Below are 230686 nucleotides of genomic sequence, written 5' to 3'. Positions count from 1 at the left end.
AGCACGTCAATGGCAGAATCCGCTACACGGAATTTGAAAAGATGGGTTAAGCCGTTACGAATAACGACACCGGTAAATAAACACCAAACGAAGGTTGGCAGTTGTAACGCTGTCGCTTTTGTGATGCTATCCAAATATTGACCGATCAATAAACAGAAAGACATCATTGCAATGGTTTCAACAATAGAACGAGCATTGACTTTGCGTTGATAGGTTGGGTGTTCAAATGCTTCTTGTACATCATCTACTTCATCATTTTCGGGATTTTCACCTTGCTTTTGGCGATTTAATAGGAAGCGTGCGACAGGGCCGCCAATAATGCCGCCGAACACTAACCCAAAGGTTGCGCAAGCCATCGCAATTTCTGTTGCCGCCGGTAAGTTAAATTCTTTGATAAAGGTTTCCGCCCACGCAGCCCCCGTTCCATGACCACCGGTTAATGTTACCGATCCGGCTAATAAGCCGTATGCCGGGTCAATACCTAGAATTTGTGTACCCGCAATACCGATAACGTTTTGGAAGAAAATTAAGGCTGCAGCAACAAAAAGGAAAATAATTAATGGCTTACCACCTTTAATTAAACGTGCGAAGTTTGCGCTTAAACCGATAGATGAGAAAAAAACTAACATCATGGTTGTTTGCAAACTTTTTTCAAATGTGAATGACGTGCCGTCTATCCGATGCCAAATGAACAAGGCAATCGCAACAATAAAACCGCCGACAACCGGTTCCGGAATATTAAAACTTTTGAGCACGCTAATACGTTTCACTAAAAAGTAGCCTAATAACAAAACAAGACTTGCAAGAGCAAGTGTTTGATAGGTATCAAATACAATATTCACTAAATATTCTCCTATAGGTTGGTTTAAGATTGGTTTAAGTTTTGTTCCGCATCAATCACCACAATATCGACATTACTGTGTAAACCACGAGGTAGTTGTGAACCTTTTCTCCCCCGTTCTGCGCGGAATCTTTGTAGATCCTCCGGTTTTAATGTGACTTTTCGTTTACCGGAATGAAACTCAAGACTTGCTTGATCTGAAATCAGCAATAATTTCACGAGTAATTCGCTACGATCTTTCGCATTGGCTGCTGGAATACTTATGATCTTATTGCCTTTACCTTTTGATAATACCGGTAGATCTTGCACCGGGAAGATCAGCATTCTACCTGCTGAGGTTAAGGCAACCAAAAGTGCGGTTGAATTTGATAGAATTTTCGGTGCCAGAACTTTGGCATTATCCGGTAAAGAAATCAAGGCTTTTCCTGCCTTATTGCGGGCAATTAAATCTTCAAATTTACAAATAAAACCGTACCCTGCATCCGATGACATCAATAATTCTTGTTGTTCTCCTTCCATTAGCACGTGTTCAACAGTTGCCCCTGCCGGTAGGGTTAGTTTACCGGTAAGCGGTTCGCCTTGAGAACGTGCGGAAGGCAAGCTGAGCGGATCAACGGCATAACTGCGCCCCGTGCTATCAATAAAGACGACGGGTTGGTTGCTTTTACCGCAAGCGTGCGCACGGTAGCTGTCACCTGCCTTATAGCTTAATGCTTTAGGATCAATATCATGTCCTTTCGCACAACGTGCCCAGCCCATTTCCGATAAAATCACGGTAACGGGTTCAGCCGGTGTCATTTCACTTTCAGAAATCGCTTTTGCTTCTTCACGCTCAACCAATTGCGACATCCGCGGACTGGCATATTTTTTAGCATCTTCTTGGATTTCTTTTTTGATAAGCGTATTTAAACGGCGTTCGGATCCCAAAATCGTTTCTAAATTTGACCGCTCTTTTTCCAGCTCGTCTTGCTCTGCACGAAGTTGATGTTCTTCTAATTTGGCTAAATGGCGTAGGCGTAAATTTAAAATCGCATCGGCTTGTTCATCGCTTAAATTGAAGCGTACCATTAATTCGCTTTTCGGCTCGTCTTCATAACGAATAATCTCAATCACCTCATCAATATTTAGAAAGGCAATCATTAAGCCTTCTAAAATATGTAATCGAGAAAGCACTTTATCCAAACGATATTGCAATCGGCGTGTTACCGTTGTTCGGCGGAAAATGAGCCATTCATTGAGAATTTGTAATAAACCTTTCACCGCCGGTTTATGATCAAGCCCGATCATATTCATATTTATGCGATAGCTTTTTTCTAAATCCGTTGTGGCGAATAAATGGGCCATTAAAGCATCGGTATCCACACGGTTAGAACGCGGTACGAGTACGATACGAATCGGGTTTTCGTGATCCGCTTCATCACGAATATCTTCCACCATCGGAAGTTTTTTCGCGGTCATTTGATCGGCAATTTGTGCAATGATTTTTGAGGGGGAAGATTGGTGAGGAAGGGCTGAAATTATGATTTCACCCTCTTCTTTTTTCCAAGTTGCACGCATTTTTATTGAGCCGCGACCTTGTTCGTAAATTTTACGAATTTCGGCTTTCGGGGAAATAATTTCCGCTTCCGTAGGGAAATCCGGACCTTGAACGACATTAAGCACATCATCAAGCGTTGCTTTCGGATTATCCAATAACATCACGGCGGCATCGGCAATTTCATTAATATTGTGCGGCGGAATATCGGTTGCCATTCCTACTGCAATGCCTGTTGTGCCATTCAGCAAAATATGGGGTAAACGAGCCGGCAAATACTGCGGTTCTTCTAAGGTACCGTCAAAGTTAGGTTGATAATCCACTGTACCTTGTCCGAGTTCACTCAGCAGAATTTCTGAGATCTTAGACAGGCGCGATTCCGTATAACGCATTGCTGCAAAAGATTTCGGATCATCCGGTGCGCCCCAGTTTCCTTGTCCGTCAACAAGCGGATAGCGATAGGAAAAAGGTTGAGCCATCAATACCATCGCTTCATAACAAGCCGAATCACCGTGCGGGTGAAACTTACCCAATACATCACCAACGGTACGGGCGGATTTTTTATATTTTGCCGTCGCATTCAAACCCAGTTCCGACATGGCGTAAACAATACGTCGTTGTACCGGCTTTAAACCATCGCCGATAAAGGGCAAAGCACGATCCATAATGACGTACATAGAGTAGTTGAGATAGGCGCTTTCCGTGAAAGTGCGTAACGGCATTTGCTCAATGCCTTCATAGTTGATATTGGCTGTCATACTATTTTTAGTGTTAGATTAAATTCTATTTACTTTAAGTGATTAATATCAGAAAAACCGATAAGAACAACATTATTTTCGGGTTGCTCCGGAATTTCCGTCCGGTTGAGCATGGCTTCTTATCATTTTTTCATGCCCGTCAATTTCATATGGAACAGGTTGTGGCTTGGGTGGATTGACTTCTTTAAAAGGCTCGTCTTTTAGTTTACCGGAATAGATTTCAGGATTTTGTTTTCCGGTAACGATTAAATGCCCCATTGTTCCTTTGTTAGCTGCGCGGAAAATTGAGTGATCCATTAGGACGTAGGTTCCCGGTACATCAATCTGTGTTTCAATAATAGTGGTGCCCGCTGCCGGAATTAATGTCGTTTGGACGTTGTGATTAATTAATGTACCGCCTTCTACATAAACATTATGAAAAATCGTACCGATAATGTGAAATGAAGCGGCTAAATTCGGACCGGCATTACCGACAAATAATCTTATTTTTTCTCCGGTTTTGGCTTGTAAGGCGTTATCTCCCATTAGGGAACCTACTTTGCCATTGTATAATACATAATCGGGGCGTTCATCTAATGCCTTTTGCATACTGAAAGGTTGCAAACCCGTCTCACCAAAGCTTCCCCGTGTATAAAATTCACTTTGCATAACATAATATTCGCGATCGACTTTAGGTAAACCTTCTTTAGGTTCGACTAAAATTAAACCGTACATACCCTTTGCCAAATGTACGGCGACAGGTTGGCTGCCGCAATGATAGACATAGAGTCCGGAATGCAAGGCTTTAAATTGGAACGTGCTGGTGCGGGTTGGTGCGGTTTCATTTGCGATTGCGCCGCCCATTGGGGCTGAGGCGGCGTGGAAATCAATACTATGTGACATCATTGAGCCGGCTGAATTTGAAAGTTGAACTTCTACAATATCGCCTTCACGAACACGAATAAAAGGAGCAGGCACGCTACCGTTGAGCGTCCAAAATTTAAATCGTACCCCTTCCATAAGTTCCATAATTTGCTCAAGTGCGGTCAATTTTACGACGACTTTTGCAGGGTAATTACGGTCAATAGGCTTAGGAACCTGAGGGGCTAATGTTAATTCCGCCTCGATTTCAGGCAAATTGCCGTCAATGGCTCTATTTGCCGTTTGCGCATTTGCATTAGGCATCGGGTTTAAGCCTGCGCCTAGTGTGAGTGCGGCGATATTTAATGCGCCGGTTTTGAGAAAATCACGTCGTTGTTCATTCATTTTATACAACCAAATCCACTTGATCGCCTTTGGCTTGTAACCAGGTTTTTCGATCTTCCGAACGTTTCTTCGCCAATAGCATATCCATTAATTCCAATGTTTCCGAATCTTGATCTTCACCCAAATTATAAGTGAGCTGCACAAGGCGGCGGGTATTCGGATCCATTGTCGTTTCACGTAATTGAGACGGATTCATTTCACCCAAACCTTTAAAGCGTTGTACGTTCGGCTTGCCTTTTTTGGTTTTTAAGCGATCTAAAATAGCCTCTTTTTCACTTTCATCTAAGGCGTAGAAGACTTCTTTGTTCAAATCGATGCGATAAAGCGGCGGCATTGCCACATAAACGTGTCCGTCTTGCACCAGTTTAGGGAAATGGCGTAGAAAGAGTGCGCAAAGCAAGGTGGCAATATGTAAGCCGTCTGAATCCGCATCGGCAAGAATACAAACTTTACCGTAACGCAGTTGAGACAAATCATCACTGTCCGGATCGATTCCAAGCGCTACGGCAATGTCGTGAATTTCGGTCGAGCCTAACACTTGTTCCGGCGAGACTTCCCAGGTATTTAGAATTTTCCCGCGTAATGGCAAGATTGCCTGATATTCACGATCACGGGCTTGTTTTGCCGAACCGCCGGCGGAATCACCTTCCACTAAAAAAAGTTCGGTCTTTTCTAAATCTTGTGAAGCGCAATCGGCTAATTTACCCGGTAACGCAGGGCCGCTGACTAATTTTTTACGCACCACTTTTTTGGCGGCACGTAAACGGCGTTGTGCAGAACTTATCGCCATTTCGGCAAGTTTTTCGGCATCTTGCACATTTTGATTGAGCCATAAGCTAAATGAATCTTTTAAAACACCGCTTACAAAGACCGCACTTTGGCGTGATGATAAGCGTTCTTTGGTTTGCCCGGCAAATTGCGCATCCTGCATTTTGAGTGAGAGGATATAAGAACAACGATCCCAAATATCATCTGCGGTCAGTTTTACGCCACGTGGCAATAAATTGCGGAATTCACAAAATTCACGCATCGCATCAAGTAAGCCCTGACGTAATCCGTTGACATGCGTGCCGCCTTGAATGGTGGGAATAAGATTTACATAGCTTTCACCAATGAGTTCACCGCCTTCAGGCAACCATAGCAATGCCCAACTAACGGCTTCGTTTGAGCTTTTAAATTCGCCCACAAAGGGTTTTTGCGGCAAAGTTTCATAGCCATTAACGGCTTCAATGAGATAATCGGATAAACCGTCTTCATACAACCATACATCTTGTGTGTTGTTGACCTTGTCGATAAATTTGATTTCAAGTCCTGAACAAAGAACGGCTTTTGCACGTAATAAATGACGTAAACGGCTTACGGAAAATTTTGCGCTGTCAAAATATTTGGGATTGGGTTTGAAATGTACTGTTGTACCGGTGGTGCGTCTGCCGCATGTACCGATAACGTCCAATTCTTCTACTTTTACACCATTTTCAAAGGCGATTTTATACACCTCGCCATTGCGTTTAACTTGAATATCTACACGCTCAGAGAGGGCATTTACCACGGAAATCCCCACACCGTGCAAGCCACCGGCAAACTCATAATTTTTATTCGAAAATTTACCGCCTGCGTGCAGTTTGGTGAGGATAACTTCTACACCGGAAACGCCTTCAGTCGGGTGAATATCCACCGGCATACCGCGACCGTTATCAATCACTTCAATGGATTGATCAGCGTGTAAAATGACTTCGATTTTTGTTGCAAACCCGGCAAGGGCTTCATCTACACTATTATCAATCACTTCTTGGGCAAGGTGATTAGGGCGGGTCGTATCCGTGTACATACCGGGGCGAACTTGCACCGGCTCAAGATCTTTTAATACGGTGATTTCTTGGGCTGAATAATTGGTTGTCATTTAAAATTCGTGATTCGTTAAATTTGAAAATTGTGCGTGATTCTATCAAAAAGTGCGGTCATTTTCGACCGCACTTTTAATCATACAGGCTCGGTTCGTTTTCATTCGGTCTTGTTTTGAAACGGCGATGCAACCACATATATTGCGTGATGCCTTTCATAATTTCCTTTTCCACAACTTGATTCATTCTTGCCGCAATCGCTGTTTCTTCATCTAAATCGCTAAAATCCACAGGGGCTGAAATGCTCACCGTATAACCGGAGCCGTCTTGATTGCGTAATGGTGCAAAAGGAATCACTTTGCTGTTGGGGGAAGCTTTTAATAAATAATAACTCCCCGAGGTCGTGCAGGCTTCTTTCACGGCAAAAAACGGTACGAACACGGCATTTTTTCGTCCATAGTCGTGATCAGGGGCATACCAAATGGTTTCACCATGACGAATAGCTTTTATCATTCCGCGTAAATCTTTGCGATCAAGCATATCCTTATTTGAACGTAAACGACCTTGCGTTTGTAACCAATCAAAAACGGGATTGTCATTAGGACGATACACCCCCAATCCCGGATGTTGTAGTCCAACGATGCGTGCGCCCAGTTCAAGTGTTAAAAAATGTACGCCGACGAATATAATCCCCTCTTGTCGGTGCTCTTTCAGATAATGTAACCCTTCGATTTTTGACCACTTTTTAATGCGGGCATCAGACCAAAACCAAGCCATACCGGTTTCGATGATCGCCATACCAACGTTGCGTAAGTTTTCTTGCAAAATGGCTTCGCGTTCCGCTTCGGATAACTCGGGAAAACAAAGTTCAAGATTACGACGCGCAATGAGCGCACGGCGTTTACCCACTTTTAAACGGGAAAAAAGCCAACCTAACCCGTTGCCGATACGGCGTAAAATAGGGTAGGGAAGTAGTAATAACGTGCGCCAAATTCCCACACCGAGCCAAAAGCCCCAATACTTTGGTGCAAGAAAAGCACGTTGGAAAGTAGGAAGTTTAGTGTTTTTCATAAAACTCCTTGTTAAGTTGCGCGGTAGTTTAACGCAAAAATGACTTATGGTAAAATCACGCCAAATTTTTTATAAGAGAGATTAAAATGGCTCAATATTCAGCAGAATTTAAGCAAGCGAAGGTGCTTGTTTTAGGTGATGTAATGCTCGACCGCTACTGGTTTGGTGCAACCAATCGTATTTCACCGGAAGCACCGGTGCCGGTAGTTCGGGTACAAGAAAATGAAGAACGTGCAGGTGGTGCGGCGAATGTGGCGATGAATATTGCTTCTTTAAATGTGCCGGTGCAACTGATGGGATTGATCGGGCAAGATGAAACCGGTGAGGCACTTTCTCGTTTACTGGAAAAACAAAATATCGATTGTAATTTTGTCGCTTTGGATTCTCATCCCACTATCACGAAATTGCGCATTTTATCCCGCCATCAACAGCTTTTACGCCTTGATTTTGAAGAAGATTTCCAAAATGTGGATTGTAAAGACGTGCTTTTAAAGTTAGAAAGTGCGGTCAAAAATTACGGCGCTTTAATTCTTTCCGACTACGGCAAAGGGACGTTAAAAGACGTACAACAAATGATCCGAATTGCACGTAAAGCAAATGTACCGGTATTAATTGACCCGAAAGGAACGGATTTTGAACGCTATCGCGGTGCGACCTTATTAACCCCGAACATGTCCGAATTTGAAGCGGTGGTGGGAAAATGTGATTCGGAAGAAGATATTATCGAAAAAGGGTTAAAGTTAATTTCGGATATTGAATTGACCGCACTTTTAGTTACCCGCTCCGAAAAAGGAATGACCTTACTTCGCCCGAATCAAAAACCTTATCATTTACCTACCGTAGCAAAAGAAGTATTTGACGTAACCGGTGCGGGCGATACGGTGATTAGCGTATTGGCAACCGCATTGGCAGACGGCCGATCTTTTGAAGAATCTTGTCATCTTGCCAATGTCGCTGCCGGTATTGTTGTCGGTAAACTCGGAACTTCAACGGTATCCACCGTAGAACTGGAAAATGCCATCCACGCCCGTCCGAATACCGGATTTGGCATTATGAGCGAAACCCTGTTGAAAGAAGCCGTAGCCCAAGCTAAAGCGCGTGGTGAGAAAATTGTGATGACAAACGGCTGTTTCGATATTTTACATCCGGGACACGTGTCTTATTTGGAAAACGCACGTAAATTGGGTGATCGTTTGATTGTCGCGGTAAATAGTGACGATTCCGTCAAGCGTTTGAAAGGTGAAAGTCGCCCGATCAACAATCTTGAAACCCGTATGGCAGTGCTTGCAGGGCTTGCTTCTGTAGATTGGCTTGTACCTTTTACCGAAGATACACCGCAACGCTTAATTGGTGACATTTTGCCTGATTTACTGGTAAAAGGCGGAGATTATAAACCGGAAAATATCGCAGGTAGCCAAGAAGTATGGGCAAACGGTGGCGATGTAAAAGTACTAAATTTTGAAAACGGTTGCTCCACCACGAATGTGATCGAAAAAATTAAATCATTGAAAGAGTAAGTGAGAAAAAGGTTGGAGATTTCCAACCTTTTCTACTTTCTAAACTAGTAAGTAGAATTTTTTTAACTTCCTTCTTCTGTAAAGCGGCTTTCTTGAACTAACGTTATTTCCACTTGGAATTTATCGTGGAATTGCTTGATTTTCGGTGATTCAGGGGATAGAATGCACGCTTCTTGTCATCGCTGAGTTAGAGATCGGCGAATGATGTATCAACAACACTACCTTTTAGGAGTAAAAAATGTCTCTAAGTACTGAAAAAAAAGCAGCAATCGTTGCTGAATTTGGTCGCGATGCGAAAGATACCGGTTCTTCCGAAGTTCAAATCGCATTATTAACAGCACAAATCAACCACTTGCAAGCTCACTTTGCAGAGCATAAAAAAGACCACCATGGTCGTCGTGGTTTATTACGTATGGTTTCTCGTCGTCGTAAACTTTTAGACTACTTAAAACGTACTGATCTTGCTCTATATCAAAGCACTATCGCTCGTTTAGGTTTACGTCGCTAATTTATACGATAGTAACGAAGTTATTACATTAAACCCTCGAATTTCGAGGGTTTTTATGTTTCTTGTATTCGTTGAAAATCTCCGATTTTGACCGCACTTTTGCTATTCGGGTTTTGCCTCTGTTATCGGCGCTTTGTCTAATATATCCCATAGACTGCCTTTTGGTGCTTCGGTAGCGGTGGAGATGGGTTGAACCGTGGTTGTTACGGACGAAGTAGTGCCGGTTGATGATGAACAGAAATTTTGTCCTTTATTCGCCCATACTGGGATTGTACGATTGCTGCTGCAATCCCAGCCACCGTATGTGTTGATACCAATCCATTTTATATCGGTCGGTTTTTGTAATTTTAATTTTTCAATGTAAACCCGGTTGAGGTAATCTTTGTAAATCTGTAGTGCGCCGGAGGCACCGGTGAGTTTGGTTTCTCCGTTATCGTCCCGCCCTAGCCAAATGGTGCTCACATTTTTTCCGTCAATCCCGACAAACCAAGTATCGCGTGCATCATTTGTCGTACCGGTTTTCCCTGCAAGATGTAGATTTGCATAGTCATTTTGTAGGCTGCGGGCTGTTCCTCGTTCAACGGTTTGTTGCATCGCAAATAGCGTTTGGAAGGCGGCTTCTTGCGGTACGACTTGCTTTGCTTCTTTACTATGTTGATAAATCAGGTTGCCTTGGCGATCGGTAATGCTATCTACCGTGGTCAATTCAATTCTTCCGCCTTGATTGGCGATAGTTTGATAGAGCTTTGTGACATCATAAGGGGAAATAGTGTAGGAACCAAGCAACATTGCCGGTACTTTGGGAATTTCTATATTATCCCAGCCCATTGCTTTTTGTGTATTAATTACATTGCTCAAACCTACTTTCATACCGATATTGACAGTCGGAATATTCAAGGAGCGGGCAAGCGCATCCATCAGCATCACAGAACCGCTGTATTTACGATCGTAGTTTCTTGGTTGCCATGGAGGGCTGCCTTTTATGTTGATAGTAGTCGGTTGGTTATTGATTGGTGTGTTTAAACGGAATTGTTCGGGGTGAGTAAGTGCGGTCAAATAAACGGAAGGTTTGACCAATGACCCGATTTGACGTTTTGCCATTAACGCACGGTTGAAACCGGCATATTGGGTTTGTAAACCGCCGACAATAGAACGAATTTCACCGGTGCGGTAATCCGCCACAATCATCGCACCTTCTAAGTAAGGATTTTTCGTTTGTACTTGCAGTTTGGAAACCGTGTTCACCACGGCGTTTTCAGATTGTGTCTGCTGTTTTAGATCCATTGTGGTGAAAATGCGCGCACCGAGTAAACCGGACATTTTGTGTTCGCCAAGCTGACGGCGTAAATCCGTTTGTAAGGTTTGAATAAATGCCGGATATTTGCGTGAAATTTGCCCTTTGGTTTGCACACCGAGAGGGCGTTTGCTGAGCAATTCATAAAGCTCATCTCCGATCATTTTGTGATCAAGCATCAATTTTAACACTACATTACGGCGTTCCAAGGCATTTTGCGGATTGCGCCACGGATTATAAAGAGAGGGTCCTTTCACCATTCCAACAAGTAAAGCGATTTGATCGAGACTAATTTCTCGAATGGAACGACCGAAATAGAATTGGCTGGCAAGTTCAAAACCGTGAATTTGCGTATCGCCGTTTTGACCGAGATAAATTTCGTTGAGATAGGTTTCAAGAATACGGTATTTATCATAACGCCAATCCAGCACAAGTGACATTAAGGCTTCATTGGCTTTACGGGTAATGGTTCGCTCGCTGGATAAAAAGAGGTTTTTTACTAATTGCTGGGTTAATGTACTTCCTCCCTGCACGGTTTGTCCTGCTCGAATATTGGCGATTAAAGCGCGCATAATGCCGAGCGGATTGATTCCGTTGTGTTCATAAAAACGGCGGTCTTCCGTTAAAATAAGGGCATCGATCAGTAGGCGGGGGTAATTTTGCAAAGGAATAGCAAGACGATCTTCATTATCTGATTCTAACATTGCGATCAGTTTCGGAGCTAAACGAAATTCATCGACTGCTTTTACATTAACCAAATCTTCAATTCGGCTTAGTTTATTATCCGTGAAACGTAAGCGTAAGACTCGCTGAGGTTCCGGTTTATCAGGGAAAGGGAAAGCTCGGCGTAATACAACAATGGTATCTTCTTCTAATTTGAAATCACCCGGTGCTGCGACCATGGTGGTTTGACGATATTCGTTATCAAGCAAGATTTGGACGACTTCATCAAAAGCCGGATTATCGGAAATTTTGACACTTTCTATGCGGCTATAAACTTCTGCCGGTAAACGCCAAATTTGCCCGTCCATTTTTGAACGAATTTGCCAATCTAAATAGCCACCGTAAAATATCGTCAACACGCTTGCCGTAAAGCCGGCTTTGAGCAAAAACATTTTGCAGGCGTGGCGTTTATTCGGCTTAGTTTTTTGATTTTTTTCTTGTTCGTTATTTTCGGTGGTCATAGTCGGTTAGGCAATAAGATCAACGTAGGCTTCAAGAAAATGAATAAAATCCTGCGTGCCGCAAAAAGCGATGCTTTCCTCGTCATAGTAATGGAAATCCTCTTCCAAAATTTCATCGGATTCTATAGCAAGATTATTGGCGCGCACCATTATTTCATCGGCGTTGAGATACAAGGTATATTCGGCTCCGATTAGGGTTTCTTCTTGATTTTCAGCGAGTTTTCGGGCGATAGAAAGTGCGGTCAAAATCGCTGCCGGATTTGACCGCACTTCCGTATTAAACCAGTTTGCAAGGGCAATGTGTTCCATCGAACATTTAACAGAAACATTCCCCGAGTAAGCGGTAAATTGAAAATCCATATTTTTAAACGCTGAATGACGAACCGCAACCGCAGGTACTGGTTGCATTCGGGTTGTTTACTACAAAACGTGAGCCTTCAAGTCCCTCGGTATAATCCACTGTGCCACCGATAAGATATTGTAAACTCATCGGGTCAATCACAAGTTGTACGCCGGATTTTTCAATAGTCAGATCGCCTTCATTTACTTTTTCATCAAAGGTGAAACCGTATTGGAAACCGCTACAACCACCACCGGTGATATATACGCGTAATTTCAGATCGTTATTTTCTTCTTCACTAATCAAACTTTTGACTTTGTTGGCGGCTGCATCGGTAAAGGTGAGCGGCACGGCAATATTATCTGTCATATTTTATTTTTCCACTTTCCTAAAAATTAGTGAGGTATTATCCAATAACCGACTTACTCATTCAAGATTTTTCATGGAAATCCTGCTATACTCTGCAGCATATTGTTTGTAAACACAGAGAAGATCATTATGTCTATCCCATTAAGAACCGAAGAAGAAATAGTAAAATTACGTGAAGCCTGCAAACTGGCTTCCGATGTGCTGGTGATGATTGAACCCTATGTAAAACCGGGGGTAACGACAGAGGAACTTGATCGGATTTGCCACGAATATATGGTAAACGAACAAAAAGTTATTCCCGCCTGTTTAAATTATCACGGTTTTCCGAAAGCAACCTGCATTTCTATTAATGAAGTGGTTTGTCACGGTATTCCAAGTAGAGATAAAGTCCTCAAAAACGGGGATATTGTGAATATTGATGTGACGGTTATCAAAGACGGCTACTTTGGCGATAATTCTAAAATGTACATCGTGGGTGGTGAGACCAACATCCGTAGTCAAAAATTAGTCGAGGCGGCACAAGAAGCATTGTATGTGGGGTTGCGCACGGTGAAACCGGGCATCCGTTTAAATGAAATCGGTAAAGCGATACAAAAATACACTGAAGGACAGGGTTTTAGCGTAGTTCGGGAATATTGCGGGCATGGTGTAGGTACGGAATTTCATTGTGAACCCCAAGTTTTGCATTATTATGCCGATGACGGTGGTGTTATTTTAAAACCGGGAATGGTATTTACCATTGAGCCGATGATTAACGCAGGTAAAAAGGAAGTTCGACTAATGGGGGACGGTTGGACGGTAAAAACCAAAGATCGTAGCCATTCCGCACAATATGAGCACCAGATCGTCGTAACCGAGACAGGCTGTGAAGTGATGACGATTCGTGATGAAGAAATCGCAGAAGGACGAATTTCACGGATTATGGTGAATAGTTAATTGAACTTACCGATAAAGCTCACATTTGTGGGCTTTTTCTTTATAGTGAATTAAAAAATTAATGCCTAGTACATTGCTAGCTCGTCGTGCTGTTTTTGTTTTGTCTTCGACTTGCCGCTTTGTGCCCATTTTCATTTAATTCACTATATAATGTGTTCCACGATTTTCTATATTATTGAAACAATATGCTTTTCCCTTTTGAAATCATTTCACCCTTAACCCCAAGTGCGGTCAAAATTCAACGTGAAAATCTCAAGCAATTTGAATTGGCGCATTTTGCGGATTTTTCCATTTTTGCACTCATCGAAAATCGCAGTGATTTTTATGATGCGTTGTTAAATCAACTATGGCAAGACATGGGGTTGAGTGAAGTCTCTCAACTCGCATTAATCGCCGTAGGCGGTTATGGACGCAAGGAAATGTTTCCATTATCCGACTTGGATTTTCTTATTTTGTCGGAACAGTCGCTTACGGTGGATATGGAAGAAAAAATTGAGCAATTTGTACGATTTTTGTGGGATAGCGGTTTTGAAGTCGGGCATAGCGTGCGTACGCTTACACAGTGTGAAAGGGAAGGTAAACAAGATATTACGATTGCAACGAATTTATTGGAAGCCCGATTTCTTGCGGGAAATCAACCGCACTTTGAGGTGCTTCAGGAACGGGTGAAACGTGCTGATTTTTGGTCGAAGGAAGCGTTTTTTAATGCGAAAGTGCAAGAGCAAACCGAACGTTATCATCGCTATCACAACACCGCTTACAATCTGGAACCGGATATTAAATACAGTCCCGGCGGTTTGCGTGATTTGCATCTATTGTATTGGATTGCATTGCGCCATACCGGTGCGTTGACATTAGAGGCGATTTTGCAGAGCGGGTTTATTTATCCGCAGGAATATCAACGCTTACAAGAAAGCCAAGCCTTTTTATTTAAAGTGCGGTTTGCTTTGCATTTAATTTTGAAGCGTTATGACAATCGTTTGTTGTTTGATCGCCAAATAAAAGTGAGCGAATTATTAGGTTTCACGGAAGAGGGTAATCAGGGGGTGGAAAAAATGATGAAGCGTTTTTTCCAAGCGTTACATCGTATTTCGCTGATTAGTAATTTATTAATCCAAGATTATCGCGAACGTTTTCTTTCAACCCATTATGATGTCTTTATTCATCAATTGGATGATGATTTTGAATTAGTGAATGGTAGCTTATGCTTGCGCAATTCGGATTTATTCTTGCAAAGCCCCGAACGTATTTTAGATTTATTCTTTTATCTCACACAATTTGAACGGGCGATAATTCATCCCACGACTTTACGAAAACTACAACTCGGTCTTGAACAGTTTCCGCAGAAATTATGCGAAATAGCGGCGGCTCGTGAGAAGTTTTTACGATTATTTAATCAACCGAATGCAATTCAACGGGCTTTTGTTCCTATGCACCAATATGGCGTATTAACGGCTTATTTAAGCCAATGGCAGGCAATCGAAGGCTTAATGCAATTTGATTTATTCCATATTTACACGGTAGATGAGCATACCTTGCGGGTGATGTTGAAACTGGAACGTTTTTTGCATAAGGAAAGTAAAATCGAACACCCGATTTGCCATCAAATATTCAGTCAATTTTCTGACCGCACTTTACTTTACCTGGCTGCATTATTTCACGATATTGCAAAAGGGCGAGGGGGAGATCATGCAGAACTGGGTGCGGTGGATGTGGTGGAATTTGCCGAATTACACGGCTTTGATCGGCGTGAAATTGACACCTTGAAGTGGTTGGTTCAATCCCATTTATTGATGTCGATCACCGCACAGCGTAGAGATATTCACGATCCTGAAGTTGTAATGAAATTCGCAGAAGCGGTACAAAATCAGGTTCGTTTGGACTATTTAACTTGCCTTACCGTTGCGGATATTTGTGCGACGAATGCCACACTCTGGAATAGTTGGAAACGGTCGCTTTTTTCTTCTTTGTATGATTTCACCAAGCAACAGTTTAGCCAAGGTATGTTGGAATTGTTGGATTATTCGGAAAAATCGGAAGAAAATCGCCGCTTAGCTTGGCAAATTTTAACGTCGGATTCGGCCATCTATTCGGAGACGGCCATTCAAACTTTATGGGCGCGTTGTCCGGATGAATATTTTTTACGTAACACACCGAAACAAATTGCAGGGCATACCGCATTACTGATTGATTTTTCAGGCGAATTGTTAGTTAAAATTACCAATCGTTTTGCTTTGGGCGGGACGGAAGTCTTTATTTACTGTCAAGATCAACCACATCTCTTTAATAAAGTGGTTACCACCATTGGCGCAAAAAAATTCAGTATTCACGATGCACAAATTATTACGACACAAGATAGTTATGTGTTCGATAGCTTTATCATTACGGAACTAAATGGTGATTTGGTGAAATTTGATCGTCGTCGTGAGTTAGAAAGCGCATTAATGCTGACGTTACAAAGTGAAATGCGTCCAACTTTATCCCTTCCGGTAAATCGTCAATTGCAACATTTTTCGGTAAAAACCGATGTGCGCTTCTTGCGTGAAAGTAAAACGGAACAGACTGAAATGGAATTGATTGCTTTAGATAAACCCGGGTTATTAGCCGAAATAAGCCGAATTTTTAGCGATCTTAATTTGAATTTATTAAATGCCAAAATTACTACCGTAGGCGAAAAAGCAGAGGATTTCTTTATTCTAAAAAATCAAGAAGATAAAGCCTTAACTTTGCAAGAAAAAGAAAACTTGCGTGAAGTGATTTACCGGAAAATTCGATAAAAGAAAAAAGTGCGGTCAATTTTCGGTATTGTGTATTGGTCGCACAAAGGAAATTTTATATCCGATATTTATCGGAGGTAGGGTGCGTTAAGTTTTGCGTAACGCACCGTTTCATCATTAAGCTATTGTTAATCTGTGCGTTACGGCTTCGCCTAACGACAGCCTACAATGATTTGTGCTAGTGTTGCATAATGCTGTCAATTTTAATTGCACTTTATCGCGATATAACACCGCACTTTTTATTCGATCGCTTTCTTCTTCAAATAAGCGTAAAGTTCGTCTTTAATTCGTAATTTCTCTTTTTTTAAAATCTCAATTTCAGTGTGAGTTGCAAGCTGAATGTTTTGCTCTTTATTCTGAATATCATGATCTAATTCATTATGCTTTTCAAATAAGCGATCAAAATAGGCATCGTTACTTTTTAGTTTGGTGATTAATTCTCTAAATTCTGGAAACATAAACAGGCTCCTGTGGTTACTAAAACTGTCTTTACTTTACTCTTTTTACAAAAAATTAATAGAAGTGAAACACAAAAATTTGAACCGGATCACAAAATAAAATTGAGGTTTCGGTATGGTTAAAAGTGCGGTCAAAAAATTTTTTGATTTTTATAAAATCCTTGTTTCTATGGGCTTTTAACTGGTTTATTTTATTAAAGCACGTTAGAATAGAGACATTTTTCATTTTAACGAAGACGAAGGAAATCCAATGATCGATCCAAATTTACTCCGCAATAATTTGGCGGAAACGGCTGAAAAATTAAAAATTAAACGTAATTTCATCCTTGATACGGAAAAATTAGTAGCGTTGGAAGAACAACGCAAAGCACTTCAAGTAAAAACCGAAACCTTGCAAGCGGAACGTAATACACGCTCAAAAGCGATTGGGGCGGCGAAAGCTCGTGGTGAAGATATCGCCCCGTTATTGGCTGAAGTGGATAATATGGGCGAGCAGTTAAATGAAGCGAAAGTACAACTTGATGCGGTACTTGCGGAAATCAATCAAATTGCGTTAACCATTCCGAATCTTCCGTCGGATGAAGTGCCGCTCGGTAAGGATGATAGCGAAAATCTTGAAATTTTACGTTGGGGTACGCCACGCACCTTTGATTTTGAAATTAAAGATCATGTAACTTTGGGGGAGAAAACGGACGGACTGGATTTTGCCGCCGGTGCGAAATTAGCCGGTGCGCGTTTTGCCGTGATGAAAGGACAAATTGCGAAAATGCACCGTGCGTTAGCTCAATTTATGTTGGATCTTCATACCGAGCAACATGGTTATTTAGAAACTTACGTGCCTTATCTCGTGAATCACGCAACCCTTTACGGCACAGGACAATTGCCGAAATTCGGTGAAGATTTATTCCATACCAATGCATTGGAAGGCGAGCAACCTTATGCATTAATTCCAACAGCGGAAGTGCCGGTAACAAATTTAGTGCGTGATGTGATTATTGATGAAGCGGAATTGCCGATCAAAATGACGGCACATACCCCATGTTTTCGTTCTGAAGCCGGTTCTTATGGGCGGGATACCCGCGGTTTAATTCGTATGCATCAATTTGATAAAGTGGAAATGGTACAAATTGTGGATCCGGATAAATCAATGGAAGCCTTAGAAGAATTAACCTCTCATGCGGAAAAAGTATTGCAATTATTGAATCTGCCATACCGAAAAGTGTTGCTTTGTACCGGTGATATGGGATTTGGTTCTTGCAAAACCTATGATTTAGAGGTGTGGATACCTGCGCAAAATACATACCGTGAAATTTCTTCCTGTTCAAATATGTGGGATTTCCAAGCCCGTCGTATGCAAGCGCGTTGTAAAGCGAAAGGCGATAAGAAAACCCGTTTGGTGCATACTTTGAACGGTTCCGGATTAGCTGTTGGTCGCACGTTGGTGGCTGTACTTGAAAACTACCAAAATGCTGACGGTTCAATTACCGTACCGGAAGTATTAAGACCCTATATGGGCGGATTAGAAGTGATCGGAAAGTAGCACGGAAGTTAAGATAAAAGAGCGGTTGAAATCAACCGCACTTTTAGTTTCTTACACAAATTTCCTCAAACTTTTCAAAGAATGTCGGAAAGGTTTTCGTAGTGCATTTTGGATCGAGAATATTAACCGGTGTGTTGGAAAGTGCTATCAATGCAAAACACATTGCCATACGATGATCATTATAGGTTGCGATATCCGCTAGTTGAAATTTTTCCAATGGAAGCGGTTGAATACGAATAAAATCTTCGCCCTCTTCGACTTCTGCCCCGACTTTACGCAATTCGGTTGCCATTGCCGATAAGCGGTCGGTTTCTTTTACCCGCCAATTGTAAATATTGCGAATAACGGTTTCACCTTCGGCAAAAAGTGCTGTTGTCGCAATGGTCATTGCCGCATCGGGGATATGGTTCATATCCATATCTATTCCCTGAAGTTTATCGTGTTCCGCTTGAATGAAATCTTCTCCCCAAGTGATACGTGCGCCCATTTTTTCGAGTACGTCTGCAAATAAGCGATCTCCTTGAATGGAGTTTTTACCGATTCCGGTAACGATCACTTTGCCTTTAATTGCACCGGCTGCTAAGAAGTAAGAGGCTGAAGAAGCATCACCTTCAACCAAATATTTGCCCGGTGAAATATAAGATTGATTACCTTTAATACGAAATATTTGGTATGCCTGATTTTCTACTGTCACACCAAAATCTTTCATCATTGCGAGCGTAATATCAATATAAGGTTTAGAAACCAAATCACCCACAATTTCTATTTCCATATCATTTTCAGCAAGCGGTGCAGCCATTAAAAGTGCGGTCAAAAATTGGGAGGAAATTGAACCGTCAATTTGTATTTTTCCGCCTTTAAGCCCTGTATTGCGAATAGCAAGAGGCGGGTAGCCCTCGTTTTCCAAATAACGCACATCCGCACCGGCTTGACGGAGCGCATCAACTAAATGAAGAATCGGACGCTCTTTCATTCGTGGTTCACCGGTAAGAATCACTTCTCCGGTCATTTTACCTTTTAGACAAAGTGCCGCCGTTAATGGGCGCATTGCTGTGCCTGCATTCCCTAGAAAAAGTGAAAGCCCATCTTGAAGATTAAATGCACCACCTAAACCTTCGATTTCACAAATTGTTTTATCGTCGGATAGTTGATAATTGACACCCAGTGCTTTCAGCGCATTTAACATATGACGAATGTCATCGCTATCAAGCAAGTTTGTCACTTTAGTTGTCCCTTTAGCGAGAGCGGAAAGAAGGAGGGCACGATTCGATAAACTTTTCGAACCGGGTAAATTAACCGTCCCCTCAACCGCACTAACAGGGGTCAGTGTGATTTTTTCCATTACAACACCACCGTTTTATTTTTATAGACGAAAATTCTGTCATATAAGGCGAGATCTAACGCTCGGCTTAATACGGTTTTCTCGACATCTCGGCCTGCGCGCATCATTGCATCGGCACTATAAGTATGATCTACGTTAATGACATTTTGCATAATAATCGGGCCTTGATCTAATTCATTGTTAATGAAATGTGCCGTTGCACCGATAATTTTTACACCGCGCTCGTAGGCTTGTTGATAAGGTTTTGCACCGATAAATGCAGGCAGGAAAGAATGATGAATATTTATCACTCTGTTAGGATAACGTTCTACAAATTGAGGATTTAATACACGCATATATTTCGCAAGAACAATATAATCGGGTGCGTATTCGTCAATTTTTTCCGCAAGCAGTTGATCATGTTCCACTCGGGTTAATCCCTCATGGCTGACACAATGGAATGGAATATCAAAACGTTCGACCAATTCACGTAAATTGTTATGATTGCCAATGACGGCAGCAATTTCCACATTTAATGCGCCGTAATAATTTTTCATCAAAATATCACCAAGGCAGTGAGCTTCTTTCGTGACTAAAATGACAATTCGTTTGCGCTGTGTACCGATTAATCGACAATTTGTGCCGCTAGGTAAACTATATTTTAAATCTTCAAGTAGGGTTGTTTCATTAAAAATTCCTTCAAGCTCGGTACGCATAAAGAAATGTTTTGTTTCAAAATCTACAAATTCATTATTGTGTAGAATATTAAGTTGATGTTTGTAACAAATGTTTGTAATTTTTGCAATTAAGCCTTTATCATCCGGACAATCGGTAAGAAGAATCTTTTTTTCAATCATAGTATTAAAGTTGTGCTTTTTATAATAGATAAAAAAAGAGAACCCATATTTATACTATGGGTTCCGGAAAATGAGATAAGTTAAATTTCGAAGTCAGACAAAGACTTACCTGCGTCTAAGGCTCTTTGGATAACGCTTGGCGTACGACCTTGACCCGTCCAAGTTTTTTGTTCACCGTTAACATCGGTATATCTATATTTAGCAGGAAGCGGTTTACGTTTTTTACGCATTACGGAAGGCGCCACAACATCAATAATCGCTTTTAATTCTTCGGGCGTGATTCCTTCTTTTTTCATTAATTCTTTATATTTTTCAATACGTGCTCTACGCTCAATTTCAGCTTGTCGAATTTCTTCCATTTGAGCGCGTTTTTCGGCAACCGCTTCTTCAAATTTTTTTAATGAACTTTCCGCTTGTTCTAAAGTTAAATCATTTACAACGGAACGAATACTGCGAAGATTGGTAAATACTTTAATTAGATTAGTCATAATAAACTCCATGTGGTGTTACGATATAAATCCAGCGCCGGCTATAGTAACGAAATAAATCAAAAACGTAAACCTTAAATTTAAATAAATACTCAAATAAACAAAGTCTTGAATATGTATCGTAAAGCTTATTTGAACGTTAAATTAAGGTTGAAGTGAAAAAGAAACAGAATTTACTAGATTTTTTCTATATTTTCCTGTAACTTCAAATTCCCTATAAAAAGTAGAGGTGCGACCACTATAAGTATTTTTTCCGAGCGGATAGCGATGACGAAAAATGAAAGGAGTGGTTGCCGAAATCAGTTAAAAGTCGTTTTGACTGGTTGGTAGCGTATCTGAAAGGAACGTTACTGTCATAGTGATTAACTATGGAGCGCTACGGTTAGGCTGGCCATTTCAGGTTCATTTTCTGCCGTTCCTCCATTATTTTAGGTATAACTTAATGGAACTTATCGATTATTCTTCTTCAATTTGGTCTATCGTACCTGCGTTGTTAGCGATTATTTTAGCGATTGCGACACGTCGTGTTCTTCTTTCTTTAAGTGCCGGTATTTTAATCGGTGCATTAATGCTTAACGGCGCATCAATTTTATCTACATTAACTTATTTAAAAGACAATATTTCCGCATTGTTTTATAGCGATGGTGAAATTAATTCAAATATGAATATCGTCTTATTTTTAATTTTGCTTGGTATTTTGACCGCACTTTTGACCGTTTCCGGTAGCAATCGTGCTTTTGCCGAATGGGCTCAGAAACGAATTAAAGGGCGGCGTGGTGCGAAATTACTTGCCGCCTCATTGGTATTTATTACTTTTATTGATGATTACTTTCATAGTCTTGCGGTAGGGGCGATTGCCAGACCGGTTACGGATCGTTTCAAAGTCTCACGTGCGAAATTAGCCTATATTTTGGATTCTACCGCTGCACCAATGTGTGTCATGATGCCGGTTTCAAGTTGGGGAGCTTATATTATTACCCTTGTGGCAGGTTTATTGACCACTTATTCCATCACGGAATATACGCCGATGGGGGCTTTTGTGGCAATGAGCTTAATGAACTTCTATGCGATCTTCGCCTTATTGATGGTATTTTTTGTCGCTTATTTTTCTTTTGACATCGGTTCAATGGCGCGCCATGAAAGAGCGGCGATGGAAGGTGAGGTGAGAACCCAAACGGAAGAGCTAGGCGTTCAAGGTAAAGTTCGCAATTTAGTATTACCGATTTTGGTGCTGATTATTGCAACGGTTTCAATGATGATGTTCACCGGTGGTCAAGCGCTTGCCGAAGCAAAAACACCATTCTCCGTATTAGGTGCATTTGAAAATACGAATGTAGGCATTTCCCTTGTTGTGGGGGGAGCAAGCTCGGTCATTGTTTCAACGATTTTAATTGTGTTGGGCCGCCAAGTGAGCGTGTCGGAATATGGGCGCGCATGGGTGCTGGGAATTAAATCTATGCTCGGTGCGATTGCAATTTTATTTTTTGCTTGGACAATTAATAAAATCGTAGGGGATATGCAAACCGGTAAATATTTATCCTCTTTGGTTTCCGGCAATATTCCGGTTCAATTTCTACCGGTTATCTTATTTATCTTAGGTTCGGCCATGGCATTCTCAACGGGAACGAGTTGGGGAACTTTCGGCATTATGTTACCGATTGCAGCGGCAATGGCAACCAATGCCGCTCCGGAATTAATGCTACCTTGCCTTTCTGCCGTAATGGCAGGTGCAGTATGCGGAGATCATTGTTCCCCGGTTTCCGATACAACGATTCTTTCTTCCACCGGGGCGAAATGCAACCATATGGATCATGTTACAACACAGTTGCCTTATGCGTTAACGGTTGCCGCAGCAACCTGTGTGGGTTATATCGTGGTAGGTTTTACCGAATCGGGTATAGCAGGATTTATTGCCACCGCGATTTCTCTCATGTTGCTCGTTTTTATGGTAAAAAAACGCTAAAAGGCGATATATTAAGCGCATAAAATTGAACATTGTTTGCAGAATGCGATGTATATTCAACAGATAAAAAGTGCGGTCAAAATCATTTTGACCGCACTTTTGCGATCGTTGCATAGTAAAACTCTCGATTTAATGCTTATATGGGGGCTTTTCAGTGAAACCCGATGTAAATTCAACAATATTCAGTTAAAATATTGCCAAGTTTTAAACTCACAAACTAAAGTATGACCTCATTTACCCTTGAACCTCAAGATAACACCCGTCTTCAATCCCTTTGCGGTGCATTTGATGATCATCTGAAACTGATTGAAAAAGAATTTAACCTCAACATTTCCCGTAATAATTTTACTTTTACCATAGAATCTAATGAGGAAACGCCTAAACCCTATGATGAAAAATTAATTCAAAGTGCGGTCAAATTAGTTCAAGATTTGTATGTGGAAACCGCACCGATTAAAGGAAAGGTAAAAGAATTGGATTTAGAAGATGTGCATCTTGCCCTACAAGAAAGCCGAATGCTATCTCAAACGGAATCTACCCGTGCGGAAAGCAAAGTCTATGCAGCCACAATTAAAACCAAACGCGGAATGATTAAGCCGCGTGGTGAAAATCAAATTCAATATTTACATAATATTTTAACGCACGATATTAGTTTCGGTATTGGCCCGGCGGGAACGGGGAAAACTTTCTTAGCGGTGGCGGCAGCAGTGGAAGCATTGGAACGCCAAGAAATTCGCCGAATATTATTAACCCGTCCGGCAGTGGAAGCCGGTGAAAAATTGGGTTTCTTGCCGGGGGATTTAGGGCAGAAAATCGAGCCTTATTTGCGACCGCTTTATGATGCCTTGTTTGAAATGCTAGGCTTTGAACGGGTACAAAAATTAATGGAACGCAATGTTATCGAAATCGCCCCGCTTGCGTATATGCGGGGGCGTACATTAAACGATAGTTTTATTATTTTAGATGAAAGTCAAAATACCACTGTAGAACAAATGAAAATGTTTCTTACGCGTATTGGTTTCAATTCTAAGGCGGTGATTACCGGCGATATTACCCAAATTGATTTACCACGTAGTACAAAATCCGGTTTACGTCACGCTATTGAAGTATTAGAAAACGTGCCGGAATTGAGTTTTAACTATTTTGACAGCAAAGATATTGTGCGCCATCCCGTGGTGGCGAAAGTAGTTCAGGCTTATGAGGCTTGGGAAGTGAAAGATGAAATTCGCCGTCAAGCATTTGCGGAACAACGAAAGGCTGAACGTGAAAAAGAGCGGTCGGTTTTAGCGGAGAATTTAGGAGAATAAGATGGGCAATATGCTAATTGATTTACAGATCGCAACGGAAAACACGGCAGGTTTGCCAACCGAAACGCAAATTACACAATGGGCAACAGCAGCAGTTCAACCGGAAAGTGATAATGTAGAAATGACCGTGCGTATTGTGGACGAAGCGGAAAGCCACGAATTGAATCTAACCTACCGTGGCAAAGATCGCCCTACAAATGTGCTTTCTTTTCCTTTTGAATGCCCTGATGAAGTGGAATTGCCCTTATTAGGCGATTTAGTGATTTGTCGTCAGGTTGTCGAACGTGAAGCGGCAGAACAAGAGAAGTCGCTTACCGCCCATTGGGCGCATATGGTGGTGCATGGGAGCTTACATTTATTGGGCTATGATCACATTGAAGATGATGAAGCGGAAGAAATGGAAAGCCTTGAAACACAAATTATGCAGGGATTGGGTTTTGCCGATCCTTATTTATCGGAAAAATAATCGTAAAAAATAGTATGGAGTCTTTATGTATAAAGCCGTATTTAGTGATTTTGATGGTACTTTATTAACTTCAGATCACAAAATCTCCCCAAGAACGTTAGCCGCGATTCAGCGTATCACTCAAAACGGTATTCCTTTTGTGCCGATTTCTGCCCGCTCACCACTAGGTATTTTGCCTTATGCGAAACAAATTGATAATTACAATGTCATTGTCGCATTTAGCGGAGCACTCATTTTGGAGCGCAATTTGAATGCACTTTATTCGGTGAAAATTTCTGCGGAAGATATTCAAAAAATTAATCGGGTTTTGGCAGACTATCCGGCGCTAGGGGTGAATTATTATACGGATAATGATTGCGTTGCACGTGATGTGAATAACAAATGGGTGGTTTTTGAACGTGGCGTTACGGGCATTCAAATTGATCCCTATGATGAAAGTGCGGTTTATTCTCCTCACAAAATTCAAATTATCGGTGAGCCGAATGAGATTATCGAAATTGAAAACCGATTAAAAGCGGATTTTCCTCATTTGAGTATTTGCCGTTCTCATCCGAGTTTTCTGGAAGTAATGCACGAATCGGCAACAAAAGGTAATGCAGTGCGTTTTTTAGAAAATTATTTCAATGTAAAAACTGAAGAAGCGATTGCTTTTGGCGATAACTTTAATGACTTGGATATGCTACAAAATGTCGGCTTAGGCGTTGCAATGGGCAATGCCCCGGAAGAAATCAAACAGGCTGCCAACCGAGTTACGGCAACAAATAATGAAGATGGCTTAGCGTTAATTTTGGAAGAAATTTTTCCGGAATAAAAATAGGTGAAAGAAATAACAGTATGTAGAAATAATATGATTTGAGTGGTAACAAAGCGCTACACATTCAAGAATAGCATTTTATGCAACTGTTATGATAAAAAGGAAAAAGAGTGCCGCACTTTGGTATTAAAAGTGCGGTCAATAAATAGTAAATAATTTATTTCAAAATAAACATCGGCGTGTTACTTACAGGATCACGATGAATTTCCACTTCTAAATCAAATACGTTTTTAAGTAGTGCTTTGGTCATTACTTCTTCAGGTGCGCCTTGTGCGATTAAATTGCCTTCCTTAAAAATGATCAAATAATCGCAATAGCGGCTGGCTTGATTGAGATCGTGCAGAACGGTGATTATGGTTTTGCCGTCTTGCTGCATTTGACGCATCATTGCCATTAAATCGGCTTGACGGTTAAGGTCGAGATAAGTGGTGGGTTCGTCTAATAATACAATATCGGTGTCTTGTGCTAAGGTCATCGCTAAAAATACGCGTTGTTGTTGACCTCCTGAAAGATCCGCTACCAGTTTATCGGAGAGTTCAATTGTGTGTGTTTGGAGCATCGCCCGGTTCACTAATTCCTCATCTTTAGCGCTTAATTTTCCCCATAAATTCACATAGGGGGAGCGTCCGTAACTTACTAATTCCCGTACGCTGATACCTTCAGGCACAAGGTGTTGTTGTGGTAAGAAGGCAAGATGTTTGGCATACTCTTTAGGTGTTTTTTGCCAAATATCTTTGCCTTGATAAGTGATGGTGCCTTGTTTGGGTTTTAGTAGGCGTGCTATTGCTTTGAGTGTGGTGGATTTCCCGCAGCCGTTCGGACCAAGTAAGCCAATCACTTTATTTGGGGGAAAACAGAGTGACAAATGATGGACAATCGGTGTGTCTTGATAGGAGAGTTGTAAGTTTTTAATTTCAATTGTCATTATTTGGTTCTCATTAATAAATAGAAGAAATACGGCGCACCGATAATTGCGGTAAGTATGCCGGCCGGTAATTCGGTAGGCGGTGTGATGATGCGGGCAATAATATCGGAAATTTGCAATAAAATAGCACCGATAAAAAAAGAGGCGGGGAGTAAATTACGATGTCTCCCTCCTACTAAACGGCGGGCCAAATGAGGGGCAACTAACCCCAAAAAGGCAATCGGACCGCAAATTGCAACGGCTGTAGTGGAAAGAGCAACGGCAAGAATCAGCACGATGATTTGTACCCTGTTAACCCCAACGCCTAAGGTGCTAGCTTTGCTTTCACCCAATCCAAGAGTATCTAAATCTCGGCTGAAGAAAAATGGAAGAGGTAGTAGCAACAATAACCATGGAAGTACTACTTGGGCATAAGCCCAGCTTCTTCCCCAAAGGCTGCCTGTTAGCCATAACATTGCGGTGTTAATTTCTACGGGATTCGTTAGCATCACATAATGGCTAATCGCTGCCCATAAGGAAGAGAGAGACACGCCAATAATCGCCATTTTAATCGGGCGGAAGTGAAATCCACAGATGATCCAAAGTAATATGAAAGAAAGCGTACCACCGATAAAGGCAAATAGGGGAATCCAATAAAATGTCAGTTGTGGTAAAAATATCAGTGCGGTAATGGCAACTAAACCGGCCGCATTGTTAATGCCCAAAATATCAGGTGAGGCGAGGGGATTACGCACCACACTTTGAACTAACACGCCTGAAATCGCTAATGCGCCACCGATAACGACTGCTAATAAGGTACGGGGAAGACGGTATTCTATTAAAGTGAAGTAATTCTTATCGTTGCTATCAAGAGCGGCGAATAATTCATTGAAAGAAAGCCTGTATGCCCCAAGACGCAAACTCATCACCAAAAGGAAGATGAGAAGAGCGAACATTGAGAGATAAAATAGGCGAATTTTTAACGCAGATAAAGAGGGCATTATCGCTTTCCTTTTGCAAATAAGACAAATATTGGCGCACCGATTAATGCAAGTACTGCGCCGGCAGGGACTTCGCTTGGAAAATTGACAGCTCTTGCAATCAAGTCTGCCATCAACATTAAAATCGCCCCGAGTAACATTGCCATTGGTAAGGCTTTGCGTAGATCATAGCCAATCCAATAACGTGCCAGATGTGGTACGAGCAGACCTATAAAGGCAATAGGACCGGCTACACTTACTGCCGCTCCAACAATCAGCAGTCCCATTACATTTGCATACCAACGCAAGCGGAATAAGTTTACCCCTAAAGATTGGGCAGATTCATCGCTTAAACTCAACAGATTAAGCTGACCTGCAAAAAGGAGGCAGAAAAGTGCGGTCAAAATAAGGAAAGGATAGAGCTGCTGCCATTGCGCCCAGCGGGCGTGCGAAATCCCCCCGGCAAGCCAACTCATAATGCCGAATGCGTGATCTTCCGCTACAATGAGTACAAGTTTTGTTAGGGCGGCACAAAGTAGGGAGACTGCAACCCCGGCTAAAATTACACGGCTACGTTCGCCTTGATTATCTTGCCAAGCATTGCTGATTATCATCACTAACAACCAACTTGCTCCTCCTCCTAATGCGGCAATAAAAGCAATGCTATATCCATTTACCAGCGTGGGGCTTAACGTTGTGACCGATACCATAGCTAATGCAGCGCCTGAATTGACACTCAATAACGAAGGCGAAGCCAAGGGATTACGGGTAATTGTTTGTAGTAATGCACCTGCCACAGAAAGAGTGGCTCCTAATGCCAGGGCAACCAAAGTTCGCGGTAGCCGTAAATCAATTACCGTAATTTGCGCCAGTTCGTCGGTTGAATCGGGTAAAAAGACTTGTAATGCAGCAATCGGTTGAATTTCAATGGGATAATATAAAAACAGGCTTCCCCATAATAAGAAAGCCAGTAAACCGAGAGGGAGTATCCAACGAAAAATTGTTTGCCACATTATTTTTGATTTACAAATTGCTCAATCTGTGTCGCCATAACTTTGCTGGCTTCTAAACCTCTACCACGTGCCCAAATAAAAGGGTCAACAGCAAAAACGTGATGAGATTTCACCGCAGGAATCGCTTTCCAAAGGGGGTCGGTTTCCCATTTACGAGCGATACTTTCATCACGATAATGTGCGATAAATAACCATTGTGGTTTTTCCATTACTAACTGTTCAAGATTAATTTCTATTAAACTTTGAGGATTATTTTTAACCGTGGCGGGAGAAAAACCGAGGTGTTCTAAGAAACTTGGTACATAAGCGGTATTGTTTTGAAAGGTGAATTTATTTTCACGAGATGTGCCGAAAACAGCGCTTTCTCCTTTTACGTGGATATTTTGTTTTATTTTGGCGATGAAAGCATTATGTTCATTGATTTTAGCTTTCATTTCGTTACTTTTACCTACAATATCACCGATCTTCTGTGCCGTTTTGAGATTGTCTTGATAGCTTTCATGGCGGGAATCAAACATTACCGTAGGGGCAATTTTTTTCAACTCTTCATACACTGCCGTATGACGAGAAGGGTCGGCAATAATTAAATCGGGTTTTAGGGAAGCGATGACTTCAAGGCTTGGTTGTGAACGGGTACCCACGGATTGCCATGGTTGAATTTTTTCCCGTACCTCTTTCAAAATACGTGATGTGTCATTATCATCAGCCACACCGACAGGGCTTATACCCACTTGTGCAAGTGCATCTACAAAAGAATACTCTAATGCAATAATACGGGTCGGTGTTTTATCAAGAATGAATTCACCTTTTTCATCGGTAACCGTTACTGCCTGAGCAAGTGAGGAAGCGAATAAAAAAAGAGAAACAAAAAGTAGTTTAGCGGTGTTTTTCATATATTCTCCTGTTTAAAAAAAACACCTGTATTATACACACCTTTTTTAATGAGAATAGTTCTTTTTTGTAAAAATAAAAATACCGTATTTTTTTATTTAAAATACGGTATTTTGAAGGGATTTTTAGTTTTTAAACTCAGCGTCTAAGCAAGGACGAATTTTGTTCAGCATTTCTTTTAATACACGTGCCGGTGCGGCGATGATATTACCGCTGCGTAAATAGCCTGAACCTGCTTCAAAGTCGCATACTAAGCCACCGGCTTCACGCACGATTAAATCACCTGCAGCGCAATCCCAAGCTTTCAAGCCCATTTCAAAATAACCGTCGACACGGCTTGAAGCCACATAACATAAATCTAATGCCGCCGAACCGGTGCGACGAAAATCAGCCGCATCTTCAATGAGGAGATTCATCATTGCAAATTGCGTTGACATAAATTTAGGTTGTTTGAATGGAAAACCGGTAGCAAGAATCGCACCCTGGAGCTCACGTTTGCTATCTACGCGTAAACGCACTTCATTTAATTTTGCGCCTTCGCCACGAACGGCGGTAAAGAGTTCGTTACGGATTGGATCATAAACCACACCCACTTCGGTACGATTTTTGACTCGGATTGCGATTGACACGGCAAAATGCGGAAGACCGTTCATAAAGTTGCGGGTGCCATCCAGCGGATCAATAATCCATTGAACATCGCTGTCTTTTCCTTCAATAGCACCGGTTTCTTCGGTGATGATAGTATGATCGGGATAGGATTTTTTAATGATTTGAATGATTTCCGCTTCTGCAGATTTATCCACATTAGTTACATAATCATTGATACCTTTTTGTGCGCTTTCGATGTCATCGCGGCGTTCATAATTCTTAGCAATCACGTTGCCCGCTCTTCGTGCCGCACGAATGGCGATATTTAACATTGGATTCATATTTCCACCAGATTTTAAAGAACAGAAAATTCCGCATCATTATAGCGATATTTGCCAAAATGACCAGTCGAAAATCGTAAAAACACGATTTTTAAGCTCCTTTTACTAAAGTTTGTGATCCGTATCGTAAAAATAATTTGCCTTTGTTGTCAGTTACAAAAAATATTTTAAAGTGCGGTTGAAATTGAGGGCGTTTTATGCGGAAAGGGGCAACATTAATCGAATTATTAATTAGTTTGGCAATTATCAGCATTGCCTTGAGCATTACTGCGCCTCTTTGGCAAAGGGATGATAACAAAATGATTTTAGCGAAAGAGCAACATCGCCTCTATTTATTCCTACGGCAAATTCAAGCAAGGGCTGAAAGTTCTTCTGAAATTTGGTTTATTTTGGCAAATCGTAATCCTGCAACACAGCAATGGTGTATGACCGCCCAAGTGAAAAATGACAAACTTTGTGACTGTTTGCAGCCGACAAATTGCCCAAAAGAAGTTTACGCACATTTTTATTATCCTTACTTTACGGAGAAAACGATGATTGTGAGCCCCAAGATTTATCCTATAGAGGTAGCCCGTTTTAACGGTGTTCGTAACACCATTGATTCCAACTGTTTCTTATTACAAGCAGGTGAAGAAAGAACCCTGTTTTCCTTTTTTAATGTTGGCAGTTTGAAATTGAAACCGAATCAATCCGCCAGTGCTTGTACCGGATAAAATGATGTTAAAAGGGCAAACTTTACTTAGTCTAATGATTTCATTGGCAATTTCCACCGCACTTTTATTCGTGATTTCACAGTTTTATGCGGATACGCAAATTCAAAATCGAAAAGTCTTTTTACGTTTAAAACTACAGGCGGAAATTCAACGCACGCTCCAACTTATCGGTAAAGATCTGCGCCGTGTCGGCTTTCGGGCTCTCAACGATAAATTAATTGAAAGTAATCTGGATTTGTTTGAATTAGATGAAAAGGGAAGCGCTTTGGTGATTTCTCAGGCGGATAATGCAGCTCAAAATAGCTGCGTTTTGTTTTTTTATGATCTGAATGCAAACGGTTGTATTGGTGAAAAATACACTAAAAATACTTGTATCAATGGCGATCAAAATGTCGCAAAAAGTATCGAAAAAGAACTTTTCGGTTATAAATTGAATGGCAAAATGATCGAAACCAAACAAACTTACAAAAGTGCGATTAAGACGAATTGCAAATCCGATGAATGCCAAAAAGCACTTCAACAAAGTGCTTGCAATGCCGGTGGAGGTTGGACTGATTTATTGGATGAAAAGGAATATGAAATAACCCGCTTGCAATTTAATCCTTTAGCCGAAGGAAAGGGGATTGAAATCCGGCTTGGCGGTAGTTTAAGAAATTATCCTGAGATTTATTATGAAACCGCTATGGTGGTGGCGCTATGGAATCAATAAAAGCAAGGAAAGGTATTGTAACCGCCACGATTTTGATCTTTATTTCAGGGCTATTAGTGGTGATTTTATTATTTGATGAGAGTACCTTACATTTTTTTCTTGCCCGGCAAATGCAGCGAAAACATTACGTTGAACGTACATTAACATTGCAAAAAATGACCTCAATCGAAAAACAAAATGTCTGTAAAAACTTGCCTTTGGATAATTCGGAGAAGGCTAGACAGATTTCTATTACGTTGGATGGTGCGAACGATGCGATTCAATATTCGCTTTGGTGTCGGCGTGTCGCAATATTTAAGAAAACGCCCACGAAAGGGGTTAATCAAGGCTTGTTCGATCATTTTATCCGTATGGAAAATCTTAGTGAATTTCGACCGCACTTTTTACAACCTGCAAATCCGTTGGTGACAAACAAAATGCCGCAAATTTATTGGTTTGATCAACATCAAACAACTTGGGAAATCAATGGCAAGGTACAAGGGATTGTAATTGCTGAAGGTGATTTAACACTTCGAGGAAACGGGCGAATCAGCGGAACGGTAATCACCGCCGGAACTTTAACTTTGGAAGGCGTTACGGTGGCTTATGGCAAAAAAGTGATCGAGCCTTTGGTGCGGCAATATAGCAAGTGGCAATTGGCGGAGAAAAGTTGGAGTGATTTTAAAATATCAAGTGAATAGGGGAATATCGTTGATTTCCTTAATGTTTACGCTTGCATTGTTTAGCGCCTTGTTTTTGGCATTTAATCAATGGACGGCGAACCAGCGCAAAAGTGCGGTCAAAATCTATTATGATTTTCAAGCGTTACAAATTGCCGAAAATCAGGCGCAACGGCAATTTTTAGGATTACCTTGTGAGCAATACGTACAGCAAAACGGTATAATATTTCAAGTACAATGCCAAAGCGATCAAGTCGTGATTCAGTATCCGAAGGGTGAATTTTCGCTGAAAACCGAGTAAAATAGTGCACATTATTCTGCTCTTTCCATCATAGGTTGCCGCGGTGTTTATCGTTTATTATTCCAATCAGCTTGAAAAACAAAAAGAGATTCTTGCCGAAGTCTTTAAAACGCTTCCTCCTGAAGATCCTTTTCAACAAGATATTATTTTGGTGCAAAGTCCCGGAATGGCACAGTGGCTACAAATGGCTTTGGCAAAGAAGAACGGGATTTCCGCTAATTTGACTTTCCCGATGCCGGCAACCTTTATTTGGCAACTTTATGCGGATAACTTACCGGCGGTTTCTTTGCAAAATCCTTTTGATAAAGAGGCAATGATGTGGCGTTTAATGGACTTAATTCCTGATTTTTTAATGCGGGAAAGTTTTGCGCCTTTGCGTCATTATTTGGCTTCTTCGCACCATTCCGAACAATATAAACGCTATCAATTAAGTAGTAAAATCGCCGATTTATTCGACCAATATTTAGTTTATCGCCCTGAATGGATTTTTGCTTGGGAAAGGGGGGAAGACGAAAATATTACAGCGCAAATTGAAATGCAACAATCTCATTTAAATGAAACATTGTTGCAACAAATTCAAGATAATGTGGCGTGGCAAGGGACATTATGGCGTGCATTAGTGGCGAATATAAAAGCGGATATGGGCGATCAAGCTATGCACCGTGCCGCCTTACACGAGCAATTTTTAGCCTTATTAAATGATAAAAATCGAGCTAAAAAATTACCCGAACGCATATTTATTTTCGGTATTTCTGCACTACCAAAGGCATATTTATCCATTCTGCAAGCGATATCATCGGAAGTGGATATCCATTTGTTTTTCAATAATCCAAGCCAAGAATATTGGGGTGATATTCGTGATTTACGTATGGATTATTTACGCTCCCGTATGCGCCGTGATTATCAAAAACAAAATGAAATCCAACCGCTCTTTTCGGAAGGGCAAATATCACAATTAGAACAAGGCGACCTTGAGACGACTTATCACGATGAGAATCTCCAAATCGGTAATCCGTTGCTTGCCGCTTGGGGAAAAATGGGACGTGATTTTCTTTACACTTTAGTACGAGACGAAGAGCGAATCGAAACTTACTCTGTGAACGCTTATGAGGATATTTCAAATTCGACCCTACTCGGTCAGCTGCAATCACATATTTTACATTTAGAAAACCGGTCTTTAAAAATTGAAAAAAATGACCGCACTTTAACGGTTCATTCCTGCCATAGTGCGATGCGGGAAGTGGAAGTATTGCAGGATTACTTACTGGACTTATTCAACCAAGATCCGACATTAACCCCGAAAGATATCGTCGTTATGGTGGCGGATATTAATCAATACACCCCTTATATTCAGGCGGTTTTCGGGCAAAAAAATGGTAATGCACCTTTGATTCCGTTTTCCATTTCCGATAACAAATTATCGGAAAGTGATGTGCTGGTTTCCTGCTATTTAACCTTATTGCGCTTGAAAGAAAGCACGTTTAGTGCGGAAGAGATTTTGACTTTATTAGATGTTCCGGCAATACGTGAGCGTTTTGATATTTCACTTTCCGATTTGCCTTTAGCGCGCGAGTGGGTGGCGGATGCCGGCATTCGTTTCGGTTTGCAAAAACTGCAAAATGGCGTGAATTTTAATTCTTGGCAAGCGGGTTTGGAACGTATGCTGCTCGGGTATGCGATGCGGGAAGAACACGGTATCTGGCAAGAAAGTCTCGGATTGGACAGTAGTTACGGCTTAAAAGGTTTGCTTGCCGGTAAATTATCACATTTTTTCTCTGCGCTTTCGGCTTGGTATGAAAAACTTCAACATACGCATTCTATGGAAAAATGGCGTGAAATACTGACCGCACTTTTAGCAGATTTTTTTGTGCAAAATGAAGAAACAAAAGATACATTGTTTTATATTCAAGAAAAGATCAATGAAATAGCGGAGCACTTAACCGAGCTTCATTTTGATACACCGTTACAAGCTGATGTGATTGCCGATGTGATGACGATTAAATTAGAAGAAACGCCGAACAGCCTGAAATTTTTAGCCGGGAAAGTGAATTTTTGCACATTATTACCAATGCGTTCGGTACCCTTTAAAGCGGTGTGTTTGTTGGGGATGAACGAGGCGGATTATCCGCGCGCACAAACACCGAACAGTTTTGATTTAATGCAATATCATCATCAAAAGGGCGATCGTGTACGCCGTGATGACGACCGTTATTTATTCCTCGAAGCCTTACTTGCGGCGAGAGATTATTGTTACATCAGCTATATCGGGCGTTCAATTACTGATAATCAACCGAAAGCGCCTTCCGTATTGGTAACGCAGTTGCTGGATTATATTAATCACGGTCAAAGGGACGAGCAAAAAATACCTGTTCACCAACACAGTATGACGGCATTTAGCCCAAACAATTTTAAAAACACCGAAAATTTTGACCGCTCTTTTGCCGCCAAATGGTTGCCGATGGCGAAAATAGACGCCGGTGCGCAGCAGAAAGAATTTATCGTGAAGATGAATAATAGAGAAAACATGACGGAAATCGAGTTGGATCGTTTTGTGCGTTTTGTGGAAAATCCGGTGAAATTTTTCTTTGAAAAACAATTAGGCGTATATTTTCGTGATGAAGATGATCGTATTGCCGACAGCGAAAATTTTGTTTTAAGCGGATTGGATAAATACGCACTGAATAACGCGCTTGTTTATACGGATGAGTATAAATTTGATGAATATTTTGCGCAAGCTGCGGTAAAAGGCGTGTTGCCACGGGCTCAATTTGGCAAGGTTGCAGCAGAAACTGTGCGGGATACCGTGCTGGAATTTAAAGAGAAAATTGAAGATCTTGGCAAACCGCATAATGCTTCCATTGATTTTAATTTGGATGTTTTGTGGGGCGATAAAACTCAACAGGTTCGTTTGTTCGGCTACATAGAAAATATATTTGATGATGAACGGGTGATTGAATGGCGTTTTGCCGATTACAAAGAACGCTATCGTATTCGCCCTTGGCTTTATTATTTGATTCAATGTGTTACGCAAAATAATGCGATGCCGCCGATTTTAATCACGAAAGATAAGAGGATTGAGTTTTCACAGATAGCGCCTGAAACCGCCTTGGCTCAGCTACAAATTTATGTGCAGGCTTATTTGCAAAGCCAGTCTGAAATTCAACTTATTCCAACCGTGGATAAAATCACCGATTTCATTGTAAAAGAGGAAAGTGCGGTCGATTTTGAAACGATTTTAGAAAAACTCAAAAAATTAGCGGAAGATCATAAATTCGGCAACCCTAGGAAAAAAGCCGATCCCTACTGGTCTCGTGTGTTGGCACAAACCACAAAATTTGAGAAGGAAGAAAATTTAACCGCACTAATCGAGCAAACGAAAAATTGGTTCGGATTAATGTTTGCCGAACCGGAAAAGAAAACGGTTAAGAAAGGCGGAAAGTAAATCGTCAAAAGGGACTTTTTTTGTTAAGATGTTGCCCCCTCTTTGATAAGGATGTCCTATGCATTGTCCATTTTGTTCTACGGAAGAAACCAAAGTAATTGACAGCCGCTTGGTTTCGGATGGTTATCAGGTTCGCCGCCGCCGTGAGTGCGGTAATTGCCATGAGCGTTTTACGACCTTTGAAACCGCAGAGTTAGTGATACCGAAAATTATTAAAACCGATGGCTCGCGTGAGCCTTTCAATGAAGATAAGCTTCGTAGCGGCATTTTGCATGCGTTGGAAAAACGCCCGGTGAGTTCTGATGATGTGGAAAAAGCCATTAATCATATCATTATTCAGCTACGTGCCACCGGGGAGCGTGAAGTGCCAAGCCAATTAGTGGGCAAGCTCGCAATGAATGCGCTAAAAGAATTGGATAAGGTTGCTTATATTCGTTTTGCCTCAGTTTATTTGAGCTTCGACAATATCAACCAATTTACTAAAGAAATTGAAAGCCTGAAGGATTAATGATGCCTGAATTTTCTGCACAAGATCGTCAGTTTATGCAACGTGCGTTAGATTTAGCGGCGAAAGGTGTATATACCACCTCGCCGAATCCTAGCGTGGGCTGTGTATTGGTGAAAGAGGGAAAAATTGTAGGCGAGGGCTTTCACTTCAAAGCAGGGCAACCCCACGCAGAACGTGTCGCTTTGGCACAAGCTGGGGATAATGCAAAAGGGGCGACGGCTTACGTTACTTTAGAACCTTGCTCACATTATGGACGTACACCGCCTTGTGCATTGGGGTTAATTGAAGCCGGGGTGGTGAGAGTGGTTGCCGCAATGCAAGATCCGAATCCACAAGTTGCCGGCAAGGGATTGAAAATGCTTGTTGATGCGGGCATTAAAAGTGCGGTTAATTTATTGAATGATTCTGCTGAAAATCTCAATAAAGGTTTTTTAAAGAGAATGCGTCAAGGCGTGCCTTTCGTTCAATTGAAATTAGCAATGACCCTTGACGGCAGAACGGCGATGGCGAGTGGGGAAAGCAAATGGATTACGAATGCGGCTTCTCGTTCCGATGTACAAAAAATGCGGGCAAAATCATCCGCACTTTTATCAACTTCATCAACTGTATTGGCAGATAACCCGAGTTTAAATGTGCGTTGGGAAGATTTTCCCGATGAGCTTAAAAAAGATTATGCCAAAGAAACCGTGCGCCAACCCATTCGGGTGATTCTGGATTCTAAACATCGCATTCAACCTACTCATAAATTATTTGAAACGAACGCCCCCGTTTGGTTGGTTTCAAGCGAAGCGCGGGAGCTTTCGAGTTTTCCCGATTTTTGCGAACAAATACTTGTGCCTAAAGAAAATGTATTATCCGAATTGATGATTGAATTGGGTAAACGTCAAATTAATACCCTTTGGGTAGAAGCGGGGGCAAATTTAGCCGGTAGTTTGATTGAGCAAAAATTAGCGGATGAACTCATTATTTATGTTGCACCGAAATTATTGGGTGAGCAGGCTCGTGGGCTATGCCAACTCCCTCATTTAACAAAGTTGGCGGATGCGCCTTTATGGCAATTAGACGAATTTCAACAGATCGGTGATGATATAAAATTAACTTATAAGCCGAAAGGATCTTAAATGTTTAAAAAACTTTTTCATGCCGCCCTTTGGGGATTAGCTGCTGCGGGAGTCATTCTTTTCGCAGTACCTCGGCTAAATACAAATAGCATTACGACTTCAGACGATATTATGTCGTTTAAAAATGCGGTGCGGATTGCTTCTCCGGCAGTAGTCAATGTCTATAACCGTTCTTTTTCATCTGCGAGTATTAATGATGAGGATCAGCTGCGAGTAAATAATTTGGGTTCCGGCGTAATTATGAGCCAAGACGGCTATATTCTCACCAATAAACACGTTATTCAAAATGCCGATCAAATTGTAGTGGCATTACAAAATGGTAATATTTATGAAGCAAATCTGGTGGGATCAGATAATTTGACGGATCTTGCCGTTTTGAAGATTCAGGCGAATAATCTTTCTACGATTCCGCAAAATCCAAAACGCCAAGTACACGTGGGGGATATTGTGCTTGCTATCGGTAATCCTTACAACTTAGGGCAAAGTGTCTCTCAAGGGATTATCAGTGCGGTAGGGCGCAGTGCCGTGGGGGATTCGCTGGGCAGACAGAATTTCATTCAAACGGATGCCTCAATTAATCGCGGTAATTCAGGTGGTGCGTTAATTAATTCAGCCGGAGAATTAGTGGGAATCAGCACGCTCAGTATCGGTAAAACATCAAACGAAATTGCCGAAGGGTTAAATTTTGCGATTCCAATGGACATTGCAAATGACGTATTGCATAAAATTATTCGTGATGGTCGTGTCATTCGCGGCTATTTTGGCGTACAAAGTGATATTAATTCCGGTAGAGAAGGGATTGTTATTACAGGAGTAAGTCCTAATAGCCCGGCAGAAAAGGCAGGCATTCAAGTGGGTGATGTAATTTTGAAATTAAATAATCGGGAAGGTATTTCTGCTCCTGAAATTATGCAAATCATTGCAAATACCAAACCGAATACGCAGGTTATGGTTACCATTGCCCGTCTGGGGCGGGTATTTGATCTACCGGTGATGGTTGAGGAATTGCCGTCTAATTAGAGGTTGTATGGAAATTAAAACCAGCCACTTTTTTGCTTGTTTGGATCGTTTGCGTTTGATTCAACGCTGGTCGTTAATGCGTAATATTGAAAAGGAAAATCTTGCCGAACATAGTTTACAAGTGGCATTCGTGGCACAAGCTTTGGCGATCATCAAAAATAAATTTTTTGCCGGTAAAACAAATCCCGAACATATTGCCGTGATTGCGATGTATCACGATACTTCCGAAATATTTACCGGTGATTTACCTACTCCGATAAAATATTTCAACCCTGAAATCACACAGGCTTATAAACATATTGAAAGTGCTGCGGAATTGCACCTTATCAGCCTTTTGCCTGCCGAATTACAAGGGGAGTTTACGCCTTATCTTGACAGTGAAATTTTCTCGGAAGAAGAAAAACATATCGTAAAACAGGCGGATTTAATTTGCGCTTACATTAAAGCCAAATTTGAATTGGAACATGGTAACCAAGAATTTAAAACTGCAAAAAAACGTTTAGAAACACTGATGAAACAATGGCATAGCCAAGAAATGGACTACTTTCTCCAAGTATTCCTACCTAGTTTCGGGCGCTCTTTAGATGAGATTGCGTTATAGGTATAAAATGAGAGATGGAAAGTGCGGTTAAAATTTGATGTAATTTTGCATTATTATGTCGCAATTGCACAAATATTGTTAAATAAGGATTCCGTAGGATGGGCAAATTTTTGCCCACCGATCCAAAGGGGAATTTCAATGGTGGGCAACTTGTTGCCCACCCTGCTTTTTACATTGTGCAACTGATACAATACAGTAATTTTGATCGCACTTGGTTTTTTATACTAGAAAATCACAGAACTAATGATACTTCTTGTTTCTTCTTTCACTTCCGTGAGTTTTACTTTTATCAGATCACCGATTTTATAAGCACGCTCACCTTTAATATAAAGAGCGAGTTCGTCCGAATTTACCAACATTTCTTCTTTGTTATTGTGAATAGTTGAGGCGGGAACGAACATTGATGCGCCATTTTCTAACAACTGCACACGTAAACCGCCACGCATTACATCTTGTACTTCCGCCTCAAATTCCGCATTTTCAGCAACTTTATCGGCAAGATAGCGGCAATATAGCCAATCTGCAACATCACGTTCAACTAAACGATTTTGGCGGCGTGCTTCTTGTAAACGAGTCAGCACCTCATCTTGCGGTTTCTCGCAGGGCTGTTGGGTGAGAACGGCTTTGATTAAACGGTGATTCACCATATCCGAGTATTTACGAATCGGTGATGTCCAAGTCGCATAGCCCTCTAATCCTAAGCCAAAGTGCGGTGCTAATTCGGCTTTAAATTCGGCAAAGGTTAAATAACGGCGTAAACGAAGCTCCAAATAATCGCCCTCAATCGGTTCAATATCGTGGCGCATTTGGCAATAGCCGTTTAAAGTTACCAGATTTTCCACAGAATAACGTTTTGCCAGTTCTGCTTGGTTTTCTTCATTGCTTAAATTTGCCATTAAGAAATGATGGGCATTTTCTAAGAATTTTTTATCAAATCCACTGTGTGTGTTGAAGATCCCCGTTTGTGCATTTTCATTCAGAAATTGCGCAGCACAAATGTTCGCAATAATCATCGATTCTTCCACAATTTGATTCGCAATACGGCGATGTTCGGCTTTGATTTCTTGTACTTTACCGTTTTCAGCAAGCACAAAAGAGTAGTCCGGTTTTTCTTTAAATAATAAAGAATGGGTTTTGCGCCAGTTTATCCGTGAAAGGGTGAATTGGTGCAAACGGTGAATTTGTTCGGCAATTTCGTTGGTTTCCGGCTGCCATGCGTTCGGGGTTTGTTCCAAATAATCGGAAACATTGTTATAAGCCAATTTCGCTTTCGATTGTACGTGGGCGGAAACAAAGTGCGGTTTTGCCGTGATGTTACCTTGTAAGTCCGTTTCGATATAGCAAACCAATGCCGGGCGAATTTCATTTGCCATTAAGGAACAAAGTTCGTCAGACAATTCACGGGGTAACATTGGAATGTTGAAACCCGGTAAGTAGTTGGTGAAGCAACGCTGTTTGGCATCTTTTTCAATTTGAGAATCTAGTGCGATATAGGCTGTCGGATCGGCAATCGCCACAACCAGTTTCCAGCCGCTTTGTTCGCCATTTTGTTCAATCGGTTCAATGTAAAGCGCATCATCCATATCTTGCGTACTTTCACTGTCTATGGTGACGAAATGAAGTGCGGTCAGATCTTTGCGAGCTTGTTGATCCAACATTTCATAATGCTCCGCCCCTTGTACCGGATAACGTGATTGCTCATGGCGAGCGAGGGTTACCCACCAAGGTGCAAATTCATCATCGGCTCGGCAGATAAATTGATTAATGGTTGCATAGAAAAAACGATCATCTCTCAACGGATGGGTTTTTAAATTGGCGACCACCCAGTCGCCTTCTTGCAGTTCTTCTTTTACGGCTTTCGCTTGTTGTGCACCAACCGGTTGATTTATGTTTGGGTGATCCACGAGTACCTGTAATTTTTTGTCTTTATTGAACCGCACTTTAGCGATAAAACGCGTGAGCATCGGTTCGATTAGCGATTCCGGCTCGGCTTGTTCTTTATCGCCTTGTTTTTCAATGGTGGCTGAAATTTTATCGCCGTGCATCACTTTTTTCATCGCAGGTGGGGCAATGAAATAGGTTTTTTTATCACATTCTAAAAAACCGTAGGCTTTATCCGTGCCTTTTACGATGCCTTCCACACGTTCTTTGCTATCGTGAATTTGTTGTTTGAGTTGTGCAAGTAGAGGATTATCTTGAAACATAGTGATTATTTACGGTTGGTGTGTATATTATACGCTCTTACAAAATGGAAAAGGCAGGTTATTTAAACCTGCCGATAAATCATAATAAAATATTATTCTTCGCCTAATTCGCCCATTGCCGTGATGCTGAAACCTGCATCTACGTGAACGATTTCACCGGTGATACCGGAGGCTAAATCAGAACATAAAAATGCAGCGGAATTGCCCACATCTTCAATGGTGACGGTACGGCGTAATGCGGCGGTTTTCTCAAATGCGGAAAGCATTTTTTTGAAATTTTTAATGCCTGATGCCGCTAACGTACGGATTGGGCCGGCAGAAATCGCATTTACACGAATACCTTCTTTACCTAAATCCGCAGCCATTACACGAGTTGCCGCTTCTAATGAAGCTTTCGCTAAACACATTACGTTGTAGTTAGGGATTGCACGTTCCGCCCCTAAGTAAGAGAGGGTCAATAATGCCGCATTCGGATTTAAGTATGGGCGGGCAGCTTGTGCCATCGCAACGAAGCTGTACGCACTAATATCATGTGCAATGCGATAGCCTTCACGGGTTGCCGCATTCACATAATCACCATCTAATTGATCGCCCGGTGCAAATGCGATGGCGTGAACGAAACCGTCAAATTTATCCCAGTGTTTGTTTAGTTCCGCAAAGCAGTTTTGAATGCTTTCATCTGTTGCAACATCTAAGGGTAATACGATGTCAGAACCGAATTCTTTGGCAAATTCTTCTACTCGAGGTTGTAATTTATCGTTTAAATAAGTGAAGGCAAGCTCTGCGCCTTGTTCTTTCATTGATTTTGCAATGCCGTAAGCAATAGAACGATTGCTTGCAAGCCCTGTTACTAAAATTCGTTTACCTGTTAAGAAGCCCATAATTTTTCCTGTTTGTTGAATAAAAAATTTTGCGAATTATATCCGTTTTAGCTAATTTGGGCAATGAATCGGCTTTTGGTTGAACCAGTCGTTTTATTTTTTATGCCGGATTGTCAATATCTTTAAATTCCACCTCAAAACCGTATTCTTTTGCAAGCCATTCTCCCAAGGCTCTAATTCCGTAGCGTTCCGTGGCGTGATGGCCTGCCGCAAAGAAGTGAATACCTTGTTCTCGTGCGGAATGAACGGTTTGTTCGGATACTTCACCGGTAATAAAAGCATCGCAACCATGCATTGCGGCTAAATCAATATAGCCTTGTCCACCACCGGTACAAATACCGATTTTGCGAATCAAGTGCGGTCCGTTTTCGGTGCAAATTAATGGTTTTCGATTTAGCACATTTTCAATTCGTGCCGTAAAATCTGCGGCTGAAATCGGCTCGCGTAGCGTTCCCCAAACAGGAATACTGCTCGGGCTATTTTCTAGTGGTTGTAAATTTTCAATTTCTAACAACATTGCCAGTTGCGCATTGTTACCGAGTTCGGGGTGAATATCTAAAGGTAAATGGTAGCCGTATAAATTAATGTCATTAACCAACAAGGTTTTTATGCGTTTGCCTTTCATTCCACGAATGCAAGGATTTTCGCTTTTCCAAAAATAGCCGTGATGAACCAAAATCGCATCGGCGTTTTGCAAAGCGGCGTAATCAATTAAAGCTTGGCTGGCCGTAACCCCCGTGATGATTTTTTTTACATTGGCTTTGCCTTCTACTTGCAAACCGTTCGGTGCGTAATCATTGATTTTGTCCGAATTGAGTTTTTGATTGAGAAGTTGTTCTAGTTCAAGGTTGTTCATAATGAAAAAGAGTGAGAAAAAGGTGAGATATAGTACGAAAAAAATCGGTTTGCGCAAAGAAATTTAAGGGGAATGCGCATTTTATTCAATACCGATTAATTTATGCGTCTGTAAACTCAGCTGCCACTTCGGTTTATTGATGCGTTGGTTGAGTTGACCGAGCTGAGTAATGGTTTCCAGTAAATTCATTTTTCCGTCAATTTCGCAAGGTGATAGATAGTAATGTTTCGCTTGAACTTTTTGTTCGATCAATTCGCAAAAGGAAAACACGTTTTCATCAGCGACAATTCGTACTTCGTCAGCGGATTCGATACAACGCTGTTCATATTTATGCGTATAAAGTCGTTTGGGACTGGTGGCGATATAGTCAATTTGTGAAGGAACGGGTTTTAAGCCGTTGGTTTCGATGGCAAGAAAATAACCCTCTGTTTTAAATTGATCAAGTAGAAATTCAATTTGGGGCACGATAGTCGGTTCTCCGCCTGTGATGATAATATTCTTTGCCGAAAATGACCGCACTTTTTCCAAAATTTGTGAAGCCGACCAGCGTTCAAATTCATTATAAGGCGTATCACACCAAGGGCAGGTAAGATTGCATTTGCCGAAGCGTACGAAAATGCTCGGCATACCGGTGTTAAAGCCTTCCCCTTGTAGGCTTTCAAAGATTTCTACGATATTAAAGTGCGGTTCTAAATTGCGTTGATTTTGTGCCACCGTTTATTCTCCGTATTCACAAAATGACGTAGGCGTTTCCCATAATCGAATAGCGGAGACAGGAAGTTTTTCATCATATTTCAAACGATTAAAAATAAAACGCGCTATTTCTTCTGCGGTGGTGCGGAAAGGCACGCCAAAGGTTTTGGAATCGAGTTCTTGCAAAAGCGTTGCAATTTTGCTTTCTCGTTCACTTGTTTCATCATAAATAAAAGCGTGATCCATTGGTTCTAAAATGGTTTTCTTTACCACCGCTTTTAAATCGGAAAAATCAATCACCATCGCTTTTTTGGCACCGGATTCATATAAATCACCGGAAATCTCGACTTGCAATTTATAGGTGTGGCCGTGTAAATTTTGGCATTTCCCATCGTGGCCGTCTAATAAATGTGCCATATCGAAGCTGAATTCTTTCGAAATCTTAAACATCTTTATCACCTTTTTGAGCCAGATATTCCGCCAAACCTTTATTACGTAGTACACAGCTTGGACATTTACCGCATCCGCCCTCTACGCCTTCATAGCAGGTATGGGTATGGTGGCGAATGTAATCCAATGCACCCAGTTCATCGGCAAGCTGCCAAGTTTGCGCTTTGGTGAGATACATTAATGGCGTTTTGATGTTGAATTGATAATCCATTGCCAAATTGAGCGTAACGTTCATGGATTTAATGAACACGTCTCGGCAATCGGGATAACCGCTGAAATCGATTTCGCATACGCCGGTAATGATATCTTGAATGTCTTGCCCTTTGGCATAAATCGCCGCATAAAGTAAAAATAAGGCATTGCGTCCATCAACGAACGTATTCGGCAATTCGTTATTTTTTTGTTCTATTTTCGTGTTCTCATTCATCAGAGCGTTACTTGTGATGGCTTTGATAACGGAAGTGTCAATTAGAGTTTGTTTTATGCCGAGATCCTGAGCGATCCAACGTGCTTTTTCCAGCTCAATGGCATGACGCTGACCATATTGGAATGTGATAACTTCGACATTTTGCTTACCGTAATCGGCAATGGCGTGAAATAGGCAAGTGGTGGAATCTTGTCCGCCGGAAAAGATCACCAGTGCTTTGCGATCCTGATTCGGATTTGAAATATTCATATTTTATATACCTAGTTTTTTTATGTAGGAGGTTTGCGAACTACAAATCAAGGGGCGCATTGTAGGTGGAACGGGCAATTTTGGCAAGTTTTAGCAAATTTTTATTGAGATAAATTAAAAAAATTTAAAATAGGGGCTTGATTAATGTGTTCTTTTCAGCGTAAACTCAGACTCATCTAAAAAACAGGAATTTCATTATGACAATTATTTGCACTTATCATTTTCACCATTACACCTGATTATCTTTCGGGCGTTTTGACATGGTCGGAAGATAATATCCATCTTCCGAGTGCAAAAAATATCATAAACAAAAATAACCCCTCGGAAGGCAACTTTCGAGGGGTTTGTTTTTATCTAAACTTAATAACTATAGGAAAATAATATGACAAATACAAGGAATACTCAGGAACGTCTTCGAATTGCGATGCAAAAGAAAGGGCGTTTAAGCAAAGATTGCAACGAGCTACTCAAACAATGCGGAGTAAAAATTAACTGGAATGAACAACGGCTTATCGCCTATTCCGAAAACTTACCGATCGAAATTCTGCGAGTGCGAGATGATGATATTCCGGGCTTGGTTTTTGAAGGTGTGGTTGATCTCGGTGTTATTGGTGAAAACGTATTGGAAGAGGAAGAACTTGGTCGTATCGCTAGAGGTGAGAAGGTCGAATATAAAAAATTACGTATACTGGATTTCGGTGGTTGTCGTTTATCGTTAGCGATTGATCGTGATCGTACTTATAGCGATGTGCAAGACTTTGTGAATTCACGTATTGCAACCAGTTATCCGAATTTACTCAAACGCTATATGAATGAAAAGGGTGTATCGTTCAAAAGCACCTTACTCAATGGTTCTGTAGAAGTTGCTCCTTCTGCCGGTTTAGCCGATGTGATTTGTGATTTAGTTTCATCGGGCGCAACGCTGGAAGCGAACGGTTTAAAAGAAGTGGAAGTGATTTATCGATCCAAAGCCTGTCTTATTCAACGTGCCGAGCCGCTTTCAGCAGAAAAACAAGCGTTAGTCGATCGCTTACTGACCCGTATTCAAGGCGTACAACAAGCGGCAGAAAGCAAATATATTATGCTGCACGCGCCGAAAGATAAACTTAAAGAAATTACCGCACTTTTACCGGGCGTGGAAAACCCAACAATTCTACCACTTGCTAACGATTCCGCTCGTGTCGCCATGCACGTGGTCAGTCAAGAAAATCTGTTCTGGGAAACCATGGAACAGCTCAAAGAAATGGGCGCAAGCTCGGTACTTGTGCTACCGATTGAGAAAATGTTGGCTTAATTACCACGTACTAACATACGTGGTTACGCATGGTGATGTCGCTCTGCGACATTGTACAGAATAAGGTTGCGGAGCAACCACACTATAAATAACCCCATACGTGAGTGTGGGGATTGGAGAACAATATGCAAACCCTCATCTGGAAAAAACTAACCGAACAACAACGCAAAGCGGCTCTCACTCGCCCTGCGATTAACGCTTCGACCAATATTCAACAAGCAGTCAATGAAATTCGTGAAAATGTGCTTACCAACGGTGACAAGGCATTGTTTGAACTGTGTGAAAAATTCGACAAAGTGAAACTCGATAGCCTTGTGGTGTCTGTCGAGCAAATCCAAGCGGCAAGCGCACGTTTATCTGACGAGCTAAAACAAGCGATCCAAAATGCCAAAGCGAATATTGAAAAATTTCACACTGCGCAAATTCCGCAAGAGGTCGATTTAGAAACCCAAGCGGGCGTGCGTTGCCAAGTCCTTACTCGTCCAATCAACCGTGTCGGCTTATACATTCCGGGCGGTTCTGCACCGCTGTTTTCGACCGTCTTAATGCTCGCCATTCCCGCCAAAATTGCGGGGTGCAAGAAAGTGATGCTTTGCTCGCCACCGCCGATTGCCGATGCGATTTTGTATGCGGCAAATTTATGTGGCGTGGATACTATTTACCAAGTGGGCGGGGCGCAGGCGATAGTTGCAATGGCGTACGGCACGGAAACGGTGGTGAAGGTGGATAAAATTTTCGGACCGGGCAACTCGTTCGTAACCGAAGCGAAACGCCAAGTGTCGCAAGCGGTGAACGGAGCGGCGATTGATATGCAGGCGGGACCTTCGGAAGTGTTGGTGCTAGCCGATGAATATGCCGACCCTGATTTTGTGGCGAGCGATTTACTCTCTCAAGCGGAACACGGGGCGGACAGCCAAGTCATTTTAGTCACCCCAAGCGAAACGCTGGCAAAACAGACCGCACTTTCCATTGAACGCCGGCTCTCTCAGTTACCTCGGGCCGAAACCGCACGCAAAGCACTGGCTCACAGCCGAATTTTTATCGCCGAAGATCTTAAACAAGCGGTCGAAATTAGCAACGAATATGCCCCTGAGCATTTGGTGGTGCAAACCCAAAACGCCCGAGCGTTACTCCCTGAACTCGACAATGCCGGCTCGATTTTCTTAGGGGCATACAGCCCCGAATCAATGGGCGATTATGCCAGTGGTACCAACCACGTGTTGCCAACCTACGGCTACACTCGCACCACCTCAAGCCTTGGCTTAGCCGATTTCAGTAAGCGAATGACCGTGCAAGAACTCACCCCCGAAGGCTTTAAAGCCCTCGCACCCACCGTGGAACAGATGGCAGCCGCCGAACAGCTAGAGGCTCATAAACAGGCGGTAAGTATTCGGTTAGCGAAGATTGGGGATAAAAGCGCGGTCGGATTTGAGAACGCTTTAGATGAATAGTACAAAAGCTGCTCGCAAATGATGTAAATTGAACGAATAACCTTTTTAAGGAGATCAAAAAATGGCGGTTCCAATCAATAAAACCGAGCTAGAACAAGCAATTCGCAAAAATTATCAGCAGTTACAAAAAGAGCTGGCGGGAATTTCGGCTGATGTCGCCCATCTCAAAACAATGGAAGGGCATAATCAAAATACACTAATGTCAGTGTGCGATTTATTGGCATATTTGTTAGGTTGGGGCGAGTTGGTGCTGAAATGGGAGCGGTTAAAAACAAGTCGGCAGCCAGTCGATTTCCCTGAAACGGGCTATAAATGGAATGAACTTGGCAAGTTAGCTCAAAAATTTTATGCCGATTATGCGGATTTGAGTTTTGAGCAACTGAAATCTCGACTTGATGACAATCATCAGCAAATTTTGGTGTTAATTGACAGCAAAACCAATGCAGAATTATACGAACAGCTTTGGTATACAAAATGGACGCAAGGGAGAATGATCCAATTTAACACGGCATCGCCCTATGCCAACGCTAAAACTCGTTTACGCAAATGGAAAAAATCAAACTAAAGCAGGAAAATTATGACAATCACAACACTCTCCAGAAAAAATGTTCAAGCCCTCACGCCTTACCAATCCGCTCGCCGATTGGGGGGGAATGGCGATGTGTGGCTGAATGCCAATGAATACCCCACTTCGCCCGATTTCACGCTCAATGAGCGAATTTTTAACCGCTATCCCGATCCACAACCGCAAGCAGTAATTGAGGGCTATGCTCGCTATGCCAAGGTTGCCCCCGAAAATGTGTTGGTTAGTCGTGGCGGCGATGAAAGTATTGAGCTGATTATCCGTGCTTTTTGTGAAGCGGACGATGCGGTGTTGTATTGCCCGCCAACTTATGGAATGTATGCTGTGAGCAGTGAAACCTGTGGTGTTGCGACCAAAACCGTGCCATTAACAGGCGACTTTCAACTGGATTTGCCCGCAATTAAAGCAAATTTAGACAAGGTAAAAGTGGTGTTTGTGTGCAGCCCAAACAACCCGACAGGCAACTTACTCAAGCGGTCGGATTTACTCGAACTTTTGCAAATGACCGCCAACCGTGCCATTGTGGTGGTGGATGAAGCCTATATCGACTTCTGCCCTGAAGCGACAATGGTCAGCGAGCTTGTCAACTTCCCGCACTTGGCTATTATCCGCACACTCTCGAAAGCTTTTGCGTTGGCAGGCTTGCGTTGCGGTTTTACCCTTGCCAACCCAGAGCTAATCGGCATTTTGCAAAAAATCATTGCTCCTTATCCATTGCCTGTGCCGGTTGCCGACATTGCTGCCCAAGCTTTACAGCCACAAGGCTTAGCTCAAATGCAAGCACAGGTACAAACGGTGCTAGACAACCGCGCGTGGTTTATCGCCGAGCTGCAAAAATTACCGTGCGTAGAGCAAATTTTCGACACCGTCGCCAATTACGTTCTGGTCAAATTCCAAGACGGACAAAAGGTGTTCAAAGCCTTGTGGGAGCAGGGGATTATCCTGCGTGACCAGCACAAAGCATTCGGGATACAAAACTGTATTCGCATTTCGATTGGTACAAAATCGGAAATGGAGAGAGTAGTGGAGGGGATTCGATTAGCCTGAGCTGTACCCACGCACTAGCGTACGTGGTTACGTATAGTATCGCTACTCCGTAGCGATCTGGTATGATGCGGAGTATCATCACTATGCATAACCTAGCACGTGAGTGCTAGGAAAGGGAGAAAATATGAGCTACACCAGAAATCTCTACCACATTATTTTCCGTACCAAATATGGCATGCCGAGTATTGTGGAAGAAAATGAAGAATATCTTTATCGTTACATTTGGGGCTTTGTGCGAGAACATAATTCGGTGCTTTATCGAGTAAATGGAATGCCTGATCATCTTCACCTTCTGGTGGAGCTTCACCCTACGCTTAGCGTTGCCGAATTTGTACAGAAGTTAAAAACCACAACCCATAAATGGATTGATAAAAATAAACATTTATTTCCTGAATTTTATGCGTGGTCACGGGGATATTGCTCTTTGACCTATTGCGAACGAGATAAAGAAAAAATCATCAATTACATCAAAAACCAAAAAGCACATCATAAAACGCAGAATTTTATTGATGAAGCCAAATTCCTACTTACCGAAGCAGGAATTGAAATTAACGAAGCATTTTTTGAAAAAGACTTATAGCGATGTAGCATATTGTCATCTCATAGGAGCAAACATGACACAACCAACCCTTTTCATCGACCGAGACGGCACGTTAATTGACGAGCCGAAAACCGATTTTCAAATTGATAGCCTAGAAAAGCTCAAACTGGAACGCAACGTGATTCCCGCCTTGTTGAAACTGAAAGATCACTACCGTTTTGTCATGGTCAGCAACCAAGACGGCTTAGGCACGGATTCTTTTCCGCAGGAAGCCTTCGACAAGCCACACAATGCGATGTTAGAGATTTTCCGCTCGCAAGGTATTGAATTTGATGCGATTTTGATTTGCCCGCACAAGCCCGAAGATAACTGTGATTGCCGCAAGCCGAAGATCAAATTGCTGAAAAAATATATCGACAAAAAATTGTTCGATTCTGACCGCAGTTTTGTGATCGGCGACCGTGCCACCGATGTGCAACTGGCGGAAAATCTCGGCATTCAGGCGTTGCAATATCACCCTGAAAAGTTGGACTGGGAGCTGATTGTGGAAAAATTATTGCCAAAAACGACCGCTTACAACCGCCCGCCACGCTATGCGGAAGTGGTTCGCACCACCAAAGAAACCGACATCAAGGTGCAAGTTTGGCTAGACGAAACGGGCGTGAACCAAATCAGCACGGGCGTGGGCTTTTTCGACCATATGCTCGACCAAATCGCCACCCACGGCGGTTTCCGAATGAACGTGCAATGTAAAGGCGACCTGTGGATTGATGAACACCACACCGTTGAAGACACCGCCCTCGCTCTTGGCACGGCATTAAAACAAGCATTGGGCGACAAACGCGGCATTCAACGCTTCGGCTTCGTGCTACCAATGGACGAATGTAAAGCGGAATGTACAATGGATTTATCGGGTCGCCCTTACTTCAAATTCAAGGCAAAATTCAACCGTGAAAAAGTGGGCGATTTCAGCACCGAAATGACCGAGCATTTCTTCCAATCCCTTGCCTACACCCTAATGGCAACCCTGCACCTGAAAACCAAAGGCGACAACGACCACCACAAAATCGAAAGCATATTCAAAGTGTTCGGCAGAACCCTAAGACAGTGCATTAAAGTGGAAGGCAACGAATTACCGAGTTCGAAGGGGATGTTGTAGCCCTATACTGGCGTATAGGGTTACGCATAGTGCGGTTGCTCCGCAACCAAGCTGGATTGTCGCAGAGTGACAACATTATGCGTAACCTAGCACGCAAGTGCTAGGAAAAAAGTGCGGTCGAAATTTGTAAAGTTTTTGGGGAATTTGAGTGCTTATTATGATGGAGGAATATTATGGCAGGATTGGCTAGTTTATTATCGATATTAAATACATTTAGAAAAGAAATTCCAGATAGTATTGGTTATGAAATATATCCTAGAACATATTTCACTTTGCCAAAAGAATTAAGGGAATATATATCTAATGAAAATCAAGAAATTTATAACTTACATAGAGTTTTTATTCGTATAGATAATTATTCTTTAAAATCTAGAAGAAATATTAGAGTTATTTATTCTGGCGGATGGCAATTTTCCCCTGATATTCAATATAGAAGAAGGGAAAATACCAAGGTAAAATATAAAATTCTTGATGATGAGAAAGAAATTATCATTGAAGAAATTTTACCTAATGAGTCAGTTTATATCATTCTGTATGGTACTAACTATGATTTCAATATAGAGCAGATCTTATTTGATGATTCAGAAGTAACAAAAACAATGCAATTACTTACAGAAGCTAAAAGAGATCCTGAATTAGCAAGAATGAAGTTATGTAATATATTTATGAGCATTTTTGCAATTATAAGCATTTTATTAGTTATAGGTTTGTGTGGATGGAATTATATTTATATTAATAAGGTAAATCGTCAACAGGCTTTGATAGATAATGCAGTTAATGAAATTTATAAAAATGTTTCAGGAGGTTGTTATATTGGAGTCTATGAAACCAAAGAACCTAAATTTAATGAAATTTATGCTAAAAATAAATGGAATAAGGCAGAAACGTTGTATTTAAACCATGTACAGAATTTGACTGAACTCCAACAGAAAGATGAAGTTGTTTTGTGTATAGAGAAAGATTTTAAATGACCAACCTAGTAATCATCGACACAGGCTGTGCAAACCTGTCATCTGTAAAATTTGCATTCGACCGTTTGGGTATTCAGGCGGAAATTAGCCGTGATTTAGACAAAATTAAATCGGCGGACAAACTGTTACTTCCCGGTGTGGGGACGGCTGCCGCTGCGATGAAAATTTTGCAAGATCGCAATTTGATTGACACAATCCGCAACGCCACTCAACCAATGCTCGGCATTTGTTTGGGAATGCAGTTAATGACCGAATTTTCTGCCGAAGGCAATGTGGAAACGCTCAATCTAATGAGCGGCAAAACCGAGCTAATCCCAAATACAGGCTTGCCGTTGCCGCATATGGGCTGGAACCGTGTGCGTTATGCGGAGGATCAGCCGCTTTTCGCAGGCATTGAGCAGGATAGCCATTTTTATTTTGTGCATAGCTATGCGGTGTTGCCGAATGAAAACACGATCGCCACCGCCGATTACGGCATTCCGTTCTCTGCTGCATTGCAAAAAGAGAATTTCTACGGCGTACAGTTCCACCCCGAGCGCTCAGGCAAAGTGGGTTCGCAATTATTACGGAATTTTATGGAAAATGTGTGAGGCAGATCGCAAAACGTTAATTGCCTGGTTTTATAAACAGTGAAACATTTGCTAATATACTGTTGATTTATCCATAATTTAAAGGGAAGGTAAAATGAACGATATTAAATTATTTGAAAATCAACAGGTTCGATCCGTTTGGGACAATGAGCAGGAAGAATGGCTATTTAGTGTGATTGATGTGGTAGCCGTTTTGACTGACAGTGATAAGCCTCGGGATTACTGGTATCGTGTGAAAAAACGGATGTCAGATGAAGAAAAATCTGAGTTGTCGACAATTTGTCGACAACTGAAGTTAAAATCTTCTGATGGAAAGTTTTATAAAACCGATGTAGCTGATATGCAAGGCATTTTCCGTATTATTCAATCTATCCCTAGCCCTAAAGCGGAGCCTTTTAAAATGTGGCTGGCAGAGGTGGGGAAAGAACGTTTAGATGAAATTGTTGATCCGGAACTCACAATTGATCGAGCTTTACAAACTTATCTGCAAAAAGGCTATTCCCGAGAGTGGATCAATCAACGCTTGCAAGCCATTCAAGTTCGCAAAGAACTCACGGATACTTGGCAAGACCACGGTGTTCAAGTTGGGCGAGAATATGCGATTTTAACCGATGAAATTACTCAGGCTTGGTCGGGAATGAAAACCCGAGAATACAAGGATTTCAAAGGGCTAAAAAAGGAAAATTTGCGAGATAATATGTCTACCACAGAGCTGGTGCTGAATATGCTTGCCGAAGCCGCTACCAAAGATATTACCCAAATCAGCCACCCTCAAGGGTTGGAGGAAAATCGCCAAGTTGCCAAACGAGGCGGAAATGTGGCAAAAATTGCTCGCCAAAGTTTAGAACAAGAAACAGGGCAACCTGTGATTACACGTAAAAATGCGATTGATTTTGCCCGCTTGTTAGGGGCGGTAAGTCAAAAAATGGAAGATAAAAATGACAATTGAAATCCGTAAACCCGAACGGGAAGAAAGTCCACAAATGTGGCGGTTAATGCGAGAATTAGCCATATTTGAAAAATATATTGATAGCTTTGCTATTACACCCGAAATTGTGGCAGAAAAAGGATTTGATAAAAATCCGCCAGATTTTCATAGCCTTGTTGCTGTATCCGAAGGAGAATTGATCGGTATTGCCGTCTATTATTTCCTACCTTTCACCGCTCAAAATCGCCCTGCGATTTATCTCAAAGAACTCTATATAGATAGCCGTTTTCGAGGGCAAAAAGTGGGGGAAAAACTGATGCTCGCTTTACGAGAGGAAGCCAAAAAGCACGATTGCTTACAGATAAAATGGACAGTTGCCCCGTGGAATGAAGACGGAAAACGCTTTTACGCACGACTTGGGGCAATACAAAATAATGAGTGGTTAAATTATGCATGGAGCGTCAATGAACATACGTCAAATTAACCTTGTGGATTTGCCCGTTTTGCAACGACTTGGAAAGCAAACCTTTCAAGAAACCTTTGCTAGCCAAAATAGAGAAGCCGATATGCAAGCCTATTTAGTGGAAAAATTCTCCACCGAGCAACTTATCCAAGAGTTGAATAACCCCCATATGACATTTTATTTTGCAGAAATTGCAGGGCAAGCGGTAGGCTATCTCAAGTTGAATTTCGCTCAAGCTCAAACCGAATTACAAGATCAAAGTGCGGTCGAAATTGAGCGAATTTATGTACTCGCCAATCATCATAGACAAGGGGTTGAACAAGCCCTTTTTCAACACGCATTGCTTATTGCGAACCAACATAATGCGAACTATATTTGGCTCGGTGTTTGGGAACATAACCACAAAGCCTTACGCTTTTACGAAAAAAATGGCTTTGTCGCATTTGATCGACATATTTTCCGCTTAGGTAGTGATGAACAGGTGGATATTATGATGAAAAAGGTGTTGAAATAACAAGCGGTCAAATTTTTTAATTTTTTGCAAACACAGGAAATAATAATGAAAAAATCAATGATTATCCCCGCCCTTGACTTAATGGATAGTCAGGTGGTTCGGTTGCACCAAGGGGATTATGGTAAGCAAACCAATTATTCTTCAAATCCGACCGCTCTTTTTGCCGATTATGTGGCACAGGGGGCGGAGCAGTTGCATTTGGTGGATTTAACAGGAGCGAAAGACCCTGCCAAACGCCAAACTAAGCTGATTGGTGAGATTATTCGTGCGACAAATTGCCCTATTCAGGTTGGTGGCGGCATTCGCAGTGAGCAAGATGTGGCAGATCTGCTAGCAGTGGGGGCAAATCGTGTCGTGATTGGCTCAACGGCAGTGAAAGATCAGACAATGGTCAAAGGCTGGTTTGAGAAGTACGGTGCGGAAAAATTCGTACTGGCGTTGGATGTGAACATTCACGCAAGCGGTCAAAAAATCATTGCCATTAGCGGTTGGCAGGAAACGAGCGGCGTGTCGCTCGAAGAACTGATCGAGGACTACCAAGCGGTCGATTTGCAACACGTTCTCTGTACCGACATCTCTCGGGACGGTACGCTGGCAGGCTCAAACGTGGATCTCTACCGTGAAATTTGTGCCAAATATCCCGAGATTGCGTTTCAATCATCGGGCGGAATTGGCTCATTAGAGGATGTAAAAGCCTTGAAAGGGACTGGCGTGGCAGGCGTAATTATTGGTCGTGCTTTATTGGAAGGAAAATTTGATGTAAAAGGAGCAATCGAATGTTGGCAAAACGCATAATCCCGTGTTTGGACGTAAAAGATGGGCAGGTGGTGAAAGGCGTGCAGTTCCGCAATCACGAAATTATCGGGGATATTGTACCGCTTGCACAGCGTTATGCAGAGGAAGGAGCGGACGAATTGGTGTTTTACGACATCACTGCTTCATCGGACGGGCGGACAGTAGATAAAAGCTGGGTCGCCCGCATCGCGGAAGTTATTGATATTCCGTTTTGTGTCGCCGGTGGTATAAAAACTATTGAAGATGCGGAGCAAATTTTTACCTTCGGGGCGGACAAAATTTCAATCAATTCCCCAGCCCTCGCCGACCCAAGTTTAATTATCCGCCTTGCGGATCGCTTTGGCGTACAAGCCATTGTTGTGGGGATCGATAGTTGGTTTGAAAAAGAAAGGGGCAAATATTGGGTCAATCAGTACACAGGTGATGAAAGCCGTACCCGCCAAACCAACTGGCAGTTGCTTGACTGGGTAAAAGAAGTGCAAGCCCGTGGGGCGGGAGAAATTGTGCTGAATATGATGAACCAAGACGGCGTTCGCAAAGGCTATGATTTAACCCAACTCAAACTGGTGCGTGAAGAGTGCAACGTGCCGCTTATCGCATCAGGCGGTGCGGGCGAAATGGTGCATTTTAAAGAGGCTTTTAAAACGGGTGTAGATGGAGCATTAGCAGCGAGTGTGTTCCATAAGCGAATTATTGAAATCGGCGAACTTAAAGCCTATTTGCGTCAGGCTAGGGTTGAGGTCAGAATTTAGTTTAAGAAGTAAGTTATATGACAGATAAAACTGAAATAATAGAAGTAAAATGCTCTAATTCAAAATGTAAAAAAGTAACTACCTTTAGCATTCATTCTGATAAGGCGAGCTGTCAAAATTGTGGTAGTGTTTTAAGATTAAAAACAACAAAGTTGGCATCAAGAACAGTGCTTGCAACGGCAATTATTGGCTCAAGTATTATTGGATTAAGCGTTGACAAACTACCCGAATGGACTAAAACATCAAATGATATTGTAGAAATTTATGAATCAATGAATGTGTGTATGAAGTATGCTATTTATTACGAAAAACAAAGAAATTTATGTGCTTGTGCTTTATCAGATGCAATGAATGCCTACACATTATTAGACTCGGGAAAAGAACAATTTGCTGAAAGTTTAAAAAAATGTGAATAAACAGGGTTTAGCGAACTAAACCCTGTATCATATTATTTAGGTGATGGATTATTTCCACGGCCACCACCAGACGGAAGACGTGTTCTGCTAGGCCAATTTGGGTTCGGTTTACCAGTTCTATTTACTGCCATTTTGTTTTCCTTGTTGGTTAGGGTTAAGTTGCTTACCACGATTACCTTGATTTTTATCATAGGTTTTGTTCGTGCCTTTAGTGCCTTTATTTGAGTTAGAAATATCGGCTTCATGGTTTTTGGCCATAAAAATCTCCTGTTTATGTTGTTAGGTTGATTTGTATAGAAAATTAAATCGAACACTTAATGCTTGTTTTAGCTTAACTTCCTATAACTGATTGATATGATATTGAGTACTTAGGGACAAATGGGGACATTCCGATGAAAAAAACAGCAGATGAAAAAGAAAAAGTAAAAAAGTTGCAGGAAGAAATTAAAGAACTTATTAAACATATGGATATTACTCAAAAAGAAGCAGTGGATATTATTAACGAAGAATACGGAGAAAAAGAGGAATTGAAGCTAGACAATTTTAAAAAAGATTTACAGCGTTCAACAAATTCTTATAGATTAGAGCCTTATTTTTTTGCTTTAAAAAATTCGGCAAAATACAATAAAATGATGAAAATCGGAATAGGAGATATCGCTTTATTAGGTAAAGAACAATATCAAAAATTAGAAAAATTAAGTGAACAAATAAAAGAATACATAAACAGTACAAACTCTCGATAAGTAATAAATTATAGGAACATCTATGCTAAACACTCAAAACATCAACTGGCAAAAAGTCGATCATCTATTGCCTGTTATCGTGCAGAATATTTACACAAGCGAAGTGCTAATGCTCGGCTATATGACCCCAGAAGCCTTAGCCAAAACCCTTGAAGAAAAACGAGTTACCTTTTATTCTCGCACCAAACAACGGCTGTGGACGAAGGGCGAAACCTCAGGGCACTTTCTCAATGTAGTGGATATGAGTTTGGATTGCGATAACGATACGTTATTGATTTTAGTCAATCCAATCGGTCCGACTTGCCACACGGGAGAAGGAAGTTGTTTCCACCAATTTGAAAGCCAGTCAGAAGGCGATTGGACGTGGTTTGCCAAATTAGAACAAGTGCTTGCCGAACGTAAATATGCTGATCCGGAAAGTTCTTATACCGCCAAACTGTATGCCAAAGGTGTGAAGAAAATTGCGCAGAAAGTCGGGGAAGAAGGCGTTGAAACCGCACTGGCGGCAGTGTCGCAAGATAAGGAAGAAGTTGTGAGTGAGGCGGCGGATTTAGCCTACCACTTAACCGTATTATTACATACGATGAATCTGGAATGGGGTGATGTGATTGCGAAATTGAAACAGCGTCATCAAGGCGTAGGATTGCATCCTGAAGGCTCAAATAAATAATGAAATTGAGATAATCTAAGTTGTGCTATAATCCGTCCAAGTTTTATCGTTATAGAGGTCAATATTATGAAAAAATTATTTCTTGTGATTGCAGGTGCACTGATTATTTCAGGCTGTGCGAATAAAGATGTCTATTTCAATGGCTCGGAAGGTTCTCACTCCGGTATGAAATTTGATAAAGATACTCGTCATTGGGGTGTAAATAAATAATCTTATTGCTTAAAGTGCGGTCAATTTTGACCGCACTTTTTTCTAAGTAGAGTTTGAAGTATTTATAAGATAGGGTGTCATCTCATATCAGTTACCAATAGTTGGAATATTCATGAGGTATCAAATGGAAAGCCAAGTTATTCAATCTTTTTACGCTCATTCAGGATTACTTGAAGATCACTCTGATTGGCAAACATTATTTTGTCACGCTAATAATGTTGGAGCATTGGCCGCTGAGTTTGCCACACCTTTCTCCTCACAAGAAATCGCCTATTACACAGGCCTGTTGCACGATTTAGGTAAATATAGTGAGCGTTATCAAAAACGTTTACACGGTGGCGCTAAAGTCAATCATTCCACTGCCGGTGCCAAAATTGCGGTAGAACGCTGGGGCGAGATATTAGGTAAGATGATGGCGTTTTGCATTGCAGGGCATCACGCAGGTCTGGCAAATGGCGCAGGAGAAGGGGAAAATCGAGCCACATTAACACAACGTTTGCAAGAGAATTTCGGCACCGCTCCCAATGAACTCCCACCACTAGCCCCCATTTGGCAACAAGAACTGAATTTACCTGAAAAATTACGTCCGCCTTCCTTAAAGCCCTCTAAAAAAGAACCCTTCTTTTCTTACGCATTTTTTATTCGTATGCTCTATTCGTGTCTCGTGGATGCCGATTTTCTTGATACCGAAGCGTTTTATGCAAACTTAGAGAAAAAGCCGATCGAACGGGGAAATTACCCAACTTTAACCGCACTTTATCAGCAGTTTAATGCCTTTATTGCAAAGATAAAAAAGCAGGATAGCGAACTGAATTGCTTACGAAGTGATATTTTAGATTACGCTGTTTCGCGGGCAACGCAAGAAACGGGATTATTTTCACTGACGGTACCAACAGGCGGTGGAAAAACCCTGACTTCAATGGCGTTTGCTTTGGAGCACGCCAAACAACATCAATTACGCCGCATTATCTATGTCATTCCGTTTACCAGCATTATCGAACAAAATGCAGCCGTCTTTCGCGAAGCCTTTGGTGAATTAGGGACAGAGGCGGTTTTAGAACATCACAGCACTTTCGATCACGATAATTTGCCGGATAAATCCAGCTGGGATAAGTTGAAATTAGCCTCCGAAAACTGGGATGCCCCGATTGTGGTGACGACAGCGGTGCAATTTTTTGAAAGTTTATTTGCAGATCGTTCTTCACGCTGCCGGAAATTGCATAATATCGCAGATAGCGTGATTATTTTGGATGAAGCCCAAATGCTACCGCTGAATTTATTACGCCCGATTATGGCGGCGATTGATGAATTGGCGCGAAATTACCAATGTTCCGTTGTGCTTTGTACCGCCACACAACCGGCGATTCACCAAGCGAATGGCTTTTACAAAGGCTTCGAAAACGTGCGAGAAATTGCGCCGAATCCGACCGCACTTTTTGAGAAACTAAAACGTACAACCGTGCAACATATTGGGGTTCAAACAGATACTGATCTGCAAACCAAGCTCACGGATAATCCGCAGATATTAATCATCGTGAATAATCGCCGTCACGCCCGAGCCTTATATGATTCAGTTAAAGAGCTGGACGGCGTTTATCATCTCACCACCTTAATGTGTGCTAAACACCGCTCACAAACATTAGATGAGATTCGTCTGCGCCTGAAAAATAACCAGCCTTGCCGTGTGATAGCGACTTCCTTAATTGAAGCCGGCGTTGATGTGGATTTTCCACTGGTAATGCGGGCAGAAGCCGGGTTAGATTCTGTCGCCCAAGCCGCAGGGCGTTGTAATCGAGAAGGTAAAAAGTTAGCGGAAGAAAGCCCTGTTTGGGTTTTTCAGCCCGAAGAACAATGGAAAGCACCGACGGAATTAGGGCTGCTTTCTGCCTGTATGCGTTCCACGGTTCGCAAACACGCTGAAGACTTACTGACCCCACAGGCGATTAATCACTATTTCCAAGCGGTTTATGAAGCTAAAGGCTCGGAACTGGATAAAGCAGGGATTTTAGAGGCGTGCCATAATGCAGGACAAAGCCTCAATTTCCCCTTCCAAAAAATTGCAGACGATTTCCGAATGATCACAAGTCATTTAATCCCCGTTATTATCCCCTTCAACCAAGAAGCCGAAACACTGATAGACAGCTTACGTTATGCTGACAAAGTGGGCGGCATATTAAGAAAACTGCAACCCTACACCGTACAAGTCCCGGAAAAATCATTAGCAGAACTCTATAAAGCAGGCAGAGTTGAAACCATCAATGAAAACAATTTTGGTAAACAGTTTTATAGCTTAATTGGAATGGATTTGTATGATGATGTGGCGGGGTTGGGATGGGATAATGTGGAGTTTTTGAGGATAGAAAATTTTATAATCTAACTACTTTATAAGTTGATCTTTAAATACAGTAATTTTAATATAACTAATAAGAATTAGGAGTTAAACAATGGTAATAGAGTCATTAGATTTAAGTGCGGCAAAGGTAAGAAAAGTAATCGTTCATAAAGTTGGAAATAAATTTAGAGATGAGGGGGTTCTGTTATCAGAAGCAGAATCAAAAAGAAGTAGTGATTTGGATGACCTTTTACTCAAGCATTTTCTTATTCCTGTTGTTAATAGTGGAGAAGAATACACGTTAACCCATGAATCTGATATTAATCTTAATCCTATTAAGCATTATTCATCATTAGTTTTTAATGATAAAGATGAATTTATCAATTCCTCAATTGCAATAGCAAAACATTTATATATGAGTTCTTCACATCCTAATATTGGTGGTGGAGAGTTTATTGAGGTTTTGTATGATGGTATAAAAAATGGTGATATGACTATCCAAGCTATTGGATTATTTAGAATTGAAAATAAAAATAACTACTTAGATGTAAATAGCCATGACGGAGTTATTTCTATTATTGAAAAAGAAGGGATATCAATAGATTCCATACAAAAGGGAGCTATTATTCTTTCTATTGAAGACTCTGTATTTATTATCGATAGTTTAGGGAAAAAAACTAAATATTGGCTTGACACTTTTATTAAAGTAGCTCCTAAAAATACATCAAAAAAATACACAAGGATATTAGGTGAGATTACTAAAGCTATAGCTAAAAAAATAGAAGTTCCAAGTAAGGTATTAGATTTTTCAGAATCTCTTTCTGAAGAAAGTGTTTTTTCAGTTGAAAATTTAAAAAAAATTTCAAGTAACTTTGTGGATGAGTCGGAAATCGACTCTATTATTGATGGAGTTGGTGTCAAGTATGGGGTGCTTATTGACAAGAATTTCTCACTTGAAAAAGAACGATTATCTAAATATATCAAAGAAACTGGAAAAAGAGTTCAAATAGCAAAGGGGGTAAATATTGTGATATCTGAACCTAACACAAAAATAACGTCAGTCGAAATTATATCGTTCGAGGCGGGTTTTAAAGCAATAATTAATATTCAAGAAGGAAAATAAAATGGCTGGTGAAAAATCTAAAAAATCTGGCGAAATTGGTGAAAAAATTGCAATTTCATTATTAGATAAAATTGGATGGAAACATCAAATACAAAATCTATCTATAACATGTAACAATGAAAAGCATAAAAATCATAGCGGAAAGAAGAAAAGTAGTCATGGTGAGGACTCAATATACATATATGACACCCCTTTTCATGATGAAAAAACAGTCGTTGCACATATTTCTATCAAAAATGCAACTAATGGATATCCAACCAGAGAATCTGAAATTAACTCTACCTTTAAAAAACATATTGAACAACTGAGTCAGATTATTGAATGTGCAGAATATGATCAAGAGGTTAATTCATTAATTCAAGCATTTGGTGCTAAGAAAAATTTACAACATATAGGCGTCTTAGTTTGGTTGCATAATGATGAAAAAACTATAAATAAAGATATTTTGAAGGTAATATCTAAGTCAAGACTAGGATTAGAAGGAAATACTCCTTATTATGTTATTGATGCGGGACGAGCAAGTTTTTTATTTCAGGTTATAAATGATTTAGGTTCTAAATCAAAAAATGGAAATTATCAATTTTATTATCCTAGAATTGGGACATCTATTACTGTAAATACAGATAGGAGTAATAGTTATTTGCCAATTGGATTAATTGTTTCTGATATTATTCCAGCGGTAGTGACAATTGGGGAGTGCAAGAAATTTTATTTATATGTTAGAGAAGAATTTGATGAATTGACATATAAAAATATGATGGCATATGCACTAAATTTTTCTGCTGGCTTAGTTAATGAAATATATATTGGTTTTCCTAATTATAATCCAGTTAAAGATAATGTTGTTACTGAGAAAACTCGAATCTTTTTTAAAGATAGAAAAGAAATGATCACTCCATTTTCCTATAATAAAACATTTTTAGAGTTAATCAAATAAGGAGGTTTATATGAAGAAAAGCAATGATCTAAAAGGATTAATTCCTTCTGGGAATGAACTCCGTATTCTTCTCAATAGTAATTATATTACTGAAGGTGAAATAAATACAACTCTAAAAAGTAAAGGTGTTTTTTGTGGAAATGGAGAAAAAACTATTTCTGTTCCTTTGCTTTCGGCAATGCTTTTAACATCAAGTGAATATGAAAGTATTGTAGATAACTCTATTTCTAGGACTTTAAAGCCTAAATTTAAATCTTCCAGACTTGAGTTAAATTCTAATAACTCAAACTGGAAAGAACCAATAAAAGAATTGTTTTCTTCTGATTTTAATCCATTGAAAGATATTCCTAATATTGAATTAATATCTAAAATTCAGCCTGTCTTCTGTAATAATTATACAGTAAAAATTCCATATAAAATAAAAAGAAATGATTTCAGTAAGGATTTTTTAAATAGAGAACTTGATTTTCATGGGGAAGTTGTTATTACAAGGCAAGGAGACGGACTTAATATTGAAATGGTATCTACCCATACATCTAATGAAACAGAATTGATTAATCGCAGAATGAGCGCAGCCATTTCAAAAAAATTAAAAGACTCGGGGGTTGCAAAAAGCGATGTCGAAAATAGAATTACTTTTAGTTCTTTTGAGGATATTGAGAGAGTTAGGTTCTTTAAGAGACTTACTGGCGGATTAGGAAAAGAGCTTACATTAAGTAATGTAAATGAAATAGTTATCAGTAGAGAAGCATCAAACAGACCTTTGCCTAATGATCCTCAAGTATCATGGATGAATGATACTGTTAAGTATATGTCTATTGATGGAGATAGATTACATGCCATTTTTTTAATATCAGACGAGAAATATTACGAATACTATTTTATTTATAAAATGCATTTAAATTATAGATATGCTATAGGAACTAATACTGGGGAATGCAAGGTTGTTTTTTTCTTTAGTTCATTATCAAGAAAGCAATTTTCATTTGATATAGATTCCGAGCTGACTTTTGAGATTGGCTCTATAAAAAATGAAATTAAAATAAAACATACAAATAAAAAAGAACTTGAAAGAAAAATATCTGAAAAATTAAGAAAAATGGTTCAATTTAAATTTGATGAAATATTAAAAGAACGAAATATTTCATCAAAAATAAAATAAGAATTATTATTGGTCGTATATTAATTATATATGTGGGTTGAAATTAAAGTAGTTAGATTAACTTGCTGATTCACCTCCTTCCGCGGAGGTGTGTATTACATAATCAAAGAGAGCATTCTATGCCAAACAAAATCAAGCTCCATATCTGGGGTGATTACGCCTGTTTTACCCGTCCTGAAATGAAGGTGGAGCGGGTGTCTTATGATGTGATTACGCCTTCGGCTGCAAGGGGGATTTTATCGGCGGTGCATTGGAAGCCGGCAATTCGTTGGGTAATTGATAAGATTTATGTGTTAAAGCCGATTCAGTTTGAATCTGTTCGCCGTAATGAGCTAGGGAGTAAAATTTCCGTCGGTAAAATCAGTGGGGCGATAAAGCGTAAAAGTGTGGCGGATTTATATACGGTCATTGAAGAGGATCGTCAGCAGCGTGCTGCAACAGTGTTAAAAAATGTCGGTTATGTAATAGAAGCGCACGTAGTATTAACCAAAAGAGCGGGTGAAGGGGAAACGATTACTAAGCATATTGAGATGTTTAAACGGCGTGCAATAAAAGGTCAATGTTTTCACCAACCTTGTATGGGCGTGCGTGAATTTGCGGCAAATTTCGCTTTAATTGATGATAATGAACCGTTGCCGGAATGTTGTTTGGCAGAAAACGAGCGTGATCGAGATTTAGGTTGGATGTTGCACGATATTGATTTTGATCACGAAAATCGACCGCACTTTTTCAGAGCCGAAATGAAAAATGGGGTGATTGACGTGCCGCCATTTTATGCAGAGGAGGTGAAATCGTGATTTTATCCGCATTAACACGCTATTATCATCGCCTTGCAGGGCAAACGGATCGTTTGACCGGTAGCGCTAAAGTACCCTCTTATGGATTTAGCGAAGAAAAAATCGGCTGGGTGTTGGAGTTGGATTCGGATGGAAATTTGTTAAACGTGATTCCGAATTTAACCGCGGATAAGAAGCCGCAACCCAAATTAATGAGTGTGCCTCGTCCGGAAAAACGAACATCCGGCATTAAGCCCAATTTTTTATGGGATAAAACGGCTTATGTGCTGGGCGTGGAGAGCAATAAAGACAAAACCACCGCGAAAGCACAACCTATCGCCTTCTCTGAAAAAAACTTTGAAGCCTTTAAACAGTACCATTTGGAATTGCTTGCCGATACTCACGATGAGGGCTTAATTGCCGTGAGTCGTTTTCTTCAACAATGGCAGCCTGAACATTTTGCGGAATCTATCTGTCCGATTGAAATGTTGGATGCGAATGTTGTTTTCAAATTAGCCGATAGCGGTGGTTATATTCATCAGCGAGAAGCCGCTCAACATCTTTGGGCTGGTTTGTTAGTCACCGAAGAGACTGAACAGGGTTTATGCTTAATCAGTGGCGAAATTGCCCCTATTGCCCGACTTCACCCTGCAATTAAGGGCGTCTATGGCGGGCAAAGCTCGGGCGGTTCAATTATTTCTTTTAATAAAGAATCTTTCACTTCATTTGGCAAGGAACAAGGTAGTAATGCACCTGTTTCTGAACAGGCCGCCTTTGCTTATACCACCGCTTTAAATTATTTGCTACGTAATAATAGCCATCGTTTAACCATTGGTGATAGCAGCACCGTCTTTTGGGCGGAAGCGGATAATACTGCTCAAGCCGAAGCTGCCGAAGAATTTTTTGCTACTTTAATGGCGCCCCCTGATGACGAGCAGGAAAACCAAAAGATCTTTAATGTTTTACAAGAAATAAGCAAAGGACGACCGCTTGCAGAAGTTGAACCGCAGTTGTCTGAAAATACTCGTTTTTATATTTTAGGGCTCGCTCCAAATGCTGCCCGAATTTCTGTGCGTTTTTGGTTGGATACCACGTTTGGCCAACTGGCGAAAAATTTAAGCGAACATTGGCTGGATTTAGCACTTGAACCTTGCCCGTGGAAAACACCGCCTTCAATTTGGAGGCTGTTATTGCAAACGGCATCGCTTGGAAAAAGTGAGAATATATCGCCGGTACTCGCCGGAGAAATGACGCGAGCTGTTATCACCGGTCATTTGTATCCAATGAGTTTACTCTCTCAACTGATTACCCGCATTCGTGCCGATGGCGATATTAACGGCTTGCGGGTAGCGTTAATGAAAGCCGTATTACAACGAAAATTTAGAAAAGGTCTAATTAAACAAGGAGTTCCTATGAGTTTGAATAAAGAAAGCGATAACCGGGCTTATTTGCTAGGCAGGTTATTTGCGGTGTTAGAACGAATCCAAACCCAGGCGTTAGGCGAATTAAATGCCGGTATCGCAGACCGTTATTATGGTTCGGCTTCTGCTGTGCCGTATTCTGTTTTCCCTCGTTTGGTTAGAGGTGCTAAACATCATTTGGCGCGGCTGCGCAAAGATAAACCTGGAATGGCTATTGCTCTCAGTAAAGATTTAAGAGAAATAGTAGATCGTTTATCAGAAAAGTATCCTAAACATCTAAATGTTGTTGAACAAGGAAGTTTTGGTATTGGCTATTTCCAGCAAGAACAAAGTTACTTTATAAAAAAAGAAACCACTGAGTCAACTGAAAATTAAGGAAATATTATGTCTATTCAAAATCGCTATGAATTTGTCTTTTTCTTTGACGTAACCAACGGCAACCCGAATGGTGACCCTGATGCAGGCAATATGCCGCGTCTTGATCCGGAAACCAGTAAAGGTTTAGTCACCGATGTTTGCTTAAAGCGCAAAATCCGTAATTTTATTGAAGTCAGCAGTGAAAACGAAGCAGGCTTTGAGATTTATGTTAAAGAGAAAAGTGTGCTTAATCTGCAAAACAAACGTGCTTATGAGGCATTAGGTATTGAGCCGGAAGCGAAAAAATTGCCGAAAGATGAAGCGAAAGCCCGTGAAGTTACCGCCTGGATGTGCAAAAACTTTTTTGATATTCGTGCCTTCGGTGCAGTAATGACCACCGAAGTGAATAGCGGACAGGTGAGAGGCCCGGTACAACTGGCATTTGCACAATCTATCGACCCGATTATTCCGCTTGAGGTTTCCATCACGCGAATGGCGGTGACTAACGAAAAAGATTTAGAAAAAGAACGCACAATGGGCCGTAAATATATCGTGCCTTACGCCCTTTACCGTGTTCACGGCTTTATCTCTGCCAAACTTGCTGAAAAAACCGGTTTTTCTGATGAAGACGTGCAAAAACTTTGGCAAGCCTTACAGCTGATGTTTGAACACGACCGTTCTGCCGCACGCGGTGAAATGGCTGCGCGTAAACTGATCGTATTTAAACACGACAGCGAGCTTGGCAATCAACCGGCATATAAACTTTTTGATGCCGTAAAAGTTGAACGCATTAACGGCGAAAAAGACACACCGGCGAAAGGTTATAATGACTATCGTATCAGTGTACAGACGGAAGGCTTAAATGGTGTAACCATTGAAGAATTGCTGTAATGAGCGATTTGCAAAATTCCACAGAAATCTTACCGCTTGCCAAGCCGTCATTGACCAATGACAAGCGGTTAATTTCGCTTTCTGCTTTGCAACATTACGCTTTTTGCCCGCGCCAATGTGCGTTGCTCCATAACGAACAGGCGTGGGCGGAGAATTTTCTGACCGCACAAGGTAGAGCATTACACGAACGGGTGGATTCCGGCGAGCCGGAAGTTCGCAAAGGCATTCGTTTTGAGCGAACGGTTCACGTCTCAGCGGAAAAACTGGGTATTAGCGGTATTTTGGATTTGGTCGAACGAAACCTTAAAACCGATGAATTAAAGCCGGTGGAATACAAACGCGGCAAACCGAAACCCGACCCAATGGACGAAATCCAACTCTGCGCCCAAGCCTTATGTTTAGAAGAAATGACAGGGCAGACGATCAACGAAGGCGCATTATGGTATATGCAAACCCGCCACCGCCTGCCAATCAAGTTTTCCCCTGAATTACGCGCCAAAACGCTTGCGATTATTGATCAAGTGCGGTCACTTTTAAACAGCGGAAAAACCCCCGCTTCCAACCTACCATAAAGGTTGCAAAGCCTGCTCGTTAATTGACTTATGCCAACCGCAGTTGTTAGAGAAGGATAGATCGAAAAGGTATGTGGAGAGGTTGTTTGTGTAAAAATTGAATTACTTAATATATTACTTGGAGTATTAAAAATATGAAGATGATGAGCTACGTTATTCCCTATGACTATGGTTTTGCCCCTAATCCATACGGAGGATATTTAACACTTGCAACGTGTAAACCTAATATAAGAAAGAGTGCATGTATCGGAGATATTATAGCTGCTACGGGGTCTTGCTCTGGATCTTATAAAGATAGATTAATTTATGTTGGTGAAATTTCTGAAATAATAAATATAGATAAATATTTTAAAGATCCTAGATTTGAAATAAAAAAACCAAATAATAAAAATCTATTAAGTATAAGTGGAGATAATATTTATTATAAAGAACGTGATATATGGAGACGGATACCTAGTAAATTTCATGATGATAGTCATATTGCTCATGATTTGAAATCTGATAATGTTTTGATATGTAAAAATTTTTGGTATTTTGGTAATAAAGCCCCAGAAATTCCAAAAGAATTTAAGGAAATTATCAAAAAAGGACCTAACCATAAAAATATAAAGGCAGTAAGCACCATATCAGAATTTATGAATTGGCTTATTTCAGCTTATGAGCAAGGAATAATAGGAAGTCCTAGTAGTCTAGATAATTCAAATTCCTCTAAGAGTAAACAACATTGCTATGATGTTTCAAATAGCTGCTAAAACTTAGGAATTTCTTCATGCGCAAACTCCAAAACACACTCTACATCACCACTCAAGGTAGCTACTTGCATAAAGAACGTGAAACCTTAGTGGTGGAGCAGGAACGAAAAAAGGTGGCACAGTTACCAATCTATTCTATCGGACATATTTTTTGTTTTGGTAATGTGTTGGTCTCGCCGTTTCTGATGGGATTTTGTGGGGAAAATAACGTCAATTTGGCGTTTTTTACGGAAAACGGGCGCTATCTCGGGCGCTTGCAAGGGCGGCAAAGTGGCAATGTGTTGCTGCGCCGGGCGCAATATAAGGTGTCGGAGCAAAATCCTGTGCCGATTGCTCGCCATATTATCGCGGCGAAAATCCAAGCCTCTAAGCGAGTGCTGCAACGACAGATTCGCAATCACGGTGAAAATGCGGATCTTCAATCTGCCATTACAGCGTTAAATTACAGTTTGCGACAGTTGGAAATCGCGCACAATTTGGATTTGATTCGCGGGATTGAAGGCGATGCGGCTTCTCGCTATTTTGGGGTATTTTCGCATTTGATTAAAGCAAATAGCGGGTTTCATTTTGACGGGCGCAATCGCCGTCTGCCACGAGATGGTGTCAATGCGTTGTTGTCGTTGCTGTACAGCATTGTAGGTAAGGATATCAGCGGGGCATTGCAAGGTGTGGGCTTAGATCCGCAAATCGGTTTTCTGCACGCTGATCGTCCTGGGCGAGACAGTCTGGCGCAAGATATTCTGGAAGAATTTCGTGCTTGGTGGGCAGATAGAATGGTATTGTCGCTGATTAATCGAGGGCAAATTAAACCGGATGATTTTGTGACGGAAGCCGGCGGAGCAGTGATGCTTAAGCCTGAGGCGAGAAAGTTATTGTTTCAGACATTGCAGGTGAAAAAGCAAGAAAAAATTACGCATCCCTTTTTAGGGGAAGAAGTGGAAATCGGCTTGTTGCCTTATATTCAGGCGATGTTATTGGCTCGCCATCTGTGCGGTGATTTGGCTGAATATCTACCCTTTTTAATGCGTTAGTCTTTGCAAAATGTTGTTGAAATTTGACCGCACTTTTCGACTTCACTTATTGGGAAATAGTTAGATATGCTGATGTTAATTACCTATGATATTTCATTCAACGACCCGGAAGGGCAAAAACGCCTACGTCAAATTGCCAAGCATTGTTTAGATTATGGTGTGCGAGCTCAATATTCGGTGTTTGAGTGTGATGTTACACCTGATCAATGGGTTAAACTAAAAAATAAATTACTGGCAACTTATAACCCGGATTGTGACAGCTTACGCTTTTACCATTTGGGAAGTAAATGGCGTAATAAAGTGGAACATCACGGCGTAAAACCTGCCGTCGATATTTTCAAAGATACATTGATTCTATAGATCGCTAACCTGTAGTTCTCATTAAAATGGAGTAGGATTAGCGAATCGAAAAAATTCTTTAACAATCAAATAATTAGAAAAAATAGCATAACGATTCTGGTGAATACGCTATACTTTTTTTGACTTCCTATAAACCGTTAGCGAATAACGGGTAATAAAGTTTGGTATTTCAATATTTTATTTTATAGGGGGCAGCTGCTTCGCGCAGCTGTGAGTTGAAACTTAGAGGTGAAAACAGAGTAGAAACTAAAATTATGCAGCTGCTTCGCGCAGCTGTGAGTTGAAACCAATTCGCAAGTGTAGATGAAGATAAATTGAGTTGCAGCTGCTTCGCGCAGCTGTGAGTTGAAACGCTCCCCTGTATTTGAGGTGAAGGCTTTGTCATCGGCAGCGGCTTCGCGTAGCTGTGAGTTGAAATATTACTATCTGTCTATTTCTTAATCAACGAAGTATAACTTACCGGATAATTAGTATCTATTAGCCAATAAGAAAATCTACCCTTAATCAGTTAATAATATTTAAGCTTTGAGGGTGGATTTTCTTTAGTATTTATTATCGTTGAATTAAATAACGTAATTTTGTTCCGTCTTGTTCAACGCTTAATAAGGTATAACCGTGGTTTTTGGTGTCCACCGGGATATTATTGATAGATTGTGCGCAATCACTCAATAATTCCAATATTTCGCCTTTTTGAAGTTGCGGCATGGTTTCTAGCATCACGATTGCCGGGTAAGGGCAGGGTTCACCAAGGGTGTCTAAGGTGTAATCCGGTGTAATATCTTTCGGATCTTTATCTAATTTTTGTATAACAGTAAATGCCATATTAAGTCCTCTTTATTTATGAAGAATAAATTATGCGCCACAGCCATTTTGTGCGGCGATTTTCGCTTTTGCTTTGGCAAGGAAACGGCGTTCCCACCATACAACGGCAATTAAGCAAAGAATAAGTAAGCCGTAGTTGACTAATAAGCCGCCAACAGGTCCAAAGGATTTCAAGAGATTAAGTTTTTCATAGTCAAGTGCTAACGCAGGGGCTATATCGTCCCATACGTAGGCGAGATAGGTTGATCCGACAACATTGCCTAAACCAACCCACATAAAATGGACTTGACCTTCCATTGAACGATACATCCAACCGGTTTCGCATCCACCGGCAAGTACGATACCAAAACCGAATAATAGCCCGCCGATAATGGCATTCGGTCCCGCCCACATAATTTTAGGGGATACGCCGAGTTGGATATAACTGAATACGCCAATTGTACCGACCAAAATCCCGAAAATAATCGCTTTTGCCATATAGGCACGACCGGTTACCCATAAATCACGGAAAGCCGAAGTAAAGCAGATTTGCGCACGTTCAATCAATAAGCCGAATGCTAGACCGCAAAGCATCGCAAAACCGAGCTTAATTGATTCTGTCATCACATAGAGAGAAGTGATGAGATAGGCAAAAAAGATGATCATTCCAATCCAAAAACGGCGTTGTGCTTGTTTAGGATCGGTTTCTTTTAATTTTGCCGCGCCTTTTTTCAGTTCCAGTTTTACCCGAAATATAGGAAGTAATGTCACTTTTACGCCGACATAAGTACCCACTGCGGTGGCAATAGTAAAGAACCAAGCGTGAACGGAAAATTGCGGAATACCGGTAAAGAGTGAGGCAAGATTACATCCCATCGCTAAACGTGCGCCGAAACCTGCCAATGCACCGCCGATTAAGGCTTGTACGATACGGCGTTTATGCGGTTGATTACGCCATTTTACGTTGTTTGCCCATAATGCGGCAGAAATACAGCCGGCAAACATTCCGAGAATCATTACGCCATCAATTCGGGTGAAAATCGTCCCTTGCATACCAATGATTTGGTAATAGTTCCATTCGGATACGTCAACACCAAGTGCTTGTAGGGCATGTCCGCCCCAACGGGTAAATTCGCCGGTTACCGCCCAGTAAGTGCCGGTAACGCCGAAATAATAAGCGGAAAGCAGACCGGCAGCAATAACCGCAGCCACGGGATTCCAATATTTAATAAGATAATTTTGTTTGAATTGTTGCAAAATCTCTTTCATATTTTTCCTTAGATTAGCATAGAGAATTAAATTAAAACCTATGCAAAACCGCCAACCGAACAGAGTACAAAGAGTACGGCGTGCAGTTGATATTTTTAAATTTAATTCGCTATAAATGAAAAGATTTGCAAGAAGGGTATAAAATGAAGTCAAAAAATGGGTTGAGCGTTCATTATCCTATACACAAAACTTGCGACATAAGACAAATGGTTTGTCAGGGCGGTGATGATAACATTATTTAAAATTAATAGGCAATTTAATTTCTCTTATTTTCATCGTCATTCCATCAATCAGGAGTAATCGTCCGCATAAATTCTCGCCGATATTTAACCGCACTTTAATAGCTTCCAACGCTTGAATCGAACCTATCATTCCCACTATTGGGGCAAGCACTCCGGCTTCAACGCAACTCAGTGTATTTTGTCCGAAAAGTTGGCTGAGATGACGATAGGTTGGTGTATTTGGGGCATAAGTAAACACCGAAATCTGCCCTTCCATACGAATGGCTGCACCGGAAACGAGCGGAATTTTTGCTTTCTCGCATTGGCGATCCAGTTGATCGCGAATATCTACGTTATCGGTGCAATCCAAAATCACATCAAAGTGCGGTATGATTTCCGCGAGTTTTTCTTCGTTCAATTTGGCGTTGATCGTGTTGATTTCAATATGCGGATTGATTTGCTCCAGTGCTATTTTGGCGGAATTCACTTTGGGCATATTAAGCCGTGTATCGCAATGTAAGATTTGGCGCTGTAAATTCGAAAGCGAAACTATGTCGAAATCTAACAGCGTTAGATGTCCCACGCCTGCGGCGGCGAGGTATTGAGCGGCGGCACAGCCCAAGCCACCTAAGCCCACGATCAGCATTTTGCTTTCTTTGAGTTTTTCTTGTCCGTCAAAATCAACGGCTTTTAGAATGATTTGGCGATTGTAGCGCAATTCTTCTTCGTAACTGAGTTCAGCCATTTTTATCCCAATAAATGATTAAAAGGTTCTATCGTAACGGTTTCGCCTGCTGCCACGTTGCCGCGATCTTGTTCTAACACAATAAAACAGTTACTTTTCAGAAATGCACTGAATAAATGAGATCCTTGGAATCCAATAGGTTTAACTTCAATTTGCCCTTGTGCATTGAGCCAATAAAAACCGCGCTGAAAATCTAAACGACCCGGTGCTTTTTTTAAATTCGTGGCGGCGATGGCGGAAAAGTGCGGTGGTTTTTTCCATTGTTTTTGTCCTTGCAACTTTGTGATAAGCGGCTGAACGAGCTGGTAAAAGGTGACTAAGGCAGAAACAGGATTACCCGGTAAACCGCAGAACCACGCATTTTTAAGTTTGCCAAATGCAAAAGGTTTGCCCGGTTTGATTGCTAATTTCCAAAAATTCACTTGACCGACTTTTTCTAGCACTGTTTTAGTGAAATCCGCTTCCCCGACAGAAACGCCACCGCTGGTAATGACAAGATCCGCTTGTTTTTGCGCAGAGATAAAGGCTTTTTCAAACTCGGATTCATTATCGGGTAATAAGCCGAAATCAATCACATCACAATGCAATTTTTCCAGTAATAATTTGACGGTAAAACGGTTCGTATCATAGATTTGTCCGGTTTGCAGCGGTTTGCCTACTTCAATAAGTTCATCACCGGTGGAAAGTACGGCAACTTTTAAACGGGGGTAGCATTTCACCTCGGCGATACCAAGGGAAGCCAATAATGGCAACGAAACCGCATTTAATTTCTCGCCTTGTTCAAGTACCACTTCACCTTTTTTTACATCTTCCCCAACGCGACGAATATTCTGACCGGATTTCGGCAATTCGCTGAAGGTTACCGAGCCGTCATCATTGAGCGTAACCTGTTCTTGCATCACCACGGCATCAGCCCCTTCCGGAATCATTGCTCCCGTCATAATTCTGATTACGCTTTTCGCTTTCCATTCACCTTTGAATGGATTTCCGGCGAAGGATTTTCCTGCAACCGAAAGAGTGAGTGATTGCTGTAGATCCGTTAGCCGTACAGCGTAACCGTCCATCGCAGAGTTATCAAAAGAGGGAACATTAATCGGCGAAATAACATTTTCTGCACAAATACGATTGGCGGCATTTTGCAAGTTGAGGGTTTCCGTTTTCGTTGGAAAAGGCAGTTGTTCGAGCATCTGCGCACGTGCTTGATCCAAAGTGAGCATAAAAAAACTCCTTATTTGATAAAAATTGTCGATTATTGTAGTCCGAAAGGCTAAAAAACTAAAGATTTCATTTCGTTAAGTAATTTTTCTCATTTTACGATCCGATTATCCTTTGCTAGAATACCGCATCATTTTTTAGGAAAGACTGTTATGAACGAAATTTCACCTGATGCGCTTAGTGTGCGTACTGCCTTGATCGAAAAAGGCATTGAAACCCCAATGATTGATCTTACACAAGATAAAGACGGACGTCGTGTCGGAATTGCCAAACATATGCGTGAGGTGATGGCATTGATCGGGTTGGATCTGCGTGATGACAGTTTAGAAGAAACCCCGAATCGCTTAGCGAAAATGTTTATTGATGAAATTTTTAGCGGAATGGATTACGCCAATTTCCCGAAAATGACGAAAATCAAAAATCAAATGAAAGTAAGCGAGATGGTGCAAGTAAACGATATTACGCTCACCAGCACTTGTGAACATCATTTTGTGACCATCGATGGCAAAGTTTGCGTAGCATATTATCCGAAAGATTGGGTGATCGGGTTGTCGAAAATAAACCGCATTGTTTCTTTTTTCGCACAACGTCCACAAGTGCAAGAACGCTTAACGGAGCAACTTCTTACCGCATTTCAAACCATTTTAGAAACCGATGATGTGGCGGTGTATGTGAAAGCCACACATTTTTGCGTGAAAGCTCGAGGGATTAAGGATACGCACAGCTATACCGTTACTTCCGCTTATGGGGGTGTTTTCTTAGAAGATCGTGATACACGTAAAGAGTTTTTGGCTACGGTTCAAAAATAAAAAACACAACGAAAATCGACCGCACTTTGATGAAGTGCGGTCGATTTTTATGAAGTTTAGAGCCAAAGGAAATAAGCTAAGCCACCGATAATGGCGATGCAGAATAAATTTAGAATAAATCCCACTTTTGCCATATCAATTTGTTTCACATTACCGGTTGCAAATACAATGGCATTTGGCGGGGTGGCAATCGGCAGCATAAAGGCACAACTTGCACCGCAGGCGATAATACCTGCGAGCGCAATAGGCGGTAAATTCATTGATTGTGCAACGGAGATGACAATCGGCATAATTAAGGCTGCACTGGCGGTGTTTGAAGTAAATTCAGTGAGGAAAATAATAAAAGCCGTTAGCACAAAGCAAAGCACCCAAAGCGGTTTGGTTTGAACGAAAGAGACGATACTATCCGCCATAATTTTACTTGCACCCGAATCTTTCATCACAATGCTGAGTGTTAAACCGCCGCCGAATAATACTAATACCCCCCATTCCACACGATCTTGAATCTCTTTCCAACTTGCGACACCGGAAATGCAGATGACGATCACGACACAAAGTGCGATGACGGTATCAAAATTTTCAATTTTTTTCGGTAGTTCAAGAAATGCCGTCAGCCAAGGATTAATTAAAGAGCTGAAAAGCAACATTATCGCCATTGCGATAAAAATCATTAAAGTGATGATATTTTTTCGGTTAAAACTCACTTTTTCGATAGTCGGATTAAATTCAATATTAAAGTCGGGACGTAATACCACCCATAATGCCAAAATCATAGAGGGGAGTAATAACAGCATAACAGGGAAGCCATAGCCTAACCATTCGGTGAAAGTGACAGAAATTTGTGAGGCAAGAATGGCATTTGGTGCGCTCCCCACCAGAGTACCTATACCGCCGATACTTGCGCTGAACGCCATACCAAGTAAGACGAAAGCGTAGAGCCGATGATTTTTCGCGGCGTTGATACCTTTTAACATTCCAATGGTGAGCGGTAACATCATTGCGGCAACGGCGGTGTTGTTGATCCACATCGAAAGGAAGGTGGTGACACCGAATAAATAAGCCACGGATAATTTCAAATTCCCTTTGGCAAGGCGAATGATGTAGTTGGCAATGATTTTATCAAGATTTTGAATTTGTAATACCGCAGCGACCACAAACCCACCGAAGAACATATAAATAATCGGTGTAGAGAAGGGAGCAAGGGCTTTTTGTGTATTAATTAGTCCTAAACCAATTGCGAGTACCGGTACCATGAGTGAGGTAACCGTAATATTAAACGCCTCTGTCAGCCATAAAACACCGATGAAAATCAAAAGTGCCAACCCTCGATTTTCTTGAGCTGAAAAAGGCAACACTTTAATTAGCACAAGCATTAAAATGAAGTCTAAAGCAAGGATGATGAAGCTTTTATATTTAAAAAGAAATGTTGTTTGATGTTGCATAAAGATACTCCCTATAAGAAAGAGTATTTGTAAGTATCATTTATTGAACTTTTTAGCAACAACTTTTTAACAAGATTATGATGGGCTGTAAGGCTTTAAGTTGTTTTGAAGAGAAAAGTGCGGTCGTTTTTCTTAATGTTTTAATACAAAGGTGCGTTGAGTTTGCGCAACGTACCGGTTCATCATCAAACCTTGTTAATTGGTGCGTTACGGCTTTGCCTAACCGCACCCTACAGTGATTGTGCAACTGATACATAATATCGAAAAAACGACCGCACTTTTTATCTTCATTCGCAGGAATAAAGCGGCGATTTCTTAAAGATCAAAGTCGCCAAAATCATTGGTATCGACTTTGGAATCAATTTGACCGACAAGGTAAGAACTGACTTCCACTTCTTGCGGAGCAACCTGTACATTATCGGAAACAAGCCAGGCATTGATCCAAGGAATCGGGTTTGAACGTGCTTGGAACGGCAGTGGTAAACCGACCGCCTGCATACGAATATTGGTGATATATTCTACGTATTGCACCAAAATATCTTTATTTAGTCCGATCATTGAGCCGTCTTTAAAAAGATAATCCGCCCATTCTTTTTCCTGTTCTGCCGCAGCAACGAATAAATCATAGGCTTCTTGTTTGCATTCTTCGGCAATTTCCGCCATTTCAGGATCGTCTTGACCGGCTGCCATAATATTTAAAATGTGTTGAGTACCGGTTAAATGTAGGGCTTCATCACGTGCGATAAATTTGATAATTTTCGCATTACCTTCCATTAATTGACGTTCCGCAAAAGCGAAAGAGCAAGCAAAAGATACATAGAAACGAATGGCTTCTAAAGCGTTTACGCTCATTAAGCAAAGGTAAAGTTGTTTTTTCAAATTACGTAAGGTAACGACACATTCTTTGCCATCTACGGTGTAAGTGCCTTCGCCGTATAAGCCGTAAAGTTGGCTATCACGGATTAAGTCATCGTAGTAGGAAGAAATATCTTTTGCGCGTTTAATAATTTCTTCGTTTGTAACGATGTCGTCAAATACGATAGAAGGATCATTCACGATATTACGGATAATGTGTGTGTAAGAACGGCTGTGAATGGTTTCAGAGAACGTCCAAGTTTCGATCCAAGTTTCCAATTCAGGAATGGAAACCAGCGGCAACAACGCCACGTTCGGGCTTCTTCCTTGAATGGAATCTAACAAGGTTTGATATTTTAAGTTGCTGATGAAAATATGTTTTTCGTGTTCTGGCAATGCGGCGTAGTCGATACGATCTTGCGACACATCCACTTCTTCCGGACGCCAGAAGAAGGAAAGTTGTTTTTCAATGAGTTTTTCAAAGGTCTCATATTTTTGTTGATCGTAACGCGCAACATTAACGTTTTGACCAAAGAACATCGGTTCTTTTAATTGGTCGTTTTTGGTTTGTGAGAAAGTGGTGTATGCCATATCTCTTCTCCTTAAATGTAGTGGCGTATCCTATTATACGCTGATTACTTGTATTGATATTTTAAGGGGGTATGTAATACGCCCTTACAATGTTAAAGATTGAAAGTAAATTCTTAAATCTTACAAGCCCCACCGGCGCAGCCGTCATCAAGATCTTCTTGAGCATCTTCGGCGCCGTCTCGGGTGTTTTGGTAGTAAAGGGTTTTTAAGCCGTATTTGTAAGCGGTTAATAAATCTTTCAGCAACACTTTCATCGGTACTTTGCCGTCTTCAAAACGCTTCGGATCATAGTTGGTGTTGGCGGAAATGGCTTGATCTACGAATTTCTGCATAATGCCCACTAAATGTAAGTAGCCATCGTTGTTTGGAATATCCCAAAGTAATTCGTAGCTATCACTCAGGCTTTCATAATCCGGTACAACCTGTTTTAGAATACCGTCTTTAGAGGCTTTCACACTCACATGACCGCGTGGTGGTTCGATGCCGTTTGTGGCGTTAGAAATCTGTGATGAGGTTTCTGACGGCATTAATGCGGTAAGGGTTGAGTTACGTAAACCGAATTCTTGAATCTCTTTGCGTAAGGTTTCCCAATCATAATGCAAAGGTTCTTGGGTGAGGCCATCAATATCTTTTTTATAGGTATCAATCGGCAAGATACCTTGTGCATAAGTGGTTTGATTGAAATATTCGCACGCACCTTGTTCCTTCGCCAAGTTCATTGACGCTTTCAATAGGTAATACTGAATGGCTTCAAAAGTGCGGTGGGTTAAATCGTTTGCGCTACCATCTGAATAACGTACGCCATTTTTGGCTAAATAGTAGGCATAGTTAATCACGCCGATACCTAACGAACGGCGGGCGAGTGAGCTGCGTTTGGCCGCAAGAATAGGGTAGTCTTGATAGTCTAAAAGCGCATCTAATGAACGTACGGCAAGATCTGCTAATTCTTCTAGCTCATCAAGGTCTTCAATTTTGCCTAAGTTAAATGCTGAAAGCGTGCAAAGAGCGATTTCACCATTTTCATCGTGAATATGGGTTAATGGTTTGGTCGGCAAGGCGATTTCTAAACATAAGTTAGATTGACGAATCGGTGAGACCGCCGGATCGAACGGAGAGTGGGTATTACAGTGATCCACGTTCTGAATGTAAATACGACCTGTTGAAGCACGTTCTTGCATTAACAATGAGAAAAGTTCTACCGCTTTTACGCTGCGTTTACGAATATTCGGATCTTGTTCGTATTTAACGTAAAGTTCTTCAAATTTATTTTGATCCGCAAAGAATGCTTCATAAAGCCCCGGTACGTCTGATGGACTAAATAGGGTAATATCACCGCCTTTAATTAAGCGTTGATACATCAATTTATTTAATTGCACACCGTAATCCATATGGCGAACACGGTTGTCTTCCACACCACGATTATTTTTCAATACGAGTAGGCTTTCGGATTCTAAATGCCATAACGGATAATAAACCGTTGCAGCACCACCGCGTACACCGCCTTGCGAACAAGATTTTACTGCCGTTTGGAAGTATTTATAGAACGGAATACAGCCGGTATGGAAAGCTTCACCGCCACGGATTTCACTGCCTAAGGCACGGATTGCACCGGCATTGATACCGATTCCCGCCCGCTGTGAAACGTATTTCACAATCGCAGAAGCGGTTGCGTTAATAGAATCTAAGCTATCGCCACATTCGATTAATACGCAAGAGCTGAATTGACGGGTAGGCGTACGAACGCCCGCCATGATTGGTGTCGGAAGCGAAATTTTAAAAGTGGAAGTGGCGTCATAAAAACGTTTTACGTAATCTAAACGAGTTTCTGTCGGATATTTTGAGAATAAGCTTGCCGCGACTAATAAATAGAGAAATTGTGCCGATTCATAGATTTCGCCTGTTACACGGTTTTGGACGAGGTATTTCCCTTCGAGTTGTTTCACGGCGGCGTAAGAGAACGTCATATCACGCCAGTGATCGATGAAACCGTCCATTTCATCCCATTCCTCCCGAGTGTAATCGTCTAAAAGTGCGTGATCGTATTTCCCCATACGCACGAGCTTTTTCACGTGATCATATAAACGAGGCGGATCAAAATGACCATAGGCTTTTTTACGTAAATGGAAAATCGCCAAACGAGCGGCAAGATACTGATAATCCGGTGAATCTTTACTGATCAAATCCGCGGCGGCTTTAATGATCGTTTCGTGAATATCGGAAGTTCGAATACCTTCATAAAATTGAATGTGAGAACGTAATTCTACCTGTGAAACGGAAACGTTATCCAATCCTTCTGCCGCCCAAGTAATTACGCGATGAATTTTATCGAGGTTGATTTGTTCTTGCGTGCCGTCACGCTTGGTTACCATTAAGCTTTTATTCATAGTCCGTAGCCTTGTTGTTAGGATAAAGTTTAAACACAAGATATTGTGTTTGGAAAAGAATGGCACACAAGATAATGTGTTTTATTAGTCGAATCAAGTGATAAATTTTTTCCTTGAATTATTGACAAAAGGTAAGTTATTTAAAAACAAATACTTTTTAGAAAATTGTAAATTTATGAATTTTTGCTTGAAAAAATACAAAAAGTGCGGTCGAAAATACAGGAGATTTTCAACCGCACCTTGATAGGTAAAATCGTTAGTTTTAGAAAAATTAATTCAAATATTTGAATACTTTTACCACTTTTTGTACGCCGCTAATTCTGCTCGCGATATCTGCCGCCGCATCAGCTTGTGATTGGGTCACGTTGCCTAACAGAAATACTTCGCCGTTTTCAGTGATAACTTTCACATCGGTGGTTTTTACACGATCATCAATAAGCATTTTTGATTTCACTTGTGTAGTGATCCAACTGTCTTTAGTGATTTGACCGATGGTGATTTTGGCGCCTGTGCGTAATTCATTGTAAACATCAGTAACGCCTTCCACACCTTTTGCCAACTCGGTTGCGGTTTGTTTTGCGCTTTCATTTGGTACTTGACCGATTAATAATACGCGTCCGCTGTAAGAAACGGCATTTACTCGCCCTTCAGAATCAATTTGTTCATCTTTATCAACCGCATTTTCTACTTTTATCTCAAGGGTTTCATCGTCCAGTTGAGTACCCATTGTGCGAGGGTCCGTTGCCACTTTAGTGCCTGCCGCCGCTCCGCCAAGTACTGCGGCAACACAGCCTTGTAACATAACCGTGGTGCCTAATATAAATGCCAGTTTTTTGAATGAGGTTAATTGCATAGTCATCTCCTTTATGTCAACGAATTAGTCACTTAGTCAAAGAATTTGCAAAATAGTTTGGCGATGAATAGGCATTCTGTCAAGCCCTTGGAAATAAAGCCTGATCAATGAGTTCGCAAATCGCATTAATGACAAACAAATGATTTTCTAAAATACGACTTTCTTTATTGGTTGGAATGGAAATTTCGAGATCATTTTCAGCCAATAATCCCTGAATCGCATCATTATTTGAGCCGGTTAAGACAATAACGCCGATTTCTTTACTTACCGCATTGGCAATCGTGTTTAGTACGGCTTTTTCTGAGCCGAGCGGTGCAAAGGCAAGGAGTAAATCGCCCGGTTTTGCAATGGCATTAAATTGATGCAGATAGAGATTTTCCGCTAAATGATCAAAAACTAATGAAGAACCGACCGCACTTTCGAGACTTAATAGCACGGAAGGGAAACTCGGGCGTTCAATATCATAGCGATTAAGTAAATTGGATACTAAGAATTGTGCGTTTGCATAAGAACGTTTAATGCCGCAAGCAATCACTTTATTGCCGCCGAGTAAGCATTGAATGACTTTTTGGCTGGCATTGGCGATATTTTCTGTGAGTAAACTGGATGCGGAAATTTGAATTTGAATGCTTTCGCTGTAAATATCTTTAACGTTTTGTAACATAGTTGAAAGTAAAATTAATCAAGAAAATTAGGAATCCATTGAATATCTTGTGCATTTTTGCCGAAAGCTATGAGATCAAAACGACAATCGGCATCTTCTAAACTCAGATCACGCTCGGCAAGCCAAAGATTGGCGGCATCAAGCCATTTTTGCTGCTTTCGCCAATCTACGCTATCCACCGCAGAGCCGAAACTTGAATGAGAACGTTGGCGAACTTCCACAAATACAATGGTCTGCTTGTCTTGCATAATAAGATCAAGTTCACCGCATTTGAAATTTTGATTTGCCGCAATAAAACGCAAGCCTTTTGATTCCAAAAAAAGGCGGGCTTGCTGCTCAAAGCCCGCACCTTGTTGACGTTTTAAAGAAAACATATTAATTGCTGATAGGGACGATGTTGCCGTCTTGATATTGGAACCAGGTCATATCGCGTTCCACATTACAGTTCGGCCCTGCGCTTAACACGCCGGTTAAACCGCTTAATTGATAGCCCGGAACTTGGCGTAATTCATTAAAGTGATTGATTAATAACCACGCATCCGCCCCCATTGCATATAAACGCATTAATTGATATTCACCACCGGTTGACCCCGCTACTTTTTGATATTGTTCGGAGGTGGATTCTTTAAAGAAGGGAATATCACTAAATTGTACGCCGTTCATCTGTGCGATATATTCGGCTGAATTGCTCGCCGCATTAGAACGTGAGCTGGCATAGATTTTCACATTTAGCGTACTGTTAGCAAGATAACCTTTTATTTCGGCTAACTCATCAGGATTGGCGACCACATAAAGTGCGGTTGAATTTGCCCCGTTTTCTTGGAAGAAGTAAGGCACATCCGCCGGCAAATTATAATAACGGATGTTCGCGTCTCTTGAAGCTAATTGCTGCCAACGAACATTAAACGCATTACCGACTCGCTGACCTAATTCGCTTTGCGGCATTGCCACGACAGGATTACGTATGCCGTCATCCCACATTTTGTTTGCTGCGGATTCCGCTTCATCTTCCGGTGATAAGCCGTAGTAACACATTTGACTAATTGCGCGTGCATTTGGCGTAGCATTTAGCGCTAATACATCAATGCCTTGTACGGAAGCAGGATTGGCGATGATCGCATCCACATTTTGCTTAAGTAGCGGCCCCACTAGGGCTTTGATCCCCGATTGTTTCGCTTGTGTAATAATCTCATCAATAGAATGCGTGGAAGAGTCAAAAATCTGCACCGGAATCGCGGAGTTGCCTTTGGCATCATTAAAACCGGAGAGAATCGTACTACCTAAAATTTGACCGTCACCGCTAACCGGTAATACCAAACCGATTTGAGCTAAATTGGTTTGTTGGAAATTTAATAAACTTTGCAATTCTTTTGGAAAAAGTGTTGCCGCTGCGTGATTCGGATAGGCGGCTTTCCAATTTTGTAATGCTTGGCTTAGTTGTACAGGCTGGCGAATATTATCATTATATGCTTTGATTAACGTGAGCCAACCGCCTAATGCCGCATCACCTTCATCCGAAGTATTATTGATGACACCTGTATTTGCCGAACGTAATAATGCCCAACTTTTATCTACGTTTTCTTGACGACGTTGCACATCGGTAAGGTTTTTATCCATTTTGATACGGGCTTTTACCGCTTCAATCACATCTTTGCGATTTTCAGCTACGGTTGCTTGCGTTTCGTAATAGCGTGCTTTTTGTGATGGGCTGAGCTTATTTAAATCAATTAAGCGTAATTGACTTTCGGCAATTTCATTTGCCCCTTTGGCGGCAGACAGTCGGGCTTCAATTAAAGAGCGGTCAAGTTTTTGTGCATCGTTTAATTCCCCGAGCTCCGATAAAATCGCTTCGGATTGTGCCATTTTATTTTCTGCGATGAATGCCCGTGCGGCGAGTAATTTATAGGTTTCTCTATCTTCTGTATTTTGGGTTTGTTCTAATTTGTTCATATAAAATTCAGAACTGGCATTGGCATCACGTTGTAGGGTTTCCGTGAAACTGCTACCGAATAAATTTGAACAACCGGCTAACGCCACAGATAATAAAATCGGCATTAAACGTTTTTTAAAACGACTGCCTTGTAATAGAATAGACATATTCGCTTTTGCTCCGTTATGAATGAGTCAATAATGAGGGCGATCTTACTTATCTCGAATCTTAAAAGCAAACAAAAATGAATGATCTAATCGGAATTTTATACATCGTAGCGACCCCCATCGGCAATTTGCAAGATATTACCCAACGGGCTTTGGATACCTTTTCGCAAGTGGATTTAATCGCTGCGGAAGACACGCGGCACAGTGGCTTGTTGCTAAGTCACTATGGGATCAAAAAGCCGTTTTTTGCTTTACATGACCATAATGAACAAGAAAAAGCCCATATTTTGGTAGAAAAACTTAAACAGGGTACAAACATCGCCTTGATTTCTGATGCGGGTACCCCTTTAATCAGTGATCCCGGTTTTCATTTGGTTCGTCAATGTCGTGAGGCAGGTGTTCGTGTCGTGCCTTTACCGGGCGCTTGTGCTGCTATTACCGCACTTTGCGCTTCGGGAATCGCTTCGGATCGCTTTTGTTTTGAAGGATTTCTACCGGCGAAAACAAAGGCGCGTAAAGATAAATTGGAAAACGTAGCGGAAGAAGACCGCACTTTGATTTTTTATGAATCAACCCATCGCATTTTGGAGACCCTTACGGATATGCAAGAAGTGCTGGGTGAAGATCGATACGTGGTGTTGGCACGTGAAATCACGAAAACCTGGGAAACGATAAGCGGCGACACGATTAAAAATTTACGAAAATGGCTCGTTGAAGATCCAAATCGCACGAAAGGTGAAATGGTGTTGGTTGTGGAAGGAAAAACAAAATCTCATCAAGAGGAGGCATTTTCACCGCAGGCCGTTAAAGCGCTCAGTTTAATTGCCCAAGAATTACCGCTCAAAAAAGCGGCGGCAATTGTTGCGGAATTGTACGGCTATAAAAAAAATGCGTTATATCAGTTCGGATTGGATAATTTTAAATAATATCTTTTATTTTGTTCGGCTCGCATGAAAGCAGGATTATTTAAGTTTTATACACTTGCGATAAAATATCGAAAAATTTGACCGCTCTTTTCCTCCGTTTTTATGATTAATCTATAAGCGGAAAGGGTTGGAGAACGACATACATAGAATTTTATACATTTCGGAGAACAAATGTTAAATCAAGTTTCAAATACTTTACTTACCCCAAGTAATTTATCTACTAAAGAATTACTCAATATTTTTGATTTAATGTCGCACCGCAATATTGATTATGCGGATTTATATTTTCAACTTAGCCAGGACGAAAATTGGGTATTGGAAGACGGCATTATTAAAGAGGGAGGATTTCATATTGATCGTGGGGTAGGCGTACGTGCGGTGTCCGGTGAGAAAACCGGTTTTGCCTATTCGGATCAAATTAATCTTATTTCGCTGCAACAATGTGCCAATGCGGCAAAGGGAATTGCTCAGCCTCAACAAGGCAATATCATTGTGCCGAAAGCATTGAATAAGATAAATCCGATTCGCCGCTATGCGGCAATTAACCCTTTGGAAAGCCTCTCTAAAGAGAAAAAAATAGAATTGTTGCATCTGGTTGATCGCACTGCTCGTGCAGAGGATAAACGGGTTACACGGGTTTCTGCGGGGTTAAGTTCGGTTTACGAAGAAGTGCTGGTTATGGCTACGGACGGAACTTTAGCCGCGGATATTCGTCCGCTTGTGCGTTTATCCATTTCAGTATTGGTGGAAGAAGACGGCAAGCGTGAGCGTGGTAGTTGTGGTTCCGGCGGTCGTTTTGGTTTGGATTGGTTTTTTGAGGTTATTGACGGTGATATTCGAGCGGTGAATTTCGCCAAAGAAGCTGTTCGACAAGCATTAGTTAATTTAAATGCCGTTGCCGCACCGGCGGGATTAATGCCCGTTGTACTGGGGGCCGGTTGGCCGGGAGTATTATTGCATGAGGCCGTTGGACACGGGCTAGAAGGGGATTTTAATCGTAAAGAGAGTTCGCTTTTTACCGGTAAAATCGGGGAATTGGTTACTTCACCACTTTGTACTATTGTTGATGACGGCACTATTGCTCATCGCCGAGGTTCTCTCACCATTGATGATGAGGGCGTGCCCAGCCAATACAATGTATTAATTAAGGAGGGTATTTTGCAGGGGTATATGCAAGATAAGATGAACGCCCGCCTTATGGGAGTGAAACCGACAGGTAACGGCAGACGTGAATCTTATGCCCATTTACCAATGCCACGTATGACAAATACATATATGCTGGCAGGGCAGAGCCGCTTTGATGATTTGATTGCCTCGGTGGATCGTGGTATTTATGCCCCGCACTTCGGTGGCGGACAAGTGGATATTACTTCCGGTAAATTTGTGTTCTCAACTTCAGAGGCTTATCTTATTGAAAAAGGGAAAATCACCAAACCGGTAAAAGGCGCAACATTGATTGGTAGTGGAATTGAAGTGATGCAGAAGATTTCGATGGTTGCGGATAAAAGCGAATTGGATTTAGGCATCGGCGTTTGCGGTAAAGACGGACAAAGCGTACCGGTTGGCGTGGGACAACCCGCACTGAAAATTGATGAAATTACGGTGGGCGGGACAAATTAATCTTTCAATAAGCCTTTGCTTATAACGACAATATGGTGAAATAAATTGATAAAGAAAGAGCGGTCAAAAATTTGAGAGATTTTGACCGCTCTTATTGTTTATGATATTAAATTAGCTATTGTAGGGTATGATTAGAAAAGTAGGGTGGGCAACTTGTTGCCCACCATTGAAATTCCTTTTTGAATCGGTGGGCAAAAATTTGCCCACCCTACGTATTTAATAGGATTATTTAGCCGCTTTTAACTCTTGGTAGTATTGTTCGTAGTATTGAATCGCATCACCTACGTCATCTTGCCAGTAGCTGTTTTTTAACACTTCGGCAGTCGGGTAGATTGAAGGATCTTCGGTAATTTCTTTCGGCAATACTTTTTTGGCTTCAACGTTTGCTGTCGGGTAGCCAATCGCTAAGGTTAATTTCTCAGCTGCTTTTGCACCTAACATATAGTTGATAAGTTTGTGCGCACCATCAGGATTTTTAGAAGTCGCAGGAATTGCGAGCGTATCAACCCAAAGCACAGGACCTTCTTTCGGGAATACCATATTCAGCGGTGCTTGTTCTTTTTTCGCAATACGCACGGAACCGTTCCACAATTGACCTAATTCAACTTCACCTGAAATGAAAGAGTTTGCAGGATTGTCAGAATTAAAAGAAAGTACGTTTGGACGTAATTTCAATAATTCTTCATAGGCTTGTTTGATGATCGCAGGATCTTGCGTGTTTGGATCTTGACCGATTTTTAATAATGCGATGTTGAATACTTCACGGGCATCATCTAATAATTGCACTTTATTCGCAAATTCAGGTTTCCATAAATCACCCCAAGAGGTAAATTCCGAACCTTTATAAGTATCGGTATTGAATGCAATACCCGGTGCACCTAATAGTTGCGGTAATGAATATTTGTTACCTTTATCATAAGGTTTATCAAGCCAATCAGGATCTAATTCTTTAATTACAGGTAATTTGTTGTGATCAAGTTCTTTTAACATACCTTCACGTGCCATTTTAGACACAAAGTAGTTAGACGGTGCTATCACATCATAACCGCCGGCTTCGCCTTGGGTTTTGAGTTTTGCATACATAGTTTCATTCGATTCAAGGCTTGAAACGATGACTTTGATACCGGTTTCTTTTGTGAATTCATCTAAAAGACCGTCCGGCACATATTCTGTCCAAGTATAGAGATACACAGTATCATTAGCAGTAGCCGGTGCACTGGTTGTTGCTGACTTGCTTTCTTTGTCGTTACAAGCTGTTAAGGTTGCAGCTACTAAACCGGCAGTAATTAAACCTGCGAATTTTTTCATTTTTGTTTGTTCTCCGTAAAGAGTATCGTAAAAAAACCACCTGCCGAATGGCAGGCATAAAAAAACGCCTTGATTGTGCGTCAAGGCGTATTTTATTTGATATTCAAAGGTTTGTGAAACCTTTTATTCTCTCTTAGTGATTATTTTTACGTGTGATTAACTGGCTTAGAATCACCAATGCTAACGAAAGTATGATCATAATCGTTGCAAGGGCATTCACTTCAGGTGTTACACCGGTTTTCACTAAGGAGAAGATACGCAATGGTAAAATCTCGTAACTCACACCGCTTACAAAAGAGGAAACCACAACATCATCTAATGAAATGGTAAAGCTTAGCAACCAACCTGAAATGACTGCCGGTAAAGCAAGCGGAAGGATAATTTTACGCAAAATGGTTAATTCGCTTGCACCTAAATCTTTCGCCGCTTCTAACATTTTTGCATCAAAACCGTTTAAGCGTGAGAAGATGGTTACCGTCACATAAGGCAAACAGAAAGTAACATGTGCCAATAATAGCGACCAGAAACCTAGCGAAATTCCTACCACCATAAATAATGCAAGTAAGGAAACCGCCATAACGATATCCGGCGACATCATCACGATAAATAGCATTCCGCTTACGGCTTGTTTACCACGGAAACGATAACGATAAAGCGCAATAGCCGTTAATCCGCCCACGATAGTAGCTAATGTTGCCGCAAAAAATGCGATAGTTACGGAGTGGATTGCCGCTTGAATTAAGGTGTCATTGTTAAATAAACGTTCATACCAGTTCCAACTAAATCCTTTCCAGTTTAATCCGTAGCGGTCGGCATTAAAGGAATTTGTCACTAAGATAATAATTGGGATATACAAATAAGCGTATACCACAAACATAAATACATTACGCAGTAAACGGCTCATTATTCTAACTCCACTTTCTTATTCAATAGTTTATTGGCACGATAGTAAACGAAAATCAACAACGCCATTAAAATGGTTAAGCCGATACTGATTGCAGAACCGAACGGCCAGTTACGGGAAATTAAGAACTCACTCTTAATAACATTACCCACAAGTAATACTTTTGCACCGCCAAGTAAGTCTGCCACATAGAACATTCCCATTGCCGGCAACAATACCAATAGACAGCCTGCAACAATACCCGGCATTGTGAGCGGCAGAATAACTCGGAAGAAACGCTGAACTGCATTTGCACCTAAGTCTTTTGCCGCTTCCAATAAGCGACCGTCCAATTTTTCAATGGCGGAATAAAGGGGCAGAATCATAAATGGTAACAATAAGTAAACCAAACCGATAATTACGGCAACTTCCGTATTTAAAATACGAATAGGTTCGCTCAAAATGCCCATATCCATCAGCATTGTGTTCAAGACCCCTTTTACGCCGAGAAACACTTTCAACCCGTAAATACGAATCAGCGAGTTTGTCCAGAAAGGCAAAACCACAAGGAACAATAAGAGCGGTCGATATTTCGGGTTTATTTTGCTTACCATAAAGGCAAACGGATAGCCGATCAACAAGCAAATAATGGTGGCAATGCCCGACATATACAAAGAATTCCACACTACTTGCGCATAAAGCGGATTAAACAAGTTGGTGTAGTTTTCAATCGTAATCGGGAATGAATAAAAGTTGCTACCGTCTCGGGTTAAAAAACTTACGGCTAAAACCAATAAATTTGGAATCAGCACAAAGAAGATGAGCCAACCGAAGATAATCGCAACAGTAATTTTCTGAAATTTATTATTGATTATCTTCATCGTTGAGTACAACCTCCCAACCTTCGTGCCATGTAATGCCTACACGCTGTCCTACACTGTGATCCATATGCGGATCATCTTCATTAAAGAATTCACTTACTAAAACACGCATACCATTGTGATCAAATTCTACCGTCGATTCCAATGTCATACCTTTATAAGTGCGGTCAATAACGTGGCCGATTATTGCTTTGGACTGCTCGTTTTCATCTAATTCTTCGATTACGATATCTTCAGGACGAAGTAGCACCTGAAGTTTTTGATCTTTTTCCACTGCCATATCGGTGTAAATATCACATATACGACCTTCCACATTGGCAAGAACCACATTTTCGGATTTACGCTCGATTACAGTTGCTTCAAACACATTAATTTCACCGATAAAGCGAGCAACAAATAGGTTTGCGGGTTCTTCATAAATCTCACGTGGAGAGCCGTCTTGTGCAATTTTTCCTTTACGTAATAATACGATTCGATCGGACATCGTGATCGCTTCTTCTTGATCGTGTGTTACGAAAATAAAGGTAATGCCCAATTGGCGTTGCAAAACTTTAAGTTCGTATTGCATTTGCTTACGTAATTTATAGTCCAATGCGGATAAAGATTCATCAAGCAACAAAACTTTAGGTTTATTTACCACTGCGCGGGCAATAGCAATACGTTGTTGTTGACCGCCTGATAATTGAATCGGTTTGCGATCCGCCATTTCTTCCAGTTGCACCATACGTAATGCTTCCAACACGCGAGGCTTAATTTCCGCCTCCGGCACTTTCTGCATACGTAAACCAAAAGCCACGTTTTCAAAAATGGTCATATGTGGAAACAGGGCATAACTTTGGAAGACCGTATTAATATGACGTTTTTCCGCCGGTACATCGGTGATGTCTTCACCATCCAAAATAATATGACCTGAATCTAATTCTTCTAAGCCCGCCAACAAACGCAGCACCGTGGTTTTACCACAGCCGGAAGGGCCAAGAATCGTAACGAATTCACCGTTATTAATGGTTAAATTGAAATCGTTAATAATGGTGTTGGAACCGTAGGATTTTTTGATAGAACGAAGCTCGATAATAGGCTTGTTTTGAACCGAATTTTCCACTAGCTTTGGTTTTCTCCCTAATTTCACCAATGATTTGGTACTGAGTAGAAACAAAAACCTGCAAGAATGCAGGGACGACATAAAACAGGTGCGTATAATATAGCGAATTGTCAATAATGCCAAGGATTTAATGTTCATTGCAAGAAAAAAATTGCCCCTTAAAAAAACGAGGAGAAAACCGACCGCACTTTAGGAAGGTTTCTTTATTTTCAGCTAATTAGTGAATATTTGTTGTATATCAAAAATCTGTTGTTAAATTCAAGTTAAAGTAAAAAGGACAACTTATATGAAGGTGATGGAAATGAATAATTATAAAAACAATTTGCTAAACCGCTTTTTGCATTATCTTTCTTTTGATACGCAGTCAAAGCCTAATGCGAAGCATTCCCCAAGTTCTGTCGGGCAAATGAAGTTGGCGCAACATCTGCAAAAAGAATTGATCGAACTGGGTTTACAAGAAGTAAACGTAGATAAACACGCTATCGTAACGGCTTATTTGCCTTCGAATAGAGTCGAATTGTCCCATACTATCGGCTTTATCGCGCATTTAGATACTTCTCCCGAATGTAGCGGCAAAAATGTGCAAGCGGAAGTGATTGAAAATTATCGGGGCGGAGACATTGCGCTTGGTATCGGCGAAGAATTTATCAGCCCGGTTTATTATCCGTTTATGCACCAATTGATTGGCAAAACCTTAATTGTGACGGACGGCAATACATTACTCGGTGCGGATAATAAAGCCGGAATAGCGGAAATTATGACCGCACTTGAGATAATTCAAAAAGAAAATTTACCCCATTGCAATCTACGAATCGCTTTCACGCCGGATGAAGAAATCGGTTTAGGTATGCAATATTTTCCAATAGAAAATTTTTCTTGTGATTGGGCATACACTATTGATGGCGGAGAAGTCGGCGAGCTGGAATACGAAAATTTTAATGCGGCAACCGCAAAAATTTATTTTACCGGAAGAAGTATGCACACCGGTTATGCAAAGGGAAAAATGATCAACGCGTTGGCATTGGCTTGTGATTTTCATCAAGGTTTTTCAAAAGATGAAGTACCGGAAAAAACGAGTGGGAAAGAGGGATTTTTTCATTTGAATCATTTTTCAGGCGATATTGAAAAAGCGGAACTCCACTATTTGATACGTGATTTTGATCTGCAATCTTTTGAGCAACGTAAATGCTTTGTGGAAAATTGGACAGCAAAATTTAACCAAGAAAAAGGATTGAAACGACCGGTTGAATGTGTGATTCAAGACAGTTACGAAAATATGTATGAAGCTGTTCAGAAAGTGCCGCAAGCCATTACTATTGCAGAAAAAGCGATGGATTTTTGTGGTATTAAAGCTATTCATAAACCTATCCGTGGCGGCACGGACGGCGCATTTTTATCCGAAAGAGGTTTACCTTGCCCGAACATTTTTACCGGAGGCTATAATTTTCACAGCAAACACGAATTAATTTCACTGGAAGGCATGGAAAAAGCGGTTGAAGTAATGATAGAAATCACAAAATTCAAGAAAATGTAAGTTTTGATCTTGATTTTGTAAAGAAATGTAAATATAATCGCTAACGTTTTATCAAGGTTCCTTTTGATAAAGCTAAACTTTAGAGATTTTATTCATAAATTCCTTTTTACTCCCCTGAGCGATCAGGGGCTTTTTTTATGGATTAAATTTATGATCTGAAAATCGACCGCACTTTTCTCTTAAATCTCCCCCCCATTTGCGGTATTATAAACACCAGTTTTTTGTATCTTAACGTTTCTATGGCATCTCAACCAAAAATTAAATCCTCCGACAAACAAACTGCACAAGTCAGCATCCCTCCTCATTCTCTTGAAGCGGAACAAGCCGTATTAGGAGGGATTATGCTAAGTAATCAACATTGGGATGGAATCGCCGAACGTGTGATTGCCGATGATTTCTATACTTTTGCCCATCGTGCGATTTTTCAAGCTATGGAAGATTTAATGCTTAATCAATCTCCCATTGATTTGATTACTCTGGATCAAGCCTTAAAAAAGAAAGGTATTAATGAAGAAGTGGGCGGCTTTGCTTATCTTGCCGAACTTTCTAACAATACACCGAATGCGATTAATATTTTAGCCTATGCGGATATTGTGCGGGAAAAAGCGATTTTACGTGAGCTGATTTCTGTCGGGAATCGGATTGCGGAAAACAGTTATTCACCAAAAGGGCAGGATATAAAACTTATTTTAGATGAAGCCGAGCGTGAAGTATTTGCTATTGCAGAAAAACGCAGCACTTCAAGTGAGGGACCGCAAAATGTCATCACCGTATTACAAAATACGATTGAGCGCATTGATACGTTAAGTAAATCGGACAATCATTCCGGGGTAACCGGCGTAACAACGGGCTTTACCGATCTTGATCGGAAAACCGCAGGGCTGCAGCCTTCGGATTTAATTATTGTTGCCGCCCGTCCTTCTATGGGGAAAACCACATTTGCTATGAATCTTTGTGAAAATGCGGCAATGGCAAGTGATAAACCCGTGTTGGTATTTAGTTTAGAGATGCCGGCAGAGCAAATTATGATGCGTATGATTGCTTCACTGGCACGGGTGGATCAAACCAAAATTCGTACCGGACAAGGCTTAGATGAAATTGAATGGAATAAAATCAGCAGTGTATTCGGTATGTTTAAACAGAAAAATAATCTTTACATTGATGATTCTTCCGGTCTAACCCCAACGGAATTGCGTTCTCGTGCACGCCGTGTTTATCGTGAAAACGGCGGGCTGAGTTTGATTATGGTGGATTACTTGCAGCTTATGCGCGCACCGGCATTTTCCGATAACCGTACCTTAGAAATTGCAGAAATTTCCCGTTCGTTAAAAGCCTTGGCAAAAGAACTGGAAGTACCGGTGATTGCACTTTCACAGCTAAATCGTACCTTGGAACAACGTGCCGATAAACGTCCGGTAAACTCCGATTTACGTGAATCCGGCTCTATTGAGCAAGATGCGGACTTAATTATGTTTATTTACCGTGATGAAGTTTATCACGATAATTCTGAAGATAAAGGTGTTGCCGAAATCATTATCGGTAAACAGCGTAACGGACCGATTGGTCGGGTACGTTTAAAATTTAACGGACAATTTTCACGTTTTGATAATCTTGCCGAGCAGCGTGAATATCATGATGATTATTAAGGATATAAGATGAACGTAAAGCCGGCGACTGCAAAAATTAGTTCGCACGCATTAAAACATAATTTAGATGTAATTAAGCAAAAAGCGCCGAACAGCAAAATTATTGCCGTGGTAAAAGCCAACGCCTACGGACATGGTGTTGTGTTTGTGGCATCAACGTTAGAAAAAAATGTCGATTGTTTTGGCGTTGCCCGTTTGGAAGAAGCCCTTGCTTTGCGTTCAAATGGCATTATTAAACCGATTTTATTGCTTGAAGGTTTTTTTGATGAAAAGGATCTCCCTATTCTGGCGGTAAATAATATCGAAACCGTTGTGCATAATCGAGAACAGCTTGAAGCATTAAAACGAGCAGCTGTACCAAGCCCGATTAAAGTATGGCTTAAAATTGATACCGGTATGCACCGATTAGGGGTGTCCCTTGATGAAGTTGATGAATTTTATCAAGAACTTAAAAAACTTCCGCAAATTCAACCGCACTTAGGGTTTGTTAGTCATTTCAGCCGTGCCGATGAACTTGAGTCCGATTATACTTCCCTTCAAATTAACCGTTTCCTTAATGCAATTCAGGATAAACAGGGCGAACGCAGTATTGCGGCATCCGGTGGAATCTTATTTTGGCAAGAATCTCATTTAGATTGGATTCGGCCGGGGATTATTATGTACGGCATTTCTCCGACGGATATCGTGGCGGCGGAATTTGGCTTAACGCCCGTGATGAATTTGACCTCTTCTTTAATTGCCGTACGCAGTCATAAAAAAGGCGAACCGGTTGGGTATGGCGGTGTTTGGAAGAGCCCGCGAGATACCAAAATCGGCGTGGTGGCGATTGGCTATGGCGATGGCTATCCACGGGACGTGCCGGAAAATACGCCGGTATATTTAAATGGACGAATTGTGCCGATTGTGGGACGTGTATCAATGGATATGCTGACTGTCGATTTAGGTATAAACAGCCAAGATCAAGTCGGTGATGAAGTTATTTTGTGGGGAAAAGAATTGCCCATTGAAACCGTTGCTAAGTTTACCGGTATTTTAAGTTATGAATTGATTACAAAGTTAACACCTCGGGTTATCACGGAATATGTCGATTAAATTTCAAATTAGTTAATAATAGAAGGAAAAACTATGAAAAATATTAATCCAATCAATACTGATGCTTGGAAAGCGTTAAAAAACCATCACGTGGTATTATCAAACCTAACCATTCAAGATTTGTTCCAACAGGAAAAAGATCGTTTTAACGATTATTCTTTAACCTTTAATGATCAAATCTTGGTGGATTTTTCTAAAAATAATATTAATAAAGAAACGCTTTCTCTTCTTCGCCAACTGGCGCAAGAGTGCTCGTTGGATAGCGCAAAAGAAGCGATGTTTAACGGTGAGAAAATTAACCGAACTGAGAATCGCGCTGTATTGCACACCGCGCTCCGTAACCGTTCTAACACTCCGGTAATGGTTGATGGCAAGGACGTTATGCCAGAAGTGAATACTGTCCTCGCAAAAATGAAAGACTTCTGCCGAAATATTATTTCAGGTGAATGGAAAGGTTATACCGGAAAGCCGATCACCGATGTCGTGAATATCGGAATCGGCGGTTCGGATCTTGGACCTTATATGGTAACAGAAGCCTTACGTCCGTATAAAAATCATTTAACTATGCACTTTGTCTCTAATGTCGATGGGACTCATATTGCGGAAACCTTAAAAAAGGTCAATCCGGAAACTACGCTTTTCTTAGTGGCATCGAAAACCTTCACGACACAAGAAACGATGACAAATGCACAAAGTGCGCGCGATTGGTTATTGGCTTCTGCGAAGGACGACAGTGCCGTGGCAAAACACTTTGCTGCACTTTCCACGAATGCGAAAGCGGTTGCGGATTTTGGCATCGATACCAATAATATGTTTGAATTTTGGGATTGGGTAGGCGGTCGTTATTCACTATGGTCTGCTATCGGCTTATCTATCGCGCTTTCTATCGGATTTGATAATTTTGAGCAATTATTAAGCGGTGCACACGAAATGGATAAACATTTTAGAACCGCACCGATTGAACAAAATATCCCTACAACACTGGCATTAGTAGGGTTATGGAACACGAATTTCCTCGGCGCACAAACCGAAGCGATTTTACCTTATGATCAATACTTGCACCGTTTTGCCGCCTATTTCCAACAAGGCAACATGGAATCAAACGGTAAGTACGTAGATCGCAACGGCAATGTAATTAATCAGTATCAAACAGGCCCGATCATTTGGGGCGAGCCGGGAACTAATGGTCAGCATGCGTTTTACCAATTAATTCACCAAGGTACAACCTTAATTCCTTGTGATTTTATTGCACCGGCACAAACGCATAATCCATTAGCGGATCATCATAACAAATTGCTTTCCAACTTCTTCGCTCAAACGGAAGCCTTAGCTTTCGGTAAAACAAAAGATGAAGTGGAAGCGGAATTTGTGAAGGCAGGTAAATCATTAGATGAAGTAAAAGAGATTGTTCCTTTTAAAGTATTTACCGGTAATAAACCGACCAACTCTATTTTGGTTCAAAAAATAACCCCCTTTACTTTGGGCGCATTGATTGCCATGTACGAACACAAAATCTTTGTACAAGGAGTTATTTTCAATATCTTTAGTTTTGATCAATGGGGCGTAGAGTTAGGTAAACAACTGGCTAATCGTATTCTGCCGGAATTATCGGACAATGAAAAAGTCTCAAGCCATGATAGTTCAACCAACGGTTTGATTAATCAGTTTAAAGCGTGGAGATAATTTTAATGTAAAAAATGCGGTCAAATTTGACCGCACTTTTCGTTAAATTTCATTAGTTAGAATATAACCTATTTTTAACAATATCTCCCCTAAGATTTAACAAGAAAATATCTGTTCTAACACGAATTTCTAAAGGGAAAAATTTCCGCGATAAAGAAAGTAACCTGATATTAAATTTACTTGCTAATTTCTCTCATTTACACACGATAAAGTATATTGCTAAATAAAAAAACAGCGTTTTTTTGTTATAATTTTCGAGTTATAAACATCATAAAACAGTTTATCCCGCTATTTGTTTTTTTGGATTTTGAATTTATTGGTTGGAGAGAAAGAATCAGATGTTAATTCCTGCAAAATTAATTTGTAACTATCGTTTACAAAACTGTATACCACGTACCTCATTATTGCAATATCTTGATAAATCAAGTGATTATCCTCTTATATTAGTTCATGCCCCTGCCGGATATGGGAAAACGACGTTGATTTCTCAATGGGCGAATCAGCACCAAAATATAGGATGGTATTCTCTGGATGAAAGTGATAATCAACCCGAGAGATTTGCTACCTATTTTTTTGCGGCATTGCAAAATGCTTTACAGATAGAACTCGAAACCGATGAGTTATTACATATTCCCAAGAATTTACAGACGCTTTTTACTCAACAACTTGCGCAAATTTCGACAACCAGAGAACATTTTTACTTAATTATTGATGATTATCACATCATTGATAATGAAGAGATTCATGAGGCTTTAAGATATTGGATTCGACATCAACCGCCTTGTATGACATTGATTTTGATTTCCCGCTCGGTCCCTCCTCTTGGGATTGCAGGCTTATACGTTCAAGAACAGGTATTGGAAATTACCAGCCATCAACTTTCTTTTAATCATCAAGAAAGCATTGAATTTTTTCAATCATGCTTAACACAAGATATTACGCCTCAGAGAATTATTGAACTTTGTGATGAGGTTGAAGGTTGGCCAACAGCACTTCAACTCATTAGTTTATCGGCTAAGCAGAAAAAAATATCAATAGAGGATGCTGCTAAACGTTTAATTAAACTTAATAATTTTCATATCAATGATTACCTTAATTATGAAGTGCTTGAGCAGATTGATCGTGATACGAGATTATTTATATTGCGTTGCTCAATTTTACGTTCGATGAATGAAACGTTGGTACAACAAGTTACAGGAGAATTAAATAGTCGAAATAGATTGGAGTTGATTGAAAAGCAGGGGCTTTTTTTACAGCAAATGGAAGGAAAAGATAACTGGTGGAAATTTCATCCGCTATTTGCTTCATTTTTAAATCATTACCGTCAATCCGAGCTTGCTGATGAATTAGCTCACCTTCACACTAAAGCGGCAATGGCATGGCTGAAGTTAGGTTATACTACGGAAGCGCTATACCACGCCGTTCAATTAGATGATCGCAGTATTTTGCTGGATATTGTATCGGAACAAGGTTGGAAATTGTTTCACCAAGGTGAACTGAAATTACTTGAGCAACACCTTGATTATTTAGATGATATGAGTTTTATTCAATCTCCTCATTTAATTTTATTAAAAGCCTGGTTAGCTCAAAGCCAACATCGCAATATCGAAGTGAATGTTATTTGGGAACATTTCGAACAAGTGCTTGTAAACCAAAAGATTCAACTTAATCAAGAGATTCAGGTTGAATTTGATGTATTACGCGCCCAGGTTGCGATTAATCAAGGTGATGAAGAAACGGCACTTTCTTTAGCTTCTAAGGCATTAAAATGCTTACCGTTAAATGCTGATTATGCCAAAGTTGTTGCAACGTCAATTATTGGAGAGGCATACCATTGTTATGGTCGGCTTGCTGAAGCATTGGAAATACTCCAAAAAGTCGAAAAAATGGCCTGGAAATATAATATGCCGCATAATGTTTTATGGGCATTATTACAGCAGTCAGAAATTTTTATAGCACAAGGTTTTACTCAGTCGGGCTACGATATTTTGGATAAAGCCACCGCTTTTGTAAAAGAGCATCATCTACAAAAAATTCCTATGTATGAATTTTTACTACGCTTGAAAGGTCAAATTTTATGGGATTGGTATAATTTGGATAAAGCGGAGGCAATGGCAAATGCCGGAATTGAGGTACTAAATAAAGATGAGGAACGCCTGCAATGTTTAGCCGTATTATGCAAAATATCAATTGTACGTGGAGATCTGGATAATGCTTCCCGCCTTTTGAAGCAAATTATCGCTTTACAAAAAAACTATCACTATCATCAAGATTGGAATGCAAACGCTAATCAGGTCAAAATTGTGTTGTGGCAGATGTTAGGAGATATTAAATCTGCTGAAATTTGGCTTTCTCAAACTCATCAACCTATAAACGACAGCAATCACTTTAACCAAGTACAATGGAGAAATATTGCCAGGGCATTAATTTTATTAGAAAAATATTCTGAAGCAGAGAAAATATTGAATCGAATTATTCAAAGTGCTACGAAGTTAAAATTAATAAGTGATTTAAATCGTGCACTTGTTTTACGAAATCGGTTATATTTTATCATGGGTAAAAAAGAACAGGCACAGCAGGATCTAATTCAAGCACTACAACTTACCCGTCAAACAAATTTTATTAGTATTTTTGTAATTGAAGGTGAAAATATGGCACTACAAATTCGCCAATTATTACAAGCTAATATATTAGATGAATTAATTGCACATAAAGCACAATTTATTTTACGTAATATTAATCAATATTATCGGCATAAGTTTGCTCATTTTGATGAGCAATTTGTCAATAATCTTATTTCGAATCCTAAAGTGCCGGAGTTATTAAAAATTAGCCCTTTAACACCACGTGAGTGGCAGGTGCTAGGGCTTATTTATTCTGGATACAGCAATGAGCAGATTTCCGATGAATTACAAGTGGCAAATAGTACTATCAAAAGTCATATTCGTAATTTATATCAAAAAATTGGTGTGGCAAATCGTCAAGAGGCGATTACGTATACAAGAGAATTATTGCAATTAATGGGCTATGATTGATTTTCTTGTGGCAAGATATAATTCATTTGAAAAATGGCCGTATTTGAATGATATAGTACGGTAAATTAAAAAGAAATTTGGTTTAATAAGAGAACAGTTATTTTTTAGATTAACAGAATGAGTATCTAAATATTTTTTACAAAAAAAGCCACCTTATTAAAGGTGGCAAAATAAGCAGCAAAGTAATATTATTTGGTAGAAACTTGTTGTAAGAAAATTTTTCGTGGTGATGTTAAACCTAATTTCTCTGCTTCGTTAACTAAATTTAATGCGCGGTTTACATCATTTTGTTTTAAAGCCTTGGTGACGGCTTGTTTAAAATAAGCCTCCGTTTCTGTATCTACGGCAACAACTGATTTGGTTTTCTGCATCAATTGTGGCGTTGTTTGACCGATTGCTTGGTTAGAACCCTGTTTTTTACCGGCGAAAATATCCGTTGGAATGCCGATAAAGCGAGTGCCATCGGCTGCCGCTACATTAATGCTGATTTCCCCATAAAGACTATGTTTCACTTCAATATCTGAAATTGCCGGTGGTTGTTTGCCGGTGGCTTTGGCGAAACTTTTGGCAGGATGGGGCACTTTTGTCGTTTTTTGCACATCTTTAGCCGTCGTGTAAACTAGTAAATAAATGTAATCCTGATTTGGCGTTGGGGTTAAATTCAACTCGGAGACAAAGCGGTTGGGTTGAAACCCTCTCTCTTCTTCAAATTTAAAATCAGAGGAAGGATAGCGCGCCGCAATATTAAATTGACTATCTAAGACAACGGCATTAGGTACAAATACGTGATCTTTTATAACCGGGCTGACTATACTAATTTCTAATGAACCTTGGTTTGCAGGAATACGATATGCCGCAACCGGGCTTTCTATTCCTGCAAAGGGAATAATAAAGTCTTCTTTTTGCTGTGTATTTAACGTGGTTGTTAATGTTTCGGAATAAGAAACATCTTTCCAGTTTAATTGTGATAACACTGTTGAGTTAATATGATTCGGTGTTGCAGTGCTTGGCAAAACAACTAACATATTAGCCAATAAAAGTGCGGTGGAAAAAAGTGTTTTTTTCATATTAACCTCATAATATTTGAAAGAAGGGGGAGATCCCCCCACGTTATAAGTTAAGTATTACCACCAAGCTTCAAACTGAACGCCGGCGATAAATTCACTGTCTTTTGCTTTGTAACCCGTAGCGGTGCGGACATCTGTATTGAATTTATCATTCCAGTGAGCATAAGTACCGAATACACGAATTGCAGGTCGTGCCCAAATACTTGAGTCGGCTTGCCATTGTTGGGCTAGGGTAACTTTAGTGAGGTCATTTTTTTTGCCACTAGCTTGATCTTTAATGCGATCATATCCTACTTCGACTAATGAACTCATCGTATCCGTCCACTTATACATTGGGCGTACCCCTGCCGAATACCAGGTTTTACCTTTTCTGTTATCTAAGTCGGTTTTTTCATAAATCAATGCGTACATCACATCAATTTTATCGCTAGCAGCAACGACACCTTGGTTAATTAAGCGAATCATATGACCTTTATTATTGACCGAACCTCCCTGAGAATGTCCGGTACTCCAAGAAGTCATTGAATCCGTTGCGTATTGTGCGGTAAATTTATTGAAACCTCCGAAGAATTCCCCTTGAGTATGTTCTAAGGTAACCATATAACCGTTCTTGCTTGCACCTTGTTCACGGGAGGCGTGGTTTTTGGTATGGGAATTGCCGTAGTCGAAACCTAGTTCTAAACGGCCGTTTTCACTTACTTTTAAGTCTGCTAAACGAATATCGAAGACATCGTTATAAACGTTTTGATTTTTCTTCCGACTAGAATCCCATTTTTTGGTTAACGGGTTATATTCCCATCCGTAAGCGCCATCACGCTCCGTGTTACGGGTGACGGCAACGGATAATTTACCAAAGCCTAAATCAATATTTTCAACACCTGCTCCGGGACCGGAAATATCCCAGTAGTAGAAGTCGTTCATATGTACGTCGTGACGTTGATAGAAACGTTTACCCGCCCATAATGTGGCATTAGGTAAATATTCGGAAAAGTTTTTAAATTGAACGTTGATTTCACGTAATGCCGGGCTTGTATCTTCCCAGTCACCTTGCTGATTGACACTATAGGCAACGTTAGAGTCTAAATAGAAAGATTTATTTCCTTCTTTGTAGAGTTCTTGTCCTAGTTTGAATTCTGCGTAGGTTTCGGCTTCATTACCTAAACGGTATTTAGAGCCACCGCCATTAACGGTAAATGCGGTTTGTTCACCTCCACCGGATGTCCAGCCAATACCGGAACGGGCATAACCGTGAAAATCGACCGCGCTTGCGGATGTTGCCATTAACACGCCGGTAACGGCTGTGGCGAGTAGTGTTTTTTTACTATTCATAATAAATCTCTCTTATTGGTTAATTTAGGATAAAAAGCTGTCAAGAAGAACGTTATTGTTTATTCGTATAAAAATCTTATACGCCTATTTCTTTAAATAGGCGTTTACAAGCCGTGCCGTCCTCTTTAAATAAATGGCAACGCTCCGGCACAATACCAATTTCAATTTCATCCCCTTCGTTGACTAAAACGATATCATTTTGACGATAAACAAACACCGGATGATGAATTTCCGGTATTTCTACATGTATTTGAGTTTCATGCCCTAATAATTCGACAACTTGAACAATACCATGTAGTCGAACTTTTGCTTGTGAAGCGGGGATAACATGTTCAGGTCGGATACCCAGAGATAACATTTCTCCTTCATTTACCCCCTTGCCTTCAACAGGTATCCAAAAGCTATGGTGATTAGCATCGGGTAATTCCACTTGAACCCGTTCCGGTTCTATGGCTGTTGCACGCACAGGTAAGAAATTCATTTTTGGTGAACCGATGAAACCCGCGACAAAACGATTTGCCGGATAGTGATAAAGTTCTAACGGCTTACCTACTTGTGCAACGTTAGTGAGCATATTGGGATTGTTTCCTAAGGCTTGTAAGACAACGATTTTGTCTGCTAAAGTCATCGCTTCAACTTGATCGTGAGTGACATAAATCATCGTACGACCCAATTTTTTATGTAATTTGGATATTTCAACCCGCATTTGTACGCGCAATCCGGCATCAAGATTTGAAAGAGGCTCGTCTAATAGGAATACCTCGGGCTGAGAGACGAGTGTTCGACCGATTGCTACTCGTTGACGCTGGCCACCTGATAAGGCTTTTGGCTTTCGGTCTAGTAAATGAGCGAGTTGTAAGACTTCCGCTACTTGGTTCACGCGTTGTTCACGTTCTTGTTTACTGACACCTGCCAGTTTTAAACCGAAAGACATATTATCCGCCACATTTAGGTGAGGATATAAAGCATAAGATTGGAAAACCATTCCGATACCGCGTTTTGCAGGCTCAACATCGTTCATTCGTTTTTCACCGATATACAAATCACCGGAAGTAATATCTTCAAGCCCGGCAATCATTCTTAACAATGTTGATTTACCGCAGCCTGACGGTCCGACAAATACAACAAACTCACCCTCATTTATTTCTAAATTGACATTTCTTGAGATATGGACATCCCCATAGGATTTATTGACATTACGCAGCGATACATTGGCCATAATAAAACCTCATACAACATTAAGCTTTCATAACAAACTGTGCTTTTCTTTTGGGAATGTATCATTGCTTATCTCTGCAAATAAAAAATCATCCTTTTTCTATTTTTTTAAGGATTAGAATAAAAACGTATTGATTTTTTATTTTTTAAAAATTTTTTTTAATAAAAATGGCTTTTGAAATCAATTTTTTGAGGTGGATCACATTTTGTAATTTAATAAATGTGATCTGGTTCACAAAATAGGGCTTAATAAAAATAAAGTGAGATAATTTTGTGGGGGGAGTAGAAGGAAGGATGATAACAAAGGGAAATATTTATTGATAATTGGTTGAGCTAAATGAGGATATCTCTCAAATTTAATACTTTATTTATCAACACTTAAGGAGTGTGCTATGAGTAAAAATTTATTGAAATTCACCTTAACTACAGTCGCAGGATTAGTGTTGTCTTCATCTGTTATGGCGAAGATGACGGAAGGTAAATTAGTCATTTGGATCAATGGTGACAAAGGTTATAACGGGCTTGCCGAAGTTGGCAAGAAATTTGAAGCCGATACGGGAGTATCCGTTTTAGTCGAACATCCGGATAAGTTGGAGGAAAAATTTCCACAAGTTGCCTCTACCGGAGATGGTCCGGATATTATTTTCTGGGCGCATGACCGCTTTGGTGGGTATGCTCAATCGGGTTTATTGGCGGAATTACAACCAAGCCAAGAATTTAAAGATAAATTTGTAGATTTCGCTTGGGATGCGGAAACCTACAATGGCAAAATTATCGGTTATCCTGTCGCCATTGAGGCGTTATCACTTATCTATAATAAAGATTTAACACCTGAAGCGCCTAAATCTTGGGAAGAAATTTTGGAACTCGATAAAAAACTTAAAAAAGAAGGCAAAAATGCCATTATGTGGAATTTGGCTGAACCTTATTTTACTTGGCCGGTTGTGGCATCAAACGGTGGCTATGCTTTTAAATATGTTAGTGGCAGCTATGATGCGAATGATATTGGCGTGAACAATGAAGGCGCACAAAAAGGGTTACAGTTCGTAGTTGATATGGTTAAAAATAAAGTGATTAACGCGGATATGGATTATGCCGTTTCCGAAGCAAGTTTTAATAAAGGTGAAAGTGCGCTAACTATCAATGGTCCTTGGGCGTGGGGCAATATTGAGAAAAGTAAAATTAACTATGGTGTTGCGGTTCTCCCGACTTTAAATGGTAAGGCATCCAAGCCGTTTGTAGGGGTATTAAGTGCGGCTGTAAATGCGGCTAGTCCGAATAAAGATTTGGCTAAAGAATTTTTAGAACATTACTTACTCACTGATGAAGGACTAGCTGCGGTTAATGACGATAAACCGCTTGGTGCCGTCGCATTGAAATCCTATCAAGAGAAATTAGCTAAAGATTCTCGTATTGCTGCAACCATGGCAAACGCACAAAATGGTGAAATTATGCCGAATATTCCGCAAATGTCGGCATTTTGGTATGCGGAACGTAGTGCGATTATTAATGCAGTGTCTGGGCGACAAGAAGTAAAAGCCGCATTGGATGACGCGAGAGCGAGAATTCAAAAATAATAACTTTTCTAGCGGGTGAGTAACCCGCTTATCCCACCGTATAGATAATTGGCTAAAAGTGCGGTCAAAATTTATTTATATTTTAGATTTGGGTTATTTATCTTGCCATATCATATTAATGTAATAATTAATTTCTCAGCATTTCGAGGTGTATTATGCTAAAAGATATTGATTCTGCTCCATCGAAATTCTCCGCTAACCACTTAAAAAAATTATTAATCGGAGCAGTTCTTCTGATCGATTTTTATTTGGTTATGCTGATGTATTCTAGTGGTGAATATTTATTTGCGCTTCTAACTTTAGTAATTTTAACATCGGGCGTATATATTTTCGGCAGCCAAAAAGCTTATTCTTGGCGTTATGTTTTTCCCGGAATGATGGGAATGGTCATTTTCATTTTGTTCCCGCTTGTTGCGACCATCGCCATCTCCTTTACCAATTACAGCGGGACGAATCAGCTTTCTTTTGAGCGAGCATTAAGTGTCTTGACACAACAGCATTATTTTTCCGGCAGCAAATACGATTTTAAATTGTATCCGCAAGAGAATAAACGCTTTAAATTAGCGTTACACAATAAAAATACCGATCAAATCTTTGTTTCTGATGATATTTTATTGACGGACACGCCGGTAAATGTTGTAGAAAAAACAATGCCGAACGGTGAAAGTGCGCCGTTAAAAGTTGTTACGCAAAATCGTGCCGCATTACAAGCAATGACCGTAATTTTGCCTGATGGAAAAGAATTGACGATGAGTTCACTGCGTCAATTTTCAGAGCAAAAGGTACGTTATATTTATGATGAAAATACACAAATTTTAACGAACAATGAGACGATGCAACGTTATCGTGCCAATGATGATAAAGGCTTTTTTCAAGCGATAAATAACAATGGCGAGTGGGAAAGTGAAACACTTGAGCCGGGTTATACCGTAACGAAGGGATTTCATAATTTTGTTAAAATTTTTACTGATGAAGGCATCCAAAAACCATTCGTGCAAATCTTTATTTGGACAATTGTATTTTCGGTTTTAACGGTGGTATTTACCGTTATTATTGGAATGGTTCTTGCCTGTATCGTGCAGTGGGAAGCATTACGAGGTAAAAGTATTTATCGATTGTTGCTTATTTTACCTTACGCCGTTCCCGCTTTTATTTCCATCTTAGTTTTCAAAGGATTATTTAACCAAAGCTTTGGCGAAATTAATATGATTTTAAATAATCTTTTTGGAATCAGACCGGAATGGTTTAATGATCCGTTTTTAGCCAAAGTGATGATTTTAATTGTAAATACTTGGTTAGGTTATCCTTATATGATGATTTTATGTATGGGACTACTTAAAGCGATTCCACAAGAACTCTATGAGGCTTCTGCAATGGACGGTGCATCAACATGGCAAAATTTTACCAAGATTACCTTTCCGTTATTGTTAAAACCATTAACACCGCTGATGATTGCCAGTTTTGCTTTTAACTTTAATAACTTCGTTTTGATCCAGTTATTAACCAATGGTCGTCCGGATATGATTGGGACGACTACGCCGGCAGGTTATACCGATTTATTGGTAAGCTATACTTACCGTATCGCCTTTGAAGGTAGCGGTTCGCAAGATTTTGGTTTGGCAGCTGCGATTGCAACGATTATCTTCTTATTAGTGGGTGGTTTGGCATTATTAAATATTAAAGCAACCAAAATGAAATTAGATTAGGAGAATGATGATGGCTATCGTACAACCAAAATCTATGCGTTATCGACTATGGGCAACCCATGCCGTATTAATTCTATTTATTTCACTCATTATGTTTCCATTACTTATGGTGATTGGTATTTCGTTACGTCCGGGGAATTTGGCACTAGGTGATCTTATCCCTAGTGAGATTTCTTGGGAACACTGGAAACTTGCCTTAGGCTTTGATGTTATTCATCCCGATGGCTCTGTTACACCGCCACCGTTTCCCGTACTACTGTGGTTATGGAATTCAGTAAAAGTTGCTACGATCACTGCAGTGGGCATTGTTGCACTTTCTACCACTTGTGCTTATGCTTTTGCCAGAATGAAATTTAAAGGTAAAAAAACGCTATTACAAGGAATGTTAATTTTCCAAATGTTTCCGGCCGTATTATCTTTAGTGGCACTTTACGCGTTATTTGATCGCTTGGGGCAATACATTCCGTTTCTTGGATTAAACACCCACGCCGGTGTGATATTTGCCTACTTGGGAGGAATTGCGTTGCATGTTTGGACAATCAAGGGGTATTTTGAAACCATTGATAGTTCTTTAGAGGAAGCCGCTTCCTTAGACGGCGCAACACCGTGGCAGGCATTCCGACTCATTTTACTTCCATTGTCCGTACCGATTTTAGCGGTCGTATTCATCCTTTCTTTTATTGCCGCCATTACAGAAGTACCTGTGGCATCATTACTTTTACGTGATGTTAATAGCTATACCCTTGCCGTGGGAATGCAACAATATCTCTATGCTCAAAATTATCTTTGGGGAGATTTTGCAGCGGCTGCCGTATTATCTGCCATTCCGATTACAGCGGTATTTCTCATTGCACAACGCTGGTTAGTGGGAGGGTTAACGGCAGGAGGCGTGAAAGGGTAAAGAATCTCATTATAATCATAATGTTACAAACTCCCCTAAAGGGGAGTTTTTGTTTACTGTGTTAATGAGAGATTTGAATTTTGACTATCGCTCTTTCAAATAGCCGATCCACTCTTTCAATAGCTGCATATTTTTCGCTAATGCGCCGCCTTGGGGGATAAAGTGCATTATATTTAATCCGTAATGTGTCGGTGTGATGCCTTCACCTACACTTGCCGGTAAAACTTCAAATCCTTGCTTTTGAAAAAGCAATGTTGCACGTTGCATATGCCATTCATTCGTCACAAGAACTATTTTGTTGATGTGCTTTTTTGCCAGAATTTCTTTGGTAAAGAATGCATTTTCTTTCGTCGTTAAGGCGCGGGGCTCAATCCATTTTGTCGACACATTAAAAAAATACTGTAATTCTTTTGCGGCAACTTTCGCCTCAATTGCGCCGGTTGGACTGGCACCGGTGATTAGCAATGGCAAAGCGGTTTCTTTTTGTAAATAAGCGGCGTAACGCAAACGTTCTAATTGAATTGCGGTAGAGGCGAGCGGAGCATAGAGTTCTTTACTATCACGCAATCCCCCGCCTAGTAATACAATGGCTTGTGCCTGCTTATAATCCTCAAGCGTTAAATGATCTTCCGTTATTAAGCTGTCTTTTAAGGTTTGAGCGGTGAAGGGAATGCTTAATATATAAAGCAAACCGATACCAAGTGCGGTTGAAATTCGACTTAATTTTTTGAAATTTAATTTTGCGAAGATTAACGCCAACAGCCATAAAATTAAAACATTAAATGGCGGCAGAATTATTGCTGTGACGAGTTTTTTGAGTTCCATCATTTTTTATCGATTTCCACAAAATCAATTTCTTTTGTCCATAAATTGGCGTAACCGGAATTTTTGCCATAGGCGTTGTCGCAAACCCGATTCGGAATTTCAAGTAAGCACGAAAAAATATGACCATGCAGACGTGTTGTCGTTACCGAATCGTTTTGTAAGAAGATTTTGGCAACGCGGTTGACAATGCGTTTGGTATAAGCAAACCAAAATTGATGGAAAAGATCTTTCAACCAGCCCCAATTTTGTTGATTGGCAAATTTATTAATACGCCAGCTAAACGCCAACACAATATCATCTACACGAGACAGAATATCACCCCAGTCTTTCACATTGGCGTTAGGAGACAATGTGGCAAGAATCGTTTTTTCTACATCACTGGCTTCAATATCTTTTCGTAAGAAATAAAGTCGTTCATCCGTGGTATTTTTCTTGGTCGGTAACGTTCCGTAAAGTTCGTGTGCCATATCCGGCGATAAGGAAACCTTTTGCGAAAACTGTTTGAAGGTTTCTTCGGTACGTTCATCGCGTGCGAGTAAGTAGCAATCATTATGTTGGCGGAAAAGTGCGGCTGATTTTTCCAGATTTTTTTGATCTTTAAAATATAGTGTTTGTGGTAGCACGATAATGCGATTATTCGGAAAACGTTGAACCATTTCCTCACGGATTTTTTGGTGCTGAGGATAAAGATCGCCAAAATTACCGCCTCCGTGTAACAAAATAGTCGTATTCGGGGTAATTCTTCGTTTTATTTCGTTAAGATCCACATCAAATTCGCAACGTTTTAAGGTGACATTAATATGATGATCTTTAAAAAATTGTTCTGTTCCGTGATAAATCAATAAATCACCGACATTTAAATGTAATGGATAATCAAGGTAAAACACATCGTTTTTATCTTTGATTAAATCTGCAATCGGCGAAAGTTTTTGCTTTAGAGAAATTAATGTTGAGTTCATTTTTTTACCTTTTTCAAAATATAACTAAATAGGAATGCTTTTTCGCTACGGTTTAAACCAAAGAGCAAAATAACGACAATGAGGACGCTTTCCAATAATACCGCCTCACTCACAAATTCAAAGAAAGAGTAGAGGCGTTGTGTGTCCGACAAATAAATTAGCCCGATTAATAGGGAGAAAACGATACCGATATTAAGCAGATATGTGACAAACTCTTTTCGATTAAATTTAATTTTTTTGTTAATAAAGTAGATTCGATAAATTTGCATAAAAAGTGCGGTCGAAAATCGACCGATAAACGCATATACCGGATTATAGCCAAGTGTGAATAAATAATAAGCGAGCGGTACGGTGCAAAGATCTATTAGGGATAAAATTATGTTGTATTGCTTAATGCTGTTTGAACCGATGGCAAGTGCGGTCATCCAAAATGATCCTGCCATTGCACTGATAAGCGAGCATAACAGGGTGGCTTGTACTAATTGAACCGCATAAATCGGCAAATGATCACCTAGCCAAAATGTCAGCAATGTATGGCTGAAGTAAAGCACGGGGGCAGATAAAATCGCAATTAGATAAAAGGAATATTTTGATGTTCCGAGGATCAATTTTTGATTGCGCTCATAGTCTTTTGTCGCGTAAGACTGTACAAGTTGCGGATTAAATGCCACTTGAAAGTTATTCACAAAGCTATAAACAGCCGTATCCACTTGTGTGGCAATGCCTACCGATGCATTGACAGTGACACCGAAAAAGAGATTTATCACCATATTTAAGCCTTGAGTAGAAGCGACATAAGCGGTTTGCCCGAGTAACATCCAACCGGAAAAACCTGCCATTTCTTTGGTTTTGTTCAGATCTTTTTGAAAACGAAATCTGGTTTCAGCATAAAAGGCACGGCGTGTGAAATTAAAATAAAGCGAGAAAACAAGCAGGCTCACGCAGAGTAAAAGCAAACCGTAGGCGATCAATTTGTCGTATTGTTCAATTTGCATCAAAATGAAAATAGCGGAGAGTTTAAACGCGGTTTCCCCCAAGCCTAACCAAGCATAAAAAGACATACGTTCGTGCGCCACAATCATTGCATTAAACGGCACTTTAATAATTTCAATTAAGGCGATCAAAAGCGCTATTTGATACACCGCATTTGCCGCCTGCATTCGTGTAGCGGGAATATTTAATTTGTGGTTTAAAAACCAAAGCCCTACTGTTTCCGCCAGCACAGTAACGATGAGCATAATAAATAAATGGTTGAGAAGACTTATATTAAATACTTTATTTATGCGTTCAACATCATTCGAGGCCTTTTCCACATTGATAAAGCGTTGTGTCGTCGCTGTCATTGTGCCGTTAAAAAACGAAAATAAAATCACCACCCCCATCACGATGTTGTAAATACCGAAATCCTCAACTCCCAACACACGTAATACAACACGTGAAATATAAAGCATCGCTGCCATATTAAAGAGCATACGGATGTAGAGAAAGAGGGTATTTTTAGCAATGGTTTTGTTTGACATGATCGTTTATTAACTGAAATTTTGAGGGATTATAGTTTTGTTCTCCGTAGTGAACAAGTACGGGCATAAATTTTAATCTCTACTTTCATTTAAAAATCACCTCTGTACAGAGTTTATATAACGCCGAAAAACACGATCATTTTTGACCGCACTTTATTTTTCAGAACCAATGCCAATCTCTCTTAATCTTTAGTATAATCGACGACCTTTTATGCAACTATTTGAGATTTTTCTAATCAAATAGGCGGTATAAATTAATCGAGATAATTATGAATAAATATTTGATTTCCCTTGATAAAGATGTGCAACGCCGTGAGCTTTTTTTCTCACAACCGGATACGGCGGGTTTTCGCATTTTTCCTGCGCTGAATACGATGCAGCTTGAGTGGGGCGAGCTGGACGAACAATTCGATTTATCTAAGTTTGAACGGCAATACGGGCGTAAAGTCACCAAGGGTGAGATTGGTTGTACCCTAAGTCATTTGGAGGTATATCGTTTGATTGTGGCGGATGAAAACGTCGCTGAAGATGATTATGCCCTCATCTGTGAAGATGATGCGCTGTTTGCGCCAAATTTTCAGAAAAATTTGACCGCACTTTTATCGCAAAAAGATGAAATGCCTATTATTTTGATCGGACAATCAAAAATTGCGACTTTTGATGATTCGGAATTAGAAATTAATTATCCGACAACTTTCTCTTTTTTTCGTCATAAAGTGGGCGATGTAACTTATGCTTATCCTTATAAAAGTTATTTTGCCGGCACAGTGGGGTATTTAATTAAAAAATCGGCAGCCCGTATTTTTTTAAAGCAACTTGAACAAGTTAAACCTTTTTGGCTTGCCGATGATTTTTTATTATTTGAAATGCAGTTTGCTTTACAAAACCAAGTGGTGCGTCCTTTAATGGTGATTGAAAACCCGAAGTTAACGAGCAATTTAGAAGCGATTCGCGGTTCTCAAGCGAATAATTTAGTGAAAAAATTGATTAAATATCCGCTGAAAAAATTAATGGCGATTCAGAAAAATTTAGGAAAATAAATGACCGCACTTTTTAACTTTTTCTATATTTACGATCCTTGGCTTTTTCACGTAGTGCGTATGTCGGTTGTGGCAGGTTTAGCGGCTGTTATTCTGTTGGTGTATCGTTATATGAAAAAGCAATGTACACAAGGGATTATTATTCCCTTGGATAGCCTTGCGGTACTTGTCGGGTTGATTGTACTGAGTGTAATTCCGTTATTGATAAACGATTCGCGCGATCTTTCCGTCATTATGATGTATTTAAAGGCGCTGATTTTATTTATCTTTGGTATTGGGCTTTATAACACATTTTATGCCGTGCCTAATGGGCAGCGACTTATGGTGCGGGATCTTCAAATTGGTGTGATTATACAGTTTGTGCTAGGAGCGGCTGCATTATTCGGCGTTTCATTTTTAGTGGATTTTCTGCTTTCTACCAATGCCGTTTTGCCGGCACGGTTTTATGGTTCCGAACAGGAATATCGCCTCTATAACCTAACCGCAACGGCATTTTTTCAATTAAGTTTGTTTTACCTCGTTTTGTTCCATTTTTTACTGGCTTACAACGCAAAACATAATGTTATTCCGAGCGTCTTTGTATTTTTGATATTGTGTATCGGGCTGATTTCAGGCAGGACTTTTTTGTTGCTTTCCGTTGTGAGCATCGCCGTATATTTTAAATGGCGATATGTTCCTTCCTTGATTACTTTTGCAGTATTGGTGCTTGGGCTTGCCTATTTCTTACCGCAAAATCCTTATGTCGCACACGCTTTAGAGCCTGTTATCAATCTGCTTCATGGTGCCGGTTTGGTGAGTTCTTCCACGGATACTTTAATGAAAAATCACTTATTCTTGCCAACTTTGAAGCAATTTATCACAGGCGATGGGATGTATATGACGGGGCAGTCGGAAGTGGGACGTTATTATGGCAATACGGATTCCGGTTTCTTACGCCAAATTTTGTATGGCGGCGTGTTTTATGTTTTAGTGTGTTTTTTCGTCTCATTTTATTTTGTGCGAAAAGTTGCGTTGAATTGGTTTGACGGTAGTTGGAAATTTATTCTTTCCACATTTATTATTCTCACAGCCTGTAATGTAAAAGCCGATACTTTTGCCTTCCCGGGGATTATGTTTATTATGTTGATGTTTTTGTCATTATTCGGCTCGCAGGGTAAACAATGGATTTTCTTAAAACAAAAGGAGGCAAAGTATGTTTAGCATTATCGTGCCGTCTTATAATCGAAAAGAAGAAATTCCGGCATTGCTGGAAAGTTTGGAGAAGCAAAGCGTTCATCATTTTGAAGTAGTGATTGTAGATGATTGTTCAAAAGAACCTGTCGTGCTGAACAAAATCTATCCTTTTGAAGTACGTATTATTCGTAATGAAATCAATCAGGGGGCGGCTGAAAGCCGTAATATCGGCGCACGCATGGCAAAGGCTGAATGGCTGCTATTTTTAGATGATGATGATCGTTTTGTTCATCACAAATGCGAATATTTGGCGAAGATTATTACTACTCACCCTGATATCAACTTTATTTATCATCCGGCAAAATGTGAAATGGTGAATGAAGGCTTTAGTTATGTAACACATCCGATTGAACCGCAAGAGATTAGTATTGAACGTCTTTTACTTGCCAACAAAATCGGTGGAATGCCGATGATTGCGGTGAAGAAAGCGCTTTTCTTAAAAATAGGCGGATTATCGACCGCACTTCGTTCACTGGAAGATTATGATTTTTTATTGAAATTAATAAAAGAACCGGGTTTCAAGCCTTATAAAATAGATGAGCCGCTAACTCATTGCACATTTCATACAAAACGTTCCAGCGTTTCAACGGATACCACTCATACACAAAAAGCCATTGATTATATTCAAGCGAATTATATTGAAACAGCAGAACAGGCACGCAATTTTGCCGTTAATGCACAATATATGCTAGCGTATCCGCACGTGATGAATTTATCGCGACAAGCGGCAAAATATTATTTTGAGATTTTTAAACAAACGAAAAGTATTAAATCCTTGATCATTGCATTGGTGGTATATATTTCCCCCAAATTGGCAATTCATTTGAAGCGTTTTGTATAAATTGGGTAGCGAAAGGGTAGTGATGAAATTTTCAGTTTTAATGTCCTTATATATTAAGGAAAAACCACAATATCTAAGAGAATGTTTTGAAAGTTTGATGATACAAACTCATCAAGCCGATGAAATCGTTTTAGTGTTTGATGGTGGGGTAACAACGGAGTTAGAGACCGTTGTGTCAGAATTTGAATCAAAATTGCCGTTAAAATTAGTGAAATTGTCACAAAATCTGGGATTAGGCAAAGCACTGAATGAGGGATTAAAACATTGTTCACACGATTGGGTTTTTCGTATGGATACGGATGATGTTTGTGTGCCACAGCGTTTTGAAAAACAAATCGCATTTATTGAACGAAATCCGGAAACTATTATTTTCGGCGGGCAAATTGCCGAATTTGGTGAAAATGTGAATGATATTGTGGCTTATCGTAACGTACCGACACAGACACAAGATATTGTAAACTTTACTAAAAAACGTTGCCCGTTTAATCATATGACGGTGGCATATCAAAAAAATGCGGTTATTCATTGTGGCGGTTATGAAGATTTACAAGAAGATTATTATTTGTGGATAAAACTGGTGGCACAAGGTAAACCTGTGGCGAATTTGCCTGATATTTTGGTTTATGCACGCGTAGGGAATGGTATGGTAGGACGTCGCCGTGGTCTGGAGCAAGCCAAGGCTGAGTGGCGTTTGTTTAAATTAAAATATCGTTTGGGGATTCAGGGTTGGCTATCCGGTTTGGTTACCTTTGCTTTACGTTTCGGTTCGCGCTTATTACCGACTTCATTACTGAAGGCGGTTTATCATAAGTTTTTGAGGAAATAAAAATTTTTATCTTTAGCAAAGAAAAAGCTATTTACATTCAGTGATCTAAAGGAAAGCAAATGAAAAAAATTTCGCTAGTATCGACCGCACTTTTATCTTGTTTCGTTGTAGGTTGTTCCGCTGATACGCAAACTTCTTCTACAACAAAAATTCCAATGGTCAGCAGCCACTCTGCTTACAACAAACCCCGCACCCTCGATAATTTTAACGATTATGTTCAATTCTTAAAAGGTAAAGCCGCAGCTGAAGGGGTATCGGGTTCGGTATTGAATGTGCAAAATAATATTCAGTATATCGAAAAAGCGGTAAGGCTGGATCGCACTCAAGCCGGAAGAATTACAAAGCGTGATCCAAGTAAACCACCGGTATTAAATCCAAATGGCACGACAAATTATCTTAATAAAGTGCTAACCAATAATAAAGTGGATGTGGCAGAAGAACGCTATTGGGAGGTACAGGTTCCATTGCAACGTGCCAGCCAACGTTATGGTGTGCAGCAAGAATATTTGCTTGCTTTATGGGGAATGGAAAGCAGTTTTGGACACTACCAAGGTAATTATGATGTTCTTTCCGTTTTAGCGACATTGGCTTTTGACGGCAGACGTGAAACATTGTTCAGTAAAGAATTTGTGAATGCGATGAAAATGTTGGCGCGTAATGATATTCAACGTCATAGAATGTTGGGATCATGGGCGGGTGCTATGGGACAAACCCAATTTATGCCGAGCGCTTTTTTAAACTATGCGGCGGATGGTAATGATGATGGAGTGAAAGATATTTGGACAAATCAATTTGATACCTTTGCTTCTATTGCAAACTATTTACATTCGGTAGGTTGGAACGATAAATTGCCTTGGGGTGTGGAAGTAACACTGAATCAACCGCTTGATTTATCCCTTGCAGGGATTGAGAAAAATAAAGCCCGTTCGCTTAGTTCATGGCAATCGCTCGGTGTAATTCCGATTGGTTTTAGTGCGCAAGAACAAGCAAAATTAAGTGCTCTTTCTCATACGGATCTTTGGCTGGTTCGCCCGGATAAGGAAGTGGGACGAGCGTTTTTGGTTTCAAACAATTTTCGTACTATCTTAGATTGGAACAGATCGAACTATTTTGCAGTCAGTATCGGAATGTTTGCAGATCGAATTAAAGAGAGGCTCGGGCTATAAAAAATACCGCATTGTAGTATTTCACGAATCATCGTAGATGCAGCCGTACACCAATAGAGGGTTTAATGATGAAGCGGTGCGTTACGCGAAGCTTAACGCACCTTACCCCGATAAATATTGGATATAAAATTCTCTTTATGCGACTGATCCATAATACCGAAAAAAAAACAGCGGTCAATTTGACCGCTGTTTTTTTCGTTTAAATTTTAAAATGTCTACTGAATCTCGCCGAACTGTTCGGACTGTCTTCGGCTTGCCTTTGTATCCATTTTAACTTAATTCACTATCATGTGAAGATAATTATTTTGTTGCCGGTGCTTGAGCAGGTTGTTCTGCAACAGGTGCTTGTTGAGCCGGAGCCGGATTGAATTTCGCTTCAATTTGTGCGCTAAGTTGGGCTAACGCTTGCATCTCATTCTGTAATTGAGCTGCTTTTTCACCATAAGCTTTTCTATCATCTTCCGTTTTCACATTTAATTGATCAACTAATAATTGACTTGCAAGCGTTAAAACTTCTTTTGTTTTAGCTTTTGCCGCATTGATTGACTCGGATTTAATGTCAATAGCCTCTAAGCTTGCGATAGTTGCTTGAACGGTTTTGTTATATTCTTCAATTGCCACTTTCACTTTGTTTTCATCTTTAGCTTCAGCGGCAGCATTTAATTCTTGCTGTAATTTTTGAGTGTTTTGAGCTTGCATTGCACCTTCAGCTTGGTTCCACGCGATTAATTTTTCGTAGTCCGCTTTTTCTTGTTCTTCCGCACTCATTGCCGGTTTAGCCGCCTCTGCCGTTTGTGCAGTTTGGGCTGTTTCAGGTTTTGCTGCTTCAGCCGATTTGTCTGCCGGTTTTTCGCAAGCGGTTAAAAATAAAGCGAATAATGCTGTTGCGCTAATTTTAGTAAACTTGTTCATAAATAATCCTTTACGTTAAAATTAAGATAGTTTCTTGGCGGTGAATGCCAATCTCCTTTGAGACCGTTTATTCTGATATTAGTTTAAAAAAATTTCAAGACATTTATTTTAATGTTGGAATAAATTCAGACAAGGCTTTGATTTCTTCCTCGTTTAAGCGTTGCTTTGCCGGATTTCCGGCACCGATAATTTTCCCGTTTTTGCGATCTAAAAGTGCGGTCAAAATCACTTCTGTTTTTAACTGATTGATGATTCTTGATTCGCCCATTGCCGGTTTTTCACCACGTTTTCCGTGGCAGGTCGCACAGGAACGTTTATAAATTTTTTCTGCTTTGCTGAAATCGGCATTTGCTTGTGGCTCCGCTTGCGCAAAAAAGGCAATACCGAATAGAGCGGTGAGAATTAAGTAAAGTCGTTTCATAGTTTTTATCTTAAGGCTTTATCCTTTGAATAATTTATCCAGTTCTTGTTGAGGAATTTTCCCTTCAAATTTTGCTTGAATATTGCCTTTTTCGTCAATAACAAATGAAGTGGGGGTACCGACTAATTGGTAGCGTTCGGCAGTGATTTTCATTTGATCTTTAATCACCGATTGAGTGAGTCGGTGCTTGGCGACTACCGCTTTCGTATCCATATTTTCACCGTCCACATTAATTGCAATAAGCTGTACTTTATTTGGATACAATGTTGCAAGTTTTTCAACTTCTTTAAGTTCAACAATACAGTGACCGCAAGTTTCCGACCAAAAAGTGAGTAAGCGGGTGCCTTGCCAATCCTGTAAATTCACTTGCTTACCCTGTAAATCATAGGCGGCAAGTTCAGGTGCGTGTTTACCTAGGGCGGCGGTTTCCTCCTTGCAAGAAACCGTGCCGAAAACGACCGCACTTAATAATAAGGATTTGAATAATAAATTAATGTTCATTTTGTTGTTCCCGTAAAAATTTACCATGTTGAAGATAAAGGGTGCGATTGGTGAGTTCACCGAGTTCCGGATTGTGGGTAACCATTACGATGGTTCTGCCTTCATGATTTAATTGTTGCAAGAGATCCAGCACTAAAGCTTCATTTTTTTCGTCTAAATTACCGGTAGGTTCATCGGCAAAAATGACCGGCGCTTGGTTCACCAAGGCTCGGGCTATACATACGCGCTGTTGTTCCCCGCCGGACAGTTGGCTTGGTCGATGATCGATACGGTGTCCTAATCCCACTTGTCCCAGCACGGCTTTGGCAGCCGCTTCATCAATTACGCTATGGTAATGTTGGGCCAGCATAACGTTCTCAAGTGCGGTCAAATAAGGAATGAGATGGAATTGTTGGAAGACTAAACCGATTTTTTCCGCTCGAAAACGTTGACGGCCGATTTCATCTAACTGCGCTGCATCTACACCGTCTAAGATCACTTTCCCCTCGGTGGCGGTATCTAACCCGGTGAGAATGTTCATCAAGGTTGTTTTGCCGGAACCGGATGCCCCCATAATGGCAACGAATTCCCCTTGCTTAATTTGAATGTTAATGTCTTCAAGGGCGGTAACTTGCCCGAAGCGTTTGTATAAATGTTGAGTTTCGATCACAAATTGGGTCATAGTTTTCTCTGATTTTTCTTTTATTCACCTTTCAATACATTTGCCATTTGAATATTCAGCGCGCTACGTGTCGGAATAATCACGGCAATAAACGCAACGAATAAGGAAAGTATAATGGTTATCGGGAGTACGGGTAATCGCATATCAATATAGGATTTAAATACGGTTAACCCTAAAATCTGTGCGAGTAAATAACCTAAGCCTAATCCCGCCACGATTGCCGCACAGGCAATAATAAGGATTTCGGTACAGATTTGTTTGATAATATCGGATCTTTTTGCTCCCAATGCTTTTTGCAGGGCAAATTCTTTGGCGCGCTCCCCCACAATAGCAATTAATGTGGTGTTCACACAAAGTGTGGCAAGCACTAAAATAACGAAAGAAATTAATCCCATCAGCCCTTTGATTTTATCTAAAATTTGTCCCTCTGAAGCGGATACCTTACGGATAGGGCGAGCCACAAGATCTTTATGATGCTGCATTATGTTATCCGCAAATTGTTCCACTTGACCGGATTCATTTCTCACGTTGAGCAGGGCATTATTTGCAAGCCCCTCTTTTTCCAGCCAGTTTTGAGCAAATTCCAAATTCACGATTAGCATATTATCCGTGGCATCGCCGGCTTCCACAATGGCTTTAATGGTAAATTGATGTTTTTCTACGGCATTTTTTGATAATTGCAATTTATCGCCAAGTTTTAAGTGAAGCCTTTCCGCAAGGCTTTTGCCAATCATCGCATTACGATCATCAAAACTTACATTAATTGCAGAACCGTTAATTTGCCAATAAGGGACTAAAGCCCGTATTCCTTCGAAACGTACGCCCATAATAACAATTTTTTCCAGTTCACTACGTGCTACACCATAAAGGTAAGGACTAGCGGCAGTAATTAGATTTTGTGGGGCGCGCTGAATAATGTCATCAAGCTGCTCGACTTTTATCATATCGCCGTTTGCCGAACCAATATAGAAATTTGCGCCGAAAGTGCGGAGCTCTTGGCTCATCTTGGTGTTAATGTCGAAATACACGCCAGCCATAGCCGTTACAATCCCCGCACCAACCGTTAATGCGGTGAAAATAATCAGGACGCGTTGCAAACGTAGGCGAAGTGAGTGGAAAATCAACCGCCAAAACATACTTCTATTATCTGCCATAAAGCACCTCAATAGGGTAAAGTTTGGCTATACGATGTGCCGGAAACCAAGTGCCAATCAGCGCAATTAAAACGGAAAGTACCAACACGCAGGGGATAACGATCCAAGCAAAATCAAGTGGTGCACCGAATAATGCGGAGCCGATAAATTTTGCTAATCCCCAGCCGGCAATACAACCGAGTGAACCACCGATAAGTGCGCTGAGAATGGCCTCGCAATAAAAGAGTAAGACAATCTGCCATTGGTATGCACCCAAGGCTTTCATTAAGCCGATTTCTTTTGCCCGCTCAATAATTGAGGAACTCATTAATGAAGCGATACCCATTGCGGCGGCAACCAAGGCCGCGATGGTAACTACGGCAAGCAATAATTGAATTTTGCCGATGACGACACCTTCCGATGCCGCAACCTGCCAAATCGGGCGAACAATCGCACCGGAAATCGCCTCCTCTAATTGGTGAGAAATGGAAGATACGTAGGCGGTGCAATACCAGCGATCATATTCTTCCGCATCTAAAGCATCCGTATTTGCCCGCGCCTTACGTGAGAGTGAATTTTCCGGCACAGTGAGGGCAGAGACTTTTACCGATTGTATTTTGCCTTCTAAACCGAGTAGCATTTGTGCGGCACTTAACGGCATCACGATTTGATTATCTTCCGCCCCACCGGTTGTTAAAATACCCTGAATTTTGACCGCACTTTGGCGGTTAAAATCATTTTCTTGATAACTTAAATTCAATGAATCGTCAATTTTCCAGCCGTAGCGTTCGGAGAGTTGTACGCCGATAAGTACGGGAATTTGCTCACCGAAATTATCTTGGGAATCATCTACCCAATTGCCTTGCACCTGCCAATAAGGACTGATAATACGTTGCCCAGTGTGATAATCGTCTTCATCAGGAATAGCGATGTTGTGATCAAAAAAGGTACCGAGAATAGATATGCGTTCAAAAAGTGCGGTTGATTTTTCCGATGTTTTTTCTGCGTTCACCACCGCACTTAATTGCGGGGCAAAGCCCACGATATTATTGCGCCAAAAAATATCTTTGATATTCGGTAACTCTTTTTCATCAATAAAATCTTGGCTTGAGAGTGTCGTCACGGTGTTAAATTCATTCGGTAGCGCCGCATTGCTTGCAGGTTCAATTAAGATATTGGCACCGTAAGATTTCAATTCTTTTGCCATTTTATCGCCGATATCAATAGATACTGCAAGCAATGCCGATACTAAACCGGCGGCTAAAAACAGGGTGATAATCGCTAATAATTTGCGCTTAATGCCAAAACGCCAAGATTGAAATAACATTCTGGTTAACATTGTTATTCCTCTTTCCCCTTTTTGTTGCCTAAATATTTTTCAGGATCATCGCGGAACAACTCAAGATTTTTTTCATTCTCAAAGAAGTAAGTATGATTTTCGTAACTGTATTTATGCTCCGTTTGAGTATTTTTTAATTTTGCACCGCTAATGGGATCTTGCACTTCAATTTCCATAATGGTAGTAAATAAATTTAACCCGTCCTCTAATGAAGTGCGGCTGATGATGATCTCATTTTCCGTTTGTTGCCAATCTTCAATCGGCACGGGATTACAGCCTCCCGGTTTGCCGATAGACGGAATAAACATATGTACGCCGCAGCCTACGCACACAACCTGATTGCCTTGCATCACGTAGCCTTGATCACCGCATAATAAGCAGGCATCGAATACGGCGGCAAGGCTGAGCTTTCCCGGTTGGCGGTTAATAATAAAAAACCGTACGGCTTTTCCATCATCTGCGATCCATACAAAGCGGTGAAGTTTACCGTCTTTCACTTGTTCAATAGGGATATGCACTTGTTGCGCTTGATCAAGATTTACGGGAGCGGCCTCGGAAAGTTGCGGTGGACGGGAAGCCACCTGTTGCCAATAAAGTTGGCTTGCCGCAATAAAAATAGCGGCAAATAATCCCCAATAAATGATTCGTTTTGAAGTTCGCACTGTAGCCAATTTTTTACGCTTTTCAATCGGATCCGATACGGTTTTGGCTTGTGCTTTGCGTGTAAAATGCGTTTTAAATGTAAATATTGCTAAGGTAACGAACATTATTGTTACGCAGATTACATTTAACCAAGTTGTCAGGTTGCCTGATTTTGCCGCAAAACTTAACCGCTCTTTAGTGAGTTCAACTATCTGTAATTTCATCAAAATAAGCAATAATTCCCCCGATAGTGGAAGCACTAAGGCAAACCAAAGCAGGAAATTAAGGGCGAAAAGTGCGGTGGATTTTCTCTCTGTTTTTTGTTGTTTGAGTAAGAGATAGTTCCAAGCCGAGACGGCAAAGCATAAAATCACACCGAAAATAACCACACTTAGGTTCAAAATAAAATCGGTGTTGATGACATCTGTGTTTGTTAGAACGGTAATGTTGGGATCTTTCGCCCAAATTGCACCGGCAATGAGCATTAAGGTAAATTGCCAAAAGGCGGTAATTATCGTGGAATTTATCCGTTGACTTAGCGCAAAGAGTAAGAAAGAAATTAAAAAGCCAGTGGTGAGAATCAGATTCGGTATTTGCCCGTTAGGTAAATTAAGGCGTAGCAAAATGCCACTGCCCAATCCTAAAAGACTCAACCAAATGAGGCGTTTGGGGGAAATCACATTTTGTTTTATTGCCCAAGATGCACCGAGTAAAAGTGAAACCGGCAATAGGGATTGTAGTAGAAAGACGAAAAAGTAGGTCATAAACAACGAAGATAGATATTACATTTCTTTGCCCAAATTCCGACAAGAAAGGCGGAAGTTATACTCGGCAATTTTACTGGAAAAAGGGAAAGCAATAATTGAATTTCCCTTTTTTCTTTCTCCTCTCCCGTTTGCAATCGAGAGAGGGATATTCGGATATGGTGTGAAAAATTATTTCAATCCGGTAAATTTAAACTCATAACTGACATCAAAAGGTTTCCACCAACGGCCTACACCTGTGTCTTCATCCGTATGGCGGTGCATACCGGCTTTTGACGGCGGATCAATATGATAAGTTACTTTATAGTTACCCACTCCCATCATCTTTATGTTTGCACCATAATGTGGACCATCGCCGGCAACCATTGGCATGAAAGTACCTTCTTGTTTTTCACCGGTATCAGTATTGACTAAAGTGTAGTTAATGGTGAGATAAGGCATCCATTCGCCATCGCCAAATCCATTTTTATTACCTTTTACCGAATGAATATCCGCTTCTAAGTGAATATCGGCTTTTGCTGCCGGTAAGCCCATACCGCGAGGTTCCATATCAATCGGTTTTAAATAAACGGCTGCGATTTCCATACCGTTCATCGTAACAGCTTCGCCGATTGGGTATTCTGTGAATGCTTGAGCGCTTGCAGCGAATAAACCTGCGCTAAGTGCGGTCGCAATGAGTGCTTTTTTCATATTAAAATCTCCTAGATTTAGAGGTTATACGGATTTTTTACTTTGATATTTCATCACCACTAAGGCAAAAAGGGCAGCGATGATTAAAATAACTTGCGGAACTAAGGTTTCGACATAAGGGTAGATGCCGAGCCACGAAATTTCCGGTGCATTATTAATGAGTGTCGGCTCGAATAATTTACCTTCAATCAGTTCTAATACCGATTTACCGGCAAACACGAATGCCATCACATACATAAATATACCTGTAAACATAAAGAAAGGTTTAAGGGGTAATTTCACTACGGTGTAGCGCATAATGAGGTAGCAGATTACCAGTAGAAATGCGCCTACAAGGAAACCGGCGAAAAGATAAATTAAACCGACCGCACTTTTGGCATCACCGGCAAGGGCATAGTAAAATAAGACGGTCTCCGCTCCTTCACGATACACTGCTAAAAAGCTGGTAAGCCATAATCCGACTAAAGATCCTGTGGTCAATGCAGTGGAAAGTTTACCCTCTAAGTAGCGTTTCCAGTTTTGTGCTTCCACTTTTGAAAGGAGCCAGTAGCTCATCATAAAGAGCATAACGACAGCAATCATCATGGTAAAACCTTCTAATAATTCACGATGTTGACCGGAGTTTTCAAAGATAAGCTGGAAGATAAATGCCGTGATGACACTGGCGATAAGCGCTACATAAACGGATTGGCGAATCGTCGGCAATTTGTCTTGATGATTGTTTTTTACCAAGTAGGCGACAATAGCGGCAACAATTAACAGGGCTTCCAAACCTTCACGTAAGATAATCAATAAGCTATATAGGAATAGCGACCAGTCGCTTTGTTCTCCACCCTGTAACATATTGACGGCTTTTTCTAAGTTTTGGGCTAAGCCTTCCGCTTGTGCCTGTAATTTATCACCTTGATTTGCTTTCATTAAACTGACCATTCGCGTGAAATAGCCTTCAATTTCAGATTTGAAATCACTGTCACGGGATCCGATTTTATTTTCCATGCCACTGTTTTCAAACACATCAAAATAGGTATCTTGTACGGAAAGAATCGCTTTTTTCTGTTCGCCTTTTTCATAAAGTGCAATGGCTTGTTGAATACCTTGATTTACTTGGTCGGCAATTTTTTGCCAATCTTGTTCTGTGCTTTCCGTTGATTGTGCCGTATTATTTTGTATGTTCTGTTCTTCGCGTGTGGTTGGTAAGCTAGGTAGTTGATCTTCAATATCTTGTAGAAGATTCGTGCTTTGATAAGCAATTTCCGTCATCTGATTTGCTTGTTCGCTCAAACGAATCAAATTATAGAATTGCTGATTGATGGCGGCTGATTGTTCGGAAGAACGATGGGTACGAATCGCCATTTCCATTTCTGAATTTTTGTAGCCGTCATATTGCGCTTGTTGAAATGACTGTTTGGCCTTAGCAAAATCGCCCGACTCATACGCTTCAATAGCCTGTGCAACTAAATCGTCAATGGTTCTAAAATTTTGTTGCCAATAGGGGAGTATTTGATCGTTCTGATAGACACTATGTTGTCCGTCAGCATTAAGTTGATGTCCGTCAATAAGAGCGGGCAACACTTGTTGTAAGGCTTGTTTTAAACCGTCAATTTTAGCTTGAATCTCATTAAATGGCTTACCTTCGCCGATCATTTTACGAATTTCACCGAAGGTTGCCTCCATTTGATAACTTTTTTGAGCAGAGAAATTAATCCGAATCGGCCCTTCCAAATTCTCAAATACTTCAAAATATGCCATTTGTACTTCCGTACGGGCATCATCAGGATTATTTTGTTGAAGTAGCGCAGTAGTTTTGTCTAGGCGGGCGGTAATATCCGATACCCACTGTTGATAATTATCTTGTGCCAAAATCGGTTGAGAAAAGAAAAGTATAAGCAGTAACGTATAGCGTAGAATACGTAACATTGGAATCCTTAAATGAGATTGGTTCTTATTTATCGGTATTATGCATTGATAGGAAGAAAATCTCAATAGTGAAGTTTCAATTTTGTGATATGGGTCAAGTTTTGAGAGTAGTTGGGGAGAAAAAGAAGAGTAAAGTGCGGTCAAATTTAACCGCACTTTGAGAAAATCATATTATTATGTAGCAGTTGCACAATGTGAAAAGTAGGGTGGGCAAATTGTTGCCCAGCATTGAAATTCCCTCTTTGAATCGGTGGGCAAAAATTTGCCCACCCTACGAAATCGTTATTTAATAATATTTGTGCAACAGCTATATAATACCGGAAAATTAGCTAAACATCGCTGAGATGGATTCTTCGTTACTGATACGACGGATCGCTTCAGCAAGCATAGAAGATAGAGTCAGAATACGCACTTTGCCGATACTTTTTATTTCCGATGAAAGCGGGATTGTGTCGGTTACCACGATTTCATCAATTGCACCGCTTGAAAGATTTTTCGCAGCCGAGCCGGAAAACACCGCGTGAGTCGCATAAGCAAATACGCGTTTGGCTCCGCGTTCTTTTAGGGCTTCCGCCGCTTTACATAATGTTCCGCCGGTGTCGATCATATCATCGACAAGAATACAATCACGACCTGCAACATCACCGATAATGTGCATAACTTGTGCCACATTTGCGTGCGGGCGGCGTTTGTCGATAATCGCCATATCGGTATCGTTTAATAATTTTGCGACCGCACGGGCGCGTACGACACCACCGATATCCGGAGAAACCACGATTGGGTTTTCAAGATCCGTTTTTTTCAAAATATCGTGAATTAATACCGGTGAACCGAATACGTTATCAACCGGTACATCAAAGAAACCTTGGATTTGTTCTGCATGTAAATCGCAAGTTAATACGCGGTCGATACCTACGGTGGAAAGCATATCCGCCACAACTTTAGCGGTGATCGGCACACGGGCGGAACGTACGCGGCGATCTTGACGTGCATAACCGAAATAAGGAATAACGGCGGTGATCCGGCCTGCGGAAGCACGGCGTAATGCATCCACCATTACGATTAATTCCATTAAATTATCGTTAGTCGGTGCACAAGTTGATTGGATGATAAAAACATCCGCACCACGCACGTTTTCATTAATTTGAACTTGAATTTCGCCATCGCTGAAACGACCTACTGTCGCATCACCAAGGGAAATGTATAAACGCTCGGAAATACGTTTAGCAAGTTCAGGTGTTGCATTACCCGCAAAGAGTTTGATGTCTGGCATTTTGTTATGACCTCAGGTTAGGTTGTGGATTAATTAGAAAGATTATATTGTTTCAACCGTTGATGTAACGGTGATACATTGAGTCCTTTCGCAATAAAACCGAATAGTTCGGGTGGTTTTTGCTGAAAGCATATTTGCGCATCGGTTTCATGATCAAATTCGGCGAATACGCAGGCACCGGTTCCGGTCAATCTTGCCGGCGCATATTGTAGCAACCAGCTTAGGGCGTTTTCAACGTCCGGATAGTGATTTATAACGATTTTTTCGCAGTCGTTTTGATAAGGAAAAGCAAGCAGTTCTTCTAAAGAACGCTTTGGTGTGTTACGTGGTAAATTCGGATCATTAAAAATAGCGGCAGTAGAAATTGCGCTTTCCGGCTTTAACACAACGAACCATTTTTCAGCCGGCTCACAATATGTCATTTTTTCTCCCACCCCTTCTGCGAAAGCTGCGTGTCCGTGTACAAAAATCGGTACGTCCGCACCGAGAGTTAACCCTAATTTCGCTAATTCAATTAAGGATAAATCGGCATTCCAAAGATGATTTAGGGCAACCAATGTTGTTGCGGCGTTAGAAGAACCGCCACCCACACCGCCACCTATCGGCAAGATTTTTTCCAAATGAATGTTTGCGCCTTTTGAAATATTCGCTTTTTCTTGTAACAATTTTGCAGCGCGATAAATTAAATTCTCTTCGGTTTTTAGATTTGGGAACTCAGGGGTAATAAGAATTCGGTTATCTTGTTCACGCACAGCAATTTCAAGCCAATCGCCGAAATCAAGGAATTGAAAAAGCGTTTGTAGTTCGTGGTAACCGTTGGGCAATTTGCCGTTAATATAAAGGAATAAATTCAGTTTCGCCGGACTGGGGAAGCGATTGGGCTTTCCCGGTTGTGATGAAAGTGCGGTAGAAAATTGATGTGTTTTCATTAAAAAGCCCATTCATCTACACGAATTTTTAAGGTTTGAGAAGTGCTTTTATTTTTCAATAAGATATTTTCCGGCATTGCATTTTCTGCGTGATAATTTAAATAATCAGCCGTCCAAGTCGTGTTTTCAATCGGAAAATTAAAAGCACCGAGAAAGTGATTTAATCCCACTTTGTAATCGGAACCGGTAGGCTGACCTTTTAACCAATAGGCTAGGTGTTCTAGCGGTACATCCATTCCGATCATTTCTTGCAAAAGTAATTTTGCATTGCGTGCGGATTGTTGATTACCGTTGTTATCCGAAATGGTCATTCCTTGTTGGTGCATTTCGATTAATAGGGTGGATTTACTGATTAAAGAATAGAGTTTCAGCGTATAGGATTTCGGATTTTTATATTGCCATTCGAAACGGCTGGAAAAGCGTTCTTTAGGGCTAATATAGCCTATTTGCCCTTTAGCGCGATATTGCTGAATTTTCTCGATTTTTTGTAAATGTTGCAGCCAAGTGGCATCGGTTTTTTCAAGATATTGTACGTTTGTAGGACGTTCCGCATCGAATGTGCAGGCCGCCAGCATTGCGGTGATAAAAAGTGCGGTCAAAAATTTAAGTGATTTCATATTTTACAAGAAGCCAAAAAAATTGTGGGTATTTTAAGAGGTTAACTCTGCTTAGTAAAGTCTGTTTTTAAGGGATTTGATAGGCTTTTTGAGCCTCTTTAACCGCTTTTATTCGACGGCGATTGAGTTCATCCCGAATCCCTTCTTTTTCAAACCCATCGGCAATTACCTGCTGAACATCAACATCGGCTGCAATATTTAACAGCGTATTGATATAGTCAATTTGCGGATATTCTCGTTCTTCAAAGCCGCTTCTTCCTCGGGTATCGGCAAGACAAACCGAAAGAAAGGCTTGGAAACGTTGCGGTTTACGCCAAACATCAAAACGGTTGAATAACTTTATGATAGTTTCGGGGCGAAGTTCAAAGGCTTTGTGAATGTGTGTGTGATATTCACAACTCAGTTCGGCGAGTTCTTGATAATCGGTAGGTACTTTAAAACGTTTACAGAACGCACGGGTAGGTTTAATACCTGCTTTTTCATGCCCATAGTGGTGGGGAAGTATTTCTTTGGGTGTTAGGGCTTTGCCAAGATCATGACAAACTGCTGAAAAACGAACCGCACTTTGATGATGTTTGGGTTGATCTTGCGTGAGTTTAACAGCTTGTCGCAATACCAACATCGAATGGACAAAGCTATCGATTTCTGGGTGATGTTGCACCGGATTAGGAACACCATAAAGCGCATCAAGCTCAGGAAAAAGCACTTTCAATGCGCCGATTTTACGTAGTGTTTCAAAATAAACTTCAGGGTGCTTTTCAGTTAAGGCTTTTTCGGTTTCCAGCCAAACACGTTCTGCCGTTAAATATGAGAGTTCACCGCTTTGTGTGAGTTGTTTCATTAAGGCTAAAGTTTCCGCTGCAATTTGAAAATCTAAATGATGAAAACGCGCCGCAAAACGCGCAACACGCAAGACACGCAATGGATCTTCGGCAAAGGCGGGGGAGATATGGCGCAAAATGCGATTCTCTAAATCTGTTTTGCCTTGATAGGGATCGTAGATATTGCCCTGTGCATCTTGCGCCATTGCATTGATTGTGAGATCTCGGCGAATCAGATCCTGTTCTAATGTGATTTTCGGTGAAAAATCACAGATAAATCCTTTATAACCAGTGCCGGATTTACGCTCTGTTCGAGCCAGTGCATATTCTTCTTTTGTTTTCGGATTAAGAAAAACAGGAAAATCTTTGCCTACTTGTTGATAACCCTGCGATAACAGGATTTCCGGTGTCGCCCCCACGACAACCCAATCGCGATCTTTTACAGGTAAGCCTAACAGTTGATCTCGAACCGCTCCGCCCACTAAATAGATTTCCATTGTTTTTTCCTTAAAACTTAAAAATAGAACGCCGAACGAATGCTCGGCGTTTATAGTGAATTAAATTTGAAAATGTCTATTACCTTGCATTGCCGCACTGTTTGTACTGTCTTCGGTAATTTAATTCGCTACAATATTTAACCCCAGCTATCACGACGTTTACGTCTTGGTAAAATATGCGGAATGATTAAGCCGAGTAGTAAACCGACACCCAATACCGAGCCCCCGTAAATAAACCATTGAATGGCAATTTCCCGCTTACCGGCATCAAGTAGCGCTTCCAAATCACGGTTTTTGTTTTTGATGATTTCCAGTTCACGTTTAAGCTGAGAATTTTGTTCAAGTAATTCACTGCTTTGTTGCTCGGATTGTTTTGTGCGACGCTGCATTTCTACGGTACGTTGTTGCCAGTCGCTGTCTAAATGATTGAGTTTTAATGTCAATTCCTGAATTTGTGCTTTTAGCTTAGGATTTTCCAATTTACTGCTTGGGTTGCTGGTCAATTCCGAAGTTAAAATCCAAGCCTCACGGTTTTTACCGTCACGGATAAGACTGTATTTTCCTTGTCGTTCCAATACATTCACTTGTTCACCAGATTGGATTGCACCTGCGATCTTAAATTGATCTCCCGCACCGCGGCGAAGATAAGTATTGAGATTTTCCGTTACATATTGTGTTTCCGCATAGGCGGAGCTTACGGCCGAACCGAGTAATACACTAGAAAATAAAAGTTTAGTCAGTGTTGACATAATTCTCCCTTAATTCTGCAAACATACGTCGTATTAACAGACTTTTTTTCACAAAGAAAGTGCGGTTAAATGTTCGTGATTATTCATTATTATGTATCAGTTGCACAAAGAGTATTTTTTTATATCCAATATTTAATAATTTGGGTAGGGTCCGTTGAGCTTTGCGTAACGCACCATTTCATCTGTCGGTGCGTTACGCCTTCGCCTAACGGCACCCTGCAATAGTTTGTGCAACTGCTACATAATACCGTAATTATTTACCCTTATTGAAAATTCGATATTCAATTTAACCGCACTTTTGATTAATGAAAGATCGCGCGTAAAATATAGAAAATAACGATTGAAAAAAATGCACCGGCAGGCAATGTGACCACCCATGAACTAATAATGTTACGAATAACCGTTAAATTTAGGGCGGCGATACCGCGAGCAAAACCGATACCTAAAATCGCACCGACAAGGGTTTGTGTGGTGGAAATCGGTAAGCCCGTACCGGAAGCCACTACAACGGTCATTGCAGTTGCAAATTGTGCGGCAAAACCACGGCTTGGGGTTAAATCGGTGATACCTGATCCTACGGTCGCCATCACTTTTTGTCCCATTGTGATTAAACCGACCGCAATACCTAATGCGCCAAGCGGTAAGATCCACCATGCAAGCGGTGCTTGTGAAACGATTTTACCGCCTTCATTTACGATGGTAACAACCGCTGAAAGAGGACCGATGGCATTTGCCACATCGTTGGAACCGTGAGCGAAAGCCATTGCACAAGCGGTTAAGAGCATTAAGATACTAAAAACTTTTTCAACCGCACCGAAACTTCCTTTGCTGGCAGATTGGGTAAAGGCTTTGCTACGGAAATAGAAATAGCAGAGAATCACACCCAAAACACTTATCAGTAATGAAATGATCATCGTTTCATTGTTGGAAAGTTTCAAGCCCACGTGCTTTAGACCTTTGGTCATGGTTACGATACAAAGCACAAATACTGTTACTCCCATATAATAAGGGCCGAATTTCTGGGCGTTTTTAAGCGGTTGATCCGTATCGAAAATCAATTTTTGTGTGCTGGCAAAAATAGCATAAGCTAAAATACCGGCAACAACAGGGGTAACGAACCAGCTTCCTACAATACTTCCTATATTTGACCAATCCACGGAACCCGGTCCGATTGTCACACAGGCAAAGCCGATAATTGCACCGATAATCGTGTGTGTACCTGAAACCGGCCAGCCCATTTTGGTTGCTATACATAGCCATGCGCCAGAGGCAAAAAGGGCAGAAAGCATACCTAATGCCAAAATATCCGGTGTATCCGCAAATTGCATAGGATCGATTACGCCGCTTTTAATGGTTTCTGTTACTTCACCACCGGCAAGATAAGCACCGGCGGATTCAAAAATAAGCGCAATAATAATGGCTTGTTTTGCAGTGATTGTGCCTGACCCCACAGAGGTTCCCATCGAGTTGGAAACATCATTGGCACCAATACCGAATGCCATAAAAAAGCCAAAGGCTGCCGTAATAAACACCAGCCATGTACCGTATTGATTAATAATTTCCATAGTGTTTTCCCTATGTTTGTCTATCTTTTATGAACGAGCCAGCATTAATTCAATGCGTGAACCTACACGCTGTGCCTGATCGGCAAGTACGCCGACCCATTCAATGATTTTATATAAGAACATGACATCGATCGGATTGTAATGGGTTTCGATGCCATAAAGCATTTTGCGCAATTTTATTTGCATCTGATCCGTGTCATCTTCAATGGTATCGAGTTCTTGAATCATATTATTCACGAGCGTTAACTCACGGCCTTTGAAACCGGTTTCAAGTAATTCGTCCATTTCTTCAATAACGAGATGAGCCTGATGAATGGAATCTAAACTGCGACGAACATAGCTTAAAAATTCTTCTTGCATTTCTTCCGGAATGCCGAGCTGACGGCCAATCATTCTGCCAGCAATATCTTTAGCGAAGTTGGCAAGTTTGTCTTGTTGAGTAACCAATTCCAATAAATCGGTACGATTGATAGGTAAGAATAAACCGCGTGGTAATTTCAAACGGATTTCACGCTTGAGGGTATCTGCTTCACGTTCGAGTTGAGAAATCTCCAAACGAATGTTTTCCGCATTTTCCCAATCTTTTAAAAAGGTTTTTTCAAAAAAGGGAATTAAAAGATCGCAGCATTCGGTTACTTTGTTGGAATGCTTCTGCAACGGTTTTAAGGGTGAGTGGGCAAATAATCCAAGAATATTATTCATTGCCATATCTCATTTACTCCATTGTAAGGGGTTGAAATTCGTGTGCATATTACCTGATTTTTATTTGGAATAGAATTAGTTTTATCTATAAAACTTATCTACTTAATAAGCAAAAAGTTAAGTTTTAGATTGTTTTAATCCTACTCATCGGTAGTGGAGGGGAAATAACTATTCTATGTTTTTTAATTTTGTAGGCTTATCTTTAGTATAGCTTAGTGTTGTGGAATACCCAGGTTATTCTTTTACTTTCGACATCAAGTTCATCGGTAATAAATTCTATAATTTGTCCTGCCTGAAATGTAATAAAGAGATTCCTATTTATCGGTAAAGGATGTAAATTTCCCTCTGTTTTAAAAAAAATTCTATTACAAGATGAAAAATCTAACGGAGGGATACAGTGAAAGTACAATTGAACTTCTTCTTCGGATTGATTTTGAAAAACTAAACGTGAGCAACCTGACGCAGTAATTTGTAAATCATTATTGGATGATTTATCAATATTCATCACTCCATCGGTGAAAGCCTCTTTCAATAAGAGTTCACTTGTCGGTTGGATATTTTCTCGGCAAATATGGGTAATGCTTTCATTGATAATACGGTATTCTGTGTAGGGTTTTATACGTAATTTCTTGCCGAGTTGTTGGTATTGGTCGGGAAATAATTGATGCCAAGAATACTCTCCACCTTTTCGATGTGCTCTCGTTACATGCAGTCCTTCAATCGGTTCATTTTCAATACTAAAGCAAATGCCATATCCATCATTATTTTGTCTAATTCCCCACGCTGGAGGACAGTTATAACGCAAAGGGAGATAGCTAACTTGCCGTGTTTGTGCGGCATAGAGATTTAATACGGTTGAATCAATGCCATAAACCATCAAAAAAGCTTGAGGATTATTGTTAATTAACGAGGTAACATAGTGAGCATAACTACACCAGGCTTGTTGAGTGGCAACAATTGCACCTGCTTGCCAGACATAGCCATTTTGTTTTGCAACTTGATTAATTTGTTCGCTGATTTGTTCTTTGTTTGTTTTACCAAGGCAATCAAATAAAAAGGAACATTTCCAAATATCATAAGTACAGAAAAGATCTGTTGATTTAGTTATTACTTCAAAATAAGAAAAATATTTTTGAGGAAACCAAATATCGCAGTCTAATAATGCAATTTGATCATATCCATATTTTTTAGCAATATTTGCTGCTGAAATTTGCCGATCTATTAAAATAAGAGGGTATTGATTTGTTGCCGGAAAGACTTTACAGCCGTTTTGTTTTAATACTTCAATTTTTGAAGTAGAAAGTCCGTATTCAATAATAGCAATATCACCTTGGTAATTTGTTTGTTGTAGGGTTAATAAAAAAGGAATGAGTTGTTCATACCAAATGCTATTATTATCATCAATTGCTGTTAATACTAATTGTTTAGGTTGTTTTATCTTTGACATCATTTATCCTTTTGTATTTACAAACAGTTAAGAACTGGGAGTTGAATTGTTCTACTGTTTGTAAATATTTTATTTTTAATAAAAATAAGTAAACGTTTATAAATTAAAATGAATATTATTCTTCAAATAAACGCTTTAATTCTCTTTCATAAATATGAAGGTTTATAGGGTTTGTAGGGTGTAAAGAATCTAAGTAGTCATTTGCACGTTTAACATATTCTTCGTGATTTTTATCATGATTTTCAATGACATCTAATAATACTTTGGCGCCTTCAAAGGCATCAAATTGATCGTAATAATACCCCACACCTTTTGGTAATAATTTTGAATTATGAATAAATGGATAGCCACCATAAAGTGCATCATTGTAAGCATAGTTTAAGCCATTCTCCCATTGGTGACTCAATACGACGTCAACATAACGTGAGAGGAAATCCGGCATTTGATAACGTCCTTCTACAGTCAATATTTTATCTTTTACGATCTCTGTTCTACCAATAAAATTAAAGAACGTAGGATGTTCTCTCTTTTCATAAGTATTACATAAATAATAATGTTCGATATTTTCTGGAGAAGTGCGATAGGCTTGTTCCACAATTAGAACTGGCGTAAAGCAATTTTTAAAGATAAAGATATTAGGTTCGAAGGAAGAAATACGTTTTTTCTTTTTATTAAGATCTGGTTTATAGCCGAATTCAATATTATGTTCATCTTTTAAACGTTTAATGACTTTGTCACAGAATAGCGGTTCCCAAATAGCAGGTACTTGATAAGAATTGCATCTATTCATAATAGAACAGTAAGATTCACAAGTATTCATATTTTGCGGAATAATCCAGTTTGCATCAAATTTTGTACCGTTAAATGTTCTACCCGGTTGTTTATCGAAAATGAAATATTCGATATCCATAATGTAATCAGGTCCCATTTTGTAGCAGACTACTTTTCCATTATGTTGATGCATTCTTTCCATATATTGGTGCTCAATAGAAAGTGTTCCCTCAATGAGTACATCTAAATCATCAATTACGTCCTCAATATAAGCAAATTTAAGATCTAGCCCATCAAGCATAAAGCCTTTAGGTGGTGTATTTTTTTTCTCAGGCCCCCAAGAGACAAGTATAACATCTTTTACAATTTTTGAAGCTTTAAATAAATTAAATAAGAAAATAATGTTTTGATTGGCACCGTTAGCCCAAATATCGGCAATTTTACTTTCTAGATTAAAAGTAATACCAATTTTATATTTTTTAGTTTTAGGTTTTTTAGACATTTTTGATCCTTAAATAATAAAAAATTGAATCTCACTTACGCCATAAGACGCAAGTGAGATTTTATATTAAATGCTAGACATTGTTAGATATTACCATTGATATCCAATACCTGCACTTGTAGTGTAATGACCGCGAGAGTCAACAGTTGCACCAAGTTTTAGGATAACTTTGTTGTTATCGGTTGCTCTTGAATAACCTACAGCAACCGCACTTTCACCACGATGATTACCTACACCTAAACCTAATACTCTACCACCCGGTTTAGTTGCTTGAGGGATGCTTGCAATCGCTGCTGCACCGGCAACCCCTGCTCGGTAATTACGATCTACGCGATGAAGCTTTTGGTTTGTACGACCTTCGGAAGAAGAGATCATCTCTTTTACCTGACCGACATTTGTTGCATCTGTGTCACGTACACCTGCTTTCACATTGCTAATAATACGCTCATTACCTGGACTACCTACTGATACGGTATTAGGACGATCAGTGACTGAATTATTACCCAATGCAACTGAATTTTCATGATTTGCTTGAGCATTCTGACCAATTGCAGTCGCCCCAATCGAGGTCGCCTGAGCATTTTGACCTACTGCTGTTGCATTTTCATGATCTGCTTTTGAAGCTTGGCCGAATGCACTTGCATTTTTCGCACTTGCTTTAGAGCCTTCACCAATCGCAGAACTATTTTCACCCGTTGCAGTTGCTTTATGGCCAAAGGCTGAGCTGTTTTTGCCATCAGCAACAGATTCTTTGCCAAATTTAGTCGCATTTTCACCACGAGCAGGTCCTAACCCAAGAGCATTAACTGTACTTTCAACTTTTCTTGCAGAACTATCAGCTGAACTTGCAGAAGTAGAAGCTGAAATTGCAGAGCTATCTGCTGCAGAGGCAGACGTTGAAGCTGCGCTTGCAGAGCTGTCTGCTGCAGAAGCAGAAGTTGAAGCCGCACTTGCAGAGCTGTTTGCTGCAGATGCAGAAGATGCAGCGGCACTTGCAGAGCTGTCTGCTGCAGAGGCAGAAGATGAAGCTGCGCTTGCAGAGCTATCTGCTGCAGATGCAGAAGATGAAGCTGCGCTTGCAGAGCTGTTTGCTGCAGAAGCAGAAGTTGAAGCTGCACTTGCAGAAGTACTTGCAGCCGAAGCAGAAGATGCAGCGGCACTTGCAGAGTTACTTGCTGAAGAAGCAGAAGTTGACGCTGCACTTGCAGAACTATCAGCAGCCGATGCGGAAGATGCCGCATTACTTGCAGCGGTTGACGCTGTTGATGCTGCTGTTGAAGCAATTGATGCTGCAGTTGAAGCTATATTAGCTGAGCTATTTGCTGCAGATGCAGAAGTTGAAGCTGCGCTTGCTGAGCTGTTTGCTGCAGAAGCAGAAGTTGAAGCTGCACTTGCAGAAGTACTTGCAGCCGAAGCAGAAGATGTAGCGGCACTTGCAGAGTTACTTGCTGAAGAGGCAGAAGTTGAAGCCGCACTTGCAGAGCTGTTTGCTGCAGATGCAGAAGTTGAAGCCGCACTTGCAGAACTATCTGCTGCAGAAGCAGACGTTGAAGCAGCGCTTGCAGAAGTACTTGCAGCCGAAGCAGAAGATGCAGCGGCACTTGCAGAGTTACTTGCTGAAGAAGCAGAAGTTGAAGCAGCGCTCGCAGAGCTATCTGCTGCAGAGGCAGAAGATGAAGCTGCGCTTGCAGAGCTATCTGCTGCAGAAGCAGAAGTTGAAGCCGCACTTGCAGAATTATCAGCAGCCGATGCGGAAGATGCCGCATTACTTGCAGCGGTTGACGCTGTTGATGCTGCTGTTGAAGCAATTGATGCTGCAGTTGAAGCTATATTAGCTGAGCTGTTTGCTGCAGATGCAGAGGTTGAAGCAGCGCTCGCAGAGCTATCTGCTGCAGATGCAGAGGTTGAAGCCGCGCTTGCGGAGCTATTTGCTGCAGAAGCAGAAGATGAAGCTGCGCTTGCGGAGCTGTTTGCTGCAGATGCAGAGGTTGAAGCAGCGCTCGCAGAGCTATCAGCTGCAGATGCAGAAGTTGACGCTGCACTTGCAGAACTATCAGCAGCCGATGCGGAAGATGCCGCATTACTTGCAGCGGTTGACGCTGTTGATGCTGCTGTTGAAGCAATTGATGCTGCAGTTGAAGCTATATTAGCTGAGCTATTTGCTGCAGATGCAGAAGTTGAAGCTGCGCTTGCTGAGCTGTTTGCTGCAGAAGCAGAAGTTGAAGCTGCACTTGCAGAAGTACTTGCAGCCGAAGCAGAAGATGTAGCGGCACTTGCAGAGTTACTTGCTGAAGAGGCAGAAGTTGAAGCCGCACTTGCAGAGCTGTTTGCTGCAGATGCAGAAGTTGAAGCCGCACTTGCAGAACTATCTGCTGCAGAAGCAGACGTTGAAGCAGCGCTTGCAGAAGTACTTGCAGCCGAAGCAGAAGATGCAGCGGCACTTGCAGAGTTACTTGCTGAAGAAGCAGAAGTTGAAGCAGCGCTCGCAGAGCTATCTGCTGCAGAGGCAGAAGATGAAGCTGCGCTTGCAGAGCTATCTGCTGCAGAAGCAGAAGTTGAAGCCGCACTTGCAGAGCTGTTTGCTGCAGAGGCAGAAGTTGAAGCTGCGCTTGCAGAGCTGTTTGCTGCAGAGGCAGAAGTTGAAGCTGCGCTTGCAGAGCTGTTTGCTGCAGATGCAGAAGTTGAAGCCGCACTTGCAGAGCTGTCTGCTGCAGAAGCAGAAGTTGAAGCTGCGCTTGCGGAGCTATTTGCTGCAGATGCAGAAGTTGAAGCCGCACTTGCAGAACTATCTGCTGCAGATGCAGAAGTTGAAGCAGCGCTTGCTGAACTATCAGCTGCGGATGCAGAGGTTGAAGCCGCACTTGCAGAGCTGTTTGCTGCAGAGGCAGAAGATGAAGCTGCGCTTGCAGAGCTGTTTGCTGCAGATGCAGAAGTTGAAGCAGCGCTTGCAGAGTTGTTTGCTGCAGAGGCAGAAGATGAAGCTGCGCTTGCAGAGCTGTTTGCTGCAGAGGCAGAAGATGAAGCTGCGCTTGCAGAGCTGTTTGCTGCAGAGGCAGAAGATGAAGCTGCGCTTGCAGAGCTGTTTGCTGCAGATGCAGAGGTTGACGCTGCACTTGCAGAACTATCAGCAGCCGATGCGGAAGATGTCGCATTACTTGCAGCGGTTGACGCTGTTGATGCTGCTGTTGAAGCAATTGATGCTGCAGTTGAAGCTATATTAGCTGAGCTATTTGCTGCAGATGCAGAAGTTGAAGCTGCGCTTGCTGAGCTGTTTGCTGCAGAAGCAGAAGTTGAAGCTGCACTTGCAGAAGTACTTGCAGCCGAAGCAGAAGATGTAGCGGCACTTGCAGAGTTACTTGCTGAAGAGGCAGAAGTTGAAGCCGCACTTGCAGAGCTGTTTGCTGCAGATGCAGAAGTTGAAGCCGCACTTGCAGAACTATCTGCTGCAGAAGCAGACGTTGAAGCAGCGCTTGCAGAAGTACTTGCAGCCGAAGCAGAAGATGCAGCGGCACTTGCAGAGTTACTTGCTGAAGAAGCAGAAGTTGAAGCAGCGCTCGCAGAGCTATCTGCTGCAGAGGCAGAAGATGAAGCTGCGCTTGCAGAGCTATCTGCTGCAGAAGCAGAAGTTGAAGCCGCACTTGCAGAATTATCAGCAGCCGATGCGGAAGATGCCGCATTACTTGCAGCGGTTGACGCTGTTGATGCTGCTGTTGAAGCAATTGATGCTGCAGTTGAAGCTATATTAGCTGAGCTGTTTGCTGCAGATGCAGAGGTTGAAGCAGCGCTCGCAGAGCTATCTGCTGCAGATGCAGAGGTTGAAGCCGCGCTTGCGGAGCTATTTGCTGCAGAAGCAGAAGATGAAGCTGCGCTTGCGGAGCTGTTTGCTGCAGATGCAGAGGTTGAAGCAGCGCTCGCAGAGCTATCAGCTGCAGATGCAGAAGTTGACGCTGCACTTGCAGAACTATCAGCAGCCGATGCGGAAGATGCCGCATTACTTGCAGCGGTTGACGCTGTTGATGCTGCTGTTGAAGCAATTGATGCTGCAGTTGAAGCTATATTAGCTGAGCTATTTGCTGCAGATGCAGAAGTTGAAGCTGCGCTTGCTGAGCTGTTTGCTGCAGAAGCAGAAGTTGAAGCTGCACTTGCAGAAGTACTTGCAGCCGAAGCAGAAGATGTAGCGGCACTTGCAGAGTTACTTGCTGAAGAGGCAGAAGTTGAAGCCGCACTTGCAGAGCTGTTTGCTGCAGATGCAGAAGTTGAAGCCGCACTTGCAGAACTATCTGCTGCAGAAGCAGACGTTGAAGCAGCGCTTGCAGAAGTACTTGCAGCCGAAGCAGAAGATGCAGCGGCACTTGCAGAGTTACTTGCTGAAGAAGCAGAAGTTGAAGCAGCGCTCGCAGAGCTATCTGCTGCAGAGGCAGAAGATGAAGCTGCGCTTGCAGAGCTATCTGCTGCAGAAGCAGAAGTTGAAGCCGCACTTGCAGAATTATCAGCAGCCGATGCGGAAGATGCCGCATTACTTGCAGCGGTTGACGCTGTTGATGCTGCTGTTGAAGCAATTGATGCTGCAGTTGAAGCTATATTAGCTGAGCTGTTTGCTGCAGATGCAGAGGTTGAAGCAGCGCTCGCAGAGCTATCTGCTGCAGATGCAGAGGTTGAAGCCGCGCTTGCGGAGCTATTTGCTGCAGAAGCAGAAGATGAAGCTGCGCTTGCGGAGCTGTTTGCTGCAGATGCAGAGGTTGAAGCAGCGCTCGCAGAGCTTCAGCTGCTGCAGATGCAGAAGTTGACGCTGCACTTGCAGAACTATCAGCAGCCGATGCGGAAGATGCCGCATTACTTGCAGCGGTTGACGCTGTTGATGCTGCTGTTGAAGCAATTGATGCTGCAGTTGAAGCTATATTAGCTGAGCTATTTGCTGCAGATGCAGAAGTTGAAGCTGCGCTTGCTGAGCTGTTTGCTGCAGAAGCAGAAGTTGAAGCTGCACTTGCAGAAGTACTTGCAGCCGAAGCAGAAGATGCAGCGGCACTTGCAGAGCTGTCTGCTGCAGAAGCAGAAGTTGAAGCTGCGCTTGCAGAGCTGTTTGCTGCAGATGCAGAAGTTGAAGCCGCACTTGCAGAGCTGTCTGCTGCAGAAGCAGAAGTTGAAGCTGCGCTTGCAGAGCTGTTTGCTGCAGATGCAGAAGTTGAAGCCGCACTTGCAGAGTTACTTGCTGAAGAAGCAGAAGTTGAAGCTGCGCTTGCAGAGTTACTTGCTGAAGAAGCAGAAGTTGAAGCTGCGCTTGCAGAGCTGTTTGCTGCAGATGCAGAAGTTGAAGCCGCACTTGCAGAGCTGTTTGCTGCAGAGGCAGAAGTTGAAGCTGCGCTTGCAGAGCTGTTTGCTGCAGAGGCAGAAGTTGAAGCTGCGCTTGCAGAGCTGTTTGCTGCAGATGCAGAAGTTGAAGCCGCACTTGCAGAGCTGTCTGCTGCAGAAGCAGAAGTTGAAGCTGCGCTTGCGGAGCTATTTGCTGCAGATGCAGAAGTTGAAGCCGCACTTGCAGAACTATCTGCTGCAGATGCAGAAGTTGAAGCAGCGCTTGCTGAACTATCAGCTGCGGATGCAGAGGTTGAAGCCGCACTTGCAGAGCTGTTTGCTGCAGATGCAGAAGATGAAGCTGCGCTTGCTGAACTATCAGCTGCGGATGCAGAGGTTGAAGCCGCACTTGCAGAGCTGTTTGCTGCAGATGCAGAAGTTGAAGCCGCGCTTGCAGAGCTATCTGCTGCAGAAGCAGAAGATGAAGCCGCGCTTGCAGAGCTATCTGCTGCAGATGCAGAAGTTGAAGCTGCGCTCGCAGAGCTATTTGCTGCAGATGCAGAGGTTGACGCTGCACTTGCAGAACTATCAGCAGCAGATGCAGAAGATGAAGCTGCGCTTGCAGAGCTATCTGCTGCAGAAGCAGAAGTTGAAGCCGCACTTGCGGAGCTATTTGCTGAAGAAGCAGAAGTTGAAGACGCACTTGCAGAGCTATCTGCTGCAGAAGCAGACGTTGAAGCAGCGCTTGCAGAAGTACTTGCAGCCGAAGCAGAAGATGCAGCGGCACTTGCAGAGTTACTTGCTGAAGAGGCAGAAGTTGAAGCAGCGCTCGCAGAGCTGTTTGCTGCAGATGCAGAGGTTGACGCTGCACTTGCAGAGCTATTTGCTGCAGATGCAGAAGTTGAAGCAGCGCTTGCAGAGTTGTTTGCTGCAGAGGCAGAAGATGAAGCTGCGCTTGCAGAGCTGTTTGCTGCAGATGCAGAAGTTGAAGCAGCGCTTGCAGAGTTGTTTGCTGCAGAGGCAGAAGATGAAGCTGCGCTTGCAGAGCTGTTTGCTGCAGAGGCAGAAGATGAAGCTGCGCTTGCAGAGCTGTTTGCTGCAGATGCAGAGGTTGACGCTGCACTTGCAGAACTATCAGCAGCCGATGCGGAAGATGTCGCATTACTTGCAGCGGTTGATGCTGTTGATGCTGCTGTTGAAGCAATTGATGCTGCAGTTGAAGCTATATTAGCTGAGCTATTTGCTGCAGAAGCAGAAGATGAAGCTGCGCTTGCAGAGCTGTTTGCTGCTGACGCAGAAGATGAAGCTGCGCTTGCAGAAGTACTTGCAGCCGAAGCAGAAGATGCAGCGGCACTTGCAGAGTTACTTGCTGAAGAAGCAGAAGTTGACGCTTTAGTTGCAGAGCTATCAGCTGCTGACGCAGAGGTTGATGCTTTGGTTGCAGAGCTATTTGCTGCAGAAGCAGAAGTTGACGCTTTAGTTGCAGAGCTATCAGCTGCGGATGCAGAGGTTGACGCTTTGGTTGCAGAACTATTTGCTGCAGAAGCAGAAGTTGACGCTTTAGTTGCGGAGCTATCAGCTGCGGATGCAGAGGTTGACGCTTTGGTCGCAGAGCTGTTTGCTGCAGAAGCAGAAGTTGACGCTTTAGTTGCAGAGCTATTTGCTGTAGAAGCGGAGGTTGATGCTTTGGTTGCAGAACTGTCTGCTGCTGATGCGGAAGATGTCGCATTGCTTGCAGAAGTTGAGGCAGATAAAGCAGCTGATACAGCCCTAGAGGCTGCGCTTGCCGCTGTTGAAGCCGTTTTACTAATATCTCCGGCTGATGATGCAGCAGATTGCGCTGTACTTATTGCGGTTGAAATGGCACCGGCTGCTTGTGATGCTTGACTCGCAGCTGCTTGGGCCGTTGATGCTATGGTATTTATTTTTTTTACTGTGGCGTTATCAAGACCAATGGTTAACGTTTGTTTTTTTTCAGCGTAAGTTGTACCATTGCCGTAGGCGTAATTCTCATTTAAATTGCTAGAGCTTCCCTCAGCACCTGTCGTTTTACTCAAACCGGTTTTGATCCCATTCACACCTTGTATAACAAGCGTGTATTGTGCTCCATTTCCGGAGTCCCAAGCTCCGGCTTTTGAATTAGGCCAATTATAACCTGTACCGGGTACTGTGATACTACTTGCTGTAACCTGTTGTGCAAAAGCAATTAATGCACTTGCTAAGAGGGTCTTTTTAAATCCGGCGATCATTCCGGCTGCCCGTTTTACAGTGCTTTTGGATGATTTCCCTACATAGTTGTTGGCGAATTCCGACACTACAACGTATGTGTTTCTTTTTCGGTCGAAAACGACCTTAAAAATTTTATTCATTTCTGAATACCTTATCTATTTTACAATTAATTATCACAAATAAAGTTGCTATTCCGGACGGTAAGAATTTCTACCTTGAGAATAGCGGTCGGGTAGTTTAAATTACTAATTGATAATTTCAATACCTGAAATTTTTTTACGGAGAGTTTTTTATAAAAACATGAGGGGGTAAATGATAGTAAATAAGACTATAAATTTTCATCGTGCTTTATATAAGAAAGATTATCTATATTTATTTCTATAAAATGATATGTAGTTATTCTTTTGGTTATTTGTTTTTATGGGTTATTAGTGTTTTATTTGTTTTATGTCATTGAGATTTATTGATTTTTTTATTTTTATTGTTTTTGTTTTTTATGAGTTTAAATAATTTTAAAATATGGGTAAAATGCTTTTAAATTTATTCTTTTTTATGTTATAATTTGAACAATTGAACAATTGAACAATTGAACAATTGAACAATTGAACAATTGTAAAGTTTTGTAAAGTTTTGTAAAGTTTTGTAAAGTTTTGTAAAGTTTTGAACTCCTAGAAATCGTCTTGGTTTTTAGTGTTTGCTAAGGATTCTCCTATTATGAGTGCAGAAATCGAACTCAAACTTATTGTTTCGCCGGAAATACTTAATTTATTGGCGCAACACCTTCAACAATTTAATCCTCTCGAACATCAACGCATTTTTTTAGGTAATACCTATTACGATTATCCTGATAATTTTCTTGCCAAGCAAAAAATGGGCTTACGTATTCGTCAAGAAAATCAGTCAATTACGCTGACGCTGAAAACAGATGGTCAGGTGGTAGCGGGATTGCATAATCGCCCTGAGTATAATTTGTTGTTGTCGAAAAAGGAAACGCCAACGAATGAACTATTGCGTACCCTGTATGCCTTTGAGCAGTTACCAACAACAACGTTACAGCCAATTTTTTCCACGGATTTTGACCGCACTTTTTGGTTAATTCCATTTCGTGATTCTAAAATTGAAGTGGCCTTTGATAAGGGGAAAATCGTAAATGGCGACCATTCGCAGTCAATTTGTGAAATTGAATTTGAACTGAAAGCAGGAAAGATGAGCGATCTTTTCTATTTTGTTGAGGAATTACCGTTTTTAACGGACATTTATTTCAGTAGTGCCAGCAAAGCAAAACGTGGTTATCAGCTTGGTCAAGCTGCGGTTTTAACTGATTGGTTAAATAAATGGCGTGATTTTTTGAAAGCCGAACGAGAAGAAAACGTGGTAAATTTTGAGACAAAATTTAATGCGCTGTTAAAAATGGAACAGGATTTAGTCGAAGAAACCCTTTCGTTGCCAAGTGAAGTATTTAGCCAAGATTTTATGAAAACTGTGGAGCGGGTTGGGGCGTTTTTCAATTTGTATCATTATTATGACGAAAATAAAATGTTGCTGGAAAACGTGGTAGCAGAGAAAAATAGTACCTTGGTAGACGAGAACTTCCTTGATGTTTTATTAGAAAGCAACCAACACTTTTTCAGTGAAATTCAAGGTCTTATTCGTTTTCACAGCGAAACCAAGGATAACGAAAAAACCATTGAAAAATTGACCGCACTTTTTAAAACCCGTTTTTATTTTGAACGAATGCTAAAATTAATGCGTTTGTCGGTCTCAGACGACCAGATAATTCATCATTAAATTCGGTATTATGTAGCAGCATAAATATTATGGTTTCGTAAGGACGACACGCTTGGCGTCCATATTAAAAACATAAGTAATCAATAAGATAAATATAGTGGACGCTAGCGTGGTGTCTCTACAATCATTCAAAAATACGATTTTGTGAAACTGCTATATAATGCTGATTAAATTGATTTTATTTTAGGCGTTAGTAAAACCTTCTTAGTATGGAGAGATAAAATGGCGAAAGCCCCGAAAACGGCTTATGTGTGTAATGATTGCGGTGCGGAATTTTCCCGCTGGCAAGGGCAGTGTTCCGCCTGTAAAGCTTGGAATACAATCAGCGAAGTGCGGTTGATTTCAGCCTCAAAACCAAAAAATGATCGTTTTAGCGGTTATGCAGGTGAAACCCAAGCGAAAATTCAAACGCTTTCTGAAATCAGTTTGCAGGAAACACCTCGCTTTACCAGTGGATTTAAAGAACTGGATCGTGTTCTCGGCGGGGGTATTGTACCGGGGAGTGCGATTTTGATTGGCGGTCATCCCGGCGCAGGAAAAAGCACACTCTTGCTGCAAGTAATGTGCGGATTGGCACAAAAAATGACCGCACTTTACGTCACCGGGGAAGAATCTTTACAGCAAGTGGCAATGCGTGCCAATCGATTAGGGCTACCGAATGATAAACTCAATATGCTTTCGGAAACCTCGGTTGAACAAATTTGCAATCTTGCGGATCAGCTTAAACCGCAAATTATTGTTATTGATTCCATTCAAGTTATGTATTTAGCCGATATTCAATCTTCGCCGGGTAGCGTGGCACAAGTGCGGGAATGTGCCTCTTTCTTAACGCGTTATGCTAAAACACGCCAAGTGGCGATTATTATGGTGGGACACGTAACAAAGGACGGTACACTTGCCGGACCGAAAGTATTAGAACACGCAATCGACTGTTCATTGCTGTTAGAGGGCGAATCGGATTCCCGTTATCGCACTTTACGTAGCCATAAAAACCGTTTTGGTGCGGTAAACGAATTGGGTGTATTCGGTATGACGGAGCAGGGACTGCGTGAAGTGAAAAATCCTTCCGCCATCTTTTTGAGTCGTGGAGATGAACAAACTTCAGGAAGTTCGGTTATGGTACTGTGGGAAGGAACGCGGCCGTTGTTAGTCGAAATTCAAGCCTTGGCAGATCATTCTATGTTGGCTAATCCACGGCGTGTTGCCGTGGGGCTGGAGCAAAATCGTTTGGCGTTGTTGCTTGCCGTGTTGCACCGACACGGCGGATTGCAAATGGCGGATCAAGATGTTTTTGTAAACGTCGTCGGGGGTGTTAAAGTAACTGAAACCGGTGCGGATCTTGCACTACTACTCGCCCTTATATCCAGCTTTCGTAATCGTCCTTTACCGCAAGACCTGGTGATTTTCGGCGAAGTGGGGCTTGCCGGTGAAATTCGCCCGGTACCGAGCGGGCAAGAACGAATTAGTGAAGCGGCAAAGCACGGTTTCAAACGCGCGATAGTACCTTTCGGAAATAAGCCGAAAAGTGCGGTCGAAAATATGCAGGTTTTCACGGTGAAGAAATTATCGGACGCATTAGATGTGCTGGATAATTTTTAGAAATGCATTGTCATACTGAAAACTTAGTGAAAATCCGCTAAAATAACGGGTAAAAACGGGTAACGAAAAATGGAAAAAAAATTAAAAGCATTGGATGCGATTGATATAAAGATTCTCAATGAATTGCAACGCAACGGTAAAATTTCTAATATTGATCTTTCTAAAAAAGTCGGGTTATCGCCTACACCTTGTTTAGAACGTGTGAAACGTTTGGAAAAACAAGGGGTTATTATGGGCTATCGTGCTTTACTGAACCCGGAGTTGCTTGATGCTCCGCTGTTGGTGATTGTGGAGATCACGCTGGTGAGAGGTAAACCGGATGTGTTTGAGGAATTTAACGCGGCTATTCAGGCGCTTGATGAAATTCAAGAATGTCATCTCGTATCGGGGGATTTTGATTATTTACTGAAAACACGTGTGGCGGATATGGCGGCTTATCGAAAATTATTGGGCACAACGTTACTACGCTTACCCGGTGTGAATGACACACGCACTTATGTCGTGATGGAAGAAGTTAAACAAACCAATTATCTTGTTTTAAAAGAAAAATGATTAAAAGAATTACCGAACGTTTTACGCCAAAACAATATTTTGGAGAATTGCTCTTTGGATTGACCGCACTTTTCGGCTTATATTTGATCATCGCTTGGTCAAGCTATACGCCGTTGGACAATTCTTGGTCAACGGCCAGTTTTCAACAGGAAGCCATCAACAAAGCCGGTGCTTTTGGGGCTTGGGTGATTGATGCCTGTTTTGTCTTTTTCGGCTATGTGGGGAATTTAATCCCGTTTTTGCTTTTTCTTGTGCCGCTGTTTTTATTAAAAGCCAAAGCCGTTCGTTCGCTCTCTTTAACAAAAGTCGTGTTACGTGGTTTCGGTTTTATTATGTTGTTTATCGGTTTAACGGTAATGGCAACCTTATTGCTTTCTAACACGAATTATTACTTATCCGGTGGAGTGCTGGGCGGTAGTCTTGTGGTTTCTCTTTACCCTACACTCGGTAAGTTCGGTTGTATTTTTGCAGGTTTTGTTTCAGCCGTTATCGGTTTTATTTTCTGTTCCGGCGCTTCTTTAATCCGTCTTATCGTGCGTTTTTATCATTGGCTGACAATGAAAAATGATGAGAAAGAAAGCGCAGAACAAACTACGGAATCGATTGAAGAATTAGAACAAATTGTGATTCAGAAACCGGCAGAGTTGTTTGATAAAAAGAATGAGCGATCAGAAGAATCAAGTGAAAATAATACCACCGAAAATACTGAAATAAATGCAGAAAACCCATTGATTCAGCCGGAAAAATTAATCAATATCAGCGGATTATCACCAAGTGTGAATATTTCTTCCTCCGATCATGAAAAAACGCCGGCATTTAATGATACTTTTGATGGTTTTAAAACGGACAACTTAGACGAACTACCGAAAGTGAGTATTTCAACTCAAGGTGATTTGCCGCTGCAAGCGGGTTTTACGCCGATTTGGTCAAAAGAGGCTGAACAAGAAGAATCACAAAGTGAGGTTGATTTTTCACCTGTTGCTTCATTAGGTGAACCTGAAATACCGAAGGTATCGCTTGCTCCGACAAGGGTTAATTTTGCCTCGAAACCGACCGCACTTTCATCCGATCATGATATGGAAAATACCGATAAAGGAAGAGACAGCCTAATGGGCCTATTTGCGGCTTCTGTGGAACAGGAAGTGAATGCAAATGAAAATATGTTAAAAGTAACGTTGGCAGAACCTGAAGGTCAAGTTCAAGAAAAACTTCAAAATACGGCATCGGTTTACAAGCCTTATGGTGATTCTTTAATTCACCCGGCACTTCAGATGCCTACCCAAAAACGTGAAAAACCAAACACGCCATTGCCAAGTTTGGATTTGCTGGAACACCGTCCGACACAAGCGCAAAATATTACGCGGGAAGAAGTTGAGGAAACCTCACGCCGTATCGAACAACAGTTACGTAATTTTAATGTCAAAGCCACCGTAAAAGATGTGCTTATAGGGCCTGTGGTAACACGTTATGAGCTTGAATTACAACCGGGAATTAAAGCATCGAAAGTAACGGGAATTGATACGGACTTGGCGCGTGCGCTAATGTTTCGTTCTATTCGGGTTGCCGAAGTTATTCCGGATAAACCTTATATCGGCATCGAAACCCCGAATGCGCATCGTCAAATAGTGCCATTACGTGATGTGTTAGATTGTAAAGAGTTTCGTGAATCTAAAGCCATTTTGCCGATGGCGCTAGGAAAAGATATTAGCGGTAAACCAATTGTGGTGGATCTCGCCAAAATGCCGCATTTACTGGTTGCCGGTTCAACGGGTTCCGGTAAATCCGTAGGGGTTAATACGATGATTTTAAGTTTGCTTTTCCGTGTTCAACCGGAAGAAGTGAAATTCATTATGATAGATCCGAAAGTGGTGGAGCTTTCCGTCTATAACGACATTCCGCATTTGCTTACGCCGGTTGTGACGGATATGAAGAAAGCGGCAAATGCATTGCGTTGGTGCGTAGATGAAATGGAGCGCCGCTATCAATTACTTTCTGCCTTACGTGTACGTAATATTGAAGGCTTTAATGAAAAAATTGATGAATGGGAAGGTATGGGAAAACCGATACCGAATCCTATTTGGAAGCCGGGCGATACGATGGATCAAATGGCTCCGCCATTGAAAAGATTAAATTATATCGTGGTGATCGTTGATGAATTTGCCGATCTGATGATGGTTGCCGGTAAACAAATTGAGGAATTAATTGCACGCCTTGCACAAAAAGCCCGTGCTATCGGTATTCATTTGATTTTGGCGACACAGCGTCCCTCTGTTGATGTTATTACCGGCTTAATTAAAGCAAACGTACCGAGTCGTATTGCTTTTACCGTGGCAAGTAAAATTGACTCACGTACTATTTTGGATCAAGGTGGCGCAGAGGCATTACTCGGTCGTGGCGATATGTTGTATTCCGGACAGGGTTCTTCCGATCTTATTCGTGTGCACGGTGCCTTTATGAGTGATGCTGAAGTGGTACGTATTGCGGATGATTGGCGCGCGCGCGGTAAACCGGATTATATTGATGGTATTTTAGAGAGCACCGATGATGAAGAACAAACGGATAAAGCAATAGGAAGCGGTGGTGAACTCGATCCTCTTTTTGATGAAGTGATGGAATTTATCCTGACGACAGGCATTACCTCCGTTTCCTCAATTCAACGTAAATTCAGTGTGGGTTTTAATCGCGCTGCACGAATTATGGATCAAATGGAAGAGCAGGGCGTAGTAAGTCCATTACAAAATAACAAACGTGAAATTCTTGCACATCGCCCTGATTATTAGTTTTTATTCTAAAAAGGAAAGTAAATGAAAAAAACATACTTAAAATTGACCGCACTTGCGTTGATGGGATTTAGCAATATGGTGTTTGCAGATGCAGCGGGTGAATTACAAACCCGTTTAAGCCAAGTGAACGTACTAAGTGCGGATTTCTCCCAAACCGTTACTTCGGTCGGTGGACAAAATGTGCAGCAGGGCAGTGGTAAAATTCAAATCAAACGTCCGAATTTATTCCGAATGGATACCAAATCACCGCAAGAAACACAGATTATTGCCGATGGCAAAACTCTTTGGTATTACGATCCTTTCGTACAACAAGTGACGGCACAGTGGGTAAAAGATGCGGTTAATAATACGCCTTTTGTATTATTAACCAGCAACGATAAAAGTCATTGGAATCAATATTCGGTAACACGGCAAGCGGATACTTTTATCCTCAAACCAAAATCGGATAAAAGTAATATTAAACAATTTGATATTCGCGTGGATTCAAACGGCGTATTGAAAAACTTTAGTACCACCGAAAAAGACGGGCAAACCAATCTGTATGTCTTGCGTAATATCACCAATCAAGGACTGGAAAATAGCTTATTCAAATTCACAGTGCCGAAAGGTGTAGAGTTGGATGACCAACGTAAAAAATAATGACAAGGGCGTAAGGATTACGCACTTAATTTTTTTACCTTGAATTTCATAGGAAATGAAGTATGGCTAACCTTGATTTTGATTTTTCAGAGAATGATTTTCGACCGCTCGCCGCAAGAATGCGCCCGACAAATCTTGATCAATACTTCGGACAATCTCATCTTATTGGCGAAGGGAAACCGTTACGCAAGGTTATTCAAGCAGGTCATATTCATTCTATGATTTTCTGGGGCCCGCCGGGAACAGGAAAAACAACCTTAGCCGAAATTATCGCAAACCGTATCAATGCCGATGTTGAACGTATTTCAGCGGTAATCGGGGGGGTTAAGGAAATCCGTGAGGCGATAGAACGGGCAAAACAAAATCGCCTTGCAGGACGTAAAACGATTTTATTTGTAGATGAAGTCCATCGTTTCAACAAAAGTCAACAAGATGCCTTTTTGCCGCATATTGAAGACGGCACGATTATTTTTATTGGCGCAACCACAGAAAATCCTTCCTTTGAACTCAATAACGCTCTACTTTCTCGTGCTCGTGTTTATGTGTTGAAATCCCTGACGATTGAAGAAATCGAACAGGTTTTGCAACAAGCGATTCAAGATCCTGAACGAGGTTTAGGTAAAGAGCGGTTGATTTTAGAAGAGAATTTATTAAGGGTATTGGCAGAATATGTGAATGGTGATGCACGCCTTGCTTTGAATTGTCTTGAATTGATGGTGGATATGGCGGAGGGCAATGAAAACGGCAAAAAAATTGACCGCACTTTATTAAAAGAAGTATTGGGAGAACGCCAAGTCCGTTTTGATAAACAAGGTGATCGTTTCTATGATCTCATTTCTGCACTGCATAAATCCGTACGAGGCTCTGCGCCTGATGCCGCATTATATTGGTATGCACGTATTTTAACGGCAGGCGGTGATCCGCTTTATGTGGCAAGACGGCTTTTAGCCATTGCCTCGGAAGATGTGGGGAACGCCGACCCACGAGCAATGCAGGTGGCGCTTGCTGCTTGGGATTGCTTTACCCGAGTGGGATCTTACGAGGGAGAACGTGCGATTGCGCAAGCGATAATTTATCTTGCGGTTGCGCCAAAAAGTAATGCCGTTTATACCGCTTTCAACAACGCGAAACAGCAAGCGAAATCTTTACCGGATTATGATGTTCCTCCACATTTACGTAACGCACCGACTAATCTGATGAAAGAACTGGGCTATGGTATGGAGTATCGCTATGCGCATGATGAGCCGAATGCCTATGCTGCCGGTGAAAATTATTTCCCGGAAGAATTAAAAAATACGCAATATTATTTCCCAACCAATCGAGGAATGGAGATTCAGATTAAAGAAAAGTTGGATCGTTTGCGGGAGCAAGACAAAAGTGCGGTTAAAAAACGCTATGAATAGCGGTAAATTTATCTTGCAAGAAAGGGATAATGGGAGAAAAAATGCGTGGGAATTACCACGCATTTTTGTTAGAACATACTACGTCCGCTTTCTGTTTTTTCCGGTACGCTTTGAATAACATCCCAGTGTTCTACGATTTTACCGTCTTTATCAAAACGGAAAATATCCACTACCGCTTCACCGCGATCCTTATCGTCTAATTGGCTATGCACGTGTAATGCAACCAAATCACCATCAGCCAATACGCGTTTTACTGTCGCTTTTGATTTCGGATGTGCTTTTAAGAAGGGGGTAAAAGCATCAATAAAGGCTTGTTTGCCGTCCGCTACGGTCGGATTATGTTGAAGATACTCTTTACCGATATATTTATCACTCGCTTCTTGTAATTTATGTTGATTGAATACCATTTCATAAAAATCAAGTGCAGCCTCTTTATTTTGTTCAGGTGTCGCTGCGAAAAGATTGGTTGAAAATGCTAAAAGTGCGGTTGCTAAAATCGTTTTTTTCATAAAATTTCCTTTGTAAGCTGTTAGAAAATGTGGCGAATTATAACAAAATAATATTCCGGTACTAGGTGAAAATAAGAAATATACTTTTTCTTATGATGAAATAATAAAAACTTAAAACGGATTGAAGAGATTGGCTTGATCCGTATAATTAGCAGTTTGTTTTCTTTGGGATAAGTATAATGGCAAAAACAAATTCAAAGGTCTTTTTGGTAATTTTACTCGGTGTACTTTCGGCATTTGGGCCTTTCGTAGTGGATCTCTATTTGCCTGCGTTACCGCAATTGGCGACTTTTTTTGAAACAACGGCATCAATGACACAATTGACTCTTACCACCGCAATGATTGGGTTAGCGGTCGGGCAGCTGTTGTTAGGGCCGATTAGCGATAAGTTCGGACGTAAAAAACCGCTTATTCTTTCTTTGATTGTTTATATTATCAGCACGGTTTTGATTATATTCTCACCTAACATTGAAACAATGATTGTGCTTCGTATTATTCAGGGATTGTCTTCGGCAGGAAGTGTTGTGATTTCCCGTGCGGTGGCAACGGATCTTTATCGTGGTCGGGAAATGACGCGCTTTTTCGGTTTATTAATGACAATTAACGGTATGGCTCCCATTATTTCCCCGATCTTGGGAAGTCTTTTACTTGAATATATTAGCTGGAAAGGCGTGTTTGTATTTCTTGCCTTAATCGGTGTGATTGTGCTTATTTTCTGTTTCCGTTTGAAAGAAAGTTTAAAGCAAGAAAATCGCTTGGAAGGTTCTATCCTTTCCACTTTTTCTACTTTTGGCATTATTATCAAAAATCGTCAATTTATGAGTTATGTCGGTATTGAAAGCTTTTTACTTGGTGCAATGTTTGCCTATATTGCCGCTTCACCCTTTATCCTACAAAGTTTTTATGGATTAAGTGCGTTTGCTTTTAGCCTATGCTTTGGGGCAAATGGTAGCGCATTGGTATTGGGGGCGAATATGGGAGGAAAACTTTCAAATCGAACCGCACTTTCTGTCGGTATATTCGGTTTTTTTGCCACGGCGATTTATACCATTGCGGTCTTATTAAGTCAGCCTTATTGGTTTCTCGTGGAGGTTGGATTCTTTTTGATGCTGCTATTAATGGGATTAACTTTCCCGGCTATTTCTTCGCTTGCGATGGAAAGCGAACGCCAATATGCAGGTAGTGCTTCCGCCTTATTAGGCTTCGCCCCTTTCTTTTTAGGTGGTGTGGTTTCGCCCTTAGTGGGCATCGGCGATATTTTTTACTCGACTGCTGCTGTGATTTTTATTTGTGGTTTGTTGGGAACAGGGCTTTATTTGATGATTCGGAAAAATATTGCGGAAGCTGTGGAATAGGGAAAATCTGTTTTGTTTAGGAGTAGGGTGTGTTAGCCGTAGGCGTAACCACCTTTTGTGAATTTATCAATAAATTTCATTCTAGTGCATTACGGCTTCGCCTAACGTCACATTTAGGGTAGGGTGGGCAAATTTTTGCCCACCATTTCAATCGGGGGAATTTTCGGTGGGCAAAAAATTTGCCCACCTTACGCACCATTTCATTATTAAACCTTATTAATCATTACGGATACTTCAAAAACAATTCTAAAATCGACCGCACTTTTCTATACCTTTTCTACACAATACACACTTCCAATTTCAGTTGTTTGTTGTGGAATTGGTGAAGGGTGCTGCGGTGTCCTATGCTGAGAATGATCATATTCGGTAAACGTTCTTTGATAATTTGATAGAGCGAATACTCGTTTGCTTCGTCCAATGCAGAGGTGGTTTCATCAAGGAAAACCACGTCCGGTTTGGTTAGCAAAATACGAATAAAAGCGACCCGTTGTAGTTCACCCGGTGATAAAATGGCTTGCCAGTCATTTTCGGTATCAAGGCTATGAAGATATTTTTCTAAGTTGCAATCATATAGGGTTTGTTCAAGTTCCGGATGGTGGGGATTTATATTCGGATAACAAATTGCCTCACGTAGCCTGCCTTGAGGCATATAAGGACGCTGAGGCAGGAATAGGCTCCCCATACAAGGGTGTTCGGCACAGCCGATGGTTTCAAAGGGATAAATACCTGCAACGGCTTTTAATAATGTGGTTTTTCCCGTTCCGGATGCTCCTTGAATCAGTAAGGCATCACCGCTTTCAAGGACGATATTGATGTTATTTAATAAAATGCGTCCTTGCTCATCTTTCACCCCGAAATCTTTCAATGCAACACGATTGGAGCAAATGTAGGGCTGAGTGATTTCTGAATTATCCAATTCGTCTAATTTTGTCATAAATCCGTAAAGACGATTTAATCGGGCTTGGTAAACGGTAAATTCTTCATAAAATAAACGGAAGAAAGAAAGTGCAGTCATTAATCGATTAAATGCCTGCACGGTTTGGTGCATATCGCCAAGTTTGATTTGCCCTGTGAAAAAACGAGGAGCTTGTAGCATTAAAGGCAAGAGTTTGGCAACTCGGGTTACTCCGTTATTAAAACCATCTAATCCGAGCATTTTTAGAACGATTGCCCAGCGGTTATGAATAATTTGAGAAAACTTACTTTTCAGTAACATCCGTTCTTTCGGTTCGCCGTGATAAAAAGCGATACTCTCCGCATTATCACGCACCCGAATTAAAGAATAACGATAGTCGCCGTTGAGTTTTTCTTTATTAAAGTTCAGTTTAATCAGAGGATGTCCGATCCAAACGGACATTAGCGTGGCGAAAATAATAAAGGCGTAAATAAAGAATACGACACCTTTTTCTATATTTATGCCGAACAAACTCAGCATTCCCGAGAGTGACCAGAGAATAATGGTAAATTCAATAGTGGTGAGAACTGAATTGATCATTCCGCGAACGATTTGTACCGTGCTGCTAATAAACTCACGGGCATCTTGTTCAATACGCTGATCGATATTATCGGGTAAATCCCGTTCGTATTTTAGGCGATAGTATTTTTTATTTTCTAACCAGCGTTTTACCAGTATTGCATTAAGGCTTTCTAACCAGCGAATTTCAAATACTTGACGCAGAAAATAATCGGCTATGGAATGAATGACCTGTACAAGCACCAAGAATGCGTTGAGCTTAGCAAAAAACCAAAATTTATCGGCATTCAGTTCTTGCATTGAACTATACAAGCCGTTGTAAAAGAAAGAGTTAAGTACGCTAAACCGCACTTCAAGCAGAATCATAAGAAATAATAGCAGCAGTATGCCGATGATTTTGAGGTGATTTTGCTTGGTTACAGAAGGAGCGGTAATTCGCCAAAATTTTTTGCCGAAAGCGGTTTGCTTTAATGCCGTTAGGGTAAGAATAAAGCCGATAACCACCCAGAAAAGTGCGGTCAAAATCCAGCTTAAACTGTTATTGAGTTCGGTTTGCCAGTTCATAAATTTCTATAAATGAAAAAAGGCGAAAGCATTTTCGCCCTAATCTAAGTGAATTTAATTCAATATAAATCGAAGTGATTAAAATGAGTATTCCGCTTTTACCCAATAAGTACGAGGCATACCCAATACGGCAAAGCTACGCTCATACATTCCTCGCTGTACTTGCCAGTAGTGTTTGTTGAATGCATTTTCGATGCCTGCACGGAAGGTAATCGTTTGTTTTTCATCCAATTTCATACCATATTTTGCACCGAAATCGACAGTTGTATAGGATGGTAAGTGATAATTTGCCGCCGTATCTTGATAACTTTTTCCATAGTATTGAATCGCACTATTTAACGTTAAACCCTGAATGAAAGGCGTATCCCATTCAATTCCGGCTTTGGCAATCCAGCGTGGGCTGGTAACTTGAACGCCATTTACAATGGTATCGGCATAAGTCGGGAAGTCGAAAACTTTTGCTTGGTTATAGGTAAAGCCAAGTGATGGACGTAGTTTCCCTTCAAGAAGATTTGCATAGGCATTAAATTCAATACCACGATTGCGCTCTTTGCCCTGTTCTTTGCCGGCTCTTGCTGCTAAAGAAGGCTTGTTACCACGGATAATTCCGGGACGGCGAATTTCATAAACGCTTAATGTTGTGGTGAATTGCTCGCCCCAGTTTTTGCGAACACCTACCTCAAGTTGGCGGCTTACACGCGGGCTATTCATTTCACCGGTATCGGGATCGACATTACCCGGCTCAAGATCTTCTAAATAGTTACCGTAGAATACTAAATTCGGGTTGGGAACGTAGACTAATGCAACCATTGGGCTAAAGCGATCGGAGCTCACTTCTTTCCCGGTGGTTTTGTTTAGTTGTTTGATCCATTGAAAACGTCCGCCCAATGTTAAACGAAGGGTATTATCAAAAACACCAACCGTATCGGCAAGGGCTAAACTGTGAGCGCTAAGTTTGTTATCAACCCCTTGCTTATTCGGAGTTAAATCAAAATTATTTGGAGATAATGCACCAAAGGTCGGGTGATAAATCGAGCTGCCGGTTAGCTGTCCGTTTGTTTTTGAACTTTGATCATGATCACGCTGGCGAACAACCGTATCAAAGGCGACATTCCAATTATGTAATAGTGCACCGGTTTCAAATTCACCTTGTAGTTTTAAGTTACCGCTTGTGGTACGAGAGCGAAAATCAATGCCGCGAATCCCGGTAATATTGAAATCGCCATTGGATTTAAGTTTGGTTATTTGACCAAATGAACCGGAATATTTGGATTCCATATGACCGATACCACCCGATAACATCATATTGTAAGGAAGGTCGTATTCAAATGTTCCCATAATGGTTTGATCTTCGGTGGTTTGACCAATCCAACGAGGGGTTAAATTCGTTTTGCCATTAGGTGCAACCGGTACGTTGAAACCGAGATCTTGCATATCTTGTAAACGAGCACGTCCACCGTGCGTGGCGCGTTTGGTGTACATATAATCTACGCCTACACGCAGTTTATCGCCACGATAATCCGCACCAATAGCAAATTCTTTGTTACGCTCATCATAATTTTCACGTGCCGTATCGCCGTCACGATATTTCCCGTTGATTCGAACACCCCATTCTTTGTTTTCACCAAAACGGCGTCCAAAATCAAAGGTTTCTTCTAAACGATTATTGCTATACCAACCGAAACCTAATTTGTTAATCGGTTCATCGGTTGCACGCTTCGTTTCAATATTCATTGAAGCTCCTGCCGAACCTTCAGGATCCATTCCTGTTGTTGCTGTGGAAGCCCCTTTAATTAATTGAGCGGATGAAACTGCGGCAGTCGGAGAATTATAAGTGGAATATAATCCCGCTAACCCATTAACGCTGACTTGGCGCATATCAAGTTGCAGGTTTCTTACATATAAACCGGAAAGCGTGTTGGTTTCACCACCGAAATTCATTACTGAAGCATCGGTTTTGGAAAGTGCATCAACAACATTGCGGGGAGATTTATCTTCAAAAGCTTTTTCATCGTAGTTGACGACAGAGATAGGGGAGGTGAATGCCGTTTGCCGACCGAGTAAACTTAAGTTTACGATTTCTTTTTGTTTTTCGCCTGCCGCCTTAGCTTTTTCTAATTCGGTGACGACATTAACTTGTTCCAATATAACTTCGGAATCCGTGTCGGTTTCTGCCACGGCAGAAATAGAAATACCGGCAAAAAGTGCGGTGTAAATAATGCTATGTTTGAATGCCATAGTTGCTTCCCTTAAAAAGTTAAATGTAGTAAATAGTAAAAAGGTTCGCAGTATACCCGAAAACGATTGCTTTACTCAATAGAAATAATTCGTATTAACCATTCAAAAATAAGAATAAAAACGACCGCACTTTATTTTCAGGGTAAGAAAAAAGCGCGTAAGTGATACGCGCTTTGTAAGAAAATAATGCAATGTGCTATTTGAGTTTTTCTAATCTTGTCATTAGCACTTCATCAGTCAAACTTTGGGTTTTTCTCATTCGGTAAAATAATAATACCGCCGCAAAGGTAAGCGCAACGACAAAGGCAATCCAAAAACCTTTCGCACCAATGCTCGGCATCAAGAGATCAGTTCGAGCCAATGTATAACCTAGTGGAATGCCAATCATCCAGTAAGCAAAAAGCGTAATATAAAGGATTGTTTTGGTATCTTTATAACCGCGTAACACACCGCTTACGACAACCTGAATAGTATCTGAAAACTGATAAATAGAGGCAAGAAGGAGTAAACCTGCTGCCATACTTACCACGATTTTATCTGTCACAAAAATCTCCGCAATTTCATAACGGAAGAAAATCGTAGTAAATGCGGTGATCACCGTGATGGTTAATCCAAGCATTAATGCGGCATATGCCATATTCTTCGCTTTTGGTGGTGAAGCCTCGCCCAGTGCTTGTCCGACCAGAATAGTAGTCGCCATACCGATGGACATCGGAAACATAAAAATAAAGGAACTGGTGTTCAGTGCAATTTGATGACTTGCCACAATGGTTGCGCCAAGTGGCGAAAGAAGGAGGGCTGTTACAGCGAAAAGTGCGACTTCGCAGCAAATTGCGATAGCAATAGGTAAACCGAGTTGAAAGAGTTTTTTCAGTGTTGTGCCATTGGGTTTTTCAATAAGTTTACTGAATACCTTTAATTGACGTTCTTGACGATTAAAATAAGAATAAGCAATCATCATCAGACACATAGACCAGTTGACGATTGCCGTTGCAATACCGCATCCCACCGCACCAAATGCCGGAATACCGAGTTTGCCGTAAATAAAAATATAGTTCAGAGGAATATTTATCATTAAACCGATAAAGGTAATGACCATTGCCGGTTTGGTTTTAGCAATACCATCATTTAAACAGCGAAAATTGATGAGCAGTAAATAAGCGGGTAATCCCCAAAGCATCGCGTGTAAATAATCACGAGCGATTTGTGCCATACGAGGTTCCATTTCCATAAATTGCAAAACAAAATCGCTGTAATAAATAAACAACCCTAGCGGAATGCTACTCAAAAGGGCAATCCAAATTCCTTGACGAATTTGATGTGCAATACGGTGGCGTTGTCCCGAACCGTTTAAATAAGAAACGGTGGGCGGCAAGGCAAGCAATAAACCATGACCGAATAATACTAAGGGGAGCCAAATTGATGCACCGACCGAAATCGCCGCCATATCCGTGGAACTTACGCGCCCCGCCATAATGGTGTCCACAAGTCCCATTGAATTTTGGGCAATTTGTGCAAGCAAAATAGGAAAGGCGATTTTAATTAATTTTTTAATATCGGCATGATATGCGGATAAAAGACGAAAATTCATAAATTTGATATACTGTGTAAAATTTTTTATTGAGGAAATCTAATGTTTACCGGGATTGTTCAGGGCGTAGCCCCTATTCATTCAATTACAGAAAAAGCGTATTTTAGAACACAGGTTGTAAAATTGCCACCTGAAATGCTTAAAGGGTTGGAAATCGGTGCTTCCGTTGCGAATAACGGCGTGTGTTTAACCGTAACGGAAATCAATGATGATTTAGTCAGTTTTGATTTAATGCAGGAAACCTTACGGATAACCAATCTTGGTGCATTAAACGTCGGTGATTTCGTGAATATTGAACGAGCGATGCAAATGGGCGCGGAAATCGGCGGGCATATTCTGTCCGGTCATGTGTATTGTACAGCGACAATTTCCGAGATAATTTCAACGGAAAATAATCGCCAAATTTGGTTTGAATTACCGAATTCCGATGTAATGAGATATATTTTGGTTAAAGGTTTTGTTGCGGTGGACGGTATCAGTTTAACTATCGGCGAAGTGAGAGAAAATCAATTTTGTGTGAATTTGATCCCTGAAACCTTACAGCGAACTCTTATGGGACAGCGTAAGAAAGGCGATATTGTGAATATTGAAATCGATCCGCAAACTCAAGCAATCGTGGATACGGTGGAGCGTTATTTAGCAGCGAAGGGTTAAATTAAGCGTAATAAAAGAGCGGTTAAAAATACCTGTATTATGTAGCAGTTGCATAAATCACCGTAAGGTATGTTAGGCGAAGCCATAACGCACCAACAGAGGGTTTAATGATGAAACGGTGCGTTACGTAAGCTCAACACATCTTACCCTAATTCAATATCGGATATAAAATTCTCTTTGTGAAAATGCTACACAATGCCGAAAAACAATCGTATTTTTAACCGCTCTTTTTTATTTTACCTACTGATTTATTTCGCTTTTCTAGATTTTTTCCATTTCCAAAAGAGGAAAACGGCAAGCATAGCGATAAGAATATAAATAACCATTTGCCCTTTTTGAATTTGCGCATGCAACCAATCTAAATTTTTTGCACCGAATTCACCAAGGTAAATCCAAATCGGCACGGAAATAATAGCGGCACAGAAATCGATAAATACGAAACGTGTATAGCTTACACGGCGTGTAATGCCGGAAACCATGTAAATCGGAGCGCGTAAACCCGGAAGAAAACGTGCTACAAATAATACACGATTACCATATCGGGCGAATTTCTCACGCACCATTTTTAAACGTTGTAAAGTTACAATTTTACGCATAGGCCGGAAACGTAAAATTTTTGTACCGTAAATACGTCCAAGCCAGTACATACAGGAATCACCGGCAATTACACCAATCATACTTACCAGCAACATTAAATGAACATTAATGCTTTCAGGATAAAGCCCGGCGATCACACCACCTGAAACAAGCGTAATGTCTTCAGGAATTGGCACGCCAAAACCACAGATAATTAAGACGAAAAGTACGGCCCAGTAACCGTAATCAGTGAAAAAGTTAATAAGAAATTCCATTCTGTTCCCGATATATTGTTATTCATAAATTGGTTGTCAAAAATCGAGGGCTATTCTAATCGCTTAGTACCAAATTGCCTAGAAAAAATTTGCGTTGGCAGTAGGAATCCTTTATAATCCGCGCCCTCAAAGCAAAACTTTGGGTAAGTTTAGGAAAATTGCTGGGTCGCCTGCAGTTTTTTAATTTTAATTCAATTAAAGAGAACATTAATATGGCATTTAAATTTAACGCTGAAGTTCGTTCTGCGCAAGGTAAGGGTGCGAGCCGCCGCCTGCGTCACAACGGTCAAATTCCTGCTATCGTTTACGGTGGCAACGAAGCACCGGTTTCAATCATTTTAAATCACGATGAGTTAAACAATGCACAGGTTCACGATACTTTCTATTCCGATGTAATCACATTAGTGATTGATGGCAAAGAAGTGGCTGTGAAAGTTCAAGCAATGCAACGTCACCCGTTCAAACCAAAATTGGTTCACATTGACTTCAAACGTGCTTAATTTTTAATCTTGATGAAAAACACCAAAGAAAGCTCTTTGGTGTTTTTTATGGAAGAGAGGTGTGAATGAAAATTGCCTTAGGCGTTGAATATAACGGGCAGCATTATTTTGGTTGGCAGCGACAAGAAAAAGTGAGGAGCGTGCAAGGCGAACTGGAAAGCGCATTATCTTTTGTGGCAAATGAAAAGATCGAGGTTTTTTGCGCCGGGAGAACCGATTCCGGAGTGCATGGTACAGGGCAGGTCGTTCATTTTGAAACGAATGTAATCCGTCCTGAAAAAGCATGGGAGTTCGGCACGAATGCTAATTTGCCTGATGATATTGCGGTGAAATGGGCGAAAGTTGTTGATGATGAATTTCATGCTCGTTTTTCAGCAACGGCTCGGCGTTATCGCTACCTTTTGTATTGTAATAAGTTACGTTCCGCTATCTTGCCGGAAGGTATAACCCATTGTCATTTAGAACTTGATGATAAAAAAATGCATCAAGCAGGACAATTTTTACTCGGGGAACATGATTTTTCCGCTTTCCGAGCGGCACAATGTCAATCTAATACGCCTTGGAGAAATATTCATCACTTAAATGTGGTGCGAAAAGGGGAATATATTATCGTTGATATTCAAGCCAATGCTTTTGTACATCATATGGTACGTAATATAGTGGGGAGTTTGATTGAAGTCGGCGCAGGCAATCAATCCATTGAATGGATGAGATGGTTATTGGAACAAGGGGATCGTAAACTTGCCGCACCAACGGCAAAACCCGATGGATTATATTTGGTGAATGTGATTTACCCTAAAAAATTTGCCATTCCTCAATCTAAATTAGGACCGCTTTTCCTTGAGGACAGGCTTATTTAAAGTAATGTGCTTGTCTGACTAGCAACAAACTTGGAATTATGGTTTAATACGCCGAATTTTCTAGTGGATAAATAGGTAAAAAATGAGCTGGATTGATCGAATTTTTAGCAAAAACCCTTCTTCTTCAACACGCAAAGCGAATGTACCGGAAGGTGTTTGGACGAAATGTACCTCATGCGAACAAGTGCTTTATAGTGAAGAATTAAAACGCAATCTTTATGTGTGTCCGAAGTGCGAACATCATATGCGTATTGATGCGCGTGAACGTTTATTGCGTTTATTAGACGAAGGCTCAAGCCAAGAAATCGCCGCTGATTTAGAGCCGAAAGATATTTTAAAATTTAAAGATTTAAAAAAATATAAAGATCGTATCAGTGCGGCACAAAAAGAAACCGGTGAGAAAGATGCACTGATTACTATGACGGGAACACTTTATAATATGCCGATTGTGGTGGCGGCATCTAATTTTGCTTTTATGGGCGGTTCAATGGGATCGGTCGTTGGAGCGAAATTTGTGAAAGCGGCAGAAAAAGCGATGGAATTAAATTGTCCGTTCGTTTGTTTTTCAGCCAGTGGCGGTGCACGTATGCAAGAGGCGTTATTTTCACTTATGCAAATGGCGAAAACCAGTGCAGTGCTTGCACAGATGCGTGAAAAGGGCGTGCCCTTTATTTCCGTATTAACCGACCCGACATTAGGCGGCGTTTCAGCCAGTTTTGCAATGCTGGGTGATTTAAACATTGCCGAACCAAAAGCATTAATCGGGTTCGCGGGGCCGCGTGTAATTGAACAAACCGTTCGTGAGAAATTACCGGAAGGTTTCCAGCGTAGTGAGTTTTTATTGGAAAAAGGCGCGATTGATATGATTGTAAAACGTGGTGATATGCGCCGTACCTTGGCAAGCGTGCTAAGCAAATTAACCAATCAACCTTCACCTTTTACGGAACCTGAATTAATTGAGAATGAAGCATAATATGAATTTAAAAGCCACTTCGCCACTCGCCGAGTGGCTTTCTTATTTAGAAAACAGCCATTTTAAAGCGATTGATCTTGGTTTAGAACGTATTCGATCCGTTGCAGAAAAACTCGATCTTTTGCATCCTGCTCCTTATGTGATAACCGTGGGGGGAACAAATGGAAAAGGGACGACTTGTCGATTGCTGGAAACGATTTTATTGAATCACGGCTTGCGAGTCGGCGTGTATTCTTCGCCGCATTTATTACGTTATAACGAACGGGTACGGATTCAAGATCAGGATTTACCGGATCAAGCACACACCGCTTCTTTTGCCTTTATTGAGGAAAATAGAACCGCCTCTTTGACTTATTTTGAGTTCAGCACGCTTTCCGCTTTACATTTATTTAAGCAATCGAATCTTGATGTCGTCATTTTAGAAGTTGGGTTAGGTGGACGTTTGGATGCAACTAACATTGTGGATAGCAATCTTGCCGTAATTACCAGCATTGATATTGATCATACCGACTTTCTTGGTAATACGCGTGAAGTCATCGCCTTTGAAAAAGCCGGGATTTTTCGCTCGAATTGTCCTGCTGTGATTGGCGAGCCGAATGTTCCCCATACGATGTTAGAGTTTGCGGAAAATTTACATTGCAATGTATCACGCCGTCATATTGATTGGACATTTCAGCAAAATTCTGAAAATTGGCAATGGCAGAGTGCCAAAGTGCGGTTAGAAAATCTTCCATTTTGTCAAATTCCTTTAATGAATGCGGCAACGGCATTGGCGGTGATTGAACAGTTACCCTTTAACATTACTGAAGAAACCATTCGCCGCTCTTTACAAAAGGTTACATTAGTAGGACGTTTTCAATCCATTGAAACTGATAAACGCCAAAAATTGGCGGCCTTATTGGGAAAAGAATCGGATAACCTACCGAACGTGATAATTGATGTCGGGCATAATCCTCACGCCGCCGCATATTTAGCTGAAAAATTGACCGCACTTAAAGCACAAAATAAAGGCCAACTTATCGCCGTATGCGGTATGTTAAAGGACAAAGACGCGCAGGGGGTATTTACCCACCTTGTTCCGCTTGTTGATCAATGGCATTGTGCGACACTTAGTGGTTATCGTGGACAAACGGGCGATGAGTTACAAGCAAAGCTCACCGAATTTTCTCCGAATGCTAATGTAACCTCAGAAGATTCTGTTATGTCGGGGGTAAAAAATGCCTTAAAAAGTGCGGTCAAAAATGACATCGTTTTAATATTCGGTTCATTTCATACCGTAGCAGAGTTTTGGCAGGTGCTGGAATAATAGTGGGATATTTCAGTTGGTTAACTTGTTTTTAGTATCGTTCTCAAGCTAGCTAATCAATGAGGTTTTTAGTTAGTAATAAAAAAGCCTTGAAGTTAGTATTTTCAAGGCTTTATCGGATTGTGTTGGGCTGGCGGGAGTTGAATTATAGGGTTTAAAGCCTTGTAAATACTGGGTTCTATGAATTTGATTTTACTGCGAGATCACAAACGAGATCACTAAAATCCAAAGTGACCCATTTGTGATAGTTTTTTTGTTCGATGATATAGCAAACCGAAAGATGAAATTATTTTCCGCTTTGCCGGTTGGAATTGAGTTGTAAAGTAAAAGTTTATAACTGATTTTTCTGTGTGCTTACAGGTCAAAAAATTCTGTAAAAGTGCTTTCAGTTTTTTTTATTCATTTTTGGAATGATGAAATAGCCAAAAATGACAAATTCATTAAAATTTTATAAAAAAATAATTTTACTTAACTTCTTAACTTCTTAACTTTTTTCTTTCAAAAGCCTTGCTGTGTAAGGCTTTAAAGCTAGTTAAGAAAAAGTTAATTCTTAACTCGTTCTTAACTCTTTAACTCATTTTCTTAACTTTTAGATTGTTTTTTAGGCGTTTTTAGGTGGTGGAACGGCTAAAATAAAGGGTTTTTATTATAGCTTTTTGGAATATGAAATAGGAAAAGCCCTTAAGAGTGAACATTAAGGGCTGTTTTGTAGTGGCTTAGTGTCTAAGCCTTTCTATCAGGTCATTAGGGGATATATAGCCCATTGTTTGCCCTATTTTGAATTGTCCCAGTAAATTCAATTTTAATAGTGTGTTTAGGTCTTTTCTCGCCGTGTTTTCGGATATGCCGTATTCATTGCTAATTTCTTTGGCGGTAAAAATATAGCCGTTTTCTTTTACTGCCTTTTGTAGTATGCCTATTTGTCTGTTATTGAGCTTTGGTGTTACTTTCGTTGTATAGCTAGAAATAAGCGTTAGAAATTCTTTAAAGCGTGCTTGTTTATCTAATACATAGCTATTTAAATCATTAATCGCTCGCTTGATGATTTCCGCTTGATAGTAAATGAAATAGGTCATATCTAGTTCGTCAGTTTCGCTATATAGATATGCTCTCGCATATTTCACGGGTGCTTCTTTAAGTAGTCGGCTGATAGAAATGTATTCAAATAACCAATAGCCGTTTTTAAGCATAAACCAATAAAACAAGGCTCTTGCGGTTCGCCCGTTGCCGTCACCGAAAGGGTGAATGAAACCTATAAGGAAATGTAGAATAATAGCTTTTACAACGGGGTGGATAAATTGATTTTTCTCAATGTTGTGATCGGTATTGGCAAAATCACAAAAAGCCTGCATTAATTCTACAAGCTTAGTGAAAGCCGGTGGGCGGTGTAATATATTGCCGTCATAGTCTGCGATATAAATCTCGTCATCTTGTCTAAATGCACCGGCTATTGCGTTATTCTCTATGGCGTTATTGGTGGCGATTTGATGAAGTTTTAAAATCATTTCAATAGAAAGCGGTTCATTTTTTAATTTGATTGCTTCCCTCATTAAGTAATAGTTATTCACGATCATTATTTCATCTTTTGTTTTTGGCTTGCGTGCGGTTTCTAACATTTCTTTTGCTGCTTTTCTTGTTGTTACTGCCCCCTCTAGTTGTGCTGAGGTTATCGCTTCCTCCATAATTAAAGATTTAATTAAAAATTGCTGCTGCTCAGGTTTACTTACGCCCGTTAAATTCGATGCGCCCATATTGCCGGCACTATTTTTGTCAATATAGTGTAAGAAAGATTGTAACGATGTGGGAACACAATAAGAAAAATCAATATCACCGATTTTGATCCGGTTCATCAATGATTGGCGGCTCATTTTTGTTGCCAGCCACGCTAATTCGGTGTTTTTAGTGTGAATGCGTTTAAATTTATCCCAATGTAAATAACGCCCTTGATCGTCAAGTGCTTTGAATTGGTTAAATAGATTTGATTTTAAAAGCTCTTGTATTTTCTCCAATAGTTGGAGCATCGGTTTAGGTTTTGATATTTTCATTGATTTTCTGTAACGCAATTTTTAAAAATTGAGTTAGTTAAGCATTTTTTGTAAAAGTTGTCTAGTTTTAATCGGTCAAGTTGGTTCAAATTGGGTTATATTGAGTTATAGATTTTGTGAAAGCGTAAAATAAAAAAGCCGTCCATAATGAACGGCTGTTAAAGATAAGTTGAAATTGACCGCACTTTTAAACCTAGTCCGAAAACTTTCGCCTTGTTTGTTCCCGGTCTTTGTAGATGGCGTTGGTGTGGTTGCGGTTGCCGGCAAGAATAGCGGTTTTGAAATCTATTCGGTTTCCTGCGGTTTTGAATGCTTGAACAAGTTCCCGTTCTAAATGCCGTTTTTTAAGGCGTTGGCGTTCGTCTATGCCTTGGTGTTCGCAATAAAGCCAGTAAGCCCAGTAAAGGCGGTCTAGCATTCTGTCGGCATTTCCGATGGGCATTTTTAACGCACTGCCAAAAATTAAGCCTGCACCGTTTACGGTTTCCATTAATTCAAATTCTTGAATAAAATCTAAAATATGGTCGTTTTCCCGTTTCAGTTCTAGTGCCTCTTTGCTGTGTTGTTGGCGGTGAAGTGCTTGTAGTGCTTTGTCTGCACTAGGGAATGACTGAATAACGAGATGTACAATGCCCGCCAGTTCGCTTTTTAGTTTCTCTACTAGTTGCGGGTCTCGTTTGCTTTCTTCTACCGCTTGCGTAAAAGGAAATATCACTCTACGTCTTTCCATTCCACCACCATCATTTTTATAAATCGGTAGGGTATTGGATGCGATAGCCAATACGGCTTTAACCGGTGAACTAAAGGCTTTTTTATGTTTCGGGTCAAAATTAATACTTTCCCCACTGGATAGCTTTTTGAACACTGAACTGTCGCCAATATATCTTGATTGGTCTGATGAATATAAAAAGGTTTTGTTTAAGATAATATCTCGGGTTTTTTCGTTGTTTAAGGTTTCCAGTGTGATAGCCTCGTGATTATTTTCCCCTGCCAGTAGTTTCCCCACTTCTAAATAAATCGATTTCCCACTGCCTGCCGTGCCGATAAGCTCAAGGGTTAATTGCCAGTCGTTACGATTGAACAAAATCATATACAAACCGGCTAATAGCGATTGCTTGCGGTCATTATTGCCTTGGCTGATAAAGTCTAGCCATTGATTAAAATGCGGTGTCGGTGGTGGATTTAATACATAATCGCAAGGGTTAAAGCCGGTGAGCCAGTCATCGGGATTATGCGGCAATAATTCCAACGTGTTTTTATTCAGCGCGCCATTATTAAACGCCAGTAAATGCGGTTGGCTTTTCCCCATCGGTTGTACTTCAAGCATTAAACAATCGTAAATATTTTTCACGTGTTGCAATGAATATTTGGCTTGGTGGTGGGCGAAAAATCCCCGTATTATGCGATAAAGCTCAAATTCGGGTAAGTATTGCCAGCATTTGCCGTTATAGCCATAAATTCGCCCTTGCTCCGGATGATAGGCAAGTGGGGTGTTATGCTGCTTGTCGTACCATTGAATAAAATAATCTGTGCGTTCATTAATGCTTGCTTTGTTGATTATCTCTGCCGTGAGTTCTACGTTCATTATGCTGTCCGCCACCACGTCTGCTAGCGTTTCGCCTGTTCTAATGCGTTTCAGATACCCGCTTAAATCTTCCTTGATTTGTCCGATACTGTCGCAAAGGGTGAGCCGTTGAACTTGGGTATGCTTGGCTAAATTCGCACAAATAGCGGTGATTTCGCTTTGCGATAATTCCCCAAACTCAAAGAGGGTAATTGCCTCTTGTTCCGCAGGGGCTAGCCTTAGCCCCTTGATTTCTTTTAATTGGCTTTCACCTAAAATGATTGGCGGTTCTGCCTTGCGGTCGTCTGCTGTCATTTGGTAACGGTCTGCAATTAAATGCCATTCCACGCCCTCGCCTTTGTTCCACGCTGCCCACGCTTTTGTGCCGGCAAAGATAAATAGCTCCGTTGGGTCGTTGCCGGAAAGTGCGGTCAGATTTGGGGCATTTTTGAGTTTAGTCATTGTTTGCCCCCTTGCTTTTTAATCACCACGGCTTGGTAGATTTCACTCTTCAAGGCTTTTTCAGCAAGGCGCAAGGCTTCTGATTGCTTTTCTGTTGAACCTAGCACAATCGGCTTTTGTTGGCTGTACCCGATAACTTGATAGAATACTTTACTCATCATTGCCCCCTAGTGAAGATTACCGTTATCGTTCGATTGCTTGCCGGTAGTCTCAATTTTGCGGGAAAACATACCCATTAAACTAGCAAAATAGACAAAAGAGCCTATCACTTTACATTCTGCCTCTTGCTCGTCCTCGCTTAATTCATTGTAGTTCGGGCTAAAGTCCGGTGCAGTATTCATTATTGAACGGTAAAATGTGTCAATCTCTAACCTTAATTGCTGTTTGCTGTCGGAATCCATTGCGGTGTTCATTAATACATCGCTCGCCGTATCAAAAATAACAGTCAATAAAGGGTAAAAATCCATCATCTCTTGTATGGTTAAGGTTTCCGGTATTGGTTTTTGTACATCACTCATCATTGCCCCCTTTGCCGTCATTGATTTTGTTTTGCTCAATTAAGGTAATTTGATTTGTGGCCACATCGTCCACCACCTCGCCCAGTTTTAACACAAGGTAAGAATGCGCCTGATTGAATGATTTCAAAAGTGCGGTTTGTTCTTGGGTTAAATTGTTGGTGATGGATAAGGCTTTCAATAACGCTCGCCCATTGTTTAGCCGCTCGATTAAATCCGCACATTCTGCAGATAATTTCAACTTATGATGAAAACAATCAGGGTAATCTTCCGCACAACGTTTGTTACTCTGTTTTATCAAGTCAAATTGGCGGTTAAATTGAGCCAGTTTCAACGCAAGCGGGTTAAAGTGTAGTTTCCCTTTGCTTTGGGTGTTCGTCTCTCTGTGCGTTGCTGATTGCGTTTTTTGCTTGGCTTGTTTGATTTGGGTGATAGGGTTAATCATTGTTTGCCCCCTTGATTGCTTTTCTCAATTTCCACCATCGCCACATCACGATAGCCAAAATCATCTTTATTGGCTTCAGCGTAGGCTTTGATTTCCTCGGCCCTTTTCGATGTAACGTTTTCAGCACAAAGGAATGAACTGCCGTCTTGATAATGTAAGATAACATTAGGCATTGTTACCTCCTTTCACTTCGCAATGTTCCCGTATGCTCTCAACGGTTTCACCGACAAGCGAAAGAATGCCATTCAATGCGCTTTCTATATCAAATGGCTCTGCCTTTTCAGCACTTCTCGCGGTAAACAATAAAAGAGATTGAATCTCATTAAGACGCTTCAATTCAAATTCGGTGATTAGGTAGGTTGGTTTACGCATTACTATTCCCTCCCTTGGTTGCGGTCATTATGACCTTAACTCTCGTAGGTTTAGGCTCTACGATGGGTTTTGGTGGTGGAATTAAACAAATATGCGTGCGTAACGCTTGGCGTAAAGCCGTGCGAAAAGTGAATAAAAAAGCGTTTGGGGTTGGGTTTAAGAATTTAGTTAGCATTTGTAGCTCCTGTTCTAAAGATTAGGGCTACCGCTAAACTTTCCTACGGTTTGGGCGGTAGCGTGTAACGGGGTAGGAAATATCGCTAGAACAGGTAAGCGATCAGCCGTAAAGACTGCCCATTACACGCTACCATTGAGATAAATCAACAAGCTCAAGTTTGAGCGGGTTCATTTATTTGGTGTGTGCGGGTGCTACAAACAAAAATAACACGTTTAAGGCGTGTTAAATGTTCGCCTGTTCTAACTATTTCGAGTTTCCTACGCTCGGCAATCTCTTTTTCAGATTGCCCTTTTACTCTATGCCGTTCGTGGGAAAGTGTCAAGCGGTAAAATTTAATTTCTCTTTCGTGTTTAGGGTTAAAACTCAGGTTTTTACGGTGGATCTTTGATAAAAACCGCTAATTTGCGGATCGGTTTCGCACCGTTTCAGTATCGTTTCATCACCTTAATCCCCTCCGTGCTTTTCTCATAAGCCTGTTGATTAATTGTTGGCGTATTGCGTTGATTTCTGTCAATACATTATTTTGGGGCTTGGTGGTGGTCGGTATTTCCAGCCTATCCATTGTGATTAAATCCGTTCTTACTGTGGGTTTGCGATAACGTGGCAAGCGTTCCCCCCTTGTCATCATTGCTAATTTCTCTTGCTCTATTAAAGCCTGTGTGCGGTAGTTATTTAACAATTCACTGGCTTTTGCTCTTAGCGTGTGAGGTTTCATTTTGCCTGCCCGTTCTTCGCCTAGCACTTCCCTTAATGCGTGGGTAGCGTTTCCGGTTCTTGCGTAGGCTGTCGCAAAGTTTGCTTGAATTGTTTTTCCGTAGCTCATTGTTGCTGTCCTTTTTCTGTTACTGATTGTGATGTTTTGTTCAAAAAGTGCGGTCAGTTTTCCTGCTGTTTTCGTCCACCACCACAAATCTTTCGCATCCGCTTTAAGCGGTTTTCTGCAGTAATTAATAACGTGGTTCTACTGTCGCAATCAGGCTGTTTGTTTAAGGCTATAATTTGCCTTTCTAGCACGCTAATTAATTCCGCCAAGGGGTAAGGCTCGTTATCGTCATAAAGGCTGATAAACGTGAACACAGGCGTTTTACTGCCTTGTCGGTCATAATGTTTAATCGCCTGTAAAATAATGACTTCGCTTTTCTTTGCGATTTCGCATTTCATTACTAAATCTCCCTTAGCTGTTCTTGCGCTATTTCAATCAGTCGCTCTACATTGCCTAAATGCTGGTGGAAAATCTGCCAGATTTCATCTTGAGTGATGTTCTCTTTTAGTAGTTTTCCGTCTTTCATCTTGCCGGCAATATCAATCAATTTATTCAGATATTCCCGTGCCTGTTGTAGTGTCGGCTTTTCTTGATAGTCGTTTTCCGGTGCGGTTGTTTCTGTCATTGGGTCGCTCCTGTGACTAAAGCAAGGTTTTAATACGTTCTTGCAGGGTGTCTAAATCCATTTGAACAGATAAAATTCTATCCGCCACCAGCTCTAAAAATTCACGCTCGGTTTGTTCCCGTCTCGGTGGTGGATTGGTGATAGTCAGGCGTTTGCCGGTATCTAGCACGCCATTAATCATTTCTTGAATATCCGCAAGCTGAACTGCCATTCCGTTTAGGGTTGGTTTGTAGTCGTGAATTTCGGTTGTTTGAATTTCGTTGTTTGTCATTTGGCATTTAGGCATAAATCACCCCTTTAACGGTAAAATCAACCGCACTTTTTAAACGTTGAACAAGGCGATTTAACTTGCTTTCGGCTTGGTTGAATTGGTGGTTGCCGTAAGTGGCAAGGGTGAGTAAATAACGGTGGTCTGCCGTAAGCTGAAAACGGGCGTTTTCCTCACTGTCGGCTTGGATTAATAGCACATCTTCGCTGTAAGTTGGGCGTGTGCGATTTGAGCAAAGAAATAGATAGATCATTGCTGATAGTCCTTTGTAAAAGTTTTTAAGAACTACCGCTAGACTTCTCACGGTCGGGCGGTAGAACGTAACAGGGTGAGAAACTGCGTACAAAGGAACACAGCCAGTCAAAGACTGCCTATTACGCCCTACCATTGATAAACGCATTGAGCGTTTTTGAGGTGTGCGAAAATTACGAACAAAAAAAGCACGGTTTGAAAGTGGCGTGCTATTGTTCGCCTTTGTAATATTCAGCTTCTCACGGCTGGCTCTAGATTTTGCTAGAGCACGGATACTATGGCAAATTTGACCGCACTTTGTAAAGTGGTTTGAAATGAAAGATTTTATTTCTTTCGTTGCTAATTGATGAATTTTATTCATTTTGAGTTTCCTTTTGGTGTTCGTTTTATTTGCCCGCAAGCTGTTGCCAGTTCGCAATCGCATTGATTAGGCTAGGCAATGCCAACGTCATTCCATAAATAAAAACAAGAAATAGCACCGTCCAAATAAAGCGATTTATTCTTGGTGATTTGTCCATAAGCTCTAACATTTTTCTAATCTCCTCTGCTAAATTAAATGTCATTGCAGTTTCCTTTTGGTGGTGGAATACCGATTTTTTAAGCGGCTAGACTTTGCGATAAATAACGCTGTGCTAATCCGCTTAAATGCGTTTTACGTTGCTGATAGGGCATATCAAGATTGAGCAAACTTGTATTCGTCATCATTAGTTGAGTAAGTAATTCAAGCTGTGAGGCGTTGAAATGGTTTTTGGCATTATCTGTAATACCATTGGCGGCTTTCCAGTGGCGAACATTTATACCTAAAACAAGGCTTTCTAGCATTTCGTTATCGTTGATGAAGTGGTGCGGTTTTGCCGTTTTCCCTTGTCGTTCGATATATTGCTTAATCGCCTCATTCATTGCGTGTTGGTGGTCGATACTGGCTAGACGTGCCTTGCTCGCTTGTAAGGTGTTTTTGTACACTTTCGGTGCAACCTCGGCTAATCGCTTTTCAGCATTAATGAAATGTTGTCGGATAGCCTTGCCGATTTCGTTACGCTCCATTAAGCAAAGGTGCTTTGCCATATCAAGGGTGAGAATGTATTCAATCCCGGTCATATTTCCGCCTTTTTGGTTCGCCCGTTTTGGCGTACCAATGGCGATATTTTGAACAGTAATAAAATCTTGGTTTTCAATAAATCCGCCCTGTTTAATTCGGGCTTTAATCCAATTAGAAAAATCCCGTCCCACTCGTAAGGCTTGGTGCAGTGGTCTAGCGTTAATCCCGTTGGCGGTCTGTCCGTTGATAAAATCAAACGTTTGAATGCTTAATAATTCGTTTAGGTTCATTGTTGCTTATCCTCTTGGGGTAAATATTCGTAAACGGTAATCGGGCTTTTTCGGATAGTGATTTCTTGATATTTGTCAAAATCTAATCCCTGTTGCCGTAAGCCTTTGAGTATTTGCGATTTGTTTTTAAATTCGGCTATCGTTTCTGTTCGTCCGCCATCGGGGGCTGTGCCGGTAACGATGTAAAACGGCTTGATTTTGCGTTTCGGTTTAGTGGTGGATTTAGTCATATTTCGCCAGTAACGCCTCTTGTTCTTCCGCACTCAATCCGTGTAGCTTTCTGCGGTTGCGTGATAGGTTGTAAGCCTTGATAAGGGTTTCGCATTGGGTTTTGTCGGCGATGGAATAACGGTAATATTGCGTGCCGTTTTGGGCGTGTTCTGTGGTGCGTTTTAAACGTCCACCATTGAGAAATCTCCGCTCAAAGGTTGAAATGTAATTCCTGCCACTGGTGAACCGGTATTTGTCCACGTTTTCAAGCTCGGTAAATGAACCGGTAAACAAGCAAAAATAAACGGTTTCGGTATGGTTTAAATCATCGGGGCGGTGTAGAATGCTCATTGATAAGTTCCTTATTAAATAATGGTCTCTAATTGCCCTGTTGAGTTTTTAAAAGTTTTCTCAATGGGGCTTTTTTATTGCTCGGTTTTATCCTTGTAAGCTGTTCAAATAAGCCTGTATATCGCTTGCTTTAAAGCGTGTAGAACGTCCTATTTTGATTTTGGTGAGAATGCCATTGCGAACAAGGCGATCTATTTTTGAGCGTGAGCCTAGCCCTAAATTAGTAAGCTCCGTTACGCTGTAATGTTTTTCAATGGTTTCGGTTTGTATGGCTTGATTGGTTGTTGTCATCATTCCCCCTAATTGCTGTTGATTGGTTAATTTGGTGCAATTTGCGTTATATTGCGTTGGGGGTATGGTAGGAAAGTCAAAGAATTAAAAATAGGGTAAAAGGGTTTTAAAGGGGTGTACCCTTTAGACAATAAAAAAGGGCTATACCCCTTTTGAGTTTAGCCCTATGAAATGCGTTAACGCTAGATTTTATCAGGTTAAAAAGGGTTATACCCCTTTTCTGCCAATCGCTTTAGCTTGGTTAGGTCTTGTTATTCTTTGAATTGCCTCTCGATTATTTCTGCTTATGCTTGGATAATTCTTTTCAATCCATTCTGTTATGTCCTTTGCGTTTGCTATGGTGTCGGGTTGTGATAAATCATAGTTTAGCCAATACCGTTTGATTACCTCGAAAATAACTTTGATTTCATCGGTAGTGTGCCCGTGAATAGAAAAATCCTCATAATTGACCGCACTTTTTATTATTTCAGGTTTTTTCAGGTTTTCAATTTCGGCTTGTAGTTCTTCTATGATTTTATCCTTTTCGGTTAAATGTTGTTGAAATACAAGTCGTTCTGCCGTGCCAACCGGTGATTTATTAATATCTGTATTTTTTATAAATTCCTCTGTTTTGGTTAAAGCCATAGCCACTAGTGTTGCCTGCCCTTCTATTAACTCGTTTAAGGCTTTAGCGTGATCGGTGGTATCAATATTTAAAAGTTCTTCTATTCTTTTGCGTTTAATATAAATCCCTAATTGATTTTCCTTTAGATATTCAGTAACCATCTCAGGGTCATCATAAAATAGAATATCGTCAAAATCTCTTACGGTTTCCAATGCTTCAAAAAATAAATTAGGGTGTAAATTTTTTACTTTTTCATCGATTTTTGATGGTACTTCAAAAACGGATATTCCGTTTTGTTCTATCCAACATTCAAAATCTACATCTCCCCATATTTCATCTTCTGTTTTTCTTACATCATTAGGTGAAAGTTTGACTAATAAATAAGTCGCAATTTCAGGATATAAAGAATTCGGATTGTGCTTTTTTAGAAAATCTAACAACTCAACAACAGAAATATATTCTTGTTCTCGCAGCTGTCTTAAGTTCAACAATTCGCTTTTAATGTCAATCACAAAACGCCCCTATGCGTAGCCCTATTTGGTTGGAAGTGCGGCAAAGAACAAATAGGGTTGTTCTCTTTCGGTGTGGGTAATTAATCCGCACCTAGCCGCACAAATTCGGTTATTTTAAAATTTGGATATATCGCTCAAGCTCTGCCAATTCATAACCGGCAATAAGATCACAAAGTGCGGTCGGTTTTCCTGTTTTATGAAAATCATCAAAGCATTGATAATATTTCGCACGGTCTTTGAATTTAATATCAACCGGCAAATAGCCACGCTTTAACAATTCAAAATTCAGCAGTAATCGCCCGGTTCTTCCGTTGCCATCTATAAACGGGTGAATACTCTCAAAGCTCAAATGCAACCACGCAATCGCAATCAGTGGGTGGGATTTTAATTGATGATAGGTACTGATTAATTCTGCCATTTCTTCCGCTATAAAGTGCGGTGGTGTCGGCTCATTTTCAGCCCCTAAAATCTTAACCGGAATAGCCCGATATTTGCCTTTGTGTTCTGCATTGCTCATTAAGACTAAAGCGTGAATGTCTTTAATGGTTCGCTCGCTCAATGGTTCATTATTTGCCACCAGCTCAAATAGAAAATTAAATGCGTCTCTAAAACCAATAATATCCAAATGCTCTCTAATCGGTTTCTCCGCTATGGTTATGCCGTCATTTAAAATCAATGCGGTTTCTCTTAGCGTGATAGTGTTGCCTTCAATAGCGTTTGAGTTATACGAACTTTCAATAATAAATTCATTTCTCAAGCGGTTGAGTTCGCTTTGGGTTAGCGGTCTAAGTTGGGATAGTTCGGCTTTTAGTCGGTCGATTTCTGCTAATAGCTCGGTCATCTTCGGTTATTGCTAATGATTTAAATTGCTCCATTATAACGCAATATGAACGATAAAAGAAAGATTTCAACTGTTCATTTAAACAGTTAAAAGGTACTCCCTATGGGATACCCCTTTCCACGGGGGTTAGGTCTCGTGGTTTTCGGCAGTTTTTTGGGGTTTAGGGTCATCATCATCTTTTGATTAAAATTCAGTATTCGCAAGGCTTGAAGTGTAGAAAAGATGTTGAACGATGTCGATTTGTGAACAGATATAATTATATTCATCAAATATAATTTCATCTAAAACAAAATAAATCTGTTTGGTGGTGGCTTTTGTTTGGCTATTGGGTTTGGTGATTTTCCCCATACCTCAATTTGAGGAAAAGGGATCACGGTTTCCGTTATCCCTTGATATGCTCCCCATCTTTGGGAATTGTAAATCGTTGGGGTAAACTTAGGGGATCATTCGCATTCTAAGCGGTTTTAATCCTTGCCCTTGTGTTTGTTCGTCTTTGAGCAGTAAAACGCCTTGGCGGTCGCTTTATGGCGGTTCTAGCCTAAAAAAAGGGTAGAAAAACTGTAATAGCGATGAAAGAGAGTTCCCCAGGCGGTATTCAAGACTTTTTCTCTGAACTTTTTACCCGCCCCTCCCCATAGCATAAAAGCCAATCAATAGATTTTCCCTCGCGCGCACGTGCGTACTGGGTACGAAATTCAATTTAGAATATCCACCACCTGCCGAATGAAAACGATAAAAGCTCCGTAGGTTCGGGGTGGTGGTTAAATATTTGTGGTGGTTTTCGGGCTAAGTGATAGGGATAATTTAAAGCCTAGTGCCTCGGTTATGCGTTCTAGTGTGCTTAGTTTCGGTTCTACACTACCGGAAAGGGTTTTATATAGACTTTCACGTCCTAGCCCTGTTTCTTTCGCTAATTGGGTTATTCCTCTTGCTCTTGCCAAGGTGTTTAGGGCTTCTATAAATTCCGCTTTATCACCACTTTCAAGAGATAATTCTAAGTAGGCTTTAATTGTTTCTTCGTCTGTTAAATATTTTGCTTCGTCAAATTGTTCTAATACTTTAGCCATTTTTCTATCTCCATAAAATCCGCTTTAAGTTGGTTTTTTCTCTATTGCTCATCAGCTCGCCTTGTATTGTTGAATTTGAATATGTTGTATTATAAAAGATACAATCAAGCAATGATTTTGTATCTTTTGTTTTACTATTCTCCCCAAATATTCATTCTACTTTCAATTTTTTTGATTTAATCAATTAAAGAGTTAAGAAGTTAAGAAGTTAAGAACAAAATCAAAATTTTTAAAATGTAGAAATTCGGTAATAAAAAACCTAGCCAATAGGCTAGGTAGTGGAGTAACCCTTTAATCAGTCATTGACGATTTTAAGATGAAATTCAGGCAAGGCATCTTTAGCGGCATTCTCTACATAATCGCCCCACCATTGCAGCATTCTAGCCCTATCTTCCAAATACAAAGCACGGTTATAGGCTTGTCTGATTTTATCCTTATCAATATGCGACAAAGCCACCTCAATCCAATCTTTATTAAATCCCTGCTCATTTAAAGCCGTGCTAGCGATACTGCGTAAACCGTGTGCCACCAGTTTACCGTGATAGCCCATACGCTTAATAGCCGCATTTGCTGTTTGTGTGTTGCAGTGTGTGCTAGGGTCTTTAATGCTAGGGAATAAATACCGCCCACCACCGTTTATCTTTTTGATTTCAGCTAATACGGCTAAGGCTTGCCGTGATAGGGTAACAATATGTTTTCGCCCTTGTGCTGTTTCTTTTAATCCTTTATTGATGAATATTGTCCACGTCCTCGCACGTTCATCAATATCTTCAAATTTAGCCGTTGCTGCCTCATTGGGTCTTGTCATTGTCAAAAGTTGCCATTGAATTAAAAGCCTTGTTTGAGGGTGAATTTGAGCTTTAGCAAGTGCGGTCAGAAATTCCCCTAGTTCTTCAGGTCTAATTGTCCGCATATGCTGAACTTGGGGGCTATCAAAGGCTTTAGAAAGGTTAGCCATTCGATTATCGGTTAAAATATCGTGATGAATGGCATAAGTCATCACCTCATTGAGCTTTTGAATAGTTCGTTTTAAGGTTTCTAGTGTGCCTTTCGCTTGAAGTGGCTTTAAAACTTTTATCACATTATTAGCGGTCATTTCAGAAATCGGCATATTGCCAAAAGCAGGGAATAAATGACGTTCCAATAGTCGCCAAGTATCGATTGCGGTTTTCTCTGAAAAATTAGCCCGTAGTTTTCTATCTTCAAACCATAGCTTAGCCACATTTTGAAAAGTAGAATTGAGTGCTTTCTTTTTCTCTTCCTCTTGTTGTTCCCGGTGAGATTTCGGATCGATATTTTGAGCAAGTAACGCCAAATATTCCCTTGAGATTTCTCTAGCCTGTAACAAAGAAATGCTAGGGTAATCGCCAATAGTAATATTTGTTCTCCCGTCTTTGCTGTCTGAAAAAGGTTTTTTATAGTTAAACGTCCAATTCTTCGCACCGGTAGGGCGGATGCTTAAATAAAGCCCGTTACCGTCTGCCAGTCTATAAAGTTTATCCTTTGGCTTTGCCTTATCTATTTGAGTGTGATTAAGTGCCTTTATCGTTCTAGCCATATCAACGCCTTTTAAAGTTTAGTGATCTCAAAAAGAAGTAAAAAAATGAGATCACTAAAAACGGCTAAAGCCTTGCTATATATGGCTTTAAAGGGTTTCATTTTTCATTTTAGTGATCTCGTCTTTGAGGGAATGGTACACGAGATCACAAACGAGATCACTAAAAACGTGATTTACAGTGATTTACTATGATTTAATATGACCCAATAAAAAAGCCTTGAAGGCTTATCCCACAAGGCTTTGTAACTCATTATGATTTAAATTGATTTATCGATTTGGTGGAGCTGGCGGGAGTTGAACCCGCGTCCGAAATTACTCTACCTTCAGTACTACACGTTTAGTCGGTCTTTAATTTCATTCAAGTATGCGAACAGACACGCTAAACTTGAACTAGTTTGATTTAATTTAATGCTTCGATCCTCAAACGGCGGCTTCCACACGATCTCGTTTTGGGTTGACTCCGCAAACTCCCCGTCTTACGAGCGGAAGCTGGGGCGCGAAGGCTAAATGCAGGTTATTAAGCTGCTAAAGCGTATTGTTCGTCGTTTGCGACTATTTTTTTGCGGTTTATTTACGAGGCCTACCGCACCTCGACGTGCACCTTGGGCTTCGCTAATCCCGTCGAATCCAGAATCAGCCCCAAAATTATTCGTAAGTCTAGCAAAAAAAAGACACAAATAAAAGCACCTTATTTATTAAACTGCCGTGTTAGGGTAGAATTTCGCTCGGTTTTATCAAAGGAAAAATAAAATGAAAAATCTCAAATCTCTCATTACTCTTTCAATGGCTTCACTATTTTTTGCAATGAATGTATCGGCAGCACAAAGCAAAGAAGGCGTGAAATCAGAGAGTAAAAAAGAACGCATTTCAAAAATTACTTCGGTTACTCAGGCTATTTCTATTAATGCTGAAAATCAGCATTTAAGCGTTGATAACAACGGGCAAGCACTTGCCGTTTTCAAATATACGGTATCCAATATTAGCAATAAGCCGATTTCGGCTGTTCAATGGTTGAGTATTTATGTAAACAAGCGTGAAGTGGTACACAGTCAAGATATGAACATTGATCTGGTGTCGCCATTGTTGCCGGGTAAATCATTCACGATTAATTTACAACTCCCTTTTGTGCAAATTCAAGAAAAGTTCAGACCGGTTTTTATGGATTCACAAGCTAAAATTGAGGTTTATTCTGTTGATCAGGTTATTCGTTTTAGTGATCAAAACGAACTGCGTGAACGTTAATCGTTTTCTAATGCTCAACCTGCTGATATGTAGAATTATATGTGTGCTTGAACAGTGTTTTTATTATGGTTATACTAAACGCCTTTATTTTTAACCGCACTTTTCCGTTATGTCTTTTGCCCGCAAAATCATTCATATCGATATGGATTGCTTCTATGCTTCGGTGGAAATTCGTGAAAATCCTTCCTTGCAAGGTAAACCTGTTGCGGTAGGGGGGAGTTCTACTCAACGTGGTGTGTTGACAACCTGTAATTATGAGGCGAGAAAATTTGGGTTACATAGTGCAATGCCTACGACTCAATCTATCAAAAAATGTCCGAATTTAGTGCTTATTCCGGTAAATATGGCGTTATATAAACAGGTTTCAGCGCAGATTCATCAAATTTTTCGTCGTTATACGGATATCATCGAACCCCTTTCTTTAGATGAAGCCTATTTGGATGTAACTGATTGCCAAAAATGTTCGGGGTCAGCCACGTGGATTGCGCAAGAAATTCGCCAAGCGATTTTTGATGAGCTAAAACTCACTTCTTCAGCAGGGATTGCGCCGCTTAAATTTCTTGCAAAAATTGCCTCTGATATGAATAAACCTAACGGACAGTTTGTGATCAAACCCAATGAAGTGGCGGCCTTTGTTAAACCTCTCGCTTTAAAAAAAATTCCGGGAGTTGGGAAAGTCACTTCACAGCGTTTATCGGATATGGGATTAGAAACCTGCGCCGATGTACAAAATTTTGATCAATCCGTTTTATTGAATCGATTTGGAAAAATAGGTAAGCGAATTTGGGATTTTAGTCATGGTATCGACGAACGTGAGGTTCAGTCTCATCGCGAAAGAAAATCCGTGGGGGTTGAGCGCACGCTTGTTAAAAATATTTACGAGCCTGAGAAGGCTATTGTATTGTTAGATGATCTGTATGCAGAATTATGTCGTCGTCTTGAACGTGCCGTGCCTAATACGCCTTTATCTGCCTTCCGTAAAATCGGCATAAAACTCAAATTTGAGGATTTTCAAGTGACGACTTTGGAAAAAACAGGGTTGCCTTTTTCCTTAGCCGGTTTTCAGCAATTACTTCGGCAAATTTGGCAGCGCAGACAAGGAAAATCTGTTCGCTTGATTGGTTTACACGTTAATTTATCGGAAGAAAATAAACAAGAACAAATGAGCCTTTGGTAATACAATTCACACTTTATAAAATCAGTATTTGGAGAAATGATGGAACACAAATTAGAAGATATTATTGCAATCTTTAACCAATGTTTTGAACAAGAATATAACACCCGCCTTGTGAAAGGGGGAGAAGAGCCGATTTATATTCCGGCAAATGATGATGTATCTTATCACGCAATTTATTTTGCCCGTGGTTTTTATAGCAGCGCCTTACACGAAATTGCGCATTGGCTGGTGGCTGGTAAGGCTCGCCGTGAGTTGGAAGATTTCGGCTATTGGTATGAACCGGACGGACGTTCCGAAGAACGTCAGCGCGATTTTGAAAAGGTAGAAATCAAACCGCAGGCTTTGGAATGGATTCTTTCCACGGCCGCCGGATTTCGTTATTTTGCGAGTAGCGATAATTTGAATGGCAATCCGGGCGATACGCAGCCTTTCAAACAAGCCGTATATGAACAAGTGAAAATTTATGCGGAAAAAGGTTTACCGAAACGCGCCGAAACCTTACGTAAAGCGTTGGCAAAATTTTATGGAACGGAAGATCGCATTGATTTGAATAAATTTGATGTCAGCCGTATTTAAAGTGCGGTCATAAAATCTTTGGATTTTGAACGTTGGCTTGCCAACAGTGCCATAAGGAATAACAATCGCTTTAAGCGATTATGTATAATTTTAACCACACTTTATGTACTGCAATTTTTCGTAAAATCGGCTAGAATACGCCGATTTTGTTTTAGATTTGAAATGTATAACGCGTATGAAAGATTCCATTATTACTAAACTTGAAAGTTTAAAAGAACGTTATGAAGAATTAGAGGCATTATTAGGCGATGCCTCCGTGATTAGTGATCAAGATAAATTCCGAGCCTATTCCAAAGAATATGCCCAACTTGAAGAAGTGGTGAAATGTTTTAATCGCTGGACTCAACTTAATAGCAATATTGAAGAAGCGGAAATGTTGCTGGATGATCCTGAAATGAAAGAAATGGCACAGATGGAAATTGACGAATCCAAAGAGGAAATGGAAGAAGTGGAACAACAACTTCAAATTCTCTTGCTGCCAAAAGATCCGAATGATGAATATAACTGTTATTTAGAAATTCGTGCGGGAACGGGTGGTGATGAAGCGGGAATTTTTGCCGGTGATTTATTCCGTATGTATAGCCGTTATGCGGAAAGTAAACGCTGGCGGGTAGAAATGCTCAGTGCAAATGAAAGCGAGCAGGGCGGTTATAAAGAAGTGATTGTAAAAGTGAGCGGTGATGGCGTGTATGGTCAGTTAAAGTTTGAATCCGGCGGTCACCGTGTACAACGTGTGCCGAAAACCGAATCACAAGGTCGTATTCATACTTCAGCCTGTACCGTTGCCGTAATGCCGGAATTACCGGAATCCGAAATGCCGGAAATCAATCCCGCCGATTTACGTATTGATACTTATCGTTCATCCGGTGCTGGCGGTCAGCACGTTAATACGACGGATTCCGCCGTGCGTATCACCCACATTCCGACAGGTATCGTAGTGGAATGTCAAGACGAGCGTTCTCAACACAAAAACAAAGCCAAAGCGATGTCTGTGCTTGCATCACGAATCGTTCAAGCCGAACAGGAACGTCAAGCGGCAGAACAAACGGATATGCGCCGTAATTTATTGGGCTCGGGTGATCGTTCCGATAAAATCCGTACCTATAACTACCCGCAAGGTCGTGTAACTGATCATCGTATCAACTTAACGATTTATCGCTTAGATGAAGTGATGAACGGAAAAATTGATGAGTTAATTCAGCCGATCATTACTGAGTATCAAGCGGATCAGTTAGCTGCGTTATCTGAACAAAATTAATCATTGGGGCATCTGGTTTCAGATGCTCTTTTTTACGGAGAAATAAAATGTTAGTTGAAGATCCAAAGGACAAAAAAGTGAAAGATGTGGAGTTTTCTTCCTTTTCCCCTATTTCTCAGGCGGTATTGGCGAGTCGATTTAAACGTTGTATTGCTTATTTCATCAATAGTTTTATCGGTTGGGGTATGTTTTCCATTGGTACGGTTTTTGGTGAGTTTGCTGGCATATTACTTGGCATTTTGTATGTAGGAGCACAGCTTTATTTTATAAAAACCTATGGACAAACTATCGCTAAATGTTGGTTAAACTTGCGTGTTCTTGATTACAGTACACAAAGCTCTATTGGGTTTGGTAAATATATCGGTCGAGAAATTATTGATTGGTTGTTTGGCTGGACGAGTTTTTTACTCATCATAAGCGGTATTGTGGCACTGGTACGTGATGATCGCCGCTCTTTAACGGATTTAATTATTGGCTCTCAGGTCATTCAAGAACAAAAATAATGAATTATCAACAATGGCTGGCTCAAGCCATAATGGCGTTAAATCAAGCGAATCCCAAGGAAAATGGCAAAATTGATGCGTTGGTTTTGTTGCAATATGCAACCGGAAAATCCCGCACTCAGATTTTAGCCTTTGAGGAGACCGAAATTGACGAAAAAGTGCGGTCAAATTTAACCGCACTTTTAAATCGCCGATTAAAGGGTGAACCTATCGCTTATATTCTCGGTGAAAAAGAATTTTGGTCGTTGCCATTAAATGTATCGGAAAACACCTTAATTCCACGCCCTGACACCGAAGTCTTAGTTGAAAAAGCCTTAACGATTGCGATGGAAAAACTCAAAAAAAATCCACCGCACTTTCGGATTTTAGATCTTGGCACCGGAACAGGAGCCATTGCATTGGCACTAGCTTCCGAGCTTGCCCCCGTGTGTCAAAAACGACAAATTCAATTAGAAATTATCGGTGTGGATCGGATGTTGGATATTGTGGCATTGGCAAAATCTAACGCAGAAAAAAATCAACTTAATGTGGGCTTTTTTCAAAGCGTATGGTTTGAAAATGTAGAAGGGCAATTTGATTTGATAGTGAGTAATCCGCCCTATATTGATGAAAAAGATGAACATTTAAGCCTAGGTGATGTGCGGTTTGAACCCTTATCCGCCCTGGTTGCGGCAGATAGCGGCTATGCCGATTTACGGCATATTATCGAACAATCGCCTCGATATTTAACTGATGGCGGTTGTTTATTGCTTGAACACGGTTGGCAACAAGGGACAAAAGTGCGGTCAATTTTTCAAACGAACCATTGGGAAAACATTGCAACCTTACGTGATTATGGCGACAATGAGCGCGTTACATTTGGTTTTTGGAAAGAATAATGAAATATTACAGACGCAGATTATATGATCATTTTGTAAATTTTTATAATGTGATTTCAGATGATTACGGGGAATCAGAAGCACAACTTCGTGCGAAAATGGGGCATTTCGTACGTAAAGCACGGCGAGAAATTTCATCTGATTGGGCGTTAAAAGAGCGTATTCATCATTTGTTACAACTGATTTACAGCGATTGGGGTTTTCATTGCGATCCTGATAAATATTTTTCTGCACGGAATCTTTATTTGCCTTATGTACTGGAATATCGTGAAGGAATGCCGGTAACATTAGGAGCTATTATTTTATATCTTGCCGAGTCTTTGGACTTACCGATTTACCCGGTTAATTTTCCTACTCAACTTATTTTACGTGCTGAAATTGAAGATGATGTCGTATTTATCGATCCTTGGAACGGCAGTTATATTTCTCAAGAAAAGCTACAACAGCTTTATGAAGGTGCATTTGGTTTCGGGTCACAAATTCAGCCGGAAGAATTGGAGCGGGCTGATCTGCAATTACTCTATCTACGTTTTGAGCAACTTGCCAAAAACGCACTGATTCGTGAAGAACATAATGAAATGGCATTTCGTTATATTGAACATTTGCTCATTTTTAACAAGGACGAACCCTATCATATTCGTGATCGCGGATTAGTGCTGGCACAAATGGGGGCATATCCCGCGGCATTGAAAGACTTGGAATATTTTATAGATAAGTGTCCGCAAGATCCCACAGCGATGTTTATTCGCACACAACTTTTGGAACTCAAAGGCGAAATTGAAGAAGATCGTCATTCTATTCATTGAATTAAGGAAAATTTATGCAAAACAAAGTAGTAAAAATTGACAATATTGACGTTGCTAACGATAAGCCTTTTGTGCTTTTTGGTGGAATGAACGTATTAGAAAGCCGTGATATGGCAATGCAAGTCTGTGAAGCCTATGTAAAAGTGACGGAAAAACTTGGCGTGCCTTATGTTTTTAAAGCCTCTTTTGACAAGGCGAATCGCTCATCTATTCACTCATACCGGGGACTGGGAATGGAAGAGGGCTTGAAAATTTTCCAAGAATTAAAAGAGACCTTCGGCGTAAAAGTGATCACGGATGTACACGAAATTTACCAATGTAAGCCGGTAGCGGAAGTGGTTGGTGTAATCCAATTACCGGCATTTCTCGCTCGTCAAACGGATCTTGTGGAAGCGATGGCGCGCACCGGTGCAGTGATTAATGTGAAAAAACCGCAATTTTTAAGCCCCGGACAAATGGGAAATATCGTAGAGAAAATCGAAGAATGCGGAAACGATAAAGTGATTCTTTGTGATCGCGGCACTAATTTCGGTTACGATAATTTAATTGTGGATATGCTTGGTTTCAGCGTAATGAAGAAAGCTTCTAAAGGTAGCCCGGTTATTTTTGACGTAACACATTCGTTACAATGTCGGGATCCTTTTGGTGCGGCTTCAGGAGGTCGCCGTGAACAAGTGACGGAACTTGCCCGTTCAGGATTAGCGGTGGGGATTGCCGGTTTATTCTTAGAAGCGCATCCGAATCCAAATCAAGCAAAATGTGATGGCCCGTCAGCGTTACCGCTTTCCGTATTGGAAGGGTTCGTTTCACAAATGAAAGCTATTGATGATTTAGTGAAATCTTTCCCGGAATTGGATACTTCAATTTAACGGCAAAGTGCGGTTGAAAATTTTGGTATTAACAGCAGTGGCGCAAATCATTGTAGGGGGAGTTAGGCAAAACCGTAATGCACCAACAGGTGAAATGGTACTTTACGCAAAGCTAACGCCCCTAAAAATAGATATTGGATATAAAATTCTCTTTGTGCCACAGCTACACAATATCGGAAAATCGAAAGAATTTTGACCGCACTTCTTTTCAACATCAAAGGAGAATATTATGCAAATCGTATTTTTAGACAGTACCGCTATTCCAAAACACATTCCGATTCCTCGTCCGAATTTTACCCATGAATGGATCGAATATGAACATACTTCCGCACAACAAACGATTGAGCGTGCCAAAAATGCCGATATTGTGATTACAAGTAAAGTCATTTTCGATCGCAAAACCTTAGAACAGTTACCAAAACTCAAACTCATTGCGATTACCGCAACGGGGACAAATAATGTTGATCTTGTCGCCGCTCAAGAATTGGGTATTGCCGTACGAAATGTGACAGGGTATTCCAGTGTGACTGTGCCGGAGCACGTATTAGGTTTGATTTTCTCTTTAAAACACAGTTTGGCAGGGTGGTTGCGTGATCAAACTCTCGCAAAATGGGCGGATTGCAAACAATTCTGTTACTTTGATTATCCGATTACCGATGTGAGAGGGGCTACACTAGGTGTATTTGGCAAAGGTTGTTTAGGGACGGAAGTAGGGCGATTGGCACAAGCGATAGGAATGAATGTGCTTTATGCGGAACGTAAAGGTGCCGAAACCTGCCGTGCCGGTTATACGCCTTTTGATGATGTGCTCAAACAGGCGGATATTATCACTTTGCACTGTCCCTTGACGGAAACTACAAAAAATCTAATTAATTCGGAAACCCTGTCACAAATGAAAAAAGGGGCGTTTTTAATCAATACGGGACGTGGGCCTTTAGTAGATGAAAATGCGTTGCTTGATGCTTTAAAAAACGGTCATTTAGGTGGTGCGGCGTTAGATGTCATGATTAAAGAACCGCCGGAAAAAGACAATGCGCTGATTCTTGCGGCAAAAACAATGCCGAATTTACTTATTACACCGCATATCGCTTGGGCGAGTGACAGTGCGGTAACCACTTTAGTGAAAAAAGTCACGCAAAATATGGAAGATTTTGTCGCACAATTAAAATAATATGAATTTATCTATTTCCCTTTATATCGCCCTGCGTTACTGGCGTGCCAAGAGTGCCGACCGTTTTGGGCGATTAGTCACCAATCTTGCCGGTTTTGGTATTGTTTTAGGTGTGATGGCGTTGATTATCGTACTTTCGGTGATGAATGGATTGGAAGCTTACCAGAAACAGCAGGTACTGGCTTCCATTCCTCATGCTATTGTGAGCCAAAAACAACCTATTTCCACGAAAAAATCCTTGGAAAATTTACCGCACTTTGTGCAAAAAGCCGTACCGATTAATACCACGAATGTGATTTATCAAACCACAAAAGGGGTGAGTGCAGGACAAGTGATCGGCGTGCAATCATTTGCGGACGATCCTTTATTGGAATCTTTGGATAACACTCGATTTAGTACCTTGTTGCCGGTAGGTGAATTTAAGTTGATTGTGGGTTATCAGCTTGCACAAAATCTGGGACTGAATATTGGTGATAAAATTCGACTAATGATCACGGAGAACAGCCAATATACACCATTTGGGCGTGTGCCCATGCAACGTTTGTTTACCGTGAGCGAAATCTACTTTGATTATAGTGAAGCCTCGGGATATGAAGCCTTTGCGAATTTGTCCGATATTGGTCGCCTAATGCGTATTCAACCGGAACAGGCGCAGGGGTATCGTTTATTCTTGACCGATCCCTTTTTAATTACCGAATTGCCGAATGCCTTCCCCGATCAACAAATCACGGATTGGCGTGTGCAAAAAGGTGAGTTTTTCCAAGCGGTACGTATGGAAAAAAATATGATGGGGTTGCTGATTAGTCTCATTATTGTGGTGGCGATTTCCAATATCGTTACTTCGCTTAGCCTTATGGTGGTGGATAAACGGGGGGAAATTGCCATTTTACAAACCCAAGGGTTAAGGAAATCCCAAGTGCGTTCCGTCTTTATTTATCAGGGATTGTTGGTTGGGCTGGTAGGCACGCTGATTGGCACAATATTAGGCGTATTGATTACGTTAAATCTGACTTCGGTGATAAGTGCGGTTAATCCGAACGGTGTTTTTTTACCTACGGAATTAGTGCCTATTCAAATTGTTATCGTAATGGTGTTTTCTTTATTATTGTCTTTATTATCAACCATTTATCCTGCTTATCGCGCAGCAAAAACCTCACCTGCGGAAGCATTACGCTATGAATAAAATAACGATAAAGGATTTTTAATATTATTGAGGAAGTATGGAAGAGCAAAAACTCTTAGCGTTTGATCACCAACATATTTGGCATCCCTATTCTTCAATTCATTCGGATATGCCTCTTTATGCGGTAGAGGGCGCGACAGGTGTGTGCATTAAGTTAAAGAACGGCAATACGTTAATTGATGGTATGTCGTCTTGGTGGGCGGCACTGCACGGTTATAATCACCCTCGTTTAAATGCCGCTGTACAAAATCAGCTGGCGAAAATGAGCCATATTATGTTTGGCGGTTTCACTCATGAGCCGGCAGTACGGTTGGCACAATTATTAGTTCAAATTTTACCCGATGGGTTAGATAAAATTTTTTTTGCCGACAGCGGTTCCGTTGCCGTGGAAGTTGCAATGAAAATGGCCCTTCAGTATCAGTATGCCAAAGGTGAGAAGCAACGGAAAAAATTTGTCGCAATTCGTTCCGGTTATCACGGAGACACCTGGAATGCGATGTCCGTTTGTGATCCGACTACCGGTATGCATCATTTATTTTGCGGGAGTTTACCGGTTCAGTATTTTCTGCCGCAACCTTGCGTAACATTTAATGAACCTTGGAATGACAAGGCTATTGAACCTCTTGCCGATTTATTGAAAAAGCACGGACAAGAAATTGCCGCATTAATTTTAGAACCTATAGTGCAAGGTGCGGGGGGAATGTATTTTTATTCACCGACTTATCTTGTTAAAGCGCAAGAACTGTGCCGAATGTACGGCGTGTTATTGATTTTTGATGAAATTGCCACCGGTTTCGGACGAACCGGAAAATTATTTGCCGCAGAACATGCCGGTGTTTCACCGGATATTATGTGTATTGGGAAAGCCTTAACCGGCGGATATTTAACGTTATCCGCAACCATTACAACGGAAAGGGTTGCCGAAGTCATTTGCAGTAGTGAAGCAAACTGTTTTATGCATGGACCAACCTTTATGGCAAATCCTTTGGCTTGTGCCGTAGCGGCGGAATCTATTCGATTACTATTGGAAAGTCCGTGGCAGGCACGTGTTCAACGTATTGAAAAAATATTGCATCAACAACTTTTGCCGCTGCAACAAAAAGATTATGTGAAAGAAGTCAGAGTATTAGGCGCGATAGGCGTAGTTGAAATGCAAAATCCGGTGAATATGAAAAGTTTAGTACCACGTTTTGTTGAAAACGGCGTTTGGATTCGTCCCTTTGGAAGGCTGGTTTATGTGATGCCGCCTTTTATTATTCAAGAGAATGAATTAATTCAATTACTTCAGGGAATGGAAAAAGCATTAGCACAAGAATATGAAAAATAAGGCAGTAAAATGGTGCATTTTGAGCAACAATTAATACAATTAAAAAAGATTAATCAATATCGTTCTATCCCTAATTTAACCCACCACGGACGCTATATTGCACGTGATAATCGCTTGATGCTAAATATGTCTTCCAATGATTATTTAGGCTTGGCATCAAATGAAACATTACGGCGAACCTTTCTTGAACAATATGGAAAGCAGTTACCTGTGTTTACTACTTCATCTTCCCGTTTATTAACCGGTAATTTTCCTATTTATAATACATTGGAGCAGTTGGTTTCTCAGCGGTTTCAGCGAGAAAGCTGTTTGTTATTTAATAGCGGCTATCATGCGAATCTCGGTATTTTGCCGACATTAACAACCTCAAAAAGTTTAATTTTGGCGGATAAATTGGTACATGCCAGTCTGATTGATGGAATTAAATTAAGTCAGTGCCGGTTTTTCCGCTATCGCCATAATGATATCGAACATTTACAGCAACTTTTGGAAAAAAACGCCGGCAAGTTTGACCGCACTTTTATTGTAACCGAATCGGTTTTTAGTATGGATGGTGATGTAGCGGATCTCGCCAAACTGGTTCAATTGAAAAAACAATTTCCAGATACTTATCTTTATGTAGATGAAGCTCATGCCATCGGTGTTTATGGTGAAAGCGGGCTTGGTATGGCAGAGCAATTCAGCGTGTTGCAAGAGATTGATTTATTGGTCGGCACTTTTGGTAAGGCTTTGGCATCTATAGGGGCTTATGTCGTTTGTGATGAAGTCGTAAAAGCCTATTTGGTTAATCAGATGCGCCCGTTAATTTTCTCTACCGCATTGCCACCGATTAATGTCGCTTGGACTTATTTCCTATTTGAACGCTTACCGTTTTTCTCTAACGAAAGAAAACATCTTGTAGAGCTAGGTGCATTTTTGCGTGATGAAGTGGCAAAACGTTCGGGAAAAATGCCGAGTTCGACTTGTATCGTGCCTTATATTTTAGGTGATAATGAATCCGTGCTTAAGAAAGCGCAACAACTACAACTGCAAGGCTATTATTGTTTACCTATTCGCCCGCCGACAGTACCGATAGGAACTTCAAGAATCCGACTATCGCTTACGGCAGATATGACAAAAGAAGAAATCATTCGGCTGGTCGATCATTTATAGGTAACAAAATGAAAATAAAATTTGAAAATCATCAATCTGAAAAACTGCTTGTTTATTTTGCCGGTTGGGGAACACCGATCTCTGCAGTGTCTCACCTTGTATTGCCCGAAAATTACGATTTGCTAATTTGCTATGATTATCAGGATCTCTCATTATCCTTTGATTTTTCCCGTTATCAACAAATTCGAGTGGTTGCTTGGTCTATGGGGGTTTGGGTGGCGGAGCGTGTATTGCAAAATATTCAATTTGAATCGGCAATTGCAATAAATGGAACAGGGCGACCTTGTGATGATAACCTCGGCATTCCTTATGCTATTTTTAAAGGCACACTCGAGAATCTAAATGAAGTCACTCGGGCGAAATTTGATCGCCGAATCTGTGGTGATAAAGCGAATTTGGCTTTTTATTATTCGACACCACACCGAGAATTTGAAGAAATTCACCAAGAATTGACCGCACTTTTTGCTGCCGTTTTGCAAGATGAACGTACTGATTTAATCCCCTGGAGCAAAGCGATTATAGGCACTAGAGATAAAATTTTCTCACCGATAAATCAACGTCAATACTGGCACGAACGATGTCCGATAAAAGAAATTGAGGGCGAGCATTATTTGTTTTCTGTATTTACTCACTGGGAGCAGTTGTGGGACTAATTGAGAAACAGCGTATTCAGCAAAGTTTTTATAAAGCGCTTGGTAGTTATGATGAAAATGCTTGGATACAGAAAAAAATTAACCGACAGCTTATTACTCGATTAATGGCGAATTTATCGGCTACATCGCTTAAGAGTATTTTAGAATTGGGTTGTGGAACAGGACAGTTGACCGAGCAATTACAGCAACGGATTCAAGCCGAACATTGGATGCTGAATGATTTATGTGATGTGAAAGCTCAGCTTTATGAGAGGTTATCTCAACCCTTTGAATTTTATTGTGGTGATGCGGAGCAATTTCCATTTAACAGAAAGTATGATCTTATTATTACTGCTTCCGTGGTGCAATGGTTTCATCATAAAGCGAAATTTATTCAACATTGTAAAAGCGGTTTAAATCCTAACGGGTTATTGGCAATTTCCACTTTTGGGCAAGAAAATTTAAAGGAAATCCGTAAACTCACTCAAATTGGGCTGGACTATCCCGATTTATCCGATTGGAAGAGGTGGTTACAAGCCGATTTTGATTTGCTTTATAGCGATATCACAACGGAAGAACTGGTTTTTCCTACACCGATTGGTGTGTTGAAACATCTTAAAAATACCGGTGTGACGGCGATAGGAAAAGGCCACTGGACAAAGGGGCAGCTCAATGAATTTATCAATCGATATCAACAACATTTTTCTTTGTCGGGGAAAAAAGTGCGGCTGACTTACCAACCGTTATGGCTGATTGCGCAATATAAAGAATAGGGGACATTGTGGGAAAAGTCATCTTTATTTCAGGGATTGATACGAATGTAGGGAAAACTATCGCTACGGGCATTTTGGCAAAGCAATTAATGGCTCAAGGTTTTTCCGTGATCACACAAAAAATGATTCAAACAGGTTGCAGAAAGATTGCAGAGGATTTATTGGTTCATCGAAAAATTCAAGATATTGCATTGACAGAAGATGACTTTAACGGCATTACCTGTCCTTACCTTTTTGAATATCCCTGTTCCCCTCATCTTGCTGCCAGAAGAGAAGAATGCGTGATTGATGCCAAAAAGATTGAAAAATCAACCGCACTTTTGGCTGAAAAATATGATTATGTGTTGCTTGAAGGGGCTGGCGGATTAATGGTTCCTTATAATGAATATGAAACCATATTAGATTACGTTCAGACACAGAATTATCCGTTAGTATTAGTAACGTCAGGAAAATTGGGCAGCATAAATCATACGTTATTGAGTTTAGAGGCGTGCAAAACACGAAATATTCAGGTGTTACGTGTGTTATATAACCGTTATCCCGAATATGATCCGATTATTTCTGAAGAAACTCAGTTTTATTTAAAAAATTATCTTACTCGGCATTTTTCTCAAACGGAATTTGAGGTTTTTGAGAAAGTTGAGATTTAATTAAGGATTGGGCGAAGTATGATAAACTTCGGTATTATGCAGCAGTTGCTACAAATTATTGTAGGGGGTTTTAGGCGAAGCCGTAACGCACCAATAGACTGAATGGTGCGTTAAGCAAAGCTCAACGCCTCCTACCCAAATTAAATACCGGATATAAAATACTCTTTGTGAAACTGATACATAATAATGAAAATTAGAGTGAAAAAATGAATAACTATCTACTAGAATGTGAAAATGTCAGTAAATTCTATCAAGAAGGGGATAACCAAACTCAAGTGTTGAAAGGGGTTTCCTTTGTAATGCAGCCGAAAGAATTGGTGGCGATTGTCGGCAGTTCCGGTTCGGGGAAGAGTACGCTGCTCCATACTTTAGGCGGTTTAGATCAGCCCAGCAGCGGTGAGGTGTTTATTAAAGGACAATCCCTGCAAAAATCATCGGAATCGGAATTGGCAAAATTACGTAATCAAAATTTAGGTTTTGTGTATCAATTTCATCATTTAATGGCGGACTTTACAGCGCTTGAAAATGTGATGATGCCGATGTTAATTGGTCATCGGAATAAAACGGAAGCAAAAGATCGTGCGGAAAAAATATTAAGTGCGGTCGGTTTAAGCCATCGAATTTCTCATCGTCCTTCAGCGCTTTCAGGGGGAGAACGTCAACGTGTGGCGATTGCACGAGCGTTAGTCAATAATCCGTCCTTGGTGCTTGCTGATGAACCGACCGGTAACCTCGATCATAAAACCACAGAAAGTATTTTTGAACTGATTAGAGAGCTGAATCAAATACAAAATATCGCTTTTTTACTAGTTACCCATGATCTTAAACTCGCCAATAAACTTAGTCGTTGTCTAATTATGGCTGATGGTGTATTGCTAGAGGAGACTAAAGAACAAAAAGATCTTCGGCTTTTAAAAAGTTTTGATTGGGACTTTGGTAGAAAGGAGTGGAATGCTGTATGAATGCCCCTTTTTTTATTAGTTATCGTTACCAAAGAGGTAAACAGAAAAATCCACTCGTAAGTTTGATTTCAACATTTTCTACTGTCGGTATTGCCCTTGGTGTTGCCGTGTTGATTGTGGGGTTGAGTGCAATGAATGGATTTGAACGTGAATTGAATCAACGTATTCTTGCCGTAGTACCTCATGCGGAAATTATGGTTAATCCCAATGGCAGCGAGCAAACCATTAATCAATGGCAGAATCTTGCCGAGCGTTTAAAAACGAATGAAAAAATCACCGCACTTTCACCTTTTGTCAGTTTTACGGCATTGGTTGAAAACGGTAGTAAATTAAAAGTAGTGCAAGTAAAAGGTGTGGACAAGACGGCGGAAGAGCAGGTTAGTTCTCTTGGTAAATTCGTAGAAGGCGACGGATGGCAAAAATTTGCTAAAGAAGGCGGTTTAGTGCTCGGTTCCGGCATTGCAAGAGAATTAGGCGTTAACGTTGGGGATTGGGTTTCTTTACTTATTTCTCAACAAAATGGTAATGAAGGGTTGTCTCAACCGAGTCGTGAGCGCGTTCAAGTCACGGGTATATTGCGTCTAGACGGGCAGCTTGATCATAGCTATGCTTTACTATCTTTGTCTCAAGCACAAACGTTACTTGGCTATCAAAATGATCAAATCACCGGTGTGGCGTTGAAAGTCAGTGATCCGTTTAAGGTGCAGGAAATGGATTATTCGGCATTAAATGATTATCCGCAGCTTCTTTATGTGCAAAATTGGATTGCTAAGTTCGGTTATATGTATCGAGATATTCAGCTTATCCGCACGGTAATGTATATTGCCATGGTACTTGTTATCGGCGTGGCCTGCTTTAATATTGTTTCTACTTTGATTATGGCGGTAAAAGATAAGCAGGGCGATATCGCTATTATGCGTACACTTGGTGCAAATAATGGCTTTATTAAGCGAATTTTCATCTGGTACGGCTTGCAAGCGGGAATGAAAGGTTGTTTAATAGGGATCGTTCTCGGCACGATATTGGCGTTAAATTTAACCGCGTTGATTCAGGGCTTAGAATATTTACTCGGAAAGAAATTGTTATCGGATGGCATCTATTTTGTCGATTTTCTTCCTAGCGAACTTCATTGGCAAGATGTTTTATTGGTTTTAGCTGCGGCGTTAGCCTTAAGTCTTTTGGCAAGCCTTTACCCCGCAAGTCGGGCGGCGAAACTTCAACCGGCTCAGGTATTGAGCCATCATTAGCTAAAATTTAAAACATTCATTAATGAACTAGTTTACTAGTGTATAAAATAGGTGTAGAGTATTTGCAATTTTTAAACACAACATTTTTATAATTATAAGAGAGTGATGTATGGCTAAAGAAAAAATTGAAATCGTCGTTGAAAATGATGATACACGTATTGAAAAAGTAGATCAGGTTTTACCTCCAATCGCTTTACTGGAAAAATTTCCGGCAAGTGAAAAAGCTGCGGCGTTAGTTAGACAAACCCGTCTTGATACTCACAATATTATTCACGGCAAAGATGATCGTTTGTTGGTTATCATCGGTCCTTGTTCCATTCACGATCCGAAAGCCGCATTAGAATATGCAGCTCGCTTAAAACCGTTGCGTGAAAGATATAAAGACAGTCTCGAAATCATTATGCGTGTTTACTTTGAAAAGCCGCGCACTACTGTGGGCTGGAAAGGATTAATTAATGACCCGTTTTTAAATGACAGTTATCGTTTAAATGATGGTTTACGTATTGCACGTAAATTGTTATCCGACATTAATAACCTTGGTGTGCCGTCAGCCGGTGAATTTTTAGATATGATTACGCCTCAATATGTGGCGGATTTTATGAGCTGGGGCGCAATCGGGGCTCGTACCACGGAATCTCAAGTTCACCGTGAGCTGGCTTCAGGTTTATCTTGTGCCGTCGGTTTTAAAAATGCAACCAATGGTGGCGTGAAAGTGGCGCTGGATGCGATTGGTGCAGCTGAAGCACCGCACTATTTTTTATCCGTCACCAAGTTCGGTCATTCTGCGATTGTTTCTACTAAAGGTAATGAAGACTGCCATATTATCTTACGTGGCGGTGATAAAGGCCCTAATTACAGTGCAGAAGATGTAGCGAAAGTTTGTGCCGATATTGAAAAATCAGGGCGTATTCCACACGTTATGGTGGATTTCAGTCACGCAAATAGTAGTAAACAATTTAAAAAACAAATGGAAGTTTGTGAAGACGTAAGTAACCAAATTGCGAACGGTTCAACACAGATTTTCGGTGTGATGGTGGAAAGCCATCTTGTTGAAGGTCGCCAAGATTTGATTGACGGTAAAGCCGCAACTTACGGACAAAGTATCACTGATGCCTGTATCGGCTGGGAAGATACGGAAGTCTTATTAGAACAGCTATCGAATGCAGTTATTGCGAGACGTAAAGCCAACGCTTAATTTTTAATATTGAAAAGTGCGGTCAAAAATCGTTTTACTTTGTAAAAAGTTTTAAATCCGCTTTTATTTATATCTAATAGAAAAGGGGCAATAATTGCCCCTCTTTTATGCTGTATCTAAGAGAAGGTGCAATACGTGTAATGGGTACCGGAAAAAAGTGGGTAGCACAGTAGAGAAAGGGGGAGGGCAATACCAAGGCTATGAGTTTAGTAACCAAGACGATACTTTAGTTTACGTTCAACAAGGTGTGCAAATTATCTAACTTGTAAGAAATAAATGGTTAAATTTTAACTATAATTGTTACAAAATTAATTATTTATTCAATGAAATAGAAACGGAAGGTGTATAATCACCTCCGTTTTTTTCGGCAATCGTTTTTGTAAAACTATTTTAGCGTTTTTATTCAGTGGTTTTACAAAAATATTCTATAAGAGGTTAATGTTGAGGTTAGCTAATATGTTAAATAAATTAACGTGTATATTTTTGATATTACACCAACTGGAAATAATAGATCTAAAAGGCATCTCCATACCTTCAAAGCATTTCATAACAAAATAACAAGGAAAGCCAATGAGCACACATTTTTCTAAAACTTTATTAGCCGCATTATTATGCGGACTTTGTTTTTCGCCTTTGGTACAGGCTAAGGTGGAATTGAAAGGTATTATTAAAAACGCAATGGATAATGATCCTACCCTTGATGAAGCAAGGGCGAATATTGCGATGGCGGAGAGCCAAACAAAAATTTCCGAAGCGGGGCATTTGCCGATTGTTTCTGTAACAGGGACATCGATGGTAAACCAATATCATCGAGATACCAGTAATCGTCGTTCAGGACCGGGTATTAACGCGAGAGTGAATTTATATGCCTGGGGCGGTATTGAAGCGGAAATTGAGCGAGACCGCCATAAAGAAGGTTATTATCAGCATAAATTCTCCGAAACCCGTGAAGTGATGGGGCAGAAAATCGGGCAACTTTATTTAGCGGCATTACGTGCTAAAGAAAGTGTGGCGGTTTATAAAGAAAGCTTAGCCCGTCACGAAAAAATCTTACGTGATTTGAATGTGATTGTGAAATATGATTCGGGTCGTTTATCGGATGTGAATGAGGCGCTTTCTCGCCGTAATCAAGTAGAAAGTGCTTTACTTACGCAACAACGAATTATGCATTCATCATTGAACCAACTTACCCGTTACACAAGAAAGCCAATGACGGAAGCAGATCTTATCGATCCTTTTTATAAAATCAATGTCGATACATTTATTAAAAAATACCACAGTTCGGATGTGACATCTAATCCTAGTTATCTTGCTCAGCAAAAAGAATTTGACAGTGCGGAAGCAGGCGTTAGAGCCGCTAAAGCACGTCGTTTACCTGCCATCAATCTAGAGGGTAATGCAAGTCGCCATAATCATGAGGTTTATGTGAATATGTCTTGGGATATTTATAACCCGGCGACTAAATATGCCCAAGAGCAAAGTTATTATTCACAACGTGCCGCTGAAGCTAAGCTACGTGAAATTGAGTTGGATATTCAAGAGAAAGCCTTAACTTCCGAAGTGGATATGGTGCGAAATCAACAATTGATGAATGTCGCAAGTAAGCAAATAAAATTACAACGTAATGTGGTGGCAGATACCGAGTTACAATTTGATATTGCAACGAAAACACTTTTAAACGTGCTTGATGCTTATCAGGAATTAACCGGCGTGCAAATGGCGGAAGTGACCGCTCGTAATGATTTGCGAGATGCCGCATTACTTTATCTTGTTTCTCAAGCACAAATTACAAATTGGATAAGTAAATAAATTATGAAATCAATTATTGAACATTTAGCTTTAGTGACTCAGTTACAGGGTAACCCGGTCTCACACGAAGCACTAACCGCACAGGTTGAAAGAGATAATCATCTAAACGTTAATTTAGCTTCTCTTGGAGAGATATTACGTACTTATGGATTTGAAAATACGATCTCAAAACGTAAATTAGCGGATATTCCAAGCCTTGCAACACCCGTTATGGTGATGCTGACAGACAATGAAGCTGCGGTTGTTACGAAGATCGACGGAGTGGGGAATGAGCGTAAATTTACGGTTCGCCAAATTGATAACGTAGAGAAGGTATTAACCTTTAAAGAACTAAATGCTCGCTATTTAGGCTATTGTTGGTTTGTGAAGCCTAAAATGACGGCGGATGTTCGTTCCGAATTGCCTGAATATGACTTGCCGAAGGCTTGGTTCTGGAAAGTTATTTGGCGTTTTAAGGCTTATTATGGTCAAGTCGTTCTTGCAACCTTTATTATTAACTTTCTCGCATTGGTAAGCTCACTTTATGTGATGAATGTGTATGACCGAGTGATTCCGAATAAAACCTATGAAACCCTCTGGGCGTTAAGTATAGGGGTAATTTTGGCGATTAGCTTTGAATTTGTGGCTAAAATGATTCGGGGGCATTTAACCGATATTGCAGGGAAAAAAGCCGATTTGATTATTAGCTCCGCTTTATTTAGACGGGTAATGGCACTTCGCTTAATTGATAAGCCCGCATCATCAGGTTCCTATGCAAATAACTTACGAGATTTTGAGTCTGTGCGGGAATTTATGACTTCAGCCAGTCTTTTAGTGTTGGTGGATTTACCTTTCTTACTCTTATTTGTTTTTGTGATTTTCTTAATTGGCGGTATGTTGGCGATTGTGCCTTTAATTATTATTCCAACGGTGATTATTGTTGGGATTTTGGTTCAGCCGAAATTAGCCGCACGCATTAATGAGTCAATGAGAGAATCGTCACAACGTCAAGGATTGGTTGTTGAAGCCTTAGACGGTATTGAAACTCTCAAAGCAAATAATGCCACTTCTTGGGCTCAACATCGTTGGGATGCCTACACGGCGAAAACTTCCGCATCACAGATTAAAGTGAAAGATTTAAGTAACTTCATTGTGAATTTTTCAACAGGGTTACAACAACTCAATACCGTATTTCTAGTGCTATTAGGGACTTATCTCATTCATAGTCCGGATGAGGCGAGCCGTATTACAATGGGGGCATTGATTGCTTCGGTAATTTTATCGGGGAGAGCCTTAGCTCCATTAGGACAAATTGCAGGCTTGGCAACTCGATTCCAGCAAGCGCGCTTAGCGTTAAAAGGCGTGGATGATATTGTCAATCGCCCGATTGAGCGTGATGTAAATCGAAAATATATTACGCTTCAAAATACAAAAGGAATGCTTACCTTTAAAAATACCGCTTTCCAATACAATAAAGATTTAGCCAATGCCCTTTCTGATGTCAATATCAATATCCGAGCAGGGGAGAAAGTGGCGATTCTTGGGCGTGTTGGCAGTGGTAAAAGTACATTATTAAAATTAGCTTCGGGTTTATATGAGCCGTTAAAGGGGAATGTGAGCTTAGATGGTGTGGATATTCGCCAAATTGAGCCGACTTTTTTGCGTAACCAAATCGCATTACTGGGGCAACAGCCACGTTTATTCTTAGGCACATTGCGAGAAAATTTAGATATTGCCCGTGTGGATAATTTTTCTACCGATCAAGAATTGGTGGATGCCTTAAATCGTTTCCAATTAGGCAGTATTGTGAATAATCATCCGCGTGGATTAGATATGCCATTGGGTGAAAATGGTCAGGGCTTGTCCGGCGGACAAAAACAACTCGTAGCGTTGGCTCGTTTAACGATTAAAGATCCTCGAATTGTGTTACTTGATGAACCGACAAGTGATCTTGATCAAGGCTCGGAAGAAATGGTCTTACAGGCTTTAAGTCGTTGGATTGGAAATCGTACAATGGTGGTGGTAACACACCGTCCGCAAGTGTTGAAATTAGTCAATCGAATTATTGTAATGGATAATGGTCAAGTTGCGATTGATGGCCCGCGTGATGCCGTATTGAAACATCTAAGCGATAATGAGAAAAAACAGGCTGAAGCTCAACAAAAACAGCAAATTGCACAGCAGCAAGCGAATAAAAAACAAGAACAACCGGCAATGAATGCGACTACTGAAAATAAAGAAGGAAATAGCAATGACTGATCAAATTAAACAAGCAGACCTCGCATTAATTAATGATCTCAATGCAGCGATGCAGACGGAAAAGCACCGTGGTATTTTTTCGGTCGTAATTTTGTTTGCAATATTCTTGGTCGTATTCGTTATTTGGGCTTATTTTAGCCCCCTCGAAGAAGTCAGCCGTGGGCAGGGAAGCGTGATCCCAAGTAGCCGTGAGCAAATCGTACAAAGTCTTGACCCGGGCATTATTCAAGAGATGAAAGTAAAAGAAGGGGATTTAGTAGAAAAAAACCAAGTATTACTTGTGTTAGATGATACTCGATCTTCTGCAGTATTGCGTGAAAGCGAAGCGAAAGTTCAAAACTTACGGGGCATGGTCGCTCGACTCCAAGCGGAATCTTCGGGCAATGAATTGAGTTTCCCGGATGATATTCCCGAAGAAGTGAAACAGCGTGAAACGGATGCTTATAATGCTCGTCATCGCTCAATGCAGGATGCGGTAAAAGGGTTATCACAAAGCAAAGCCTTACTTGATCGTGAAATTAGCATTACTCAGCCAATGGTGGCGAAAGGTGTAATGTCAGAGGTTGAGCTATTACGGATGAAGCGTCAGTCGTCTGATCTCGCACAACAAATTTCTGAACGCCGAAATCAATATGTAACGGTTGCAAATAATGAGTTGGTACAGGCTGAATCGGAGTTGGCTCAAGCTCGTGAAAATATGGCAATGCGTGCCGATCCTGTGGAACGCTCACAAATCAAGGCTCCAATGAAAGGGATTGTTAAAAATATTCGTATCAATACCGTAGGTGGGGTTGTTCAGGCAGGGCAAGATATTTTAGAAATTGTCCCTGTTGATGACGCACTTTTAGTACAGGCTTATATTAGCCCGAAAGATGTGGCATTTATTCGCCCGGACCAAGATGCTTTAGTGAAAATCAGTGCTTATGATTATGCGATTTATGGTGGTTTAGAGGGGAAAGTTGTGTTAATCAGCCCGGATACCTTGCAAGATGAACGCCGTCGTAGCGAGCTTAATCTTAACCCGGATCAGGCTTACTATCGTATTCTAGTCAAAACCGATGGCAGCCATATTACGGATAGTCAAGGCAATGCAATGCCTATTACTCCGGGTATGACGGCAATGGTGGATATTAAAACGGGTGAAAAAACCGTGTTTCAATATTTGATCAAACCGATTACACGTATGAAACAGGCATTGCAAGAGCGATAAATTTTCTTCGTAAAACTTAGAGAAAACAGACCGCACTTTAATCTGCACCCCAAAAGTCGTATCAATAAACCGACTGATTAAGGTGCAGATTTTTATAGAAAAATATTTTTATTTAATTCACCGTGGATTGATTCAATAGATAGAAAGCGTATGCTTAGAAGAAATTTCGCACAGAGAGGAAATCAGCTATGCAAGATATGATAAATGGATTATTAATTGTTTTAGTGCCGATGTTATTAGGTTATTTACTCAAGATAAAGAATGAAAATTACATTTCAAAAATTAATCGAATTGTGATGTTTTTGCTTTATGTCATTTTATTTTTAATGGGCTACTTGCTTGGACAGCTAGATAGTCTTGAAACGATATTGCCGATTATAGGCAAAACGGCTTTGATACTTTCGATTTCTATTTTATCTGTCAATATTATCGGATTGATGATCTATGATCATTTTAATCCCGCAGAATCCCTTAAATACCAAGGAAAAATTACTTCTCGTTGGCATTCGTTTATGGATTCTTTCAAGCTTTCCTTCACCGTAGTTGTTGGGGTATTAGTCGGCTGGTTGTTTAAATCATCGCTTATATTGCCGACAGGCGTTAATCTTTATGTATTGATCGCATTGATCTTTTTTGTAGGCGTTCAATTACGCAATAATGGTATTTCTTTGAAAGAAGCGCTTTTCAATAAATGTGGGTTTCAAACCGGCATTGTATTTACGATAACATCATTACTTGGGGGAATAATTGCCGCCTTTATTTTATCTATACCGATTACGCAAGGCTTGGCATTTGCTTCCGGTATGGGGTGGTATTCTTTATCGAGTGTTGTACTGACAAACGCTTGGGGGCCGGTGCAGGGAAGTATTGCATTTTTTAATGATTTATTGCGTGAAATTGTGAGTTTATTTATCGTACCGCTTTTTATGCAGCGTTTTCGCTCAACGGCAATTGGTATTACCGGTGCGACCGCATTGGATTGTACCTTGCCGATCATTCAGAAATCCGGCGGAATTGAAGTCGTACCTATCGCGATTTCTTTTGGATTTGTAACGAATATTTTACCACCGCTGCTATTGGTGTTTTTCTCAAGTATTCCGATATAAAAACAAGAGGGAAATCAATGATTTCCCTTTTTTGTCTTTATTCTTTCCAAACTACGTGAAATTCACGATCTTCTTCCTTGTGAGAGATTAAGAATTTGGCGAATATATCGTCCATTTCATCTTTATCGTTTACCAAGCCAATCCAAACTTCGGCAAAGGCTTCCGGATCAATTAACACACCGATTTCTTGCTCCCAATTGTCGGCGGTCTCCACAAATTCCACCGCACCACGCTCTTCAAATTGAAGATTGAATAGCATAATATCGGCGGGATCTAAATTTTCTCCTGCCATTTCTAAGAAAATATCGTAAGCAATATCAATTGCTGCGTCCGGATCTAATTTTTGAATTTCAGTTGTCATTTTGTTTTCTCGTTTATCAATAATAAAAAGTGCGGTTATAAAATCTTTAGATTTTGAACGTTGGCTTGCCAACGGTGCCGTGAGGCATAACAATCGCTCGAAGCGATTGTGTATAAATTTCTCAATATCATGTAGCGGTAGCAGGGAGACAAAGGTAGGGTGGTGCAACTTGTTGCCCACCATTGAAATCCCTTATTTGAATCGGTGGGCAAAAAATTTGCCCACCCTACAAAATCTGTTGTACAAAGAGAACAATATTATATCCATAGGTAGAGTGCCGTTAGCCGTAAGGTGTAACGCAGCGCAAAAATACCGATGAATTATGGTGTGTCACGGTTACGACTAACAGCACCCTACAATGATTTGTGTAACGCCACATATACCAGTGCTTTCTTTATTCTATTAGGGGGAAATGGTAAATATTCACCGATTATTCTAAATGCGAAGCATCATTGACCCTTTCAACGGAAAATCCTTTTTCACTTTCATAATGTACGATACTGATCGATGTATTGAGTAAAGGGACGGATTGCTTTTCATCGCGATGATTTTGCCACGTTGCACCGTTGAGGAGGGCGATAAGTAGGCGTAATGTATGCCCGTGGGAAACCACGAGAATATTACCGGAATGATGAATTTTGATAATATCCTGTAGTGCTTTCATTGCACGATCAGCGACTTGTCGGTAGGTTTCTCCGCCATTGGTTTCGGCTTTGTAATTTGCCGGGTCGTTGATCATTTGTTTAAATTCAGGATGTTCACGTAAGGGTTCAACCCATTGTCCTTCCCATTTTCCGAAAAATTGTTCGTTTAATCCTTTATGCTGAAATAATGGAATATCGCGTTTGCCGATAATTAATTCTGCCGTATCAATAGTGCGTTTTAAACAGCTGGAGTAAGCCGCACTGAAATCGATATGTTGCAAAGCAACGCCTGCCTTTTGCGCACCTAAAATCCCTTGTTCCGTTAAGGGAGAATCGCCATGACCTTGCATTAACCCCTGTTCATTCCAAAAGGTTCTGCCATGGCGGATAAAGTAAAAAGTTAATTGTTTCTTCATTTTTCTTAGAAATTCCGTTAAAAAATAAGGAAGCCGAAACTTCCTTATGATGAGTGATTAGCGGGAATAGTAACCTGCCATTGAGCTATATACCGAATTTTCCGCCCGAATGAGACCATACTTTGCCTGTAAAATAGCAAGTTGTGAGTTTTTCTCCGTATTTGCCGCATTTAACCATTCACGTAATTCCGATACGCCTGCGTTATAACGGTTACGGTAATATTGTGTGATTCGTTTGTTGTAATCAAAGGTTTTTTGCAGGTTGGCAAAGGCACTCTGTGCTTGAGTAAATGCAAAGTAGTTGGTATCAACATCGTTTAATGCGGTGGTAATGCTTTTTTCGTAGTTTAAACGTGCGGTTTCATAGTCCGCTTCTGAAATTTTTACGTTCCATTTTACCGTGTTCCAATTTAAGAACGGTAAGCTAATACCAATCGTACCGCCCGCAACAGGGTTGTGGAGTGCATTACCGACTTTGGTTCCTGCCGAGCTTAAACTGCCGCCTAAAGTAATTTCCGGGAACCAACTTTTTTGTGTGGCCTGAGCATTTTTAAAGGCGCTGCTTAAACGGTATTGATAGCCTTTTACATCCGGACGATTAGCAATAACGGAAACAGGCACATTTAAATTTACCCCCGCATTTTTTACGTTAAGAATATGAGGGAAAGTGATATTTAACGCTTCTTCCGGTTTTAAGTTAAGTAAATTACGTAAAGTTTGTTCAGCGGCTTTTCTTTGAGTTTGGTAACTGATCAAATTGTTACGAGCCGTTAATACCGATTGTTGCGCTTGATCCACGGCGGCAGAATCCGCTACGCCTTGATTTAAACGGCGTTGCATAATATTGCTGATGTCGTTGTAATACTTAATGCTTTCTTCGGTTGTGCTGATGGCATCATTAAGATAGGCGATTTGGTAATAAGTGGTGACGACAGAATTGATTAAGGATAATTTGGTTGCTTCTAAATCTTCTGCCGTCGCTTTATGTGCCCATTCGGCGGCATCGGCGGAATCGGCTAAACGACGCCATAGATCGAGGGTATAGGATACATTCAATGTGCCTGAGTGAGAAATTGTGGAACTTGCACTTTTATCAATACGGCGTTGTGCGTTAGAAGTTGTTGAGCCGTTAAATCTCGGCACTAAATTTGCGCCTAATAAATTCGCATTATAAAGCGCACGATTGACGGCAACGGCAGCTTTTGCCAAATCTTTGTTGTTCAATAAGGCTTGCTCGACAACCAGATTTAATTGCGCATCGTTATAAAGCGCCCACCAATTTTCTTTTACATTGAATTGTTTGGTGATTTCTTGGTATTTTTGATAGTCCTCTTGGCTAGCTTTATAAGAATCACTGATGTTGGCGCAGCCTGCAAGGGTTGTTGCCATCACAATAGCGAGCGTTAATTTTTTCATTTTTAACATTGTTTTTTCCTTCATTATCATTATCATCGTTAAAAAGTGCGGTAGATTTTACCGCATTTTTCAGTTTTATAGTGAATTAAATTAAAACGGATACAAAGCTGTAAACTGAAGAACAGTACAAATACGTGTGGCAAGGTGCAGTTTTAAATTTAATTCACTATACAAAATCTATTCACGAGCGAGAGCGGTAATCGGATTCAACTGTGCCGCACGTTTTGCCGGCATATAGCCGAATACTACGCCGATAAGGGTAGAGAAGAGTACCGCCGTAATAATTGAGACGGCGGAAAATGCCATAGCAAAATCTTCCATAAAGAAATTAAACAGCAATCCGATTGTGCCTGAAAGTAAAATGCCGGTAATACCGCCGATTAAACAAATAAGTACGGCTTCAATTAAAAACTGCTGTAAAATATTGGTTTGGCGCGCACCGATCGCCATACGCACACCGATTTCTTTGGTTCGTTCGGTTACTGAAACCAGCATAATATTCATAACGCCAATGCCGCCCACAATTAAGGAAATAAAGGCGATAGAAGAAATCAGCAATTTCATTGTACCAGTCGTACTTTCAACGGCTTGTTTGATGGTGTCGCTGTTCATCACGAAAAAGTCTTCCTTTCCGTGGCGTATAGTCAGTAATTCCGTAATACTTTTTTCTGCCACTGTCGAATTGACATCATCAGTGATTTTTACTGTGATAGAGCCGATCTTTTTGCTGCCGGAGATTTTATTCATCACCGTGGTATAAGGCGCATAGATATTTAACGAGCTACTCGCCCCCCCCATTTGTTTATCCGATACCACGCCGACAATGCGTAAAGGTCGTTTGTTAAACATAACGATTTTTCCAAGCGGTGATTCATTTGAAAAAATGGTTTTTTGACCATTTTCATCAATTAATACCACCTGATTATTTTCTTGCACATCCTGAGCGGAAAAGAAATTTCCTTGTTTGAGCGTTAAGCCCTCAACATCAAAATATTGCTCGCCGACCCCTTTTAAATTGGTGGTGGAAAAGGTTTGATTACCATAAACTAAAGTACCGCTTGAACTGCTGTTCGGTGTTACGCTTTGTACATAACTTTGTTGATTTAATGCATTAGCGTCATTTATCGTGAGATTTTGCATTTGCTCGGCTTTTCGATCGCCAAAGCCCGTACCGTTAAAAATGGTCATCGTATTCGTGCCGATACCCTTAATGTTTTCTAAAATTTTCTGTTGCGAGCCATTACCCAATGCCACTACGGAAACCACCGAGGTGATCCCGATAATAATACCGAGCATAGTGAGTAGAGAGCGCATTTTATGCGCCACAATCGCACTGATGGACATACGAAAAGCTTCAATAAGTTGATCTTTACTGAAACCAAAGTGCGGTTTAATTTTGGGCTGATTTTCGACCGCACTTTTTACGCTTTCTTTTTGATTGTCGGCAATGATTTCACCGTCTCGAATTTCAATAACGCGATTTGCACTGGCTGCAATATCACGATCGTGTGTGACCATAATGATGGTATGACCTTCGTGATGTAATTGACGCAAAATTTCCATCACATTTTGTCCGCTGTGAGAATCCAGTGCACCCGTGGGTTCATCGGCAAGAATAATTTCACCGCCGTTCATTAATGCGCGAGCGATACTTACCCGCTGTTGCTGACCGCCTGAAAGTTGGTTCGGTTTATTTTGCCATTTATCGTCTAAACCGAGTTTCTCTAATAATTGCTTGGCGCGATCTAAACGTTGCGTTTGCGGTATTCCCGCATAAATTGCAGGGAGTGCGACATTTTCCGCCGCCGTTAAACTTGAAAGTAGATTATAACGTTGGAAAATAAAACCGAACTTTTGGCTACGTAAATCGGATAATTGATCGGCTGAAAGCTGATTGGTTTCGTTGCCGTCAATTTTATAAGAACCGTCGGTTGCCGTATCCAAACACCCGATAATATTCATTAACGTGGATTTACCCGAGCCGGATTGGCCGATAATTGCAACAAAATCGCCTTTTTCAATATTTAAGGAAACATTCTTTAAAATATGAACGCGATTTTCGCCTTCGCCAAAGTAGCGGTTGAGCTTATTAATTTCAATAATATTCATAAAATTTTTACCGCACTTTAGAACATTCTCGGACCGCGAGAACGAACCGTACCGCCTACTTTTTCATCGGAAGCGACTTGTGAAACAATGACGTTGTCACTTTCATTTAAGCCGGCTTTTATTTCCGTTTGAAAATCATTTTGTACACCGATTTCCACTTCTCTCATTTCCGGTTGATTTTTTTCGTTCAAGACATTTACAAAGGTTTTGCCGTCTTTCTTTTGAATTGCCATATTGGAAATCAACAATACATTTTTCGCATCGGCAATTTTAATGTTGTTTTCCGTCGTCATGCCGATACGCAAAGTGCGGTCGGGATTATCAACGATTAAATTGGCATAATAATAGATCGCACCGGAACTGCCGGACGTACTTGAATTGCCTGATGAACTAGAAGAGTTATCACTTTTTGTTGTGGTGGCCGGATCGACAGAAGAAATTACACCTTCATACCGAATGTTTGGCTCGGACAAAATTGTAAAAATAACCTTTTGACCGGCTTTCACTTTTGTGATGTCACCTTCCGAAATTTCCGGTTTTATGCGCATTTGAGTCAAATCCGCCACTTTTACAATGGTTGGTGTTGTTTGTGCCGAATTGACAGTTTGCCCTTCGGAAATCGGGGTGGAAATAATCGTTCCGTCAATCGGTGAGGTAATTTTGGTATAGCCGACATTGGTTTCTGCCGTATTCACCTCAATTTCCGCTTGTTTTATGGATTCTTTCAACGCATCCACTTCTGATTTTGCCGCATCAAAGGTGTTTTTCGCATTGTTTAAATCATCAAGCGAGGCCGCCTTTTGAGCATAAAGTTTGGAATAACGGGAGTAAGCGGATTGTGCCACATTCAGTGCGGTTTCTTTTGCTTTTAATTGCGCTTGATAGCTTGCCAATACGGCTTTTTTTGTATTCAGCTCATTAATTTGAGTAGTAGAATCAATATCGGCAATCAAATCACCTTTTTTTACTTCTTGTCCTAGTGTAACGTAAAGTTTTGTGATTTTACCCGAAACTTGCGCGCCGACATCAACTTCGTTAATGCTGCTGATGGAGCCTGAGGCAACAACGGTTTTTTCAATATTACCGCGAGTTACTTTTTCAGTGAGATAAGCGGATTGCTGATTGTTGTCCGCGGTAAAAAAATAAAAGGCGAAACCGCCTAAAATAAAAAGACCGAGTATAAATAAAATTTTCTTCATTGATAATAAATTCCAAATAATGAACAAGTGTTCAGTTTGCGTATTTTAATGATAACTCTCTCGTTTTGCACGAAAAATCTTGGTGTGAGACAAAATATTTCTCAATTAATTTGTCCGATTTTTTATTTTTACATTTTTAAATTAGGTGAGAATTAGGGAGGTTTTATCATCTATGTGATTCCAAAATGTCATGGGCAATAGATGGGAGATGTCTTCTAATGACACAATCAGGAATAATTCTGAAATTTCTTGTGTAATTCAAAAGTTGGGCGTAGATTGGAGCAATACTCGGGTGTGAGTATCAAATGTAACGTCACTTTTCATTCAGGAGTAACACAGATGACTGAAGAAACAAAACTTAAATGGCTTAGTTGGGCTAAGGAACTTCAATTCCTCTCACAAGCAGGATTGACATATTCAAAAGATCCTTTTGACATCGAACGCTTTGAGCGCATACGTGATATTGCCGCCGAAATAATGAGTACCAAGAGTGGCTTGCCGTTGGATATTGTCAACGATTTGTTTTGTAACGAAATGGGTTTTCAAACCCCTAAGTTGGATACACGGGCTGTCATATTTAAGGACAACCGGATTTTGCTTGTAAAAGAACGCAACGGCACATGGTCGCTCCCGGGTGGTTGGGTCGATGTATTGGAAACCGTGAAATCCAATACTGAAAAAGAAGTCAAGGAAGAAGCTGGGCTTGATGTCAGAGCTATCCGCATAATAGCTTTACATGACAAGAACACTCACAATTCAAAACCTTTCGCCTATAACGTCTGTAAAGTGTTTGTAGAATGTGAAGTGCTCGGCGGGTGTTTTCAAGAGAATATCGAAACAGTTGAAAGCGGTTATTTTAGTATGGATAATTTGCCGCCGCTTGCCGATGAAAAAAATACCGAAGAACAAATAAGAATGTGTTTTTTAGCCCATAATAATAGAGATTGGGAAGTGCAGTTTGATTGATATGAAAATTGAGTTACAAAATATTTTGACATAGAAATATTCAGTTGAGGTGATAAGGTACTATGCGTTCGGTAACACGCCGAGCGGTCGATTTAAGTTGCAGAAATATAACACTGTCGCTGGCACGAAAGACAGAGCCGTGTTTGGCAAAGATGTTTTAGACTTTACCGACCCACAAACCGGTGGACTTATCCGAGGTAAAAGCGGCGGGATTTTAGCGGTTCATCGTCTGATAAATAAACCTGAACGCCATGCTGCGTTGAAGTCTGCTACGGCGAACGACAACTCCTTATCGCACGGTTGTATCAATATGCCGACGGCGTTTTACGATGCTAACTTGCTAAATTTAGACGGTGCGATGATTTATGTTTTATCGCAAGACGGCAGGAAGTCGTTGAAAGTGGATAAGGCAGTTGAGAAAGCGGTGAACACGCCACCTATTACGTACACCTCTGTGACTGTATCGAAAGCGGCACCAAGTAAAACCGGTTCGGTCAAGTTTGACTCAAGTCAGGGGAAATTTACTGCACCTAAAGTGAAATTTAGTTTGAGTGAAAGAGCAGATAACGACTTTGCGAAAGCGGTGGATCGTGTTACGGAGCGATTGAATAACCTTAAAGACTGAAAAGAAGTAGGCGGTTATCCAGAAAATACCATTAAATTAGGTACAACTCCTGATGTGTTTAAAATGCTTGGCACGCCAGATGTTCCGGTGGAGATTAGTTGGCGAACTATTGAAAAAGTAATGCGAGAGCATTTTAGTTTAGGGAAAGGTAAATTTAAAAATATCCACAACCTATCGCCGGAATTGGTAAAAAAATCCCCGCTCAACTTAATGACCCAGTGGCGGTCTATGCGTCTAATACCACGAAGAATGGCTTAGTTGTATTAACTGAACTAAGTGTGGTTGAAACTAAGACAGGAAAAGAAAGTCCAGTGGTTGTGGCGTTACACTTCGAGAGAGATGACGGTCGATTAGAGCTTATCAACATCAAGAGAGCGTATGAGCGCGATGCAGATAAAATCGCTAACGATGATTTATCTAAGCGAGATGTTTACTATATGAACAATAAAAAATGGCAATGTCTTGTCAAAAACCACCCTAGCCTACAATTAGCTAACGCATTTTCTGACGACTCTGCCAACAAGCCGTATTTTATGAGAACGGAAAAAATTTGCAAGCGTATCGCAGAGATTCGGTTAGAGACAAAGTTCGTAGTTCTATCGCTCCGTTGATGGATAGTCGTGTTGCAGATGGAAATCCGAATATCGACGTAGATAAGCTCAAAGCGAGTCTTAAAAAGTCGTTGGGTAAACTTGCGGACAGCGTCCACTTAATCGGCCAAGATCAATTTATACATCACCCGGGAATGGAAGTGGTGCGTAAGAATGGTATTGAGGGGATTTATCATCCTGAAACGAAGCAAAATATCGAAGCACGTCCCGGAATGAGCGCGGCTGACCGTATTGACTTTGTCGCCTACCACGAGCTTACACACCGTGGCTTAGATACGAAATACGGTGATGATTTACGCCAAGTCTTACAAAACGTTGACAGTAACGCCTTTATCGCTGAACTCGCCAAGGCAATCTCAAACGAACGCCGTAATGACACCGTCACTATAAACCAACTCACTGCCAATGAAGAAGTCTTAGCGGAGCTTAATGCGGCACTGAAAACCGGTAATATGAAACACCTCTCCGAGCGTTATGATGTGAGTATTCCGCTTGAGTATCATAAGGATGTAAAATTGAGTGTTATTTGTTTAATTGTCTGACTATTAAATTTTGTGGTAGAAAGGCAGGAAGTCCCCAACTTTTTTTTTTCTTACAAAACATATAGAATAGCGAAGTTATTTTTTATTTATTTGAGAAAGTTATGAGCAATACAGAACATAATCTAGAAACGGTGGAAAGCACACGTCCGCATAATTTTATTACGCAAATTATTGATGAAGATTTAGAAAATGGTAAACACAACAATGTTTACACCCGTTTCCCGCCTGAACCAAACGGCTATTTACACATTGGTCACGCAAAATCCATTTGTTTAAACTTCGGTATAGCGAAAGATTACAACGGATTATGTAATTTGCGTTTTGATGACACTAATCCGGTAAAAGAAGATGTGGAATACGTTGATTCCATCAAGCAGGACGTAGAATGGCTGGGTTTCCATTGGGCAGGCGATGTTCACTATGCTTCCGATTATTTTGATGTGTTATATGATTATGCTATTGAGTTAATCAAAAAAGGTCTGGCATATGTCGATGAGCTTTCACCGGAAGAAATGCGCGAATATCGCGGCACGCTGACGGAGCCGGGGAAAAATAGCCCGTATCGTGATCGTAGCGTAGAAGAAAACTTAGCCTTATTCGAGAAAATGAAAAATGGTGAATTTGCCGAAGGTAAAGCAAGTTTACGTGCGAAAATTGATATGGCTTCACCTTTTATGGTTATGCGTGATCCGGTACTTTATCGTATTAAATTTGCAAGCCATCACCAAACGGGCGACAAATGGTGTATCTACCCGATGTACGATTTTACCCACTGTATTTCCGATGCAATTGAGCGCATTACGCATTCGTTATGTACGCTTGAATTTCAAGATAACCGCCGCTTGTATGATTGGGTGTTGGATAATATTTCAATTGAACGTCCATTGCCTCACCAATATGAATTTTCACGTTTGAATTTGGAATATACGCTGACCTCCAAACGTAAGCTATTAAAATTAGTCACAGACGGGATTGTAGATGGCTGGAATGATCCGCGTATGCCAACGATTTCCGGTTTACGTCGTCGTGGTTACACACCAGCTTCCATTCGTGAATTTTGCCGCCGCATAGGGGTGACAAAACAAGATAATGTAGTGGAATACAGTGCGTTGGAATCCTGCATTCGTGATGACTTAAATGAAAACGCACCACGAGCGATGGCTGTGTTAAATCCGTTAAAAGTTGTGATTGAGAATTTTGGAGAAAAAGAAATCTTAAAAGCTCCGAATCACCCGAATCGCCCGGAGCTTGGTACCCGTGAATTGCCTTTTACCCGTGAAATTTATATCGATCAAGCGGATTTTCGCGAAGAAGCGAATAAACAATATAAACGTTTGGTGCTTGGTAAAGAAGTACGCCTACGTAACGCCTACGTGATCAAAGCGGAACGGGTAGAAAAAGATGCGGATGGTAATATCACGACTGTGTATTGTACTTACGATCCTGAAACTTTAGGCAAAAATCCGGCAGATGGTCGCAAAGTGAAAGGCGTAATTCAATGGGTTTCCGCAGAAGATAATTTACCGGCGGAGTTTCGTTTGTATGATCGCTTATTTACTGTGCCAAATCCGGGGGTGGCAGAAGAGCTTTCCGAAGTGTTAAATCCAAATTCACTCATCATTAAACAAGGTTTTGTAGAAAAAAGCCTGCATAGTGTAGAACCGGAAAAAGCTTACCAATTTGAACGCGAAGGTTATTATTGCGCCGACAGCAAAGACAGTCGCGCTGACCATTTAGTGTTTAACTTAACCGTGAGCTTGAAAGAAGGTTTTTAGGTTTAAAATAACGTAAAAGTGCGGTTAAAACTGACCGATATTATGTAGCAGTAACACAAATCATTGTAGGGTTGCAGTTAGGCGAAGCCGTAGCGCACCAATTAACAAGGTTTGATGAAATGGTGCATTACGCAAAGCTCACCGCACCCTACCCAAATAAAAAAATCTTTTTCTGTTGTGCAACTGCTACATAATACCGAAAATGACCGCACTTTGGTTTTATACATTAATAAAGAGGATAACATCATGCACAGCACAGCACAGCACAGCACAGCACAATTGTACAATTTAAAATGGGGATTGTTCAAATTAATTGAGGGCGATTTTATTAGCCAGTATGCTCAATGTTATGGCGAATGGTCGGAAGTTGAAGTAGCCGTTTTTCATCATATTCTTGCAGCTAGCGATAATGTCATTGAAGTCGGTGCAAATATTGGTATGCACGCAGTTCCTTTAGCTAAAGCTATCCCACAAGGAAAGTTATTCTGTTTTGAACCTCAACGTATTCTTTTTCAACATCTCAGTTGTAATTTAACCTTAAATCACCTTACTAATGTCTATGCTTATCAACAAGGTGTAGGTGAGCAACATCAACGTCTTGATATCCAATCTTCCGATTATAAAGTTCCTTGGAATTATGGTAGCTTTTCTCTGGATAAAGGATTTAGCACGGAAGGCGATTTTAAGGGCAAGGTTCATTTAGAAAATATTGAAGTAGTCCGTTTAGACGATCATATCGAAATTAATAAATTGACGACTCTAAAATTATTGAAAGTCGATGCGGAGGGCTTTGATTTACAAGTCTTGAATGGAGCAAAACAATTAATTGAAAAATATCAGCCTATTATTTTTATCGAAGTGCATTTAAATACAGTACAGAGAACCTTAAATTATATGCAAGGTATAGGTTATCAATGCTATTGGTTGGCAAGTAATAGATATCAAAAGAATAACTATTTCCGTCAACCCAAAACACTAGAAGGCGTGGATATTAACTTTCTTTGTTACCCTAAATCAGCAGAAAATATCCCTTCATTTTTAACTCAAGTATCTGAATTTTCAGAGAATAGTTCTATTCCTTTATTAGAAATAAATTAATTAAAGGTAGAGAAATTCTAAAAGTGCGGTTAAAATGACCGCACTTTCTTTTTTATCTGATTTTTATGGCAAATTTAACTCCCGATTTTTGGCAAACCAAATCTCTTCTTGAAATGACGGAACCTGAATGGGAAGCATTATGTGACGGTTGCGGTAAATGTTGTTATCGTAAATATATTCAAGGACGAGGAAAACGGCAGAAACTTTACTACACCCGTATTGCGTGTAATTTATTGGATGTGAATACGGGAAAGTGCGGTAATTATTCGGCGCGTTTTAAAATCGAAAAGGATTGCACCAAACTCACTAAAAACAATCTTCCGGATTTTCATTGGTTACCCCATACCTGTGCTTATCGTTTACTTTATGAGGGGAAACCTTTACCGGATTGGCATCCATTGTTATCCGGTAATGAGCTGTCTGTGAAAAATGCGGGTGTTTTGATTGAAAACGGTATTCATGAAAGAGATGTGATTGATTGGTTTGAATTTGTGATTGACGAAGTATAAAGGTTTTTCATAGCGATTGGAAAGAGATAAATGCTGATAGTCGGTGATTTTTGTGCTAGAATTTGCCATCGTTTTATCATAATGATTTACATAGGGAAAAGTATGAAAGTTTTAGAAGGTGCGGTAGCGGCACCAAACGCAAAAGTTGCGGTGGTTATTGCCCGTTTTAACAGTTTTATTAATGAAAGTTTATTAGATGGCGCGATTGATGCATTAAAACGTATCGGTCAGGTAAAAGATGAAAATATTACTATCGTGCGCGCACCGGGTGCGTATGAGTTGCCGTTAGTCGCACGTCGTTTAGCGGAAAGCAAAAAATTTGATGCGATTGTGGCATTAGGTACGGTAATTCGTGGCGGTACGGCGCATTTTGAATATGTCGCCGGTGAAGCGAGTACAGGTTTGGGCAAAGTGGCGATGGAAGCGGAAATTCCGGTCGCATTCGGCGTATTAACCACTGAAAATATCGAGCAAGCCATCGAACGAGCCGGTACAAAAGCGGGTAACAAGGGTGCAGAAGCGGCATTGACTGCGCTTGAAATGGTGAACCTTCTTCAACAAATTGATGCGGCATAATCATTATGGTAGAGCAAAAACAAGTCAAAAAGCCTTCAGCCCGCCGCCGTGCGCGCGAATGTGCGGTTCAAGCCCTATATTCTTGGGCGGTTTCTGGTAATAATGTTGAACAAGTGGAACTGGCGTTTTTACTTGATCAGGATATGTCCGGTGTGAATAAACCTTACTTCCGCAAATTATTTCGCCAGGCAGTGGAAAATATCGAAACCCTTGACTTCACTATTGAGCCTTATATTGACCGCGCTTTTGATGAACTTGATCCGATTGAGAAAGCCGTTTTACGTTTGGCAGTGTATGAATTGCGCTTTGAATCGGATGTCCCCTATAAAGTCGTGATTAACGAAGCGATAGAAGTGGCAAAAGTATTTGGGGCGGATGAAAGCCATAAATACATTAACGGTGTGTTGGATAAAATCGCACCGGCGTTAGGACGTAAATAATCGCTTTATAGAAAGAATGGCGCGCGTTTATAACGCGTGCTTTTTTATTTAAACAGGCTGCAAAATATGGCGATAGGTGAATTTGAACTGATCAAACGATATTTTGAAAAATCACAATCCCAAGCAGATGATTTGATACAATTATCCATCGGTGATGATTGTGCGTTGGTTTCTGTACCGGAAAGTTATCAACTTGCCATTACAACAGATACTATAGTGGAAAATACCTATTTTCTCCCAAAAATTTCTGCCCCTGATAGTCTATAAAGCCGTTACGACCAATTTAAGTGATCTTGCCGCAATGGGGGCAATGCCTAAATGGATTTCTCTGACCTTAACTTTACCAAAAATTGAAGAATCTTGGCTTATCGAATCGTAATGTCTTCGGCTTGTGGTTTTATATCTATGTTAATTAATTCACTGTCAAGGAAGAAAAATGACAGAAAATAATCCTTTAAAAAAAATTTCGTTAGCGAATCCCGTGCATTTACTTGCCCTTGGCTTTGGCTCGGGTTTGCTAAGTCCTGCTCCCGGTACTTGGGGGAGTGCGGTCGGTACGATTTTAGGTGTCATACTGCTTGCCCTTTTCGGCACAAAAATCTTTCTGATTTTGACCGCACTTTGCTTTGTCTTAGGTTGCTGTCTTTGTCAAAAAACCGCTGATGATATGGGCGTTCATGATCACGGCTCTATCGTTTGGGATGAATTTGTCGGCGTATTTATTGTATTGGCTGCCATTCCGACACTTTCTTGGCAATGGGGTTTAACGGCATTTGTACTATTTCGGATTTTCGATATTCTAAAACCTTTTCCGATTCGTTATTTTGATAAAAAATTGGAAAGTGGTTTTGGTATTATGGCGGATGATGTACTTGCCGCCCTCTATGCCGTGATGATTCTCTTTATTCTGCAAATTTGAGGTTGATAATGCTGAATTTAATTATTGTTCATTTATTCGGTTTAATGACACCGGGGCCGGATTTCTTTTATGTGAGCCGTATGGCTGCAAGTAATTCCCGCAGAAATACAATATGCGGTATTCTCGGCATCACGCTCGGTGTCGCATTTTGGGCGGCATTATCCATGCTCGGATTAGCAATGTTATTTGTTACGATGCCGGCGCTTCACGGTGTCATAATGCTAATGGGCGGTAGCTATTTGGCGTATCTCGGTTTTTTAATGGCTCGAAGTAAAAAACACGCACAATTTGAGCTGGTTTCAGCTTCCGAACTCAATCAACAAACCACCATTAAAAAAGAAATTATGAAAGGGTTGTTGGTGAATTTATCCAATGCGAAAGTTGTCGTGTATTTTAGTAGCGTAATGTCTCTTGTGTTGGTCAATATTACCGAAACTTGGCAAATCGTGTTCGCTTTTGCCGTTATTGTGGTGGAAACCTTCTTCTATTTTTATGCCGTTTCATTGATCTTTTCACGCAATATCGCTAAGCGATTATATAGCCAATATAGCCGTTATATTGATAATGCAGCAGGTATAGTATTTTTGTTTTTCGGTTTATTACTGATTTACAATGGAATTAACGAAATCATTCATTCATAAGAAGGAAATAAAAATGACATTAAAGATTGCGATTGCCGGTGCCGGCGGAAGAATGGGACGTCAGCTGATTTTGGCGGTTCAGAATACGGATAATGTGGAATTAGGCGCAGCTTTTGAGCGTAAAGGGTCATCTTTAGTCGGAGTGGATGCCGGTGAGTTGGCCGGTATCGGCCGTTTAGGTGTAACGGTATCGGATGATTTAGCCTCACAAAAAGATAACTTTGATGTGTTAATCGATTTTACCCGTCCGGAAGGCACGCTTGAACATTTGGCATTTTGTGTGGCGAATAATAAGCCTATGGTAATTGGTACAACCGGTTTTGATGAAACGGGGAAATCGGCAATTCAAACCGCTTCGGAAAAAATCGCAATTGTATTTGCATCAAATTATAGTGTGGGTGTGAATTTAGTGTTCAAATTACTTGAAAAAGCCGCCAAAGTGATGGGGGAGTACTGTGATATTGAAATCATTGAAGCGCATCACCGTCATAAAGTGGATGCACCGTCAGGCACAGCACTTTCAATGGGAGAACATATTGCAAAAACACTGGGACGTGATTTAAAAACGCAAGGCGTATTCTGTCGTGAAGGTATTACCGGCGAACGTAAACGGGATGAAATCGGTTTTTCCACCATTCGTGCTGCGGATGTTGTGGGAGAGCATACCGTATGGTTTGCCGATATCGGCGAACGTGTCGAAATTTCCCATAAAGCCTCCAGCCGTATGACCTTTGCCAACGGTGCCGTGCGGGCAGGGAAATGGTTGGAAACTAAATCAAAGGGATTGTTTGATATGACGGATGTGCTGGATTTGAATAACCTATAAATCCAGTTCAATATCGCTTTCCACACGACAACAACATAATAAAATCTCATCAGGTTGAATAAAGGCAAGGGGCGTTTCTGCATAAGAGACCTTGCCTTTTTTAATTTTCACACGGCACGATCCGCAGTAACCGCTACGGCATTGATATTCGTGATGAATATGGTTACGTTCTAAATGATCCTGTAAGCTGGTTTCATTGTTGAAATCGAGCGTGGTTTGGCTACGGATTAAGTGAATTTTCATGATAGAATCGAAAAAATATAGTGAATTAAATTAAAAAATGTTGATGATCATTGCTACGCCTTGCCGTACTATTTGTATTGTCTTTGGCTTGCAGCTTTGTATCCATTTTAATTTAATTCACTATAACTGTCGTGTCATTATATAAGGAAAAAATGAAATTATTGATAAAAACTCAAGTGATTTTGACCGCACTTTACTTAACGGCTTGTAGCTCAATCAATAAAGCACCGATAAAATCCGTTGATATTTATGTAAAACCTTATTATTCCGCCCAAAACGGCAGAGTAGATAATGTATTTATCCATAATAAGATTGATCCGATGCTGCGTGAAAATACATTGAAAGGTTATCAAAGTGCGGTCAAATTTGTAGAAGAAAATCCGGCACGTATTTCACCAATGACAATGTTTACGCTCGCGGCACGGGCTTATGATTTCGGTCTGCGTGATGAAGCGGTGAATTGGTATTATCGAGGACAAAATCGTTTAATTACGGCGCTTTATGTATTGGATTTACCAAAACGGACCGTGGAAGATAATACCGGATTTAGTCAGGTGGTGGGGCAGTTTATCAACCCCTATGCTTTTTGCGATTTACAAAAACAGCGTAAAGATGCCGAAGCAGCCGTGAATTGGACGATTTCACATCCTTATGAAATCCTGTTTATAGAAACATTTCCATCAAAATACCAAGATCGTAAAGCCGCACTAAAAGAAGCGGAAGAAAAATTAAAAGCACGTTTGAAAGAGCAAGATGAGTTTTTTGCAAATCCCCAAAATAAGGAAAAATGGCAAAAAGCACGGTTGGAAAATTTCGTTAATGAACGGTTTTGTTGGTAAGCCGGTAAAAATAATAATCTGCACGTTTTATGTGCGAATTGTTAAACGCTTTATTCCACCTTGGGGCAAAATATCACCTACTGCCATTAATGATAATTTGATGACAAAGCCGCTTTCTAGGCGATTTTCCAAGCACTTAAAAGGGTTTCAACCCCCGATTTTAGGTTTTTCTCGCTTAAATGCCCGAACCCAAGGGTAAATAATTTTCGCCGCTGATACTCAATCGGATAAAGTTTGATCTGGTGTTGTCGGGCGATCTTGGTTAATTCGGATAATGAGCGAGGAGCATTGATTACCTCGATTAACAAATAAAAGCCGGAATGTTCGCCATAGTAGAGAATTTGCTCAGCGTAAGGCGTGAGTAATCCACATAATAATTCCATTTTTCTGCGATAAATTTTCCGCATTCGGTTGATGTGTTTTTCAAATTCACCCGATTGAATAAAAGCCGCCAGCCGTTGTTGTTCAAAGCGGGAGACAGAGGCATTAAAAAAACTGCAATGTTGTCGGTAAGCCTTGAGCAAGGTTTTTGGTAACACCAAAAAGGTAATGCGTAACGAGGGCATAATTAATTTGGAAAACGAGCCTAAATAAATCACCTTATGCTGACGATCCAAACTTTGCAGGGAAGGAATCGGTTTGCCTTTATAGCGAAATTCGCTGTCGTAATCGTCTTCAATAATATAGCGATCTTCCTGTTGAGCCGCCCAGTCGAGCAGTTGCAAGCGTTGACCTATCGGCAAAATATGCCCGAACGGGTACAAATGAGAGGGGGTTAAATAGGCAATTTGGATATTTTTTTCGGTTAAGAAATCAATATCAAGCTGGTAGTTTTGAGTGTGAAAGGGCAACTTGACTGCCGTTTTTTGATACAAGGTTAGGAGTTTTTCAACATTGGCGTAGCCATAAGGTTCCATTGCCCAATTTATTGTCGGATGAATTTGCTGAAAAAGCAAAATCAACTGCTGTAGGCAGCTTTCCACCCCGGCTCCGATAATAATCTGTTCTTCCTCACAATTTACCCCTCGTGAAGCCCACAAATATTGGGCGATTTGTTGGCGTAAATGAAGATCGCCTTGATTATCGCCTAAATTGAGCCATTCTTTATCTGGGCGGGCGGCACATTTTCGCCAATGCTCAAGGGGAAAGTGGTCGGTATCAATACGGTTAGGGTTGAAATCAAACAACGGGCGAGAAAGATCGGTCGTTTTTTTCGTTGTTTTGGCAAAGGGTTCGGTCGGGTAATTCAGCTCCGATTGAAAACTGACAAAAAATCCGCTACGGGGTTTGGATTCGATATAACCTTCCGCTAACAGCTGGGTGTAGGCATTTTCCACCGTATTTTGGCTAATTTGTAAATAGTCGCAAAGCCGTCGTTTGGAGGGCAGTTTTTCACCCGGTTGCAGAGATTGCGTATAAATCGCTCGTTTGATCTGTTGATAAAGCTGTAAATAAAGAGGGGTATCGCTGTTCTTTTGTAGAAGATAGCTGAGCTTTTTCATTCTGACCTCATTAAAAAGATAAAAATTGATGCTTTTAATCATATCTATTTAGACTAAAAATAGCGATCAGTTTTTACACTTCAAAAAGGAACAGACAATGACAACAAAATTAGGTACAGACTTAGTCAAACGTGGTATGGCACAAATGCAAAAAGGCGGCGTGATTATGGATGTCGTCAATGCGGAACAAGCTCGTATCGCAGAAGCTGCAGGGGCGGTGGCGGTAATGGCGTTAGAGCGTGTGCCGTCTGATATTCGTGCTGCAGGTGGTGTGGCTCGAATGGCGAACCCGAAAATTGTAAAAGAGGTGATGGAGGCGGTTTCCATTCCCGTAATGGCGAAGGCTCGTATCGGGCATATCACCGAAGCCCGTGTGCTTGAGGCAATGGGCGTGGATTACATTGATGAAAGCGAAGTGCTAACCCCGGCCGATGAGGAATTTCATTTGCTGAAAAGTGAATACACCGTGCCCTTTGTGTGCGGTTGTCGTGATTTAGGCGAGGCTTTGCGACGTATCGGTGAGGGGGCATCAATGTTACGTACTAAAGGTGAACCGGGAACAGGGAATATTGTGGAAGCGGTTCGTCATATTCGCAAAGTCAATGCGCAGGTGCGTAAAGTGGTGAATATGAGTGTTGATGAATTGATGGCCGAGGCGAAAAACTTAGGCGCTCCGTTTGAGTTATTATTACAAATCAAGCGGTTAGGGAAATTGCCCGTGGTGAATTTTGCCGCAGGAGGGGTGGCAACACCTGCGGATGCCGCCTTGATGATGGAGTTGGGTGCGGACGGCGTGTTTGTCGGCTCAGGTATTTTCAAATCGGAAAATCCGGAAAAATTTGCTCGAGCAATTGTTCAAGCTACGACCCATTATCAAGATTATGATTTAATCGCTCATTTATCGGAAGAACTCGGCGAGCCGATGCGAGGCTTAGAGATCAGCAAACTCAATCCACAAGACAGAATGCAAGAACGGGGGTGGTAATGGCGGATTATTCCCAATATACCGTTGGCGTATTGGCACTGCAAGGGGCGGTAAGTGAGCATATCGCCCAGCTTCAAATTCTTGGGGCGAAAGCAAGAGCGGTCAAAAAAATCGAGGATTTTGCCAATCTTGATGCCCTTGTGTTACCCGGAGGGGAAAGTACCGCCATTGGTCGGCTACTTCGCACGGGTGATTTGTTGGAAGTCCTACAAGGTTTTAATAAGCCCATTCTCGGCACTTGTGCGGGAATGATTTTGCTCGCCAAAGAGATCGAGGGAGAAACTGCTTCTCATCTCGACTTAATGGATATTCGGGTGCAACGTAATGCGTTTGGACGACAGGTGGATAGCTTTCAAACGGATCTCGCTGTTAAGGGGGTTGAAGGCACTTTCCCTGCGGTGTTTATTCGAGCACCGTTAATCAGCAAAGTATCAGAGCAGGTTGAGATATTGGCTGAATTTAATGGTGAAATCGTGCTGGCTCGGCAAGGCAATCGCTTTGCTTGTTCGTTCCATCCGGAACTGACGAATGATCCTCGTATAATGAAATTGTTACTTGATGCCATTTAACATATAAGTATGGAGTATTCTTTTACCACGTTAATTTTACGTCAAACGCATTTTTAGACACATCAACATTGATGTCAACAAATGAAATGGCGAAGAATATTACAGAAAAGAAAAAAGCCGTAAGTTACCGATTTAAATATCTAACTCACGGCTTCTGTATTTAGTGGCGGAGGAAGTGAGATTCGAACTCACGGAGGGCGTAAACCCTCGCCGGTTTTCAAGACCGGTGCCTTCAACCACTCGACCATTCCTCCGCAGGAAACGGGGCGTAGTATAATCCAAAAATATTTGATGTAAATAGAAAAGTGGATAAATTTATTTACTCGGCGTTTATTTGTTCATTTTGATTTCTTTTTAAACGAAATCGGAAATAATTTTTGTATTAAGCATTGACTTTTTACGCGCTCCCCCTTACTTTACAAGCTGCATTTGTGCATTTAACCAACATTATTAAGGAGCTTTTATGCAATCACGCATTATTGTTGACTCAAGAAGTGAATCCTTATTAAGCACTCATAAAGTGCTTCGTAATACTTACTTCTTACTTGGGCTGACAATGGCATTTTCAGCGGTTGTCGCTTATATTTCCATGGCAATGAACCTGCCTTATCCGAATATTATTGTGTTGTTGGTAGGTTTTTACGGCTTACTTTTCATCACCAATCGTTTGGCTGATCGTCCTGTCGGTATTTTAGCGGCATTTGCTTTCACCGGGTTTATGGGATATACCATCGGGCCGATTTTAAATATGTACGTGGCAAACGGTATGGAAGATTTAATTATGTTGGCATTTGCCGGTACCGCAATCGTGTTTTTCGCGTGTTCCGCTTATGTGTTGACAACAAAGAAAGATATGTCATTCCTTGCAACGGCAATGTTTGCACTCTTCATCGTACTTTTATTGGGAATGGTGGCGAGTTTCTTCTTCCAAATGTCGGCATTATCACTCGCAATTAGTGCATTATTTGTTGTGTTTTCAACTATGACGATTTTGTATGAAACCAGCAATATTATTCACGGTGGTGAAACTAACTATATCCGCGCAACCGTAAGCATTTATGTTGCGGTCTATAACTTGTTCTTGAGTTTATTAAGATTACTTTCGATTTTCTCAAATAGTAACGATTAAGTTTAGATAAAACGAAACGCACCTCAGTAAATATCAAGGTGCGTTTTTTTATATTATTTTTTAGCAAAAAGTGCGGTCAAATATTGGGATAGATTTTCATATTGGAAAGTAAATCCTGCGCTAAGCAGTTTTTCAGGAAAAACGTTTTGGCTTTCCAATAACATTTCCGCACGTTCTCCAAGAATCAGTTTTAGTGCAAATGTCGGCACAGGGAATAGCGCATAACGATTTAATGCTTTGGCAAGTTGTTGGTTAAGGCTTTGATTTGTTACCGGATGCGGAGAGACAAGATTATAAACACCCTCGGATTCAAGATGCGCAATCAAAAATAATATTCCTTTTACAGCGTCTTCTAAAGCAATCCATGCCCAGTATTGTTTTCCGTTCCCTAAATATCCGGCTAAATTCCATTGATATAAAGGTAACATTTTCGCTAATGCGCCTCCTTTCGGTGAAAACACCATACCGGTACGCAGTAAACAGACTTTTGTTTTTGCTTGTAACGCAGCGTTTTCCCAAGCTTGGCAAAGCTGTGCGGTAAATGTGTGATGAACGGTAGCGGTTTTTTCTGTTATCAGTTGATCGCCGTTATCGCCGTAAATACCGGTTGCGGAAGCCGAAATGAAACGAGGTGGGTTATTCCCCGCATTGATTAACGCAACCAGTTGTTGAGTAAGTTTTACTCGGCTATCAAATAATTTTGCTTTTTGCGAACCGCTCCAGCGTTTCGCAAAGATAGGCTCTCCGGCAAGATTAACCACCACATCAAATTCATCTAAACTGTTTAGCGAAGAAAGAGCGGTCAAAAATTTCAATGTTTTTTGAGGAAAGACTTGACGTGCTTTTTCTTTGGAACGTGTCAAAAGCGTGATTTGATGTTGTTTGCTTAAAAGAGCGGGGATTAATGTTTGTCCGATTAATCCCGTTCCTCCGGTAATAAAAATATTCATTAGAGCGAGCTTTCAAAAAGATCCTGGATATGTTCAATGAGTATTGATATATCGGTATGCTGAGTGGGCGTTACAAAAATAGTATCATCACCGGCAATGGTGCCGAGAATCCCTTCCGTTTTACCGATAGAATCCAATAAACGGGCGATAAGTTGTGCGGCCCCCGGTGTTGTTTTAATGACAATTAATACTTCATTATGATCAATATCTAAAACAAGATTTTTTAACGGGCTGCTTGTGGCGGGTACACTAAGCTCATTAGGTAGGCAATAAACCGTTTCCATCTTGGTATTACGGGTACGCACCGCACCGAATTTACTTAGCATACGTGAAACTTTAGACTGATTGATTCCGCTAAACCCTTGATTTTTTAATGCTTCAACAATCTCACTTTGCGAGCTAAAACGTTCTTGGCTTAATAATTCTTTAAATACTTTGGTTAAATTATCCATTTTTGATTTTAGGTTAGATCTAAGATTTGCATAAGCCTTGCATATAAATTCAAAATATGCAACTAAAATGGCATTGGATAGATGGAAAGAAGTGATTTTTCACCGGAAATTTGAGCAAGATCTCATAATTGAATTTCTGTGTTTGTAATTTGTTAAATTACCTTTTAGAATTTACTAGATTAATTAATCTACTTAATAAGGAGTACTTATGAAAGTTGCAGTTTTAGGCGCGGCCGGCGGTATTGGTCAAGCATTAGCGTTATTGTTGAAATTACAATTACCGGCAGAAACCGAATTATCTCTGTACGATATTGCGCCGGTTACCCCCGGGGTTGCGGCAGATGTAAGCCATATACCGACAGCGGTAAAAGTAAGCGGTTTTTCCGGTGAAGATCCGACACCGGCACTTGAAGGGGCTGATGTGGTGTTAATTTCTGCCGGTGTTGCCCGCAAACCGGGTATGGATCGTTCGGACTTATTTAATATCAATGCCGGTATTGTGCGTGGCTTAATTGAAAAAGTGGCGGCGACTTGTCCGAAAGCCTGTATTGGTATTATTACCAATCCTGTAAACACCACCGTAGCGATTGCAGCGGAAGTATTGAAAAAAGCCGGTGTTTATGACAAGCGTAAATTATTCGGGGTAACGACATTAGATGTACTTCGTTCAGAAACTTTTGTTGCAGAATTGAAAAATTTAAATGTTTCCCGTACCACCGTACCCGTTATCGGCGGTCACTCAGGCGTTACTATTCTCCCATTACTTTCTCAAGTGCCTTATGCGGAATTCAGTACAGAAGAAATCGCACCATTGACAAAACGTATCCAAAATGCAGGCACGGAAGTAGTGGAAGCAAAAGCAGGCGGCGGTTCGGCAACCCTTTCAATGGCGCAAGCGGCAGCACGTTTCGCCCGTTCCTTAGTGAAAGGTTTAAGCGGTGAGACCGTGGTGGAATGCACTTATGTGGAAGGAGATGGCAAGTATGCCCGTTTCTTTGCTCAGCCGGTTCGTTTAGGTAAGGACGGGGTAGAAGAGATTCTTCCGATCGGGCCATTAAGTGAATTTGAGCAACAAGCATTGGAGACAATGTTACCGACGTTGCGTGCGGATATTGAATTAGGTGAAAAATTCATCAACGGTTAATTCAATTTGAATAGAAAAAAGGCACTTATTCGTGCCTTTTTTAATGAATAAAGAAAAATTTTAGAAAAAACCGTGACTTAGTTCACAAATTTGAAAATTGGTATTTGCATAAGTTTTCGGACAAGCGTATCTTAGCCACACTAAAAACAAGTGCTATTTTAAGTAGCCGACATTTATTTTGCTTTCCGAGTGTGCCTTTCCCGAGGCACTTTTTTTTGCCTCAAAATTTTGGAATTGAACTAATTTTTTTGATGTGGGTCTTAGTTCCCGTCTTTTTACAAAATAATTTGTTATAGGAGTTTTTATGAAATCTTTAAAATCTTTGCTTAGTTTAACCGCACTTGTGGTTGCGTTTTCCGGTTCTGCATTGGCGAATGAAAATCCGCTTACTTCTTTAAAAAAAGAAGCGGTAACCAATGTTAATTCAATGGTACAGAATCAAAAAGAAAACATTGCAGCAAATAAAACGGATGTGATGGAAAAAGTAACCGGCACGAAAGAAAAAGCGGCGGATACTATAAAATCAACTAAAGCTGCTGCAAAAGAGAAAATCGATAACGTAAAAGAAAAAGCGAAATCCCTCAAATCATCAGATTCTGATGCAACAAAAGCGAAAGTAACCGAAAAGTTAAATGCAGCAAAAGAAAAAGCGGCAACGACAAAAGATAAAATTGTCTCAACTGCTAAAGTAAACATCAACAAGGCGGATGCGGCAACGTTACAAAAACTTTCCGGTATCGGTGAGAAGAAAGCACAAGCGATTGTAGATTACCGTAATAAAGTGGGCAAAATTAAAAATGTTGCGGAGTTGTCAAAAATTGAAGGATTAGGCGATGTTACGATTGAAAAAATTGCGCCTTATTTAACTTTCTAAAAAGCTAAAATATAGCGGTATTATGTGGGCTGCACAAATCATCGTAGGGGGGGTAGGTGAAGCCGTAACGTACTCTCCCCAAATAAATATTGGATATAAAATTCTCTTTGTGCAACTGATACATAATACTGAATTTTTATAACCGCACCTTCCGAAAGCCTGACAAATTGTCAGGCTTTCTATTTAAGTTAAAAATATTGTTGAGCTAGATCACAAATTTGTAACAAACTTGTAATTGGAGCATTTTTTCCAAATAAATCCTATGTATAATGGGCAGACTCAATACGGAAGACAATTAGAGGTGAATATGCAACAAAATAAAACCTTTGATGAGTGGTTGGCGACAACTGCATTAGGCGGATCAAATCAAGCCTATATCGAAGAATTATATGAACGTTATTTAGATGATCCGGATTCAGTTGATAGCAGTTGGCGCACTACCTTTGATTTGTTGCCTAAATCAACGACACCGGAACAGGCGCATTCTCCGGTTCGTGATTATTTCCGCCGTTTGGCACGAGAGAATAAGGCTGAGGCGGTAACGGTTATTGACCCGGAAGCCAGTGCAAAATTAGTTAAAGTCCTTCAATTTATTAATGCTTACCGCTTCCGAGGACATTTGGAAGCAAAACTTGACCCTCTTGATTACTACCGTTGGAAAGTTTCTAACGTACCTGAATTAGACTATCGCTATCACGGCTTTACCGAACAAGATCTTAACGAAACCTTTAATATCAATCATTACGTTTACAAACGTGACACCATTAAACTTGCCGAATTAAATGATATGCTGAAAGAAACCTACTGCGGTTCTATCGGTTTGGAATTTATGCACGTGCAGGATATGGAGCAAAAAATGTGGCTTCAAGAAAAATTAGAAAGCCGTCTAAATAAACCGCTCTTTACTCACGATGAAAAAATTAACTTCCTTAATGAATTAACGGCTGCAGACGGCTTAGAACGTTATCTCGGTGCGAAATTCCCAGGAGCAAAACGTTTTTCTTTGGAAGGAAGTGATGCGTTTATCCCATTAATGAAAGAAATTATTCGCCACGCCGGTAAACAAGGCGTGAAGGATATTGTGATGGGAATGGCACACCGCGGACGTTTAAATATGTTAGTGAATGTGCTTGGTAAAAAGCCGGAAGATTTATTTGATGAATTTGCAGGGAAACATTCCGGTGATCGTACGGGAGATGTGAAGTATCATCAAGGCTTCTCTTCCGATTTTGCCGTGAGCGATAACCATGTGCATTTAACGCTTGCCTTTAACCCGTCTCATTTGGAAATTGTAAGTCCGGTGGTTATTGGGGCGGTGCGTTCGCGTCAAACGAAGAAAAACGATACGGATCGTTCTAAAGTATTAGCGGTGACGGTACATGGTGATTCCGCTGTGGCAGGACAAGGCATCGTTCAAGAAACCCTGAATATGTCTAATGCTCGTGGCTATACGGTGGGTGGAACAATCCGTATTGTTATCAATAACCAAATCGGTTTCACGACGTCCAATCCTAACGATACCCGCTCTACGGAATACTGTACCGACATTGCAAAAATGATCCAAGCGCCGATTATTCACGTCAATGGTGATGAGCCTGAAGCGGTGGCTTTTGCAGCCCGTATGGCGGTGGAATATCGCAGTTTATTTAAGCGTGATATTTTCATCGATTTAATTTCTTATCGTCGTCATGGTCATAATGAAGCGGACGAACCTTTAGCAACTCAGCCGATGATGTATAGCATTATCAAAAAACATCCGACGCCACGCAAAGTCTATGCTGATCGCTTAGTGGCGGAAGGGGTGATTACTGAAGATCAAGCAACGGAAATGATGAATTTGTACCGTGATGCATTGGATAATGGGGATCGTGTGGTGGCTGAATGGCGTGAGATGGATACGGCGAAAATGGATTGGTTGCAATATCTTAATTACGATTGGACATCGCCTTATGAAAGTAAATTTCCACAAGATCGCTTCGTTACATTAGCTAAACGCGTATGCGAATATCCTGAAAGTTTACGTGCTCATCCTCGCGTTGAAAAAATTTATAACGACCGTAAAGCAATGTATCAAGGTCAAAGATTACTTGACTGGGGAATGGCGGAAACTATGGCATACGCTACCTTACTTGATGAAGGCGTGAATGTGCGTCTATCCGGTGAAGATGCCGGTCGTGGTACGTTTTTCCACCGCCACGCCGTGGTACATAATCAAAATGACGGTACGGGCTATGTACCGCTTACCCACTTACACGCCAATCAAGGTCGCTTTGAAGTGTGGGATTCCGTATTATCGGAAGAATCCGTACTTGCTTTTGAATATGGTTATGCAACAACCGATCCTAAAACCCTTACGATTTGGGAAGCGCAATTCGGTGATTTCGCTAACGGCGCACAAATTGTAATTGACCAATTCATTAGTTCCGGCGAACAAAAATGGGGCAGAATGTGCGGTTTGGTAATGTTATTACCGCATGGCTATGAAGGACAAGGTCCTGAACATTCTTCCGCACGCTTAGAACGTTATTTACAGTTATGCGCAGAGCAAAATATGCAGGTGTGTATTCCGTCTACACCGGCACAGGTTTACCATATGTTACGCCGCCAAGCATTGCGTAAAATGCGCCGTCCGTTAATTGCCATTTCACCAAAATCTTTATTGCGTCATCCGTTGGCAGTATCAAATCTTGATGAGCTTATCAATGGTTCATTCCAAACGGTGATTGGTGAATTAGACGATCTTGATCCGAAAGGCATAAAACGTGTTGTGATGTGCTCCGGTAAGGTGTATTACGATTTATTGGAACAGCGCCGTGCCAATAATCAAACCGATGTGGCGATTATTCGTATTGAACAACTTTATCCTTATCCGCACGATGATGTGAAAAAAGCACTTGAGCCTTATCTGCACGTAAAAGATTATGTATGGTGTCAGGAAGAACCGCTTAACCAAGGTGCTTGGTACAGTTGTAAACATAACTTCGAAAGCTCGATTCCTGAAGATGTGAAACTGAAATATGCAGGTCGTTCGGCTTCGGCATCACCGGCAGTGGGTTATATGTCATTGCATACTAAACAACAAAAACAGTTGGTTGAAGATGCTCTAACCCTGTAAAGTGCGGTCGAAAACTAATGTGTTTTGAATCTTGATTTCCTCCGTAAGCATAGAAGTCAAGAGTTTGAAATAAATGAATTTCTTTAAAGAGTAAAAGGAAAATAATATGACAATCGAAATTCTTGTTCCCGATTTACCGGAATCCGTTGCAGATGCCACGGTTGCAACATGGCATAAAAAAGTAGGGGATGCAGTAAAACGTGATGAAGTTTTAGTCGAAATCGAAACGGATAAAGTTGTGTTGGAAGTTCCGGCACAATCGGACGGTGTCGTTGCAGAAATTTTAGAAGCCGAGGGTGCAACGGTCGTGAGTAAACAAATTCTTGGCAAACTTTCTACTGCTCAAGCCGGTGATATGAGTACGGCAACGGTGAAAGAAACGAATGAACCTACACCGGCGGATCGCCAAAAATCAGCTATCGAAAATAGTAATAGCAATGCGATGGATCAAGGCCCTGCGATTCGCCGTTTATTGGCGGAACACGAGCTTGATGCGGCACAAATTCAAGGTTCCGGTGTTGGTGGTCGTTTAACCCGTGAGGATATTGAACGGGAAATTGCAAAACGTGATGCCCAAAAGGCAAAACAAGAAGTCGCAACCGAGCAAAATACGATTAGTACCGTGGCATATAGTTCCCGTACTGAAAAACGTGTGCCGATGACCCGCTTACGCAAGCGTGTCGCAGAACGTTTATTAGAAGCAAAAAACAGCACGGCAATGCTCACCACTTTCAATGAAGTGGATATGCAACCGATTATGAACTTGCGTAAACAATACGGTGAGAAGTTTGAAAAACAGCATAGCGTGCGTTTAGGTTTTATGTCGTTCTATATTAAAGCTGTTGTGGAGGCGCTAAAACGTTATCCTGAAGTGAACGCTTCCATTGATGGTGACGACATTGTTTATCACAACTATTTCGATATCAGTATCGCGGTTTCTACGCCACGCGGTTTGGTAACACCGGTATTACGCAACTGCGACAAACTCAGTATGGCGGAAATTGAAAAGCAAATTAAAGCCTTGGCGGAAAAAGGCCGTGACGGTAAATTAACCGTAGAAGATTTAACCGGCGGTAATTTCACTATCACTAACGGCGGTGTTTTCGGTTCTTTAATGTCGACACCGATCATCAATCCGCCGCAAAGTGCGATTCTTGGAATGCACGCGATTAAAGAACGCCCGATTGCCTTAAATGGTGAAGTCGTTATTCGCCCGATGATGTATTTAGCCTTATCCTACGATCACCGTTTAATTGACGGTCGAGAGTCAGTCGGTTTCCTTGTTGCGATCAAAGAATTA

218 protein-coding genes, 1 tRNA gene, 1 other RNA gene, 4 pseudogenes, 2 riboswitches and 1 other annotated feature (2 of these 227 only partly in view) are annotated in these 230686 nt (G+C 40.8%); of the genes and pseudogenes, 119 read left to right on the top strand and 105 right to left on the bottom strand.

Annotated features, from left to right (window positions below; genetic code table 11):
* From gltS to IHV77_RS01395, 5 genes are all read right to left on the bottom strand, one after another.
* Positions 1-842, bottom strand: partial view of a sodium/glutamate symporter gene (gltS, locus tag IHV77_RS01415; RefSeq protein ID WP_194812391.1) — the 5' portion only. The gene continues 373 nt to the left of window position 1, outside the view; the window shows 842 of its 1215 coding nt (coding positions 1-842); it begins with the start codon at positions 840-842; its stop codon lies off the left edge, out of view.
* A gap of 23 nt (positions 843-865) precedes the next feature.
* A complete protein-coding gene (gene parC / locus IHV77_RS01410; RefSeq protein ID WP_194812390.1) occupies positions 866-3133 on the bottom strand; it encodes a DNA topoisomerase IV subunit A in 2268 nt (755 codons plus the stop codon).
* Between the two features lie 72 nt (positions 3134-3205).
* Positions 3206-4378: a copper-containing nitrite reductase gene (gene nirK / locus IHV77_RS01405; protein ID WP_194812389.1), complete on the bottom strand. Its 1173-nt coding sequence runs from the start codon at positions 4376-4378 to the stop codon at positions 3206-3208.
* Between the two features lies 1 nt (position 4379).
* Positions 4380-6278 carry a DNA topoisomerase IV subunit B gene (parE, locus tag IHV77_RS01400; protein WP_194812388.1) on the bottom strand — a complete coding sequence of 633 codons (1899 nt, stop codon included), beginning with the start codon at positions 6276-6278 and terminating at the stop codon, positions 4380-4382.
* A gap of 76 nt (positions 6279-6354) precedes the next feature.
* Positions 6355-7290, bottom strand: coding sequence for a Kdo(2)-lipid IV(A) acyltransferase (locus tag IHV77_RS01395; protein WP_194812387.1), 936 nt, complete (start codon positions 7288-7290; stop codon positions 6355-6357).
* A gap of 86 nt (positions 7291-7376) precedes the next feature.
* On the opposite strand from IHV77_RS01395, the gene hldE reads away from it, so the two are divergent.
* Together hldE and rpsO are read left to right on the top strand one after the other, a co-directional pair.
* Entirely contained in the window at positions 7377-8807 is a 1431-nt protein-coding gene (gene hldE, locus IHV77_RS01390; RefSeq protein WP_194812386.1) for a bifunctional D-glycero-beta-D-manno-heptose-7-phosphate kinase/D-glycero-beta-D-manno-heptose 1-phosphate adenylyltransferase HldE, read from the top strand.
* A gap of 238 nt (positions 8808-9045) precedes the next feature.
* Positions 9046-9315, top strand: coding sequence for a 30S ribosomal protein S15 (gene rpsO, locus IHV77_RS01385; protein WP_005628925.1), 270 nt, complete (start codon positions 9046-9048; stop codon positions 9313-9315).
* 102 nt (positions 9316-9417) lie between these two features.
* On the opposite strand, the gene mrcB is transcribed toward rpsO, so the two are convergent.
* The 3 genes from mrcB to erpA are packed head-to-tail and all read right to left on the bottom strand — an operon-like array spanning position 9418 to position 12502.
* A complete protein-coding gene (gene mrcB, locus IHV77_RS01380; protein ID WP_194812385.1) occupies positions 9418-11793 on the bottom strand; it encodes a penicillin-binding protein 1B in 2376 nt (791 codons plus the stop codon).
* A 6-nt stretch (positions 11794-11799) separates the two neighbouring features.
* Positions 11800-12153, bottom strand: a complete 354-nt coding sequence (locus IHV77_RS01375; protein ID WP_194813188.1) for a YacL family protein — start codon at positions 12151-12153, stop codon at positions 11800-11802.
* A 4-nt stretch (positions 12154-12157) separates the two neighbouring features.
* The gene (gene erpA / locus IHV77_RS01370) at positions 12158-12502 is read right to left on the bottom strand and encodes an iron-sulfur cluster insertion protein ErpA (protein WP_194812384.1); all 345 of its coding nucleotides are present in this window, start codon (positions 12500-12502) and stop codon (positions 12158-12160) included.
* A 129-nt stretch (positions 12503-12631) separates the two neighbouring features.
* Here erpA and map point away from each other — a divergent pair, with 129 nt between their 5' ends.
* Positions 12632-13438, top strand: coding sequence for a type I methionyl aminopeptidase (gene map / locus IHV77_RS01365; RefSeq protein WP_194812383.1), 807 nt, complete (start codon positions 12632-12634; stop codon positions 13436-13438).
* 185 nt (positions 13439-13623) lie between these two features.
* The gene (gene glnD / locus IHV77_RS01360) at positions 13624-16215 is read left to right on the top strand and encodes a bifunctional uridylyltransferase/uridylyl-removing protein GlnD (RefSeq protein WP_194812382.1); all 2592 of its coding nucleotides are present in this window, start codon (positions 13624-13626) and stop codon (positions 16213-16215) included.
* Positions 16216-16454: 239 nt separating this feature from the next.
* Here glnD and IHV77_RS01355 read toward each other — a convergent pair whose 3' ends face one another.
* Positions 16455-16673, bottom strand: a complete 219-nt coding sequence (locus tag IHV77_RS01355) for a YdcH family protein (RefSeq protein ID WP_194812381.1) — start codon at positions 16671-16673, stop codon at positions 16455-16457.
* A gap of 250 nt (positions 16674-16923) precedes the next feature.
* On the opposite strand from IHV77_RS01355, the gene serS reads away from it, so the two are divergent.
* Complete coding sequence (gene serS, locus IHV77_RS01350; protein ID WP_194812380.1) at positions 16924-18213, top strand: serine--tRNA ligase; 1290 nt, start codon at positions 16924-16926, stop codon at positions 18211-18213.
* A gap of 43 nt (positions 18214-18256) precedes the next feature.
* On the opposite strand, the gene aroA is transcribed toward serS, so the two are convergent.
* The 3 genes from aroA to IHV77_RS01335 form a co-directional block, all read right to left on the bottom strand.
* Positions 18257-19555 carry a 3-phosphoshikimate 1-carboxyvinyltransferase gene (gene aroA / locus IHV77_RS01345; RefSeq protein ID WP_194812379.1) on the bottom strand — a complete coding sequence of 433 codons (1299 nt, stop codon included), beginning with the start codon at positions 19553-19555 and terminating at the stop codon, positions 18257-18259.
* On the bottom strand, positions 19555-20391 hold the full coding sequence (gene purU / locus IHV77_RS01340; RefSeq protein WP_194812378.1) for a formyltetrahydrofolate deformylase: 837 nt from the start codon (positions 20389-20391) through the stop codon (positions 19555-19557). The genes aroA and purU overlap by 1 nt, the downstream gene beginning before the upstream one ends.
* Positions 20392-20471: 80 nt before the next feature.
* The gene (locus IHV77_RS01335) at positions 20472-20879 is read right to left on the bottom strand and encodes an H-NS family histone-like protein (protein WP_194812377.1); all 408 of its coding nucleotides are present in this window, start codon (positions 20877-20879) and stop codon (positions 20472-20474) included.
* Between the two features lie 216 nt (positions 20880-21095).
* Positions 21096-21266: riboswitch (Lysine riboswitch) on the top strand.
* 55 nt (positions 21267-21321) lie between these two features.
* Between IHV77_RS01335 and IHV77_RS01330 the strand changes: the two genes are divergently transcribed.
* From IHV77_RS01330 to IHV77_RS01315, 4 genes are all read left to right on the top strand, one after another.
* On the top strand, positions 21322-22842 hold the full coding sequence (locus IHV77_RS01330; protein ID WP_194812376.1) for a Na+/H+ antiporter NhaC family protein: 1521 nt from the start codon (positions 21322-21324) through the stop codon (positions 22840-22842).
* Between the two features lie 224 nt (positions 22843-23066).
* A complete protein-coding gene (locus tag IHV77_RS01325) occupies positions 23067-24149 on the top strand; it encodes a PhoH family protein (protein WP_194812375.1) in 1083 nt (360 codons plus the stop codon).
* Position 24150: 1 nt separating this feature from the next.
* Entirely contained in the window at positions 24151-24615 is a 465-nt protein-coding gene (gene ybeY, locus IHV77_RS01320) for an rRNA maturation RNase YbeY (RefSeq protein WP_194812374.1), read from the top strand.
* 25 nt (positions 24616-24640) lie between these two features.
* On the top strand, positions 24641-25426 hold the full coding sequence (locus IHV77_RS01315) for a Cof-type HAD-IIB family hydrolase (protein WP_194812373.1): 786 nt from the start codon (positions 24641-24643) through the stop codon (positions 25424-25426).
* A gap of 160 nt (positions 25427-25586) precedes the next feature.
* Here IHV77_RS01315 and fecE read toward each other — a convergent pair whose 3' ends face one another.
* From fecE to suhB, 5 genes are all read right to left on the bottom strand, one after another.
* Positions 25587-26354 carry a Fe(3+) dicitrate ABC transporter ATP-binding protein FecE gene (fecE, locus tag IHV77_RS01310; RefSeq protein WP_194812372.1) on the bottom strand — a complete coding sequence of 256 codons (768 nt, stop codon included), beginning with the start codon at positions 26352-26354 and terminating at the stop codon, positions 25587-25589.
* Positions 26354-27289 (bottom strand): Fe(3+) dicitrate ABC transporter permease subunit FecD, encoded by a 936-nt coding sequence (gene fecD / locus IHV77_RS01305; protein ID WP_408635289.1) that lies wholly within the window; start codon positions 27287-27289, stop codon positions 26354-26356. The genes fecE and fecD overlap by 1 nt, the downstream gene beginning before the upstream one ends.
* 44 nt (positions 27290-27333) lie before the next feature.
* Complete coding sequence (fecC, locus tag IHV77_RS01300) at positions 27334-28326, bottom strand: iron-dicitrate ABC transporter permease FecC (protein ID WP_194812370.1); 993 nt, start codon at positions 28324-28326, stop codon at positions 27334-27336.
* Positions 28326-29219 carry a Fe(3+) dicitrate ABC transporter substrate-binding protein gene (locus IHV77_RS01295; protein WP_194812369.1) on the bottom strand — a complete coding sequence of 298 codons (894 nt, stop codon included), beginning with the start codon at positions 29217-29219 and terminating at the stop codon, positions 28326-28328. Before IHV77_RS01295 ends, fecC begins: the two co-directional genes overlap by 1 nt.
* A gap of 123 nt (positions 29220-29342) precedes the next feature.
* Positions 29343-30146 (bottom strand): inositol-1-monophosphatase, encoded by an 804-nt coding sequence (gene suhB, locus IHV77_RS01290; RefSeq protein ID WP_194812368.1) that lies wholly within the window; start codon positions 30144-30146, stop codon positions 29343-29345.
* A gap of 197 nt (positions 30147-30343) precedes the next feature.
* Between suhB and IHV77_RS01285 the strand changes: the two genes are divergently transcribed.
* Genes IHV77_RS01285 through yfbR form a run of 9 tightly spaced genes read left to right on the top strand, consistent with a single transcriptional unit; the run spans position 30344 to position 39220 of the window.
* Positions 30344-30859 carry a type II secretion system protein gene (locus IHV77_RS01285; protein WP_194812367.1) on the top strand — a complete coding sequence of 172 codons (516 nt, stop codon included), beginning with the start codon at positions 30344-30346 and terminating at the stop codon, positions 30857-30859.
* 4 nt (positions 30860-30863) lie between these two features.
* Positions 30864-31568 carry a PulJ/GspJ family protein gene (locus tag IHV77_RS01280; RefSeq protein WP_194813187.1) on the top strand — a complete coding sequence of 235 codons (705 nt, stop codon included), beginning with the start codon at positions 30864-30866 and terminating at the stop codon, positions 31566-31568.
* Complete coding sequence (locus IHV77_RS01275) at positions 31565-32248, top strand: DUF2572 family protein (RefSeq protein WP_194813186.1); 684 nt, start codon at positions 31565-31567, stop codon at positions 32246-32248. Before IHV77_RS01280 ends, IHV77_RS01275 begins: the two co-directional genes overlap by 4 nt.
* A complete protein-coding gene (locus IHV77_RS01270; RefSeq protein ID WP_228550049.1) occupies positions 32241-32528 on the top strand; it encodes a DUF5374 domain-containing protein in 288 nt (95 codons plus the stop codon). The genes IHV77_RS01275 and IHV77_RS01270 overlap by 8 nt, the downstream gene beginning before the upstream one ends.
* Positions 32529-32571: 43 nt before the next feature.
* Positions 32572-35970 (top strand): exodeoxyribonuclease V subunit gamma, encoded by a 3399-nt coding sequence (recC, locus tag IHV77_RS01265; protein ID WP_194812366.1) that lies wholly within the window; start codon positions 32572-32574, stop codon positions 35968-35970.
* Between the two features lie 58 nt (positions 35971-36028).
* Positions 36029-36478 carry a transcriptional regulator NrdR gene (gene nrdR / locus IHV77_RS01260; RefSeq protein ID WP_194812365.1) on the top strand — a complete coding sequence of 150 codons (450 nt, stop codon included), beginning with the start codon at positions 36029-36031 and terminating at the stop codon, positions 36476-36478.
* A 2-nt stretch (positions 36479-36480) separates the two neighbouring features.
* Positions 36481-37599, top strand: a complete 1119-nt coding sequence (ribD, locus tag IHV77_RS01255; RefSeq protein ID WP_194812364.1) for a bifunctional diaminohydroxyphosphoribosylaminopyrimidine deaminase/5-amino-6-(5-phosphoribosylamino)uracil reductase RibD — start codon at positions 36481-36483, stop codon at positions 37597-37599.
* Complete coding sequence (degS, locus tag IHV77_RS01250) at positions 37600-38619, top strand: outer membrane-stress sensor serine endopeptidase DegS (protein WP_194812363.1); 1020 nt, start codon at positions 37600-37602, stop codon at positions 38617-38619.
* A 7-nt stretch (positions 38620-38626) separates the two neighbouring features.
* On the top strand, positions 38627-39220 hold the full coding sequence (gene yfbR / locus IHV77_RS01245) for a 5'-deoxynucleotidase (protein ID WP_194812362.1): 594 nt from the start codon (positions 38627-38629) through the stop codon (positions 39218-39220).
* A gap of 224 nt (positions 39221-39444) precedes the next feature.
* On the opposite strand, the gene rnb is transcribed toward yfbR, so the two are convergent.
* The 6 genes from rnb to queC all read right to left on the bottom strand — a co-directional run bounded on the left by rnb (position 39445) and on the right by queC (position 44980).
* The gene (gene rnb / locus IHV77_RS01240; RefSeq protein ID WP_194812361.1) at positions 39445-41424 is read right to left on the bottom strand and encodes an exoribonuclease II; all 1980 of its coding nucleotides are present in this window, start codon (positions 41422-41424) and stop codon (positions 39445-39447) included.
* 92 nt (positions 41425-41516) lie between these two features.
* A complete protein-coding gene (locus IHV77_RS01235) occupies positions 41517-42305 on the bottom strand; it encodes an enoyl-ACP reductase FabI (protein ID WP_194812360.1) in 789 nt (262 codons plus the stop codon).
* A gap of 100 nt (positions 42306-42405) precedes the next feature.
* Complete coding sequence (locus IHV77_RS01230) at positions 42406-43161, bottom strand: Nif3-like dinuclear metal center hexameric protein (protein WP_194812359.1); 756 nt, start codon at positions 43159-43161, stop codon at positions 42406-42408.
* An 81-nt stretch (positions 43162-43242) separates the two neighbouring features.
* The gene (locus IHV77_RS01225; protein ID WP_194812358.1) at positions 43243-43875 is read right to left on the bottom strand and encodes a 7-carboxy-7-deazaguanine synthase QueE; all 633 of its coding nucleotides are present in this window, start codon (positions 43873-43875) and stop codon (positions 43243-43245) included.
* A 3-nt stretch (positions 43876-43878) separates the two neighbouring features.
* Positions 43879-44304 (bottom strand): 6-carboxytetrahydropterin synthase QueD, encoded by a 426-nt coding sequence (gene queD, locus IHV77_RS01220; RefSeq protein ID WP_194812357.1) that lies wholly within the window; start codon positions 44302-44304, stop codon positions 43879-43881.
* Positions 44297-44980 (bottom strand): 7-cyano-7-deazaguanine synthase QueC, encoded by a 684-nt coding sequence (gene queC / locus IHV77_RS01215; RefSeq protein ID WP_194812356.1) that lies wholly within the window; start codon positions 44978-44980, stop codon positions 44297-44299. The genes queD and queC overlap by 8 nt, the downstream gene beginning before the upstream one ends.
* A 5-nt stretch (positions 44981-44985) precedes the next feature.
* Positions 44986-45030, bottom strand: a riboswitch (PreQ1 riboswitch).
* 170 nt (positions 45031-45200) lie between these two features.
* Positions 45201-45331, top strand: a sequence feature (His leader region).
* Positions 45332-45362: 31 nt separating this feature from the next.
* On the opposite strand from queC, the gene hisG reads away from it, so the two are divergent.
* The 14 genes from hisG (at position 45363) to IHV77_RS01145 (ending at position 56484) form a co-directional block, all read left to right on the top strand.
* On the top strand, positions 45363-46274 hold the full coding sequence (hisG, locus tag IHV77_RS01210) for an ATP phosphoribosyltransferase (RefSeq protein ID WP_194812355.1): 912 nt from the start codon (positions 45363-45365) through the stop codon (positions 46272-46274).
* 125 nt (positions 46275-46399) lie between these two features.
* The gene (gene hisD / locus IHV77_RS01205; protein ID WP_194812354.1) at positions 46400-47725 is read left to right on the top strand and encodes a histidinol dehydrogenase; all 1326 of its coding nucleotides are present in this window, start codon (positions 46400-46402) and stop codon (positions 47723-47725) included.
* Positions 47726-47786: 61 nt separating this feature from the next.
* Positions 47787-48290 (top strand): ClbS/DfsB family four-helix bundle protein, encoded by a 504-nt coding sequence (locus IHV77_RS01200; protein WP_194812353.1) that lies wholly within the window; start codon positions 47787-47789, stop codon positions 48288-48290.
* Positions 48291-48302: 12 nt separating this feature from the next.
* Positions 48303-49355 carry a histidinol-phosphate transaminase gene (hisC, locus tag IHV77_RS01195; protein ID WP_194812352.1) on the top strand — a complete coding sequence of 351 codons (1053 nt, stop codon included), beginning with the start codon at positions 48303-48305 and terminating at the stop codon, positions 49353-49355.
* Positions 49356-49479: 124 nt separating this feature from the next.
* Positions 49480-49935, top strand: a complete 456-nt coding sequence (tnpA, locus tag IHV77_RS01190; RefSeq protein WP_194812351.1) for an IS200/IS605 family transposase — start codon at positions 49480-49482, stop codon at positions 49933-49935.
* A 34-nt stretch (positions 49936-49969) separates the two neighbouring features.
* Complete coding sequence (gene hisB, locus IHV77_RS01185; RefSeq protein WP_194812350.1) at positions 49970-51055, top strand: bifunctional histidinol-phosphatase/imidazoleglycerol-phosphate dehydratase HisB; 1086 nt, start codon at positions 49970-49972, stop codon at positions 51053-51055.
* 173 nt (positions 51056-51228) lie between these two features.
* Positions 51229-52026 carry a hypothetical protein gene (locus IHV77_RS01180; protein WP_194812349.1) on the top strand — a complete coding sequence of 266 codons (798 nt, stop codon included), beginning with the start codon at positions 51229-51231 and terminating at the stop codon, positions 52024-52026.
* Positions 52023-52616, top strand: a complete 594-nt coding sequence (gene hisH, locus IHV77_RS01175; RefSeq protein ID WP_194812348.1) for an imidazole glycerol phosphate synthase subunit HisH — start codon at positions 52023-52025, stop codon at positions 52614-52616. The genes IHV77_RS01180 and hisH overlap by 4 nt, the downstream gene beginning before the upstream one ends.
* 94 nt (positions 52617-52710) lie before the next feature.
* Positions 52711-53565 carry a BRO family protein gene (locus IHV77_RS01170; protein WP_194812347.1) on the top strand — a complete coding sequence of 285 codons (855 nt, stop codon included), beginning with the start codon at positions 52711-52713 and terminating at the stop codon, positions 53563-53565.
* Positions 53555-54028 (top strand): GNAT family N-acetyltransferase, encoded by a 474-nt coding sequence (locus tag IHV77_RS01165; protein WP_194812346.1) that lies wholly within the window; start codon positions 53555-53557, stop codon positions 54026-54028. The genes IHV77_RS01170 and IHV77_RS01165 overlap by 11 nt, the downstream gene beginning before the upstream one ends.
* Positions 54009-54521, top strand: coding sequence for a GNAT family N-acetyltransferase (locus tag IHV77_RS01160; RefSeq protein ID WP_194812345.1), 513 nt, complete (start codon positions 54009-54011; stop codon positions 54519-54521). The genes IHV77_RS01165 and IHV77_RS01160 overlap by 20 nt, the downstream gene beginning before the upstream one ends.
* Before the next feature lie 45 nt (positions 54522-54566).
* A complete protein-coding gene (hisA, locus tag IHV77_RS01155) occupies positions 54567-55316 on the top strand; it encodes a 1-(5-phosphoribosyl)-5-[(5-phosphoribosylamino)methylideneamino]imidazole-4-carboxamide isomerase (protein ID WP_194812344.1) in 750 nt (249 codons plus the stop codon).
* Complete coding sequence (hisF, locus tag IHV77_RS01150) at positions 55298-56068, top strand: imidazole glycerol phosphate synthase subunit HisF (protein WP_194812343.1); 771 nt, start codon at positions 55298-55300, stop codon at positions 56066-56068. Before hisA ends, hisF begins: the two co-directional genes overlap by 19 nt.
* A gap of 17 nt (positions 56069-56085) precedes the next feature.
* Positions 56086-56484: a hypothetical protein gene (locus IHV77_RS01145; RefSeq protein WP_194812342.1), complete on the top strand. Its 399-nt coding sequence runs from the start codon at positions 56086-56088 to the stop codon at positions 56482-56484.
* A 117-nt stretch (positions 56485-56601) separates the two neighbouring features.
* Here IHV77_RS01145 and IHV77_RS01140 read toward each other — a convergent pair whose 3' ends face one another.
* Complete coding sequence (locus IHV77_RS01140) at positions 56602-56742, bottom strand: hypothetical protein (RefSeq protein WP_194812341.1); 141 nt, start codon at positions 56740-56742, stop codon at positions 56602-56604.
* A 134-nt stretch (positions 56743-56876) separates the two neighbouring features.
* Between IHV77_RS01140 and IHV77_RS01135 the strand changes: the two genes are divergently transcribed.
* The 14 genes and pseudogenes from IHV77_RS01135 (at position 56877) to cas2 (ending at position 69821) form a co-directional block, all read left to right on the top strand.
* On the top strand, positions 56877-57227 hold the full coding sequence (locus IHV77_RS01135; RefSeq protein ID WP_194812340.1) for a hypothetical protein: 351 nt from the start codon (positions 56877-56879) through the stop codon (positions 57225-57227).
* Positions 57228-57249: 22 nt separating this feature from the next.
* Complete coding sequence (hisIE, locus tag IHV77_RS01130) at positions 57250-57897, top strand: bifunctional phosphoribosyl-AMP cyclohydrolase/phosphoribosyl-ATP diphosphatase HisIE (RefSeq protein WP_194812339.1); 648 nt, start codon at positions 57250-57252, stop codon at positions 57895-57897.
* Between the two features lie 66 nt (positions 57898-57963).
* Entirely contained in the window at positions 57964-58107 is a 144-nt protein-coding gene (locus tag IHV77_RS01125; protein ID WP_194812338.1) for a hypothetical protein, read from the top strand.
* A gap of 124 nt (positions 58108-58231) precedes the next feature.
* Complete coding sequence (cas3, locus tag IHV77_RS01120) at positions 58232-60484, top strand: CRISPR-associated helicase Cas3' (RefSeq protein WP_194812337.1); 2253 nt, start codon at positions 58232-58234, stop codon at positions 60482-60484.
* Positions 60485-60551: 67 nt separating this feature from the next.
* Positions 60552-61562, top strand: coding sequence for a nucleoid-associated protein (locus IHV77_RS01115; protein ID WP_194812336.1), 1011 nt, complete (start codon positions 60552-60554; stop codon positions 61560-61562).
* A 1-nt stretch (position 61563) separates the two neighbouring features.
* Positions 61564-62499: a GapS4a family protein gene (gapS4a, locus tag IHV77_RS01110; RefSeq protein ID WP_194812335.1), complete on the top strand. Its 936-nt coding sequence runs from the start codon at positions 61564-61566 to the stop codon at positions 62497-62499.
* Between the two features lie 10 nt (positions 62500-62509).
* Positions 62510-63661 (top strand): GapS4b family protein, encoded by a 1152-nt coding sequence (gapS4b, locus tag IHV77_RS01105; protein ID WP_194812334.1) that lies wholly within the window; start codon positions 62510-62512, stop codon positions 63659-63661.
* 119 nt (positions 63662-63780) lie between these two features.
* Positions 63781-64458, top strand: a complete 678-nt coding sequence (cas5c, locus tag IHV77_RS01100; RefSeq protein WP_194812333.1) for a type I-C CRISPR-associated protein Cas5c — start codon at positions 63781-63783, stop codon at positions 64456-64458.
* Positions 64455-66233, top strand: a complete 1779-nt coding sequence (cas8c, locus tag IHV77_RS01095; RefSeq protein WP_194812332.1) for a type I-C CRISPR-associated protein Cas8c/Csd1 — start codon at positions 64455-64457, stop codon at positions 66231-66233. The genes cas5c and cas8c overlap by 4 nt, the downstream gene beginning before the upstream one ends.
* 9 nt (positions 66234-66242) lie before the next feature.
* Positions 66243-67106 (top strand): type I-C CRISPR-associated protein Cas7/Csd2, encoded by an 864-nt coding sequence (gene cas7c / locus IHV77_RS01090; protein ID WP_228550023.1) that lies wholly within the window; start codon positions 66243-66245, stop codon positions 67104-67106.
* Positions 67106-67772, top strand: a pseudogene (gene cas4, locus IHV77_RS01085) (CRISPR-associated protein Cas4). Before cas7c ends, cas4 begins: the two are co-directional and overlap by 1 nt.
* Positions 67773-67818: 46 nt before the next feature.
* On the top strand, positions 67819-68430 hold the full coding sequence (locus tag IHV77_RS01080; RefSeq protein ID WP_194812331.1) for an Nmad2 family putative nucleotide modification protein: 612 nt from the start codon (positions 67819-67821) through the stop codon (positions 68428-68430).
* 17 nt (positions 68431-68447) lie between these two features.
* Positions 68448-69461, top strand: coding sequence for a type I-C CRISPR-associated endonuclease Cas1c (cas1c, locus tag IHV77_RS01075; RefSeq protein ID WP_194812330.1), 1014 nt, complete (start codon positions 68448-68450; stop codon positions 69459-69461).
* 66 nt (positions 69462-69527) lie between these two features.
* Positions 69528-69821 (top strand): CRISPR-associated endonuclease Cas2, encoded by a 294-nt coding sequence (cas2, locus tag IHV77_RS01070; RefSeq protein WP_194812329.1) that lies wholly within the window; start codon positions 69528-69530, stop codon positions 69819-69821.
* Between the two features lie 552 nt (positions 69822-70373).
* Here the strand turns inward: cas2 and yedF are convergent.
* From yedF to moeA, 4 genes are all read right to left on the bottom strand, one after another.
* Complete coding sequence (gene yedF / locus IHV77_RS01065; RefSeq protein ID WP_194812328.1) at positions 70374-70643, bottom strand: sulfurtransferase-like selenium metabolism protein YedF; 270 nt, start codon at positions 70641-70643, stop codon at positions 70374-70376.
* A gap of 30 nt (positions 70644-70673) precedes the next feature.
* Positions 70674-71891, bottom strand: coding sequence for a selenium metabolism membrane protein YedE/FdhT (yedE, locus tag IHV77_RS01060; protein ID WP_194812327.1), 1218 nt, complete (start codon positions 71889-71891; stop codon positions 70674-70676).
* A 234-nt stretch (positions 71892-72125) separates the two neighbouring features.
* The gene (moeB, locus tag IHV77_RS01055) at positions 72126-72857 is read right to left on the bottom strand and encodes a molybdopterin-synthase adenylyltransferase MoeB (RefSeq protein ID WP_194812326.1); all 732 of its coding nucleotides are present in this window, start codon (positions 72855-72857) and stop codon (positions 72126-72128) included.
* 2 nt (positions 72858-72859) lie between these two features.
* Positions 72860-74074: a molybdopterin molybdotransferase MoeA gene (moeA, locus tag IHV77_RS01050; RefSeq protein WP_194812325.1), complete on the bottom strand. Its 1215-nt coding sequence runs from the start codon at positions 74072-74074 to the stop codon at positions 72860-72862.
* A gap of 150 nt (positions 74075-74224) precedes the next feature.
* On the opposite strand from moeA, the gene folE reads away from it, so the two are divergent.
* On the top strand, positions 74225-74881 hold the full coding sequence (gene folE, locus IHV77_RS01045; RefSeq protein WP_194812324.1) for a GTP cyclohydrolase I FolE: 657 nt from the start codon (positions 74225-74227) through the stop codon (positions 74879-74881).
* A 56-nt stretch (positions 74882-74937) separates the two neighbouring features.
* Here the strand turns inward: folE and IHV77_RS01040 are convergent, their stop codons facing one another.
* The 7 genes from IHV77_RS01040 to IHV77_RS01010 all read right to left on the bottom strand — a co-directional run bounded on the left by IHV77_RS01040 (position 74938) and on the right by IHV77_RS01010 (position 83767).
* Positions 74938-76323: an SLC13 family permease gene (locus IHV77_RS01040; protein WP_194812323.1), complete on the bottom strand. Its 1386-nt coding sequence runs from the start codon at positions 76321-76323 to the stop codon at positions 74938-74940.
* Between the two features lie 315 nt (positions 76324-76638).
* A complete protein-coding gene (gene nrdB / locus IHV77_RS01035; RefSeq protein ID WP_194812322.1) occupies positions 76639-77769 on the bottom strand; it encodes a class Ia ribonucleoside-diphosphate reductase subunit beta in 1131 nt (376 codons plus the stop codon).
* Between the two features lie 113 nt (positions 77770-77882).
* Positions 77883-80153 carry a class 1a ribonucleoside-diphosphate reductase subunit alpha gene (gene nrdA / locus IHV77_RS01030; RefSeq protein WP_194812321.1) on the bottom strand — a complete coding sequence of 757 codons (2271 nt, stop codon included), beginning with the start codon at positions 80151-80153 and terminating at the stop codon, positions 77883-77885.
* A gap of 271 nt (positions 80154-80424) precedes the next feature.
* Positions 80425-81006, bottom strand: a complete 582-nt coding sequence (gene dolP / locus IHV77_RS01025) for a division/outer membrane stress-associated lipid-binding lipoprotein (protein ID WP_194812320.1) — start codon at positions 81004-81006, stop codon at positions 80425-80427.
* A 79-nt stretch (positions 81007-81085) separates the two neighbouring features.
* A complete protein-coding gene (locus tag IHV77_RS01020) occupies positions 81086-81670 on the bottom strand; it encodes a D-sedoheptulose-7-phosphate isomerase (protein WP_194812319.1) in 585 nt (194 codons plus the stop codon).
* Positions 81671-81684: 14 nt separating this feature from the next.
* Entirely contained in the window at positions 81685-82044 is a 360-nt protein-coding gene (locus IHV77_RS01015) for a YraN family protein (RefSeq protein WP_194812318.1), read from the bottom strand.
* A 1-nt stretch (position 82045) separates the two neighbouring features.
* A complete protein-coding gene (locus IHV77_RS01010) occupies positions 82046-83767 on the bottom strand; it encodes a penicillin-binding protein activator (protein ID WP_194812317.1) in 1722 nt (573 codons plus the stop codon).
* Between the two features lie 77 nt (positions 83768-83844).
* On the opposite strand from IHV77_RS01010, the gene rsmI reads away from it, so the two are divergent.
* Both rsmI and tldD read left to right on the top strand, forming a co-directional pair.
* Entirely contained in the window at positions 83845-84693 is an 849-nt protein-coding gene (gene rsmI, locus IHV77_RS01005) for a 16S rRNA (cytidine(1402)-2'-O)-methyltransferase (protein ID WP_194812316.1), read from the top strand.
* A gap of 171 nt (positions 84694-84864) precedes the next feature.
* Positions 84865-86313, top strand: a complete 1449-nt coding sequence (tldD, locus tag IHV77_RS01000) for a metalloprotease TldD (RefSeq protein WP_194812315.1) — start codon at positions 84865-84867, stop codon at positions 86311-86313.
* 225 nt (positions 86314-86538) lie between these two features.
* Here tldD and IHV77_RS00995 read toward each other — a convergent pair whose 3' ends face one another.
* From IHV77_RS00995 to potA, 4 genes are all read right to left on the bottom strand, one after another.
* Positions 86539-87621 (bottom strand): extracellular solute-binding protein, encoded by a 1083-nt coding sequence (locus tag IHV77_RS00995; RefSeq protein WP_194812314.1) that lies wholly within the window; start codon positions 87619-87621, stop codon positions 86539-86541.
* Between the two features lie 133 nt (positions 87622-87754).
* Positions 87755-88525, bottom strand: coding sequence for a spermidine/putrescine ABC transporter permease PotC (potC, locus tag IHV77_RS00990; protein ID WP_194812313.1), 771 nt, complete (start codon positions 88523-88525; stop codon positions 87755-87757).
* The gene (potB, locus tag IHV77_RS00985) at positions 88525-89385 is read right to left on the bottom strand and encodes a spermidine/putrescine ABC transporter permease PotB (RefSeq protein WP_194812312.1); all 861 of its coding nucleotides are present in this window, start codon (positions 89383-89385) and stop codon (positions 88525-88527) included. Before potB ends, potC begins: the two co-directional genes overlap by 1 nt.
* Positions 89369-90487 carry a spermidine/putrescine ABC transporter ATP-binding protein PotA gene (gene potA / locus IHV77_RS00980; RefSeq protein ID WP_194812311.1) on the bottom strand — a complete coding sequence of 373 codons (1119 nt, stop codon included), beginning with the start codon at positions 90485-90487 and terminating at the stop codon, positions 89369-89371. The genes potB and potA overlap by 17 nt, the downstream gene beginning before the upstream one ends.
* A 295-nt stretch (positions 90488-90782) precedes the next feature.
* On the opposite strand from potA, the gene pepT reads away from it, so the two are divergent.
* The 5 genes from pepT (at position 90783) to malT (ending at position 99477) form a co-directional block, all read left to right on the top strand.
* Positions 90783-92021, top strand: a complete 1239-nt coding sequence (gene pepT / locus IHV77_RS00975; protein ID WP_194813183.1) for a peptidase T — start codon at positions 90783-90785, stop codon at positions 92019-92021.
* A gap of 239 nt (positions 92022-92260) precedes the next feature.
* The gene (locus IHV77_RS00970; RefSeq protein WP_194812310.1) at positions 92261-93667 is read left to right on the top strand and encodes a replicative DNA helicase; all 1407 of its coding nucleotides are present in this window, start codon (positions 92261-92263) and stop codon (positions 93665-93667) included.
* 9 nt (positions 93668-93676) lie between these two features.
* Positions 93677-94759: an alanine racemase gene (gene alr / locus IHV77_RS00965; RefSeq protein WP_194812309.1), complete on the top strand. Its 1083-nt coding sequence runs from the start codon at positions 93677-93679 to the stop codon at positions 94757-94759.
* A 33-nt stretch (positions 94760-94792) separates the two neighbouring features.
* Positions 94793-96442 (top strand): glucose-6-phosphate isomerase, encoded by a 1650-nt coding sequence (pgi, locus tag IHV77_RS00960; RefSeq protein WP_194812308.1) that lies wholly within the window; start codon positions 94793-94795, stop codon positions 96440-96442.
* A 338-nt stretch (positions 96443-96780) separates the two neighbouring features.
* Positions 96781-99477 carry an HTH-type transcriptional regulator MalT gene (malT, locus tag IHV77_RS00955; protein ID WP_194812307.1) on the top strand — a complete coding sequence of 899 codons (2697 nt, stop codon included), beginning with the start codon at positions 96781-96783 and terminating at the stop codon, positions 99475-99477.
* A 188-nt stretch (positions 99478-99665) separates the two neighbouring features.
* Here the strand turns inward: malT and malM are convergent, their stop codons facing one another.
* From malM to malK, 3 genes are all read right to left on the bottom strand, one after another.
* Entirely contained in the window at positions 99666-100544 is an 879-nt protein-coding gene (malM, locus tag IHV77_RS00950) for a maltose operon protein MalM (RefSeq protein WP_194812306.1), read from the bottom strand.
* Positions 100545-100601: 57 nt separating this feature from the next.
* Positions 100602-101873 carry a maltoporin gene (locus IHV77_RS00945; protein WP_194812305.1) on the bottom strand — a complete coding sequence of 424 codons (1272 nt, stop codon included), beginning with the start codon at positions 101871-101873 and terminating at the stop codon, positions 100602-100604.
* Positions 101874-101949: 76 nt separating this feature from the next.
* Entirely contained in the window at positions 101950-103092 is a 1143-nt protein-coding gene (gene malK / locus IHV77_RS00940; protein ID WP_194812304.1) for a maltose/maltodextrin ABC transporter ATP-binding protein MalK, read from the bottom strand.
* Positions 103093-103483: 391 nt separating this feature from the next.
* On the opposite strand from malK, the gene malE reads away from it, so the two are divergent.
* From malE to malG, 3 genes are all read left to right on the top strand, one after another.
* The gene (gene malE, locus IHV77_RS00935) at positions 103484-104668 is read left to right on the top strand and encodes a maltose/maltodextrin ABC transporter substrate-binding protein MalE (protein ID WP_194812303.1); all 1185 of its coding nucleotides are present in this window, start codon (positions 103484-103486) and stop codon (positions 104666-104668) included.
* A gap of 155 nt (positions 104669-104823) precedes the next feature.
* On the top strand, positions 104824-106374 hold the full coding sequence (gene malF, locus IHV77_RS00930) for a maltose ABC transporter permease MalF (RefSeq protein ID WP_408635270.1): 1551 nt from the start codon (positions 104824-104826) through the stop codon (positions 106372-106374).
* Between the two features lie 10 nt (positions 106375-106384).
* Complete coding sequence (gene malG / locus IHV77_RS00925) at positions 106385-107275, top strand: maltose ABC transporter permease MalG (RefSeq protein WP_194812302.1); 891 nt, start codon at positions 106385-106387, stop codon at positions 107273-107275.
* An 84-nt stretch (positions 107276-107359) separates the two neighbouring features.
* On the opposite strand, the gene IHV77_RS00920 is transcribed toward malG, so the two are convergent.
* The 3 genes from IHV77_RS00920 to IHV77_RS00910 are packed head-to-tail and all read right to left on the bottom strand — an operon-like array spanning position 107360 to position 110579.
* On the bottom strand, positions 107360-108103 hold the full coding sequence (locus IHV77_RS00920) for a YdcF family protein (RefSeq protein ID WP_194812301.1): 744 nt from the start codon (positions 108101-108103) through the stop codon (positions 107360-107362).
* A complete protein-coding gene (locus tag IHV77_RS00915; protein ID WP_194812300.1) occupies positions 108100-109059 on the bottom strand; it encodes a polysaccharide pyruvyl transferase family protein in 960 nt (319 codons plus the stop codon). The genes IHV77_RS00920 and IHV77_RS00915 overlap by 4 nt, the downstream gene beginning before the upstream one ends.
* The gene (locus IHV77_RS00910; protein WP_194812299.1) at positions 109056-110579 is read right to left on the bottom strand and encodes an MATE family efflux transporter; all 1524 of its coding nucleotides are present in this window, start codon (positions 110577-110579) and stop codon (positions 109056-109058) included. The genes IHV77_RS00915 and IHV77_RS00910 overlap by 4 nt, the downstream gene beginning before the upstream one ends.
* A 269-nt stretch (positions 110580-110848) precedes the next feature.
* On the opposite strand from IHV77_RS00910, the gene IHV77_RS00905 reads away from it, so the two are divergent.
* The 5 genes from IHV77_RS00905 to IHV77_RS00885 are packed head-to-tail and all read left to right on the top strand — an operon-like array spanning position 110849 to position 115685.
* On the top strand, positions 110849-111619 hold the full coding sequence (locus IHV77_RS00905) for a glycosyltransferase family 25 protein (RefSeq protein ID WP_269902542.1): 771 nt from the start codon (positions 110849-110851) through the stop codon (positions 111617-111619).
* Positions 111620-112819, top strand: a complete 1200-nt coding sequence (locus tag IHV77_RS00900; protein WP_194812298.1) for a hypothetical protein — start codon at positions 111620-111622, stop codon at positions 112817-112819.
* Positions 112812-113693, top strand: a complete 882-nt coding sequence (locus tag IHV77_RS00895; RefSeq protein WP_194812297.1) for a glycosyltransferase family 2 protein — start codon at positions 112812-112814, stop codon at positions 113691-113693. The genes IHV77_RS00900 and IHV77_RS00895 overlap by 8 nt, the downstream gene beginning before the upstream one ends.
* A 22-nt stretch (positions 113694-113715) precedes the next feature.
* Positions 113716-114519: a glycosyltransferase family 2 protein gene (locus IHV77_RS00890; protein WP_194812296.1), complete on the top strand. Its 804-nt coding sequence runs from the start codon at positions 113716-113718 to the stop codon at positions 114517-114519.
* A 59-nt stretch (positions 114520-114578) separates the two neighbouring features.
* Entirely contained in the window at positions 114579-115685 is a 1107-nt protein-coding gene (locus tag IHV77_RS00885) for a lytic murein transglycosylase (RefSeq protein ID WP_194812295.1), read from the top strand.
* 300 nt (positions 115686-115985) lie between these two features.
* Here the strand turns inward: IHV77_RS00885 and IHV77_RS00880 are convergent, their stop codons facing one another.
* From IHV77_RS00880 to IHV77_RS00790, 19 genes are all read right to left on the bottom strand, one after another.
* The gene (locus IHV77_RS00880) at positions 115986-116597 is read right to left on the bottom strand and encodes a lipoprotein HlpB (RefSeq protein ID WP_194812294.1); all 612 of its coding nucleotides are present in this window, start codon (positions 116595-116597) and stop codon (positions 115986-115988) included.
* A 103-nt stretch (positions 116598-116700) separates the two neighbouring features.
* Positions 116701-117018: a c-type cytochrome gene (locus IHV77_RS00875; RefSeq protein WP_194812293.1), complete on the bottom strand. Its 318-nt coding sequence runs from the start codon at positions 117016-117018 to the stop codon at positions 116701-116703.
* Between the two features lie 18 nt (positions 117019-117036).
* On the bottom strand, positions 117037-117519 hold the full coding sequence (locus IHV77_RS00870; RefSeq protein ID WP_194812292.1) for a TlpA family protein disulfide reductase: 483 nt from the start codon (positions 117517-117519) through the stop codon (positions 117037-117039).
* Positions 117509-118180: an ABC transporter ATP-binding protein gene (locus IHV77_RS00865; protein WP_194812291.1), complete on the bottom strand. Its 672-nt coding sequence runs from the start codon at positions 118178-118180 to the stop codon at positions 117509-117511. The genes IHV77_RS00870 and IHV77_RS00865 overlap by 11 nt, the downstream gene beginning before the upstream one ends.
* 20 nt (positions 118181-118200) lie before the next feature.
* Complete coding sequence (locus IHV77_RS00860) at positions 118201-119334, bottom strand: ABC transporter permease (protein ID WP_194812290.1); 1134 nt, start codon at positions 119332-119334, stop codon at positions 118201-118203.
* Positions 119324-120652 (bottom strand): ABC transporter permease, encoded by a 1329-nt coding sequence (locus IHV77_RS00855; protein ID WP_194812289.1) that lies wholly within the window; start codon positions 120650-120652, stop codon positions 119324-119326. The genes IHV77_RS00860 and IHV77_RS00855 overlap by 11 nt, the downstream gene beginning before the upstream one ends.
* Before the next feature lie 2 nt (positions 120653-120654).
* A complete protein-coding gene (locus IHV77_RS00850; protein WP_194812288.1) occupies positions 120655-122058 on the bottom strand; it encodes a Fe-S-containing protein in 1404 nt (467 codons plus the stop codon).
* A gap of 171 nt (positions 122059-122229) precedes the next feature.
* On the bottom strand, positions 122230-122748 hold the full coding sequence (locus tag IHV77_RS00845) for an iron transporter (protein ID WP_194812287.1): 519 nt from the start codon (positions 122746-122748) through the stop codon (positions 122230-122232).
* Between the two features lie 24 nt (positions 122749-122772).
* Positions 122773-124665: an FTR1 family protein gene (locus IHV77_RS00840; RefSeq protein ID WP_194812286.1), complete on the bottom strand. Its 1893-nt coding sequence runs from the start codon at positions 124663-124665 to the stop codon at positions 122773-122775.
* A 325-nt stretch (positions 124666-124990) separates the two neighbouring features.
* Positions 124991-125938 carry a ribose-phosphate pyrophosphokinase gene (locus tag IHV77_RS00835; RefSeq protein WP_194812285.1) on the bottom strand — a complete coding sequence of 316 codons (948 nt, stop codon included), beginning with the start codon at positions 125936-125938 and terminating at the stop codon, positions 124991-124993.
* A 29-nt stretch (positions 125939-125967) separates the two neighbouring features.
* The gene (ispE, locus tag IHV77_RS00830; RefSeq protein ID WP_194812284.1) at positions 125968-126867 is read right to left on the bottom strand and encodes a 4-(cytidine 5'-diphospho)-2-C-methyl-D-erythritol kinase; all 900 of its coding nucleotides are present in this window, start codon (positions 126865-126867) and stop codon (positions 125968-125970) included.
* Positions 126867-127484, bottom strand: coding sequence for a lipoprotein insertase outer membrane protein LolB (lolB, locus tag IHV77_RS00825; protein WP_194812283.1), 618 nt, complete (start codon positions 127482-127484; stop codon positions 126867-126869). The genes ispE and lolB overlap by 1 nt, the downstream gene beginning before the upstream one ends.
* A gap of 67 nt (positions 127485-127551) precedes the next feature.
* A complete protein-coding gene (locus tag IHV77_RS00820) occupies positions 127552-128802 on the bottom strand; it encodes a multifunctional CCA addition/repair protein (RefSeq protein WP_194812282.1) in 1251 nt (416 codons plus the stop codon).
* 137 nt (positions 128803-128939) lie between these two features.
* Positions 128940-129551 (bottom strand): TIGR04211 family SH3 domain-containing protein, encoded by a 612-nt coding sequence (locus tag IHV77_RS00815; RefSeq protein WP_194812281.1) that lies wholly within the window; start codon positions 129549-129551, stop codon positions 128940-128942.
* A gap of 302 nt (positions 129552-129853) precedes the next feature.
* Positions 129854-131116: an inorganic phosphate transporter gene (locus IHV77_RS00810; RefSeq protein WP_194812280.1), complete on the bottom strand. Its 1263-nt coding sequence runs from the start codon at positions 131114-131116 to the stop codon at positions 129854-129856.
* Positions 131117-131143: 27 nt separating this feature from the next.
* Positions 131144-131824, bottom strand: a complete 681-nt coding sequence (locus IHV77_RS00805) for a TIGR00153 family protein (RefSeq protein ID WP_194812279.1) — start codon at positions 131822-131824, stop codon at positions 131144-131146.
* Positions 131825-132020: 196 nt separating this feature from the next.
* Positions 132021-133265 carry a hypothetical protein gene (locus IHV77_RS00800; RefSeq protein WP_194812278.1) on the bottom strand — a complete coding sequence of 415 codons (1245 nt, stop codon included), beginning with the start codon at positions 133263-133265 and terminating at the stop codon, positions 132021-132023.
* 115 nt (positions 133266-133380) lie between these two features.
* On the bottom strand, positions 133381-134538 hold the full coding sequence (locus tag IHV77_RS00795) for a DUF2827 family protein (protein ID WP_194812277.1): 1158 nt from the start codon (positions 134536-134538) through the stop codon (positions 133381-133383).
* A gap of 90 nt (positions 134539-134628) precedes the next feature.
* Positions 134629-135045: a YadA family autotransporter adhesin gene (locus IHV77_RS00790; RefSeq protein ID WP_194812276.1), complete on the bottom strand. Its 417-nt coding sequence runs from the start codon at positions 135043-135045 to the stop codon at positions 134629-134631.
* A gap of 223 nt (positions 135046-135268) precedes the next feature.
* On the opposite strand from IHV77_RS00790, the gene IHV77_RS00785 reads away from it, so the two are divergent.
* Positions 135269-139441, top strand: coding sequence for a hypothetical protein (locus IHV77_RS00785; protein ID WP_194812275.1), 4173 nt, complete (start codon positions 135269-135271; stop codon positions 139439-139441).
* Here the strand turns inward: IHV77_RS00785 and IHV77_RS00780 are convergent.
* The gene (locus tag IHV77_RS00780; protein ID WP_194812274.1) at positions 139433-140698 is read right to left on the bottom strand and encodes a hypothetical protein; all 1266 of its coding nucleotides are present in this window, start codon (positions 140696-140698) and stop codon (positions 139433-139435) included. The two genes, IHV77_RS00785 and IHV77_RS00780, sit on opposite strands and share 9 nt — an antisense overlap.
* Before the next feature lie 50 nt (positions 140699-140748).
* Between IHV77_RS00780 and IHV77_RS00775 the strand changes: the two genes are divergently transcribed.
* Positions 140749-141714, top strand: a complete 966-nt coding sequence (locus tag IHV77_RS00775; protein ID WP_194812273.1) for a coiled-coil domain-containing protein — start codon at positions 140749-140751, stop codon at positions 141712-141714.
* A 419-nt stretch (positions 141715-142133) separates the two neighbouring features.
* Here the strand turns inward: IHV77_RS00775 and IHV77_RS12010 are convergent.
* Positions 142134-142196 (bottom strand): annotated as a pseudogene (locus IHV77_RS12010) (ESPR domain-containing protein); the annotation flags it as partial.
* A 574-nt stretch (positions 142197-142770) separates the two neighbouring features.
* On the opposite strand from IHV77_RS12010, the gene IHV77_RS00765 reads away from it, so the two are divergent.
* The 6 genes from IHV77_RS00765 (at position 142771) to IHV77_RS00740 (ending at position 150820) form a co-directional block, all read left to right on the top strand.
* The gene (locus tag IHV77_RS00765; RefSeq protein WP_194812272.1) at positions 142771-143844 is read left to right on the top strand and encodes a CYTH domain-containing protein; all 1074 of its coding nucleotides are present in this window, start codon (positions 142771-142773) and stop codon (positions 143842-143844) included.
* A gap of 222 nt (positions 143845-144066) precedes the next feature.
* On the top strand, positions 144067-145443 hold the full coding sequence (gene radA, locus IHV77_RS00760) for a DNA repair protein RadA (protein ID WP_194812271.1): 1377 nt from the start codon (positions 144067-144069) through the stop codon (positions 145441-145443).
* 69 nt (positions 145444-145512) lie between these two features.
* Positions 145513-145995, top strand: coding sequence for a leucine-responsive transcriptional regulator Lrp (gene lrp / locus IHV77_RS00755; protein ID WP_194812270.1), 483 nt, complete (start codon positions 145513-145515; stop codon positions 145993-145995).
* Positions 145992-148775 carry a DNA translocase FtsK gene (locus tag IHV77_RS00750; protein WP_194812269.1) on the top strand — a complete coding sequence of 928 codons (2784 nt, stop codon included), beginning with the start codon at positions 145992-145994 and terminating at the stop codon, positions 148773-148775. The genes lrp and IHV77_RS00750 overlap by 4 nt, the downstream gene beginning before the upstream one ends.
* 24 nt (positions 148776-148799) lie before the next feature.
* Positions 148800-149417 (top strand): outer membrane lipoprotein chaperone LolA, encoded by a 618-nt coding sequence (gene lolA / locus IHV77_RS00745; protein ID WP_194812268.1) that lies wholly within the window; start codon positions 148800-148802, stop codon positions 149415-149417.
* A gap of 62 nt (positions 149418-149479) precedes the next feature.
* Complete coding sequence (locus IHV77_RS00740; protein WP_194812267.1) at positions 149480-150820, top strand: replication-associated recombination protein A; 1341 nt, start codon at positions 149480-149482, stop codon at positions 150818-150820.
* A gap of 68 nt (positions 150821-150888) precedes the next feature.
* Here IHV77_RS00740 and IHV77_RS00735 read toward each other — a convergent pair whose 3' ends face one another.
* The gene (locus IHV77_RS00735) at positions 150889-151329 is read right to left on the bottom strand and encodes a nuclear transport factor 2 family protein (protein ID WP_194812266.1); all 441 of its coding nucleotides are present in this window, start codon (positions 151327-151329) and stop codon (positions 150889-150891) included.
* Between the two features lie 179 nt (positions 151330-151508).
* Between IHV77_RS00735 and IHV77_RS00730 the strand changes: the two genes are divergently transcribed.
* A complete protein-coding gene (locus tag IHV77_RS00730; protein ID WP_194812265.1) occupies positions 151509-152684 on the top strand; it encodes a multidrug effflux MFS transporter in 1176 nt (391 codons plus the stop codon).
* A gap of 277 nt (positions 152685-152961) precedes the next feature.
* On the opposite strand, the gene IHV77_RS00725 is transcribed toward IHV77_RS00730, so the two are convergent.
* The 3 genes from IHV77_RS00725 to IHV77_RS00715 all read right to left on the bottom strand — a co-directional run bounded on the left by IHV77_RS00725 (position 152962) and on the right by IHV77_RS00715 (position 158551).
* Positions 152962-154722, bottom strand: coding sequence for an ABC transporter ATP-binding protein/permease (locus tag IHV77_RS00725; RefSeq protein ID WP_194812264.1), 1761 nt, complete (start codon positions 154720-154722; stop codon positions 152962-152964).
* 78 nt (positions 154723-154800) lie between these two features.
* A complete protein-coding gene (locus IHV77_RS00720; RefSeq protein WP_194812263.1) occupies positions 154801-156960 on the bottom strand; it encodes a TonB-dependent receptor in 2160 nt (719 codons plus the stop codon).
* A gap of 196 nt (positions 156961-157156) precedes the next feature.
* Positions 157157-158551, bottom strand: a complete 1395-nt coding sequence (locus tag IHV77_RS00715; RefSeq protein WP_194812262.1) for an MATE family efflux transporter — start codon at positions 158549-158551, stop codon at positions 157157-157159.
* Between the two features lie 42 nt (positions 158552-158593).
* Here IHV77_RS00715 and IHV77_RS00710 point away from each other — a divergent pair, with 42 nt between their 5' ends.
* Positions 158594-159205 (top strand): riboflavin synthase subunit alpha, encoded by a 612-nt coding sequence (locus IHV77_RS00710; protein WP_194812261.1) that lies wholly within the window; start codon positions 158594-158596, stop codon positions 159203-159205.
* Positions 159206-159453: 248 nt separating this feature from the next.
* On the opposite strand, the gene IHV77_RS00705 is transcribed toward IHV77_RS00710, so the two are convergent.
* Positions 159454-160056: a DedA family protein gene (locus IHV77_RS00705; RefSeq protein ID WP_194812260.1), complete on the bottom strand. Its 603-nt coding sequence runs from the start codon at positions 160054-160056 to the stop codon at positions 159454-159456.
* Between the two features lie 212 nt (positions 160057-160268).
* Here IHV77_RS00705 and rplY point away from each other — a divergent pair, with 212 nt between their 5' ends.
* The 4 genes from rplY (at position 160269) to folC (ending at position 163695) form a co-directional block, all read left to right on the top strand.
* Positions 160269-160556 carry a 50S ribosomal protein L25 gene (rplY, locus tag IHV77_RS00700; protein ID WP_194812259.1) on the top strand — a complete coding sequence of 96 codons (288 nt, stop codon included), beginning with the start codon at positions 160269-160271 and terminating at the stop codon, positions 160554-160556.
* A 65-nt stretch (positions 160557-160621) separates the two neighbouring features.
* On the top strand, positions 160622-161416 hold the full coding sequence (gene truA / locus IHV77_RS00695) for a tRNA pseudouridine(38-40) synthase TruA (RefSeq protein ID WP_194812258.1): 795 nt from the start codon (positions 160622-160624) through the stop codon (positions 161414-161416).
* An 82-nt stretch (positions 161417-161498) separates the two neighbouring features.
* Positions 161499-162389 (top strand): acetyl-CoA carboxylase, carboxyltransferase subunit beta, encoded by an 891-nt coding sequence (accD, locus tag IHV77_RS00690; protein ID WP_194812257.1) that lies wholly within the window; start codon positions 161499-161501, stop codon positions 162387-162389.
* Position 162390: 1 nt separating this feature from the next.
* The gene (gene folC / locus IHV77_RS00685) at positions 162391-163695 is read left to right on the top strand and encodes a bifunctional tetrahydrofolate synthase/dihydrofolate synthase (RefSeq protein ID WP_194812256.1); all 1305 of its coding nucleotides are present in this window, start codon (positions 162391-162393) and stop codon (positions 163693-163695) included.
* A gap of 716 nt (positions 163696-164411) precedes the next feature.
* Here folC and IHV77_RS00680 read toward each other — a convergent pair.
* The 24 genes from IHV77_RS00680 to ssrA all read right to left on the bottom strand — a co-directional run bounded on the left by IHV77_RS00680 (position 164412) and on the right by ssrA (position 178588).
* Positions 164412-165740 (bottom strand): Fic family protein, encoded by a 1329-nt coding sequence (locus tag IHV77_RS00680; RefSeq protein WP_194812255.1) that lies wholly within the window; start codon positions 165738-165740, stop codon positions 164412-164414.
* A 193-nt stretch (positions 165741-165933) separates the two neighbouring features.
* A complete protein-coding gene (locus IHV77_RS00675) occupies positions 165934-167766 on the bottom strand; it encodes a DNA primase family protein (RefSeq protein ID WP_194812254.1) in 1833 nt (610 codons plus the stop codon).
* Positions 167763-167924, bottom strand: coding sequence for a hypothetical protein (locus tag IHV77_RS00670; RefSeq protein ID WP_194812253.1), 162 nt, complete (start codon positions 167922-167924; stop codon positions 167763-167765). Before IHV77_RS00670 ends, IHV77_RS00675 begins: the two co-directional genes overlap by 4 nt.
* Before the next feature lie 9 nt (positions 167925-167933).
* Complete coding sequence (locus tag IHV77_RS00665) at positions 167934-168284, bottom strand: hypothetical protein (protein WP_194812252.1); 351 nt, start codon at positions 168282-168284, stop codon at positions 167934-167936.
* Positions 168277-168726, bottom strand: coding sequence for a hypothetical protein (locus tag IHV77_RS00660; RefSeq protein ID WP_194812251.1), 450 nt, complete (start codon positions 168724-168726; stop codon positions 168277-168279). The genes IHV77_RS00665 and IHV77_RS00660 overlap by 8 nt, the downstream gene beginning before the upstream one ends.
* Positions 168723-168899 (bottom strand): hypothetical protein, encoded by a 177-nt coding sequence (locus IHV77_RS00655; protein ID WP_194812250.1) that lies wholly within the window; start codon positions 168897-168899, stop codon positions 168723-168725. The genes IHV77_RS00660 and IHV77_RS00655 overlap by 4 nt, the downstream gene beginning before the upstream one ends.
* The gene (locus tag IHV77_RS00650) at positions 168892-169098 is read right to left on the bottom strand and encodes a hypothetical protein (RefSeq protein ID WP_194812249.1); all 207 of its coding nucleotides are present in this window, start codon (positions 169096-169098) and stop codon (positions 168892-168894) included. Before IHV77_RS00650 ends, IHV77_RS00655 begins: the two co-directional genes overlap by 8 nt.
* Positions 169091-169273 (bottom strand): hypothetical protein, encoded by a 183-nt coding sequence (locus tag IHV77_RS00645; protein WP_194812248.1) that lies wholly within the window; start codon positions 169271-169273, stop codon positions 169091-169093. Before IHV77_RS00645 ends, IHV77_RS00650 begins: the two co-directional genes overlap by 8 nt.
* 442 nt (positions 169274-169715) lie before the next feature.
* Entirely contained in the window at positions 169716-170099 is a 384-nt protein-coding gene (locus tag IHV77_RS00640; RefSeq protein WP_194812247.1) for a terminase, read from the bottom strand.
* A 53-nt stretch (positions 170100-170152) separates the two neighbouring features.
* Positions 170153-170437 carry a hypothetical protein gene (locus IHV77_RS00635; protein WP_194812246.1) on the bottom strand — a complete coding sequence of 95 codons (285 nt, stop codon included), beginning with the start codon at positions 170435-170437 and terminating at the stop codon, positions 170153-170155.
* Positions 170438-170439: 2 nt separating this feature from the next.
* Positions 170440-170664: a hypothetical protein gene (locus IHV77_RS00630; protein WP_194812245.1), complete on the bottom strand. Its 225-nt coding sequence runs from the start codon at positions 170662-170664 to the stop codon at positions 170440-170442.
* A 16-nt stretch (positions 170665-170680) separates the two neighbouring features.
* Positions 170681-170950 carry a hypothetical protein gene (locus IHV77_RS00625; RefSeq protein ID WP_194812244.1) on the bottom strand — a complete coding sequence of 90 codons (270 nt, stop codon included), beginning with the start codon at positions 170948-170950 and terminating at the stop codon, positions 170681-170683.
* Complete coding sequence (locus IHV77_RS00620) at positions 170943-171545, bottom strand: ash family protein (RefSeq protein WP_194812243.1); 603 nt, start codon at positions 171543-171545, stop codon at positions 170943-170945. The genes IHV77_RS00625 and IHV77_RS00620 overlap by 8 nt, the downstream gene beginning before the upstream one ends.
* Before the next feature lie 25 nt (positions 171546-171570).
* Positions 171571-171747, bottom strand: coding sequence for a hypothetical protein (locus IHV77_RS00615; RefSeq protein ID WP_194812242.1), 177 nt, complete (start codon positions 171745-171747; stop codon positions 171571-171573).
* Between the two features lie 34 nt (positions 171748-171781).
* Positions 171782-172513 (bottom strand): antA/AntB antirepressor family protein, encoded by a 732-nt coding sequence (locus IHV77_RS00610; protein WP_194812241.1) that lies wholly within the window; start codon positions 172511-172513, stop codon positions 171782-171784.
* Positions 172510-172743 carry a hypothetical protein gene (locus IHV77_RS00605; RefSeq protein WP_194812240.1) on the bottom strand — a complete coding sequence of 78 codons (234 nt, stop codon included), beginning with the start codon at positions 172741-172743 and terminating at the stop codon, positions 172510-172512. The genes IHV77_RS00610 and IHV77_RS00605 overlap by 4 nt, the downstream gene beginning before the upstream one ends.
* The gene (locus IHV77_RS00600) at positions 172736-173074 is read right to left on the bottom strand and encodes a hypothetical protein (RefSeq protein WP_194812239.1); all 339 of its coding nucleotides are present in this window, start codon (positions 173072-173074) and stop codon (positions 172736-172738) included. Before IHV77_RS00600 ends, IHV77_RS00605 begins: the two co-directional genes overlap by 8 nt.
* Before the next feature lie 87 nt (positions 173075-173161).
* The gene (locus IHV77_RS00595) at positions 173162-173365 is read right to left on the bottom strand and encodes a helix-turn-helix transcriptional regulator (protein ID WP_194812238.1); all 204 of its coding nucleotides are present in this window, start codon (positions 173363-173365) and stop codon (positions 173162-173164) included.
* Positions 173366-173572: 207 nt separating this feature from the next.
* Positions 173573-174481 carry a hypothetical protein gene (locus IHV77_RS00590; RefSeq protein WP_194812237.1) on the bottom strand — a complete coding sequence of 303 codons (909 nt, stop codon included), beginning with the start codon at positions 174479-174481 and terminating at the stop codon, positions 173573-173575.
* Between the two features lie 109 nt (positions 174482-174590).
* The gene (locus tag IHV77_RS12005; protein ID WP_194812236.1) at positions 174591-175322 is read right to left on the bottom strand and encodes a Fic family protein; all 732 of its coding nucleotides are present in this window, start codon (positions 175320-175322) and stop codon (positions 174591-174593) included.
* Between the two features lie 183 nt (positions 175323-175505).
* Entirely contained in the window at positions 175506-175670 is a 165-nt protein-coding gene (locus tag IHV77_RS00580) for a hypothetical protein (RefSeq protein ID WP_194812235.1), read from the bottom strand.
* 413 nt (positions 175671-176083) lie between these two features.
* Positions 176084-176389, bottom strand: coding sequence for an addiction module antidote protein (locus IHV77_RS00575; RefSeq protein ID WP_194812234.1), 306 nt, complete (start codon positions 176387-176389; stop codon positions 176084-176086).
* Positions 176390-176684: 295 nt separating this feature from the next.
* A complete protein-coding gene (locus IHV77_RS00570) occupies positions 176685-177947 on the bottom strand; it encodes an integrase arm-type DNA-binding domain-containing protein (protein WP_194812233.1) in 1263 nt (420 codons plus the stop codon).
* 276 nt (positions 177948-178223) lie between these two features.
* Positions 178224-178588: a transfer-messenger RNA gene (ssrA, locus tag IHV77_RS00565) on the bottom strand.
* A gap of 109 nt (positions 178589-178697) precedes the next feature.
* Here ssrA and IHV77_RS00560 point away from each other — a divergent pair.
* The 22 genes and pseudogenes from IHV77_RS00560 to IHV77_RS00455 all read left to right on the top strand — a co-directional run bounded on the left by IHV77_RS00560 (position 178698) and on the right by IHV77_RS00455 (position 201911).
* Complete coding sequence (locus IHV77_RS00560; RefSeq protein ID WP_194812232.1) at positions 178698-179189, top strand: hypothetical protein; 492 nt, start codon at positions 178698-178700, stop codon at positions 179187-179189.
* 109 nt (positions 179190-179298) lie between these two features.
* A complete protein-coding gene (dinB, locus tag IHV77_RS00555) occupies positions 179299-180366 on the top strand; it encodes a DNA polymerase IV (protein ID WP_194812231.1) in 1068 nt (355 codons plus the stop codon).
* Between the two features lie 39 nt (positions 180367-180405).
* Positions 180406-180942, top strand: coding sequence for an elongation factor P hydroxylase (locus IHV77_RS00550; protein ID WP_194812230.1), 537 nt, complete (start codon positions 180406-180408; stop codon positions 180940-180942).
* Between the two features lie 175 nt (positions 180943-181117).
* The gene (gene prfA, locus IHV77_RS00545; protein ID WP_194812229.1) at positions 181118-182200 is read left to right on the top strand and encodes a peptide chain release factor 1; all 1083 of its coding nucleotides are present in this window, start codon (positions 181118-181120) and stop codon (positions 182198-182200) included.
* Positions 182201-182247: 47 nt separating this feature from the next.
* Positions 182248-182703 carry an RDD family protein gene (locus IHV77_RS00540; protein ID WP_194812228.1) on the top strand — a complete coding sequence of 152 codons (456 nt, stop codon included), beginning with the start codon at positions 182248-182250 and terminating at the stop codon, positions 182701-182703.
* On the top strand, positions 182703-183581 hold the full coding sequence (prmC, locus tag IHV77_RS00535; protein ID WP_194812227.1) for a peptide chain release factor N(5)-glutamine methyltransferase: 879 nt from the start codon (positions 182703-182705) through the stop codon (positions 183579-183581). Before IHV77_RS00540 ends, prmC begins: the two co-directional genes overlap by 1 nt.
* Positions 183581-184387 (top strand): SirB1 family protein, encoded by an 807-nt coding sequence (locus IHV77_RS00530; RefSeq protein ID WP_194812226.1) that lies wholly within the window; start codon positions 183581-183583, stop codon positions 184385-184387. Before prmC ends, IHV77_RS00530 begins: the two co-directional genes overlap by 1 nt.
* 14 nt (positions 184388-184401) lie before the next feature.
* Positions 184402-185256, top strand: coding sequence for a 3-deoxy-8-phosphooctulonate synthase (gene kdsA / locus IHV77_RS00525; protein WP_194812225.1), 855 nt, complete (start codon positions 184402-184404; stop codon positions 185254-185256).
* Between the two features lie 229 nt (positions 185257-185485).
* Positions 185486-186427: a 2-hydroxyacid dehydrogenase gene (locus tag IHV77_RS00520; RefSeq protein WP_194812224.1), complete on the top strand. Its 942-nt coding sequence runs from the start codon at positions 185486-185488 to the stop codon at positions 186425-186427.
* Position 186428: 1 nt separating this feature from the next.
* Positions 186429-187610 (top strand): lipoprotein-releasing ABC transporter permease subunit, encoded by a 1182-nt coding sequence (locus tag IHV77_RS00515; RefSeq protein WP_194812223.1) that lies wholly within the window; start codon positions 186429-186431, stop codon positions 187608-187610.
* Positions 187611-187647: 37 nt separating this feature from the next.
* Complete coding sequence (gene bioA, locus IHV77_RS00510; RefSeq protein WP_194812222.1) at positions 187648-188937, top strand: adenosylmethionine--8-amino-7-oxononanoate transaminase; 1290 nt, start codon at positions 187648-187650, stop codon at positions 188935-188937.
* A 9-nt stretch (positions 188938-188946) separates the two neighbouring features.
* The gene (bioF, locus tag IHV77_RS00505) at positions 188947-190089 is read left to right on the top strand and encodes an 8-amino-7-oxononanoate synthase (RefSeq protein WP_194812221.1); all 1143 of its coding nucleotides are present in this window, start codon (positions 188947-188949) and stop codon (positions 190087-190089) included.
* Between the two features lie 8 nt (positions 190090-190097).
* Positions 190098-190742 (top strand): pimeloyl-ACP methyl esterase BioG family protein, encoded by a 645-nt coding sequence (locus tag IHV77_RS00500; RefSeq protein ID WP_194812220.1) that lies wholly within the window; start codon positions 190098-190100, stop codon positions 190740-190742.
* A complete protein-coding gene (gene bioC, locus IHV77_RS00495; protein WP_228550021.1) occupies positions 190733-191494 on the top strand; it encodes a malonyl-ACP O-methyltransferase BioC in 762 nt (253 codons plus the stop codon). Before IHV77_RS00500 ends, bioC begins: the two co-directional genes overlap by 10 nt.
* 8 nt (positions 191495-191502) lie before the next feature.
* Positions 191503-192144 carry a dethiobiotin synthase gene (bioD, locus tag IHV77_RS00490; RefSeq protein ID WP_194812219.1) on the top strand — a complete coding sequence of 214 codons (642 nt, stop codon included), beginning with the start codon at positions 191503-191505 and terminating at the stop codon, positions 192142-192144.
* A gap of 206 nt (positions 192145-192350) precedes the next feature.
* Positions 192351-193025: pseudogene (gene lolD, locus IHV77_RS00485) on the top strand (lipoprotein-releasing ABC transporter ATP-binding protein LolD); the annotation flags it as partial.
* A 77-nt stretch (positions 193026-193102) separates the two neighbouring features.
* Entirely contained in the window at positions 193103-194353 is a 1251-nt protein-coding gene (gene lolE / locus IHV77_RS00480; RefSeq protein ID WP_194812217.1) for a lipoprotein-releasing ABC transporter permease subunit LolE, read from the top strand.
* Between the two features lie 109 nt (positions 194354-194462).
* Positions 194463-195548 carry a 3-deoxy-7-phosphoheptulonate synthase AroG gene (gene aroG / locus IHV77_RS00475; RefSeq protein WP_269902541.1) on the top strand — a complete coding sequence of 362 codons (1086 nt, stop codon included), beginning with the start codon at positions 194463-194465 and terminating at the stop codon, positions 195546-195548.
* Between the two features lie 570 nt (positions 195549-196118).
* Positions 196119-197357, top strand: a complete 1239-nt coding sequence (locus tag IHV77_RS00470; RefSeq protein ID WP_194812216.1) for a TolC family protein — start codon at positions 196119-196121, stop codon at positions 197355-197357.
* A gap of 3 nt (positions 197358-197360) precedes the next feature.
* Complete coding sequence (locus IHV77_RS00465) at positions 197361-199595, top strand: type I secretion system permease/ATPase (RefSeq protein ID WP_194812215.1); 2235 nt, start codon at positions 197361-197363, stop codon at positions 199593-199595.
* Positions 199588-200805: an HlyD family type I secretion periplasmic adaptor subunit gene (locus IHV77_RS00460; RefSeq protein ID WP_194812214.1), complete on the top strand. Its 1218-nt coding sequence runs from the start codon at positions 199588-199590 to the stop codon at positions 200803-200805. The genes IHV77_RS00465 and IHV77_RS00460 overlap by 8 nt, the downstream gene beginning before the upstream one ends.
* A gap of 188 nt (positions 200806-200993) precedes the next feature.
* Complete coding sequence (locus IHV77_RS00455) at positions 200994-201911, top strand: lysine exporter LysO family protein (RefSeq protein ID WP_194812213.1); 918 nt, start codon at positions 200994-200996, stop codon at positions 201909-201911.
* Positions 201912-201948: 37 nt separating this feature from the next.
* Here the strand turns inward: IHV77_RS00455 and IHV77_RS00450 are convergent, their stop codons facing one another.
* The 5 genes from IHV77_RS00450 to IHV77_RS00430 form a co-directional block, all read right to left on the bottom strand.
* The gene (locus IHV77_RS00450) at positions 201949-202272 is read right to left on the bottom strand and encodes an HI1450 family dsDNA-mimic protein (RefSeq protein ID WP_194812212.1); all 324 of its coding nucleotides are present in this window, start codon (positions 202270-202272) and stop codon (positions 201949-201951) included.
* Between the two features lie 430 nt (positions 202273-202702).
* The gene (locus IHV77_RS00445; RefSeq protein ID WP_194812211.1) at positions 202703-203332 is read right to left on the bottom strand and encodes a histidine phosphatase family protein; all 630 of its coding nucleotides are present in this window, start codon (positions 203330-203332) and stop codon (positions 202703-202705) included.
* A gap of 57 nt (positions 203333-203389) precedes the next feature.
* Positions 203390-204757 carry a toxin/drug exporter TdeA gene (gene tdeA, locus IHV77_RS00440; RefSeq protein WP_194812210.1) on the bottom strand — a complete coding sequence of 456 codons (1368 nt, stop codon included), beginning with the start codon at positions 204755-204757 and terminating at the stop codon, positions 203390-203392.
* A 168-nt stretch (positions 204758-204925) separates the two neighbouring features.
* The gene (locus tag IHV77_RS00435; protein WP_194812209.1) at positions 204926-206857 is read right to left on the bottom strand and encodes a MacB family efflux pump subunit; all 1932 of its coding nucleotides are present in this window, start codon (positions 206855-206857) and stop codon (positions 204926-204928) included.
* A 17-nt stretch (positions 206858-206874) separates the two neighbouring features.
* Complete coding sequence (locus tag IHV77_RS00430) at positions 206875-208056, bottom strand: efflux RND transporter periplasmic adaptor subunit (RefSeq protein ID WP_194812208.1); 1182 nt, start codon at positions 208054-208056, stop codon at positions 206875-206877.
* Positions 208057-208395: 339 nt separating this feature from the next.
* Here IHV77_RS00430 and IHV77_RS00425 point away from each other — a divergent pair, with 339 nt between their 5' ends.
* From IHV77_RS00425 to dapB, 13 genes and pseudogenes are all read left to right on the top strand, one after another.
* Complete coding sequence (locus tag IHV77_RS00425; RefSeq protein WP_194812207.1) at positions 208396-209022, top strand: NUDIX hydrolase N-terminal domain-containing protein; 627 nt, start codon at positions 208396-208398, stop codon at positions 209020-209022.
* A gap of 97 nt (positions 209023-209119) precedes the next feature.
* Positions 209120-209647, top strand: a complete 528-nt coding sequence (locus IHV77_RS00420) for a hypothetical protein (RefSeq protein WP_194812206.1) — start codon at positions 209120-209122, stop codon at positions 209645-209647.
* A gap of 218 nt (positions 209648-209865) precedes the next feature.
* Positions 209866-210258 (top strand): MuF-C-terminal domain-containing protein, encoded by a 393-nt coding sequence (locus IHV77_RS12000; RefSeq protein WP_194812205.1) that lies wholly within the window; start codon positions 209866-209868, stop codon positions 210256-210258.
* Positions 210198-210800, top strand: coding sequence for a hypothetical protein (locus IHV77_RS00410; RefSeq protein WP_194812204.1), 603 nt, complete (start codon positions 210198-210200; stop codon positions 210798-210800). Before IHV77_RS12000 ends, IHV77_RS00410 begins: the two co-directional genes overlap by 61 nt.
* Positions 210801-210901: 101 nt before the next feature.
* A complete protein-coding gene (gene glnS / locus IHV77_RS00405; protein WP_194812203.1) occupies positions 210902-212575 on the top strand; it encodes a glutamine--tRNA ligase in 1674 nt (557 codons plus the stop codon).
* A 114-nt stretch (positions 212576-212689) separates the two neighbouring features.
* Positions 212690-213673 carry an FkbM family methyltransferase gene (locus IHV77_RS00400; RefSeq protein ID WP_228550020.1) on the top strand — a complete coding sequence of 328 codons (984 nt, stop codon included), beginning with the start codon at positions 212690-212692 and terminating at the stop codon, positions 213671-213673.
* Between the two features lie 65 nt (positions 213674-213738).
* Positions 213739-214182 carry a YcgN family cysteine cluster protein gene (locus IHV77_RS00395; protein ID WP_194812202.1) on the top strand — a complete coding sequence of 148 codons (444 nt, stop codon included), beginning with the start codon at positions 213739-213741 and terminating at the stop codon, positions 214180-214182.
* A 102-nt stretch (positions 214183-214284) separates the two neighbouring features.
* Positions 214285-214758: a 6,7-dimethyl-8-ribityllumazine synthase gene (ribH, locus tag IHV77_RS00390; RefSeq protein WP_194812201.1), complete on the top strand. Its 474-nt coding sequence runs from the start codon at positions 214285-214287 to the stop codon at positions 214756-214758.
* Positions 214759-214763: 5 nt separating this feature from the next.
* A complete protein-coding gene (gene nusB, locus IHV77_RS00385; RefSeq protein ID WP_194812200.1) occupies positions 214764-215198 on the top strand; it encodes a transcription antitermination factor NusB in 435 nt (144 codons plus the stop codon).
* A gap of 66 nt (positions 215199-215264) precedes the next feature.
* Positions 215265-215565, top strand: a pseudogene (locus IHV77_RS00380) (AIR synthase related protein); the annotation flags it as partial.
* Positions 215566-215634: 69 nt separating this feature from the next.
* Positions 215635-216117: a phosphatidylglycerophosphatase A family protein gene (locus tag IHV77_RS00375; RefSeq protein ID WP_194812199.1), complete on the top strand. Its 483-nt coding sequence runs from the start codon at positions 215635-215637 to the stop codon at positions 216115-216117.
* An 8-nt stretch (positions 216118-216125) separates the two neighbouring features.
* The gene (locus tag IHV77_RS00370) at positions 216126-216758 is read left to right on the top strand and encodes a LysE family transporter (RefSeq protein WP_194812198.1); all 633 of its coding nucleotides are present in this window, start codon (positions 216126-216128) and stop codon (positions 216756-216758) included.
* A 13-nt stretch (positions 216759-216771) separates the two neighbouring features.
* Positions 216772-217584: a 4-hydroxy-tetrahydrodipicolinate reductase gene (gene dapB / locus IHV77_RS00365; protein ID WP_194812197.1), complete on the top strand. Its 813-nt coding sequence runs from the start codon at positions 216772-216774 to the stop codon at positions 217582-217584.
* Here dapB and yfaE read toward each other — a convergent pair.
* Entirely contained in the window at positions 217579-217827 is a 249-nt protein-coding gene (gene yfaE, locus IHV77_RS00360) for a class I ribonucleotide reductase maintenance protein YfaE (protein ID WP_194812196.1), read from the bottom strand. The genes dapB and yfaE overlap by 6 nt on opposite strands.
* Positions 217828-217979: 152 nt before the next feature.
* Between yfaE and IHV77_RS00355 the strand changes: the two genes are divergently transcribed.
* Entirely contained in the window at positions 217980-218666 is a 687-nt protein-coding gene (locus IHV77_RS00355; protein WP_194812195.1) for a hypothetical protein, read from the top strand.
* A 116-nt stretch (positions 218667-218782) separates the two neighbouring features.
* On the opposite strand, the gene pdxR is transcribed toward IHV77_RS00355, so the two are convergent.
* On the bottom strand, positions 218783-220168 hold the full coding sequence (pdxR, locus tag IHV77_RS00350; protein ID WP_194812194.1) for a MocR-like pyridoxine biosynthesis transcription factor PdxR: 1386 nt from the start codon (positions 220166-220168) through the stop codon (positions 218783-218785).
* Positions 220169-220265: 97 nt separating this feature from the next.
* Between pdxR and pdxS the strand changes: the two genes are divergently transcribed.
* Together pdxS and pdxT are read left to right on the top strand one after the other, a co-directional pair.
* The gene (pdxS, locus tag IHV77_RS00345) at positions 220266-221153 is read left to right on the top strand and encodes a pyridoxal 5'-phosphate synthase lyase subunit PdxS (protein WP_194812193.1); all 888 of its coding nucleotides are present in this window, start codon (positions 220266-220268) and stop codon (positions 221151-221153) included.
* Positions 221153-221722, top strand: coding sequence for a pyridoxal 5'-phosphate synthase glutaminase subunit PdxT (pdxT, locus tag IHV77_RS00340; protein ID WP_194812192.1), 570 nt, complete (start codon positions 221153-221155; stop codon positions 221720-221722). Before pdxS ends, pdxT begins: the two co-directional genes overlap by 1 nt.
* 164 nt (positions 221723-221886) lie before the next feature.
* Here the strand turns inward: pdxT and IHV77_RS00335 are convergent.
* Positions 221887-221976, bottom strand: a tRNA-Ser gene (locus IHV77_RS00335).
* A gap of 209 nt (positions 221977-222185) precedes the next feature.
* On the opposite strand from IHV77_RS00335, the gene IHV77_RS00330 reads away from it, so the two are divergent.
* Complete coding sequence (locus tag IHV77_RS00330) at positions 222186-222851, top strand: Bax inhibitor-1 family protein (RefSeq protein ID WP_194812191.1); 666 nt, start codon at positions 222186-222188, stop codon at positions 222849-222851.
* Between the two features lie 53 nt (positions 222852-222904).
* On the opposite strand, the gene IHV77_RS00325 is transcribed toward IHV77_RS00330, so the two are convergent.
* On the bottom strand, positions 222905-223801 hold the full coding sequence (locus tag IHV77_RS00325; protein ID WP_194812190.1) for a TIGR01777 family oxidoreductase: 897 nt from the start codon (positions 223799-223801) through the stop codon (positions 222905-222907).
* The gene (gene argR, locus IHV77_RS00320; RefSeq protein WP_194812189.1) at positions 223801-224253 is read right to left on the bottom strand and encodes a transcriptional regulator ArgR; all 453 of its coding nucleotides are present in this window, start codon (positions 224251-224253) and stop codon (positions 223801-223803) included. The genes IHV77_RS00325 and argR overlap by 1 nt, the downstream gene beginning before the upstream one ends.
* Positions 224254-224461: 208 nt before the next feature.
* On the opposite strand from argR, the gene mdh reads away from it, so the two are divergent.
* From mdh to odhB, 4 genes are all read left to right on the top strand, one after another.
* A complete protein-coding gene (gene mdh / locus IHV77_RS00315; protein WP_194812188.1) occupies positions 224462-225397 on the top strand; it encodes a malate dehydrogenase in 936 nt (311 codons plus the stop codon).
* Between the two features lie 304 nt (positions 225398-225701).
* Positions 225702-226271 carry a ComEA family DNA-binding protein gene (locus IHV77_RS00310; protein ID WP_194812187.1) on the top strand — a complete coding sequence of 190 codons (570 nt, stop codon included), beginning with the start codon at positions 225702-225704 and terminating at the stop codon, positions 226269-226271.
* Positions 226272-226578: 307 nt separating this feature from the next.
* A complete protein-coding gene (sucA, locus tag IHV77_RS00305; RefSeq protein WP_194812186.1) occupies positions 226579-229386 on the top strand; it encodes a 2-oxoglutarate dehydrogenase E1 component in 2808 nt (935 codons plus the stop codon).
* A gap of 106 nt (positions 229387-229492) precedes the next feature.
* On the top strand, positions 229493-230686 hold the 5' portion of the coding sequence (gene odhB / locus IHV77_RS00300) for a 2-oxoglutarate dehydrogenase complex dihydrolipoyllysine-residue succinyltransferase (RefSeq protein ID WP_194812185.1). 36 nt of this gene lie beyond the right edge of the window; 1194 of the gene's 1230 nt are visible here — the first part of the coding sequence; the start codon lies at positions 229493-229495; its stop codon lies beyond the right edge, outside the window.

Origin of the sequence: Rodentibacter haemolyticus, from assembly GCF_015356115.1 — a bacterium.
In the GTDB taxonomy this organism is placed as follows: Bacteria; Pseudomonadota; Gammaproteobacteria; order Enterobacterales; family Pasteurellaceae; genus Rodentibacter; species Rodentibacter haemolyticus.
The sequence above is the reverse complement of the archived record's forward strand: the minus strand, read 5'-3'. Positions and strand labels throughout refer to the sequence as shown.

Excerpts from the sequence above, each read along its gene's own strand:
- parC (WP_194812390.1), bottom strand. The coding sequence starts at position 3,133 with ATGACAGCCAATATCAACTATGAAGGCATTGAGCAAATGCCGTTACGC.
- nirK (WP_194812389.1), bottom strand. The coding sequence starts at position 4,378 with ATGAATGAACAACGACGTGATTTTCTCAAAACCGGCGCATTAAATATC.
- parE (WP_194812388.1), bottom strand. The coding sequence starts at position 6,278 with ATGACAACCAATTATTCAGCCCAAGAAATCACCGTATTAAAAGATCTT.
- IHV77_RS01395 (WP_194812387.1), bottom strand. The coding sequence starts at position 7,290 with ATGAAAAACACTAAACTTCCTACTTTCCAACGTGCTTTTCTTGCACCA.
- hldE (WP_194812386.1), top strand. The coding sequence starts at position 7,377 with ATGGCTCAATATTCAGCAGAATTTAAGCAAGCGAAGGTGCTTGTTTTA.
- rpsO (WP_005628925.1), top strand. The coding sequence starts at position 9,046 with ATGTCTCTAAGTACTGAAAAAAAAGCAGCAATCGTTGCTGAATTTGGT.
- mrcB (WP_194812385.1), bottom strand. The coding sequence starts at position 11,793 with ATGACCACCGAAAATAACGAACAAGAAAAAAATCAAAAAACTAAGCCG.
- IHV77_RS01375 (WP_194813188.1), bottom strand. The coding sequence starts at position 12,153 with ATGGATTTTCAATTTACCGCTTACTCGGGGAATGTTTCTGTTAAATGT.
- erpA (WP_194812384.1), bottom strand. The coding sequence starts at position 12,502 with ATGACAGATAATATTGCCGTGCCGCTCACCTTTACCGATGCAGCCGCC.
- map (WP_194812383.1), top strand. The coding sequence starts at position 12,632 with ATGTCTATCCCATTAAGAACCGAAGAAGAAATAGTAAAATTACGTGAA.
- glnD (WP_194812382.1), top strand. The coding sequence starts at position 13,624 with ATGCTTTTCCCTTTTGAAATCATTTCACCCTTAACCCCAAGTGCGGTC.
- IHV77_RS01355 (WP_194812381.1), bottom strand. The coding sequence starts at position 16,673 with ATGTTTCCAGAATTTAGAGAATTAATCACCAAACTAAAAAGTAACGAT.
- serS (WP_194812380.1), top strand. The coding sequence starts at position 16,924 with ATGATCGATCCAAATTTACTCCGCAATAATTTGGCGGAAACGGCTGAA.
- aroA (WP_194812379.1), bottom strand. The coding sequence starts at position 19,555 with ATGGAAAAAATCACACTGACCCCTGTTAGTGCGGTTGAGGGGACGGTT.
- purU (WP_194812378.1), bottom strand. The coding sequence starts at position 20,391 with ATGATTGAAAAAAAGATTCTTCTTACCGATTGTCCGGATGATAAAGGC.
- IHV77_RS01335 (WP_194812377.1), bottom strand. The coding sequence starts at position 20,879 with ATGACTAATCTAATTAAAGTATTTACCAATCTTCGCAGTATTCGTTCC.
- IHV77_RS01330 (WP_194812376.1), top strand. The coding sequence starts at position 21,322 with ATGGAACTTATCGATTATTCTTCTTCAATTTGGTCTATCGTACCTGCG.
- IHV77_RS01325 (WP_194812375.1), top strand. The coding sequence starts at position 23,067 with ATGACCTCATTTACCCTTGAACCTCAAGATAACACCCGTCTTCAATCC.
- ybeY (WP_194812374.1), top strand. The coding sequence starts at position 24,151 with ATGGGCAATATGCTAATTGATTTACAGATCGCAACGGAAAACACGGCA.
- IHV77_RS01315 (WP_194812373.1), top strand. The coding sequence starts at position 24,641 with ATGTATAAAGCCGTATTTAGTGATTTTGATGGTACTTTATTAACTTCA.
- fecE (WP_194812372.1), bottom strand. The coding sequence starts at position 26,354 with ATGACAATTGAAATTAAAAACTTACAACTCTCCTATCAAGACACACCG.
- fecD (WP_408635289.1), bottom strand. The coding sequence starts at position 27,289 with ATGTTCGCTCTTCTCATCTTCCTTTTGGTGATGAGTTTGCGTCTTGGG.
- fecC (WP_194812370.1), bottom strand. The coding sequence starts at position 28,326 with ATGTGGCAAACAATTTTTCGTTGGATACTCCCTCTCGGTTTACTGGCT.
- IHV77_RS01295 (WP_194812369.1), bottom strand. The coding sequence starts at position 29,219 with ATGAAAAACACCGCTAAACTACTTTTTGTTTCTCTTTTTTTATTCGCT.
- suhB (WP_194812368.1), bottom strand. The coding sequence starts at position 30,146 with ATGAATCCAATGTTAAATATCGCCATTCGTGCGGCACGAAGAGCGGGC.
- IHV77_RS01285 (WP_194812367.1), top strand. The coding sequence starts at position 30,344 with ATGCGGAAAGGGGCAACATTAATCGAATTATTAATTAGTTTGGCAATT.
- IHV77_RS01280 (WP_194813187.1), top strand. The coding sequence starts at position 30,864 with ATGTTAAAAGGGCAAACTTTACTTAGTCTAATGATTTCATTGGCAATT.
- nrdR (WP_194812365.1), top strand. The coding sequence starts at position 36,029 with ATGCATTGTCCATTTTGTTCTACGGAAGAAACCAAAGTAATTGACAGC.
- ribD (WP_194812364.1), top strand. The coding sequence starts at position 36,481 with ATGCCTGAATTTTCTGCACAAGATCGTCAGTTTATGCAACGTGCGTTA.
- degS (WP_194812363.1), top strand. The coding sequence starts at position 37,600 with ATGTTTAAAAAACTTTTTCATGCCGCCCTTTGGGGATTAGCTGCTGCG.
- yfbR (WP_194812362.1), top strand. The coding sequence starts at position 38,627 with ATGGAAATTAAAACCAGCCACTTTTTTGCTTGTTTGGATCGTTTGCGT.
- rnb (WP_194812361.1), bottom strand. The coding sequence starts at position 41,424 with ATGTTTCAAGATAATCCTCTACTTGCACAACTCAAACAACAAATTCAC.
- IHV77_RS01235 (WP_194812360.1), bottom strand. The coding sequence starts at position 42,305 with ATGGGCTTCTTAACAGGTAAACGAATTTTAGTAACAGGGCTTGCAAGC.
- IHV77_RS01230 (WP_194812359.1), bottom strand. The coding sequence starts at position 43,161 with ATGAACAACCTTGAACTAGAACAACTTCTCAATCAAAAACTCAATTCG.
- queD (WP_194812357.1), bottom strand. The coding sequence starts at position 44,304 with ATGTTTAAGATTTCGAAAGAATTCAGCTTCGATATGGCACATTTATTA.
- queC (WP_194812356.1), bottom strand. The coding sequence starts at position 44,980 with ATGAATATTTCAAATCCGAATCAGGATCGCAAAGCACTGGTGATCTTT.
- hisG (WP_194812355.1), top strand. The coding sequence starts at position 45,363 with ATGACAAATACAAGGAATACTCAGGAACGTCTTCGAATTGCGATGCAA.
- hisD (WP_194812354.1), top strand. The coding sequence starts at position 46,400 with ATGCAAACCCTCATCTGGAAAAAACTAACCGAACAACAACGCAAAGCG.
- IHV77_RS01200 (WP_194812353.1), top strand. The coding sequence starts at position 47,787 with ATGGCGGTTCCAATCAATAAAACCGAGCTAGAACAAGCAATTCGCAAA.
- hisC (WP_194812352.1), top strand. The coding sequence starts at position 48,303 with ATGACAATCACAACACTCTCCAGAAAAAATGTTCAAGCCCTCACGCCT.
- tnpA (WP_194812351.1), top strand. The coding sequence starts at position 49,480 with ATGAGCTACACCAGAAATCTCTACCACATTATTTTCCGTACCAAATAT.
- hisB (WP_194812350.1), top strand. The coding sequence starts at position 49,970 with ATGACACAACCAACCCTTTTCATCGACCGAGACGGCACGTTAATTGAC.
- IHV77_RS01180 (WP_194812349.1), top strand. The coding sequence starts at position 51,229 with ATGGCAGGATTGGCTAGTTTATTATCGATATTAAATACATTTAGAAAA.
- hisH (WP_194812348.1), top strand. The coding sequence starts at position 52,023 with ATGACCAACCTAGTAATCATCGACACAGGCTGTGCAAACCTGTCATCT.
- IHV77_RS01170 (WP_194812347.1), top strand. The coding sequence starts at position 52,711 with ATGAACGATATTAAATTATTTGAAAATCAACAGGTTCGATCCGTTTGG.
- IHV77_RS01165 (WP_194812346.1), top strand. The coding sequence starts at position 53,555 with ATGACAATTGAAATCCGTAAACCCGAACGGGAAGAAAGTCCACAAATG.
- IHV77_RS01160 (WP_194812345.1), top strand. The coding sequence starts at position 54,009 with ATGAACATACGTCAAATTAACCTTGTGGATTTGCCCGTTTTGCAACGA.
- hisA (WP_194812344.1), top strand. The coding sequence starts at position 54,567 with ATGAAAAAATCAATGATTATCCCCGCCCTTGACTTAATGGATAGTCAG.
- hisF (WP_194812343.1), top strand. The coding sequence starts at position 55,298 with ATGTTGGCAAAACGCATAATCCCGTGTTTGGACGTAAAAGATGGGCAG.
- IHV77_RS01145 (WP_194812342.1), top strand. The coding sequence starts at position 56,086 with ATGACAGATAAAACTGAAATAATAGAAGTAAAATGCTCTAATTCAAAA.
- IHV77_RS01140 (WP_194812341.1), bottom strand. The coding sequence starts at position 56,742 with ATGGCCAAAAACCATGAAGCCGATATTTCTAACTCAAATAAAGGCACT.
- IHV77_RS01135 (WP_194812340.1), top strand. The coding sequence starts at position 56,877 with ATGAAAAAAACAGCAGATGAAAAAGAAAAAGTAAAAAAGTTGCAGGAA.
- hisIE (WP_194812339.1), top strand. The coding sequence starts at position 57,250 with ATGCTAAACACTCAAAACATCAACTGGCAAAAAGTCGATCATCTATTG.
- IHV77_RS01125 (WP_194812338.1), top strand. The coding sequence starts at position 57,964 with ATGAAAAAATTATTTCTTGTGATTGCAGGTGCACTGATTATTTCAGGC.
- cas3 (WP_194812337.1), top strand. The coding sequence starts at position 58,232 with ATGGAAAGCCAAGTTATTCAATCTTTTTACGCTCATTCAGGATTACTT.
- IHV77_RS01115 (WP_194812336.1), top strand. The coding sequence starts at position 60,552 with ATGGTAATAGAGTCATTAGATTTAAGTGCGGCAAAGGTAAGAAAAGTA.
- gapS4a (WP_194812335.1), top strand. The coding sequence starts at position 61,564 with ATGGCTGGTGAAAAATCTAAAAAATCTGGCGAAATTGGTGAAAAAATT.
- gapS4b (WP_194812334.1), top strand. The coding sequence starts at position 62,510 with ATGAAGAAAAGCAATGATCTAAAAGGATTAATTCCTTCTGGGAATGAA.
- cas5c (WP_194812333.1), top strand. The coding sequence starts at position 63,781 with ATGCCAAACAAAATCAAGCTCCATATCTGGGGTGATTACGCCTGTTTT.
- cas7c (WP_228550023.1), top strand. The coding sequence starts at position 66,243 with ATGTCTATTCAAAATCGCTATGAATTTGTCTTTTTCTTTGACGTAACC.
- IHV77_RS01080 (WP_194812331.1), top strand. The coding sequence starts at position 67,819 with ATGATGAGCTACGTTATTCCCTATGACTATGGTTTTGCCCCTAATCCA.
- cas1c (WP_194812330.1), top strand. The coding sequence starts at position 68,448 with ATGCGCAAACTCCAAAACACACTCTACATCACCACTCAAGGTAGCTAC.
- cas2 (WP_194812329.1), top strand. The coding sequence starts at position 69,528 with ATGCTGATGTTAATTACCTATGATATTTCATTCAACGACCCGGAAGGG.
- yedF (WP_194812328.1), bottom strand. The coding sequence starts at position 70,643 with ATGGCATTTACTGTTATACAAAAATTAGATAAAGATCCGAAAGATATT.
- yedE (WP_194812327.1), bottom strand. The coding sequence starts at position 71,891 with ATGAAAGAGATTTTGCAACAATTCAAACAAAATTATCTTATTAAATAT.
- moeB (WP_194812326.1), bottom strand. The coding sequence starts at position 72,857 with ATGGCTGAACTCAGTTACGAAGAAGAATTGCGCTACAATCGCCAAATC.
- moeA (WP_194812325.1), bottom strand. The coding sequence starts at position 74,074 with ATGCTCACTTTGGATCAAGCACGTGCGCAGATGCTCGAACAACTGCCT.
- folE (WP_194812324.1), top strand. The coding sequence starts at position 74,225 with ATGAACGAAATTTCACCTGATGCGCTTAGTGTGCGTACTGCCTTGATC.
- IHV77_RS01040 (WP_194812323.1), bottom strand. The coding sequence starts at position 76,323 with ATGCAACATCAAACAACATTTCTTTTTAAATATAAAAGCTTCATCATC.
- nrdB (WP_194812322.1), bottom strand. The coding sequence starts at position 77,769 with ATGGCATACACCACTTTCTCACAAACCAAAAACGACCAATTAAAAGAA.
- nrdA (WP_194812321.1), bottom strand. The coding sequence starts at position 80,153 with ATGAATAAAAGCTTAATGGTAACCAAGCGTGACGGCACGCAAGAACAA.
- dolP (WP_194812320.1), bottom strand. The coding sequence starts at position 81,006 with ATGCAATTAACCTCATTCAAAAAACTGGCATTTATATTAGGCACCACG.
- IHV77_RS01020 (WP_194812319.1), bottom strand. The coding sequence starts at position 81,670 with ATGTTACAAAACGTTAAAGATATTTACAGCGAAAGCATTCAAATTCAA.
- IHV77_RS01015 (WP_194812318.1), bottom strand. The coding sequence starts at position 82,044 with ATGTTTTCTTTAAAACGTCAACAAGGTGCGGGCTTTGAGCAGCAAGCC.
- IHV77_RS01010 (WP_194812317.1), bottom strand. The coding sequence starts at position 83,767 with ATGTCTATTCTATTACAAGGCAGTCGTTTTAAAAAACGTTTAATGCCG.
- rsmI (WP_194812316.1), top strand. The coding sequence starts at position 83,845 with ATGAATGATCTAATCGGAATTTTATACATCGTAGCGACCCCCATCGGC.
- tldD (WP_194812315.1), top strand. The coding sequence starts at position 84,865 with ATGTTAAATCAAGTTTCAAATACTTTACTTACCCCAAGTAATTTATCT.
- IHV77_RS00995 (WP_194812314.1), bottom strand. The coding sequence starts at position 87,621 with ATGAAAAAATTCGCAGGTTTAATTACTGCCGGTTTAGTAGCTGCAACC.
- potC (WP_194812313.1), bottom strand. The coding sequence starts at position 88,525 with ATGAGCCGTTTACTGCGTAATGTATTTATGTTTGTGGTATACGCTTAT.
- potB (WP_194812312.1), bottom strand. The coding sequence starts at position 89,385 with ATGAAGATAATCAATAATAAATTTCAGAAAATTACTGTTGCGATTATC.
- pepT (WP_194813183.1), top strand. The coding sequence starts at position 90,783 with ATGGAAATGAATAATTATAAAAACAATTTGCTAAACCGCTTTTTGCAT.
- IHV77_RS00970 (WP_194812310.1), top strand. The coding sequence starts at position 92,261 with ATGGCATCTCAACCAAAAATTAAATCCTCCGACAAACAAACTGCACAA.
- alr (WP_194812309.1), top strand. The coding sequence starts at position 93,677 with ATGAACGTAAAGCCGGCGACTGCAAAAATTAGTTCGCACGCATTAAAA.
- pgi (WP_194812308.1), top strand. The coding sequence starts at position 94,793 with ATGAAAAATATTAATCCAATCAATACTGATGCTTGGAAAGCGTTAAAA.
- malT (WP_194812307.1), top strand. The coding sequence starts at position 96,781 with ATGTTAATTCCTGCAAAATTAATTTGTAACTATCGTTTACAAAACTGT.
- malM (WP_194812306.1), bottom strand. The coding sequence starts at position 100,544 with ATGAAAAAAACACTTTTTTCCACCGCACTTTTATTGGCTAATATGTTA.
- IHV77_RS00945 (WP_194812305.1), bottom strand. The coding sequence starts at position 101,873 with ATGAATAGTAAAAAAACACTACTCGCCACAGCCGTTACCGGCGTGTTA.
- malK (WP_194812304.1), bottom strand. The coding sequence starts at position 103,092 with ATGGCCAATGTATCGCTGCGTAATGTCAATAAATCCTATGGGGATGTC.
- malE (WP_194812303.1), top strand. The coding sequence starts at position 103,484 with ATGAGTAAAAATTTATTGAAATTCACCTTAACTACAGTCGCAGGATTA.
- malF (WP_408635270.1), top strand. The coding sequence starts at position 104,824 with ATGCTAAAAGATATTGATTCTGCTCCATCGAAATTCTCCGCTAACCAC.
- malG (WP_194812302.1), top strand. The coding sequence starts at position 106,385 with ATGGCTATCGTACAACCAAAATCTATGCGTTATCGACTATGGGCAACC.
- IHV77_RS00920 (WP_194812301.1), bottom strand. The coding sequence starts at position 108,103 with ATGATGGAACTCAAAAAACTCGTCACAGCAATAATTCTGCCGCCATTT.
- IHV77_RS00915 (WP_194812300.1), bottom strand. The coding sequence starts at position 109,059 with ATGAACTCAACATTAATTTCTCTAAAGCAAAAACTTTCGCCGATTGCA.
- IHV77_RS00910 (WP_194812299.1), bottom strand. The coding sequence starts at position 110,579 with ATGTCAAACAAAACCATTGCTAAAAATACCCTCTTTCTCTACATCCGT.
- IHV77_RS00905 (WP_269902542.1), top strand. The coding sequence starts at position 110,849 with ATGAATAAATATTTGATTTCCCTTGATAAAGATGTGCAACGCCGTGAG.
- IHV77_RS00900 (WP_194812298.1), top strand. The coding sequence starts at position 111,620 with ATGACCGCACTTTTTAACTTTTTCTATATTTACGATCCTTGGCTTTTT.
- IHV77_RS00895 (WP_194812297.1), top strand. The coding sequence starts at position 112,812 with ATGTTTAGCATTATCGTGCCGTCTTATAATCGAAAAGAAGAAATTCCG.
- IHV77_RS00890 (WP_194812296.1), top strand. The coding sequence starts at position 113,716 with ATGAAATTTTCAGTTTTAATGTCCTTATATATTAAGGAAAAACCACAA.
- IHV77_RS00885 (WP_194812295.1), top strand. The coding sequence starts at position 114,579 with ATGAAAAAAATTTCGCTAGTATCGACCGCACTTTTATCTTGTTTCGTT.
- IHV77_RS00880 (WP_194812294.1), bottom strand. The coding sequence starts at position 116,597 with ATGAACAAGTTTACTAAAATTAGCGCAACAGCATTATTCGCTTTATTT.
- IHV77_RS00875 (WP_194812293.1), bottom strand. The coding sequence starts at position 117,018 with ATGAAACGACTTTACTTAATTCTCACCGCTCTATTCGGTATTGCCTTT.
- IHV77_RS00870 (WP_194812292.1), bottom strand. The coding sequence starts at position 117,519 with ATGAACATTAATTTATTATTCAAATCCTTATTATTAAGTGCGGTCGTT.
- IHV77_RS00865 (WP_194812291.1), bottom strand. The coding sequence starts at position 118,180 with ATGACCCAATTTGTGATCGAAACTCAACATTTATACAAACGCTTCGGG.
- IHV77_RS00860 (WP_194812290.1), bottom strand. The coding sequence starts at position 119,334 with ATGGCAGATAATAGAAGTATGTTTTGGCGGTTGATTTTCCACTCACTT.
- IHV77_RS00855 (WP_194812289.1), bottom strand. The coding sequence starts at position 120,652 with ATGTTAACCAGAATGTTATTTCAATCTTGGCGTTTTGGCATTAAGCGC.
- IHV77_RS00850 (WP_194812288.1), bottom strand. The coding sequence starts at position 122,058 with ATGACCTACTTTTTCGTCTTTCTACTACAATCCCTATTGCCGGTTTCA.
- IHV77_RS00845 (WP_194812287.1), bottom strand. The coding sequence starts at position 122,748 with ATGAAAAAAGCACTCATTGCGACCGCACTTAGCGCAGGTTTATTCGCT.
- IHV77_RS00840 (WP_194812286.1), bottom strand. The coding sequence starts at position 124,665 with ATGTTACGTATTCTACGCTATACGTTACTGCTTATACTTTTCTTTTCT.
- IHV77_RS00835 (WP_194812285.1), bottom strand. The coding sequence starts at position 125,938 with ATGCCAGACATCAAACTCTTTGCGGGTAATGCAACACCTGAACTTGCT.
- ispE (WP_194812284.1), bottom strand. The coding sequence starts at position 126,867 with ATGAAAACACATCAATTTTCTACCGCACTTTCATCACAACCGGGAAAG.
- lolB (WP_194812283.1), bottom strand. The coding sequence starts at position 127,484 with ATGAAATCACTTAAATTTTTGACCGCACTTTTTATCACCGCAATGCTG.
- IHV77_RS00820 (WP_194812282.1), bottom strand. The coding sequence starts at position 128,802 with ATGGAAATCTATTTAGTGGGCGGAGCGGTTCGAGATCAACTGTTAGGC.
- IHV77_RS00815 (WP_194812281.1), bottom strand. The coding sequence starts at position 129,551 with ATGTCAACACTGACTAAACTTTTATTTTCTAGTGTATTACTCGGTTCG.
- IHV77_RS00810 (WP_194812280.1), bottom strand. The coding sequence starts at position 131,116 with ATGGAAATTATTAATCAATACGGTACATGGCTGGTGTTTATTACGGCA.
- IHV77_RS00805 (WP_194812279.1), bottom strand. The coding sequence starts at position 131,824 with ATGGCAATGAATAATATTCTTGGATTATTTGCCCACTCACCCTTAAAA.
- IHV77_RS00800 (WP_194812278.1), bottom strand. The coding sequence starts at position 133,265 with ATGTCAAAGATAAAACAACCTAAACAATTAGTATTAACAGCAATTGAT.
- IHV77_RS00795 (WP_194812277.1), bottom strand. The coding sequence starts at position 134,538 with ATGTCTAAAAAACCTAAAACTAAAAAATATAAAATTGGTATTACTTTT.
- IHV77_RS00765 (WP_194812272.1), top strand. The coding sequence starts at position 142,771 with ATGAGTGCAGAAATCGAACTCAAACTTATTGTTTCGCCGGAAATACTT.
- radA (WP_194812271.1), top strand. The coding sequence starts at position 144,067 with ATGGCGAAAGCCCCGAAAACGGCTTATGTGTGTAATGATTGCGGTGCG.
- lrp (WP_194812270.1), top strand. The coding sequence starts at position 145,513 with ATGGAAAAAAAATTAAAAGCATTGGATGCGATTGATATAAAGATTCTC.
- IHV77_RS00750 (WP_194812269.1), top strand. The coding sequence starts at position 145,992 with ATGATTAAAAGAATTACCGAACGTTTTACGCCAAAACAATATTTTGGA.
- lolA (WP_194812268.1), top strand. The coding sequence starts at position 148,800 with ATGAAAAAAACATACTTAAAATTGACCGCACTTGCGTTGATGGGATTT.
- IHV77_RS00740 (WP_194812267.1), top strand. The coding sequence starts at position 149,480 with ATGGCTAACCTTGATTTTGATTTTTCAGAGAATGATTTTCGACCGCTC.
- IHV77_RS00735 (WP_194812266.1), bottom strand. The coding sequence starts at position 151,329 with ATGAAAAAAACGATTTTAGCAACCGCACTTTTAGCATTTTCAACCAAT.
- IHV77_RS00730 (WP_194812265.1), top strand. The coding sequence starts at position 151,509 with ATGGCAAAAACAAATTCAAAGGTCTTTTTGGTAATTTTACTCGGTGTA.
- IHV77_RS00725 (WP_194812264.1), bottom strand. The coding sequence starts at position 154,722 with ATGAACTGGCAAACCGAACTCAATAACAGTTTAAGCTGGATTTTGACC.
- IHV77_RS00720 (WP_194812263.1), bottom strand. The coding sequence starts at position 156,960 with ATGGCATTCAAACATAGCATTATTTACACCGCACTTTTTGCCGGTATT.
- IHV77_RS00715 (WP_194812262.1), bottom strand. The coding sequence starts at position 158,551 with ATGAATTTTCGTCTTTTATCCGCATATCATGCCGATATTAAAAAATTA.
- IHV77_RS00710 (WP_194812261.1), top strand. The coding sequence starts at position 158,594 with ATGTTTACCGGGATTGTTCAGGGCGTAGCCCCTATTCATTCAATTACA.
- IHV77_RS00705 (WP_194812260.1), bottom strand. The coding sequence starts at position 160,056 with ATGGAATTTCTTATTAACTTTTTCACTGATTACGGTTACTGGGCCGTA.
- rplY (WP_194812259.1), top strand. The coding sequence starts at position 160,269 with ATGGCATTTAAATTTAACGCTGAAGTTCGTTCTGCGCAAGGTAAGGGT.
- truA (WP_194812258.1), top strand. The coding sequence starts at position 160,622 with ATGAAAATTGCCTTAGGCGTTGAATATAACGGGCAGCATTATTTTGGT.
- accD (WP_194812257.1), top strand. The coding sequence starts at position 161,499 with ATGAGCTGGATTGATCGAATTTTTAGCAAAAACCCTTCTTCTTCAACA.
- folC (WP_194812256.1), top strand. The coding sequence starts at position 162,391 with ATGAATTTAAAAGCCACTTCGCCACTCGCCGAGTGGCTTTCTTATTTA.
- IHV77_RS00680 (WP_194812255.1), bottom strand. The coding sequence starts at position 165,740 with ATGAAAATATCAAAACCTAAACCGATGCTCCAACTATTGGAGAAAATA.
- IHV77_RS00675 (WP_194812254.1), bottom strand. The coding sequence starts at position 167,766 with ATGACTAAACTCAAAAATGCCCCAAATCTGACCGCACTTTCCGGCAAC.
- IHV77_RS00670 (WP_194812253.1), bottom strand. The coding sequence starts at position 167,924 with ATGAGTAAAGTATTCTATCAAGTTATCGGGTACAGCCAACAAAAGCCG.
- IHV77_RS00665 (WP_194812252.1), bottom strand. The coding sequence starts at position 168,284 with ATGAGTGATGTACAAAAACCAATACCGGAAACCTTAACCATACAAGAG.
- IHV77_RS00660 (WP_194812251.1), bottom strand. The coding sequence starts at position 168,726 with ATGATTAACCCTATCACCCAAATCAAACAAGCCAAGCAAAAAACGCAA.
- IHV77_RS00655 (WP_194812250.1), bottom strand. The coding sequence starts at position 168,899 with ATGCCTAATGTTATCTTACATTATCAAGACGGCAGTTCATTCCTTTGT.
- IHV77_RS00650 (WP_194812249.1), bottom strand. The coding sequence starts at position 169,098 with ATGCGTAAACCAACCTACCTAATCACCGAATTTGAATTGAAGCGTCTT.
- IHV77_RS00645 (WP_194812248.1), bottom strand. The coding sequence starts at position 169,273 with ATGCTAACTAAATTCTTAAACCCAACCCCAAACGCTTTTTTATTCACT.
- IHV77_RS00640 (WP_194812247.1), bottom strand. The coding sequence starts at position 170,099 with ATGAGCTACGGAAAAACAATTCAAGCAAACTTTGCGACAGCCTACGCA.
- IHV77_RS00635 (WP_194812246.1), bottom strand. The coding sequence starts at position 170,437 with ATGAAATGCGAAATCGCAAAGAAAAGCGAAGTCATTATTTTACAGGCG.
- IHV77_RS00630 (WP_194812245.1), bottom strand. The coding sequence starts at position 170,664 with ATGACAGAAACAACCGCACCGGAAAACGACTATCAAGAAAAGCCGACA.
- IHV77_RS00625 (WP_194812244.1), bottom strand. The coding sequence starts at position 170,950 with ATGCCTAAATGCCAAATGACAAACAACGAAATTCAAACAACCGAAATT.
- IHV77_RS00620 (WP_194812243.1), bottom strand. The coding sequence starts at position 171,545 with ATGAATAAAATTCATCAATTAGCAACGAAAGAAATAAAATCTTTCATT.
- IHV77_RS00615 (WP_194812242.1), bottom strand. The coding sequence starts at position 171,747 with ATGACATTTAATTTAGCAGAGGAGATTAGAAAAATGTTAGAGCTTATG.
- IHV77_RS00610 (WP_194812241.1), bottom strand. The coding sequence starts at position 172,513 with ATGAACCTAAACGAATTATTAAGCATTCAAACGTTTGATTTTATCAAC.
- IHV77_RS00605 (WP_194812240.1), bottom strand. The coding sequence starts at position 172,743 with ATGACTAAATCCACCACTAAACCGAAACGCAAAATCAAGCCGTTTTAC.
- IHV77_RS00600 (WP_194812239.1), bottom strand. The coding sequence starts at position 173,074 with ATGAGCATTCTACACCGCCCCGATGATTTAAACCATACCGAAACCGTT.
- IHV77_RS00595 (WP_194812238.1), bottom strand. The coding sequence starts at position 173,365 with ATGACAACAACCAATCAAGCCATACAAACCGAAACCATTGAAAAACAT.
- IHV77_RS12005 (WP_194812236.1), bottom strand. The coding sequence starts at position 175,322 with ATGACCGAGCTATTAGCAGAAATCGACCGACTAAAAGCCGAACTATCC.
- IHV77_RS00580 (WP_194812235.1), bottom strand. The coding sequence starts at position 175,670 with ATGGGGAAAATCACCAAACCCAATAGCCAAACAAAAGCCACCACCAAA.
- IHV77_RS00575 (WP_194812234.1), bottom strand. The coding sequence starts at position 176,389 with ATGGCTAAAGTATTAGAACAATTTGACGAAGCAAAATATTTAACAGAC.
- IHV77_RS00570 (WP_194812233.1), bottom strand. The coding sequence starts at position 177,947 with ATGGCTAGAACGATAAAGGCACTTAATCACACTCAAATAGATAAGGCA.
- IHV77_RS00560 (WP_194812232.1), top strand. The coding sequence starts at position 178,698 with ATGAAAAATCTCAAATCTCTCATTACTCTTTCAATGGCTTCACTATTT.
- dinB (WP_194812231.1), top strand. The coding sequence starts at position 179,299 with ATGTCTTTTGCCCGCAAAATCATTCATATCGATATGGATTGCTTCTAT.
- IHV77_RS00550 (WP_194812230.1), top strand. The coding sequence starts at position 180,406 with ATGGAACACAAATTAGAAGATATTATTGCAATCTTTAACCAATGTTTT.
- prfA (WP_194812229.1), top strand. The coding sequence starts at position 181,118 with ATGAAAGATTCCATTATTACTAAACTTGAAAGTTTAAAAGAACGTTAT.
- IHV77_RS00540 (WP_194812228.1), top strand. The coding sequence starts at position 182,248 with ATGTTAGTTGAAGATCCAAAGGACAAAAAAGTGAAAGATGTGGAGTTT.
- prmC (WP_194812227.1), top strand. The coding sequence starts at position 182,703 with ATGAATTATCAACAATGGCTGGCTCAAGCCATAATGGCGTTAAATCAA.
- IHV77_RS00530 (WP_194812226.1), top strand. The coding sequence starts at position 183,581 with ATGAAATATTACAGACGCAGATTATATGATCATTTTGTAAATTTTTAT.
- kdsA (WP_194812225.1), top strand. The coding sequence starts at position 184,402 with ATGCAAAACAAAGTAGTAAAAATTGACAATATTGACGTTGCTAACGAT.
- IHV77_RS00520 (WP_194812224.1), top strand. The coding sequence starts at position 185,486 with ATGCAAATCGTATTTTTAGACAGTACCGCTATTCCAAAACACATTCCG.
- IHV77_RS00515 (WP_194812223.1), top strand. The coding sequence starts at position 186,429 with ATGAATTTATCTATTTCCCTTTATATCGCCCTGCGTTACTGGCGTGCC.
- bioA (WP_194812222.1), top strand. The coding sequence starts at position 187,648 with ATGGAAGAGCAAAAACTCTTAGCGTTTGATCACCAACATATTTGGCAT.
- bioF (WP_194812221.1), top strand. The coding sequence starts at position 188,947 with ATGGTGCATTTTGAGCAACAATTAATACAATTAAAAAAGATTAATCAA.
- IHV77_RS00500 (WP_194812220.1), top strand. The coding sequence starts at position 190,098 with ATGAAAATAAAATTTGAAAATCATCAATCTGAAAAACTGCTTGTTTAT.
- lolE (WP_194812217.1), top strand. The coding sequence starts at position 193,103 with ATGAATGCCCCTTTTTTTATTAGTTATCGTTACCAAAGAGGTAAACAG.
- aroG (WP_269902541.1), top strand. The coding sequence starts at position 194,463 with ATGGCTAAAGAAAAAATTGAAATCGTCGTTGAAAATGATGATACACGT.
- IHV77_RS00470 (WP_194812216.1), top strand. The coding sequence starts at position 196,119 with ATGAGCACACATTTTTCTAAAACTTTATTAGCCGCATTATTATGCGGA.
- IHV77_RS00465 (WP_194812215.1), top strand. The coding sequence starts at position 197,361 with ATGAAATCAATTATTGAACATTTAGCTTTAGTGACTCAGTTACAGGGT.
- IHV77_RS00460 (WP_194812214.1), top strand. The coding sequence starts at position 199,588 with ATGACTGATCAAATTAAACAAGCAGACCTCGCATTAATTAATGATCTC.
- IHV77_RS00455 (WP_194812213.1), top strand. The coding sequence starts at position 200,994 with ATGCAAGATATGATAAATGGATTATTAATTGTTTTAGTGCCGATGTTA.
- IHV77_RS00450 (WP_194812212.1), bottom strand. The coding sequence starts at position 202,272 with ATGACAACTGAAATTCAAAAATTAGATCCGGACGCAGCAATTGATATT.
- IHV77_RS00445 (WP_194812211.1), bottom strand. The coding sequence starts at position 203,332 with ATGAAGAAACAATTAACTTTTTACTTTATCCGCCATGGCAGAACCTTT.
- tdeA (WP_194812210.1), bottom strand. The coding sequence starts at position 204,757 with ATGTTAAAAATGAAAAAATTAACGCTCGCTATTGTGATGGCAACAACC.
- IHV77_RS00435 (WP_194812209.1), bottom strand. The coding sequence starts at position 206,857 with ATGAATATTATTGAAATTAATAAGCTCAACCGCTACTTTGGCGAAGGC.
- IHV77_RS00430 (WP_194812208.1), bottom strand. The coding sequence starts at position 208,056 with ATGAAGAAAATTTTATTTATACTCGGTCTTTTTATTTTAGGCGGTTTC.
- IHV77_RS00425 (WP_194812207.1), top strand. The coding sequence starts at position 208,396 with ATGACTGAAGAAACAAAACTTAAATGGCTTAGTTGGGCTAAGGAACTT.
- glnS (WP_194812203.1), top strand. The coding sequence starts at position 210,902 with ATGAGCAATACAGAACATAATCTAGAAACGGTGGAAAGCACACGTCCG.
- IHV77_RS00400 (WP_228550020.1), top strand. The coding sequence starts at position 212,690 with ATGAAATGGTGCATTACGCAAAGCTCACCGCACCCTACCCAAATAAAA.
- IHV77_RS00395 (WP_194812202.1), top strand. The coding sequence starts at position 213,739 with ATGGCAAATTTAACTCCCGATTTTTGGCAAACCAAATCTCTTCTTGAA.
- ribH (WP_194812201.1), top strand. The coding sequence starts at position 214,285 with ATGAAAGTTTTAGAAGGTGCGGTAGCGGCACCAAACGCAAAAGTTGCG.
- nusB (WP_194812200.1), top strand. The coding sequence starts at position 214,764 with ATGGTAGAGCAAAAACAAGTCAAAAAGCCTTCAGCCCGCCGCCGTGCG.
- IHV77_RS00375 (WP_194812199.1), top strand. The coding sequence starts at position 215,635 with ATGACAGAAAATAATCCTTTAAAAAAAATTTCGTTAGCGAATCCCGTG.
- IHV77_RS00370 (WP_194812198.1), top strand. The coding sequence starts at position 216,126 with ATGCTGAATTTAATTATTGTTCATTTATTCGGTTTAATGACACCGGGG.
- dapB (WP_194812197.1), top strand. The coding sequence starts at position 216,772 with ATGACATTAAAGATTGCGATTGCCGGTGCCGGCGGAAGAATGGGACGT.
- yfaE (WP_194812196.1), bottom strand. The coding sequence starts at position 217,827 with ATGAAAATTCACTTAATCCGTAGCCAAACCACGCTCGATTTCAACAAT.
- IHV77_RS00355 (WP_194812195.1), top strand. The coding sequence starts at position 217,980 with ATGAAATTATTGATAAAAACTCAAGTGATTTTGACCGCACTTTACTTA.
- pdxR (WP_194812194.1), bottom strand. The coding sequence starts at position 220,168 with ATGAAAAAGCTCAGCTATCTTCTACAAAAGAACAGCGATACCCCTCTT.
- pdxS (WP_194812193.1), top strand. The coding sequence starts at position 220,266 with ATGACAACAAAATTAGGTACAGACTTAGTCAAACGTGGTATGGCACAA.
- pdxT (WP_194812192.1), top strand. The coding sequence starts at position 221,153 with ATGGCGGATTATTCCCAATATACCGTTGGCGTATTGGCACTGCAAGGG.
- IHV77_RS00330 (WP_194812191.1), top strand. The coding sequence starts at position 222,186 with ATGCAATCACGCATTATTGTTGACTCAAGAAGTGAATCCTTATTAAGC.
- IHV77_RS00325 (WP_194812190.1), bottom strand. The coding sequence starts at position 223,801 with ATGAATATTTTTATTACCGGAGGAACGGGATTAATCGGACAAACATTA.
- argR (WP_194812189.1), bottom strand. The coding sequence starts at position 224,253 with ATGGATAATTTAACCAAAGTATTTAAAGAATTATTAAGCCAAGAACGT.
- mdh (WP_194812188.1), top strand. The coding sequence starts at position 224,462 with ATGAAAGTTGCAGTTTTAGGCGCGGCCGGCGGTATTGGTCAAGCATTA.
- IHV77_RS00310 (WP_194812187.1), top strand. The coding sequence starts at position 225,702 with ATGAAATCTTTAAAATCTTTGCTTAGTTTAACCGCACTTGTGGTTGCG.
- sucA (WP_194812186.1), top strand. The coding sequence starts at position 226,579 with ATGCAACAAAATAAAACCTTTGATGAGTGGTTGGCGACAACTGCATTA.